The sequence below is a fragment of the Psychrobacter sp. ANT_H56B genome, from assembly GCF_008369245.1.
GTDB lineage: Bacteria > Pseudomonadota > Gammaproteobacteria > Pseudomonadales > Moraxellaceae > Psychrobacter > Psychrobacter cryohalolentis.
On the sequence record NZ_VOBF01000001.1, the window covers coordinates 1 to 230686 of the forward strand.

The following is a 230686-nucleotide window of genomic DNA, read 5'->3' on the forward strand; positions in this document are numbered from 1 at the left end:
TTGGTGACGTTCAAACCATTGCTGGTGGCCTCAAGACCGTAGTTGCTGCAGGTACTAATGTTGCTAGTGTGACTAAAACTACAGTTAATGGCAAAGATACTTATACCGTCAATGCAGATGGCACGACAGTTTCAAGTGCTAACTCTGGCGCTCTAACGGTCACACCTGGCACTAAAAATGCCAACAACGTCACCGACTACAAAGTTGACTTAGGTGCTGACACTAAAGCAAGTTTGGGTAAAGCCGATAACGCCTTACAATCTGTCATTACTCAGATTGATGGTGTCGCTGTCAAAACCATTACGAAAGCAAACAACACTGCCAACTTCCTCAAAGGGGATAACATCCTTTTAACCGATGTTAATGGCGCTATTAAAGTTGGGCTAGCCAAAGATTTAACAGGTCTTAATAGTGTCACTATGGGCAATACTGTAATGAATACTGGCGGTGTCACCTTCCTTGGTAGTAGTGTTCAACTAAGTAGCACTGGTCTTAACAACGGTGGCAATCAAATCACTAACGTGGCAAGTGGCGGTACGAACACAACCAACGCGGCAAACATTGGTGACGTTCAAACCATTGCTGGTGGCCTCAAGACCGTAGTTGCTGCAGGTACTAATGTTGCTAGTGTGACTAAAACTACAGTTAATGGCAAAGATACTTATACCGTCAATGCAGATGGCACGACCGCATCAGCAGGTTCATCTGCGGTAACAGTCGGTGCAACTAATGTAAGCGGTAACGTTACAGATTATAAATTTGATCTAAGCCAAGCAAGCAAAGACAGCTTAGGGAAAGCGAATAATTCAGTACAGTATGACAATGCTCTAACCAGAGACGTTGTTACACTAGGTGGTGTTGGTTCAATGACACCAGTCAAACTGACTAATGTTGCACGAGGTGAAGCAACTACTGACGCTGTGAATGTTGGACAGTTAAACGAAGTCAAACAAAGTGCAGCTGATGCCAACAAAGGCTGGAACCTCAGTGCTCAAAGCAATGAGAGCACTATAAGTACAGTGAAACCAAGCGATACAGTTGACTTAAACAACACAGATAACAATATAACCGTCTCTAAAACAGCAGAGAGTAATAATGTTACCTTTAATTTAAGTAGGGATATCGCCGTAGATAGTGTGCAAACGGGTGATGCCACGATGAATAGTAGTGGTCTAACTATCGTAGGCGGTCCTAAACTTACTAAAACCAGTGTTGATGCTGGTGGTAACAAGATTACCAACGTCGCTAATGGTTTCATTGAGGTAGCGAGTAAGGATGCCGTCAATGGTGGACAGTTATTTGAAGTTTTATCTAGCATCAATACACAGACAGCTGTGATAGCTGAGATGGGCGCTGGACTCAACTTCGATGCAGATAGTGGTCCTGTTATCAACAAAAAAGCAGGTTCTGCTCCACTTACGTTTAAAGGTGGCAATAATATCACCACGACATCAGCAGGCAGTAGCATTAAGTTTGACTTAAATGGCAACATCAATGTCGACAGCGTGACGACTGGTGATACAACCGTCAGCACAAACGGAGTCGTCATTGCAGGTGGTCCTAGTATTACTAAAGCCGGTATATATGCCGGTAATGGTGAAACTGCTCCTAGTATGACAGCAGCTGGTATTAATGCTGCTGGCACTAAGATAACCAATGTTGCGGACGGCATGCAACCTAGAGATGCTGTGAACTTCGGTCAATTGGATGCAGTCAATAGAAACCTAGGCAACAGCATCAATGAGCTGGGTTATAGAATTGGCGAGGTTGAGGACGATGCCAACGCGGGTATCTCAGCAGCCATGGCGATGTCTTCATTGCCTCAAGCTTACATCATCGGTAAGTCTATGATAGGTGGTGGTATCGCAACGTATAATGGTGAGAGTGCCGTTGCTATCGGCTTTTCGAAACTGTCCGCCGATGGACGTTGGGTCATGAAGCTAAATGGTACTGCAGATACTCAAGGCAACGTAGGTGCAGCCATAGGTGCAGGTTTCCATTTTGACTAAACACCTATTTGACTAAATATCTAAGCGAAATGACAATCATAATCATTAGTTAGATAAAAGAAGCAAGGCATTAGATGCCTTGCTTCTTTAATGAATATTTATCAATATATAAAAACCGACAGAACAGATTAAAAGTATAATCACGCTCGTTACCTATTAGCGCACCAAAATAACCGGTGACAGTGTACTGGCGATAATCTCTGTTGTAGTGCTACCAAGAAACAGATGCTGTAGTTTTGAGCTGCCATAAGCACCCACCACAATAATATCGATTGCATGCTCCACTTGAAAAGCTAACAATCCATTGACCGCGTCAAGCTTTTGGAGATGATGAGTCTCTACTGAAAATCCTGCTGCTGCCATCTGCGCGCGGGCATCGGCAAGGCTTTGTTTGGCGGTTTCATTATCGTTACTGATCATCACGATATGACCTTGCATGCCTTTTAATAATTTGCTCTCTGACAGCATAGCTATGGCTTTAATCGCTGTTTTACTAGCGTCAAAGGCTACCATGTATGAGTGAGGTTCTTTGAATTTCTCTGAGCAAATGAGCACCGGTATGCTTGACGCTCGTGCAACTGTCTCGATTTGGCTGCCGATGTTGATGCGACTATGTTTATGGTCTTCACCGCGGCGTCCCATAACGATGGCACGATTATGCGCTTTAAAATGCTCAATAGCAGGCAATAGCTTGCCACGGCGCTGATAAACATGGACATCTACGTCATCAAACTGATTTTTGATATGGCTTTTGGCATCTTGCACCAAGGCGTTACTATAGCTATTGACTACCTTGGCTCTTTGCTCGTCCAGCTGAGACAATTCATCTAGCAAGAATTGACGGCTATTGATGCCAATCGCCCCAGACAAGTCTCTTCTAATAGACGCTGCCACATCGCTGACATGTAACAGTCCTACCGAAATATTGAGTCGCCTTGCATACCATGCTGCATAGTCACAAACAGACTCTGTCACTGCTGAGCCGTCAATACAAGCCAAAACGTGCTGTTGAGTTGTCATCATTCATCCTTAAATGCTTATTTTCTCACTACCAACTTTATGTTAATCAGCTAATAATGAACTGCTTTTATATCAAGTTTAGCACCAGTTTTTATCAGTATAACCTTTAGTTAAAAATTTTTGGCAGTTTCTAAAATATAACATGCGTGGAGTCCTTTTAAAAATATGACACTGATAATCTTACTATAATTTTTTTGGGTCTATAGACAAAAAACCAGAAATATTATCGTTAATATTTTTCTATTAATCAAAAATATCCCATTCTATATTTCAAAGTATAGTATTTTAAATACATTTATACCTATCTGAGAAAAATAAATAATAAGCATTTTTAACCATCATACCTTATGGTAAGCATATCTATTTGAGATACAGAAAAATGCCTCTGACTGCAATTTAAAGAGGAAAAGAACACTATATAAAAAATATTAAAAAGCGAACTAATGTTAGTTTATAGGAGACAGATAAAATCCCTACAGGTAAATTTAAGTCATTCAACTTGTTTTTTGCGGGAAAGTTGCTAATATGCAGCAATGCATTTTATTGTTGGTTTCGTATCAAACGCTTCATCGCGAAGTGGTTTGATTTTAATATGGAAGTTACTAGGAAAAAAGGTATGACATCATTAAATCATGAAGGTCGTGTGCTTCACGACGGTCTAAGCAAAAAAATCATGTCTGCTGATCAAGCAGCAGCGTTCATCAAAAACGACATGAATGTCGGTATGAGTGGCTTTACCGGTGCCGGTTACCCAAAAGCGATACCCGCTGCGCTTGCCAAACATATGGAAGCGGCTCATGCTCGCGGTGAAGACTTTCAAATTGGTTTATTGACAGGTGCCTCTACCGCAACCGAATGTGATGGCGTATTGGCAGAAGCGAACGGCATCAAGTGGCGCACGCCATATCAATCAGAGCCTGCTTTACGTAAACAAATCAACGCAGGTGAAGCGCATTATTTTGATATGCATTTATCGCATGTGGCGCAGCAGAGCACCATCGGTTTCTATGGCAAGATGCATATAGCGGTCGTTGAAGTGTCTGGTATTTTGCCAGATGGTCGCCTGATTCCATCGACTTCTATCGGTAACAACAATGCCTGGTTAGAAAATGCCGACAAAATCATCTTAGAAGTGAACGCGCAGCAAAGCTTGATGTTAGAAGGTATGCATGATGTCTATAATGATATCGGTATGCCGCCAAACCGCAAGCCGATTCCACTTGTGACCCCAGGCGGACGCATTGGTGTGCCGTATCTACATTGTGACTTGGATAAAGTGGTTGGTGTTGTCCTAACGAACTCGCCTGATCGCAACAGCAAGTTTGCTGATCCTGATGAATGTTCAAACAAAATAGCCAGTCATATCATTGATTTCTTCCATGATGAAGTCAAAAAAGGTCGCATGCCAGAAAATTTATTGCCTATCCAGTCTGGTGTGGGTAACGTAGCCAATGCAGTATTGGCAGGACTACAAAACAGCCCGTTTGAGAATTTGACTGGCTACACTGAAGTATTGCAAGACGGTATGTTAGACCTAATCATGTCTGGCAAAATGACCATGGCATCGGCAACTGCACTGTCATTAAGCCCAGATGCGCTAGAGCGTTTTAATGCCAATATCGAAGAGCTGCGTGCGCGTATTGTATTGCGTCCACAAGAAATCACTAACCATCCTGAAGTCGCGCGTCGCTTAGGTGTATTGGCCATTAATGCCATGATTGAATGTGACCTGTATGGTAACGTCAACTCAACCCACGTCATGGGCACCAATATGATGAATGGCTTGGGCGGCTCAGGTGACTTTGCTCGTAACGCTTATACGTCATTCTTTGTATCGCCATCAGTGGCAAAAGATGGCGCAATCTCTTGTATCACGCCGATGGTCTCGCATCACGACCATACTGAGCATGATGTGATGGTTATCGTCACCGAGCAAGGCTTGGCAGATTTGCGTGGTTTATCGCCGCGTCAACGTGCAAAAGCAATTATCGATAACTGTGCCCATCCTGATTATCGCCCAATGCTGCAAGATTATTTTGATCGTGCTTCAGATACGGCTGGTATGCAAACGCCGCATATCTTGGACGAAGCATTATCATGGCATCAGCGTTATGTTGAAACGGGTGATATGCGTATCAAAAAATCAGCTTATAAAATTGCCGTTTAATATAATAGATATTATAACAGCATAAATAAATTCCAAAAAAACGCCCCTTATTTAATTTAAGGGGCGCTTTTTTGTGCAACGTTAAGTGATTTAGTGACGAATTATTTAACGGCTAGTAAATACAATCGCTTTCGTACCGTTGTTTGTCGGTTGGCTAATCGTCACTTTACTATCTAAGATATCGCCGCGCGCATTGATTTTATAGCATTCTGATGAGACACCATTGGGATCATTTGCGACGAGTAGATTGGCTGAGGTGTCGACACAAAACCATGCAGTGTTATTGGTGTCTCTGGTCAATGACCAGCCTTGTCTGTAGCTACCTATCTTTCTGCGCATACTTCTATCGGCGTATACGTCCTCTGCAATCAATTGACTAGAGGAGCCAACGGTTGCCAGCTTAGGAAGCGTCGTGCTCTGGGTCGCTAATGAGTATTTGCCTGAGCTATCAGTATAACCATGGAAAACTAATGGATTTAACGTAAAGTAATTGATGGCAACAGATTGGTCAGTGATTTGATTATTTACTTTATTAATAGTATTTACTTCGGCAGCTTGTACTTGTTTATTATTGAATACCATACTGCCTTTTGGGGTAATTGTAATATCAGCTGAAGCATTTTGATTACCGACGGTCGCTACCAAGCTTTGACTGCGAGCTTTGGTATAAATGTTGAGCATCGCTGCTTCAACAGGATATTGAGTGACGATAGTATTTTGGTTGTTATTGCCAATGGTGCCACCGTTTATCCCGCCAGCACATGCGCTCAAGCTCAGTGCCACTGCGGCGCATAATCCTAATTTTTTCATCATTTATTCCTTATTTTCTTTATATGAGCATATCTATGTCTACTATAATCGAATTTTTGTGCGATGGCATCTGCTATCTACCTTTGTCCTTGCTATCATTACATCACTATAACAACCAATGATTTGTTAGACATCTATTGCACAACAAGGTGATAAAAATAGTGGTGTATTTTTACGATAAATACTTATTCACAGTTCAATGATAAGCATCTTTTTGTACCTCATTATGGCGAGTCTGTTATCATTTCGCTCTGCAAAAGTATCAGCGTTAGGAAGTCAATATGATCGTCAAGCAAAACCCAAGCGCCATCAAACTATTCTTTACCTTGCGTGGCTCAATTCTTCCCAAAGTATATCCTCAAATTTTGCTGATTGGTCTTATCAGTGCGCTTATTACCAATATTCAGCACGGCTTTCCAAGCTCTTTTTCTTCTTATAGCGTCGCGCCTTTCACCTTGCTTGGGATTGCCTTATCGTTGTTTTTGGGCTTTCGTAATAATGCCAGCTATCAGCGTTGGTGGGAAGCAAGGGGGCTATGGGGACAATTGGTTTATGATGCGCGCAGCTTGTGCCGTCAAGTGCTTTCTTATATCGACGAAGACAAACCAATAGGGCGAGATACTCAGCGCCGTCTGATTCATCTGAGTATTGCTTTTACTCATGCGGTGCGTCATCGACTGCGAAACACCTCGCCTTGGGAGGATATCGAGCGCTTTGTTGATCCGAAATATCATAGCAAGCTGCGGCAAGCGAAAAATCTGCCCGATTATCTGATGCGCTTGATGGGTAAGGAGCTTGGCTATTGTCGACAGCAGCATCTACTATCAGAGCAGATGGTGCAAAATATGGATGAGCGCCTGAACTCTATGACGGTGGTGCTAGCAGCGTGTGAGCGTATTCATAATACGCCATTGCCATTTGCTTATACTTTGCTTGTACATCGAACCACTTATCTTTATTGCTTTATGCTGCCTTTTGGTTTGGTATCTTCTTTAGGTTGGGTGACGCCTTTCATCTGCAGCGTGATTGCCTATACCTTTTTTGGACTTGATGCGCTAAGTGAAGAGTTAGAGTCACCATTTGGCTTGGCGGACAATCAGCTACCATTAACGGCTTTATCGCGCACGATTGAAATCAACTTGTTAGAGGCCTTGGGTGAAATTGATTTGCCAGCTGATATCAGCCCTATAAAGGGCTACTTACCATAAATAATGGGTAAGATAATAAAAGACCGCTCGATTGAAGCGGTCTTTCTATGTTTGTATGTCACTTTGATTGCTTATTAGCCTTAAATACCTTTTAAAAAGCTCAGTAAGATCCCTTTTTACGTACTAGGTCCTTGTGTATCGCTTTTATGAGCGCCGCTCAATAATCACTGCTTATAGCTGGCTAGGAATTTTTGCAGGGATAGGGTAGTTATACATCCAAGTATGTGAGGTGTTTTCATTGCCTAATGAACCCTCAAAGCTCCAGCCCCATGTAAATAGATTGCCGTTCTTAAAAGGTATGCCATTGTTCTGATTGAGTGGTTTTTCATGTGCAATGAGATGCATTGTACCCATCGCCATATTATCGATGTTTTTTAAGCTGGTCAGCTTGTTTGTTGGTTCATCTAAGTTTTCATAACTTGTTTTGCCTTTGCCGTCTGTTTCACTAAACATGCCCCAAGCATAAAGGATGCCATCTGACGCTTGGGTGTTACTGTTATTTGCTGCAACATTGTCCAACAATACATAGCTGGCATTGCCATTGGCGTAGACACGGCGAACCTCTTTACCGGCAAACCAAGGCAATTTGGTTGGCGCAGTTATGGTGCTTGCCCAAGCGTTGAAAGTATTTTTAAATCCAATTCCATTGTAGCCTATTTGGCTGCTAGTATTTAGCCCCCAACCATAGACAGAGTCTTTGTTGGTCAGTGCTAAAACATGATCTTTACCAGCAGCAAGCTGAGTGACTATTTCTTTTTCTACCCTTTGAGCAGTACTATCAGCCAAATCATGTGCAATGACATTGATACGTAACGGTTTATTATTAATATCGATGCAATTGTTGGCTTTATCACATCCTTGACCGCGCCCAAGATTGGCGCTCGCGTCGCTGCCCCAACCCCATACCTGACCTTCATCATCTAAGGCATATGAGCTACTGCTACTGGCTACGACTTGTATGATATGACCGACGCCCTCTGACGCCGAAAAGTCCACTTTGACTGGTATGCTGCTGTCTATAGCGGTGTTATTACCGAGCTGCCCTTGAGCATTAGCGCCAAATGCCCAAACGCTACCGTCTTTGGTCAATACCAAATTATGATTATAACCAGCCGCTAGCATGACCGCATTATTAATACCGGCAATCGCGCTGATATCAAGACGGCAATCAGCGGATTTAACACAAGCATGACGATTTGACTGACCACGTCCTAATTGTCCATAAGCATCATTACCCCAGCTATAAACTTGACCTTTATCGTCGATAGCAAGTGAGTGGTTTTGATTAAATTTAATAGATACTAGGTTTTTTGGGGCATTATTCATGAGTGTCGGTAACTCTGGATGTCCCATAGTATCAGTGAATGTCGAGGTATATGCGGTGCCTGTTTGCCCATAGTTATTACGACCCCAACCATAGAGCTGCCCATCATGAAGGGCTGCGGTATGTGAGCCACCAGCTGCCACCGTATCACCCAGATACATATTTTTGGTTGAGCGCATGATGTTACCTGCATTGTCAGTGGCGGCTAAGGCAATGCTGTTTTCGCCTAAATCTAACAAGATGCGATCGTTAAAATAACCATTTTTGTCAATAGTTAGTGATTGAGGTGCTCCACCGTTCAATGTATAAGTCACAGACTTTATGCCACCGCTATCTTGCACTTGACCTGAGACAAATACGGCCGCAACTGCGCTATAACCACTCGAAAAGTTGCTATCCGTTGTCAAAAGTGGCGGTGTCCCATCAATGATTTCTGTGCTGACATCAGAATCATCGCCGCAAGCAGTCAACATCAAAGTAACGGTAATCAAAGCGACTGCTTGGGTCAGAGTGGATAAACGCATAAATGTCTCAATCAGTGATCAATAAAAATAAAAGGGGTAGCGGTGCCAATCCTAAGATAGGGGCACTTAGTAAAGTCACTGTAATAATTTAAGCGAATAATATTACAAACGATAACTATTATCAATATGTAAATTAGGATGGCAGTATATTAGATATGTTATGTTACGGATCAGAGCGGTAAATATGATAATGGCGGAATACAGGTGAGGTGCTGCCTATAGGGATTTGTTATCAGTATTTTTATAGGGCTGTAGCGAGGAGAGCTTTAATAAGACTTTATGATATGGTGGTAAATATAGCGACTAGGCGACTATCTGGAAGTATGGTAAAAGCGCAGATCATGCCACTGCGTTATATATATGTTTCCATGATACTGAGTTAATAGTAAAATCGCATACTCACTTAAAGTGTTAATAATTATGCGATCTCTATCATTAATTACATGATCTAGCTAATGTAAAGATTGCTCTCAATACTATTTTTCATATGCAGTAAACGAGGGGCAACATCTTCCTCTAGTTTTGTACGGCTCAAAACGAAATTTGGCGCGCCACAATTAAAAGTCAGTAAACCCTCAGTAGGGTGCATTAAAGCAGTGGCAACTGCATTGACATCTTTTTGCCATTCGCTAATTGAAAAGCAATAGCCATAATCTTCATAATCTTTAAAAGCTTTATCCAGTCCTCTTCTAATCTTTATCCAATCCTCTTTGTACTTGGTGCGAATGGCATCAAGGATAAATTCTTGCTCAGCCTGCGGCATACTTGCTAGACAGGCTCTGCCCATCGAACTTAAGTGAATAGGCAAGTATGAGCCGACATTACGGCGCATAGTCGTAGTACCATCACCTTGCACCACATTCAAATATACCATCGTTAGTCGATCGCGAGTGGCCATAGCAACCGCACTATTTGCATACTCTGCTAACTCTTCCATGTATGGCGTTACTAGATTGTTGATAGAGATGTTCGCCATCATCGTATAGCCAAATCCTAAGACACCGGCAGACAATTGATATTTACTACTATTTATTGATTGCTTTAAATAGCCGAGCTTAACTAAAGTATAAGTAAGACGCGTAATCGTGCCTTTAGGCAGTCCTGTTAATTGACTTAAGTCTTGATTACCAAGATAAGGACGCTGCGGGGTAAAGCAACGAAGTAGCTCTAGCCCTCGCGCCAACGCGGTAACGAACTGCCGATCATTCTTATCGCGCATCTCTGCAATCGGCTCTAGCAGTTCGATATGTGTTGTGTTAGCCGAGCCTTCGGTAATAAGGTTTTTAGTTGTCATATATTATTTTTATTCTCAATTAAGTTAATACAAACGTAATGGTCAACATACTGCTTATCGTATTTTATTATCAGAATAAATTACTTTGAGCTAATAATAGTATGCACCTTTAACCATACTATCTTAAAGGTGCATTTAAAATACTTGGCACAGCTATTATAAGCTATTTCGCTATGCGGTATATATATTGAATAATGTTATGCTTTTTGTGGGTCATACTGTTGTTCTTTAATAAACAACGTCGGAATAAGACCACATAAGAAGTACGCACCTGCCATCAGCAATAAACCTGCGCCGATAGAATTTTGCATCGCCATATAACCAATAGCGACGGGTGCAATGACTGAGCCCAGTCGTCCGATATTGAATGCACCACCGATAGCAGTACCTCGAATAGCAGTCGGAAAGCTTTCGGTCAAATAGGTGGCGTTAATTGCATAAGGAATACCATATAAGAAGCCAAAGGTTATCATTAACCAACCGATGTTTTCTGGCGTATGCATGTAGACCAATACCGGTATAAATAGTGCCGTACCCATCGTACCAAAGGCGAACACTATTTTGCGACCTATCTTATCAGCCACAATACCTGCGACTAATTTGGCAAACATCATAGTCAGATAAGTACCTGCCATATAGATAGCCATCTCTTTAAACTTGATACCTAATTCAGTTTCTAGATAAGACGGTAACCAGTTGCTTACGCCAAAATAACCAAATAATAAAAGCCCTGAACTCATAGACCATAAAATAAACATGATGCGATGCTTTGGATTCTCAAATATGGCTTTGTAAGGGTTTTCAGGTTTTTGAAGTGAGTTCTTTGCGCCACTAAGTTTAAGGGCACGTGACTCTTTCCAAGACTGGGGCTCAGACACTAGAAAATACATCAATACTGCAAGAATAATAGGTATAAAGGTTAAGAGGTATAGGGTGCGCCAACCATAGCTAGGAATAATCCAAGCAGACAAGCTCGTAATAACGAGAGAGCCTAAAGTAAACCCTGTCATCAACATCGCAAGCACCGTCGTTCGATGTTTGGTAGGGACCATCTCAGACATCAAGGTATTGGTCGCAATGTATAAGCTACCAAGACCCAAACATGCGATGAACCGTAATGCTACAAAGTGTTCGTAGCTCTGCGCAAATCCACTAAAACCTGATAATACAGAGAAGAGTGCGGTCGCAATCACGATAACCCGTACCCGTCCAAAACGATCACAGGCCCAGCCGCCAAAGAACCCACCGATTGCCATGCCAAATAATGACCAACTGCCCAAAGCACCTGCTTGCACATTGGTCAATCCAAATTCTTGTTTTAAACTTGAAAGCGTAAAGGCAAGAATACCGATATCAGCCCCATCACATAACAAGACTAAAAAACAAAATACAAAGGCCAGTTTCCAAGGTTGCTTCTGGGTAGAATTTAAGCTTGGATTCGAAGTTATAGCCGCACTTTTCACAATACATATCCTTATCGTTGTGAGAATAAAAAACTATTTTAATAGTGTCTTTATGACGGTATTTACGTCCTAGCAAATACCGGTATCGCCTTGCTCATCAAGCAAACTACTATTCACTTACTTCTTTAATCATATTGCGGGCGATAATAATCTGCTGAATCTGAGTCGTACCTTCATATAAACGATACAAGCGCACATCACGATAAAAACGCTCAATGCCATAATCGGCAATATAACCCGCACCGCCATGAATTTGTACGGCTCTATCAGCAACGCGGCCACACATTTCAGTAGCAAACATCTTGGCACAGGAGGACTCAGTGACGACATCTTTACCTTCATCACGCAGGCGTGAGGCGTCTAATACCATAGATTTAGCCGCATAAATTTCCGCTTTTGAATCAGCGAGCATCGCTTGAATAAGCTGAAAATTGGCAATGGGCTGCCCAAACTGCTTACGCTCAACGGCATAATGTAATGCATCATCCAACATGCGAGTCGCGGCTCCGGTACTCGCTGCAGCAATATGTAGGCGTCCTTTATCAAGTACTTTCATCGCGGTTTTGAAACCTACACCTTCGACACCACCAATCAAAGCATCAGCAGGCACGACACAATTATCAAAGATGACGTCACAGGTATGAGCACCTTTTTGCCCCATTTTTTTGTCAATTTTGCCCAAAGTAATACCAGGGGTATCACTCTCAACGATAAAGGCTGAAATACCACCCGATCTTTTATTTTGTGGATCAGTACGTGCCATCACGGTAAACACGCCAGCTTCAGGGGCATTGGTAATATAGCGCTTAGTACCGTTGATAATGTAGGTATCACCGTCCTTGATAGCAGTGGTCTTTAATGAAGCGGCATCTGAGCCAGAATCCGGCTCGGTCAAACAAAATGAGCCAATGATTTCACCACTGGCAAGTCTAGGTAGATATTTCTGTTTTTGCGCTTCAGTACCATCGATGACTAAACCAGATGAGCCGATACCGTTATTTGTTCCTATTAGTGAGCGAAAAGCAGGAGAGGTGCGCCCTAGTTCAAATGCAAGTGTGACCTCTTCTTCCATCGTAACGCCAAGCCCGCCATACTCTTCGGGAATAGTCAGTCCAAACAGCCCTAACTCGCGCATTTGATTGATGATATCGTCTGGAAGACGGTCGTTTTCTGCTACCCAATGTTCCATCGGTATTAATTGGTTATTCACAAATTGGCGGATAGTGTCGGTGATTTGGTCAAGAACGTCCTTATCTCTGATCATGTGATTCTTCCTTGTTTAATTGATATTCAAATTGATAGCGGCTTCATAATTGCCTTGAACAAACAGCATAATTGATAGTTTATGAAATTACAATAGTTTTGGTTTAAATAACCGCAATGCGGTATTTATTAAAAAATTAAAGTTTAAATGGTTGGTTGATTTATCAATTTAACTGAGATTTGCCCTTCACAAAGGAAAATAAACAGTATATATTGGTCTTAAATATCGCTATGCGGTATTAATTATCATAATTACTGGTGTTTTTAAAGGTTGATGTACTTTACCTAAGGACACTGTTTAAGGGACAGCATCATGGAAGAGCCAATCATTATTTGTGAAACATTAGAAAATGGCGTTAGTGTGATAAGACTTAATCGTCCTAACGTTCGCAATGCTTTAAACACTGAACTACGCGAACAAATGGCAGAGATTTTCATCAAATTAAATGACGATGTGAATACCAAGGCTATTGTGCTGACAGGTGGCGATAAGGTGTTCGCAGCCGGTGCTGATATCAATGATTTTTTAACCGCGAAAACAGTCGATGTGTATTTGCGTCATAGCGAACGCTACTGGGATGCCATCACAAATTGTCGCAAGCCGATTATTGCAGCGGTCAATGGTTATGCCCTTGGCGGCGGCTGTGAGCTTGCTATGCATGCCGACATCATCGTCGCTGGCAAGTCGGCTAAGTTTGGCCAACCAGAAATCAAAATAGGGTTGATGCCAGGAGCAGGGGGTACGCAGCGGCTATTTCGAGTAATTGGCAAACATAAAGCCATGAAGCTGATATTAACGGGCGACATGATAAGCGCTGATGAAGCAGATCAAATGGGGCTAGTCTCTGAAGTAGTCGAAGATGAAACGACTATCAAACGTGCTATCGAAATTGCGGAGCAACTAGCGGGTTACTCGCCTATTGCCTTAACCCAAATCAAAGAAGTTGCCAATCTTGGGGTGGACATGCCATTACAAGCCGCGTTGGCTTTAGAGCGTAAAGCCTTTCAGATTTTGTTTGATACCGAAGATCAAAAAGAAGGGGCAAAAGCCTTCTTAGAAAAGCGTCGTGCTGAATACAAAGGACAGTAGCTTGTTGAATCATAGAGAGACATAACTAAGCAACCCTGAAAACGAGACTATTTAACAATAGCGCATAAAGTAACAAGACCATATAAAGGATTATTATGACTGTTAAATCATTGGCCATTATCGGCACCGGTATTATGGGTATGGGTATTGCGCAAATCGCCGCCCAAGCAGACATTCAAGTGCTGTTATTTGATGCCAAAGCAGGCGCTGCTGAGCAAGGACGCCAATCGCTTCAAGCTATGTTAGAGAAGCTAGCGGCTAAAGGCAAATTCACCGATGAGCAGCTACAGTCTACTTTATCGAATCTGACCGTGATTGAAGATATAGCCAAAATTGCCGATGTTGATGTTGTTATTGAAGCAATCATTGAAAATTTAGACATAAAAAAACAGCTTTTTAAGCAACTAGAAAGCATTGTTCCTGCCGAGACGATTTTGGCCACCAATACCTCATCGCTAGCGGTGACAGCGATTGCCTCCGATTGTGAGCATCCAGAGCGCGTGGCAGGATTTCACTTTTTTAACCCAGTACCCTTAATGAAAATCGTTGAAGTGATTCCGGGAATTTCTACCAAACCTTCAGTAGTAGAAACGCTTACAACTCTAGCCAAACGCATGGGGCATTTAGGAGTCGTCGCAAAAGATACCCCAGGATTTATTGTCAATCATGGTGGCAGAGCTTTTGGTACAGAAGCGTTGAAAATATTAGGCGAGGGGATCGCTAGTTTTGAGGATATCGACTGTATTTTACGTGAAGGCGCTGGCTTTCGCATGGGGCCATTCGAGCTGCTTGATCTCACTGGTATCGATGTCTCTCATCCAGTGATGGAGTCAATCTATAATCAATATTACTTTGAGCCTCGCTATCGTCCGCATCCCTTGACCCGTCAAATGCTAACGGGTAACAAGCTTGGGCGTAAAGTTGGTGAAGGCTTTTATCACTATACAGAAAATAAAAAACAAAATGATCAAAAAGCGACATCAAATACCAATCAACAACCACCTTATAAGACAGATTCCGATACCTCAAACATCTCAGTTTGGATTGGCGCAGATTTAGCAGAAGATAGACAACAGCTGATTGATCATCTAAACGCTAATGGTATTACTATCGACGATAATGATAAGCCAAACCCTGATAGTTTAGTATTGCTGGCAATCTATGGCGAGGATACCACCAATGCGGCTATCCGCTATCAAGTCAATCCTAACCAAGCGGTCGCTATTGATATGCTGACTGACTTATCTAAGCATCGTACCTTGATGCCAAGTATCGTCACAGAGGATAATTTTGTGGCGCAAGCTTATGCGCTATTTGGTAGAAATAATAAGTTCGGTAAAAGCTCGGATGAAGGTTCAAATGCTGCTGTTGATGCCACACTGATCACTGAAAGCACTGGGTTTGTGGCGCAGCGAGTCATGGCTATGGTAATTAATTTAGGCTGTGATATTGCGATGCAAGGCATTGCGTCTCCTGAAGATATCGACAATGCCGTCAAGCTTGGATTAGGGTATCCCTATGGTCCTATCTCATGGGGAGACGAGCTTGGGGCTCAGAGAATCTTACTTATCTTAGAGCGTATTTATGGGTTAACAGGTGATCCGCGCTATCGCCCAAGCCCATGGTTACAACGCCGCGCCACGCTAGGTATTTCACTATTTACTCAGCAAACTAATTATTAATATTAATAGCAACAACCTAGCAATCTTGCTAAACCATATATCTTAATAAGACAAACTCTCAAAACACAACAAGGAACAGTTATGTTAAATGCCTATATTTATGACGGATTAAGAAGCCCTTTTGGTCGCCATGGAGGCGCATTAGCCACCGTTCGTCCTGATGACATGATTGCGACAGTAATGAAAGCTTTGGTCGAAAAGCACCAATTACCTAACGATATCTTTGATGAAGTACTGATCGGTAACACCAATCAGGCCGGTGAGGACTCACGCAATATTGCTCGTAATGCTGCATTGCTAGCGGGACTAGATGTCACAACGCCCGGTCAAACCGTCAACCGTCTATGTGCCTCGGGATTATCTACAATTATTGATGCTGCTCGTAGCATTACTTGTAATGAGGGTGACATATTTTTAGCAGGTGGGGTTGAGTCAATGACTCGCGCACCCTTTGTCTTTGCTAAGACCGAGCAGCCTTTTAGTCGTGAATTTAAAGTATTTGATACCACTATTGGCAGCCGGTTCCCCAATCCTATTATCGAAAAACAGTTTGGTAGCGATAGCATGCCGCAGACGGGCGATAATGTCGCTCACAAATACGGTATCACTCGTGAAGAGGCGGATAAATTCGCAGCAGCCTCGCAAGCTAAATACCAAGCCGCCAAACAAAATGGGTTCTTCGACGATGAAATAACGCCAATTATGGTATCGCAAGGTAAAAAATTACCTGAAAAAGCGATAGCAGAAGATGAGCATCCTCGCGCCAGCTCTACTGTGGAAGCACTGCAAAAACTGAAACCGTTAAATGAGAATGGCGTAGTTACGGCAGGGAACGCATCGGGTATTAACGATGGAGCGGCTGCGCTAATTATTGGCTCAAAGCAAGCAGAAGAAAAGTTAGGCTTTAAGCCTATTGCTAAGATTCTCTCATCTGGTGCGATGGGTGTTGAGCCAAATATTATGGGCGTAGGCCCTGTTGAGGCGATTAAACTGGCATTGAAACGTGCTGATCTGACCCTTGATGATATGTCCATTATTGAGATTAATGAAGCGTTTGCCTCGCAAGTACTTGGCTGCCTCAAAGGTTTAGAAATTGACTTTGATGACAAACGCGTCAACCCTAACGGCGGAGCAATTGCCGTCGGTCATCCGCTGGGTGCATCAGGCGCAAGACTTGCGTTAAGTACGGCGCGTGAGCTACAGCGTACGGGCGAAAAATACGCGGTGGTCAGTTTATGCATTGGCATTGGGCAAGGGCTTGCCATGGTGATTGAACGAGTTTAACCCTTTCAATACTTTTGCCATATATTTTTAATTTCAAGGATGACCATAATGACTACGATACTTAATCAACATGAGGACTACCAGCAAGCTCAAGAAGCGTATGGTTTTCCTTTGATTATCAAACAGCTACTAAACCGTGCAAAAATCGCCTCTAAAGATCAAACCATTAGTTATGCGGATAAGGTTACTTATACGTACGCTGAATTTTTTAAGCGTGTTAATCGCTTGGCAAACGTACTTAAAGATATGGGTTTGCAAGCAGGTGATGTGGTTGCTGTTATGGATTGGGACAGTCATCGTTACCTTGAAGCGTACTTTGCTGTGCCTATGTCTGGAATGATTTTGCAAACGGTCAATGTACGCTTGGCTGAAGATAAAGTGCTGTATACCATCAATCATTCTAAGCCAAAAGCCTTGTTACTTAATGCTGAGTTTGAGCCAATGGCTAAAAACTATCGTCATGAAGCCCCTTCTATTGAGAAAATTATTTGGCTGGATGACGCTCAGTATGGTGAAAACGATACAAAAACTGAGCAAGCCAATATGCCAGATTATGCCGAAGGTGAATATGAGGCAATGCTAGCCGCGGCTAGTGATGAGTTTGATTTTCCAGATTTTGATGAAAATACCATCGCTACCACATTTTATACCAGTGGTACGACGGGTGACCCAAAAGGGGTTTTCTTTACCCATCGACAGATCGTATTGCAGACGCTATCGAGTACGCTGGCCTCTGCACTCAGCGCCGAAGGTCAAGGTGCTCGCTACAATGATGTTTATATGCCAATGACGCCATTATTTCATGTGCATGCATGGTGCTGGCCGTATGGGGCAACCATGATAGGGCTAAAACAAGTGTATCCAGGGCGCTATGTATCCGAAGTATTGGTTGACTTGATTGAACAGCATCAGGTAACGCTATCACATGGTGTCCCAACCATTTTACAAATGTTAATCAAAGAAATGGCCACCCGAGGACGCAAGTTTAACGGTCTTAAATTGTCAGTAGGTGGCTCCAAATTAAACGAAGCTCTAGCTGAAGCCGCTATTGAAAGTGGCATAGAGTTTATCTCGGGGTTTGGAATGTCAGAGTCATGTCCTGTACTCGCCAGAATGGCATTCGGCGATCAGACAAGTGCTATGACAACGACAGAGCAGATCAACTATCGTTGTCTTTCTGGCTCACCAATTATGCTGGTATCGATGGAGCTTTGGGATGCGAACGGCAAATCTTTACCGATGGATGGTGAGTCGACCGGCGAGCTCGTTGTTCGAGCGCCTTGGCTGACCCAAAGCTATTTTAAGAATCCAGATGCTGGCGATGAGTTATGGCGCGGTGGCTGGATGCATACCCAAGATATTGCCTGCATTACCGCTGATGGTACTCTAAAAATTACGGATAGACTCAAAGATGTCATCAAGTCAGGTGGCGAGTGGGTATCCTCGCTTGAAGTCGAAAATATTTTATCATTCCATCCTTGCGTTGCTGAAGTGGCCGTTATTGGCGTAGCGGATGAAAAATGGGGCGAACGTCCTCTAGCGTTAGTGGTCCTGAAACCTGATCATACCGATATTAAAGCCGAGGATATTTTAGCATTGGGTCATCAAGCAGTTGAAAAAGGCTATTTACCAAAGTATGGCGTCCCCAGTGAAATAAAATTCTTAGTAGAAATGCCGAAGACCAGTGTGGGTAAGCTTGATAAGAAAAAAATGCGCATGATGTACGCAGAAAAATTAATCTAATCCAAACATATTTATTAGTGACTGCAAAAAAACAGTTAATGCAGCTTACTGATAATTTGAATAGGTATGTTCATTGGCGCGACTAGACGAGATAACTATGAAAGCTTTAGCAAAATTACCAGAAATACAAGAGACGCTTAATAAAGATAATAACCATCCTATGCATGGTTTTGCGGTTATTTACTCTCAACAAGTAGAGTGGGGCGATATGGATTCTTTTGGACATGTCAATAATGTGGTCTATTACACTTATGCCCAAAATGCTCGTATCCACTATAACAGTCAATTAAATCTATTTAATGAGAACACTTTTTCAGTCATGGCAGCATCATCCTGTCAATATTTCAAACCAGTGGTCTACCCCGATACCTTATGGATTGGGGTTCGAATTAAGAAAATTGGCAATGCCAGCTTGATTCATGAATATACGTATTATAGTACCATTATGAATACTATCGTTGCTAGCGGTGAGTCAGTACTGGTATATCTTGATAAAGCCACTGGACAAAAGAAAAATATCGACGAGACAAAAAAAGCCGCTATTAGCGATTTTGAAAGGGTTCAATAAAATAGGAGACATGTGTTTCTGTACAAGGAGATAGTACTGGTATTTATGAAGTAACAAAATACAGTAGCGATAGGCATTTAAAGGAATTTTCAAACAATACAAGGAATGTATAGATCATGCTTTATATCAAAAAGTTGTCTTTTAGTTTGGCGGTTCTTGGGGTATGTGCACAAGCACAAGCCATAGATCTTGTCACGAATGCAGATACTACTCTAAGTATCGGTGGTTATGTTAAAGCCGAAGGTATATTTTATTCTCCAGATGAAGGCGAGTCAGAGTTCAAAGGCAATGCACGGCAATCTCGGATTAATCTGAAAACCACTAAGAAGGTAGAGGATAAAAAATTAACGGGTTTTATTGAAGGGGATTTTTATGGCAATGCCGCAAATGGCGGTTCAGACTTGCGACTTCGCCATGCTTATGTTCAGGTCAATGATTTGACCGTAGGTAAGACATGGAACGGGCAGTTCTTAGCAGTCTACCCGCTTTTGACTGAACAGCTCGATTTTCGAGGTACGGGATTAGGAACCATCTCAGGTGGGGGCGCTGATATCCGTCCAGATTTGACGGTGCATTATACCCATAAAGGGCTTCGTTTTACCGCTCAACAACCTGTTTATGAGGACGCTAACCTGCCTGATATGGTGATCAGCTATAAGAATAACATATCTGATCTTAACTATAACTTAGCGGTCACTGCGCGTGAGGCTAAAAATGGAAACGATTCAGATGTAGGCGTCGGTGCTTCTTTGGCTGGTAAACTCAAACTGGGTAATGACTCATTACATGCGAGCGTATTCAATGGTAAAGGGATGGGTGCCTATTCGACAGTATGTGTCGGAAAAGCGCTTGGGGTAACTGGAGCTATAGATTGTGATGCTGAAAATGGTGAACTTGTGTCGCAAACGGGCTTTACAGTAGGGTATAGGCATAAATTTACAGAGAAGCTTCTGAGTAATATGCGTTATGGCGAGATTAATGTAGATGATGCGGCTGATACTTCCGTCAATGTAAAAAGTATAAACCTTGTTTATAATTATTTACCAGATCTCGATTTTGGTATTGAATGGCGAGATCGAAGCGATAAGACGTTATCGCAAGTAAAGAAAGGTCAGCAAGTCGAAATCATGGCCAAATATAGCTTCTAAGCTAAATAATTTTTAAGCGGAATAGCTGAATAGTATTTCGTTTAAAGTTATATGTCATTGTCTAACTCATGATTATGCAGTTATTGCTTGTATCGCAAGTTAGGAGAAAGGCGCATAAAGCTTGTCACTTATGGTAGTAAAGAGCGAAAGGATAAAAGGTTATTAGCGTGACTGCAAGCAGGTGCAATGGAATTTTTATATACGGCTATGCCAAATTTAAGCTTTAGCGTTTTTCGGCATAGCTCATTTTTGCGTTGACTGCTACACTATTACGCTATCTGGCACTCCGACATATTCTTTAAAGCATTACCATAAAAACTGATTAAGGACAGGTTATGCATATCACGGCGAATTTTGATGCGGGCAATATTGAGGTTATTAGTTTAGAAGATAAAAAAGATATCCAATTGGCTATTCGTCCGGACGTCGGTGGCGAGTTTTTTCAATGGTTTAACTTTCGTATAACCGGTCAAATTGGCGAGCAATATGTGCTCAATATCCTGAATGCAGGGGAAGCGGCATTCCCTGGAGGGTGGGAGAGTTATCAAGCAGTTGCTTCCTATGATCGTGAGTATTGGTTCCGCCTGCCCACCTCTTATAAAGACGGCAAGCTGACCATAAACGTAGACATGGAATGTGAAAACATTCAAATTGCTTTTTTTGCCCCTTACAGCTATGAGCGTCATCAAGATTTATTAGCCGCTGTACAAATGCACCCATTTGTGACGTTAGAGCATTTAGGTGAAACGCTTGATAAGCGCGACTTAACCTTGGTTAAAATTAGTGATGGCGATAGCAGTAGTGACGAGAGTAAGCGCAACATTTGGATCACAGCGCGTCAGCATCCTGGTGAGACTATGGCTGAATGGCTGGTCGAAGGTCTCATGTATAGCTTATTAGACGGTGATAATGCGACTGGCAAATTATTATTAGACAAAGCAAACTTCTATATTGTGCCGAATATGAACCCCGATGGCAGCGTACGTGGTCACCTACGTACCAATGCCGTCGGAACGAACCTAAACCGCGCCTGGTCAAATTCGAGTTTAGAAAAAAGCCCTGAAGTATTTCATGTTATTAAGAAAATGGAAGCGACCGGTGTTGACCTATTTTATGATGTACACGGTGACGAAGAGATACCTTTTGTCTTCCTTGCTGGCTCTCAAGGGACGCCCAATTATAACGACCGCCTCGCGCGACTCCGTGATAGATTTGCAGAAGTGTTAAAGCTGGCCAGTGCTGACTTTCAGACTGAAGAAGGCTATGACGTTGATGCACCGGGTACAGCGAATATGACGCTCGCAACTCACTGGGTGGCCGAACGTTTTGACTGCCTAGCCAATACTTTAGAGATGCCGTTCATAGATAACAATAATGTACCTGATGCAGATACGGGTTGGTCACCAGAGCGTTCTATTAAATTGGGAGAAGCGTCGCTAGTTGCCATGTTAGCGGTCGTTGATGATTTACGTTAGTTAACAGATTCTCTAACTCTAATTTTATAACAGTACATAAGAAAAACCATCATAAAAAGGTTGCGATCGCTATTTTTAATATAGCGATAACAACCTTTTTTACATTTATATCTAAGATATTATAAGCCAGCCTCAAAACAAACTTCCAATGGCATTATCACCATGCAACTCATAAATTATCTAAGTTTATTATTTTAAAGACCTTCTGAAAAATAGGCTGGCAAGCGCGCAGGCAAGCGTCAGTGACAACAACATCGAAACTAAAGTATGGCTAAAAAAGTGATCGCCAAATGCCATTTTATATAGCCCCATCGTCCATCCTAAAACTGTGACTATTGCAAAGATTTTATAGCGATATTTTTGTACTGTCGGTAAAAATGCCAATCCATATAAAGAAAATCCTGCACTGGCATGCGCCGCTGGAAAGCACTTCGCAGGCGTTTTAGCGAGTATGTTTTGCCAAAGATTAAGATATGGTAAATCACCATTGAAAAGAAATAAACTATTTGGGCAGCTAACATGGGTAAAGCTCTTGAGGGTTGCGATAACCGTAGGTACTATGATGATAGTGATTAATAAATAACCTACTTCTCGGCTAGACAATGCTGCGATTGGTCTAATAAAGAACACTTTAGCATTCACAGTATTAGTGTATCGACGTTGCCAATAGTGCCAAATTAATATCATTATTAAATAGACGCCAAATAATATTAATAATAATTTTGGAAAATCATAAAAGATAAATCTATAAGGCTGCGCGCCTTTTTCAAGAAGCCAATGTCCATTAATATAGAAAAGCTCGCTAATACGAACGTCAAATTGGCTGTGCTCAAACGTCAATGTCGCAATAATCGTTAAGCACAGCAGCTTGAGCCACGTCCAATCAGTTGTGTTTTTTACTAACGTCATTGAGTCTCCTTTTAAATTATATTAAGTCGAAAATTTCTGAATCTTACTTAATATAAAAGGTTCCAGAACGCCATTACCCATAAGACAAACAAAAGCAATAACGCCAAAAATTGAGCTGCAGAACCTACATCTTTAGCTATCTTGGCCAGTGGATGCTGTTCTGTTGACGTATGGTCGACACTGGCTTCAATACCCGTATTAAACAGCTCAACGATAAGGGATAAAAAAGAGGCGAATATCAACATCATTTTTATGCTGATATCAAAAGGAATAAGTATGATTACAATAAACAAGACAAGGTTGAGCCAAAATACTTGTCTAAAAGCCGCCTCATATTTATAAGCGGCTTTAAAACCATCTAGAGAATAATCAGCGGCTTTAGCAATACGAGAAAGGCCTTTGTTGCCTTTAGCAAGACTGGCATAACTATTAGGTGCAAGCAGTTGAGTAGCCGTCGTTTGATTTTTTGATTCAGAGTTGATTGTATTCATATTGAATTCTTAATACGCATTAATATTGAGTTACGCTAGATGTTTTGAGTAATTAAAAAAATAATCAAACAAAAAATTAGCATACTGTTCTTATGAAAACAGTATAAAACAGGGGATATTAAGAAAACGTTAAGACAATATTGATTGGTTGATTCATGAAATACAGTGAAGACTTATATACGGCATTTATTATAATAAATGCTAAACGTACTACCACCTGTAGCATTGTCTTGGTGCATAAGCTCCCAGTCCATATGAGTCATGATACGTTGCACAATGCTAAGACCCAAACCGCTACCTTCTACCTGATCGCTGGTATTTATGTCATTCAGACGCTCAAATCTCTCATAGAGTAAAGGCATCATAATTTCGGGAATACCAAGACCAGTATCAGAGACTGTAATTTTTTCAGCATCGATAGTGACGATGACTTCACCATTGTCAGTATACTGAAACGCATTTTTTATTAAATTACCCAATGCCATTTTTAGCAGCTCAGGGCGGACATTTGCTATGTAATCTTGCTCAGCGACTACTTTACAAGTTACCGGTTTATGGCGGAGCAAATATGTTAAGCGTGTCACTTCATTAAGGGCGATGGTGTTGATAGAGGTTTGCGGTGTGTCCAGCTGTTCAGGCGCGCGCGATAATAGTAATAAAGCGCTGATGATTTCAGAGGTTTCTTTGGCGGTCGTACTAATACGGTTGGCGAATTCGCTTAGGCGACTGTGGTCTTCAAGTTGTGAGGCTAATACCTCTGATGCACCCATGATAATGGTCAACGGTGTGCGTAATTCATGACTGACATCGCCAGTAAATAGCTGCTCACGTTTTAGATATTGCTCTAGTTTATGATTTTTTTCATCGATAGCGCGTGCTAATACCCCAACTTCTGAGGGTAGATGAGTTAAGTCAGTGAGGTTTTGATGATCGGTTTCTACGGCTTGCTTTAAATCTAGTAAAGGCTTGATGATTTGCTTAGAGGATAAGTAAGAGAATAGCGCTGCAATAAGCAAGCTCAAAACAACCGCAATTTTTAGTGCATCTGCAAATATATCCTCTAGCTCTTCGAAGATGGCTAAAACAGGATAGTTTTCCATCACCATCTCCGACCCTTCTAAGTAGGTCAAAATATATTTTTGTTCATTTTTTTGATGGGCAAAAAAATGAAGATTCGTTTCAGTATCGCCCGTTTGATTATTCACGGTTACCTGCATCTCTTGAACCGTTTCGTTTGCTATCGCTTTTAAATTTTCAGGCGCACTGTCATAACGATAAATTTTGATACCAGGATTTGCTGTATAAGCCGCCTGTTCACCTTCTTTTTCTTGACTAAGTTGTAGCTGTTGTAAAAGACGCCCTTTCACTAAGTCCTGTTCGATTCGCATCTCAGCATACATAAAAATACTGACGAACGTTGTGCAAAGCAGTAAGGCAAATAAGAAATAGGAGATTCGAAACTTATTAGCGATGGATTCTATAGTGAACATGGCAGGTGCTTATTTAGAGTCAGGTAATAGATAGGGAAGTACAGGCGTAACTACTTATAGTAAACTTCAATCTTTAAATTGTATTATGAATTTTCAAATTTTGTCTGGGTCAATAATTTGGTAACCAACACCAGCCATTGTTACTATCATGACTTTATCAAACGGTTTATCAACTTGCGCACGCACACTATGCAAATGGGTGCGAAGCGCATCACTACTTGGCACATCTTGTCCCCATACTTTTTCCTCAAGCTCGGTTTTACTGACTACCCGAGGCGAGGCAATCATCAGAGTGTGTAAGATTTTGAATCCCGTTGGGGTGAGTTTTAATGGTTTGTCTTCTCGTTTGATACTGTGTTCCTCAGTATTTAGAGACAGCTTGCCAACTTCTATATTGTGCTGAAAGTGTTCATCTTGATGGCGGCGTATTAATGCTTTGATGCGAGCTTCTAATTCAACCAATGAGAAAGGTTTGACCAAATAATCATCCGCACCACTATCAAACCCTGCAACCTTATCCAAAACAGTATCACGCGCGGTCAGCATCAATACGGGCGTCTTATCATGCAGCTCTTCTCTAAGCGTTTTGCACAGCTTAGTACCATCCATACCGGGAAGCATCACGTCGAGCAATATAACATCGTAGCGATTGCTTGAAGCCAGTGCTAAGCCACTCAGACCATTATGGGCATTGTCCAACTCGAAACCTTTTGGCTCAAAAAAAGCATAGATATTGGCTACGATATCAGGATTGTCTTCAATAATAAGTATCTTATACATAATGGCTACTATCTACAAAAAGCGTGAATTGAATAGAAATAGTTTAATGGGTCGTTTTAAAAAAGGTTGGTTCTGACGCTACTTCTTGAGTAGTGATACCAAAAAAATGCAATAAGGTTGGCGTAATAAAATCATGTGACACTGGCTGATTGGTCATATTAGACAGACTCTTAGGATTGATGCCATTGTTTTTAGGTGACCAAATAATGACTGGCACCTGTTTTTGCGCATTCGGCGCAATACCGTACGGCAGACCATGTAAATATACATTGTTTTCACCCAGACTTTCCCCATGATCACTAATATATACCATCACCACATCATAATCTTGCTCGTAGGGTTTTAGCGTATCTATGACGGCATTTAAAAAGTAATCGGTATAGCGAATCGCATTGTCATAACCATTTACAACGGATTGAGCATCACACTTAGATAACTCGTTGGTCATGCAGACTGGCTTGTATTCTTCAAATTCCTTGGGATAGCGTTGGTAATAAGCAGGACCGTGATTGCCCATTTGATGTAATAAAATCAGTGTATCTTGTGGCTTCGCAACTGTCTTGATCCCTGTGTCCGACTTAACTAAAGTATCAAAACCGTCCAACATGCCAATATCACGACATTCAATATCACAATTAGGATTTAGCTTAGGCGTTTTATAGTCCTCAACGGTGACTCGATCTGCCACGCCTTTAGAGCTAGAGTTATTGTCCCGCCAGATAACATTAACGCCTTGTTTGTTGAGGGTATCAAGCACGTTTTCATTATATTCAGCAGTGTCAACGTCGTAATCGCTTCGGTTTGCATAACTGAACATGCAAGGTACTGAATAAGCAGTTGACGTACCACAAGAGGTCGCATGCTTGTAGCTATAGATATCCGGCTGGCTGGCAAGTAACGGCATCGTATCGCGTTTATAGCCATTCAAGCCAATATGGTCAGCGCGAACCGTTTCACCGACTACGAACACCATCAGCTTAGGTTTCGTTATGCTACTGACGGCTGCGGTACGCTTTGCATCTGGCGCATGCAGTATCAAGGTATCAGGGCGGCGTAGCTCATCAACGTAATCGGTACCGAGTTTGATAACAGAATAAACAGGGGTAATGGGATTGGTATAACTACGTACTATTTTATGCTGGCGGAAAAAGCTGGCGTATTGATCTCCAAATGGTAATAGGCAAACCGCTATTATCGCAATAGACGTTATCAAGGTGATTGCCTTTTGCACGATTGAGCGAACTATAGACAAACGCTTTATACGGATCTTACTAATCAAAAAAGCAGGTAGCACACCCAATAGTAGCAGTCGAACAATAAAGCTTGGTGCTATCAAACCCATCGCTTCTGCTTGGTCTGTCTGCAAGCTGTTAACCAACATGCCAGTGTCAAATATCGTTCCATAAGCATCGGTGAAGTAACCACATACTGCCGCAATCAGCACCATAGCAATGAGTACTACTTTTGCTGTCGGTCGATAACATAATAGCTGAAACAATAACCACATCAGCCCAAACAGTAAGCCAGTCAGAGAAACGATAAAACCAATGTTATCAGCAAACGGATAGATCGTTAATACTTGTTTAAAGAAGCCAATATTTGCAGTAGCAACGAGATAGAGCGTAACCACTATAATCAGATAAGTAAGATTGACTTCACGATGATAAAATTTATTTTTATCGAAGGTTGCATTATTATTTTTAGCAAGACTTATATTATGGGTTTCTGCAATGGCTAGATCGGTAATTAAGTGTTTTGACATACACAGACTTCTTAATAGAGTGAGATAAATTTTATTCTCTAAGGTAACAATTACCCTGTTAAGAAGATGTTAAGAAGCCTAGATTAAATGCATAATAGATAACGAAGATCAGATTGTATCTGATACTCTAAAAACTCATGAAATACTCACAAAAACGGCTGTAAAAGAGACTTCTCATTCATGATTACGCTCATCCAAAAAAATCAGCAGTTGTTCCTTTTAGAAGTCTTTATTCTATTAGTGGTGGTTGTTTTATGGATTTTACAGTATGTGGTAATTCGCTATGGTCAGAAGGTACTGAATCAGGTGCCGACATATTGGACGGTGCTCGAACAATATTTTGGAAAAAGCAAACGACTCACTCGCTTAAAAAATAACTATCCAAAACTGTATCATGCTTCGTTGCAAAGGCTCACTGTACAGCACTTTTATGGATTGCCTCTGACGGTTTTATTTTTAGTCATAGGTTATATCTTAGCTTTGTTTTTTGGTTTGGTTGAAGATGTTGTTACTTCAGATACTATTGTGGCAACGGATTTTTTCGTGTCACAGCAGATGAGTATGCTGAGTGAGTCGCCTGTAGTCACGTTTTTTATTTTTATTACTAGCTTTGCCTCTACTGCAACGACCTGTTTAATTGTATTGCTAGTCTGTATCCTATGCTGGGTGATTCGCCAACCCTATATATTAGTAGGGTTCTTAATAGCCACTTTAGGAAGTACGATATTTACTTTCCTCAGTAAACTATTATTTCATCGCACGCGACCAGTAGATATTTTATTGTTTGAGCAGACAGATTCTTTTCCCAGTGGACATGCGACGGTTACGGTTGCGTTATATGGTTTTCTGGCTTATATGGCCATTCGTTTTAGTCGCAACTTTGCCACGCAAGTTCGGATAGCTGTGATTACTGTCTTTTTCTCACTATTGGTAGGATTAAGCAGGATTTTGCTGAATGAGCATTATTTGAGCGATGTACTGGGAGGTTATTTGGTAGGCGCATTATGGCTAACAGTAGCGATTAGTGTGACAGAGTGGCTAAGGACGCGTGACAAAATTGATTGGCAGATAAGTTGGTCAGTTACTCAGGTTCGTCTGGTCTGGCTCAATATTGTATGTGTACTGATCGGCACCTCGATATATGCTGAATTTTATCAGTTGCCATTGTTAATCTAAGTAAATTCAAGATATTAATGCCAAAAAAATAGTATCGTTCATATTTAACATTAATAATAATGGCTAGTTTTTAGTCATAGGCTCGTCCCAGTACGGTGGTGTACCATAATACCCGTCCATAAAATTAATAAAGCGTCTCACCTTCTGTGGTAGCAGTTTAATGTGGGCATAAACTATATATAAGCCCAAAGCCTCAGTGCAATTTTTAGCAAGACTACGACCAGTTTACCACTCATAAGCGCTTCACTAATAATGAAAGCCGGCTGTAATATCAGTCCTGCTCTTGCAATAGATACATTCATTACTGTAAGCACAATAAGCTACTTCAGCACTCCATAAAAATTACTATATAATCTGACGCTTATAGGCAAATATTTGCTATCGTTGATGGACAATTATTCAACTGCTATTTCTAATAGGCTGCCTAATAAATCATCATGATACTAAATCCATCTACCCGTCTCAGCGGCTCTATCAGTGCTTGGATAACTATCTTTGTGATTATATTACACGGTCTTACTGTATGGGCTGTGATATCTATGGATAGCCCTGAAATTTTAGAGGCTAAAGCGGCTAAGCCTCAGGCAATCCAATTAGAGCTAGTGACATTGCCAAAATCATCCGCAGCGGCTACTGCAGAACGTCGTGCCGAAAATATCCTTACAAAATCTAACTCTGTTCCTCAACGACTGCCGCAATCAGAGAAAAAATCCGCTGAACTATCAGATACTAAACAGGTAGAAGCTAAGTCAGTAAATGCTGTGTCAGAGCCAACCTTTAGTAAACCGCTAAATTCTATCAAACCTTTAAGTTCTGAACCAAAAAAACAACCATCTGATCCAATAAAAAATCAGTCAAACCCAGAAAAGACTAAAATAACAAAAGAAACTCAATTGCCAGTCTTGGTACAGAAAAATACGACCAAAGAATCGGAAGAAATTGCCAAAAAAATGACGGAAGAAGAACAGGATCTTGTAGCCTTGGTTCAAGCGATGACAGAACAGGTCAGCCCTGAATCAACAGGTATGTCAACGCAAGGGCTGGTCATAAAAGAGACGAGAAAAACAGTTAAGATTAAGGTTAAGGCTGAAGAAGAGATAGATATAGATATAGCATCGTTAATCCGATCAGTGACAGCACAATTCAATCGTGATCAAGCACGTCAGTGGCAAGAAGGTAGAAAACGTGCGGGACAAGAGCTGCTGCAAGCGCAGGCTGGCAGGAGTAATGAGAAACGAAAACAGCTTAATCTCAATGATGAGGCAGTTGACTTTTTGGAGGAGCAAGCCAGCTGGCTTGATCAGAAGAAACCTGAAACAGACCTACCATCGGCGATTTGGCGCGAAGTGACTAGTCAATCAGGCGATATCTTCACTGTATTATTGGAGCTTCATGTCGATAAAAGCGGCTACATTACGGATGTGCAATTGCTCGAATCATCGGGTAATAAGATTGTTGATATTGCAGCGATGACTCAAGTCAGAGCAGGACAACTTAAACCGTTCCAACAAAATGAGCGACCTGTTAATGGCATTGTACCGATGTCATTAATATATGAGCGACCTTAATCTAAGTAATAGCTCGTTTTCCTTTTTTGATTAAACCGACTATATGAAGAATGTGTTCATAAAAAATGTATTGTCAGCCTCACTAGCTACTTAACTGCTTTTAGGAGTCTATATGGATTTTACAGATTATTGGCAATATACGGATATCATTACTAAGAGTTTATTTTTTGCATTATTTGCTTTGTCGATTGTGTCTTGGGTGACAGGGATTTTACGACTGTACTATAGCCATCAGTTGGCTAAAACCGTCGTCGTTGACTTAGCTCAGCAAATACACAATCAGATACCGTCCACTTTGCAAGCTAGCCCAGAAGAGCGCAGGCTTCTGACCGAACAGATGTTATTACAGCAGATTGGTCGATATCGTTATCAAAGCGAGCAAGGGTTATCGCTGCTCGGTACGACTGCTGCTATTGCACCCTTTATTGGGCTATTTGGGACAGTGTGGGGCATATTCCATGCGCTACGTAGTATTGGTGATAGTGGGCAGGCAGGACTTGCCCAAGTAGCGGGCCCAGTAGGTGAAGCGCTTATTATGACTGGTCTAGGTCTTGCGGTCGCGATTCCTGCGGTGATTTTCTATAACGTTATTACGCGTATGAATCGCCGAATCTTGTATAGAGCCAATGACATTGCGCATGGTCTATTAGGCGAGTCAATGCGACCGAGTATGCTAGCAAATAGCAAAGCAACTCCCGTTAAAGCAACTGGTGCCAAAGTGACTGGTGCCAAAGTGACTGATAGTCAAGTTGCTGATGGCAAAGTATAGACAGTGGCTATTCATTCGATAAACTGACGAATAAAGAAAAATAAGGAGGCAGGTATGGCATTCCATCTAGGTGATGAAGAGACCCAAGGTATGAGCGAGATGAATCTCATTCCGCTCATTGATATTATGCTGGTACTGATGATTATCTTTTTGGTCACAGCCACGGTGATGAATCCAACCGTACCACTGGATTTGCCCGATACCAATGCCACAGTAAGCGGCTTGCCTGATGAGATATTGCAAATAAGCATTGATAAAGACAATGGTCTATTTTTGGATGAGGAAGCGCTGACGTTAGCGCAATTGCAATTGCGGCTTGAAGAAACATCAAAAGATGGTAGTAATCCGAATATTCATTTGCGGGCGGATCAAGACACCCGTTATGATATGGTGGCGCAAGTGCTGGCTGCCGCCAGTACTGCGGGTTTGACTAAGGTTGCTTTTGTCACTGAATAAATAGCCATTTATAGAATACAAAATTTCCTGCTGCAAACATTAGAGAAGGGGCTAAGATTATTAATCTTAGCCCCTTCTCTAATGTCTTAAACCGTGTTTATGATAAAAGCAAACATAGTGGAATCGCTGTAAAACTAGTCGAAATTATTCAATAACGTATCGATGTTATGTTGAACAACCTATATGTATTTTAACTTTTTAATCACGTTATTCGTTCAAAAAACCACCACAATGCAATGGCGATACTGACAAAAGAGCCAGCATAGAATATAACCGATTTATAAAAACGCGTATGACGTAATAACAGCGCGATCGGAAATACTATGGCAATGAATACTAGTTGTCCTAGCTCAATCCCTACATTGAAGCTTAATAATGCCAATACGCGCTCACTTGTTGCTAGTGGCAGATCTACGAGCACATTGGCAAAGCCAAACCCGTGAATCAGACCAAAAACAAAGGCCAGATAGACGGCTCGCACTCGTAACATTGGTACCAGATTGTTTAACGCGGCGAATGCGATGGACAGAGCAATTAAAGATTCGATAAAGCGGGCAGGTATACTGACGATACCAAGGGCAGCTAGGCTCAAGGTAATTGAGTGTGCAAGCGTAAAGGACGTTGCAATCCAAAATACCTCAAGTAATGCAACTCGCGGTTTGGCAACGGCAACCAATTGTTTTTGCTTACGCACGTAAACTGCTGGTATTAAAAGGACAAACAAAAACAATAGATGATCCCAGCCGATCAGCAAGTGGTGTATCCCACTTTTCAAAAAGTTTGTCGCCGTAGAGAACCAGCCGGAGTCTGTCCCAGCACCTAATGAAGTTTGTCCAACGGTCAATACTTGAACCGGTAATTCGCTACCAGCTTGCGTCAGTATCAAGCGGTGGTTAGCATCGATACCTGCCAGAACTTGATAGTTAAGCTCTGAGATAGCAGCAGCGCAGCCCAACTCAAATTCGGTATGTAAGTAATTAAAGCCACCACGCGTATTAATCGCTAGTGGCGCAAAGTTTGTGGTTTGGCAGGATTGATCGCCCGCTGATAATGTCACCTGAGCAGCAATAAGCTGTTCTATAAGCGTCGTCTGTGATTTGACCTCTGCCCAACTTACTTGACTGTCTTGGTTTGAGTCTATATCTATCAGCAAAGCTAAGTCTCGAAGCGATAGCTCGTACTTAGCCTTATAAGCAGTATCTGCTGTACTCGACGAGCTCAGGGGCTCTAAGTTTAAGTAAGCCGTACTAGATTCATGTGCCTGTAGTGCCGTAGACGTCAGCACCAATAAGAATAAAGTCAGATAACGATAAGTGTGACTCCAAATGAGCCTGATAAATGCGCTCATGAAGGTGTCTCCTTACTTGAACGGCTAATTTTTCCTAAACGCAGATTGCGCTCGAGTGCTGGGTATTCAAATTGTGTGTCTGTCATAAACTGGCGCAATAGCTCAATGTCTTTTTTGCTACCGGCTTTGATGGCTGCTGTCGCATAGATCACGATGTCAGCCGTTTCGCGCTGTTGTTGCCAGTTTTCGCGAGCCAATTGCAGCGCTGGGTTAATTTGGTTAGCAAGTAGGGCATAAGTAGCCTGTTCACGCATGTGGGCATTTTCCTCACGTATCTTCCATACATCGATGCGTTCTTTCATAAGTCCTAAGTTTTGCTGAGCGTTAGGATCCCCCAGTTGAATTTGAGCCGTGATGAGCTTTAGCAACAGCGCGTCTTTGTCAGTATGATCCTGAAGCAATAGCCGCGTTTTTTCATAGTCTCCTTGTTTTAATAGCCAATCAGCGCGTGCCATGAGTGCGGGTACAGTTTGAGTGTCCATCACACTAAAGACTTGAGTAGCAAGCGCAACATCCTTGCTACGCAGTGCAGCGTCTGCCTGAATAAGGTAAATCCAGCGTGCGGTCGATGCATCGAGTCCGGGCGCAAGATTGGCGAGCCCATTCAGGGTTTGCTTTGCTTGCGTCAGTTGACCGGTCATGCTCTGCACTTGAGCCATACATGCCAATTGATAGACACGTAGAGAAGCATCATCGAGCTTTGTACAGTAGCTTATTGCCTCCTCAAACTGACCTTGTACGACAAGCAGAGAAGAGAGTGTCAACAGCGCATCTGCATGAGCAGGATCTTTACTTAATATCTGCTTTAGCTGTGCTTTTGCTTCGGAGAACTTGTGATCTGCCTGCAATGCTCGTGCTCGTAACATGAGGGTTTCTACATCCGGATCCTTTATTTGATCCAGCTGCGCTCGGGCTTGACCCAGCGCACGTGGATCACCCTGTAAGTAAGCGCGCTCTAAAAGCTGACTGGTTTGCTCAGGACTGGCTGTGCTCGCACTAGACAAGAAGCTGTCTGAGTTTGAGTAGCGCGGCGGCGGTGAATCGGTGGGTAAGGTCTCAAGAATTTGTTGGTCGCTTTTTGGAATAAAGGGTGCAGCATGAAGAAGGGGGCTGCCGATAAGTAATAACGGTAGTAGTCCAATAAAGGGCTTAATCCAGTTCATAAGATCTCTCAGCTCAAAACATAAAGAAACACCTGATCAAGAGTTTGATCAGGTGTCAGGTTTATATCACGTCAGATTACAACGAGGCGTTGGCACCTGTTACCGCAACAGGCTCTGCTAGATTGGCTTCGGGAAGGATAATCCGATCAATATCTTGCGGTTCGTCGGTATTTACATCCTTACTGGCGTTGATCACGGTAGAGACTCTCTCGACTGCTAGATTTGCCTTCGCTTGATCTGCTGCTACATTGGGATTGCCCTGATTTCCTGTCTCAAAGTTCTTGTTGTCGTTATCACCGAAACAGCCAGTAAGAGCAGCCGATCCGGTAACCAATATCGCTAAAAGTACATAGCGCATGGTGTTTCTCCTTAGGTTAGATTCAGCTTAGCGACTGCCTGCATTAGGGGTTTTTAGATAAGGAAAGACTGAGTCAAAAGCAGTGGCAGATTTTACGACTCCATCAGTAAATGGCGCTGTACCAGCTTTCGCATCAGCAGGGACACAAGTAGCTTCTGGAGGTAGTCCAGCATGACATAGGACGCCCATCGCTACTCTTAACGATACATCAGTTACATCATCACCAGGTCGTCTACCATTCGGGAAACCTGATGTATCACCACCAATAACACCTAAGTCATTTTGACTTGCCGCTACTACAGTAGGTGTCGTGGTATTTAAGCGTAACATATCAGCTGGGACTAAAGCTTTGTTAGCTGGTTTGTTGATAGTAGGAACGCCCGTTAGGAACGCAGTCACTAGATCTTGACGCGGGAAGTTAGTAGGTGCTGGCGCACTTGGATATAGTTTTTGAATCAAAGCAGGTAACGTAGGATAGAACACATAATTCTTGAAATTAGCCACGTCATCTTTTGGCTCTGATGCGTTAAATTTGTCTTTGTCTTTAAGACCAATGACGACCTCATTGACCAGCGGCATACCCAATCTTGAAACTTGAGTCCATGCACCACCTTTCTTAGCGGTGGTACTGATACCAGAAGCAGGTGAAGGATTGACTAAGGTAGCCTGACGGACACTGGCAGTCGTCCAAGCGCCAATCACAGGATCTACACCTCTCTTATTATTGCCTAAATCTACTTGGGCTGCATTAACGAGACAAGCTTTAGGTATTTCCATTGCAATAGAGGTAATATTCTTATCTGCTAGTACGTTCGTACCGCCATCACGTGGACCTAATGGGTTTAGGTTAATCAAATCGAATACTTTGCCTAAATCAATAGCAAAGCTTTCAGCACGTTGACCGACAAAGACCTTGCCAGCCCCACAAGTGCCTAAGTTTAACGGTTGAATAAAGCCTCTTGCATAGCCTGGATAGTCTGCAAAAGACTTGGTGCCGATATAGTCAAATGGCTTGTTAAAATTCCCCAGTGGTGTACGCGCGCCGCTACGGCGATCACCTTTAACCATCGTCACACCATAGCTTTCACTGGTTTGCACGTTAGCTGGGTTTGAGGCATCGCCCGCGTTAGATAATGGTATCGCAACATTTGACGGACCGCCTGAGGGTATTTCGATGCTATTTAGTGTTTGTTTGAAGTCAAATTGGAAGGTGACGTCTTCGACCGCATCACCGTTGTTATCAATGTGGATCTCATATAGAGCATCATCATCTAACGAAAAATAGTTAGGTCCACCGTAGGCATCTTGCAGTGGTAAATAGTTAGCAATGATGGTGACGTAATCTGCTCGGCCACTCTCATAGCTGTTAAACATATAGAGGTCAGTGGCATCAACTTTAGGCGTTTTGGTGATTGAGGGCGCTTCACGGTGACTAGAGGCTACAGCGCTTGCACTTGCGCATAAAGCCATCGCTGCTAATAGAGCGTGTATAGTATATTTCATACGAATCCTTGTAAAAAAACTTGAGGGCTAAGGGGTATTTAAATCATAAATATATAGACGGTATATACTTGGATATTGCATTACTAAATGGTTGATTTTAAAATATTTCCGAGAGGTTCCTGAGACAATTTAAATTTTTATTATATATAATCCATATATAAATATATCTAAACTATCCTCTGAATAAGTTAAACGAAACTATATGCTTAAGCAAGAATTTTATTATGGCACTCATCGGGTTTATCGTAACGTTCATCGGATTTATTGGGATAAGTGTTGTTTTTCTGTTACAAAAGCGTTTTTAAATCACTTATAAAGGTATTTACTTAAAAACATAAGGGAAATAAATGGAATATTAGCGCAAGAAAAGCAAGGATAATGGAATAATAAGCTGATAAAAAAGGCTCATTATTCAGGAGAGAATGGCACACGCTTTTAAGTCGTTCAAAGTTTTGAAAATATCGCAGCTTCATCTTGTCCTTATATATAGCTAACATTATAAATGTTCAATAATCTAAGATTAATGGCAATGCATCAGAAAAAATAAGGTATTATTAATTAGATTAGCTTTATACAAGCAGTAGATTTATAAGACAAACACTATCTATACCAAAGATTTAATGATGTCCATTTATAATTAAGAAGACTGACAACTGGATTCTATACTACTATGAAATCTACCATTGAATTACTCGAAGATACTGATTTTCCTACTATTAAAAGGCGAGAGCTTAAAATCTTGCAAGTGAATATGGGTTACTTATGCAATATGTCCTGTGTGCATTGTCATGTTGCCGCCAGTCCGTACCGTACAGAGATGATGTCACGTGAGCTGGTTGAGCTGATTCCACAAATTTTACAAGCGCAAAATATCGATACACTGGATTTGACTGGTGGAGCGCCTGAAATGCATGAAGACTTTAAGTACTTGGTTAAAGCGGCACGAGCGCTGGGTGTCAAAGTGATTGACCGCTGCAATCTGACGATTCTGATGGTAAAAGGTTATGAGGATATGGCGCAGTTCTTGGCGGACAATGAGGTTGAGGTTGTTGCTTCGCTTCCTTGTTACTCATTAGAAAACGTAGACAAGCAGCGCGGCAAAGGGGCGTTTGATGACAGTATCTTAGGACTACACAAGCTTAATGCTTTAGGTTATGGTAAATCTGGTTCGAATTTGACATTGAATCTTGTGTATAACCCGCAAGGGGCGACACTACCACCCAATCAGCAGCAGCTAGAAGCGGATTATAAGCGCGAGTTGAAAGCGCACTTCGATATTGAGTTTAATCAGCTATTTGCGTTAACCAATATGCCTATTCAGCGCTTTGGTGCGGTTTTATTGGCTAAAAAACAGTTCCATCCTTATATGGATTTACTTAAAGCCAATTATGTGGCGTCCAATTTAACCGAAGTGATGTGTCGCTCGACTATCAGTGTAAATTGGCTGGGAGAATTATTTGATTGCGATTTCAATCAGCAGCTTGAGATTCCGGTACCAAACAAAGCCCGCCGTCATCTACGAGATTTATTAACACAAAATCCTGCAGGTGATGATATTGCCATTGCGGACCATTGCTATGGGTGTACGGCAGGACAGGGCAGTAGCTGCGGCGGTATTTTAGAAGAGTCAGCTATATAGCTTTATTAGAGTAGATTAGATAAAACTGGAATAAATGAGATTAGGATAGGCAAAAATCTATCTATCTAAGCGGAGTTACTACCATGTCATTATTCAATAACTTAATAGTCAAAACGACTATTGCCACCGCTATTTTGTTATCAAGCGCAGCCGCCTATGCAGATTTTAATCACAGCAGTTGGGATACGTTGCTAGATAAACATGTAACCATGACCAATGCTGGCAAAGCGTCGGTAGTTGATTATGTTGGCATGCAGTCAGATAAAAGTAAATTAGATAGCTATATGGCTGCCACTAGTAAGGTCAGTCAATCTGAATTTAACGGTTGGAATAAAGATGAGCAGCTAGCCTTTTTAATCAATGTCTATAACGCAGGAACGGTGGAGTTGGTGCTCACCAAGTATCCAAATATCAAATCAATTAAAGATATTGGATCTGTATTAAGCTCACCTTGGAAGCAGAATTTCATTCCACTATTGGGTAAAACACGCTCGCTAGATGATATTGAACACAATCTGATTCGCGGCTCCAAGCGTTACAACGACCCACGCATTCACTTTGCGGTTAATTGTGCCAGTATTGGTTGTCCTGCGCTCCTAGACGATGCGTTTACTGGAAAGCGCTTAGAGAAGCAGTTAGAGCAAGTGACCAGTAAGTTTTTGGCAGACAGCAGCCGTAATCGCTTGAAGGGCAATACGCTTGAGGTATCACCAATTTTTAAATGGTATAAAGAAGATTTTACGATGGGTTGGCGCGGTACTAATGACGTTGCAGGATTTTTGGGACGTTATAGTCAAGCATTAGGAATGAATAGTACTCAAGTGAAGGCCTTAGAGCAGGGTAAAATAAAAGTCAGTTATACCAATTATGATTGGCGGTTGAATAAGAAATAAATTGGGCGTTAATAAAAATGACTGCTGTGCCAATCACACTCTCTATCGTAATACCGTTATTAAACGAAGCGGATAATTTGCCTAAATTGATGGATCATCTTGCTCATCTGAATCCAGCACCTTATCAGGTCATATTAGTGGATGGTGGTTCAACAGATAACTCAGTTGCCATTACCAAGGAACTGATTGAAAGTTTGATAGATATCAGTCCATCCGTTATTAGTGGACAGGTTATTGATTGGCAAATAACAGAGTCCGCCGCTGGACGTGCGCTGCAAATGAATGCAGGTGCTGAGCTAGCAACGGGTGACGTGTTGTTGTTTTTGCATGCGGATACGCAGCTGCCGAACCACACTATTGCTGATATTACATCAGCCGTCAGGCACGCCGCGTGGGGGCGTTTCGATGTGCGTTTGGACAGTTCTGCATGGATGCTAAAGGTAGTCAGCCAGATGATTAATTGGCGTTCCAGATTTAGTGGGATTGCAACGGGTGATCAAGCGATATTTATCAAAAAACCACTTTTTGAGCAGCTGGGTGGTTACCCTCAGCAGCCACTTATGGAAGATATTGAACTTTGCAAACGTCTTAAAGCTGTTGGTAAGCCGGCTTGTCTACGAAGCAAGGTAATAACTTCGGCACGGCGCTGGCAACAATATGGAACTTGGCGCACGATAGGTTTGATGTGGCATCTGCGTTTTGATTACTGGCGCGGTGTCTCTGCTGATATTATTAAGCAGCGTTATTATAAGACTTAGTAGCTAACAATTGCCTTTATTAGCCGTGAAGAATCCTAGAGTGCGCTCAAACCATTTCAACTTGTAATAATAAAAATTCAAATACTTATGCCAAGAGATGCTATGCAAACAGACGCGCTTATTATTATCTTCGCCAAGTTCCCCGCTCGTGGTATGGCAAAGACACGTTTGCAGCCTGCGCTTGGTCTTGAGGGTGCATCACTTATAGCAAAACAGCTGTTATTGCATAGCGTTGAGCAGGCACTAGCAACCGGATTGAGCGTCGAGCTGTGTGTGAGTCCAGCGCCAAATGATTTATGTTGGCAGACGCTTGGTTTACCTGAGTCATTGCAGTGGTCAGCGCAAGCAAATGATGACTTAGGGTTACGTATGTTAGCTGCTAGCAGGCAAGCGTTAAATACTTTTAAACAGGTGGTATTGATTGGCACGGATTGCCCAAGCTTAACGCCAGTGCGTATTCAAGATGCAGTGCAGCAATTAGAACAGTCTGATACGGTCATGATTCCTGCCTCAGATGGCGGTTACGTGCTCTTAGGGTTTAAGCAAGTTGATGCCAGTTTATTTTCGGATATTGAGTGGAGCACTGCCAGCGTGGCAGCAGTGACTCGACAACGTATTGCAGCATTGAGTTGGACATTGGCGTTATTAGACCCACTGCACGACATTGATGAGCCTACAGATTTAAAACATTTGCCCGTAGGTTGGCTTGAAAAAATAGGCTCTTGATTAGCTGGTTCTTTAAATATGGTTCATATTTCTTATCTTTAGGATGACCCTGATATAGGGGGCTGAATAAGGTTGCTTAAGCCGTTTTATTATTAACAAGGAAGTTATTATGCATGAGGTCGTTCAAGATTATTATGGCAAGCAGCTACAAAGTACTGAGGATTTGAAAACGTCAGCATGCTGTGATATTAGCAATATGCCAAGTTGGTTAAAGCCTTTGTTAGCGAATATTCATGATGAGGTTCTAAGTCGATATTATGGTTGTGGCTTGGTCTGCCCAGCGCTACTTGAAGGCTGCCGTATCCTAGATTTGGGCTGCGGTTCGGGCCGTGATGTCTATGCATTAGCACAATTGGTTGGACGTACAGGTCATGTGGTCGGTGTCGATATGACAGATGAACAACTAGCCATTGCAAAGCAGCATCAAAATTATCATGTGGATAAATTTGGCTACGACAATGTGACTTTTCTCAAGGGCTACATCGAAAAGCTAGATGAGCTCAATTTAGACCCCAATAGCTTCGATATCATTGTCTCAAATTGTGTTATTAACCTATCGCCTGATAAAGCAGCGGTGATGGCCAGTGTGCAGCGTTTGCTCAAGCCTGGTGGTGAGTTTTACTTCTCTGATGTCTATGCAGACCGCCGTATCCCGCAGCATTTAGTCAATGATCCTGTCCTTTATGGAGAGTGTTTAAGTGGTGCCTTATACTGGAAGGATTTTGAGCGCTTAGCGCGACATGCTGATTTTTTAGACCCGCGTTTGGTTGAAGATCGTCCGCTTGAAATCACCGATCCGCTACTTGCTGCTAAGATTGGCGATATTCAGTTTTTTTCCGCTACTTATCGATTATTCAAGATTGCCACGCTGGAAGATGCTTGTGAAGACCACGGTCAAGCAGTCATCTATCACGGAACCATTGACCAGCTACCGCATCATTTTAATTTAGATAAACATCATACGATTGAGACAGGTCGCGTTTTCCCTGTCTGTGGTAATACTTTTCGTATGCTAAAAGAATCACGCTTTGCTAAGCATTTTGATTTTATTGGCGATGATAGTCGTCACTATGGTATTTTTGCAGGTTGTGGTGATATCCTACCGTTTGGTCATCAAGCGAACATAGTGTCTGGGCCGTTTGTTAATTCAGGAAGCTGTTGCTAAAAATAAAACCTGTATGATGTTGAAAAAGCTATCTCTCCAAAAAGCTGTCTGTCAAAAATAAAAGAGGCCCTCAAATAGTTTGAAGGCCTCTTTTATTTTTGACAGAACATTATAAGTGTCTAAGGTTTTAACCTCTACGGAAGTAATGCTGCAAGTCTTGTCTTAGTCTCTGCGCTCATCGCTTCAACAGGCGTGACTAATGCTTGGGTCAAAGCAGTATGAGCGATGGATTTCGGCTGTTCGGATGCAATTAATGCCACAGCTTGCTTAATGACTTGCTGCGCGTTGTCTGCATTTTTCATTAGATTTTGTATAGCATAATCTGCACTGACGGCTTGCTCATTTGGATGCCAACAATCAAAATCTGTCACTAGCGCTAACGTTGCATAGGCGATGCTGGCTTCGCGTGCCAGCTTAGCTTCTGGCATATTGGTCATACCGATAATATCCGCTTGCATCTGCCGATACCAGTGTGATTCTGCGCGAGTTGAAAACTGAGGTCCTTCGATACAGACATAGGTGGCTTTTGCGTGGCACTGCCCATCGGCAATATCCGCGTTGTCATAAGCTCGAATCAAGATGTCTGCTATTTCAGGGCATAAAGGGTCAGCCATTGACACATGGGCGACCGCACCATCTCCAAAGAACGTGCTTACTCTCTGCTTAGTCATATCAATCATTTGATCGGGGATGACCATATCTAGTGGTTTCAGCGTTTCTTGCAATGAGCCAACCGCTGATACTGAGACGATATAGAGTACGCCTAAAGTCTTTAAGGCATAGATGTTGGCACGATAAGGCACCTCAGAGGGGGTTAACCTGTGTCCTTGACCATGTCGCGTTAAGAATGCAACTGTGACGCCATTAAGTTCACCGAGCACGATGTCATCAGATGGCTCACCATAGGGTGTCTCAATTTTAACGCTGCGCTTATTGGTCAAAGCTTGCATTTGATACAGACCGCTACCGCCGATAATAGCGATATCGGCAGCGTTTTTTACCGTAATTTCTACTGCGGTTGAAGTCATATTGGGCTCCAAATGATAATTGGTAGAGTCTATCAAAGCTAATACTACTAGCGTTTACTGACTCTCTTATACATACCTTGAGCAAGCGCCTTCAAGATCATCGCCTGACTTTGCACAAAGCCGTTGTACTTGGGCAAATCATCCTCTATATCGCTGGTGCGGCGATTATAAAATAGATGCATAGTTGGCTTGGGTAGTGCCGCCATATCAGGATAATTTGTTGTGGGTATTAATATTAGATTGCCGCCCAACGCCATTTCTATACTGGGTTTATTGCAACGGGTACAAAGTCCGCGGCTAATATTTGGTGGGAGTTTCCAACGGCGAAATTTGGTTCTGATAAGGTTTAATGAACTCACATCGGGTTTAAGTAAAATCGTCACATCATTATAAGCTTGGCCGGTGAATTCTTGGCAAATAGTGCAGTGGCAGATAAAGCGTCCAATGGGCTGATTGTTGATTGTATAAGTATTGCTATAACAGGAGCAAGAGCCTTCTTGTGGGGTAAATCCTCTGCTCATTGGTCGGTCCTTAATAGTAGGGGCGTGGATATTTATTGTTTTGAAATATAGCACTATCCTAGCGTATTAGTGTAGTCGCTTTCAGTATCATGATCGAATAGGATCTATGTTAAAGAAGATGCAGAGATAAACTAGTGGTTTAATGAAGCATTTAGCATGACTAACAAAAAGCAAAAGCTGTCAAAAAACTATAGAAAATAGCGCAAAGTTCTGTATATTTTTTACTTTAAGTAACTTAGGGTGATAATGAATTATCTCGGGTTATCATAAATAAATTGGACCAAAAGCTTAGCCACTTTTTCACCTTGGTCTTCTTGAAGAAAATGTCCGCCGTTGGCAATAATCGTATGTGCTTGACCTTTGGTGCCGGGAATGAGTTTTTGCATAATGCGATCGCCACCAGCAGTCACTGGGTCAGAATCGCTGAACAGCGTGATAAAGGGCTTTGTCCATTTACTCAGCTCAATCCATGCAGCGCGGTTATTTTCTGAAGCAGGATCATCCGGCGTCGAGGGTACAAGCAGTGGAAACTGTCTAGCACCCTCCTTATAGGATTCATCAGGAAATGGCGCATTGTAGGCGTCAATCACCGCCTGTGATAGCTTGGTAACGGTACCGCTCTTGATGGTCCCTCCGACATGAAATTGAGGTATTTCCTGCGAGAATTGTTGCCATTTACGAAAACCTTCACCTAGATCGTGGTCGCCGGTGGGGAGCATGGTGTTGCCAGCTGCTACCCGAGCAAATCGGTCTGGATTTTCTGCAACCAAACGCAAACCAATCAGTCCACCCCAATCTTGACAAAACAGAGTGATGTTATTCAGATCTAATTGGTCGAGTACGGATTGCATCCAGTTGACATGACGTTAGTAGGTATAGTCAGTACGAGACGTGGGTTTGTCTGAGCGCCCAAAACCGGGGAGGTCTGGCGCAATAACGCGGTGTCCCGCTGCAGTCAGTATCGGAATCATTTTACGATATAGATAACACCATGAAGGCTCCCCATGCAACAGTAACACTGGATCAGCGTCTCTTGGTCCTTCGTCTAAATAATGCACACGCAGCTCATTGTCTTCGCTGTCGTCGACCATTAGATAGTGCGGGTCAAAGTTGTAATCTGGTAGGTTTGCAAAACGCGAATCGGGAGTTCTGAGGATTTTCATGTCTCGTCCTTGAGTTGGGTAAATGAGCGCGTATTCTTACACAGCTGATGGAATCTTAGAGTTAGGGTGGATCGCCACAAAACCCGATGAGAATGGATCGCTGTCACCAATCTTAATCATGTGAGCATCATATTCCGTACTCTTACCCTATGCCAATTATTCCTCTAACTTGATAGTCGTTCTTTGGCTGTTAGGTATTCTTATCGGGTTTAGCAAAGTTTTGAGGATATAGCGCGCGTGCTGCCACATCATCAAACTCGGTCTTAAACTCGATGCCTTTAGGAATATTTCGGGCTTTTTGGACCGCAGGACGGGCACTTATATTTGCAAACCAGCGCTTTAGATTAGGATAGTTATCTAAACCTTCTTCGCCTAACACTACGGTTGCTTTATCAATCCACCCCCAAGCTGAAATATCAGCGATGGAATACTCATCGCCAACCAGATACTCGCGACCTTCCATGTGGGTCTCTAACACTTCGTAATGACGTTCGGCTTCACGAAGATAACGATTGATAGCATAAGGCGTTTTCTCTGGTGCCTTATGTCTAAAATGCACGGATTGACCAGAAAACGGCCCTAACCCTGTCGCTATAAACATCAACCATGACAGCATCTCGCCACGATCTTCTGGTTTACCGGCTAATTTCCCTGTTTTTTCGGAGAGATACATCAAGATAGCAGTAGAGTCAAATACACGTTTGCCATTATCTTCGATGGCCGGTGTTTTACCATTCGGATTAATAGCGCGATACTCAGAGGTATGTTGTTCGCCTTTTAAGGTATCTATAGCGATCAACTCACATGGCAAGCCAGTCTCTTCGAGATAGACAGCTACTTTCATCGGGTTTGGGGTTTGATGAAAATAAAATTTGAGCATAACCTGATCCTATCCTGTGGAGGTCTTAGTTTGACAATCATAAAAGCAATGAAAAATACAAATAATCCTTAAAGACTCATGCAGTCATTAAGGATTATTTTTTACAGTGAGCCTAACGATGCGTACCGCGAATAGGGTAGTCATTTTTTCGAATAAAGGCTAAACCATTCGCAAGGGCTTCAAGTTCAGGTCTAGCAAAAGGTGCGTTGGAGATATCAACGATTTGAATTTCTCCATCAGCATTAACCACAAACACACCAGGCTCTGCAAAGGGATGATCAGTCTCTTTCTCTGAACGTGGCTCTGAGATATAAAGTCCTAGCGTATTCATCTGCTCAACAGTCAGACCATAGGCAATAGGGAAGTCGATATCTAATTTTTCTAAATGACTCTCTAATTGCTCTTTACTATCACCTGATACTGCAATGATATCGACACCCGCATCAGCAAATGACGATTTTACGGTTTCTAACTGGTTGAGGTATTTAGTACATATCGGACAATGTTGACCTCGATACACCACGACCAATTTCCAGTCATGACCGTTATCAGGCGTACCTAGTGACTTTATATCACCATTTAGCATTTGTACGTTTATATCGGGGAATTTGACACTGGCTTGAATTTTTTGTCCGTAATTTGATGGCATGATTTATCCTTTAGAAGTGTTTAGAAGTAGGAGTAATTTATGTAGCAATAATCATCTTAACTGGACTAAAATAAATGTTCAAGATATATTTGAGCAATCACTCAAGTTAATTAATCATTCCAATCTACAGATGCTAGTATCCAGTTTATTAAGCGTGTAGTAAAAGAGTATGAGCGCATAGGACAGGCAGTATTTAAAATAGAAGGTAATATGGTAGATTCACCAGTTCCTTTTTTAGGACTACACCCATTACCGCCTTTTCGGATCGCAGACTGTGGTTTTTTAAAGTTGTAATTTATACATCACAAGTGATTTGATATATAGTCAATCCACTATAAATCAACCACAGTTCTACTAGGATAAGTTTTGCGCCGCCTCTGTCTGCGCAGGCACAGTAAGCAAGAAAAATTTATCCCAGTAGCGTGTTATAATATTTGTACTTATTTTATTTAGGACTGACTATATCCGTTTTGTTCGACTTTTGCCACAACCTTACCTGCCGAACTGTCACACTGAAATCAGCTTCATTCTTTCTTAATTATTGACGGTGCCTAGCAAAGACGCATATTTTTCTTTATATATTAAATTAGCCTTATCCTTTTATAAAAAAATCATTTTGGGTGGCTGATGCATTAAGAAGTTTTGGTGAGAAATATTCCAAGCGTAAGCCCCTGCTAATGTGAAAACAAGATAATCGCCGATATGCAACGCTTCAATCCATTGATCTTTTGCCAGTATGTCTTTGGGCGTACAAAGCTGACCGACAAGGGTTGCCTTAGTGCCAGTGATGGCAACTTGCTCTATTAGATTTTCTAGCAACTGGTTTTCCAGTGTTTGGCTCATGCGGCGCGGCACGATGAAAAAAGGATGATTGTGCTGCTGCGCGGCGGGCGTTCTAAAGTGATGCGTGCCGCCATGACCAATCACAAATGTCTCGCCAAGATTTTTTTTGATATCCAGTACCTCCATGACGTAATAACCACAGGGCGCAGTGATAAAACGTCCAATCTCAAACCTGACCGTAAACTGCGGATTTGCCGTTAAAATGCTGGCAAGCTGTTGACAGAATACTTCCCACTCAAAATGCTGCGGCCGCTGATCATAGTGAATACCAATACCGCCGCCCACATTGATAATCAGTTTTGAGGGCAACGACGGATAATTCTGTTGCCATTTCTTGACCATCTCCATATAGCGCTGCATTAATAGCAGATGGCGCTCGACTGATAATTGATGCGACATCAAGTGAAAATGAAACCCACAAAATTCAATAAATGGGCTTGAGTCGATGATAGCTAGCGCTTGCTTGAGATGGGTTTCATCTAGCCCAAAGGGGGTAGGCTTGCCGCCCATGACCAGCTTACTGCTGCCGATATCACCAATATCAATATTCATCCGCAAAAATATACGGACGGGAAGCTGCAAAGATTGACTTAATATCTGGATTCGAGTCAGCTCGACCAGACTTTCCACATGAATGGTATCGATTTGCTGTTGTATGGCTTGCTGTAAGTCTGAGGTCAGCTTGCCCGGTCCACCAAAAATAATAGAGTGGTTTGGCTGGTGGGTTTGTAGCCAATTGAGCTCGCCTGCAGAAGCGGCCTCAAACCCATCTACATGCTCTGCTAAGGTTGATAGTATTTGAGGCTCAGCATTGGCCTTTATGGCATAAAACAGCTGCGTGTTATCAGGCAGGCAGCGCTTCATAGCTGTTATACGCTCTTCTAGAGCTTCCAAGTCATAAATGTAAGCACAGAGCGGTGACGGCTGCGCATCATAATTATGGATACAGTCAATTATTTTTTGAGGAAGCGAATGCTTATCTGATGTTTCGATTAAGTGTGTTGTTGTCGCGTTTGTCATCATTTTAGGCAACTTTTGATTTAGATGGTTTATGAGTTTTTATATTGTCTTTATTGGCGTTGAGCACAGAGTACTGCCACGGGCAAGGAAGCATCACGTAGGCAGAATGTTTATCAGCAAGCGTAAGTAATCGAGTTTTATAATTGGTCTTGCTGGGTAAGCTGCCACCGGCTAACAAATCCTGAATTTCAGGCTGAATGCCATATACCAGCTGCCAATTCATCAATATCTCTTTGACATGCTGCCAAAGTCGCGCCTCTAAAGTCTCCGCTGATTGTGCACCTCGGCATAAATAAAAGATGGCCTCACTAAGATTGTTCACAAAAACGCAATAGGCAATACGTGACCATCCTGCTGCTTTAGAATAGCGGATGGATTGTTTACAGCGCTCGGATAAACCAGTCGCGTCAGCAAGTGACCACAGGCTATCAACCAGCTTGGTGCCTTCCAAATCTCGAATCCAGACGCATGTCGGTAGCCCTTGATGAAAGCCAATTACCGTGTTTTGTAAATGCGGCTCGAAAACAACGCCATGGTTAAAGAAGTAATCAAACGTGCCATCAATTAAAGTATGGGCATAACGGCTGAACCATAAGCAGGCTAGAGTGTCATAAGATGAATGCTCGTTATCACGTTGACCAGTGTGTACGCAGCGTTTTTGTAGCTGGCGCTCGATGACGCTGTCTCCGAACCTATCCTCCGTAAATAAGGCCGCAGCAACTTGTGGCTTAAGATATTTAATTTCATCCGTCGTAAATGACTCTCGAAATAACATGCCAAAGGACTCGGTAATAAACTGAGTCGAGCTGGAATCGTCATCGGGGAATTTGGCGCTCATATCAAGGGTGGCAGCCCCCGGCTCTAACATCAGCTTAAAAGCTGGCGCAGTCAGACGCTTGCTGTGATCAATTTTTTCTAAAATAGCATTCAAATACACGGCACTGTGGAGCTCATACCAAGCGTTTTTGCGAATGCAATTGGTCAGACGAACATGGATAGAGCATTTGATAAAATGTGATAGCTGGTGATGATATAAGGTGCGCACCGATGAGGTTGGGGATACAGCCTTACCTGTCAGACCAAGCGGTATCATATATCCTGATGTGACTGCTCGCTTGATGGTGGGATTTGCCAAGATGTCATTGGCTTCCCACGGATGACAAGGGTAGTAAACCCAATCGGTGTCGCTATCAGGATGTAAACTATCAGTATCTGAATTAATAGACTCTGGTAAGTAGTCAGCGTCAGCAAGTAACGTGCGAGCGATATTGCGCAGTACGGTTTTGGTGTCTTTGCCAATATAGCTGACGAGGGAGGAATCAACCTTAAACCAAAACAGAGCAAACTGGCTTTGGGTTTCGGGCGAGTGCGCCAATAAAGACGTCATATCGACCCCTTGCCGGCTTTTCGGCGACGGATGATACGCATGACCCCACAGCAATGCCTGTTCGCTATCTATATAGCCATTAACGGTAGATTTATCTTGCTGTAAATCGTGATGGTAGTCAGTAGCGTGGTTGGCAGAGGCCTGCAAAAAAGCGGTTGTCACCCTGATGCTATTATCAATCTGGTATTTTAGCTCTTGGTTGATATCGATTTGATAACGCGTAGCAATATAACTGTGCAGATAATCGACCAATTGATGAATGTTGAGGCACGCCCACGATTGACCGCGAGCTTTTAGCCAAGGCGCTCCGCTTGGCTGGCACTTGCCTAAGTGACTAAAATACGCCACTGGCAATACGATTTTTGCAGAAGCGATCTCATTAGCCAAAGGAAATCGAATCGCTAATAGGCGCGTGCTTAGGCAGGCGCGGTTATCACGTAGACATAGTGGTAAGTCGTCATCAGACTCATCAATGCTTAGGTCTTGATTGGGGATAGCAAACTCACGAAGATAACAATTGATGATATTTGTCAGTGCATGCTGCTCAGACTTATACTGATGGTACTGCGAAAGCAGGCTTGGCACTGGGGTATTTTCAACTGTTTTACTTGGTGGTAGAAAATTTGGTATCGTGCTGTTCGATAGTGAAGAGTTTGGTTTCATAAGTGAAGTCTTTTTTAGATGTTTTTAGAGTGATTTTTGTCTATAGTGCCCTCTACACAATACTGCTATATTTTTCTTGATATATTTTTATGGTTATTATCGCGATAACTGCCATCATTGCTGAGAGAACGAAAGGAGAGAGCAAACCAAATATCGGTACAAATAAAGTGACCGACAATCCTGCTAGCACGCCGCCCCATTTTGCTAGCGCATCATAGCGAGAGAATATTTTGCCGCTATGCTTAGACTGATTGGTATCCGCCATTTGCGCATGCAGGCTTTGGTAACACATAAACATGCCCACGCCAAATAGCATCCTAGCCAACCAAATCAAGAGAAGATAATCCGTCAAATGCAGCAAAACCGCACTTGCTAATACCGTAAAGCCAAGGCTTAAGGACATTGCTGGCAGGCGTTGGCTGATACGTCCATAGAGCAGCTGACAGATCAGATACATGACATGAGGCATGGCATATAACTGTCCTATTTGAGAAGTGCTAAGCCCAAAAATTTTGGCAAATGGCAAAAAATAGGGGAAAGTCGCTACCATACAAAAGGCCAAGAAAAACTGCAGCACCGATATAAACAGATAAGGATTGGCGAAAAAAGCTGTGCCCGTTATTGCTTGCACTGAGTGCTGAGTCTTCTTTTTATCGCTTTTAGCTGTGTTACTGTTAATGTTGTTGGTTTTGGTTCTTGTAGATGCTTTTGGCAATTCGGTAGTATTTGCGGTTGTGCCGATATTGCCTGCTGCGATAACGTCTTTCTTTAACGAAAAGCTGAGTAGTAATGCTAAGAGCGGCAGGATGGCAAGCACGCGATACAAACTTAACACCTCGTAATGGTGTACCAAAAAACCCAGCCCAATCGGGGCCGTAATCAGGGCAAGTCGTGCTGAGAATTGAGTGAAATTCAACACCTGTTTTAAGGCGTTTTTATCAGTGATACTGGTGGCTAAATATGCGTTTGAGGCAGCCATTGTCCCACCAAAAAGCCCCTGAACGCTCAGCCCTATGACGAGCTGCCATAAAGACTGAGAAAATCCGCATATCAAAAACCCCACCGTCAACCCCAACTCCGCCCGCAACAAGGATGTTTTGCGACCATATGTATCGGCAAAACGTCCCCAGTATCTGGCAGCGATGGCAGTCATTAGGGTCGGTAATATAAACAGCAAACCAACCCAGCCTGATTGCAATGGCGCATTTAGCTCTTGGAGCATGATTGGTAAAAACAGTGGCATACCTAACGCAGAAAACGCGGACAGGTAGTGACAACATAAGACGATTGCCACCATAATTCGATAGCTCATTAGGAATCCTGTTTGTGTCGCTGCATAAGTTTTAAGGTGTTGGGCGCTGATTTGCCATAGAACTTATTGATATCAGTCGCGCCAGATTGCTCTTTTGACAAAAGACTACCAGCAGACAATAAGTATTTGATATACCAGTGCTGGCTCTCTAATAAGACTTGCTTGGCAAGATGGATGTCGTAACCTTGTTTAGAGAGGCTGTGTAAGGTCGTATCAATACAGTCTATTAAGGTTTGATAGGCGTCATGACGGTTGATGATGTTATGGGCGCTCATCATCTCAATAATGGCAACGATGTCTAGCTGGAGCGTGATGGTCAAAAACATCTGCGCTAATGCCAACTCATCTTCAACGACAATACGTTGGTCTTTAATATCCTTTATGTCATTAATAGCACTGCTATTTATCACATCGCCTAAACTAACTTGTGCCATGCCAGCGTTAAATCGTGGTGGATAAAGGCGTGCAGAATCATTGTCTTTCATGAGCAAGGTCATCGTGCGGCTATGGTGATAAAAGACAATGACGGCATTTTGCTGATTGGCTTCTAACGCAATGCCGTATTTGATCCAAAGCGTCAAATGAACATGGCATAACAGATGGATGTACTCTTTTAACCAAAGCTTACTATCACCGTCATAAAACTGTGCAATTAAGTGGCTGATAAAGGGGCGACCATCAGGCATGACGCTGCCAAACGCCGCTACCGGTACAGGAGTTTTATTGGTTAGATTAATATCATCATAGCGCCTGACGATAAAGGCGAGAGTTTTATCATCGCCCATATGACCACCTAGGCTTTCATCGCAATGGGTGTAACACCCTTGCAGCGCGGCATCATTTTTTTCAATCAATCGTAAGGTGCGTTGAAACCAGTAACCATCATAAATGGTTGAAGGCTTAATTAAGCGCACGTTTTTATTGCCTAAGGTGCGGACGATGAGCGGTACTTTGATATGAATATTTGGCTCAGCACAGCACACTACCGTGCGCACAGATAAGGTTGGTTGTACGCTTAGCGCAGACTTGGGTGCCAATATAATTTGCAGCGAAGTATCCTTGAGAACATGCTGGTGCAGCAGCGGCAAGGTTAACGGATGTACTGGAAATAGGTGATGCGTCTGTTGGAGGTTCGGACTGAGACCGACGTCTGTAAAGCTTGGCCAAACATCAGGTAGCTTGGCGCTGACGGTGCTTAGAGCTTTAGAGATAGCAACCCAATGTAGGCTAAAGGTTGGTGCAAACTCTGGACTATAGGCTGCGATATCAAACGCGTCCAGACCAAGCTTGGCTCGGGCAGTCGGATAATAAGGGTGATCCAAATACGAGGCGACTTGATCGGCGTATAATAAACGCTCAGACCAGCTTGGGTATCCAGTAATATTGCGTTCAAGATTGCAGCGTTGAGACTCAAACCCTTGGCGCGCTAACGCTCGGTGTTCGGTAGCACAATCAAGCTCAAGCAGATAGCTGTCGAGCGCAGTCTCACAGGCATCTGGCAACTGTTTGAGAATGGCTACAAAATCCTGATAGTCATGCTTGATGAGGTAATCGCCTGAGTTTTTTTGAAGCCACATTGGGCTGGCAAGTTGCCAATATTGCATATAATCACTGGCTACAATCGGCAACCAGTCGGTTTGATTGGACGAAGTTATCTTTAGCCACAACTTCTGCTGTTTTAACACCTCTGGCAGATGAGAAAGATCAAATTCTGTTTCCATAATGGTGCTATCTGACAGCAAGCCATAGACGTCTTCGCGGATACAGGTGTTGATAAAGCGTTCGGTAATATATTGTTTGTCCATTATAAGCTCTCAAAATATAACAAGTTAAAAACTAAAAGTTAAATCGGTAAAAGTGGGTCTAAAATTTTTATGATTTAAACTGCCATTGCAAACTTGCTATGGCATCGCTTAGTACGTCATTCATGGTATTTGTGCAATCGGAATAAGCCAGTAGTCGGCTTAAATAGTCTTTATTAGAGTGGGTAATATGAATGGTTTGATGTTGTTTTTTTAGGGGCTGATGGATAATGACACTTTGTTGGGTTTGTTTTTTAAATGAGGCAGGAGCAGATCGAATCGTGCCAGATTGAGGTGCAACAATGTAATGAATGCGTGCATGCGTACTGATGGCGAGTGACCCGAACTCGGCCTCTAACTCAGCAATGCTGATCCCTTGATGCAATCTAACAATGGTATCAAACCAAGGGTAGTGCGCCATACCATGTAATAGAAACTCTCTACCATCGCCGATGCTGCGATAATTAATTTCAACCAAATGTACCTCGCCCGTTGGGGTAATAATAAACTCACTGTGACAGACGCCAAGCCCAACACCGATATCTTGCAGAATCGACAAACAGCGCTCACGGTACTGTACACATAAAGGCGTATTCCAAACCGCATCAAGCTCTACAAAATGTGGCGGTTCGGTCAATGTCACCTCAAAGCCGCCTACCGCCACCAAACGCTCACCATCTCCGAGTGTCTCTAACGTAATTAAGCGCCCAGCCACATAGGACTCAACCAAAATAGGCAGGGTTTTTGACTGCCAAAAACTTTGACAATAGCTGAGTAGCTCGTTTTTATTCATACAAAGCTGAACGTCTATGCTAGCGACGCCTTGCTTGGGTTTAGCGACCAGAGGAAAGCTGATGCTGAGATTCTCAAGGTGTAAATCTTTGGCGGTTAGCAGCTGATAGCCGGCTTGATATAAGTAAGCAGAATGCAGCTGTGTTCTCATTAAGTACTTGTCTTTAAAAACCAAGCAGTGACGCCAGTCTTTACTAGGCAAATGGAAAAATTCAGCGACCACAGCGGTTGCGGCTTGTAGATGGTCGCTATTACTAAAGACGAGATTGGGCAGGATATGATAATTATTTAAGGTATCAATGATTGCTAGAGGGTTAAATACATCGCATTCAAGGATGCTGATTTGCGCCCCTAAAGGCGTCGCTATTAACGCATCCATGTGTGCATCTTTATCATCGGTTATGATAATCAATTGACTGTCAGGTACGTGCCTCGATTTCAATAAGGCGGGGATAAAACCTTCAATAACTGCATCGTTGACCACATGAGTGATGAGAACCGTAGAACAAGTCATAGAGTTTTCCTTTCATAATTAACTATAAATAAAAACAAGCAGTACAATCTTTTATTGAACGTAATAATAATGATAATGATAATCATTTACAAGTAAGTTATGAAAATATTGTGCTATTAATGGCTGAAATCTACTAAAATTTTTTAAGAGAGGGGTTTGAGTGCAAAGGTAAGCAGTGAAATTTGATAAGAGAGACAAAGAGGTTGCAATGTTTTTTTTGAAATAAAAGCAAATCCATTTTAGATTTGCTTTTATCATTGCGAGGTATTTAAGAATTAGAGTTTATTAACCCTTAAAACTGATAGTTAAGACCTAACTTGTATGAACGTCCGGGCGCAGGATAGCGACCAACAGGACTGGTATCGATACCGCGGAAATAATACTGCTTATCAAATAAGTTATTAATCCCAAATTGAACAGACAGCTTTTCGTTTTTCGTGTCTTGCAATGTTTTTTGTAGACTCAAGTTCCATACTTGATAAGCAGGTGTCTCACCAATGCCGCCGTCTTTGCTTTCTGCTACCGTGTTGGCATTATCAGCATAAGCTTTGTCATAGTAAACGCCAGATAAAGTAGCGTTGTAATCTTGATGCTTATAACTGGCGTGCCAGCCCAACTGATGTGGCGAGCTGTACGGCAGTTGATTGCCTTCATCTGCCCCTTCTTTTAGCGTGGCATCAAGATAGTTGTAACTAAGACCTACATCTAGGTTTTTGAATGTTTTTGGGGTATAAGTAATCGCAGTTTCTAAACCTTGATGCAGGGTACGACCCACATTATCAAAGCTTTGCTCTGCGCTGTTCCATTGCAGCTGATCTTTAAAATCTATGCGATACAGTCCCAAATTAGCTTGCAGACTATCGGTGGTATAGCGTGTACCTATTTCATAATTCCATGCAAGCTCACTGCCTTCTTCACCGTTACCGCGAATATTGGCAATTTGCGGCGTTCTTAGCGATTTCTGCGCATTGGCATAAATCAGCCAAAGCTTGTCACTAGACTTGGTTAATGCATAAGACGTTGTCAGCCCAGGCAGCCACTCTGTGATGGTATTGTCTGTTTGCGTGTTATTACCAGCATCATTAAACGTCATTTTTGCATTCTCGTAACGAATACCGGGGGTAACTTTTAGGCGCTCATCCATAAAGCTCATCTCATCGCTAACATAAGCAGCCCATGCATCCGTTTGTAACTGCCAATCACGGGGCATGGTCGTCGTACCATCAGCAAGCTTGGTTTGCGTCAGTTTATAATCGATGTCTTCATTGACGTAGCGCACGCCACTGATGAGGTGATGTTTGATATTTTTGCTATCACCAATCTTCATAGAAAACTTCGGCTCTACGCCATAGACGTTAAACTCACGAGGGGAGGTACGCAGGCTGTCTGCTGCAATAGCAGGATCTGCCCAATGTATACCTTGTTTGTTCGCTTGTGAGTTAAATCCCCACTCGAAATTACGTGTGGCATGATGACCAAAAGTAGTGAGGTCTAATACTGCTTCATCACCGATATCCAAGTAATTTTTGTACTTAGCATGCCAGCGCGTTGATTTACCTTGATAAGCTTCAAGTGGGCGTTGACTCTGTCCAACATCTTGCTCATAGGCACCCGGCGAGAGCGCACCCGGCATTTCTGTATCAGCATCATAGTATTGCAAGAACCCTCCTAGTTCCTGATTATCATCAATATACCAAAGGGCTTTGGCTTGTAGGTTGGTAACTTCAGTGTCTGAGTGATCTCTAAAGCTGTCACCCTTAATACCATTGGCTTCTAGCTGTACTCCGAAATCATCATTTAACCAGCGGCTGTGACGAGCATATAAACTGGTCAATGGCTTACCATTTTGCTCAAAGACCGTTAAATTGGTACCAATCTCAGTTTGAGTCTCTTTCGCAATAGGTTTGGTGATGAGGTTTATCACACCGCCAACATTATTTGGACCATATTGAGTCGCAGCCCCGCCACGTACGACATCGATGCGCTCAAGATTATCAAGGGTTGCTGGAAAGATAGATTGACCGGTATGACCATAAGGTGCCAAGGTTAAAGGAATGCCATCCATTAAAAACTGCGCCTGTCCACTACGGCTGGCATGTAGACCACGTATGGATATATTAGGTAATACACCAGTCCCTGTTTCATCGTCAATTTTGACACCTGGAATAAACTGTAGCGCCCCGTCAATGGAGTTACTCACGGTTTTTTTAATAAAATCGTTGTCAATCACCGTACGATTACCGGCAAATGCTTTTACCTGATTAGCACTAGAATCACCTAACGTCTCTGCAGTGACAATGATTGGCGCAGCAGTAAAAGAAAGTACTTTTGTTTCTGCTTTATTATTAATGGAGCTAGTTGTAATGGAAGTGTCTGAGCGAGCCTCAACACTCGTTTTCTTACTAATGGGCGTCATCTCAGCGCTACTTTGTTGATAAATGCAAAACATAGCAAGACAAAGCGCAGAACGTTTAAAAATAATAACCATAACAATTCCAATTATTTAGCAGGTGTTTATGTCAGTCAAAGGTGAATAGTGTTACTAAAACGTTGCAATTATAAACAGTAATAGTTATCATTTGCAAAATTATTATCATTTATATGCTTAAGCATTAGTAAATACTGTTCAATAATTATTGATACTAAGCCACTGACAACCTCGCTCATTCCTTAACACATCTATGGATCTAATTATGTCTCACCATCAACCTAAACCCTTAGTGACTGCGGTTCGTGCTCAATTATTCCTCGCCATGATGACGACTGGTCTAACCATGGTGGTGAGTCAACAGGTTGCTGCTCAAGAGATAGCTATACAGCCATTAACAACACTGCCATCAACGACGCTAGCGCCGATTGTAGTCATGGCTAAAACCTATGAAGGTTATGCTGCTTATGCCCCAACGTCAGGGACCAAGACGCAGACCGAGTGGTTAGATGTGCCGCAGTCAGTATCGGTAGTGACTAAAACGGAGCTAGAGGATAGAGGCGCGGTGCGCGTGATGGATGCTATGAAAGGCGTCGCCGGTTTGAATAACACACTTGGCGAAGGTAGCCGAGACGAGTTTGTGCTGCGTGGATTCAATGGTTTAAACGATGTGTATAGCGATGGTATGCGTGATGATGGCAAATTGCAGTCCTATCGTAGCCTCGCCAATGTAGAGCGCGTAGAGGTGGTAAAAGGTCCAGCGGGCGCGCTGTATGGGCGTGGTAGTGCAGGTGGTATTATCAACCTCGTCAGCAAAAAAGCAGAAGGTAAAAACTTCGATAAGGTGCAAGCGCAAGTGGGTAGCGATGGCTTAGCCGTGGCGCGCGTCGATAGCTCGCATAAATTATCAAATACCGTCAATGCCCGTATCAATGCCGAATATCGCCGCAGTGACTCCTATGTCGATCATGTCGATTCAAATGATGTCTTTATCGCACCAACGGTACGTTGGCAGCCGACTGACCAGCAAACGCTTGATTTCTCCCTCGATTTTATGCGCCAGCACCTTGTACCTTATCGCGGTGTTCCGTCCAAAGATGGCAAGCCTGTTGATGTACCCCCTAATACTTTTTATGGCGGCACCAATGATTACCAAGATTCAGACACTTGGCATGCCAATGTCAATCATGAGTTTGATATCAATGATGATCTTAAATGGACCAATCGAGCTTCATACAGCCACATTACTTTAGAGCAAAAAGGCACCCGTCAATCATCTGCGGATGTGGTCAATGATAAGGTTGAACGTACTGTCAATAATTTTGGTTATGATCCACGCACCAGCAAAACCTTACAGTCTGAGCTTGCTTGGAATAAGGGCAGTCATGAGCTGCTATTTGGTGCCGATTATAATGACATTGATATCGATTTGACCCTTGCGACTGACAAAAATGTACCCCCCACATCTGCAACCAACCCCAGCGCTGGTCCAACGCCTAACCCAGGTTTCCCCGCATTTCGTAAAAATAGTACTCAAAGCGTTGGTGTCTTTGCCCAAGATGTCTATCATATTGGCGACTGGTCACTTGTCGGCAACGTCCGCTATGACAATATGCGCCTGAGTCAAAACGCTAATGGTAAGGACAGTGAGCTTAACGACGACAAATTCAGCTACCGAACAGGCGTCGTCTATAATTTTAATGACGCCACCTCCGCTTATGCCACTGTAGCGCGTTCATGGCAGCTGCCTTATTCAGGAACGTTTATTAATCCAAAGTTGGGCGCACTTTACCAGACCGACCTAAAAGAGATTGGGGTGAAAACGTATTTAAATAATGACGATATTATGCTGAATGCTTCTCTCTATCGCATTGATAAAGAAGATCCAAAAACCAATGACAATCGCGAAGTGACGGATAAAGATGAGTTCCGTCATCAAGGTCTAGAGTTAGAAGCTCGAGGTAAGCTCAGTGATAATTGGGATGTGTCGGCAGGCTATAGTTATCTTGATGCTGAAGATAAAAAAACGGGTCTGACGCCAAACGACGTACCGAACCAAACGTTCTCGTTATGGACCGCTTATCAACCTGCTGATCAATGGCGAATTGGTGGCGGTGTGAATTATATCAGTGACCGCTACGCTGGAGACGCAGAGGCAGTCGAACTAGCGGGCTATACGACCGTAGATTTAATGACTGCCTACAGCATGGGCAAACATAATCTGCAATTGAATCTAAATAACGCTCTCGATAAAGAATATGCGCTTGGGGCTACCAATGGCACCTCGGGCAAAAACCAAATTGGTCTTGGCGCGCCTAGAACGTGGCTATTAACCTATAACTACGAATTTTAACGAGTGCGTCTTAACGCCAAAATTTCATGTCCTTAGCGCCCAACCTATTTAATGATATTAAGAAAAGTTATTTATGAATCAACGTCCAAAGCTCACGCTTATTTTACCCTTACTGGTCATCGTATTGATTGTGGTTGGCGGTATTGTTTTTATTATGAATCAAAAAAACAATGTTACGGCAACGCCATCATTGAATGCTGATAACGGCACGTTGGCAGCAGCAGTTACTCAGCCAAATGACAATAGTAGCAGTAGCGACGATAATAACGTTCTTCTACTAACCGATGAAGAAATTAAAGCGCGTTTGCCCAATTTGAGCGACTATCCGCGGGATCCAAAGCGTATCGTAGTTTTGGAATACTCATTTTTAGGGGATGCTTTAGCGCTAGGACTTAATCCGGTTGGTATCGCCGATGATAATAAACCTGACAGTATTATTCCTGAATTTAATCAGCAGCTATCTGGCTATACCTCGGTCGGTTCACGTTATCAGCCAAGTCTTGAAGCCATCGCTGATTTAAAACCCGACCTTATCATTGCCGATGACGAGCGTCATACGGTCATCGCCGATGAGCTTAATCGCATTGCACCGTCGGTCGTGCTTAAAAGTCGCGGTGAAAGTTATGTAGAGAATATACAGACGGCGCAATTGGTCGGTCATATCGTACATCAAGATCAAAAAATGTCTCAAGTCATCAATACACATCTAAAAAAGATGGCAAGTTTAAAGTCGCAATTGGCGACAACTCCACTTGCTAACCACAGCGTGCAGTTTGCTATTATCAGTGATAAAGGCATGTGGCTGCATGGTCCAAGCTCGTACGCCGGTAGTTTACTCAATCATCTGAATATCAAAAGTCCGATTCCTGAGCAAACAGGTGAGGCGTATATCGCAACCAGTTTGGAGCAATTATTAGCGGCTAATCCTGATTGGCTATTAATTGGACGTTATAACGATCACACCATTTATGATGAATGGAAGTCCTCACCATTATTTGATCAGCTAACGGCGGTTAAAAACAATCAGGTCATCGAAGTCGATCCCAATTATTGGGCGCTCAATCGCAGTATGCAATCTGCTGAATATATGACAGCTGAGCTGCTTGAGATTGCTAAGCAAAAAGACAAAAAAAGTTCAAGTCCTTCTTTAAAAGAGTCAAATTAATGAGACATTGCACTACTGTCTTTTTAAAGCAAGGCGATTTTTATGGTTGAACCGCAACTGAGCTGCTCATCTTCTATATCCTTAAAACCCCATATTGCAAAGCGCCCGATAATACGGGCGTTATTATGGTGTGGGTTATTAGTCATTTTACTGATTGGCTGCTGGCAAGGGTTAACGGCATATTCAAAATTTGCCTTGTCGTTGACAGATTTATTTTCCTTATTGACACAGCAAAATGGTCAAGCGTCGCTAACTGCACAATTATTAATAGAGATTCGCCTACCGCGCGTGCTCGTGGCGATTATAGTCGGTGCCAATTTGGCGGTGGCGGGGTTACTAATGCAAGTGATGACCCGTAACTCACTGGCATCTCCTGCGGTATTGGGTATCAATGCAGGGGCAGCGTGCGTGGTTGCTTTATCCTCCATTGGTTTAGGATTTACCTTTTTAACCTCTACCTTTTTGCAAGCAATGGTTGGGGCAGTGCTCTCTTGTGCCCTCGTTGCAGGATTGGCGGGTTATTTTTCTGGGCGTCCGGTGCATCCTGTTCGTCTAATCTTATCGGGCGTTGCTATCAATGCGCTGCTGGTCGGCATGACACGCGCGGCGCTGATTACTACGGATGAGCAAGCTTATGGGGTACTGTATTGGCTAGCTGGCTCTATTGCCAATACGCGCTGGGAGTCCATTCCCATGCTAGCGGCTATATCGCTGCTGACCTTGGGTTATGGCTGGTGGCTATCACCTAAATTAAATGTCTTGGTGCTGGGCGATGATGTGGCAAGTAGCCTTGGGGTGAACCTGCGGGCATTACAGTGGTCGTGTGGGGCATTGATTACGATATTGACGGCTATCAGTGTGGCGGTCGCCGGTCCTATTGCCTTTGTCGGTTTGATTATCCCCCATGTTGCCAAGCGCCTGTTAAAACAGGTATCGAATATGGCTTATGAGCAGATCTTGCCATTGTCTATGCTGCTTGGCAGTATATTGATGGTGTGGGCGGATGTCTTGTCACGAGCAGTTGCTTATCCGGCAGAGACACCAGTGGGCTTGCTAACGGCACTTATTGGGACACCTGTTTTTATCGCGCTAGCATGTAGAAGACGACTCGATAGCTGATCGATATAGTCAGGGAAAAGTAATATCGATACATCAAGTACTGCTGATATTAATTTTTCTTGCTTGCTGTGCCTACGCAGACAGAGGCTGCAAAAAATTTATACCAGCAGTACTTTAGCGTTTTTGAGATATTTTAACTATAACTAAAAGCGATTCCAAATCCTATCCAGCAACAAAAGTAAGCAACGAATGACGATACAAACTAAAGCTTCTTCATCGCCCTCAAACTCACTATTTGGTCATAAGTCTGCAAGTAGGGCGGTGGTACTGATTATTCTGATGCTATTCATCCTTAGTGTGAGCAGCATCTTTTTTGGTGCCAGTGAATTAACGCTAGCGCAAATCTGGCAGCATTTAAAGCAAGGATTTGGCGGCGACAAAGACTTTATTGTGTGGCAGCACCGATTGCCGCGCACGCTATTATCAATTTTAGTGGGGGCAAGTCTTGGTCTATCAGGATCATTAGTACAAGGGGTCATTCGTAACCCGTTAGCATCTCCTGACTTAATGGGTATCAGTGCTGGCGCAGGGTTTTGCGCGACTTTGTTATTGGTTATGCTTCCTGCGGCACCAACGTGGTGGCTATCTGTCGCAGCTTTACTTGGCGGTTTATTGGCCTTTTGTTTTATCATGCTGTTGGCACAGATATCTCAGCCAACACCCGCACGCTTAGCACTGATTGGCGTCGCCATTAGTGCCTTTTTAGCCAGTGGGATTAATTTTCTATTGGTCATTTATCCAGTTGAAATTAACACCGCGATGATTTGGTTGACCGGTAGTTTATGGGGTCGCAGCTGGCAACATATTCCCATGCTAACGATAATATTTGCCGTACTGATGGCAGTTAGTATGTATTTAGCGTGGCGCTTGGATGTGCTAGGACTTGGTGAGGAGACAGCCTATCATCTTGGTGTGTCAGTCAAACCATTAGAATTTACCACATTAGTTATCGCAGTAGTGATTGCGAGCTTGGCAGTGTCGGTGGCAGGGACAGTCAGTTTTATTGGTTTACTCGCGCCGCATATCGCACGATTGCTCTTTGGGCATCAGCACCGCATCTTATTACCAGCGTCAGCGCTAATAGGCGCTATCATTTTAGTCACCGCAGATGTATTGGCACGCAGTCTGTTTGCGCCAATTGAGCTACCAGCTGGCGTCTTAACCTCAGTGATCGGTGCGCCTTATTTTATCTTTTTGCTATCGCGCTATAAGGGGTGGTGATGCTATCAGTGAATGAACTCCAGCTTGGCTATCATGGCGGACAGACAGTTATCAAAAACTTGTCACTTGAGTTGCCAGAAAATAAAGTCATTGGACTCATTGGTCCAAATGGTTGCGGAAAATCGACACTATTAAAAGGCTTGTGCCGGCTGATTCAACCTCAATCGGGCAGTATTCTACTCAGACAACAAGATATGGTGCAATTGAATAATCGTCAGATTGCCCGTCAGATATCCGTATTGCCGCAAGTACAGACCAACCCCGAAGGCTTGACTGTCAGACAGTTGGTTGAATATGGTAGAACGCCCTATGTCTCACATTGGGGTAAGCTGAGCGCGGCAGACAACCAGATAGTAGATAGCGTCATGTATGAGATGTCTATTCAATCTCTAGCTGAGACACCACTTGAAGCCTTATCTGGCGGTCAACAGCAGCGCGCTTGGCTCGCGATGGTTTTAGCACAGGATACGGATATTATCATGCTAGATGAACCAACTACCTATCTAGATATCTCTTACCAAATAGAGCTGATGCGGCTCATTCGGGAATTAAAAGACAACGGCAAAAGCATTATAGTTGTGCTCCATGACCTTAACCAAGCAGCAAGATATTGTGATTTATTGGTGGTGCTAAAGTCGGGCGAACTTCAAATGATGGGCACTCCTTGTGAGGTGGTGACGGAGGGGATGCTTGCTGACATATTTGACGTGCAAGCCAAAGTGATTACAGACCCTGTGGCAGGTTCACCAATGTGTGTGTATTTATAGCATGCCTGCGCCGCTATCTTTTATCAGCTGAGCACCATACATTTACAGCTGGCAGCAGGACTTAGAGCCTAAAACAACCAGACACCAAGCACCGACCAAAATACCTAATGAAGCTTCACAAATCGATGTCGAATAGTATCCTGACGATTATATGTATGAGCATGCAAATCGTTTAGATTGTAGTTAACTATAGTTCTTGCTTATTTCACATACACAAATTGATCATTAAAAATTCTGATAAACGAACAGCAATATTGTTTATCAGAATTAGTATAGTGTTTGACTGAAACTTAATCTGCTTTAATAATTGCTTAAAGCCGCTCTTACTCTATGTTCAACATCGATTTTGCCACAGCTTCGGCCACTTTAATACCATCAATTCCTGCTGATAATATCCCACCTGCATAGCCAGCGCCTTCGCCTGCAGGGAATAAGCCTTTGGTATTAATACTTTGGAATTCTTTATTGCGTTTAATGCTGATTGGTGATGATGTTCTGGTTTCTACACCCGTTAGTAAACCGTCGTCAGATGAAAATCCTTGGATTTTTTTATTAAACGCTGGAATGGCTTCACGTATGGCATCTACGGCAAAATCGGGTAGTGCTTTGCTTAAGTCGGTTAAGGTAATGCCCGGTGTGTAAGACGGGTTAACATCACCTAATTCTGAATTTGGTTTACCTTTTAAGAAGTCGCCAATGGTTTGCGCTGGTGCATTGTAGTCTTTGCCGCCTAATTCAAACGCTAAAGTTTCTAGTTGTCTTTGTAATTCGATACCAGCAAGAGGGTGGTTTGGGTAATCTCGCTCTGGGTCGATGCCGACAACAATAGCACTGTTGGCGTTACGCTCGTTCCTTGAATATTGGCTCATGCCGTTAGTGACAACACGGCCTTCTTCTGATGCTGCGGCAACAACGGTCCCACCTGGACACATGCAGAAGCTATAAACAGAACGACCATTTTTACAATGATGAACCAGTTTGTAATCCGCAGCGCCAAGTATTTCGTTTCCAGCATTATCACCAAAGCGTGCTTGGTCTATGGTTGACTGTTTATGTTCAATCCTAAAGCCAATTGAAAAAGGTTTTGCTTCAACATACACGCCTTTATCATGGATCATTTGGAAGGTATCGCGGGCACTGTGACCAACAGCAAGAATGACATGGCTAGTTTTTAAGGTTTCACCAGTATTAAGTGTCACGCCAGTTACTTTTGAGTCAGTGATGTGCAAGTCGTCTACGCGAGTAGCAAAACGGACTTCCCCACCAAGCGCTATAATCTCGGCACGCATTTTTTCTACCATAGTGACTAACTTATAAGTACCTATGTGCGGTTTACTGACAAATAAAATCTCCTCTGGTGCGCCAGCTTTTACAAATTCTGTCATGACTTTACGGCCGTAATGATTGGGATCTTTCACTTGGCTATATAGTTTACCGTCAGAAAAGGTACCGGCTCCGCCTTCACCGAATTGTACGTTTGATTCAGTGTTTAATTTACGCTGACGCCAAAAGCCAAAGGTGTCTTTGGTACGTTGTCTGACTTCATTACCACGTTCAATGATAATAGGTTTAAAACCCATTTGAGCAAGGGTAAGTGCTGCTAACAAACCACAAGGTCCAAAACCAACAACAACAGGACGCTCAGTTAAATCTTTTGGCGCTTCACCTACATATTTATAACTGGTGTCTGGTGTTGCTTTAACATGGTTGTCTGACTCAAATTGAACCAATAAATCATGTGTTAAATCCGAGTCGGTCAGTGTGATGTCTAGTGTATAAATTAATTGGATATTTCTTTTATTACGAGCATCATAACCACGTTTAAACATCACAAATGATGCCATTTGCTCAGCAGAAATTTTAAGTTTTGTCGTTATAGCAGTCGTTAAATCTTCAGGTGCATGATTTAATGGCAATTTAATTTCAGTTAAACGTATCATTGGTTACTCATAAACTCGTGTAGAAAACAGTCTCGCATTTTACTGGTACTGATACAAATAAGCGAATAAATATTTTACTTACGCAGGGTAAATTTACGGATTTGTATTGTAGTTTGAAAATGATCCGCCATCTTGAATTATAAATGATAATTTTTATGGCGTTCATCGTTGATGATAACTGCATTAAATGCATATACACGGACTGTGTTGCAGTATGTCCCGTGGATGCATTTTTTGAAGGTCCTAACTTTTTAGCGATAGATCCTGATAATTGCATAGATTGCAGCTTGTGTGAGCCTCAATGCCCAGCCAATGCTATTACACCAATATCGAAACCAAGATTTTAGAAAAGACCTATCGAAAAGCCATTTGCTAAAATAAATATCCATTCAGACGTTATATAAGATATAGATTTTTGCCATCACCATAGCGTGTAACTTTTTTGGATATTGAGTGTTTTTCGGTATAGGTTAATACCGTTTATGATACCGTTATTTTCACCGTGTACAAGTGGTAGATACCGTTATTAATCGGTGACTACCGTATATTAAACAATAAAAAACCCTTGCAGCGCGTGGCTTACAAGGGTTTATCGTGTTATATCGCTATGTTTGTTGGTGCGCCCACCAAGACTCGAACTTGGATCGATCGCTTAGGAGGCAACTGCTCTATCCTGTTGAGCTATAGGCGCATAATAGAGTGCTATTGTAGAAAAAAGCACTTATAAAATCAATTAATACCGAGTAAGTAGAGGGTTTTGTATTTATTTAGCAATACTGATAGCGTCAGCGACATCTACTGTCAACTCGCCTGTTGCTTTTTTGCCTTGCGTATTTGACTTAAACAGGTTTGCCATATCATTTTGATAGCCATCGATATTTTCATAATCGTGTCTACTTAATATATCTTGCCCTGTACTTGAGAGTAAAAAGTTTCGAAAGTTAAGTGCAATAGGATTTTGAGTTAAGATGACACCGTCTACTTTTTTCTTGTCTTTTAAGGCATAACTAAACGATACAAGACTTCGAGTGTTTGTATTATCAGCTTCACCTTTAGCAGCGATTTCATCAGTATTACTATCTGCATCGATAGTATCTTCTACCATGCCATTTTTTGCCTTGCTCTGGTTTTGTTCATCTTGTGCTATTTTTAATTTTTCTTGTAATGGTGCTAAGCGCGCTGCCGATAAATTGCCATCAGCAATAATGATATCGGTATCAACAATAAATAAAGACGGCTCATTATCGGCTACTTTATTATCCGATAGCGTCAAAAGTGCAACAGAGGCGACATAACTTGTCATGATTTCTACATTGGGATAACGAGATTGAAAACTTGAAATCACAGCGTCTAAAGGCGCTTGTATTTTTTCTTCTGCTTGTATGTGCAAAGTGCTCTTGGCAACCGTCTCTCCATCTTCTTCCGCTGAAGCAGTTGATCCACTCTCATTTGACATAATAGGCAATGGATCCATGTTTTTACGATTGCTGGTCCATAACCAAGTAAAGATGGCGATAAAAATAATCAGCAGCAGTAAAATGAGCCCAGCCAGTAGCAGCTTGTAGTCTTTCATATGGTACCGATCTTCTTATTGTTGGTTTAAATGTGGTTTAGAGCGGTTGATGCAGCACTTCATCTGCTAAATCCGCCAGCATATCCGAAAAAACATCAGTTATCTCTTGTGTAATAGCTATGGCTTGTTGTTCTGGGTTTTTATGAGTAGTGGTATTATTGCTACTTGCCAGAGCAGAGAGGTAGTTTGAAGGGGAAGAGGGTTGATTGTCAATCATTTTTGTGGAGGTTTGATGCGCCGCCAATGGTGATTGTCCTGCACTTAGTTTGTCTTTAAGCCATTCAAAGCCGTGAGTTTCCCACCATGCCTCGAAGCGTGATAAGGTGCTTCCACGTACTGCCATAGGTAGATTTAGGGTTCGTAATTTTTGTGCCAAAATAGGGTCGCTTATGGCTTGATGAATACTCAGATAGAGTCCACGACTGTCATCCTTATATGGCTGTCTATTTTGCCAAGATTGATGATCTATTTTCATGCGTGGCAATTGCCAAAGCTCACCGCGGTAGTATACGACATATAAACGTCGTTTAGGGTGAATGAAAATGGCATCAATGGGACGCAAGGGCATAGTATTAAATTGTCTCATCACTAAGAATTGAGGTAAAACGCAGCGACATCTATTGTCGCAGTGTGTTTTTATCGGTGGTTTATATGCTAGTAAACGTTGGCGAACAATGGCAAACTAATAGCCAGATTACTATTTGCCTTACAAAAGAGTCTGTAAGCGGATATACATGAGTGTTTACCAATGCAGTTTGATTTAACAGCGTCATGCTAGCAGAAATGTCATCCATTGACGACTCCTAAACATGGATTGACAAGTATCGCCGCCTACAGCGTTGTTATTACACTCAAAATTTTACTATGAATGTTTGCGTGCTATCTCCAGCATGTATTCTTTATCAATCCCTTTATTCTCCTGCTACTTCAATCAGACTATCCTCTATGTTTACCATTATACAATCCCATCGTACCGAAAATCTTGTTGATCAGCTTCTTGTGCAATATCAGTCCAAGGATCAGCCTGTTTTTGAGTCTTTTATTGTCATTGTACCCTCAATGGTATTGGGTGATTGGTTGGATAAGACCATTGCCAGTCGCGCTGGTATTAGTACCTTGGTGCGTACTAAGTTCTGGGGTCAGTATCAATGGACGCTCATGCAAGATGTGTTAACCCGCCATAACGCTTTTTTACTAGCGCAAAATCCTGAAGCGCAAACTCTGAATGTGCCAGAAGTGGCGGTGTTGTCACCAACGATAATGCAATGGCGATTGTTTGGGTATTTGACTTACTACCAAGAGGCGATTGTTAAAGATGAGAAGCATCCGGTTCATCCATTACTGGCATCTTTGATTGATGAGCCACAAGAAGGGGTTGAGCAAGACAATGTACGACAAGATAAGTCGCAGCAAGATGCGCGTATTTGGCAGCTGTCAAATGATCTGGCGAGGGTGTTTAACCGCTACTTGACCCACCGTGAGGATTGGTTGGCGCTATGGTCGCACAACGAGCCGCTGAATGTAGATGAGTTGATAGCAGATAAAGATGCACTGTCACTGCGCTTTGATAAATATGCGCGCGGCACGCCTGAATGGTTGGTGGAGCATTATGTTGAGTTGGAAGTCGCCCAACGATTCTTGTGGGCGCATTTATTTGCTGATGTTCATCTACACCGTGTGGCACTGGAGCGTGCGTTCTGGTCGGCCTTAAAAAATAACAAGGCGAATGAGCGTGACCAGTTGCCAGCCATACTGCGTATTTTTACCATCCAGCAACTGCCACAGACCGAGTTAGACTTTCTACAGCGCCTGTCGCAATACATGAATATCACGCTATTGCATTACAATCCATCAAAGCTGTTTTGGGCGGATATCGTCGATAAATCTTGGTTACAGCGTCAGCAGATTATCAACCCTGAGAGTGTGTTCTTGCGTGATTATGGTCATAGTTTGCTATCACGTCTCGGTAAGCAATCGCGCGATGCGTTTGCGATGCTTGCCAACTTATCGGGTAATGAGCAGTACGACGATGCGCTTGTAGAGTGGCAAGATAATTTTGACAGTGGTTTGAATCATGAGCTTGGTCATGGTACGGATGAAAGCATTTATGCTGATGACGCTGTCAGTACTCAAGATACGCAAAATGGTCTGAGTTTATTAAGACGTTTGCAAAACGATGTGTTGATGCTTGATGAACAGTCTACTCAGCAAGCAACGGCTGCTACAGTCTCGCAAGCTGTGAGTAAGCAAATAGAGTCAAGCTTTAATGAAGAGAAGCAAGGAGCGGCTTGGTATGAAGATGAAGCGTTAGAGAATAAGCGCTTTGAGAAAGACCGCTTTTGGGCAATCTCTTCGCAAGATAATAGCCTAAGCATTCATTCGTGTCATAGTTTGCAACGTCAGCTTGAAGTATTGCGTATTATGATTGGCCGTTGGTTGAACGAACCTATCAGACTTGGTGAGAAAAAACGCCATATTTCCGACATTGTGGTACTGCTGCCCGATGTTGAGCGTCATCATGCACTGATCGGCTCTATCTTTGTAAATGGTAAAGGTCAAGACGGTTTGACCTTGCCTGCTAAAGTGACTGGTGTTGTTGATGCCGACATTCGCCAGTTATGGGAAGCGATTATCGGTTTTTACAAGCTATTGGGCAGTCATAGCGCCCGTTTTGAAGCGGCTGAAGTCTTAGACTGGTTGATGTTGCCTCCTTTATTTGAAAGCTTTGGGCTGACTCATGAGCAGATGAGCCGTGGCTGTGATTTGTTGGTAGAGGCGGGCTTTATCCGTGGTTTTGACGAGCTACATCTTAAGCAAACTTTGGATAGTAATGACTATGACTATCGCTTTAGCTTTGCACAAGCACTAGATAGATTGACCTTAGGTCTGGTGATGCCAGAGGCCGAGTTAAGTGACTGCTTGTATCCTTTAGATGAGGATGAATGGCCAAGCACTGCGTTGCCAGAAATGACCTTACCGCTACCACAAGTGAGCCTAAATGATGCGTTGATTGTTGAAGCGCTTTGCCGCATTTATACTGGCTTGGTCGCACGTCGTGATGACCATACACAAAAAATGAAAGCGGAAGATTGGCTCGACCAGATTGAGACACAAGTTATCCATCGCTACTTTGGCGATGTGGACCAAACGCGTACTATGCGTGCCATTTACAACGCAATGAATGGCTTTAAATCAAGTCTGCGAGCCAATCGGCACTATAGGCAGTACGCTAGTGGTGATATCGACAACAGAGAAGTAGAGCAGAGGCTGGCAGGTGTGGAGCAGTTGCCGCTCAAGCTGAGCTTTATGCTAGACAGTATCGAAAACGAGCTTGAAAGTCAGCAGGTCAGTGCGGAGCCGACGGGGGTGATTACCTTTGGTCGATTTGGTGCACTAAGAAACGTGCCTTTTGAGCTGGTGGTGATGCTCAATATGGATCTCTCTGAGTTTCCTGGGCGTGATCGTGACAACCGCTATGATTTGATGAAAGCGACCAATGCACGCCGCGGTGACAGAGTTAGTGAAGATGATGACAATGGCGCATTTTTAGATGCGCTACTGTGTGCGCGCAGTGCATGCTGGATGTTCTACAACGGTCAAAGCTTGACGGATACTCATGAGCATCTGCCTGCCAATCCAGTGAGCGAGCTATTGCAGTTCCTACAAGGTGAGGTGCAATGGCAGGTGAACTCGCTGGAGACATTGCCTGAGAATATTGATCCCACCACCGAGAGTCTCAAGCGCTATTTACCTAAATTGATTAAGCAGTGGCTAGTGACTGAGCATCCTGCACTACCTTTTCATGAAAGTCTGTTTGAAACGGCAATCGAAGGCACTGATGTTTTTGAGCAAGTGTCTCCTGATATTGATGGCAATGCTAATGCCAACGTTAATGTTAATGCTCAGGATTCCAGCCCTGTCGATATGATTGATGAGCTGGATGCTTTATTAAATACTGCTATGCGCAAAACCAAACTGGCTCAGAAAAAACAGTTTCCGCCTGCGCCGCTTTGGCGAGCTGTGTTTGATACATTGAAAGGGCGAGTATCTAGCGAGCCTATGCAACTGGTCGGCCTACCTACAAAAGTGCAGTATGAAACAGTCGCTAAGGTGTTTGGTCAAGGCTTGGGTCAGCTAGGTCAAGTAGATAATCAAACATTCTCTGCATTAATTGAGATGCTAGCGCTAGATAATACTGCTGATGCCAGTGATAGTAGTGATATGAATGAGGCACTCATCAAGACCCTATTTGATACTATATTTAACATTGGAGAGATAGACGTTGAGGGAGTATTGGTCTATCAAGTGCGTCATCCTGCCAAGGCTTTTTTGCGTACTCAAAAAGTGCATGTAGTGCAAGGTGAAGAAGCACTGTCGCAACAAGAGCCGCTATTCTTGGACAGTCTGACTACCTATCAAATCAAAGATCATTTGATAAATGAATTGACCAATAATGCCACCAATAAGAATAGTGATGGGAAGGCTAAACAAGACAGTCAAATCTTGATGTATCAAAAAATCATGCCAGCTGGTGTCGCTCGCCAAACTACATTACCCAATCAACAAAAGAAACTGCAACAACAATGCTTGGAATTTAAAGAACAATTAATTGCTAATGGCTTTGACGAAAGCAGTATTCTCAATGAGGGTGGAGGAAGTAGTACGACAGCATTACAACTACTAACCCCGACCGCCGAGCATCCTGTTCAGATAGAGCTAAAAAACATACTGAGTAGCACTGACAACGAGTCAAGTAATCAGACAAATATAGAGGGTATAGAAACACTGCTTAAGCTGTTGCCGAAAATCATTAAGATCAAAGGCTCAGTACCTATATTAGCACCCATATCAATTATTCAGGCGGGTGTACCTTATGCTCAGCAATCACCCAAGCAATGGTTAAACATATTGCCCAATTCTGCCAGTCCTAGGCATTTACTCAAATTTTGGTTGTCGCATTTGTATTGGCAAGTTGCCAGACGCACCACTACCGAACAAACGGTATTAGATGATGGTGTGAGCATTTGGCGCTTTAATAAGCCTAATTCGCAAGTCAAAAAATATGACAAAGTAATGGCATTTAAACTAAGCCCGATTGTGTATGAAGATGCGGCGGCCGAGCTGATAAAATGGGCAATTTTTGCCAAGCTATCAGGTCAAGTACCTATTACACTCTTGCCAGAATATGCACTCAGTTATCTTGATAAGTGCCTAAAATCTGAAGAGAGTGAGAACGGTAGCTATTGGCCAAAACGAGCAGACTTCTCCGACTGGTTAAGACCTAGCTATCACACAGATACGATATATGATACTTGCTCGCAGCACGCCATTTGGCAGTACGTACTGCGTGACCAAGATGCGTTTAAAGCGCTATCAGCAGCGTTAACTACCTTAGCGAAGCCGCTATATGAGCCAATGTTTGCTGCACTAGATAGTCTAGATGGCTAGCTATTCCGAATGGTTGGTTTTTGCCCTTTGGTTTAATTGATAATAATAAAAAGTATAGGCTCCTATGACTAATTTTACCGATATAAGCGATATAGCTGATATATCTATACAGCCTTACTTATCCAATGAGTACCTAGATGAGTCACGTAACCGATTCGATACGCCTGAGAATGACGCTATGAGTGGAGTTATAAATGAGCAGAAGGTGGATGTGATACCGGCGGTAGATGTTGCATTGATGGGTCGGCATCTTATTGAAGCCTCAGCTGGTACAGGCAAGACTTGGACACTCACAGGCATTATGCTACGACTGCTCATTGAAGCGCGCCGTGCGCCAGAGCAGATCATTGCCACTACCTTTACTCGAGCCGCTGCCGCTGAGATGCGTCAGCGTATTCATGATCGTTTGGTGGATTTTTATCAATTATTGCAGTGGGTCAATAGTTTAAGTGCTGACACCAGTAACAAGGATGCTTTGTATCCTGATGTACTACAGGTAACACCTGAAAGTAATAAGGATAAACAAGCAGGTAAAGGTTCAAGCGTTGATTCAAATGCTGGGACAGGGACGGATGAGTTCAATCAGGACATTGCTGCTGATAAGCAAGCGGAGGCTGAGAAACGTAAACAAGTAAAAAAAGATCGTGAAAACTGGCTAGTTAATCAGGCTAAATATGCACGCTTAGACGCCGTTATGGACGATCCCATTAATCTGCATTTGACTGGGTTTTTACTTGATCATGTCCACAGCTATCCAATGGCGGAGGCCATTCGACGTACTGCGCTAGTACTAACCACGTTGGATAAGCTGTTTGTAGGTACACTCGACAGTTTGGCGCAAAAGTGGTTGATTGAATACAGTAGCGAGACCGGTCATCAGCAAGGTATGGCTATTATTGAAGACAGCAGTATTGAGCAGGTTACTGACAGTATTATTCATGATGAGCTGAGGCAGTTCCAAAGCAGACTGTATCACGAGGAGCCTAAACTATATGCGCTAATGGATCAGCAAGGCAAGCTGACTGCAGTTAGCGATCATAAAAAATATGTGACTCGTTCGCTTAACTTTATTTCAGCGCCGATTGATGACGTTGTAGTAAAGAGTTTTTCTTTTGAGGGCTATGAGCGGCTTATAAATACTATCATTGAGTGCAGCGATGAGCTTGATGTTTTTTTTAAGCCTGACGGCGAGTATTATGAAGTTCCGAAAGGTCAATTATTAAACAACAGAGACTCTTGGCCAAAAATCATCCAAACATTAGAAGATTCTGGCCCAACTGCTTATAAGTCTATATCAGACTCCAAAACTTATACAGGGAAGTTGATTGAGGCTTTTCAGAAAACTGATGATATAGGCAAGCAGTTCTATAAGCCAAAAGATGGTGAAAGAGTTAATTTAATATTTAACGAGTTGCAGGTCGTTCGTGACTTTAAACGGTATATCGAAGAAAGTAAAAAGCTAGATGAGTATATCACGGCTATCTTAGCCAACCTTAATCGCCATATCGTGCTTGCGGTACGTGACAGACTACCCGTTATCTTAGAAGAGCGCGGCGAGACGACCTTTAGTTTGCAGATGGTACGCTTAAACCAAGCATTAACTGGTCGCCAAGGAGACAAGCTGGCGCGTTATATTCGTCATCACTATCCTGTGGCATTGATTGACGAGTCGCAAGATATCAATGGCGAGCAAGCCATTATGATTGAAAGCATATATTTGCCAAAGAATAAGCGTAAACAGTCGGACAGTAACAAGCAGTCAACTACTAAGAAAGCCAATCATGAATTTCTGCTATTGGTTGGTGATCCCAAACAGGCTATTTATGGGTTTCGTGGTGGCGATGTGGCTAACTATAACTACATGAAATCCCAGTTTGATAAAAGTGCCCTTTGGACACTTGATATCAATCGCCGTTCGAATGCCGGTGTGATTAACGCATTGAACTGCTGGTTTGGTATGGCTGATGCAACAACTGCTGAGAATAAGCTGTCGCAGTTGGGTACTGGTATTCACTACCAACATATCAAAGCGGCAAAACCGGAATATGAGCTGTCTTGGTTTAATGCGTCAGATAGGCTGGATGATGAGCTGGTAACAGAGGTGCTTTCTGCTCAGCCAGTGAGCTTATTGCACCTGCCTTATGACAAGGACAAAGAGTTTGATTACGATGAACATGAGATAACAGCTCGCCATATAGCCACTTTGCTTAATAGTGGTCAGACACTTAAAGGTAAGCCGATTCAGCCCAGTGATATTGGGGTGCTGGCACGTGCCAAAAAAGATCTGAAAAGGGTCGAAGATGAGCTGGTGAAACTTAATGTGCCGACCTTGACCACCAGTGACGTCAGCATCTTTGAGACGATTATGGCAGAAGATGTGGCAGCATTGCTGAGTGCCATGTTATACCCATATCGTCATGACATGATTAATCGAGTATTGACCAGCCACCTATATGGGCTGAGTATCAAAAACATCAAAGCCATGATGACGGATCATGAGTCAGGCATTACCGAGGGTAGCCGTACGCCAAGCGCCCATTCAAATAATTCTAATTCGAAAGACTTCTCAACTAATGAAGCTACTGATACTAAAAAAAGCTATCAAGACTTTATTACCTATCTAAAAGAAGGGGCACAGCGTTGGCAGCACTTTGGCATATTATCGGCGCTACATTATTTATTAGACAAAAGCCCTGTGCAGCCGCAAGGTGTTTGGCAGGCCCTAGCTGCTCATCCAGAAGGTGACCGTCATATCATGGACTTGCGTCATGTAATGGATATCTTGGCGCAGTATGGCCTTGGTATGGGTGAGTATGAGCTACTAGCATGGTTCAGGCAGCAGATAGATACAGCACCTAATAGTGATTGGGCTAAGCAATATCCGCTACCGACAGAGTCTGGTGTGCAGCTAATGACCATTCATAAGTCAAAGGGGCTTGAGTTCCCTATTGTCTATGTATTGGGAATGGGTGATGCCAGTAGGAAGTCTGGTAATAAAGAAGACTATGGGCTGTATCTATATAACGCGCAACAAGCGCCCTCAGCGTTAGTGCAGCAGTCGCTAGATAGTCAATCGACGGGAAATCAGCGCCGCTTCTCACCACTGCAAGGCTCTGCCACGGTCGAGGATTACTATACTGATATCGAAACACAAGAAGGTTTTGATGAGATAAGACGGCTTGGTTATGTGGCGTTTACTCGGGCCAGTGAGCAGCTGTATGTGGTGCTGCGAGATCCGAGTAACAAGACAGGGTTTGAGCTAAAGCCAGTGTTTTATTGGTTTGAATCGCCAGAAGCAAAGTTTGAACTACCTGATAGGCTTAAAGGTACCATAGGCATGCTCAGAGGGCATAAGGTTAATGAGTTTTATGACAATAACTACGCAAGCAATGATGCTAACTCAACAGGCGTAAATGACAATGTTCAGATGGCTGCTACCAAGTCAAATGCTCATAAGCCTACAACAGAGGCTATTGAGTACACGCCTTTTGCAGAGGTGATGAAAACCAATTATTTTTATGGTTGGGCCAAGACCAGTTTTACCGCTTTGGCACGTCAGCTCGATGAATCTACACAAGCAATGGCGATAGTGGATGAACGTATTGATGATGCGATAGACATCGATATGACAGAGTCTTCTGTTGCAGACCTCTCTTCACTGAATAGCAAAGAGTCTCTCGAACAAGACGGTGAACTAAACCTCAAGTTAGAAGATGATATTCGCTTTACCTTTGTAAAAGGTGCCAATGCCGGTACGTTTTTGCATGAGATATTTGAACAAATTGATTTTACTAATAAAGCCCAGTGGCCTCAGGTGATTGATAGAGCCGTTAGTAGTTATCAGCTGCCTTTGGTTTATAGTAGTGCTGAACAGCAAAGTCGACTATTACAAGCAAAGAATAAAGAAGATAGTCGTATACCTGACTTAGATTCAATAAATGCTACAAAGCATGAGGCATTACTTAACTGGATTGAAGAGGTGCTACAGGCACCGTTATTAGCGTCCAATCAACCGTTATGCTCTATTGATGCAAGTCAACGGTTTGCTGAATTAGAGTTTAATATGGGGTTGTCAGAGCGTTTTAAGGCGCAAGATATTAATAGCCTATTTCAGCAGTATCTCCCGAATGAAGCGGACAAACACGTCAATCTTATTCCACAAAACAAAGCGCATTTGTATCGTTATCTGCGGGGTGAAATCGATTTGGTGTATGAGCATGCTGGCAAGTATTACGTTGTCGATTACAAAAGTAATTTTTTAGGAAATAGCCTAAGTGATTATGACGAAAGCACACTCAAGCAAGCAATGTCAAAGGCAGGATATTGGTTACAGGCAGCGATTTATCAAGTCGCGCTACATCGTTTCCTTGCAATGAGAATTAGTGATTATGCAGGTAATGAAGATAAGTATCTTGGCGCTGTCGAGTATGTCTTTTTACGGGGCGTGTATGATTCAAATTCTCAAATAGCTGCTGATCTATCGCAAGATGCTAAAGAGGATAATAGACACTCAATGCCCAATGACCGCTATGGATTAGTCACGTGGGACATTCCAATTGAGTTCATTAAGGCCCTAGATGCGTTGTTTGGCCTGCCAGATTAGTGGGCCATAAATAGCGAATTAAATAAAAAACAACCATGATAGCGACTAACTGGATAAAAATAGAGACAAGCATACTATGAGTAATAATAACAATAAGAGCAGAGCGGCTGTTAGCTTACAAGAAAGCTGGGCTAGTAACATCAGTAATTATATATTGCTGCGCCGTCAGCAAACGCACTTAGCGTATAACGTCACTGAGGCAAAGGCTAATGCTGATAGTAAGCAAATCGATAAGACGGAACAAAATGGCTTATTTACTGCTTTATTCGTTATGTTGGCCACTCATTTAGAAGAGGGACATACTGTACTCACCATTGAGGAAACTGAGCATGAAGTGCCGCTCAGCGGTCAAATCAATGGCGAGCTAATCACCCTATATGCCTGGCAGCAGCAATTATTAGAGATGCTAGCAACGCCAATTCTAGCACTGATTGACATTCAAAAAGTTACTCAGCAAGAGGATGATTCTACAGCTGAGTTATCATTATTTATCCTGCTAGACATCATGTTTGGTAAGCGAGCTCAGCTATGGGCGCAGCTGGCACTCACCAATCGTGAAAAAGAGATACTCAGCAAACGCTTTGATGCGGTTGCTGCACTTTATCAGATAATGAAAAACACGAATATAAATTTCTTCATTCAGCCCATTCATGAGCATACTTTGTTTGCTGACGCTAATTCTAACGTGAATAATAAAAATAGCCTAAGCAAAAATAACCAACCTATTGTGTATCAGCATATTAATAAACCAGAAGCTGATACACAAAATATTAAGATCACTTTTTGGTTACATCGAGCTTGGCAAGCAGAATTCAACTTAGCACAGCACATTAATACTATTTTGAACCAACAGATAACCCCTTTAGAGATAGCAATACCTGAAAACCTACATGAGCAGCAGGTAATGGCTATTAATATCGCTAATAACAATGCCTTTAGCATTATTACTGGTGGTCCCGGTACAGGGAAGACCTATACGGTTGCTCAGTTAGTAATTGCTCTGCAACAAGCTGCAGAGAGTGGGGGTGATGAGCATGGAAAAATTCGGTTCAGTACGGACAGTGCCAGCCTAGCCTTAGCAGCACCGACTGGTAAGGCTGCCCAGCGAATGCAAGAGTCTTTGCAAGCGGCTCTAGATGGAGCGAATGTGGAGCTACAACTGCAAGAAGCCAAGACCATTCATCGCTTATTAGGCATTGGTCGAACAGGTAGACCCCGTTACAATGCAAATAATCCACTCGGCGAAGATATTATCATTGTCGATGAGGCATCTATGTTGGGGGTGGAACTGGCTAATTACCTTGTAAGTGCGGTAAAACCGGGCGCAAGGCTTATACTATTAGGGGATGCTAATCAGTTAGCAGCGGTAGATGCAGGGGCAGTACTGGCTGACTTATGCCGCATTCCATTGCTACAACCCATACATGCAAAGTTAACAAAGAGTCGCCGATTTAGCGCAGACTCAGGGATTGGGAAGCTTGCCAATCAAATTAATAAGACAGAGGCAGATACTCAAGCTATTTGGCAGTTGTTAAGACAGGACAAGGCACTGAGTTTTCAATATGTAAATACGTTGCAAATAGAGACAGTTATAGATAATAAAATACGAAATAGCCTAAGCAATTATAAAATTATTTCAAACCTCACTCTGAATTACCGTCAATACCTGAATAAAGTTGAATCACTATTAAAGAATCCGGTAGAAAAATCCGTGCCAGAATTAGTAAAAAGTACAATTACTTCATTAATGCAAACGTTTAATCAGTTTAGAGTCCTAAGTGCTGGTCATAATGGCGAGTGGGGTGATCACTACATTAATAATCATATCACTCAATGGCATCTTACTGAGCTAAAGCTACCTCTAGGTCAAAATACATGGTTTCATGGTCGTCCCGTTATGGTTTTACAAAACAACTATGAACTTGGATTATTTAATGGTGATATCGGTTTTTGCTTGCAAACAGGAGATGAAAGAAGCCGACTGAAAGTTTTCTTTGAGAATAAAGCACAGGGAATTGCTGTCAATCTGCTAAATGAAGACGTTATCGCTACAGCATATGCAATGACCATTCATAAATCGCAGGGGTCTGAGTTTGATCATGTGGCCATTACTTTTGATAATAGTCATGCAAGGCTTTTGAGCAAAGAGCTTATTTATACGGCGGTAACCCGTGCTAAAAAACAGGTGACCATATATAGTACAAAACATGCTTTCGAAAAGGCCGTTCAAACACCGACTGAGCGCCATACGGGTTTGGCATTGCAGTTTTAGTTAGTATTTATCGCATGTATTATCACACTCAAATACATATACTTATCAATAAGTAATAAAAAAGCACCCATTGGATGCTTTTTTACTATGCTATCAAGTCAATCAAAAACTGCTTAAATCTTGTCTTCTTTAATAGCGTAGATACCAGGCAGATGACGTAAGTAACCATGGAAGTCCATACCACAGCCATAAACATAGCGATCTGCAACATTAATACCAACAAAATCAACATCGAAACCTTTAACTTTACGATCATGCTCTTTATTGAGGAGAACACATGATTCAATCGATAAAGGTTTTTCCTTGCTCAATTCTTCAACCACTGCTTTTAAGGTGATGCCTTCATCAAAAATATCATCGATCAATAAGACATGCTCGCCTTCAATGTTAACATCAGGCTTAAATTTCCAATCAAGCTCATTGGTTCCTTCGTTATCACGATAGCGCGATGCATGGATATAATGCATACGATGATAAAAAGTAAGGTGAGTCAGTAATTGACCGGCTGGGATAAGCCCGCCATTCATAACGACCATAACAATCGGATTTAGACCAGCATAGTGAAGATTAAGCTGTGCGGCTAAACGCTCATAAGCGGCAGCAACTTCTATACTGCTGATTAGGCATTCTGAGTTACGTAATGTTTTTTCAATTTCTTGATTGCTGATTTGGGTCATCGGACGTGCCTTTGGTAAAAAGTGCCGCTTATTTTAGCAAATTTTAGTGAATATGCCCAATGCCAACTGGCTTTTGAGGCAAAATTAATCAAATATTGGCACTTATTCTGGCTTTTCTACGATAAAAGGGCGGTAATAGTTCGCTAAGCGATTCAATGAGCTGTCTGGCAAATCAGGTAACAACTTATTAAGTGCCATATTCATGCCTTTATCGATAGCTGCTTTGGCAACAGGTACAGATTTGCGTTTAATCATACCCAATTTTAAGGTTTCAGCAAAACGGCTAATAAAGTGAGTTAAAGTTTCTTCGTTCATGGTTTCAAGTGCGGTTTTAAATGTCTTGGTATCCACATGTTCAGGAGTAATGGCTGCAAAACCTTTTTGAATGATGGCAGTATGTTGTTCTGTGAGCTTAAAACCCACCCGTTTTAGACCCTCATTATCGATAAAGGTTGCTCGATCTCTTAGAAAATGGAAGCTTGGCAATACTTCTTCGTTATTTTCTTTACCCAGTAAAATATTAAGCAAGGTATCGGTCGCACGTTCAACAGTGACAACCACTTTACGCATGGACACTTGGCGTTCAGGATTTGGGATAATGTCAACCAGACCAACCAATAAATTATCAATAAGATCACGCGCAGTCTGATGCGTTAAAGCATCGCGATATGGGTAGTATGGTACTTCCTCATTCGATGCAACGATTTGCTCAGCTTCAACGATTAATGCTTTTAATTTATCTGAAGGTACAAATCCAAAATAATGCGCCATTGTGCTTCCTTTATTTGTTTTTTTTGAGGTTTAACTAGCGTTACATTCTTCGTTAAATCGGTTAGTATTTAAATGGGTTGCCAACCAAAGATTCACCATATCATATACTGACTGATGACGTCTGCTAACTATAAAGTTCAGCCGTATTAATGGATGATGATATGACAAAATTTCTATCAACTGCTTAATTGCGTATGGTCAGGTGCTCTGAGTCACCCGCCGAAGACTAATTTAACATATTTTTTATATTCTAAATTAAAAAGCTTGAACTTATAAGGCTACCCATTACTTGTCTAAGGAGAGATAAGATGAATAGTGCAATCGTGCTATTGTTTGCTGTTGCCGCTATGCTTTGCGGTTATCTGTTTTACTCAAAATTTATCGCCACTAAAATTTTGGCATTGGATAATAGTATCCCCACGCCAGCACATACCATGAAGGATGGGGTAGATTATATTCCCACTAATAAATATGTGTTGTGGGGACACCATTTTACTTCAGTCGCAGGGGCAGCACCGATTATTGGTCCTGCCATTGCGGTTATTTGGGGCTGGGTGCCTGCTATCATTTGGGTAGTATTAGGTACTATTTTTATGGCAGGTGTCCACGACATGTCAGCCATTTGGGCAAGTATGCGCAATCGAGGTCAGTCGATTGGCTCGATTGCCGGTACCGTCATGGGTACACGTGTGCGTAGCTTGATGATGATCGTCATCTTTTTGTTATTACTAATGGTAAATGCGGTATTCGGCGTCGCTATTGCTAATATGATGATAAAAACCCCATCCGCTGTACTGCCAGTTTGGGGTGCTTTGATAGTCGCCTTTATCATCGGTCAGTGCATTTATCGCTATAAGATGAATCTGGTTTGGGTATCAATCATTGGGGTCACAGCTTTATATGGGCTTATCTATCTTGGTCCTATGTTCCCCATTGTGTTACCTGAGACATTCTTAGGCTTACCTGACAATGCTGTTTGGATTATTATTTTGTTTGTCTATGCGGCAATCGCGTCTTTGTTACCAGTCTGGATGCTGTTGCAGCCGCGCGATTACATCAATGGCTTGCAGTTATTTGTCGGTCTGATTTTATTGTACGCCGCCATCTTTATTGCGACTCCTAATATTGTCGCGCCAGCGATCAACACAGCATTGCCAATCGGCACACCATCTATGTTGCCTTTATTATTTGTGACCATTGCTTGTGGTGCAATCTCGGGCTTTCATGGTTTGGTAGCGACGGGTACGACGTCTAAGCAAATTGATAAAGAAGAAGATGTACGATTCGTTGGTTACTTCGGTGCCATGGGTGAGGGTATGCTAGCACTTGGTGCGATACTCGCGGCAACTGCAGGCTTTGCAACCCTTGGCGACTGGCAAGCAGTTTATCAAAAATTTGGCGATGGCTCGATTGGTGCCTTTATTGATGGTGGTGCGACCATATTAAATGCAGGTGTTGGCATTGATATGGTGTTATCACAGACGATGCTGACGGTAATGGCAGCCTTGTTTGCCGGTACTACGATGGATACTGGCGTTCGATTACAACGTTATATCTTCCAAGAATTTGGTGAGATTTATAAACTGCCCGTGCTGAATAAGAGTGTGGTCGCAACATTGCTTGCTGTTGGTAGCTGTCTATTATTAGCATTCGGTGCTGGTGGCATCGATGGTGCTGGTGGTATGATTATTTGGCCGTTATTTGGCACGACAAATCAGCTCATGGCTGCACTAACCTTGATGATTGTCACCGTTATCTTATTACGTAAAGGCAGACCAGTATGGTATACCTTAGGGCCATTGTCGTTCTTACTGGTCATGACGGTTTTTGCATTATTGATTCAGCTAAAAACCTTTTTCAATGACGGTAATTGGCTGCTTATTATTATGGATATCATTATCTTGATAGCCACAATCTTAGTAACGTTTGAGAGTCTATCAGTACTGCGTAAAGAATGGTCGATACACAGAGGCAAAAGCAACCTCTAAGCCATGTTGAATGCCTAGTTAAATACTTACTGAATTACGATAAAAACGCTAGCAGCAATTGCTGGCGTTTTTTGTCTCATATAGGCATGATAGATAATAAGCATACGCAAAATAAGGGTCATTATGGAAAAGGCAGATATCACAAAACCTATAAAAAATATTGCGCCATGGTGGCAACGGTTTGCGGCTGGGTTAAACGAGTTTTATCATGCGCCGTATCGCCAGACGATGGCACGCGCCGCGCGTGATGAGGAAGATTTTTTTATGCTACTCATGTTTGCGGAAAGCTTAGGTATCGATAATCCGGCAAGCTTTTATACGCTAGAATTGCAGCCTTTGTTTTTAGAAAACTTCCATGAATGGCATACACGCATGGGCATGGATAGATGCCCTTTTGACCATGTTGGTTGCTGCTAGTTTCCTTTGAATTAATTAAAACGAGATAAAAGTATGGCATTACATCCATTGCCTGCATTGGTAGAGCAATTAATGACACAGCCGATTATATTTATTGGCGGCAAGGGCGGAGTAGGTAAAACTACCACTGCCGCTGCACTTGCCAGCTATTATGCCAATCAAGGTAAAAAGACGCTGATTGTCTCAACTGATCCAGCACATAGCTTGGGCGATGTGTTAAACGTCCCGCTAAAAAATCAAAAAACAGTCGTAACCCCTTATTTGGATGCTATTGAACTAAACCCGGACATCATCGTTGATGAGCATTTTGCCCAAGTTGAACGCACCATTACTTCCTATGCAAACCCAGACATGATGCCAAAAATTCGCGAGCATCTACGGCTATCAAAATCAGCACCTGGCGCACAAGAAGCCGCGATGCTCGAATCTATGTGTCACCATCTAGTCGAAGCAGCAGATGCCGGCTATGAGCACGTCATTTTTGATACCGCACCGACGGGACATACACTGCGTTTATTAGTGCTGCCTGAGATGATGGGGGCATGGACGGATGGATTGCTCGCTCAGCAGCGAAGGCAAGCAAAATTGCGCTCAGTGGCAAATCATTTAGACAGTCACAATATAAAGAGCAGTCAAAACGACAATAATAAAAATGATTTAGCCAATCCGTTTGCCGAAAAAAAGAATGATCGCTGGGAGCAAGCAGTATCCGTACTAGAAAAACGCAAACAGCTGTTTCGTCAGGCAGGGTTGCTGCTTCATGACCGTACACAAACTGCCATTGTATTAGTGATGACGGCTGATGTATTGCCATTGGCTGAAACCAAGCGAGCGATAGAGCAGTTAGAAGACAGTAAGCTTATGCCAGCCGCAATCGTTATCAATCAGTTGATATCTCCGACCCAGTCCGATACGTTTTGGCAGCGTCGTGCTGAACGTCAACAGCAATTAATGCAAGATATTGAGCAAAGTTTTCCCAAGTATCCGCTATACCCAATATATCTGCAACAAACCGACGTACGCGGTACTGATGCCTTAAGTGCATTAGTAAGCCCAGCATCATAAAGCCCGTCAGTAAGAGATATTATCTTTAACATGTTTATGCATTATGGCTGACCCTGATACGACGACAGCTTACTTGCCAGCGACCATGCCATATCTGCGCGTAATAACTGCGCCTGCTCAGACTTGCCACTACTGAGTGATGACCACTGCGGTTTGCCACGAGCTTTTTTCAGCTCACTGGGCAGTTTGTGCGTTGCCCATGGCGTTATAGCATTATTATTCCCAGCGTCAGTATCACCAATTGACGCCTCACCCTTATATATCAGCTGCGTAGCATCTGTTGCTGCATGCCCACGGTGACGTAGGGCAGTGAGCAGGTCAATTGCTCGCGTTGCCAACAAGGTCAATGTTGCAGGGTCGATATATAACCGCTTAACCCCTGATATTTTATCGGCGATACTGCCAGTATTGGATAGCAATCCACCTGCGATGCCACCGATGGCAGCACCCAATCCCAAGGTTGTACCAAGAGCCGCCGCATCAATACCCAATCCTAGTAACGCGCCAGCCGCAGCGCCTGATGTGGTGCGAATGCCATAACTTTTGAGAAGCTCGGGGTCGAACGGGTCTTGCTGATAGGCCTGTAGCTCAAGTGGCGTTGCCGCTACATCATTGTCATAAAATTTATATAAACTCAGCAAATTATGCTGCATTGCGCGTTCGCTCTGTCTAACCGCTTCTTGCATTTGCTGTAATACTGGCATGGGATCATCATCTTCGCCAATCTCTCGGACAAAAGCCGCGACGTTTAACAAGAAATCTGCAATGATAATATTGGCTTCATCATATAACTGTGCCCAGTTTTCAGTGCAGCGCGCCATTAACTGCTCAAGCATCTCAGAGTGGGTAAGCATAGTCGCAAGATTCTTCCATAAACGCATCTCATCGTTAAATTCAAATGCCACTGAATCAAAGCGCGTCGAGATATGTAAGTTACGTCTTGCCAGCATAGTCTGCCAGTCATCAATATTGGCATCCTGAGCATCAGTGAAATTAAATACCGGCATAACGGGAATCGCGGCCCAAGATAAAATAGCCAGCTCGTCTTTATATTTACCGAGTACCGGCTCACGTGCATCGACAACATAGATGGCCATATCACTTGCTAATAGCTGACGAATCACTTTGGCTTCTTGGCTATAGTCCTCATTGCTACTTAGCGCATCACTACTTTGAGCAATATCAGCTGCCAAAAACTGTTGCAGGCGCTCAATACCATCACGGCGACTGGCGGTATTATCCTCAAGCCAATCCATCAGCCCTGATGCGTCCTCCAAACCTGGCGTGTCATATAGAGCCACCAACACTTCACCCGTTTGACTATCTGTCAGTTGGACACGCTCTACATGGCGCGTGGTCGCGGCTTCATTTTTTACTTCACCGAAATAAACGTCACGTAATAGAGTACGCAATATAGAGGTCTTACCCGTATTGGTATGACCAACGACCGCAAGCTTTAGTGCCTCACCACTAGCGATGGTTTTTTTAGCTACCTTGTGACTGGCTTCTGTTTCACTTGAGGACTGTGTGGTTAATTCCGATGCCTGAAGATCGACTTCATACGCTTTATCAGCAAAAAGCCCTGCCGAATTATCATTTTTTTGCAGGCTTTTTTGAGTGTGATTGCCCTGATTATTATTGTCATTATTCATAATAGAGTCTTATATTGGTTGGTAATATCCAAAAACATCATAGCCATTTATTGTAGAACAAATTGAGCGTTATTTCGGTATGAGTTCAATAATCCATCGCCTAAAAAACAGATTTCAGGCAACATTCCTAAGCCTCAGTTATTAATCAAACCGATTTTTCGAGCAGATAGGGCGGTTTGCCATTGCTGGTAACGAACATGTTGTTTTTCTAAATTCGAGTCTGAACCAGCATTTAAAACATCATTACCCGTATTATGGTGCTCTGTCAGACTCAGGCTATTGTCCTCTAACAGTTGTACAATCAGTCCATGTTTGGCGTGATTGGCGATCTGATCAAGTTTACGCAATGTACCACGGTCAGGCAGTGCTTTAAAATGAATACCAAGCAATACCTGTACCGGATTTGCATCTAGGTAAGCCTTTAGCCGTGCCATATCTTCACGGTCATCAAGAATACCAAAATTCTCAATATCAGTCGTATCAGTAATGCCTGTATCGAAACCCGACTGCCACCATTGGTTTTGCTCCGCTGGATACTCTAATAGCGCAACCAGTTTTTTGCCAGCACTGACTTGGGCTTTTGGGGCGATAGGCGCGGGGGCTTCTTTAAAGTCATCAGCATCCACCACATGACGCTGCCAAAAATTCAAAATCTTTTGATAATAAGGCAGCTTGATATCCAAACGCATCTTTTTACGACGGAACATCAGTGCGCAAAAAGCCCAAGCGATTGCTCTAGGTAAAATACCGTACATCAGCAGACTACCAACCAATAACCCTGCCCATTGCCGCGCAACAGACAGCGGCATCGCATCAGTCACCAAACGACTCTGAACGATAGCGGTACTGTCTGGTACACCAAACCCTACCATACTTGGCAGCCAGCCTAGTATCTGAGTCAAAGTAATCAGTGCCTGATCAGATAGCAGTGTAGACTCCCAGCTAAAACTGTACTGACGCACAATCAATAAAAACACAATCGCCAGCAGCATGCCAGTCAAGGTAGCGAGCCATAATTGATGGCTAAACTGCCCCAAATACCAGCGCATACCGCTATGTTGCAGCTGCCGCTCGTACAGAGTGACTGCCGCTTGGGTCACATCATCTTTACCACGTATCAAATAACTGGGACTGACAAAGCTGGCAAACCAATTTGAAGACTGGTTGCCTTGATTGATAAGCGTCATCACAAGCCAGCCTAAGAGCATAACGGTATGAAAGCCAAGCAGACAGACCAGCACATAAAAGAAATTAACCACATTGGTCTGAAGTAGCGTGAACAATCCCAAAAACCCTGAGATGCACCACACCACGCTCATGACAACCATGATGCCTTTGATGCGATCATCAATCTTACCAAGCACGCCTGCCAGCGCGCCATTGCTGTCTATTCGTGACGCTCGTCGATGCAGTTTTTGCAGTGGCGAGCCTTCTTCATTTTGCAGCTTTTCAGTAATGAGTAGCGGGTCAGTGGCAAAGACATGCTGCTGCGTCTCAAGAGTACGTACCAGCTCAGTCAATTGGTCTTGGGGCGATAGCATGGTCTGATGTCCGTATAATCAATGGTGAAATGAAATATCAAAATGTGTTGAAAATTATAATCATAAAAGCGTATTTGTTGATGCAATTATTACTTTATTTCCGAAGGTTATAGATGTCAATATATAACGATATTTATGTTGCTAACAAAAAACCTGACCATATGGTCAATAATAACTGGCAGTTATTATAAATAAGCGGTATGCTAAAAACACATTAGAATCCTGATTTAAATGTTTTATCAAATATTCATCCCTATTCTAATGTCAAATTCAGATTATACACAGCGCTATCTGCCGCTATAAATAAAAGTGGCGTTATAGCTGACCAATAATAAAGATTGATGAATAAAAGGGCGATACGCCTTTTTAGCAATGATAGGTAGAGTATTTGGTTTTATAACAATCTTGAGTCCCATTCTAGGAGTTGTCGAAGAACAAGCCTAGAACATATCAACAACAGAACACGAAGGACGGCTATTTAATATGGATATTAAATCTACTTCTCAATCGGCAGTTGCTCGCCCAGAAGATGAAAACTTGGGTATTGGTGCCAATATTGCTTATGGCTTTCAACACGTACTGACCATGTACGGTGGTATTATTGCGGTTCCATTAATTGTGGGACAGGCAGCTGGGTTATTACCCGCTGAAATTGGCTTGTTAATTGCCGCCTCATTATTTATCGGTGGTCTTGCGACTTTATTGCAAACGATTGGTGTGCCATTCTTTGGCTGTCAGCTGCCACTCGTACAAGGTGTATCGTTTGCGAGTGTGGCAACCGTGGTTGCGATTGTGACAACGGGGGGCGGACTACCTTCTGTGTTTGGTGCTGTCATTGCCGCCTCTGCTTTGGGCTTTTTGATCACGCCTATTTTCTCCCAAATTATCAAATTCTTCCCGCCATTAGTGACTGGCACCGTTATTACTACTATTGGTTTGACCTTGATGCCAGTCGCTGCCCGCTGGGCAATGGGCGGCAACAGCAACTTACCTACCTTTGGTAGTATGACCAATATTGGTCTTGCTGGCTTCACGCTAGCGATGGTGTTATTACTAAGCAAGCTTGGTAATGCGGCGATCAGTCGCCTATCGATTCTACTGGCGATGGTCATTGGTACTTTTGCTGCTTGGGCATTGGGCTTGGTTGATTTCTCTGGTATTACGACAGGCTCTATTTTTGCTTTCCCATCACCGTTCCATTTTGGTATGCCGACTTTTGAGATTGCGGCAATTATCTCTATGTTTATCGTGGTATTGGTTATTTTGGTTGAAACGTCAGCAGATATTTTGGCGGTTGGTGATATCATTGAGACAGATATCGATTCAAAACGTTTGGGTAATGGACTACGAGCTGATATGGCAGCCAGTATGATTGCCCCTATATTTGGCTCATTTACTCAAAGTGCTTTCGCACAAAACGTAGGTCTAGTTGCAGTAACGGGTGTTAAAAGCCGTTTTGTAGTCGCTTATGCCGGTATTATCTTGGTTATTTTGGGCTTGATGCCGATTATGGGTCGTGTTATCGCTACCGTTCCTACTGCCGTACTTGGCGGCGCCGGTATCGTATTGTTTGGTACGGTTGCAGCCAGTGGTATTCGTACGCTTGCGCAGGTCAGCTACACCAATAATATGAATCTAATCATCGTTGCGACCTCCATCGGTTTTGGTATGCTACCGATTGCCGCGCCAGCGTTTTATGATCAATTTCCAGACTGGTTTGCAACGATTTTCCATTCAGGTATCAGTTCTGCTGCCATCATGGCCATTGCCCTAAACTTGTTGTTTAACCACTTAAAAATAGGTAATTCAGATCAACAGTCCGTATTTGTTGCTGGTACAGAAGACCGCTCGGTACGTCCTGTAGTGATGATTGATCTATATGAAGGTGATTATTTTACTGAAGGCAAATTGTTTGATTGCGATGGTAAAGAGATACCTATATCAAAAGAACCAGCGCATCACTAGAAGCTAAAATCAGAGGCTAGAAAAAGCTGGATAATTAAAGCAAACGTATAAAAAGCTGCCTGTTATGGCAGCTTTTTGTTCTTGTGTATATTCTATTTTATCAAAATAATAAAGCTGCAAAAATTCATCACATGATCAGCGTTCAAGATAAGTGACACACTCCCCCTATGGTAAATAGGTTTACATTGAATCAATATAGTAGAAGTAGTTTTAATATTGCGTTATAACCCCTATAAATACTCACAAGGATGAACGCCTTATGAATACTAAAAATTATTTTATCATTGGTGGTACAGGCGGTATCGGTAAAGCCATGGTTGAACAATTGGTACACACTGCAGCCAATGAACACGCCAGCACCCTTACGAATAATGATATACACACCAATACTGACATCCGTGTCTTTGCCACATACCATAAAAGCGTGCCTGATTTTGAAGCAGAAAATCTGTATTGGATAGCGATGGATATCTGTGACGAGCAAAGTATCAAACAAGCAGCTGATACGATTAAGCAGCAAACCACACATATAGATTGGGTGATTAATTGTGCTGGACTACTGCATACCAAAATGCGTCAGCCAGAAAAATCACTACAACAGATTGAAAGTGAGTTTTTTTTACAGAATATGCAGGTTAATGCTTTGGCAAGCTTGCTCATTGCCAAGCACATCAAGCCGCTATTGGCAAAATCTAAACGAAGCGCAGATAAGCCTGCGATTTTTGCGACGATATCGGCAAGGGTAGGTAGTATCAGTGACAATCAACTCGGCGGTTGGTACAGCTACCGCATGAGTAAGGCGGCGCTTAATATGGGTATGAAAAACCTGAGTATTGAATGGAGCCGCTCGCTTAAAAACGTCTGCGTGGTAGTAATGCAGCCCGGCACTGTCAACACCCAGCTATCAGCTCCGTTTCAGGGCAACGTAGCTGACGGGCAGTTATTTTCGCCAGCCTATAGTGCTGAATGCTTGCTTGAGGTACTCAGTAAGATGGGTGCTGCCCAATCAGGGAGTTTTGTGGATTGGGCAGGGGAATCTATACCGTGGTAGGTTTTAGAATGAGCCTTATTTCATTAGAAATTGACGAGTTAAGGCGATCAATAGGCGACAAATAAATCCATAAATTCGTTTACTGGTGTCTGCTCTAACCGCTGTTGGTCGCTACACAATGCAAAAATCTCTGTACAGCGACTGTCGATAAACCGTGTCGCAAGACTGGCGCGGAACTTTGCCTCCAATATCGGCAAACCCTCAGTACGGCGGCGTTTATGACCGATAGGGTATTCAATCGCTACCTTATCGGTACTACTGCCATCTTTAAAGAATACCTGTATCGCATTGGCAATCGAGCGCTTGCTTGGATCATGATAGTCTTTTGAATAACCGGCATCTTCTTCAACGACCATCTTATGACGCAGACCATCAATCAAAATATGATGCTCGGCATGATAATCATCTTCATAGTTTTCAGCCATCAAATCACCGGTGAGTAAAGCCACTGCGACCATATACTGCAAACAATGATCGCGATCAGCAGGATTGGCCAGCATCCCTTCTTTTGAGATGATCCGAATAGCAGACTCATGAGTTGTTAAGATGATTTTTTCAATGTCTTCCATGCGGTCATCGATACGTGGATGCAAGATAACGGCCGCCTCACAAGCAGTTTGCGCATGGAATTCGGCAGGGAAGCTTATCTTAAATAAGACATTCTCCATCACATAGCTGCCAAACTCGCGCTGGAAGGTAAAGCACCGCTCGTTTTCAGGCTTAAGCGCCAAATCCTTATTAGTATGACTAAAGAGCACATCATAAAACCCCCATTGCGGCGCTGTCAATGCAGATGGAATGCCCATCTCGCCGCGGCGCGTGATATCGACCAAACGTACGGCTCGACTGGTCGCATCCCCTGCAGCCCATGACTTGCGACTACCAGCATTGGGTGCATGACGATAGGTACGTAGCGCTTGACCATCGACGATAGCTTGAGAGATGGCAGCCATGATACGCTCATGTGGCAGTTTATAAAGTTTGGCAACAACAGCGGTCGACGCCAACTTCACTAAAAATACATGATCGAGACCCACACGATTAAAGGAGTTGTCTAATGCCAACACCCCTTGAATCTCATGCGCCATAATCATGGCTTCTAGCACTTCTTTCATAATAAGAGGTGCATGCCCCTGACTGACGTTTTGCTGGCTGATATAATCCGCTACTGCCAAAATCGCCCCTAAATTGTCAGAGGGGTGACCCCATTCGGCAGCGAGCCATGTATCATTGTAATCAAGCCAGCGCACGATACAGCCAATGTCAAAGGCAGCTTTAATAGGGTCTAGGCGATAGGAGGTGCCGGGGACACGCGCGCCATTAAGGGTGATTTGATCGGCGCAATCAGGACCTAAATGCTTGGTACATTCAGGGAAACGTAATGCCAGTAGTCCGCAGCCAAGCGTATCCATCAGGCAGTAGCGAGCGGTATTCCAAGCATCAGCGCTATTGGGTGAGTCGTTATCTATAGAGTAATTGAGTACATAGTCGGCGATTTTTTCAATCTCGCTATCATACTCCGGTCGTACATTGCTTTCCACAGTAGACATAATCGTTACCTCTTCCTTGAGTCAGATATACAAGTGACTTATCAATCGTATTGCGAATCAATAAACCTGCTATCAAAAATAGCATACTCACAATCGAACCACAGTGAAGTAGTGTAAGACTTGCCTTGAGTGGAAAAAACTTTAGACCATCAAATACAGCAAACCAATAATAAACAACACTGCTAATATCAATAGCAAAAAGCTAAGAATACTGCTTGTCGTACCTGAGCTTTCTCTTTTTACTTTGACCTTTTTAATAATAGGTAGCACCATGATGACATGCTCAATACCGTCTTCAAGATAATGCTCGCCTTCAGGGATAAACCCAAGAGATTGGTAAAAGTTTAATAGATAAGTTTGGGCTGAGATGATGATAGGTTTTTTACCGTATTTTTTACGGCAATATTTGATAGCCTCTAGCATCATTTGACGGGCGACACCATCACCGCGATGTGCTGCTAAAACCAGCACTCTACCAATCGATGGGATAGGGCCTGATGGGGTGACGGCAGATTTTTTGGTATTAAAAACAGGCGGGATGATGCGGCAATAGCCAATCAGCTGCTCGTTTTGGTGCGCGACCAGATGTAAGCAATCAAAATCGACCTCATCCATATCTTGATAGGGACAGTTTTGCTCTACCACAAACACTTGCGAGCGCGCTTTTAAAATATGATACAGATCAACGGAGGTTAATTCATCAAAGGTTTTTATCGAAATTTCACAAGTCATAATCACACAGCTTCTAACGATTTAAAGGATAATCAAAAATAGGATGCAGCAAAGAGTGAGCATTATAACGATTTCGTACCGCATTAACTATTCAAGGTTTGACTGATTTTATCTAAGTTCAGACTATCTGACATGGCACTGAATATTTCAAAATACTTGCCGCCTTTATGGTAAAGCTCTTCATGAGTGCCGGTCTCGACCACGCGCCCGTCTTCTATCACTACTAAGTCATCGGCATCAATGATTTGGGCAATATTGTGCGACACCATAATCACAGTACGGTCTTTCTTAATAAGATCTAAGCTTTTTTTGACCTGTTGACTGGCAATAGCGTCTAGGCTAGCCGTTGGTTCATCCAAAAAAACAATAGGCGGATCCTTTAAAAACATCCTTGCCAGCGCAATACGTTGCTGCTGTCCACCTGATAGGGATTTTGCGGTACTCTCATAGCCTTTGGATAACGACATGATTTGCTCATGAATAGAGGCTTTTTTTGCTGCAATCACAATATCATCGTCACTAGCATTCATATCACCATAACGGATATTTTCGCCAATCGTACCGGAAAATATATGATTACTTTGTAGTACCAGCCCGATATTTTGACGCAACTCATGAGTATCACAGTCGGCTAGATTATGCTCATCTAAACATATTGTGCCGCTATCTGGCGCGTAAAATTTTACCAATAAGCTAATAATGGTGCTCTTTCCTGCACCGGAGAGGCCAACCAGTGCAGTAATACGATTGGGTTTGATGGTAAAGCTGACATCTTTTAGCGCTTGTGTGCCATTGGGATAAGTAAAATAAACGTTTTTAAGTTCGATGAGACCTTTTAAATCTTTACTGCTTCTGCCAGTAATGTTCTCAACTTGGCTTTCATCTTCTAAAATCTCAAAAAACCCTTCGGCATAGGTCAAGGCATTGTTGATTTGGTCATAAATACGATGTAATTGACGGATAGGAGCGGCGACGTTTTGGAATAGCATGACGTGGAATAAAATCATGCCGATGGTCATTTGGCCTTTTAATACAAAGTAAGCGGTCAGTAAAATAATCACCACCACGCCGATTTGCTCAATAAAGGTCTTTACTGCATCATAAATAAAACCAATGCTACGAATACGCAGCTGATTATCGGTCATATCTTTTTGAATCTGTAAATGCTTCTCCGCCTCGATAGACTCACGGACAAACGATTTTACGACACTGATAGAATTAATCAGCGAGATAACCATCCCGCTTTTGGCTTCTCTATAGCCACGCATCTGCCGGCGAAAACCTTGTAACCGCCTCGCTTGTTTTTGACTGATAAAAAAGTAAATCGGGATGATAATCAGACCAACCAAGCCTATCCAAAAATTGGTCGAAAACATGATAATCAGTGAAACGATGGCACTGGCAAACAGCGGTAGCATATCGATAAAGAAGTTTTGCACCAAGCTTGTAAGACTACTAACGCCATAATCAATACGGGTTTGCAATTTTCCGCTGTCGTTTTCACTACTGGTATAAAACGCCATGCGATAGGTCAAGATACGCTCAATGATTTTTTGTGATAAATCACGAGAGAGATTGATACGAATTTTTTCACCAAAGAAGCGTTGCCCAAAAGAGATAAATATCGACAATATCTCTTTGGTTAAGAGTACCGCACTGATAATGGTCAGCATGCGCACGCCAGCTTCCCATGGCTCGGCAAGGGTAGCGATTTCGGTTAAGGTATCAACGGCATAGCGCAACACAAAGGCATTAACTTGCGCGGTAAAGGAGCCAAGCACCGTTAAGATTAGCGTGGCGATAATCAGTGTTTTGTAAGGTGCGGCAAATACGGCAAGCTTTTTTAGAATATCCCACAGCAACGCCCGCCGCTCTTTTTTTTCGACCGGCGGCTTTTTATCTAACTGCACATGGCGTGACTGGGGACGGGTTGGCATAAAAACTTAGCTCATGGATTTTAATATTTTACTAAATCATATTTATATTAAAATAAAGTTTGGTATTATATAGAGACATTCTTTGTTCTCTTTTGGTGGACGCCATTTGAAAATGCTTCCTTATATCTTGATTAGCCTGTTAGGCGGTGCCATTGTTCCGCTCCAACTGGCTATTGTCAACGCTTTTCGAGAAAGTACGCAAGCCTCGCAGATCCAATCCACCTTTTATTTATACTTAGGAGGTGCATTGGCTTCTCTAGTGCTGTCCTATATGATGAGTGGTGGTATCAAGCCGCCAATAATTGAAAATGCGACATGGTGGATGTGGTTACCAGGATTTTTGGGCAGCTTTTATATCTTGTTTATGTTTATTGCCGCGCCAAAAATAGGCGCAGGTAATACATTGCTCTGGGTTTTTCTAGGGCAAATGTATTTTGCCTTGATTCTAAGCCAAACTGGCTTATTTGGCTTAGAGGTTAAAACAATAGATATCTATAAAATTTCTGGTTTAGCCTTAGTCACTATAGGCGGGATGTTAATGATATATGGAGAGAGTAAAGTAAACGGTTAAAAAGCATCCGCTGGCACAAAAACTTCACCAACCATGATACGACGTGCTGAGCGACTCATCGAGACTTTTTTGGCTTGCCAGCGCCCATCGACCAGTTCAGTTTTTCCACCGACGAGCAACGTACCTGATGGGTGACCAAAACGTACTTCATCGAACTTCTGACCACCAGCGGCCTCATTAACCAGTGTACCTTGTGTGGTTGCCGCTGCTGCAATGGCGACGGCTGCTGTACCCATCATGGCATGATGCAATTGCCCCATGCTCATAGCACGTACCACCAAATCAATCTCGCTAGCATCAACCGATTTGCCACTAGAGGCGGTATAGCTCTGTGCTGCGCCTACCCAAGCGACTTTAGGAATATGTTGGCTGGTCTGCGCCTCGCTCACATCTTTAAACAAGCCCATCGCAACGCCGCCTTTGGCGCGGATAGTCTCAAGCTTGGCAAGTAGCTCACCGTCGCTGTTGATATTGCCTTGCAACTCAGTACCCGTAAAGCCTAAATCTACTGCTTTCAGAAAGATAGTTGGGATGCCTGCGCTGATAAAGGTGGCTTTGACGCTGTCGGTAGTTAAGCCACAACCAGATACATCGAAGTCATCGACCAAGTTACCAGTAGGGAACATATCGCTGGTGGCATCTACAGGATCGATAAACTCAATTTTGACTTCAGCAGCAGGGAAGGTCACACCATCTAATTCAAAGTCGCCCGTTTCTTGAACTTGTACCTTGCCTTGCTCATCTTGATACACAGGCACGTGGGCGATAATGGTTTTACCAATATTTTCTTGCCAAATGCGTACTTCACAAATGCCAGTGCTCGTATTATTACTGACACTATTTTTAATTTTAGCAGCATCAAGCAGTCCCATATTGATGGCACAAGCGCCAACCGCAGCGGTTAAGTTGCCACAGTTACCCGCCCAGTCAACCATAGGCTTGGCAATATTGACCTGTCCAAACAAATAGTTGACATCGTGGTCTGCTTTATCAGATTCAGACAATATTACTGTCTTAGATGTGCTAGAGCTGCCATTGCCTAAACCGTCGATTTGTTTACCATAAGGATCAGGACTACCGATGACACGTAGCAAAAACTTATCACGTGACTCGCCAGCGACTTGGCAGCGTTCGGGTAAATCAGAGAGTTTAAAGAACGTGCCTTTTGAGGTGCCACCACGCATATAGGTAGCAGGGACGGATATTTGTGAGGCGAAAGAAAGTTTCGATTTAGAATTGGTTTGGGCCACTGTATTAAGTCCTTTTTGTATTGTTATAAGATTGGGTATGGTGCCATCAGTAAGTAAACCCGAACGATTAAGAGCGTTCGTTAATAATGATAGCGACAAGAGATAATCGTCAGATAGTTATCATCGACGGCATATACCAACCGATTGGCGTCATCGATGCGTCTTGACCAAAATCCGGATAGATTTTCTTTTAGGGGTTCAGGTTTGCCAATGCCTTCAAACGGATTACGCTTACATTCGGTGATGAGTTTGTTAACACGTTTGAGTGTTTTTTTGTCTTGTGTTTGCCAGTACAGATAGTCTTTCCACGCAGCATCTGTCCATGCTAGTTGCTCACTCATTATTAGACCCTTTGGATTGATTAAAGCCTTTGAGTTCAAGCATTCTCAACGTCGCTATCCGTATGCTCATTGTTATCGCTGCTACCATTACTTTTATCACTGCCTTCTGCCGTATCAATTAGCTCACGCGTAACAGTCTTGCCAGCTTTATATTGGGCAATAGATTCCGCTAAGTGCGCCGCATTGGCAGGAGATTTTAAGAGATAGACGGTTTCCATCAGGCTATTGTAATAATCAAGCGACATTACAACCGCATCATCAGCGTCACGACGGGTCACGATAGTGGCGTTGGCATCATCGTTTACCGTATCTAGAACGGACTTTAAGTGCTTTCTGGCTTCTGAAAAACTAACGACTCTCATGGTTTACTCCTCTCACGACATACTCCATAACTTGTACAATATATAGTACATATTACGCCATTAATTAAGTAAACTCAATATTTAGCTACTATCTAATACTTAGGTATAAGTAAGAAGGCTTAGTGTATAAAATGCAAAAGCAAATAAAAACCGATGCCGTATAATTTATACAACATCGGCTCTTTGTTTATTTAACACTCAAACGCTTAAACAATATCTAGCGTGCCATCGATAAACTCTTTGGCAAAACGCTGTAGCATCCCGCCTGCGTTATACATTTTAACCTCATCAGCGGTATCTAAACGGCAAATGATAGGGGTTTTAGTCGTGCTGCCATCAGCACGGTTAATCACCAGCGTCATCATGCCGCCAGCAGAAACTTCGCCTGTGACATCAAAGACTTCTGTGCCGTCTATATTTAGTGTGTTACGAGTCGTACCTTTTTCAAACTGCAAAGGTAGCGCGCCCATACCAACTAAGTTTTGACGATGAATACGTTCAAAATCTTCAGCGACTACCACTTCAACTCCTGCTAAACGCACACCTTTGGCAGCCCAATCACGGCTTGATCCTTGACCATAGCCGTCACCTGCGATAATGATCAGCGGCTGCTCACGGTTCATGTAAGTCTCGATTGCTTCCCACATACGCATGATCTGACCTTCAGGCTCAACTCTAGCAAGCGAACCTTGTATTACCTCACCTTGCTCATCACGTACCATTTCATTCAACAGCTTTGGATTGGCAAAGGTTGCACGCTGCGCGGTTAAATGGTCACCGCGATGGGTTGCATAAGAGTTATAGTCCTCGCTTGGCAGACCCATAGTATCAAGGTACTCGCCAGCTGCTGAGTCACCCAAAATCGCATTAGACGGTGATAAATGGTCAGTGGTAATATTGTCACCTAATACCGCTAATGGACGCATACCTTTTAGCTTATTCATCGCTGCCATTTTGCCTTCCCAATAGGGTGGACGACGAATATAAGTGGTCTGATCACGCCAGTTATATAGTGGGCTGAGCGCTTTACCCGTATCTTTTTTGGCTTCATCAAACATCGGGATATACACGGCATTGAACTGCTCAGGCTTCACGGCTTTGGCAACGATGGCATCGACTTCGTCATCATCAAACCAGATGTCTTTTAGATAAACGTCATTGCCATGTTGGTCTTTACCCAATGAGTCTTTTTCAATATCAAAACGGATATTACCGGCGATAGCATAAGCGATGACCAGTGGCGGTGACGCTAAGAACGCTTGCTTGGCATACGGGTGGATACGACCATCAAAGTTACGGTTGCCCGATAATACCGCAGTGGTAAACAGATCGTTATCGATGATTTCTTTTTCGATATCAGGATCAAGCGCGCCACTCATACCATTACAAGTGGTACAAGCAAAGCCAACCACGTCAAAGCCGATTTCTTGTAGCTCAGGCATCAGACCGGCTTCTTCTAGGTACATTTTTACCGTTTTTGAACCGGGTGCTAATGATGACTTTACCCAAGGCTTACGCAATAATCCTTTCTTATTAGCATTACGGGCAACGAGGCCAGCAGCAACCATGTTGCGAGGGTTAGACGTATTGGTACAGCTGGTAATTGCGGCGATAATCACCGCACCATCTGGCATCAGACCATCTTTTGGTTCAGGTAATTTATCACCTTCGCCATGAGCAATACCTTTAGCAACCAAATCTGTGGTGGATACACGAGCATGCGGACGTGAAGGGCCTGCCATGTTACGGACAACAGCCGATAAATCAAACTCAAGCACACGTGCGTACTCAGCTTTTTCCATGCCATCAGCCCATAGACCCGTTTGTTTGGCGTACTGCTCAACCAGTTTAATTTGCGCTTCGCTACGACCGGTTAATCGTAAATAATCGATGGTTTGCTCATCGATATAGAACATCGCTGCGGTTGCGCCATATTCTGGGGTCATGTTTGAGATAGATGCACGGTCACCAACGCTTAGCTGGCGAGCACCTTCACCGAAGAATTCAATATAAGTAGATACCACGCCTGCATCACGTAAGAATTCAGTCATCGCCAATACCAAATCGGTACCAGTAATGCCTCTTTGCAATTTACCAGTTAGCTTGACGCCAACGTAATCAGGGAGGCGCATATAAGACGGGTTGCCTAGCATGACGCTTTCCGCTTCAAGCCCACCAACACCGATTGAGATAACGCCTAAAGCATCAACCATCGGCGTGTGGCTATCGGTACCGACCAAGGTATCGGCAAACGCCACTTGTTCACCGGCTTTATTTTGCACCACTTGTACAACCGGTGACATTTTTTCTAGGTTGATTTGGTGCATGATGCCGTTACCAGGCGGTACCACGTTGACATTATCAAAGGCATACTGACACCAGTTGATAAAGTGAAAACGGTCATCGTTACGGCGCTCTTCGATAGCACGATTCTTCTCAAGGGCATTTTCTTCAAAGCCTGCATGTTCAACAGCAAGCGAATGGTCAACAATCAATTGCGTTGGGACGATAGGATTCACTTTAGACGGATCGCCGCCTTGCTCAGCGATGGCGTCACGTAGACCTGCCAAATCAACAAACGCAGTCTGACCTAGGATATCATGACAAACGACGCGAGCAGGATACCAAGGAAAATCTAAATCTTGCTTGCCTTCGATATGTTGCTTGAGCGCTGCGGTTAAGTCTTCTGGTGGGCAGCGGCGTACCAAGTTTTCACACAATACTTTTGAGCAGAACGGTAGCTTGTCATACGCGCCAGCTTCGATATTTTCGATGGCTTCACGGGTATCAAAGTAATATAAATCTGTGCCAGGTAATGGCTTTTTAAATTGTTCATTCATCGGTTGTACGAGGGCATTGTCCATAAGTCACCTTTGGCGGTTAGCTGGTTGGAATGTGGATTGAAAAGAATAGTTCGTTTGGCAAAATCATTTTTAATAATAAAAAGTAGCTTTGCTAAAAAAACTTAGTAGAGGAAAAATATTCAATCACTTATTAAATCTTTTGTTCATCTCTAATAAATCGTATCTAGCATCTTTGAATTTTTTTCTAAACCACTGATTAAAAGCTATCAATGCTTCAAACCTACTATCAAAATTTAAAGAAATAAAACTTAGATACTCATTATCCGTCAACAGACATTCTTTGCTGTCTAAAGCATAAATGTAACTTTCGAAGTCCAAATTTGTAATAAGACCGATAGCATAACCAATAACATTTTGATCGAAAAAGCTCAAATTTCTTGGAATACCTAATATTTCAAAAAATTCGGGTATGTATTCTGTTTCATACCAGTGGTCTAAGCTTTCATATATATGCGTTAGTGGGTAAGGAGGAATTTCAGTAGCCTGCTTCCAAGTTAAGTGTACAACACACACTTGGTTTGAATGAGTAATCTTAAACAAGCAATCGTCATTTGCGCCCCGTCGTGCAATGATCTCGACTTCAAGTCCATATAGTGGATGGCCTATATAAAGCTCTTTTTCTAGTTCGTCTGTAAAAGTTTTCTTAAAGTCTGTACTCTCTTTGGCGCAAGACCACCAAGTATGCAAAAACGGTGCATTTTTTAATGCCGATTTAATATCGAAAGTATTGTCAAATATCATGGGGTTTTAACTTATTTAAAAGTAATGGTAGAGTGCATCAAATCGGCACACTCTACGTAGCTTCTACATCATGAAAAATTAACGTGCGCTCATCTCTGGTACTGGGCGCAGCTCTTCACCGGTATATTCGGCACTTGGGCGAATGATACGGTTGTTAGCACGTTGCTCAAACACGTGTGCCGCCCAGCCCGTTAGACGCGAGCAAACAAAGATTGGCGTGAACAGTTTGGTTGGAATGCCCATAAAGTGATAGGCAGACGCATGGAAAAAGTCAGCATTACAGAAGAGTTTTTTCTCGCGCCACATCACTTCTTCACAGCGTACTGATACTGGGTATAGCACTTCATCACCAACATCTGCTGCCAGTTTTTCAGCCCAACCTTTAATTACAACATTACGTGGATCTGATTCGCTATAGATAGCATGACCAAAGCCCATAATCTTATCTTTACGCGCCAGCATTGCCATCATCTCAGACTCTGCTTGATCAGGAGAAGTAAATCCTTCAATCATATCCATCGCTGCTTCATTGGCGCCGCCATGTAAATGACCGCGTAATGAGCCAATCGCGCCGGTGATACAAGAATGGATATCAGATAGGGTAGAGGCACAGACGCGCGCGGTAAAGGTCGAGGCGTTAAACTCATGCTCTGCGTACAAGATTAATGAGACGTTCATTACCTTAGTATGTAGCTCGTTTGGCTTTTCACCTTTAAGCAGATGTAAGAAATGACCGCCAATCGTATCATCGTCGGTTTCAGTTTCGATGCGCACATTGTCGTGGGTAAAGCGATACCAGTAATTGATGATTGATGGGAAAACCGCCAGCATACGGTCGGTTTTATCGTTCTCTTGTGAGAAGTCAGTTTCCATCTCAAGGTTACCAAGCATCGAGCAACCGGTACGTAATACGTCCATCGGATGGGCATCTGCAGGAATACGCTCAAGCACATCTTTTAATGCTTGTGGTAAGCCACGTAAACCTTTCAATTTAGTTTGATAAGCATCAAGCTCACTTTGGGTAGGTAAGTTGCCGTATAGCAACATATAAGCCACTTCCTCAAAGATGCACTTGTCTGCCAATTCTGAGACATCATAACCACGATAAGTCAGACCTGAGCCTGATTTACCAACGGTAGATAGAGCCGTCTTACCTGCTACTTGACCACGAAGACCTGCGCCCGAAAGTTCTTTTTGTGCTGCCATGATAAATTCCTTTTGTTGGTAGCTTGTGTTGGATGAAAGATAAAGGTACTGCAAATATTAGATAATGCGCTGGCATGTTCATTGATAGGAAAACCAACGCTTTTAACCGCTAAAACTACTTATTATCTGCAAATAACTTGTCTAGCGTTTGTTCAAACTCATGATAGTTTAAGAAGTCATACAGCTCCATACGGGTTTGCATGGTGTCGACGACGTTGTCTTGGGTGCCATCAGTCAATAGATGCTGATATACGTTTAATGCCGCTTTGTTCATCGCACGGAAGGCCGATAATGGATAAAGCACCATATCGACACCCACCGCGTATAACTGCTCGGTGGTATATAGATCGGTCTGACCAAATTCGGTCATATTAGCTAGGACTGGAATATCAAGCACATCGGTAAACTTACGGTACATCTCAATATCCGTTAGTGCTTCTGCAAAAATCATATCAGCACCGGCTTCTTGAAAAGCAACCGCGCGCTCAACCGCTGCATCAAGACCTTCAACAGATAGGGCGTCGGTACGTGCCATTACCACAAAATCTTTGTCCGTCTTGGCATCAAGTGCCGCTTTTAGGCGATCAACCATTTCTGAGATACTAACGATTTCTTTATTTGGACGATGACCACAACGCTTTTGCGCCACTTGATCTTCGATATGAACCGCAGCCACACCGGCTTTTTCCATTTTACGAATGGTTTGAGCAATATTAAATGCACCACCAAAACCGGTGTCAATATCAACCAATAATGGTGTATCAACCGAATCGGTAATACGGCGCGCATCTTCTAAGACGTTATCAAGACTAGTCATACCCAAATCTGGCAAGCCAAATGAGGCATTGGCCACGCCAGCACCAGAGAGATATAAGGCTTGATGACCAACTTGAGTTGCCATCATTGCTGTATAAGCGTTAATCGCGCCAGCAATCTGTAGCGGTTGATTATTATCATTTTTTTGTTTCATTGCACTGCGAAAGCGAGCGCCAGCTGATAGGGTCATGTCGTGGTCCTTACGTGGAGGGAAGATCTTGTCGTTATCATTCGCGATTCAATCGTTGTGCTTGATTATAACCAATTATCCAGGACTGCAAAGCGGGATTTTCGTTCAACTGTTAATATAAGTTAAATTAAAAAATTAATTTTATTAATACTATTTATTTTATGGATAATGCTATCCATTAATTAGAGGTTTATATCTATTAGTATTCATAACGTATCAAACGCTGCATTTCTCCTAATTAAATATTTACATCTGGTTACAATTATATCTATAAGCGTTTTATCGTTGTCTACAAAAAAGCCCTCTTAGTCTGGCTAAAAGGGCTTTTACTCTATTAAGTCTATCGTAGCCTAAATTGACGTACGGTTATATCTAACCAATAATACCTGCAAGGCTAGCTAGGAATAACAAGGTAAAGCCACCTAAGAATACAAGCCCTGCAATCGAATAGGCGTTCATACCGGCTGATAGCTTTTTATGGTTTTTCACGAGAGAATAGTTTAACCAACCAAAGATAGGCGCGGATATAAAGGCAGATATCATAGCGAACTTCAGCATAGCGCCTAATTGTCCGGCAAAGAAGCTAATAATCAAAAGACCGCCACCAATAGCATAAGTGGTCCAAAAGGCGATTTGTTTTTTATTAATCTCGTCTTCACCTTTTAGTAAGCGCCAGCATTCGGCGTTGGCACGTCCATAGCCATCTGCACAGGTAATAGTGGTGCCAAACATACACATAAAGGCGACAAAGGCGACCAGTAGTCTTGACCATTCACCGATAGTGGCGGTATACATATTGATAAGCTGATCAATATAAGCGACACCTGCGGTTTGAATCTCTTGACCTGAGCCATATTGCACGAAAACGCCCAACGCTAAAAAGAACAAGGCTAAAATAGCGGAAACTAAGAAACCGACATTAAAATCCAGTAAGCCCTGACGGTGAGTGGTATTGTCCGCTTTTCTCTTGGCTGACGTCCACATCGAGGTGATGGCAGCGAACTCAAGTGGTGCTGGCATCCAACCCATAAGAGCCACAATAAACCCTAAAGTCGCCAAGTTCCAAGGAGAGGCAGGGACAAAATCCGCCACCATAACCGTCGGCTTACCAGCAGCAATCATCACCGCTAACACGGTTGCGGATACGAGCGCAATCATAATCCATTTAGTCACGCCGTCAAGCAATTTATAATGACCAGCAATCAGAAAAAACCAACATACCGCAACGATAATGACAGCTAAGGCAATACTTGATAGTCCTACAGATGCGGGCAGCATAAAGCCCAATATCACTGCCGCAAGCAATGTCACAGCCCCCGTACTAATCACCGCCGATAAAATAGATAGGATAAAATAAATCCAGAGATAAGCTTTTGAGCGTTTGGCATAGCCTGCGATTAAGCTCTCGCCAGTGTCGTAGACATAATCGGTGGCAAAGCGGAAGAACGGATACTTAAAGACGTTGGCTAATATAATCATAATCGCCAGCTGCCAGCCATATAACGCGCCAGCCTGTGTCGATGAAATCAGATGCGAGCCGCCAATAGCAGCAGTCGCCATCAGAATACCGGGACCAAATATTCGCCAGCTAAAGCCTTCTTGCTGCGCGGGGAGAGTATCGCCTGTGGCGCTTGGGTTATTGAGTGGTTGTGTGGTCATGCTTACCTCGAAATGGTTAAAACGGCAAATCATCACTTACCTGTGTCAGTTTGCCAATGATCATGAGCGCATCGCTTAATACTATTCATTAGTACTGTTTATGAGTACTTTTTCTTAAAACGATTTGTATTGTATCGACTTTAGCACACCAATCCGGTTTAGTAGAATGATTATTCATATAATTATTACTTATTTTTTGCATAGCCATTCCTAATAGTTAGCATAATTAAATATAAATATCAAGATTTATCAATGGCTATTTTTTCGGGCTTCTTTATACCACAATTATGACTCAATATCTGATAATTTAGCGCTGAGATTCAAATTTTTGCCGGCGGTAAGTAATGCCGCGCTGCTCATAGACATGATAAGTCGCACGCAATAAGTCAGGAATATGAGGATGCACAAAATCCTTAAGTGTATGCAGATAAATAGGTGAGGTGACGTTTTCGTGAATGAGGCGCTGATAGCTGATCTGCTCCGTACGCACCGTTTTTAAGCTGGCAGGGACTAAGGTGATGCCTTCGCCCGCCGCTACTAACCCGAGTGCCACTTGCAAGTCACTGACGGTGGTGGTCATAAATGGAGAGATGCCGTACTGTGCAAATAAATATAGTAAAGGCTCTGTTATCTGCTCAACAGTAGAGGCTTGATGATGGCTCGTATTATTTTTCTTATTCTGCCCTAAGGTTTTAGGAATCCCTGTGCTTGATACCGTTTCTGGCATTGTAGATACAGGTAAGTGGGTTTGATGATAGAGAATCAGGCGGTTATTGGCCAAATCGATCAAGCGTTGCTCGCGCACATTGGCAAGCGGATGGGCTTTGGGGAGGGCAACGACATAGCGCTCGTGGCGTAACAGTATTTGCTGTATCCATGGGTCTTGATGGGCAAAGCGTCCAAAACCAATATCGATATCACCAGATTTGAGCGCATCCATTTGCTGATAGGAGCTAATGTCCTTTAGATTGACGTCAATCTCAGGATTGGACTGCTTCAATCTGGCAATAATCTCAGGTAGCAACCCATACAGTATAGAGGGTACAAAACCGATATTTAGTGCGCTGCTAGGGGCAGATAAGCGCTGGGTCATACCAACAACCGTATCGACTTCTGTCAATATGGTACTGATTTTATCGTAAAAGAAAGTGCCAGATTCTGTTAAATGTAGCGGTCTGTGATAACGATCAACCAACATCACGCCCATGTCTGTCTCAAGTTGTTTGAGCAAACGGCTTAGACTGGGCTGTGACAATCCTATTTTGGTAGCGGCTGCGCTAAAGCTCCTAAGCTCGGCAACGGCAATAAACGCATTGAGCTGCTTTAAATCCATGTTTTATGCTCATTTATCTGTAATATCATGTCGATTGATGAAGCGGATACTACTGTATGTTATATCAATAATAGCAAAACTAGAAAATTATGCTTGAAGCATATGAGTTGACACTCTATATTGTTTATTAACGATAGCGTTACACTTTAGCAAACTAAAAAACTTTTCCCTTCATTCTAGCAGTCATCTACGGTTTCGTGGCATAAACTGGTTTGGTATCACTTCATGAGCGACAAAAAAGACAAGCAAAGCGCCGATTTAGAGGCAAACTTAGCAAAAATCGCTAATACGAAGCCACGACTGCGTAATCGTAAACATAATATCTATGAGCGTTATATCACTCGTGTTGAAAGCGCAGAGACTATTGAACGTACTATCGAAAATGCAGAAAATGAGCGCGGGACAACTGTCACCACTGATGCTTATGATGAGACTAATGCCGGTCTTAGGGCAAGTCTACTGGACAGTCCTGTTCAGCCGCACATATTACAACCGCTTAAAAACGCTGACAAGCTGTCATCCTATGAGCCACTAAGTGCAGCAGAACTAGAGTTATTTGGCAGCCAAGAGCAAGATAATGTGGAAAATACAGCAGGGTTACAGATATCTGATAACGCGAGCACATCGGTAAGTTTGGACTTCTCTGATGAAGATGAGAAGGTTATACACCCTTTAATAACAACTGAGGCGACTGATAACGCAGTTTCTACAGTTAAAGATGAAGATACTGAGGTAAATGATAGCGCTTATATTGATGAACCTATCAGCACTGCACCTTTAACAACTTTGCCCATCAAAAAATCGAAAAAAAAGAAAGCGGTAAAATCAATACAAACGCAGAAGAGTACTAAAAAGCCGCTCATTATAGGTATGGTGCTTGGCTCACTCATGATTTCTGCTGCTGTATTCACGTTAATTGCGACTGGTTTCTTGTCCACCGGTACTACGTCTACAGCGTTAAATGAAGCTGGCACGCCTATTAATAAAAACGCGACTCAGACAAGCCCGGTCACCAAACAAACAGCTACTGACACTGAAATGAACACCACTAAAATAAACACCACTGAAAAAAATGTTGTGGTAGAGGCTAATACGCCACCTGCTGTCATTGAAGTGCCCAGTGACTCTGACCCTGCCAAATCATCAAACCCCAAGCCTGAAACGAACGCGATGAATAATGAGGCAGCTGCTAGTACGTCAACATCCAAGCCTGCCATCACATACGAAGATTTTAGAGAAGAGTCACAAAACACGCTATATCGTGAAACCAATGATTAGCGTCATAAAAACTCTTGTCTCAAATAACTTTCTTGCTTTTCTTTAGGCTCTTTTTTAACCAATGGTCAAATATGAACGGACCAAATGGTAAGAACGAGCCAAGCACGCCGGCAGGGATCGCCCATATAGGCATTTTTATCTTGACGGCTGTGCCCATGAGTACAACAATATAGGCGATGAATAAGCCGCCGTGAGCCATACCGATATACTTTACCCCTTCTGGAATGTCCATCATGTACTTTAGTGGCATAGCGATGCAGAGCAACAGTAAAAACGAGGTTCCTTCTAAATAACCTATCGTCGTAAGCGTTTTTAATGCTGTATTTTGTTCTGTTGTAAGATTAGAGGCGGTTTCAAACATTGGCTGAGCCTGTGGCACTGTATTTTCCTTTTGTCATCGACATATAAGGCATGGTCGTTTAACGAGGTAAGCAATAATAGCAGCCGTAGGTTGCTATTATTATCTTTAGTAAAAAAACCAATAGAACGGTCAATATATGTGCAAATAAAACAGATTAAGTTAAAAAGCTTGCTAGCTAAGCATCAAGGGCAGGGGGCTTACTTTCAAATTCCGCAAGCATCTTAGTAATGAGCTGATCTTTTTGCTGCCAAACTTGCTCGACCCAATCAAAAATTTCTGCTTTTATCGCCTCATCAGTCTCATAGCCGCCATTTTGAACACTGGCAAATAAGTCATCAGGCATCTTAATATGTCTGACATCGACGCCCAAACGCTTGATATTGCCTTTCCATAAGTCGCCGTATGTCGGCACACCGTCAGGATAGACGATGGTCATATCTAAAATACCATCGATATCTTCGCCAAGCGCACTAATCGCTAGCGACAAACCGCCCGCTCTTGGTTTAAGCAAATGCGTATAGGGCGACTGCTGCTTATCCCGTTTTACGGTGGTAAAACGTGTGCCTTCTAGATAATTTAACAGTGTAAAAGGCTTGTCTTTCAGCAATGCACAAGCGCGTTTTGCTTCTTCGATATCTTTGCCTTTTAAGGCAGGATTTTTCGCAATCGCCTCTTTAGAGTGTCGACGCATCATTGGAAAATCGAGAAAATAGAAAGCTTGACCAATGACTGGAATATATATCAGTTCAAACTTAGTAAAAAATCGCGTCAATGGCAAACGCTTTTCACTAATATATTGCACGATACTGGTATCAACCCATGATTGGTGATTACTTACCAGTAAATACTTGCCCTTGGTATGGATATCGTCAGGTAGACTGATACGCCAGTCTTTATCCGGCAGAATGTTATCGATCATCGCGTTATTGCTGTTAATCCAATAATTGGTCACATCGATGACCGCTTTATCAGCAATCGCTGCACCAGTAACAGCTTTGGCTGCACCCATAATCCATACAGGAGGACCTGCCAACATACTGTTAAAAGTAATAACGCCTGTTGCTGTGGTCAGCGAAGCGATTTTGCCAAGTTTAGGATTGCGTTCATGTAGTTTTTGAACGAATGATTTGAATCGCATGTTAAATCCTCTTAACCTTACATATTATAAGTGGTTAGTAACGTAGTGGCATAATACTAGCAGAAATCGATAGGCGTGTTTACGTAATTGGTTTGGCGTTACATTTCACCGTTAGTCGTGGATATACCTAGTAGCTGATAGCTAATAGACGTCAATCGTATTTGATTTATTTTTATATCAAACTAGGTTTATAATGTACCCTTAATATTTAAAGGGTTTACAGTCGATGATCGACACTAACACTCTTGAGCTCACGACAAGCCAAAAACAATAAAAAATCCAGTGCTAAATACTTAACACTGGATCAATAAGACCAATCAATCAAAGTACCAATTACTCAAAGTACCAATCAGCCTTGTAGTTGATCAATCATACCTTGGTATTTGTCTTTTTTCTCAGCAATCTTACTACGCTCTTCTTCTGCATTGTCTACCGATCCTTCATAGTCTGCCACTTTCTTATCAAAAGCTTCTAACTCGGCAGTTTTGGCATCCAAAAGTCTGTTAAGCATAATAGCAACCGCTTTTTCAGAAACGTCAAGCGTCATATTAGAAGCTTCAGACGTAAAATCATCTTTAAGCTTAGCAGCCCATTGGTAGATATTAGCTATCGTCGCACTATGCTTATCTTCATGCTTGTCTTCATTTTCAGAATCAGGCTTATCTGCTTCATCAGATTTCGATTCTTTTTTGTCAGAAATAAAATCATCTTTGAGCTTAGAAGCCCATTGATAAATGTTAGCTATCGTTGTGCCGTGCTTATCTTCTTTATCAGACTCATCTTCTTTATCAGAGTTGTCATTTTGATCCTCTTTATCAGACTCATCATCCTTACCAGACTTAGTTTCTTCATCAACTTCATAGTCTTTGTCAGCATTGTAATCTTCAAAATCACCGTCTTCGTAAACGACAGTATCACCCTTTACCACTTCTACGCCTGTTACCGCATCATTTGAAGGCGTTGTCGCTGCACTCTCAAGAGACTCTAAGGCATTTTTAATGTTATCGTTATTAGTAGACTTGTCAGACATGATCTATGATCCTTTTAATGGCATTAAGTGAAATATATTTACCGCCAATATTATGCCAGTACAATTTTTTATTCAGTATCTTAATGTAAATTACATGTTTCAATTTGCTAAAAAGACGGCTACGCCTTAAACAACTTCCATTTCTAATAGTGTTGTAGATGACGCTTCTAACTGATCATATTTTATCACCACATTATTACTTTCAAGACTGGTATCAAGCTCAACATGGTAAGTAGCAAGCGTGACACTTGTATCATCCAAACATTGACCGGTGGCAAGGTTAAATCTCTGCTTATAAATAGGGGAGGCCACATACAGTACCGCTTCATCAATGCCAGCATCGTTGGTAACAGTAGTACCACCAATTAACCCTCTAGATAATACGTTGGCCTGACTAAAGGGGTCATAGTTATCGAGTGCGAAAAGTTTATTGTCTTTGGTACGAAAAATTGCAACTTGTTTGCCCTCTATCAGTGCACAAACACCAGTCTCAGGGAGGATATCTTCTAATTTACAAACGGTATACTGGTTCATTGGGCGATCCTTATTCGTATATGATCGGAAAGTGTTAAACGTTGATTAAGCCAGCTCGGTCACTAAGATTTTAGCTTTTTCACTATCGGTCGCAGGGCGAATTTGCTCGCGCTCGGTGACAAAGACCACATTGTCATCCCCTTGCTCACTATTGACGAAGTGACGGAAACGTTTGAGCTTTTCGCTATCGGTTATGGTGGCTTTCCACTCACACACATAGTTGTCGATCAGCAGTTGCATCTGCGCCTCTAGCTCATCAGCGATGCCTAAACTGTCTTCAATAATGACCGCTTGTAAATATTCCAATCCGCCATCTAAGCTCTCGCGCCATTTTGAGGTACGCTGGAGTTTATCTGCTGTTTTTATATAAAACATGATAATACGGTCGATGTATTTGATGACCGTGTCGCTATCAAGATCGGTGGCAAACAGCTCGCCATGACGCGGGGTCATACCACCATTACCACAGACAAATAAATTCCAACCATTTTCGGTGGCGATAATGCCAAAGTCTTTGCTTTGTGCCTCTGCACACTCGCGCGTACATCCGGACACGCCCATTTTTATCTTGTGCGGTGAACGCACCCCTTTATAACGATCTTCTAATCTTAGGGCTAAGCCGACACTGTCATCGACGCCGTAGCGACACCAGTTATTACCCACACACGATTTAACCGTTCGCAGTGACTTACCATAAGCGTGACCAGTCTCAAAGCCAGCTTGCACCAATTGTGTCCAGATATCGGGAAGTTGGTCTAGACGTGCACCAAATAAATCTACGCGCTGACCACCTGTGATTTTGGTATATAGATTAAACTCCTTGGCGACTTGCCCAAGGATGATTAGCTTATCGGCTGTAATCTCACCACCCGGCACACGAGGTACCACCGAATAGGTGCCATCTTTTTGTATATTACCCAGATAATAATCATTGCTGTCTTGTAAAGGCGTCAGTTCAGGCTTGAGCACATAATCATTCCAGCATGAGGCCAAGATAGAGGCTACCGTAGGTTTGCAAATCTCACAACCATGACCGTTACCATGCTCATCCAACAGAGCATCAAAGGTTCTAATACCATGAACACGAATCAAGCTATAGAGCTCTTGACGGGTATAGGCAAAGTGCTCACATAAATCATTATTGACCTCAAACCCGAGGGTCGTTAACTGGTAGCTTAAAGTGTCTTTCACTATAGGCGCACAGCCACCACATCCTGTACCTGCACTGGTACAAGACTTCACTTCAGCAATGGAGTACGCACCGTTTTCAACCGCCGCGCAAATAGCCCCTTTGGTGACGTTGTAGCATGAGCAAATCGTTGCACTATCTGGTAAATTTTCTATACCCATTTTCGGTTTTTCAACGTTAGGTAGTATGAGGCTTTCAGGGTGGGCAGGTAGGTCGATGTCGTTGAGATATAGCTGTAATAGATTATTATAGTCTTCGGTATCGCCGACCAATACCGCGCCAAGCAAGCGTTTGTTATCAGGCGTCGTGACCAGTTTCTTATAAATGCCCTCAGCAGGATTTTGGTACAAATAGCTCAAGCTGTCCGCGCTGTTTCCATGGGCGTCGCCAATACTACCAACATCGACGCCCATCAGTTTGAGCTTGGTGCTCATATCAGCGCCCGTAAAGGTTTGCGAATGATCTCCTGTGATTTGTGCTGCGCAGATACTCGCCATGCTGTAGCCTGGTGCTACTAAGCCAAATATCTTGTTATCCCACACCGCGCATTCGCCAATAGCGTAGACATGCGCGGTATTGGTGCGGCATTGTTCGTCAATTAAAATACCACCTCGTGCACCTATCTCAATGCCGCACTCAGGATTGTTTTTGATAATGCCATCTTGCGGACGAATACCCGCACTAAAGACGATCATATCGGTATCAAGCGAGGTATCATCGGTGAATTGCATGGTTAAGTGGCACTGATCTTCACTGGTGTTATTCCTGTTTTTTGACAGGGCATCGGTATTGTCGATAATGGCTTGGGTATTCTTGCCCGTTAATACTTTGACCCCAAGGGCTTCAATTTTTCGTTTTAAAATCTCACCGCCAGCAGCATCAAGCTGAACACCCATCAGTTGTGGGGCGAACTCTACAACATAAGTCTCTAACCCTAAAGTGACTAGTGCTTTTGCTGCTTCAAGCCCGAGTAACCCTCCGCCCACAACCACGCCTTTCTTTACTTTTGGTTGCTCAGCGATGGCAAGAATGTCATCCAAATCAGCAATGGTGCGGTATACCTGGCAATGCGGATGTTCACGTCCTGGAATGGGTGGTACAAATGGATAGGAGCCTGTTGCCAGTACCAGCTCACCATATTCAATCCGCTCGCCAGCTTCAGTGATGATGTATTGATTGGTGGTGTCAATATCTACAATACGCTGGTTCAGGTGCAATTGAATCTGGGCAGATGCATAGGCGCTTAAATCAACCAAGTTGAGTTTACTAACATCTTTATGCTCAAAGTAGCTCGATAAATATACCCGATCGTAAGCGGGACGGTCTTCTTCAGCAAACACATGAATCTCAAACTGCTCATGTAACCCTTTTTCTATGGCGCGCTCAATAAAATGATGTCCAACCATACCGTTACCAATCACCACCAACTTAGCTTTACCTGCCTTACTCACTATAGTGCTACTCATGTAATTATCCTTAGTCATGGGTTTGTCTAAATAGTGCTTACAGTAATTACATCTTCAATAACTGTGCCAAGCACCGTTATATAGCGCCATATCTTTAAGCGAGAGTCTCATCACTACAGACGAAAAACCTGACGATGACAGTGTATTTCCTAGGCAGCGTGGTATGTGTGAGGATATAAATAGCAATGATAAATAAAAAAGTCTTTTCTCATTAAAAGTGAGGATATAAAAAATGGATGCACCAAAATAGATAAAACCATGCACCAATTTGATTGTATTTATGGCAGTCAGGGTTTTTCATTCATCTCGATAAAATTAGCGTTTGTATATGGTTATTAAATTATGAATGACCTTGTAATAGCTGCTTGGAAGTCACCTATAGCAAAGCATGAACGCTTTTATCAAAGCCGAGGTTTTATCTGTATAACGAAGCTGATAGCGGCAGCTGGCACAGCCATTGCACCCCCTTAAATGCTCTAACTGGTCAGTTCGTTCAACATAACGTGTTCTTACGGCTTTCCATGTTAGCCCTGAATTTTACTATTTAAGGAAACCGCTTATGTCGTCATCGCCATCACCGAGCCCTGCTGCACCAAATAAAAACAAGCTCAATATTCTCTCTTTTACTGGTAAAAACCAGATACTCCATCTTGGATGGATGGCTTTTTTTCTGACCTTTTTTGTATGGTTTAACCACGCACCATTCTTATCTGCCATCGGTGAGACTTTGAGTTTGACCAAGGACCAAGTCAAAACCTTGTTGATACTAAACGTCGCTTTGACTATTCCAGCTCGAGTCATTATTGGCATGTTGACCGATCGTTTTGGTCCGCGCCTCGTCTATACCGCTATTTTGGCTATTGGCGCTATTCCTTGTTTTACCTTTGCCTTTGCGCAAGATTACAACACGCTGGCACTGTCCCGTTTTTTCTTGGGCTTTGTGGGTGCAGGGTTTGTGGTAGGCATTCGTCTAATGAGTGATTGGTTCCCTGCAAGCGAGTTGGGTACTGCTGAAGGTATTTATGGCGGTTGGGGAAATTTTGGTTCTGCTGCTGCGGCGCTGCTGTTGCCAACAGTAGCTATTATTGCTGCTGCTATATTTGGTGGTGATGAAGGATGGCGTTATGCGACGGCCACCTCCGGGGTGGTGATGATGCTCTATAGTGTGATTTTTTATAAGATGGTGCGTGATACGCCTAAGGGTGCGACGTATTTTAAACCCAAAAAGTCTGGCGCCATGATGGTGACCTCAACAGGTGACTTTTGGCTGATGATGGCGTTTAAGCTGCCAATGTATTTGGCGTTAGCGCTTTTGGGATGGAAGTTATCACCCGCTGGTGTCAGCTTACTCAGTCAGGCAAGTGTCAATATCGTCTACATCGGATTGGTTATTTTATATATTTATGAGTTTGTGAGTAGTTATCGCTTTAATAAAGAGGTATTTACGACTCCTGTGCCAAAAGCGCATCAATATGATTTTAAGCAAGTCGGTATCTTAAATATTTTATACTTTGCGACCTTTGGCTCAGAGCTTGCCGTAGTGTCTATGTTGCCGCTTTTCTATCAAGAGACATTTAATCTATCAATTGTGATGGCAGGGGTTTTGGCATCTAGCTATGCGTTTATGAACTTGATGTCGCGACCGGGCGGCGGCTGGCTCAGCGATAAGTTTGGTCGCAAAATAACGCTGCTGATTTTGACCGCAGGTTTGGCTGTTGGTTATTTATTAATGGGTATCGTGGATTCAACATGGCCAATTGCACTGGCATTATTCATCACGATGTTTTGCTCTTTCTTTGTACAAGCGGGTGAAGGTGCTGTGTTTGCGGTTATTCCACTGATCAAGCGTAGCATGACCGGACAATTTGCTGGCATGACCGGCGCTTATGGCAATGTTGGCTCGGTTGTTTATTTAACTGTATTGAGTCTGGTCTCTTATCAAGTATTTTTCATGGTGATTGCCGCGACCGCCGTCGTTGGCTTCTTTGCGCTGTTCTTTTTAAAAGAACCTGAAGGTGTCATCATCGAAGAGATGCCCGATGGCAGCTTTGCCCAAATACAAGTGAGCTAAATATGCAAATGAATGAGGCACTGTGGCAGCTTGATTTTCATAGCATGCAAGGGCGCAAGTCTGAAAATCAAGACAGCTTGCTGATAACAACATGCTTGCCGTATGGACAGTTTACAGCAACCATCAACGGCGGTGTTCAGTGTCCTCATGCGCCTTTATTGGTGCTGATGGCGGATGGTGTCAGTGCCTGTCAGTTCCCCAAACAAGCCAGCCAATTGGTGGTCAACACTGTCACGCACCATCTTACCTTAGCACTTAAAAACGGGGCACTTAAAAATGAAGCGCTTGAAGAGATGGTATTGGCAGAGAACAAATCGCAATCAGCAAACATAGACTTTGATGACAATCAAGTTGCCATTTTGATTCGGGAGGCGGTCAATAAAGCCAATGACGCCCTCTATTTCCCGCAAGTCTATGAGCGCGTGCCACCACTATTATCCACCTTATCAGGCCTGCTGTGTATTGGCGACCGTATCCATCTGTTTCATACAGGCGACTCACGTATTTACCGTGTCGGTTTAGAGAGTATAAAAGTGCTCAGTAAAGACCACCGCATTCATCATGGGCAAGATAAAGGCGCGCTATCTGCCGCTATTGGCGCGGATACGATGGTCGAGCTCCAGCAGTCCGTATTTACCTTGCATCAAAATGAATGCTTAGCACTGATGACAGATGGCGTCTATGAGTCTATTGCAGCGTCCGATCTCCAGTTTGAGCTATGTTCAGCAGTAAAGGCGCTGTGTCAGCCGAGTCAAACGATAGATACGACGGATAACAGCTCGAATGACGGGGCAGTGAATAGTCTTAGCATCAGCCAAAGCATATGCGAGCAAGCGTTTAACGAGGGCAGTCATGACAATTTGAGTATGGTGATACTCGGTATGAATGCGCAAGCGCTCCATAAGCAAAAGACAGCCAATAGCGCTCATACTAAGAACAATAGTAATAATAAAAATGCTAGCCTGCATGATGCGATGCCTCACGACATCCATCGGTATCAGTTATTAACGGGCTTAGAAGTTGGGGCGCGGATTGATAGTTTTATTGTCAAGCATATTATAGCCCGTACTGCTCGTAGCGAAGTATATCTAGTAGAGGATGAAAACCATCATCTATTTGCACTAAAGTCACCAAGCCTTAGTACTATTGCCGATGGTCATTATCTGCGCGAATTTTTAAAGGAGCGTAAAATTGGTTTGAGCTTATCTAAGCATAGGCGGGCGGGCGAGCCTGCCTATAATCAAGCAGATCCTAATAACCTATCTAGCGACAGCAGCCTTACAGGCATCAGCAGTATAAAACCCTATCTAGACGCAAGCTCAGCGCTTAGTGCTTCAGGGTTGCTACGCTATTACCCCATACCAGCCAGCAGTGCATATCTATACCATCTCACAGAATATATTGAAGGCGAAAGCCTAAGAGATTTTATGGATCGTCATGCGCCTTGTGATGTGTGGCAGACCTATGATTTGTTAACCAAAATAGGCATGGCGGTTCGGGTGATGCATCGAAACTATCTATTGCATCAAGATATCAAGCCGGAAAACATCCTATTGACCACATCAGGCGCGGTCAAATTGATAGATTTTGGTTCAGCCAGCTCTTCCATACTTAAAGACAGTACGCGACCACCGAACGGTGATTTGCACTATGCTGCACCAGAATATTACACCGATGCACCAAAAGGTGTGCATTCTGATTTATTTTCCATAGCGGTGATTGGCTATGAGCTGCTAACAGGTGAGCTGCCATTTAGCTCGCAAGCGTTGATGCATTCACATCAAGCAAATCATACCTTAACCCTACCTACTCAATTATTACGTCAGTACCGTGTACCTGCTGCCAGCCAGCAAGCGCTAATGCGTGCGCTGCTTGCTAATACCCAAGCTCGCTATCAAGCAATTGGTGAGTTCTTACAAGATTTTAACCCTGAGAATCATAATTATATTAGCGACCCTGAGCCGCTCATCATACGCAACCCATTACTGGTATGGCATAGCATTTGCTTTATTCAGTTTGTGCTCATTTTTTCGCTGTTGGCTTATTTCTTATAAGTGCAGGCTTTAAGCACAAAAGATACTCTGACACGCCATTTAATTAATGCTGCGCGTTGCGGCTAAGGGATTTTTTGCTCATGTCATCAGATAGATCAAAATTAACAATACAGACAACGTCTTATGCTCATTCAAATGCGGGTATTGTCATTATTGGTGCTGGCATGGCAGGCAGCCGTTTTGCCATTGAGCTGGCACGTGCCCAGCAGCAAAGGAAGTCGCCAAATAACCAAAGACCATTACCGATTACCCTTATCAGCAAAGAGACAGAGGTCGGCTACAACCGCATTATGCTATCACCAGTGCTGGCAGGAGATAGCGCCTTTGAGGATACTTATTTATACCAGCAATCAGATTATGAACAGTTGGGTATTGTTGTCTTAGCGGGGATTGCTGTTACCGCTGTGGACACCAAGCAACAGTCTATTAAGCTTGATAATGGACAGACACTGGTGTATGCCAAGCTGGTTATCGCTACAGGTTCAAGCGCTCGAGTCATCCCTTTTCCCAATCATGATGCGACAGGTGTGCATGTGTTCCGAGAAGTAGCCGATGTAAATGCTTTAATTGAATATGCGCGCCAAGGGAAAAAAGGTCTAGTAATTGGTGGCGGGGTGCTAGGGCTAGAGGCCGCCTGCGCGCTGGCTTCTCAAGGAGCAGATATGACGGTCATTCATGTAGACAGCTATGTTCTTAACAGGCAGCTTGATTTACCTGCTGCCCAGCTACTGCAAGCTGAGCTGGCTCGTCGGGGCGTAGGTGTGGAGGTCTCTGCTATTACTGATTGTATTGCGGTCAACGACCAGCATGAGGTGCAAGGCTTATCACTGAAGGATGGACGTACCTTGCCGGCAGATTTTATTGTGATGGCAGTCGGGGTGATGCCCAATATAGCACTGGCGAGAGACAGCGGTCTTGAAGTCAATCGCGGCATCATTGTGGATGATTGCATGCACACGAGTTGTCCGCATGTCTACGCAGTTGGCGAATGCATAGAGTTGGATGGTGAGCTATTCGGTATGGTGGCACCTGTTAATCAGCAAGTGGATACCTTAGTCTCTGTGCTAAAAGACACTCGACTATCGGGCGACAGCTTAGGCTCTAAAAAGAACTGGCAGCCTTTTCGCAGTACACCGCTGTCCTTAAAGCTAAAAGTATCTGGCATCAGTGCCTTTTCAGCAGGGCAAGTCGACTTTGATGACGAGGAAGCGGCAGCTATCGAAACCATCACTTATCAGCAAACCAGTATAAATCACTATCATTGCCTCTATCTTAGAGACAATAAGCTTATCGGCGCTGTACTCTACGGTGAGGTCAATGAGGGCAGTTTCTATAGCCAGCTGATCAACAGCCATAGTGATATCGCGCCTATAAAAGCGGATTTAATATTTGGTGAGGCTTACTGTGATTTGGAGAAGGTAACGACAGATAGTGAGGTTATCGGAGACATAGATAACGATAGCGATTTAGATTTATTAAGCGCAGCAGACATAGTAGGAGCGGCGTCATGAGTGAAGTGATCTTGAGTAATAAACCGAATGCTAGTCAAGAATTAGAAAGTCGTATACGTCGATCTGATCGCAAATCTAATAACAAATCTGATGACATATTCAATCCTTCAAAAACGGCTCTTATTGCCACATATACTGAAGAAACGACGTCCATCATACGTACCACTTGTCCTTACTGCGGGGTAGGGTGTGGCGTCTTATCCAGTGTCGATGCGGCAGGGGTAGTGAGCGTAAAAGGAGATCCTGAACATCCTGCTAACTTTGGTAAACTATGCTCAAAAGGCGGTGCGCTGGCACAAACATTGGGCAGTGAGCGACGCTTAACTGAGCCTTACTATCAAAATAAACTGGCATCGATGGCACAACAGCAACCCATAACTTATGACTCTCATGCTTATAGCGCTACCGCAGTACTGAACAACCTAGCCTCTACCGTGCCTACCGATTGGAATAACGTCTTAGATGATATTGCCACGCGCTTAAACGACACTATTGCTAAGCATGGTCGCGACAGTATTATGTTTTATGTCTCAGGGCAGCTGCTCACTGAGGATTACTACGTTGCCAATAAGTTTATCAAAGGCTTTATCGGTAATAATAATATCGATTCCAACTCACGCCTATGTATGTCATCAGCGGTAGCAGGACACAAACGTGCCTTTGGCGCTGATTTGGTGCCTGGTAATTACGAGGATTTAGAGTCCTGCGATTTATTGGTGCTGGTGGGCTCAAACATGGCATGGTGCCACCCTATTTTGTTTGGACGTTTTTTGGCCGCCAAAAAAATTGATCCCAGTAAAAAGCTTATTGTCATTGATCCGCGTCGTACGGACTCTTGTGAGTTTGCTGATTTGCACTTACCAATAGCCGCAGGCACCGATACGCATTTATACAATGGGTTGTTGCACTATCTTAAGCAGCAAGGTTGTTGCGATGAGCGTTATCTCAAGCAATGTAATGATGTCGATCTCGCTTTGGAGGCTGCCAAGACGTGGAGCATCGACAAAGTCGCTCAAGTATGCAAAATCAGCGCTAACCTCATACGCCAGTTTTATCAGCTAGTCGCTGCCAATGACAAGACAGTGACCGCGTTTAGTATGGGTGTTAACCAATCAAAGAGTGGCACCGACAAGGTCAATGCCATTATCAATAGTCATTTGTACACCGGACGCGTAGGAAAAGTAGGCGCCAGTCCGTTTTCACTTACTGGTCAGCCAAACGCCATGGGTGGCCGTGAAGTCGGGGCGCTGGCTAATTTGCTGGCGGCACATTTAGATTTGAGTAATAGTGTTCATCGTCAACTGGTGGCTGACTTTTGGCAGGCACCGCACTCTATTGCGCCAGAGGTTGGCATCCAAGCTTGTGATGCTGCCGACGCTATCTTAGATGGGCGTATCAAAGCCATTTGGATTATGGCGACCAATCCAGTCGTGAGCTTATCTGAAGCGGATAAATTTCGCCGCGCATTAGCAGTTTGCGACTTGGTGATAGTCTCTGACTGCTCGGTAGACAGTGATACGGTTAAGTGTGCTGACATTGTATTGCCAGCCCAAGGTTGGGGTGAAAAGTCAGGCACAGTCACCAACTCTGAGCGGCGCATCTCACGCCAACGTGCTGTAAAGCCTGCACTCGGTCTTGCCAAACCTGACTGGTGGATACTCTCGCAAGTGGCGAGGCGTATGGGGCTATCAGGGTTTGATTATGACCATCCTAGTGAGATATTTAATGAGTACGTGGCGCTCACTGCTTTTAAGAATGACCCTAGTCAATCAGCATCGAAAAACAATCAACCACGCTATCTCAATTTGGCTAAAGACCTATCAATGCCAATCCTAAACCGTTCTGACTATGAGGTAATGAATCCCTTTCAGTGGGGCGGTGCTCGTATTACACCCACTCAAGTAAAACTCATTGCTATTACGCCTTCAGATAGTGCTAGCCTGCCTAATTTTCATCACTTCCATCAACATCAACGTCGGCAGAAGTCGAATAAGAGCGATGTCAAGAATAGAGATAAGCGGCATAACATTGACTTCAACCCATCAACCGTGAATCTACGCCTGATTACGGGCAGACTACGAGATCAATGGCATACCATGACACGCACAGGACTGGCGCCGCAGCTCAATCAACATGAATCTGTGCCGACGCTGACTATCCATCCTAATGAAGCCAAACAACTCGGTGTTGAAAAGGGCGACTATGTGCAGCTACATCCTCGCTATGAGCAGATCCTGCCGAATAGTGAGGCGACAACTATTGATACTAATAATTTTAGTACAGATACGGATAATAAGAATTTAGCGCAAAAAGTTTTAGCGCAAATCGCCATCAGCGATAGTATGCGTGTTGGCGATGCTTTTATGCCTATGCACTGGAGTAATGCCTTTGCTAGCTTTGCACGGGTAGGAACACTCATCCCGACTGTGGTCGATCCATATTCAGGGCAGCCTGAGCTAAAAAACTCAGCGATTCGCATGAGCGCCGTGCCTATGCAGACACTTGGCAAGATTATGGTGCATCCTGATTTGCAGGACACCATATTAGTGCACTTGCGTGCGATGACTGCTCATTTTAAGAAGGAAGCAATAGCGGGTGAGTCGCAAACAGCGTCTATAAAATTTGAGTTAAATGGTGCAGGTTTGTCTCTCTCACTACCAGCGCTGACATGGAGTATCAGCAGGCAAGCCAATAGTGTGCTCATTACTCTTGCCAGCCCAGCCGAGCGCACAGCTAGGCAGTTGCTTGACCCTAAATTTTGGCAGCAGTTTATCGATGACTATCAAAAGTCTGTATCAGACAAGTGGTTGACTGGCAATGCCGAAGATACTCTGAAGGTTAATAGCGCTTTCACCTTGAGTAAACCAGAGAAGCAACTACGCTTTATCTCGACTCAGTCGGAGGTGAGGAGTGAAGCATTAAACCATATACCAAGTCCTTTAGACTCTGCAATACCGAGTGATCAGCTGCTATTAGCTATTTATTTTGCACCAAAAGTGATGTATTTGCCTAGTACACATTGGCTTGACAGCTGCTTTGCCAGTACCGATGCCATACCAGTACAGCAGCGCTATAAATGGCTGCTGGCAGGTCGTCCAGCTACCAGCTATATCGATCCAGGTCCGTTAGTGTGCTCTTGCATGGCAGTCGGAGAAAACATCATTATCAATGCAATCACCAAGCAGCAGTGTCATAGCGCACAATCAGTGGGCAAAGCGTGCCGTGCTGGTACCAATTGCGGCTCGTGTGTGGGTCAAATCAATGAGCTTATTGAGGAGTATGCGTCATAGCTGTCTTATAACTTCCTTATAACCGCCTTATGAAATACAACCAATTGATCAATATGGCATAGGGCTTGCACCGTATATTGCACTAACAGCATCATTAGGAGTCACCGTCATGACGGATTCATCTGCCTTTATCGCAACACTACCTCCAAACGATTTATCTAATAAAAAGTGTGTCGTCAATGCGCTAAATACGCCATTAAACAGAGCAGCTGCAAAAGTAGGCACTGTGCATTTAGTCGGTGCAGGCTCTGGTGATCCTGAGCTGCTCACACTAAAAGCTTTGCGAATCATGCAGCGCGCTGATGTGGTGCTTTACGATAGCCTAGTCTCAGAGGATATCTTAGATATGTGCGAACCAACAGCGGAGAAGATATTCGTCGGTAAACGCCGAGCCAATCATGCGCTGCCGCAAGAAGGCATCAATGAGCTGCTGGTCAAGCACGCGCTGGCAGGTAAAACAGTTGTAAGACTCAAAGGCGGCGACCCTTTTATCTTTGGGCGCGGCGGCGAGGAGCTTCAAGAAGTGGTGCGCCATGGTATCTTTTTTGAATCTATCCCTGGCATTACTGCCGCCAGTGCCGCTGCTAGTAGTGCAGGTATTCCATTGACGCATCGCGACTATGCGCAGGCAGTGAAGTTTGTAACGGCATATAAGAAATCAGGAGCGCCAAATAATAACTATGACGAGCATTTAGATAGCACCCAAACGGTTGTTTTTTATATGGGATTGCATCAGCTAGATGAATTGACTGAAGGGTTGATAGCAGCGGGACGAGATAGCGCGACGCCTTTTGCGGTGATTAGCCATGCCAGCTTGCCCACACAGCAACTGCTCATCGGCACGCTTGGTAGTATCGCTAAGCAGCAAGCTGAAGCGAAATTGCCAACGCCCGCATTACTGATTATGGGCGATGTGGTGACGCTATATCATGAATTTGCAGACTACAACCTTGGTGCATTTGGTAAGCGTGCAGTCTGCAATATTAAGCAATCCATCACCGATAAACATCTTATACCTACTTTTGAGAATGTTGCATAAAATATAGGGTTAGTCTAAATGCTCAATAAGATAACTTTAAGACAGGCTAATCCTATAACTATAAATTTCGTAATTGCTCAATTAACCAGCGATGTATACCACTGTCACTGGTACGTGGATGCCATGCTGCGATTACCTTAAAGGTAGGCGGTAATGCTGCTACCTTCAGCTCTTTAACTTTATTATTTGGTAGTAGTCGCGCAGGATAAAAGGCAATCATATCGGTGGTGTGTAGGATATCTGGCACGGCTGAAAAGCTAGGAACTGACATCACAATATGGCGTTTAAGCCCTTTTTCTGCAAACCAGTGATCATGCGATCCGCGCAAATTGGCACGTGAAGGCGATACCACCAGCTGCGGGTGTGCGGCAACTTGCGCCAGTGTGAATATCTCTGTTGCAAAGGTGTTTTTGTAACCCGTCACACATAAATGCTGTTCTTCAAATAGCGTCACATACGATAAATTATCAGGGATAAACTCTGGAAAAGTAATCAGTAAATCAAGTTCGCCTGCCGCAATGAGCTGATTGATATTGTCTGAGGCAAAATCTCTCACTATCAGCTTTAAATTAGGCGCTTCACGGCGCGTAATATTAAACAACTGCGGTAATAATGCCTGCGTCGCATAGTCGGTTGCACTAATCGTAAAGACGCCTTTGTAGGTTTGCGGCGTAAACACTTCTGGCTCTAACAATACTTCCAACTGTTTTAATATCTCGTCAATCGGTTGCCGCATCGCTAGTGCTTTTGGTGTTGCCACCATGCTATTGCCTTGACGAATAAACAAACGATCATCAAACAAATCCCGTAGCTTACGCAACTGCTCACTAATCGCTTGTTGCGTCAGTCCCATTTTGCGCGCAACTTGCGAGAGGTTTTGTAGATCAAGCAGCGCCTGCAAGACTCTAAGCTGCTTAATGTCGAGCCGATTCATACCATTCATAACTCATACCATTAATAGTTGTATCTTAAACAATAAGTGGTTGTTTCTAATTGTACCCTCAAAACGCTATGCTGACCAACATTGCTTAAGTAATCATTAGATTGGTTATTAAGCATAAAAACAGGCCAAATACATTCAATAATAAGCCATCAGCTGCTTTAAAAGAGATATTTATGACACAAACCATTCTAAATACAAGTACACTATTTTCCTCTGTAGAACTTGGGCCTTATACGCTCAAAAACCGCATCGTAATGCCGCCATTGACACGCTCTCGTAGCACGCAGCCTGACAATATTCCTAATGACTTAATGGCAAGCTATTATGCACAGCGTGCGACAGCAGGTTTTATGGTGACGGAAGGTACGCAGATTGAGCCAAGAGGCCAAGGTTACGCGTGGACACCCGGTATCCATTCGCAAGCCCAAATTGAAGGCTGGAAAAAAGTCACGCAGGCAGTACACGCTAAAGGCAGTATTATTTTTGCGCAGCTGTGGCACGTTGGCCGCGTGTCTCATACCAGCTTACAACCAAACCAAGCTCCGCCTATCGCTCCATCTGCCATTACTGCCACTAACGTTAAAGTATTTATTGAGACAGGTCCAGGCGAAGGCGCATTAGCCGACCCAAGTGAGCCACGGGCACTGAGCACAGAAGAAGTGGGTGAGCTGGTCGCTATGTATGCGGCAGCGGCACGCAACGCATTAGAAGCAGGTTTCGATGGGGTAGAGCTACACTGTGCCAATGGCTATTTGGTCAATCAGTTTATCTCTGAGCATAGCAATACACGTGATGATCAATATGGTGGTTCGTTGACCAATCGTCTGCGTTTTTTAAAAGAAGTAGTCGCCGCCGTCAGCGAGGTGGTTGGCGCTGATCGTTTAGGCGTACGTTTTGCGCCTTTATTTGCCAGCACAGATGAGACTCGTGTGTACCTAGGTTTAGTAGAAGCAGACCCTCATCATACCTATATTGAAGCGATTAAAGTACTTGAACAGGCGGGCATTGCTTACTTATCCATTGCAGAGGCTGACTGGGATAATGCGCCTGACTTGCCAGAGCCTTTTTATCAAGCCGTCAGAGCTGAGTTTTCAGGACGTATTATTTATGCGGGTAAGTACACTGTGCAGAAGTCGGTCGATATATTATCTAAAGGTTATGGGGACTTATTTGCTTTTGGTCGTCCTTTTATTGCTAATCCCGATTTACCTGAACGCATAGCCAATCATTGGCCACTCAATGAGGCAGATCCTGCCACGATGTATGGTGGCACTGCCATTGGCTATAGTGATTATCCTCGCTATCAGGAATAGCAAAGCAGCTGAGCATTGAATGAGATAAGGCCATTAATACTAATGGCCTTATTTTTTATTTATAAATTTGGGATTTATTGGGTATTCACAAACAGTCAATCATCAAGCGACAATTATTGTTTTTGTCGCTTAAATATTTTTCTTTTATCATTTTATCAATAGGTAGCAGGCAATGAATCAGAATACTAAAGACAGACTTATACGCATATTAGTAGGATATGTCGGACTTTATCCGACGCTCTTAATCGTATTAACGTTATTAAAGCCTGTAACTCATGGTCTAAGTCTGCCAGTGGTGGTATTGATTGAAACCATAATACTCGTGCCGTTGACGCAGATGGTGTCATTTCCACTAGCAGGCTGGCTCATTGAGCGCTTAAGAAGATAACAATCGTTGCTCTTTGCCTAGTTTGGATATGGGTTTTTAAGAGTATTGATTGAGATGATAAATGATTGATGGCACGGGTAAGTTTATAAACCAGATAATTGAGTTGGTTGGATTTCAGTCGGATATTAAAAACAGCACTCTATAATAAGGAGGAAAATAAATGGTTCATAAACCTTAATATCTGACTTAGACTGAGTACAACAATTCCCATTTATTATAGAGTGTGCATGGATACTTATTGCTTTAAATTCTTGTTTTTTAATTGAGTTGCCAATAAAGAGGGTGACCATAAACCTTGGCAAAATAATCAATTAATGCTCTAACATTTAGAGAGACATGACGAGTATGAGGGTAAATAGCTGCGACATGTTGAGGTGTGGTTTTCACGGCTGCATTATAATCAGGTAGTAGCTTGATAAGCTCACCGCTCTTTAAATACTCACCGATGAGCCAATCTGGAAAAAGCACAATTCCCATACCTTTGAGTGCAGATACCAATAAAGATTCTGCATTATTGGACATCAGTAAAGCGGGTGCTAAGAATGGCGTCCAATCTTCACTTTCTGTTTTAAAAAGCCAACGATTGGGTCCTGTTGAGCCTTTATATACTAAGCATTTATGATGTGTCAGATCTGCTGGCACTTGCAATTTACCGTGCGTGTTTATGTACGATGGAGAAGCGGCAAGATGATAGGTTTGCTCGCCAAAAATACGCGCATGAAAGGCGGAGTCATGTAAGGTGCCAATTCTAAAAATAACGTCTGTTGCATAATGATGAGGATCAATAAAGTCATCCGTTAAACTCAAATCTATCTGTAATTTAGGATACTGAGCACTAAGCTGTGGCAGCCAAGGTGCGATATGTCGTTGTCCAAAAAATACGGGAGCGTTGATTCTAATTAAACCACCCGGTTCTAACGTCCTGTCTTGAAGCTCCTGCTGTGCTGCACTCATGCTCTCGGTCATGGATTTTGCATAGCGCATAAACACACGGCCCGCTTCAGTCGGAATGACGGCGCGTGTATTACGGTAAAAAAGCTGCTGTCCCAGTGAGTCCTCTAACTGCTTGATAATACGTGACACTTTAGAAGCCGAGACGCCTTCTTTTCGAGCCACTACAGAAAAACTCTGAGCGTCAAAAACCTCTATAAAAAATAATAGTGTTTGTATATTGATGGTATCTACCGTATTCATTTGTGCAACTTATGCAAAGGTCATTTTCGTATTATAGCGTTTTTTAATGGGTATACATTGCTGTAAGCTGCAGCGTATTGCTCATTAAGGATTTTTTCATGCAAATTTTATTGATATTCATTGTTGTGTTAGGCGGCATGGGGTTGTCTGTTGAAGCAGGATTACTTGGGCCTTTAGGGAGTCAGGTAGGCGAGCTGTGGGCAACATTGAGCATTTTTGGTGTTGGCTCTGCTTTAACATTCTTTTTGATGCTGTTTTTTAGTCCGCGAGACAGCCCTTCCTTTTTCTCACAGCCGCCTTTACTACTGGTTGGTGGTATTTTAGGGCCTGTTTATGTTGTGGTATTGACCGTGGTGACGCCTGTTATTGGCATTGCGCTGACGATGATTGGGATATTGGCTGGGCAAGTATTTCAGAGTTTAATCATAGATCATTATGGTTTATTCGAAACCATGGAACGAAAAATAGACAGCAAACGAATTATCGCTTTATTTTTCATTATTGCCGCACTTGTTTTTATGGCAAAAGGATAACCTAAATGATGCTTATTTTAATGATTGTATTAGCAATAATTGGCGGCGCAGCTTTGAGCGTTCAAGCGGCATTAAATGGTCGCCTTGGCGGCAATGTTGGCGTATTTAAAAGTGCCTTTTTAACCTTTTCTGTGGGTGCAATAGTAACTGCCTTGCTCATTTTCTTTTTTGAGCCAAATCATACCGTTACTTTGATGGATGTTCCTAAGTGGCAACTGCTTGGTGCCTTATGCGGTGTGCCTTACATTGTCATTATGGTGGTTGCGGTCCAGCGTATTGGGACTGCTGTAGCAACGGTAGCGGTTATTTTTGGTCAGCTGAGTATGAGTGTATTAATTGATAATTTTGGTTGGTTAGGTAATGAGGCGATTAGCCTTTCAGGCAGTCGAATAGGTGCTTTGGTTTGTTTGGCAATTGCGCTTTATTTTATTTATGCTAGCAGCAAGTCTGAACCTAAAGAGGCTCAGTAGTGAGCTATGCTGAAGAAATTGTAGAAACTAATATGGGAGGTTTTAATCAGACAGCTCGATCATAATGACCCATGCTGTCGATTTTATAGTCATTAAGTTCATATCTAACACTAGCAGTTCGATGCTTGTATAGCGTACCGTTGAACTAATCGCAGATCATTATGGTATTCCGATTAATTAGATTTTGTTAATGCTAGTGCTTACATTTAGCTAAAAATACTGGTAAAAAATCCAAGCCTAAAGGCACTGGTTCATGGATTCAAACGCTCCCTAGGCAACCTATCTTAAATATTTCTGAGCCTCTCTTTTAGATACGGCTCAATTAAGTCTAGAAGAATAGGAACTTTATAAATACCAAGTCAGAATGTATAGAAAAAAGGATGTTCTATACACGTTTGGAAGACACAAAAGACGATATAAATATATCCTAAGGGAGTATCATGGACGCAAACGTGGATCAGAGTATCCGTTTACCAATCCCTAAAATGGCATCGCTACTATCAGGATGTAATACCGTCCGAAAAAGCGACGTTATTCGCTGGATTGATAATCAATTAAAAAAGCGTTAAGGGATCGCTTTCAATTCGAAAAAACTGACCAGCCCGTTTTCTGTACCAGCAGCTCTAATGCCTTTGACCCAAGTTTGGAATTTCCTACGTGATCAAGCCCTGGTGACCAGACTGCGATTGAGCCTTTACCTGGCGCTATCGTCAAAATACCGCCACCAACACCACTTTTACCCGGTAGCCCGACACGGTAGGCAAATTCACCAGCGCCATCGTAATGACCGCACATCATCATTAAAGAGTTTATCCGTCGAGATTGCTGTGCATTAATCACTCGTATCCCTGTGTGTTGATTAACACCATTAGACACTAAAAAAAGACCAGCACGGGCTAACTGCTCACAACTCATTGCAATCGCGCATTGATGAAAATAAACACCGAGCACCTTATCCACATCGTGCTTTATATGACCAAAGGACTTCATAAAGTGTGCTAAGGCGGCATTTCGATCTCTGTGATCCATTTCAGACGCTGCCACTTTATGGTCAAAACGGATAGAATCATCATCGGCAATAAAGTGTACAAACCGCAGAATTTCACCCAAGGTTTCTTTCGGCTCATGCCCCATCATAATGGCATCCACCACGGCAATCGCACCAGCATTGATAAATGGATTACGCGGTCGACCCGATTCAAACTCCAATACCGTGATCGAGTTGAAGGGATCACCAGATGGCTCACGACCAACATGGGTCCAAATCGCATCACCTAACTTGCCAAGACCGATGGTTAAGGTAAATACTTTGGAGATACTTTGGATCGAGAATAGGGTGCTCGCATCCCCTGCTACATATACCTGCCCGTCAGGTGTCGCTACGGCAATACCAAACTGGTTCGGATCGACATGTGCCAGTTGCGGGATATAATCTGCCACTTTTCCACGATCGGTTTCAAGGGCCATCTCTGCGGCAATATCATTAAGAATCTGTTGCATATGAGTTGGGTAACCGTATTTCTACTGCGTTGTTGAATAATATAGTGATTTTAACTGAATAAAAGGTGATAAGGATGTAAATATTATATTTTAATTCAGGTCTATTGAACTGAATTGCACTCAGATTCTCGGAGATTATTGTGACCGTGAGCATAATCTCACAGTCATTTCAGTTTTTTTGCATAAATAATGAGTGGGGGTGCTCCGTATTATCAGTTCAGGGATACTTATTTTCACCCTCTAAAGAGGTACTAGATAAATCCATGTCTACATTTAATGTAGTAAATAATTACCAAGAGGTTATTAAATCTATTGATACAGTTGATATATTTCGCCAATCTCATAGATATAAACTTAGGGATTTTTAATTTAGTCAAATTTATCAATCCTATCGTAGGTTCTGCATAGATAGTACTATACCTCTAAAAGATAGTAAGACTATTATATGTCAGCAGAGTTGACACCAGTAAGAAGTCGTTACTTGCTCAATTACTGTGTTTAGACCTTAAAGGATGTAAATAAATTTGATCTATAAAATTATCTCAAACCAGCATCTGCGTATGGCATTGCTATTTTTACTGATTCAGCAAATTATTGTTGCGTCATCAACGTTTTTTATTGCTCGCCTTGCACAAAGTCTGACCGAGGACACTATTTCAATTTTGTATATGGTGCTATTTGCCCTCTCTTTAGTAGCGGTTTATGTGCCTGCATATTTTTGTGTCACTAATACAGAGCGCGCCAAGTACGATGCTCATAAGCTGTACAATGATGATTTTCATACTGTCTTTTTAGGCAAGACTTATTTGTTATCTAGTGACGAGTTACAGAGTACGGCAACGACAACGCTCGCTCAAGAAAGCAACTACACCCTTGAGACAGCTATTGATAGTATTTTTGATATTTCAGCGTTGGTACTCAATGTCTTATTTAACGTGTTGGTCATTGCTTGGTTTTTAGATGGTACGTTACTGCTTGGTTATGCAGTAGGTATTATTTCTGCCTCCATATTTGTGCATTTCAGAAGACACGCTTTAAAAACGGCTGCCAAAACAGATCAGCAATCACGGCTGAATTTAACCGCTAAACTTTTTGACAGTTGGGATAACGTCGTTATTTTTAATAAGCATAATTACACGCTCTATAATCATATTGTTCAAAAAAGCTTTGCGATAGCAAAGAATAATAGCGTTAAATCCACATCGATACAGCATATCAATTCAAGCTTAGGCATGATCATACTTATGCTGCCAGTCTTTCTGGTCACTGCTTTTATCTTCAATAAAAACTGGCATGATGCTGCGACGATGGCGGTACTAATTGCCACGCTGCCAAGACAAATTCAGCTATTGCAAATGTGCTATGCCTTGATTGGTTACCATACAAGTATTGGCGTTATCAAAACGATGCTAGATGGTATTTTAGAGGTCTTACAACCTACCGCTGTCAATTTAGATAACTATATTCAAGCAGACCAAATACGTGTGCAGCAAACAGGGGATATTTTTGATTCAACACAACTACCAAAGCAAGGTAGAGTAACGTTGGTTGGTAATAATGGCGCTGGCAAATCTTGTATGTTGCTCAAGCTCAAAGACCACTACCAAGAACAGGCTTACTATTTACCCGCTAAGCACAATTTGTATTTCAATTACAGAACAGACAAAGCCCATAGAGGTTCAACAGGACAACAACTCATCAAACAAATCCAAGAAATCAGAGAGGACGACCAAAGTAGGATTGTCATGCTTGATGAATGGGATGCCCATTTGGATAAAGAGAATACTCAAATCATAGATCAGTATCTTGATGAGCTTGCTCAAACAAGACTTGTTATGGATGTTAGACATTGATTTCAAAAGCGCTTAATCTCCTCATAGCTTGCTGAACATATGTTTTTAGTCATAGTGAAAATTGTTAAGACATAAATCGTTTCATTAAAACCTCATCAGTATATTGCCCATTATCTTTCATTGCCTGTGTTTCTATACCATAAGTTTCAAAACCAAATTTTTTGTAAAGATGAATCGCAGGCTTATTATCATCGGCAACAGTAAGTAAAATTTGCTCTACATGTTTTTCACTATATTCTATGATTGCACCAAGTAAGATACTTGCCACGCCTTTTTGTTGAAACTCAGGTTCAATGAATACACTCGATAAAGATGCCTTATGAGAAAATTTTATTCCATTCTCTTGTGTTAAGGTTGCTAAACCTATAATTTTATTTTTCTGATAAGCGCCAAATACAGTTGAGCTTGACAAACAATCTTTGAAAAAATCCAATGGTTTCTCTACTTCTGCTATATAAGTGGATCCAAACATTTCGGGAGATTTTTCCAAAGCTGAAAGTCTGATAGTTCTGAAATCGTTAGACTCATCTACGCTCAAAATTTTAATCTTAAGGTTTAACATATGATGACCTTGAATATTAGCTTCTACGAGTTATTGTTTGCTTTGATTAAAAGCTTTATTGGTTTTAAAGTAAAATTTTAATATCAATCTTACCCGAAATACTCTTTACTAAAACAGCAAAAATTCTAGATAACTTCTTGATTAGAAAAGCCAGATGTAGATTAGGGATTAATTTTTAGATAGTAAGGTATAGACAAGACGATATCCTGAATCACCTGCGGTAGAAACATAGTCTACTTTCTCTTGTGCGATCAAGTTTATCTCATAATACTCAGCATAATATTGTTCAAGTTGAGATCGTGTCACTAAGAAAGGAGGTAAGTTTTTATGATTATCGTTGCGCTGCTTTTCGCCGTCATAAGCAAAAGATAAGAGAAGTTGGCTTGCTTTATTACTAAGCGCCATCAGTTTCTGTGTATAGCGTGTACGTAGATTATCAGGCTTCGTATCTGGAAGCGCTACTAATGCACCACGATCATAGATAGCATCTATTATTCCAATATCAATAGGACTTAAATCAAAAATATCACCCACCCAAATTTTGAGAGTTTGTCCTTCGTGTTCAGCTTGATAACAAGTAAGATTAGGAATAGTTGAATGTGGTGATACTGTCGCTTGCAAATCAGTTTCGGCAAAAAACTGTATGACTGCTATTTCTGACAGCTCAACACCAATAACGTCAAAACCCTGACTGGTAAACCATAGCATATCCACGCTCTTACCGCATAAGGGCACAAAAACGCGACCATTTTTAGGGGTGTTGAGTGCTTTGAAATGATGTACTAGCATGGGATTTGGTTTTTTCTGAGTAAAATTAGTTTGGCTCTTTTGCCATGCATTTTTCCAAAATTCAGGAGTCATAAAGTTAACCTTTATTGTATTAGACTGAGTCTGCCTTGTTATTTTACTATGGACACCTCTAAGCTGTCTCAAGATGTATCCACTTTGATAGAATAGATATGAATGTCAACTGATGCGCCACTTACTGATAGGGTGTTTCTTAAGTAATTTTCTTCAATATTTTATAATAGTTCTCAAGCAAACTCGATTTTTTGCCTGAGTAATTGCTATGAGCCTATCCATAATCTTGCCAATGTCTGCCTTTGCTTTAGCGGTTTTGCTGGCAGGTAATGGCTAATTTATTCAACGCTGCGGGCGTCTGTCCATCAAGTACCAATTTTTTATTATCAAACGTGTGCATCAGAGTAGATAAGTATTCAATCATTTGTGTTTGCTTAAATATTCGAGCACAGTTTAAGTTGAGCTAAAACAAATCTGCTGAAAATAGAGTAGGGGTTGTCGCAGGACTTAAACAGCTAAGAACGTCAAAGGCTGATGCGATGGCGACGTTGGTTGAAAAGGTAAATGAAGATTAAGCTTGATTATAAGGTTATGAATGAGCGATATTTAATTTGATAAAATCAACTCAAGGACACACCATGACATCGATACGAACCGTTGGCATATTACTTTTTAACGAAGTCGAAGTATTAGATTTCGCAGGACCTTTCGAGGTGTTTTCATTGGCTGAAAATGATAGCAGTGATAAGCATTTTGATGTAATTACCATTGCCGAGCAGCAAGCGCCAATATCTGCTAGAAATGGTTTAACTGTTATACCGGATTATAGCTTCGACAATCATCCCACTATCGATGTTTTGGTTATCCCTGGCGGTTATGGTGCTGAAAAGATCGAAATAAATAATCCAGTAGTTATTGATTGGATTATCTCTCAAGCAAAGATTACCGAGTTAACGCTATCAGTCTGCACCGGTGCCTTGCTATTAGCAAAAGCTGGATTGCTGGCTGGCAAGTCTGCAACCACTCATTGGATGGATTTGGACAATTTAGCATCCTATCCTAATATTGAAGTTATCGCGAATACCCGTTTTGTCGATGCCAGTGACGAGACTACTAAGTTGGTAACATCAGCAGGAATAAGTGCAGGTATTCATGCCAGCCTCTACTGTGTAAAGAAGTTACTAGATAGTCAAACTATGCAAACAACTGCAAGACGTATGGAGTTTGATATAGGTTAAAAGCGTTAATAAATTTGGCTAACAAACACCGCGGCATAAAGAGCTTGGATCTTGCATTATCGGCTGCAGTGTTACTTTGAAGTGACCCGAGAGAGTATGGTCAAGATAGTAACGAATGAATGGGCGTGATGGAATCTAAAATGAACTTAGTAACTATCCTAAATCTGTCCAATCACCTGCTGAGATAATAGAATGTGGCCACCAATATATTGGAGACAATAACGCATGGTTAGCAGCCATATTGGATAATTTATCAAATATATAAAAACTTCTAAGTATTGTTGGCTATACCAACGCTTGAGCCAACACTTTAAATATACGTGAATCTGTAGCTTGTGCCACATTAAAACGCATAAAGTTCTCAGCGTTTTTTGATTGACTAAAAGCATTGCCTGGTGCTAAGACCACACCTTGTGACAAACAACGATTTGCCAGTTCGGTTGCACTATTATTATCTGGCAAGCGGCACCAAAGAAACATCCCTGCTTGTGGTAGTAACCACGGCACAATTCCTAATTTTGCCAAGCGTGGCAGCGTTTGAGAACGTGCGCTTGCAAGTCGTGTATGAATCGTACTCATATGTTTGCGATAACCGCTATCCGTTAACGCTGATAACACAACTGCTGCTGCCAGCTGACCGCCGCCAAATCCAGTCGCTATTTTCAAGTCAAGCAAACTCTCAATCCATTCATTCGGCGCGGCTATATAACCGCAGCGCAAAGATGCCGATAACGTTTTAGAAAAACTACCAATGTAAAATACGCGTGATAAACCGTCTAATGCTGCAAGCCGTGGCGCAGGTTTGACTTCAAAATCAGCAAAAATATCGTCTTCAATAATATATAAACCAGCGGCCTGTGCCAATTGCAGTATTTGGTACGCCGTAGCATGCGATAAGGTTGCACCGGTAGGGTTATGGATGGCGGCATTGGTAATATATAGGCGCGGTTTGTGTTCTTCCAAAATTTTTGCAAAGGCATCTATATCTGGACCACTTGGCGTATAAGGCACGCCAATGACTTTGACTCTATGAGCACGCAATAGCGCTCGAAAATTAAAATAACAAGGGTCATCGACGACTACCGTATCACCTGCGGTCAATAAAAAGCGAAGGATTAAATCTATCGCTTGTGTGCCAGACTCTGTCAGCATTACTTGTGATGGTTCGGCATTGATTCCCAGTCCTGCCATACGCCGTGTCAGTAATTGGCGTAACGCGGGCAATCCTAGCGGCGTTGCATACTCGCTGATAACGGTAGCGTCACCTCTTGCCGCATGTCGTAAACCGCGGCGCATACCCTCCACAAACAACCAATCTGGTGGCAACCAACCACAGCCGGGTTTTAGTACATTATCAGATGGCTCAAGCGATTGCCGCGACACCCAGAGTGGATCTATTGCGCGATCAAGATTGTGCCCTGTTTCTGTTAATGAGAGCGGCGCTATTGACTCTGCCACATAAAACCCTGCGCCAGGACGTGAGTAAATAATACCTTCTGTTTGCAAGCGCTCGTAGGCCTCCACTACCGTTGATGGTGAAAACCCGTAACTGTTTGCTGCGGCCCGTACGGAGGGCAGGCGTGTTCCGGGCATATAGACGACGGTTGCTATCTTTTCTTTAACGTCAGCCATGACGACTTCAATTCGTGTTAATTGATGCTTCATATTTTTCAAGTGAACCCATGAATATATAAATTCGATAGAAGAGCTGTATGGGTTTTATATGCCAAACAGTTCTGTCTAATTGTACTGGATTGTATATAGATAACCTAATGCGCTTTTGTTTTAATCATTGAACCTAAAACGATGTGATGTTGGCTGTAAAGCCTGAGTTGTAACAATCATTAATATCAATTAACTCAATGATATTTTTTTAAAAGCGACTATATATGACCACTCAGAAATATAATAGATATCTGGCATTTGCATTATGTGTGATAACGACAAGCGTTAATATACAAGGACCACTTTACGCCATTTACGCTAAAAATGACGGATACGGTGTGTTAGCGACCACGGTCGCATTCTCTTTTTATGTGTTGGGGGTGATACCGGTATTATTAGCTTTTGGTGGACTTTCGGATAGAATTGGACGAAAAAAGACGATTTTAATCTCTTTAGGGTTATCTATAGCGGCAACTGCTCTGATGATGTTCTACCCTTATACGCGAGCGTTAGCAGTAGCGCGATTGTTGCTTGGTGTTGGCACGGCCTTAATGGCAGCAACAGCGACCGCATATATGATTGAGTTGATTGGCTCCTCCGATACGGGACGTGCTACCACCTGGGTGACTGCAAGCACCACTATAGGCTTTGGTCTTGGGCCTGCATTAACGACAGTTTCTTTGTTATTTTATGAGACAGAGCAACCTGCTAGCTTTTTCCTCATGCTAATAGGCGCGCTTTTATCAATAGTTTTAGTATGGCGATTACCTGAGACTGCGCACGGGCGCTCGAACACTCGTGGATCAATGCTTAAGCTGCCTTATTTTAATCGTGAAGTGATTTGGTATGGCGGCGGCATTTTGATTTGTTGGGCAACCACCGGGTTGGTATTATCAATTATACCCTCGGTGCTGGCCACGCATGGACTGGCTAAGTATGCTGGTATATCCTCTATGCTGGCCATCAGTTGCGGATTATTGTTTCAGCCTATCGCTCGAAAGCTTGATGCTCAAGTATCATGTAAATTGGGTATTCTGATTTTACTTCCTGCTTATGCGTTGCTTGCTTGGGGTGCGCTGCATGCCAATCTACCAGTAATTCTTTTAGCGGCTTTTTTAGCTAGCAGTAGTTGTTATGGCTTTGTTTATTTAGGCGGGTTGTCAGGGGTGACACGGTCTGCTGGCTCTGAGCAAGCTCGTGCTAGTGCTGGCTATTTTTTAATGGCTTACATGGGGTTTAGCGTGCCAGTGATTTTTACTGGTTTGATGATAGATCAGTATGGTTCTACTGTTGCATTTTACGCTTTTGGGTTGTTTTTACTGCTGGGCGCGTTTTTATTGTTCGCAAGTCAGTCTATTTTAAAACCAGAGTCCGCCACTATTGCAGCACCTTGATATAAGATTTTATTTAGCTAAACAAGCTTTCTTTAATAGGAAATAAATAAATGCTTCTCATTGTAATCAATCAAACACAGCACACAATAAACCGAACATAAGGCACAATCAGATAATGACTGCTCTCACTGCTATGATAAGCCGCTTTTTCATAGCAAGAAGCATCCTGTTGATACAATAGGGTAGCGTTAAAGCCTGACATAGATAAGTGCTCATTCCCTTGACCTTGAGAAGAATATTCTTTAGCAAAAAATGTTGAAAATTGAATAATTTTCTGGTCTTTTGCCGAATAGAAGCCCTCGTTTTTATCTTACTGATGACAAGCGACAATAAACAGTGCGGTAATATCATAGCGATTTTCCATCCAATTATTACCGAAAAACGCCTTTTCTATAAAATCTTGCCCCGCAGTATTGCCCAGTTTTTTCGATGTTAGCATGAGCTCATCCAAGCGCATAAAGCGATGAGACTTGCTTAAATTAGTAGGCAATAGTAACTATGTAAAGTAATCATTATTTGATTGTGAGGTGATGATTAGGAATGACAGATTATTCAGAGGGATTATTGTGCCGTATGAAAATAGTAAACTTAACAATGATGAGTAGAACAAGTTTATCAAACAGTTTAACTAGCGACATGGTTTAATACGTTAAGCTCGATTACAAATACAATAGGATCAGTGATAGCTCTGTACATTTCTTAAGACAGCTTAGCTAGTAAATGTATTAGTGTTGATGAAGATGATTTTATGAATAGGCAGTACGTATGAGAATTAATCGATCATCAACCAAACTTACTAACAATTTACTATCTAATCATGATTCCATGAAGTTATTGTACGGTAGCCTTAGTTTAACATAATATACATTATGCGAAAACAAACCAACGGCTTTATAATTTGGGCAGGCACATCATATTTTGTATAATGCTATTTGCTACTCATCCCATTGATTTCTATCAGCAGTTACTTGATGTCGATATATTAGTTTTTAATTAAGGACAGTTTTTAAGCAAATGCGCTCGTAAAGATGTTCCATCCTCATCTAAGATTACATCCGCCACTTGGCACGCAGAATTATCACAGGATAATTCATAATAAACATCATGGCCATGCGCTAAGCTGACTTGAACCAAGCCTCTGGTCGTCACTGAAAATTGCTTTTCTTGTGCATAATCAGGATCTTGAGAATTCCACAAGACATCATAACCCACATGACAGGATGTTTGCGCTTTAGCAAAGTAATCTTGCTCACGCTGCATGGCAGCCTTTAGATCCGGATTGGCATATTGTTGCAATACCACTGGGTTATCCATTCCTTCATTATTCACATCCTGCTGGTACATCTTAGCGACAGTATCGATTTTCATGGCAAAAGCTGTCTGTAACGGCTGCGTTAGATTAGCAGTAGCCGTGATAGCAGAAAACCCTATTGCGAGCATCATTATAGAAAATATCATTTTTTGCATGGCACCCTCCATGAAATATGACGTTTTAAGTGTTATATTCATAAAATCACATACAAACTGCTACTTTACTGCTTAATTGTGTCTATCGAGTTTATTAAAAAACACTGTTTACACAGCACCATTATAAACTTTGATGCGTTATTAGTACTATTGATTGGTAAATATATATTGAATCTAGTATGTGTTTTGGATTGACTTAAATAAGCTACGATAAGGATATTGTTATGATGCCATCTACTCGTTCTAATATTTTTCAGTCTTATCTTTATAGGCTATCAACCGCGGCGGGTTTTGGTTTAGTGCTAGCAATCACAGGGTGCCAATCTTCTGCTGAATCCAATGCCAGCACTCCAAATCAATCAACTGGCAACCCATCTGTACCTGTAGTCTCAGATATGAGCCAGCAAACGCTCAAACAGCAAGCACTGCGTATCCAGCGCGCTCTTGCCAATAATGATTTTTCTAGAATCACAGATGATATTCACCCAACTCGTGGCGTACGTTTTTCGATGTATGCTTACGTAAGGACTGATACGGATAAAGTCTTTAGCCGCGAGCAGTATGCTCAGTATCTACAACAATCAAAAATTCGTTTTACTTGGGGCGAAAAAGACGGTACTGGCGAGGCATTGGTAGTACCACTACCAGAATATCTAAGAACTTGGATTGATGCTAAAAAATATAATAATGCGCGTATAACTATCAACGAGTTTGAATCTCGCGGCAATATGGTTAATAACGTCAATGAGGCTTATCCAAAATCAGATGTGGTAGATTTTCATTATAAAGGGACAGCTGAATATGAGGGTATGGACTGGCGTGGTATGCGCTTAGTATTTGATGACTATCAAGGGAAACGCTACTTGATTGGTATCGTCAACGATAGATGGACAGTGTAATAAAAAGATTAAGCGTTTGATTCATTAGAAGTATTTTATGATATTAGGGCAATGCATCGTTTATGATGCACCGCCCTTTTTGTTTACTTCAACTATTATATATTTACTTTTTGATATACATAAATCTTACGGTCTTGGCTCAAGTGGCGTTTGCCGAAAAAACTTCACCATTATCTCGTAAATATCAGGATAAGCATCAATCAGCTTTTGCGGCGTTTCAAAGAACACTTCGCTGAGCACCGCGAAAAATTCCGCAGGATTGGTCGCGCCATAACGGTCGAGACCTGATTTATGATGGCTTTGAAAATCCTCAAAATCTCGCGTCATAATTTCAGTCCAGCGCGCAGGATCCATATCCGCTTGCAGCGGCGGAAAGCCATTAGCACGACCATTTAGCATATCAAGTTTATGCACAAACTCATGAATGACAACATTGTGACCATCGCGCTCGCCTGAGTGTTTGGCATCCTTCCATGACAGAATAACAGGACCACGCAGCCACGCTTCGCCGCTACGGTGCTGACTGCCCTCATGAACGACACCCAACTCATCTACGGTGGTGGTTTCGCTTTTGTAAGAACCCGGATAAATAATAATGGCCGACCAGCCAGCGTACCACTCAAGGCTTAGGTTTAAAATAGGCAGGCAAGCTTGTAAGGCGATAGATTGCCTAACCGCATCGGTAATCTCAAAACCCTGCGCGCCAGTAATCGACTTATCCGCCAAAAACAACGTCGCCAGCTCAAACAAGCGTGTTAGCTCATCCTCGTTTAGCCTCTCAAGTATCACAATACGCTTGGCAGCTTGCAGCCAGTCAGCATGGGTAAACTCGCTATTATCCAAGATACGCTGCTCGCGCCAGTCTTTTATCATGCTAAACATATTGAATTTCCTTTAATTTCGTCTTTAGGCTGTGCTTTTTATTATTGGCGTTATGTGTTTTCAAGGGGTTAAGTGATGCTGACAATAAGCCTATTTATCAAGATTCTAACGACAACATATTCATAATTAATTTAATCAAGGTTTCTTTTTGGTTGGGGTCAGACTCGGCAACCAACAAGGTTAATGCGGCAAGGCCTGTGTTATTAATAACCATGTCACCTTTGTGATTGAGCAGTCGATTATTACGATGCAGAAAATCTACAAACAAAAAAGCGCCGCTGCGTTTATTGCCATCGGTAAAAGGATGGTTTTTGACCATAAAGTACAGTAAGTGCGCCGCTTTACTCTCGATGGTCGGGTATGCAGGCTCGCCAAACACCGTCTGCTCTAAATTACCCAGTACGCTGTCCAAACCATCACCGCGAGGCTTGGCAAATAACTCAGTCGCCTCACCTCTATCTATCAGCTGCGCTTTCAAATCCGTCAGCGCTGCCATTGCCTCAGTCGGACTGGGTAAGATACCGCCCTCTTGCCCTGCAGGATTATCAAGCAAACCTTCATCATAGCGCTGTAACCATAAGAATGTCTGTGTATAACGGCTGATAATCTCAACCAAGCCGCGACCTTCATCGGTTTTAAGCTCGGGACTTTGCGCGGTTTTTCTAATTAAGTTTAATGCTTGTTGTAGCTCGCTTGAGTTTTTATCAAAGCGCTCTTGATTGAGTGTATAGCCTTGCACCAAGTATTCACGTAGGCGCTGGGTTGCCCAGCGTCTAAACTGCACACCTTGGGGAGATTTGATGCGATAACCCACTGAGATAACCACATCTAAGTCATAAAACGTCACAGGGCGATCAGAATTTGCAATATGCATTTTTTGCATATTGCTTTTTTCAGCAATCTCTTCATCGTTTATAGCATTGGCAATATGACGTGAAATCACTGACTGGTCACGACCAAACAGCTCGGTCATTTGTGCTTGCGTGAGCCAAACAGTCTCTTGCTCGAAGCGAACGTCTACCTGCGCCTCTCCATCAGCGCTTTCATATATCTCTACTTTTGCTGTCTTATCATTCGTCGCAGTCGCATCAGTCATCTTGGTTTTTCCTTAACTTAATATACGCGCTTATGCTCAATTCATAAATCATACAGCGACTGCATGACAGAGTACATAACAATGACTATCCTGTGCTTGGAGTATCTCGCGGCGTATAACCGAAATGCTGCTTATAAATGCGTGAAAAATAACCTTGGTCACCATAACCGACTCTATGCGCCACTTCATCGATGGTTACGTAACTTTTGGTTTTTAAAATATGATTGGCCTGCTTTAAACGTAGCTCTTTTACCCATTCCGAAAAACTATAGGGCAACTCAGCAAACAGTTTATGCAAGTATCTGACCGATATATGACAAGCAGCAGCGACCATCGCTGGGGTTAAAGCGGGGTTTTCTAGGTGCTGATGGACGTAATGCTCGATGCGCTTTAGATGTACCGACTGTATAGACGAGCTGCTACTCATCATCACCTCTTTCGGGGCGCTTAATGTCAATACAATAAGGTTAAGCAGCTGTTGCTCTAGGATTTTAACCTCTAAAGCCGCCAATTGATGCTGCTGAATCAGCTCTAATATTTGTCTGATTTGAAAAACCAGCAACCTGCCTGCCCCTTCATCAATAGACAGACTGCGGGCAAACTGCCGCTCTATAGTGCCCATTTGCGGGGTTAATAGCGCTAAAGGCACCTTAATCACATATAACGACACTTGCTGCAGATGATAAAACTCATAAGGTAAGTTTGATAATTCAATAAAGAACTGACCCGGGCTTGAGGTTAATTGGCGGTTTTTTTGCGCAAAACGGACGCTACCGGTCACAGGAAAGGTGATTAAAATACTGTCGTCGCTACTATTATCCTTAACGCCGTCACTAGACTGTTTGCTCGCTAAGCTACGTTTATAATGTACAGTATTGGCATGATAATGAGACACGCCGATATCCAAAAGCTTGGCGTGTTGCAAGTAACCAGAAAACTGACTTGGCTGGCGAAAGCTTACATTGAGATCAAAATAGGTATCATTGATGGTGCGCTTCCAATCAAACGCGTCTAACGTTTGAGGAGCGCTTATAGCAGGCGTTGAAGATATTGGCGAAAATGGAGTTAATAGTGGTGTTGATATTGCTGAATTTGAAATAGAATGGTCCCCTACAATGTCTATGAGACTATCGCTGTTTGCTGTGCTATTGGCATTGCTATTGTCTGTATCGCGACTTGCATTCATCCTTGAATACTCTATGAATAAAAAATGAGCGGTAATCGCTGCTTATACACTAAGCGCTATTTGTAAGCATTTTATTAAGCGGTTATTTTTATATCATAAACGTATTATTACCCTGATGTCTAAATATGATACCTAAAACAAACATCAGGCATTAAACGAGGTTTAATGCCTGATGGGAAAACTATAAAGCGATAACGATGAAAACAGCAAGCTAAGCGGCTTTGGTTAGCTTATAAGTGCCCGTCTCATGCAATTCTGCTTGCCAGCCTTTTTTAATCACAATCGTGGTGGTTGGCTCTTGAATAAGCGCCGGCCCTGCAATCAGCGCCCCTGCCCCAAATTCTTCACCATTATAAATAGGCGTATCAATCCATTCGTATTCTTGATCCATGATCATCTCACGGCTGCCAACTTGCGCTTGACTGATATCACTTTGTTGCTTAGCAAGCTCTGGTAGCTTGGGCTTACTGATTTTACCGATGACAGCGACTTCGATATTGACCAGCTCGACCTTATTGTCACGCTCATCATAAGTATAGAGCTCTTTATGACGATGATGAAAGGCTTCCAAAATCGTTTGCACGCTATCGGCATCAAGCTTGCCATTGGGTATCAGCACATTACACTCATGCACCTGCCCGACATAGCGCATCTCCATGGTGCGCTCGATGATAATATCATCTTCTGCAAAGCCATCTTCTAACAGCTTTTGCACGCCCAAACTTTCTAGCTCATGTAAGGTGGCATTGAGTGACTGTAGCTCTGAATCTGGCGCAATAATCATCATCTGCGTGGCCAGATAATTATATTTAATATCAGAGATGATTTGACCAAAGGCGCAGAGACAAGAGGCAATCTTTGGTATCAAAATAGTACCAATACCCATCTCTTCTGCCAAATCAACAATATGCATACCAGCAGCGCCGCCTGCACAGATAAGCGCAAAGTCGCGAGGGTCATAGCCTTTTTCAATGGTAATACGGCGAATGCCGTTTGCCATATTTTGGTTGACGATGGCGCTGATACCAAAAGCTGCATGCGCCAAGTCAATTTTTAGTGGGTCGGCGATATACTTTTGTACCGCTTGCTGAGCTTTGTCTTTATCTAAAGTGACACAGCCACCTAACACGGCATTAGGCTCTAAGTATCCTAACACTAAATTGGCATCAGTAACGGTTGGCAACTCACCGCCTTTACCATAAGAAGCTGGACCTGGGGTCGCGCCAGCACTTTGTGGACCGACCTCCAACATACCAAAATTGTTCACATGACCAATAGAGCCGCCGCCTGCGCCCAACGTTTCGACATGTATCATCGGCACGCCAATACGATTGCGTAAGAAATCAATATCACGGTTTAGGCTGGTTCGGCCAGATTTGGCCATAGTGATGTCAAAAGACGTACCGCCCATATCAACGGTGATGATGTTATCAATACCAAAGGCGCTGGCAATATATAAACCCGCTTGCGGTGCTGATGCTGGTCCTGAATTGATGGCATTAACCGCTCTTTCTCGCATGATGTTACCGACAGCAAGTCCGCCATTCGACTGAAAGTAACGAACGGGCTGCTCAGCGCCGAGCGCTTTAAAGTAATCATCAATCTTATGCACATAAGACGCCATAACCGGGCTTAAATAGGCATTAACCAGTGTCGTTGAGGTACGCGTATATTCCTTAATCTGCGGATATACTTCACTACCGCAGCAGACAAACACCCCCGGCATGTGCTGCTCAATCAGCTCTTTGGCACGCTGTTCATGCTGGGTATTGCGGATAGACCACACAAAAGAGATAGCAACCGCTTGCACGTCTTGCTGTTTTAACACTTCAATCGCATCGAGGATATCTTGCTCATGTAACGGCTCGTGTTCGGTGCCGTCTGCCAAGATACGACCACGGATAGGAAAGCGGCGGTCACGCGTGGCAATCTGTGGTGCCGGCGGGTAACTGGCATCATAGCGATGCCCTTCTTCTTTGTGCCCTAAGCGTATCTCGATACTGTCTTCATGCCCTTTGGTACATAGCAAGCCCACTTTTACGCCTGTCATCTGAATCAATGCATTCAGTGCTACCGTCGTACCATTAATACACAAATCGCAGGCTTGAATGATGTCCTCGATAGGACGGTTAAATTTGTTGGCAATTTGCTGTAAACCATTGGCAATGGCTAAGGTGCCATCCTCTGGGGTCGATGGCGCCTTAAACAGATGAATGTCACCGGTTTTTTCTGCCAAGACAAAATCTGTAAAAGTCCCGCCAGCATCAACGCCAATACGAAAATCGTTGTTCATAAGTCATCCTTAACTCAATCGTGAAATATTAATGGGTATTTTATGCGGTTATCTGGCGGCGTAAGTACTCAGTCTCAGCTTCATTGAGCGTCAGAGTTTCTGGGTCAATTACCACGCCGTATTCAATCTTTGCCGCAGAGATTGAGATAATCCTTTCTTTTACATCCTTGATGACCGCTTGAATATCGCGATCAAATGAGCTGCCGTAGCCGCCACCACCCGGATTGGTATTCCGCGCGCGTTCACCCGGCGTGATTTCCGTAACGGTGTTTTTTCTATATAAGTCCGTTTGCCCGTCTTTATGTAGTATCTCTAGACGCCCAACTTTAAGCTCGGGTGAAATTTGTTCCGCGCCGCCGGCACCCATAGTAGGATGCTGGCGACCTTCGCCAAAGGCAATAACTGTCATGGTATGGTCTAATGGCTCAACTTCCCAAACCGTACCACAGCCGCCGCGGTACTCGCCTGCGCCGCCACTGTCTTCTGCCAAACCATACTTATGGATTAAGATAGGATACTGGTACTCTAACAGCTCGATATCCCCTGAGCTTAACGCCCCAAAGCAGCTTAATGGCCCACAAGCATGCCAACCATCCATTTGCTGCGTGGCTCCGGCCCCTGAAATAATAGACGCCAAAATCATGGTGACGTATTGCTCGCCAGTTTTTGGGTCGATACCAGCGATATTAATCCCTGATGAATGTCCCCAAGAGGCGGTAACGCGCTCAGGTGCTGCTGCTTCAAATGCCATACGTACCGCATCGGTCAAGGTTTCCATCGGCGTGGTCGTACAGTTGACATGCGGCGCAGGTTCTTTGGCATTACATAAGGTGCCATGCTCACCCAAATCAACGGTCACACAGCGATATAAGCCTTCGTTATACGGCGGCTCTACTTGGGCAAACATCATTAGCCCAAGTAATACTCCTGACATCGAGTTACCGGCATAAGAGTTGATAAAGTAAGGGACTTGCGGCGGACTGGTGATTTTAATATGTACGTCGCTGTCTTTGATAACGATATCAGCGCTGATGGTCATATCACCCAAGCCATGACCTGAGTCTTCTAACACCGCCTCGCCATGATAATCGCCATCTGAGATAGAGGATATTAATGAGCGCATATGCTGGTCAGCCATATTTTTTAGCTCTTCAATCGCGCCGCGCACCGTTTCAACCCCGTATTTGTCTAGCAGCGCAATCATATTACGCTCGCCGACGGCACACGCGCCATACTGAGCATTGAGATCGCCTTCTTGATTACGGCGTGAGCGCATATTACTGTGTATGAGGTTAATCACATCACGACGTCTGACGCCTTTTTCCCAAATCTTAATAGGCGGAATGCGTAAGCCTTCGGCATATATCTCTTTGGCGTCAGGGTTATAGCCTGCTGGTACAGGGCCACCGATATCAGTGACATGACCTTTACAGACTGTCCAAAAGACTAACTCACCTTTATAAAATACTGGCTTATACATACAGCAATCTAGGATATGGCTGCCCATCATCACAGGATCGTTATGATAAATGACATCGCCTTCATGAATGTCATCACCATAATATTCGGCGACGGCTTTCATGGCGGGCATGAGTGAGCCTAAATGAATGGGAATATCTTGCCCTTGTAAAATCATCTCAGGCAAATGATCAAACAGCGCATTGCTATAGTCATGGGCTAAGTTAAAGACACTCGAACGCGCAGTTTTTTCTAAGGTGGTTGTCATCTCACGCTGCGCCGTTTCTAGGGCGCCACGTACGACAGACAAGGTAATAGGATCTATAGAAGGGTGAGCGTTGCTCATGAAAGACTCCTTGTCGAGAAATTTGGGTCAGAATAAGCGCATTTATATAAGAGAAATAAAAGAATATGCTGGTCTATATGACCATTTATCCTTACCCTTCAGCGCGCTTTATCTGGCTTATCATCTATCCTAATGATCAAGCTTTTTCACTATAGCGAGGTTTTGGAAAAATAGATGGACTGTGCGTGCAGAGTTTTTGACTGTGAGTGTACAGCTGTAGCTATAAGCAGCCTGTTTTCATCTTTATCATAGTGGGATATAAAGCGTTCAGAATAAAAAAAAGAGCAGTGCTTCATATGTGATGCCCTGCTCTTTTTATCTATTCTTACTAACCCTATAGGAAGTTATAAGTTATTTACTACTATGCGTGCGCAGACTTCCTGCCTAGTCCTATCTTCACATTAGCCAAGATCAGTCCAGATAAGATTAGCACCATTGCTAGCATCTTCCACCATGTGACCACCTCTCCTATGAGCAGCACTGAAGTCGCCATACCAAATACGGGCACCAGTAAGGCAAATGGCATAACCTTAGAGGCGATATTTTGACTAAGCAAATGCGCCCACAATCCAAAGCCGATCAGGGTTGAGACATAGACGATAAATCCAAGCGATAACCAAGACTTGAAGGACGCCTGCGTAAATGTTGCAAGCGTCCATGCCTCATTTTCAAATAGTAGAGAAGATAGGGTCAAAACTACACAAGCAATCAGACCGCCCCATACCACTAGTGCTAGCGCAGACAGTGCCGATGTCCTATTTGAAGCTTTGTTGTTGCTATTAACAGGCGAAGCAGTAGAAATGTTACTAGTGCTTTGCTGTGTTGAGGCCTGTTTTGAAGCAATGTTCCCAAAGCTCCAACCTATGGCTGCAATCAGTATGCAGATAAAGCCAATCAAGGGCATATCACCGCCGAGATTTAGTGCAATCACACCAAGCCCTAGCACACCGACCAGCATACCGATAATCTGCATACGACTCACAGGCTCACCTAATATGATATACGCCAGCAAGACGGTAATAAAAATTTGAACTTGCAACAACAGCGCCGTCAAACCTGCTGATGCACCCAAATGCATGGCGGTAAATACAAAAGCATACTGCATAACAAAGGTGCCGATGGCATAAATAAATAACGTACGGTTAAATTTGGGCGGTTTAAGAAACAGCACCAACGGCACGGCAGTAAAGAAAAAACGTAGCGCAGTGAGCATCAGTGGCGGAAAGCTTTCGAGCGCCCAGGCAATAAAGGTAAAGTTTACACCCCAAATAAAGGCAACCAATACAGCTAGAGCGATGTGTAGAAGGGTCATAGGCTTATCCTAGAATAGCTATTATTAGTTCTGAGTTGTTATTAATGTTTGAATCTTAACAATCAACTATAGTTTAAATACCCATAACAGACCCGATACAGTTTTACGAATGGTGAACAAAGTGTATAGTTACTCTTAACGTTACAATTAATCATGACATTGAAGAGATAAGCACATTCATTATGGTCGAAACCTATACGCTCAATCCAAATTTAACCAAGACTGCCGCCGTCGCTGAATGGCTACAGCAGCGTATTGACTGGCAGATTTACCTGCCCAATCAGCGTGTGCCCTCGGTGCGAAAGTTAGCGAAACTATTAAATATATCAAGCTTTACGGTGGTACAAGCTTATGAGCAATTGGTGGCTACCAGTGTGCTAGTCGCTAAGCCCAGCTCGGGCTATTATGTCAATACGCAAGCAAAAGCAGTTCAGCCGAATGATGATAAAAGAGCGGTCGTTAAGCACCCAAAGCACCCAGTAATAGATACGCGCTGGCTGGTGCAGCAAGTTTTTAGTGATATCCCGCATCATCGCTCGCCAGGAGTGGGAACATTACCGAGAGACTGGGTACGTAATGATAAGATGGAATGGGCCATACGGCAGGTAACCCAGCAAGCCGATAGCTTTATCTATGACTATGGTAATGTTCACGGCTATCTGCCGCTACGTCAGCAGCTGGTTCAACACCTACATACGCTAGGCATGCAAACCCATGCCGACCATGTGATTACTACAGCTGGGGTATCGCAAGCCGTGACCATGGTTGCGCGGCTGCTTACTCAAGCTGGGGATACGGTGGTCGTTGATGGGCCGGGCTGGTATTGGCTATCGAGCTGCCTGCAACAACAAGGATTAAACGTCGTCTCTGTAGAACGTGACCATCAAGGGCCTAATATTGAGCACATGCAAAAACTGTTTGCCACGCATCGTCCTAAGCTCTATTTGACCAACAGTGTACTACATAACCCAACATCCTATAATCTGCATCCTGCCCGCGCGCACCAAGTACTCAATCTTATTCATGAGTACAATGCTTATATTTTTGAGGACGATTTATACGCCGCATTTGTACCGGGTGGTCAAGTGCTGCGTTATGCTAGCCTTGATCAGTTTGAACGGGTGTTTTATGCGACTGGGTTTTCAAAGTCAATGGCGTCAGGCTGGCGCGTTGGCATGTTGGTCTGTCCTGATAACTATATCGATGATGTATTGCGTATTAAAACCTTAAGCAATTCAAACACGCCAGAATTTGGCGAACGGGTTTGTCATCATTTATGGACGCATGGTGAGTATCGCCGGCAGATTAAAAAAGTGCAGCAGCATTTGTATAGCGCTCATGAAAGAATGCGCCAAGCATTACCAAGGATAGGACTTATCTACCCTGAGCATACACAAGCAGGTATCTTTGTTTGGGTAGACACGGGGCAGGATACCAGCCAACTGGCATTAGATGCCTATAAAGAAGGTTGGCTGGTCGCACCGGGGCAATTATTTTACCCAGATGCCCGCGCCTCAACCCATCTGCGACTCAATGTATCGACAACTGGCGATGAGTTTTTGAGGTGGTTGGGTGATTATCTGGATAAAAGCTGCCAATACTGATAAAACTCCATCACCCCACCACCAACCGCATCATCTGGGTACTGATATAACCACCAAAGGTACCCACGGCATAGCCTAAAATACCCAAAAATACCCCAACCGGTGCTAGTGACGGGTGAAATGCTGTGGCGACAATCGGTGCCGATGACGCGCCGCCAGTATTGGCGTTGGAGCCGACCGCCAAAAAGAAAAACGGTGCACGAATTATCCTAGCGACCGCAAAAATAATCACGACGTGAATGCTCATCCACAATAAACCAATGAGTAGTAATCTCCACTGCGAGACAATACCTGCAAGATTGATTTGCATACCGATAGCGGCAATCAATATGAAGATAAAGACGGTACCAATTTTTGAAGCACCAACATGATCAAGTCTGCGTATTTTAGTGAAAGAGAAGACCACGCCGATTAACGTGATGATCACTACCATCCAAAAAAACGAGCTGGCAAAGCTATATTGTACTGCCCAACTGTAAGGGGCAAAGAAGCCTGCTATTTGCCCGCCTACGAAATGCGCCACCCCAACCATGGCAAAACACAAACCAAACATCACCATCAAGTCATTTAAAGTCGCTGGACGAGCATTGTCACGCTCATAGCTCTCAACGGCTTTGACGACCTTATCAATGCTACTGCTATCCGCCCGTAAAAACTTGTCAATCTTTTCACTGTGTTTTGCCATGACTAAGATGGCCAGTAACCACAGTGAAGCATTGGTAGTATCAACCAATATCATCATCCCAAACAGATCATCACTGACGCCAAACAGCTCCTTCATCGCTGCTTGGTTTGCCGCGCCGCCGATCCAACTACCAGCAACCGCTGAAAAGCCGCGCCATAGCGTGTCATCGGTAAACATCTCAGGCGACACCCATTTAGCGATACCCAAGCTAATAGGACCACTAATGACAATAGCGATACTAGCAGCGAAGAACATCGCAATCGCTTTCCAACCTAGACCCAATATCTTCGGTACATCCATCGACAAGGTCATTAACAGCAAACTGGCTGGCAACAGATAAGTGGCGGTAAAACCATAAATCTGCGAGCCAATACCGTCAGCGAAGACACCTAGACTATTTAGCGTCGCAGGGATAAAACAGCACAGTACGATACCCGGTAGCACCGCATAAAACCGTTGCCAAAACTTACCAGGCAATGCTTGGGTATAAAATACCAAACCAATAATCGCCATAATGATGCCAAACGCTAATGGCAAGCTTTCAATAGCTAAGTGAGAAATATCCGGCATCAACTGGCTCCACAGCACACGATGAATAAAAGTTTGTCAGTATAGACAAGGCAAAAAAAACGCGCAAGTAGCTATCGAGTGCAAAGCTTAATTTTAAAAGCTTTGAATAAGTCAGAGTTTTTAAATAGCTGCATATAATTGGGTCATATCTCTATATGGTGATTAATATCAAACTATTGGGCACAAAAAAGCCAGATAACAAGTATCTGGCTTTTTTTGCAATATCTTTAGACGATTAAGATATGATTATCAAAAATCATTAATCGTTTAAAGTAAAGCTATTACGAGTTGTTACCACGGTTGCCGCCAGTTGGACGACCTTGACCACGGCTGTCTGAACGACCAGCTGGGCGACCTTGGCTGCCACTTGGACGACCACGACCCGTTGCAGCACGCTCGCCACGTGGAACGCCAGTGCTATCGCCACGACTAGGAGCACCAGTACGCTTACCTTGATACGGCTTGCCACCTGAACGCTCATTTGGCTTACCTGACGCGTCACGTGGCTTACCTTGATAACCGCTGTCATTGCTTGCGCGTTGACCAGTCGGTGCGCTATCGCTTGAACGACCACGAGCATTAGCAGGATTACCTTGATAGCCACCACCCGCGCGACCACGACCTTGACCATTACCGCCGCCGTTTGAACGACCACGACCGCGGCCACGACCATTACCTTTATTTTCGCTAGGTACATAAGTCTTCTTAGGTTCCATACCTTCGATGATACATACTTCCATTTTGCGATCTAAATAACGATTGATAGCGTTTAGCTGTGGACGGTCATCCATGCTACATAAGCTGATAGCGATACCAGTACGACCAGCACGACCACAACGACCGATACGATGGACGTAATCTTCAGTTTGGCGCGGAAGATCATAGTTGATTACGTGCGAGATTGCTGGGATGTCTAGACCACGAGCGGCAACGTCAGTCGCTACTAGGATTTTGACTTTACCATTACGCAAGTCTTGAACGATACGGTTACGCTTGCTTTGTGGCAAATCACCATGTAGGAAGCTGGCTTTATGACCCGCTTCTTGTAGCTGTTTGGCCAGTTTTTCAGTGCTACGTTTGGTAGCAGCAAAGATAATGATCTGTTCCATATCTTGCTGGCAAACAATTTTGTCAAGCAAACGGTTCTTATGATCAAAATCATCACAGTAGTACACTTTTTCTTCGATATGTGCAGATTCTACTTTGATTGAGACACGCTCAGGGTTCTTAGTGAAGCTGGCAGCAATTTTACCTACTGGGCCATCCCAAGTTGCAGAACACATGATTGTTTGACGATCAGTAGGAGCAGCACGCAAGATGTCACTGATGTCATCAGCAAAACCCATGTCTAGCATACGGTCAGCTTCATCAAGGACCAAAATTTCTAGGCTTGATAAGTCAACGCGACCAGCATTGATATGGTCAAGTAAACGACCTGGGGTCGCAACGATAACTTGAACGCCTTTTTTCAAAGCAGTAATTTGACCGTTGTATGGTGCGCCGCCTACTAATGGCACACAGAACAGACCGCGCATATCTTTAGAGTACGTACGTACGCTATCATGTACTTGCTGAGCAAGTTCACGCGTTGGCGTTAGAATAAGTGCTTTAGTTAGTTTGTCAAAGCTAGTAGCGCGGCTTAAACGATCAAGAACAGGAATAACGAATGCGGCTGTTTTACCACTACCTGTTTGCGCTGACAATAGAAGGTCACGACCTGCTAGAGCAAAAGGAATCGCTTGTGCTTGAATAGGCGTTGGGTTGGTATAACCACTGCGATCAAGTGCAGTTAGAATAGGCTTAGCGATACCAAGATCAGTAAAAGTAACTTGGTTTTCATCAACAGCGTCAGTAGCAGCCGCTTGAGTATTTGTGTCAGTGTTTGGGGTGTCAGTGCTTTCGATGATACCGTTTTCAGCGGCAATTGCAGATAAGATGTCAGTCATGAGTATCCTTGGTAAGTATAAGCTGCTGTAAATTCAGCAAACTTGATGCATACCACTGATAACCGTTCACCACGCTACCCATATAATTTGATTATCAAAATCATGATAATTACATGCCAAACCCATAAGGCTTGTCAAAATTATATAAAGGCGTTCGTGCTGTCTGACGTATTTTGGTGGTAGTGCCGAGTGTCTCATCTTTGTCTGCTAAAAACTCGATATCAATGCTTATTCCAAAGCAGATAAAGGTAAATAACAACCAATCTAGCCCCTACAAGGGTCCGTAGATAAGATATGAGTCAAAAATAATAGGATTATTTAAGTACACAAAATCATCGGCAACAATTACTTTCGGTCATCCTAGACCCAAAATCGCAGGCGATGTTATCAATCTCATAATTCACATTAGACTATGCTAACGTGGCGACGCAGTATAACACAACAAAATCGTAATCAGTAGCTGTTTTTACGATTATTGTAGAAAACAGCTATAACACAAGAGTTGATGAGCTATACATGATTAATAATATAGGTATTTTTGCATTAAATATTTTTATCGTGTGCGCCGCATTTACGCTAAAGAATATCGAATAGATGATCATTACCGCTTTAAAAGAAAAGCAAGCAATGAGGCATTGTAGACATTGATATTAACGTGATAGTTTCACATCAGTGACGTATAGGGGCATCTGCCAAGCACCGCCCGCTTCAATCATACGGCACAGACCAGTGCTACTCTCATGACTTTTCTCAAAATCCTTACCCGTCCATAACCATTCGGTTTTAGAGATACAGTCGCCAAGACCCCGACCTTTTTGGACAGAAGTGATCTGACCCTTGTCGTAATCGGTAGCGTTGTTTGTGATCAGCTTTGGCTCGTATGGTTTGGTATCATTGATCACCCAGACACCCTTACCTGCATTATAAGCACCTGTCCAGCAATTATGCTGTACCAACAGCTGCTTGCTGTTTAGGCGATTGACATTCCATGACGATTTGTCATATAGGCTTGGGCAGTCGCTACTGATATCTTTTATGGTGCCTTTCATCAGATCTGATAACTGAGATGAGCGCATGACGAATTTTTTCTTATTACCTGAGGTGGCTTTTGGATTGGGCATCACCATCCGTATCGCTGGTATTGACTTAGGCGATAACACACTATTGTTAGATTTGCTTGCGCCCTCTGTACGAACAAAAGCACTGGCTGTGCCCACTCGACCTTGTGCTTCATCCGCTTTTAGCATGACCGCACTCGCCCCTTTATCGGACAAGCGCCAACGCGTATTACGGATAACCAGCTCTATCTTGCTTGATTTGGTCAGTGCCTCTAACAGCGCTGTGACTTGCGGTGAGGTGAGTTCAGCATAGCCAGCCGCACCTGAAAAAGGCTTGGCTTCGCCATAATCTCTATCATTAATAAATAAAGATATTCGGTGACGGTTACCCAACTGCATCAAGGCTTTGGCAGAATTTTCTCTTGCACCGCCAAGCTTGACCCGAGCATCAACCGTGGCATTGGCACCTGCACGGCGTATCAACAATAAAGACACTGGCAATTCGATATCATTGTCTGCTTGATAACCCGCCAGTCGGCAAGTACGTGTATTGTCACAGACCACTTGCCAATCTTGACTGGTAAAATCTATAGGCGTATCAGCACTAGCTGCGGCGCTGTATAACGCGGTACTGATAGCAGTAAGGAGGGGTAATAAAATTCTTTTTGACATGGTTTTTGTTATCTTTTTTGTTTTTTTAGACGGCGCTTTGATATGAGAGTTATTTGAGTATTTAGGTTTGACAACATCGCTCTGGCTACTAGGACCATTTGCACTCAATAAGAGGGTTGGTCTATTCCTAAGCATATCATTCTCCTTCATAATCATCATTCTTCAATAGAAGAGGTTTAAGCGCCTACCCTTTTTGGGTGGAGGCTGCTATCTTAACGTATCCATGTTTCTATCTGTTGTACTAATGTACCATTATGTAATTAACAAAGTATAGCTCAAATGCTTATATCTATATGTATATTTGGAATAATGAATATTTAAAATAGAAAAAGGTTAATAAGACAGGTGCTTATCAACCTTTTTGTTCGTCAACATACAGAATTATTTTATTTTTTACCTTTTATATCAAACATTTATGGATAAATAAATGAGCCACTTAGATGAATTATCGTGGCAATTGGTCTAAGCAATAGGCTCAAGGACTAAGTCCACCGCGCGTTTAACGGCTGGACGTTCAGCAATTTTTTTCGCCCAGCGCTGTAGATGTTGATACTCATCAACCTGTAAGAACTCAGCAGCATCGTATAATTTGCCAAGTGCCAATTGACCATACCATGCCCAAATAATCATATCGGCGATATTATAATCAGACTCCTCGTCTCCGCCCATATATGTATGGTCTTTTAGGTGGCGGTCAAGAACGTCAAGCTGGCGTTTAACTTCCATAGCATAGCGATTAATAGGATACTCCATTGGCTCTGGGGCATAGGCGTAAAAATGCCCAAAACCGCCACCTAAGAAAGGCGCACTGCCCATCTGCCACATTAGCCAAGACAAGCATTCTACCCTTGCCTTACCTTGCTGCATCGGAATGAATTTGCCAAATTTCTCCGCTAAGTACATTAAGATAGCGCCAGACTCAAAGATAGCAAGCGGATCGCCAGCTTCGCTAGGACTATGGTCGACCAAAGCCGGTATCTTTGAGTTTGGGTTAATAGCGACGAAGCCCGAGCCAAACTGATCGCCTTTTGAGATATCTATCAGATAAGCATTGTATGCGGCTTCCTTGATATCAAGCTCAGCAAGCTCTTCTAATAAGATATTTATCTTAACACCATTAGGCGTATTCAATGAATATAGCTGTAATGGCGCATCGCCTACTGGCAGTGCCTTATCTTGTCGTGCGCCAGCGGTTGGACTGTTGATACTTGCAAATTTGCCGCCGTTTTCTTTATCTTGTGTCCAAATTTTGGGCGGTATATAGCTCTCTATCTGATCGTTCGTAGAATTGTTATCCTGACTCATAATGTGACCTATTTTTTGTTGTATTGATTGTCATATTTTAGAAATGGTGGTTTCTACCATATACCTTCTACTATAACGGGGACTGATCCTGCTATTAAAGTCCTGTCTTGTAATTTATATGGTAGAGATGTTTAAGTGAAGTAGTATTTAGGATATAAGATAATGACAGATATTTTAAAAATTTATTAAGCCATTTCTTTTAGCTAAACCATTTCTTGTAGATAGCAACTATTTAGATCAGTCCTTTTGAATGGTTACTATGCTGCTCTTTAACTACTCGGCAGTTATTTTTATACTACGCATAATATAATGGCTTTGTTGAAAATTTACTGTCGATTAAGGTGAGTTTCAACGAGCCACGGTTTTAAGATATGGTGAAAGCAAAATGGTAGCCCTGACTCCAACGCAAGATAAATACCTACCTTATGTACTGGCGGTAGCGTTATTTATGCAAATTTTAGACGCTACTATTCTAAACACGTCCCTACCACAGATGGCACAAGCATTGGGCGAATCGCCACTACAAATGCAATGGGCAGTCATCAGCTACGCACTTACTTTGGCGATTTTTATTCCTATTAGCGGATTTTTAGCCGATAAATATGGCACACGCCGTGTGTTCTTGTCCGCCATTATCATATTTTGTATCGGCTCGCTATTATGTGCCGCTTCTCCGACATTAGACTTCTTAATAGGCTCACGTATTGTACAAGCTATCGGCGGCGCGATGATGACGCCGGTTGCACGCTTAATTTTGGTCAAGTCTTATCCGCGCAATAAGCTCTTAACGGTGATGAACTTTGCGGTAATCCCTGCTTTGGTTGCGCCATTGGTCGGACCAGTATTGGGTGGTTATATCGTACAGTACACCAGCTGGCACTGGATATTTTTAATCAACATACCCATGGGTGTTTTTGGTTTTATCATGGGCAAAAAACTGGTACCAGCGTTATTTGAGGACACCAAGCGTCTAGATTGGACAGGGTTTTTGTTGTTTGCCGCTGCCGCTTGTGGTTTTACCTTGGCAGTAGAATTTGGCGCACAAGTCGGGCGTGGGTTTTATGGGCTGATGCTTGGATTGCTGGCAAGTCTGTTGCTTGGTGCTTATATTTGGCACGCAAAACGTCGTACAGCTCCGCTATTTCCATTGAGTTTGTTTGATATCCGTACCTTTCGCATCGGTATCACGGGTAATTTGTTTACCCGATTTGGCATTAGCGCTGTGCCATTTTTGCTGCCGTTGCTTTTGCAGGTGGTGTTCGAGTACTCTCCCTCGCAAGCTGGCTGGCTACTTGCCCCTATCGCCGTAGGTGCTATCGGCATCAAGCCTTGGGTGAGTAAGATTATCCAGCGTTACAGCTATCGCACGGTATTAGTCTATAACACGACTTTTATGGGTATCTTGATTATCATCTTGGCGCAGTTTAATGATGCGGCGCAGTGGATGTGGTTTATACCTATTTTAACTGTCATGGGCGCATGTAACTCTATGCAGTTCAGTGCGATGAACACCATTACTATTGGCGACCTGCATGGTACTCAAACCAGTAGCGGCAATAGCCTGATGGCTGTCAACCAACAACTCGCCATCAGCTTTGGTATTGCCTTTGGGGCGGCGCTGCTCACTCTGCTACGTGAGCGCCTACAAATGGATACATTGGCTGCCTTTCAAACCACCTATTGGATATTGGGTGTCTTTACCATTCTCTCAGGATTGCATTTTTTACGCTTAAAACCTGAGGATGGTCGTGGTTTATATTAAAAGTGAGTATTGAAAGGCTGTATTTGAAATATAAAAAGTAATATTTGATAAAAAATAGACCAAAAAAAGCCAGCCTATGCTTGGGTTATGAGCAAAAAATAGGCTGGCTTATTGTGATTCAACGAGAATTACTAATATCTAATCGTCATTCATCTGCGATTGGATATAGTTTTGAATACCGACATCTTTCATTAAGTCTTCTTGCGTCTCAAGCCAGTCTTGATACTCTTCATTACCCTCTTTTAGAGTAACCAATAGCTGACGTGATACATAATCTTGCTGCGTTTCACACAAAGTAATCGCATCGGTAATAATGCTAAACTTTTGCTTTTCTAAGCGCAAATTGCAGTCAATCATTTCAGGCACGTCTTCAGCGATAAACATCTTGCCATAATCTTGCAAATTGGGTAAACCACCTAGCAATAAAATTCGTGCAATCAAATCATCAGACCATTTCATCTCTGCGATAGACTGTTTATAGAAATTTTCGTTTAATGATTCTAAGCCCCAATGGCGAGCAATACGTGCATGTAAAAAATACTGGTTGATGGCTATCAACGACTGACCCAGCACTTTATTCAGCGCGCGGATAATGTCTTTATCCCCATTCATATTCTCTCTCCCTATCTATTGGATATTTGATTTGATTATATAGCGATTATTATCCGTTACTATCAAACAAGATTTGAAGAGACTTCAGCCATCTGACTTTGCAAATAATTTGGCAGACCAATCATATCAATCAAGCGTAGCTGCTGCTCAAGCCAATGGGCATGATCCTCTTCCGTGTCTTTGAGCTGCACGACCAACATCTCGCGTGTGACATAGTCATGCGCTTCTTCACACATTGCGATACCGTCTTTAAGATGTTTTTGTACCTGATATTCTAAATTTAAATCAAGCTGTAGCATCTCAGGTACAGTAGTACCAATATTAATCGCGTCGACGCTCATTTTAGGCGTGCCGCCTAACATCAAAATACGACGAATAATTGCCTGTGCATGTAAGGTCTCATCTTCCATCTCATGGCTGATACGATCGTACAATTTACCGTAATGCCATTCTGCATACATCTCAGAGTGGATGAAATACTGATCACGAGCTGCAAGCTCACCACCTAACAAAAAGTTTAAATAATCAATCACTTTAGGGTTGCCAATCATCACTTACACTCCTGTATGTATCATTGTTTGTTATATACATTCATAATTTTGCATATATATAAAGTGCCATTCGTAAACCAATCAGTAAAGATTAAAATCAACGAAGGCCCTTACATATTAAGAAGGATATAGTAGCATAGAGAGAGCTTAACGCTTGTAACGATATGAACTGAGAATCATAACCAACCACTATTTGTATTGGCATGTCAGAAACTGGGCAATAGTACGCTCTTTATAGAAGTCGCTAAATGCAGTTTTGATGTGGAGTATCAGCGTAAAGCCTCATAACCCTTTAGCGCTTAAACAGCATAAGCCAATACTTCGAGCTTAGCATGATGCTCCTCGAGATAGTCATTTACCATAGGCTCACAGCAGCCGCAGCAAGTGGCGACATCTAACGTGTCTTTTAGACCATCTAACGTATCGATACCAGACGCGATAGCAGCTTTTATTTGCTTTTCTTTGACATCATTACAGATACAGACGTACATAAATGGGTTCCTACTGTGATTGACTAACGTGTTATTCGCTATAATAACGATAATTATTAGCATTTACAATAGTGTTTGGTGACTTTTTCAGTTAGGTTAATAACAGATTTATGGATATTTTGATCTTAATCAATCCATGTAACTGAATATAGTAATCCATGTAAACCGACGGTATCAAAGGTAGTAAAATGGCGACGAACTGTAAATTTGCTCATTTTTTAATCGATTTTAAGGATAACTGCTGTTATATTGTCCTCCTATTAACTAAATATACATTGGAATTGACCCATGTCTAATAATAATTCTATGATACAACCACTTGAGTTGTTTAAAGTATTATCTGACCCTACGCGCTTGAAGATTTTCCAAATCCTATATAATAAAGAATCACGCTGCGTCGGTGAGTTAGTAGAGATACTTGATCAACCACAGCCAACGATATCGCGCCACCTCAATCACTTAAAAAAACTGGGCATCCTAAATTGTGTTCGTGATGGAACTTGGATGTGGTACGAGGTCGCAAATGACTTGCCAGAATGGTGTCAAGACATTTTGGACACTACTTATAACCAGATATCAATCAAAGAAAAAGCCATGCTAAAACTAGCCTAATGCTAATGGGCAGTGAAAATTTTGCTTAAGTAACTTTGGCTTATATTAGCCGCATAAAAAAAGACCTCATGATGAGGTCTTTTTTTATGCGCTATCGCTAACACTCTTGATTGAACGTTAAACCAAGTCTAAGAAATCACTGACAAAGGCATTGGCTGGATGATGAATCAGCGCCTCTGAAGTGCCTACTTGCTCGACACGACCATGATTCATCACGACAATTTCATCAGATACCGCCCTTGCCTCTTCTTGGTCATGAGTCACCATGATGCTGGTGATACCAAGCTCATGATGTATGTCTTTTAGCCAAGTGCGTAGCTCTTTACGTACTTTGGCATCCAGCGCCCCAAATGGCTCATCTAATAGCAGTAGTTTTGGCTTAACTGCGAGTGCACGAGCCAGCGCAATACGCTGCCGCTGACCGCCTGATAGCTGATGCGGGTAAGCGTTTGCCACTTGTGGCAGCTGTACCAAATCTAATAGCTCAGCCACGCGCTTATCAATATCCGCTTTACTGGGGCGCTCGTTTTTTGGTAGTAATGTCAGACCAAAGCCTACATTGTCAGCAACATTTTTATGTCGAAATAACGCATAGTGCTGAAACATAAAACCAATGTGGCGCTTTTGTACCGGTGTATTGGTGACGTCTAGCTCATCAAATAATATCTGCCCAGAGTCTGCATACTCAAGACCGGCAATGATACGCAGCAAAGTGGTTTTACCGCAGCCTGAAGGACCTAATAAAGTCGTCAATTTGCCGGTAGGTACTGTGATATTGATATCATCTAAGGCAGTGAAGTTACCAAATTTTTTATTAACGTTACGAATCTCGATGCTCATAATGGTGTCTCTTATTATTTCTTTTATCGTAGCAGATAGTTTCAATAGTATGGCGTATAGCAATAGTGGCTTCTATGAACCGTTATGATTTTCCTGCCGATTCTGTAACAGTATCATTAGCACTGACTGGCAGTTCAGGCGCACTTATCAAACGTTCAGACTTGGCAAATTTGTGATCTTGTAGCTTGGTCATGATTTGCTGAATAAGTAACGTGACCAAAGCAAGTGCGGCAAGTAAGCTCGATAAGGCAAACGCGGCGGTAAAGTTATAGTCATTATAGGCAATCTCAACCAGTAGCGGCATAGTGTTAGTTTCTCCGCGAATATGACCTGAGACCACACTTACCGCACCAAACTCCCCCATCGCCCGTGCATTGGTCAAAATCAAACCATATAGCAGCGCCCATTTGATATTGGGCAGTGTCACATGCCAAAACGTTTGCCAACCCGTCGCGCCTAACGTTAATGCTGCCTGCTCTTCACTATCGCCCTGCGTTTGCATCAGCGGTATTAACTCACGCGCCACAAAAGGAAAGGTGACAAATAACGTTGCTAAAATAATACCGGGTACGGCATAAATTACCTGAAAACCCATGCTCTCAAGCCAGCCACCAATCGTAGAATTAAGTCCAAATAATAGAACAAACATTAAACCGGCTACAACGGGCGACACTGAGAATGGTAAATCAAGCAACGTCGTCACCAACTGCTTACCTTTGAAATGATAACGGGTCACTAGCCATGCAATGGCAATACCCATCACCATATTAATCGGTAAGACAATCGCCGCAGTAATCAAGGTTAGCCTAATCGCCTGCAAGGCTTCAGGGTCGACTAATGAGGCAATATATAATTCCCAGCCACCCTTAAAAGCTTCATAGAACACAGCTAGCAGCGGCACTACCAACATAATAACCATGAATAAAACCGCAATGATAATAAAGGTGCGGCGTACCCATGGCGTATCTTTGGTTGCTGGGTTGCTTTGGTAGTCGTAGCTATTAGAGATTTGCATTAGCGAGCTCCTACACGGCGCGACAGCTTCCACTGTACGATATTAATGGTCAATAAAATCACAAAGGAGATAAGCAGCATGAATAATGCAACGGCTGAGGCGCCTTGAACATCAAACTGCTCAAGCTTACTGATAATGATTAAGGGCAAAATTTCAGACTGCATCGGAATATTACCTGCGATAAAAATAACCGAGCCATACTCGCCGGTCGCACGGGCAAACATCATGCCAGCACCCATCAGTAACGCAGGCAACAGCTCTGGTAAAATTACCTTGCGAAATGTTGTCAAGCGATTGGCACCCAATACCGCAGACGCCTCTTCGAACTCAACCGATAACTCCGCAAGTACGGGCTGTACAGCACGAACAATAAAGGGGAAACTGACGACCACCAAAGCCAACCAAATACCTATCGGTGTAAAGGCCACTTGAATATCAAATTTGGCAAACCATTGCCCAATAAGACCATTAGGTGCATATAAAGTCGCAAGAGAGATACCCGTGACCGCTGTCGGTAGTGCAAAGGGTAAATCTACTAAGGCGTTTATGAAGGATTTGCCCCAAAATTCATAGCGTACGAGCACCCATGCGACCAGTGTGCCAAACACCATATTGGTTAGCATCGCCAAAAACGACATCCATAAGCTGAGTTTGATCGCCGCCGTGACTTGTGGTTGGCTAATAGTCTCCCAAAATCCCGTCCAGCCCATTTGGGTTGTGGTATAGGCCATCATGGCAAACGGCAGTACTACCAACAGTGACAAACTAAAGACAGTGATGCCCATACTTAACCCAAACCCTGGTAGCACATTGCGCTGACGCAAGCGTGTTAACCAGCCTTTTTTCGGCACGGGTTTGAGGGTAGAAGGTGTTGTTGCACTCATAATAGTGTCCTATTGCCTAGCTGATGGTACTTATCGTAAGCACTCTATCGTATCGATATAAAGAAAAAAGCATGATAAAAAGAGATTATGAATATGCTCATGGTATAAAGGACATAGCGTTGTCGGCCATGTCCTTTATGAGATTGACATAATTTCATGATGTCGTGCGTTACTGATTAATAGTCAAATAATGCAGTCGCTGTACTCAAATAAATTATTGAATAAGTAACAGCTTTTATCGTCGGTTACTCACAGTACTACCGTTGTTACTGAGGCGCATTAACCGCTAACTTATCAAACAAACCACCATCACTGAAATAGGTGCTCATGATCTCATCCCATGTGCCAAATGCATCATTCGGACGGAAGGTGTCGATAGGTGGCAATTTATCACTGTTTTTATCAAGAACACTCTTCACACTTGGGCGTAAGTATAAGTCAGCTGCTAATTGCTGGGCCGCATCGCTCCATAAGAAATCAAGATAAGCTTTGGCGGCATCTGTGGTGCCTTTTTTATCAGTGACGGTTTTTACGATAGCAACTGGGCTTTCAGATTTTATTGAATATTTTGGATAAACAATATCGACTTGACCGACGCCAAAATCTTTTGCTGCAAGGTTGGCTTCGTTCTCAAATGTTACCAAGACATCGCCGATACCACGCTGTACAAACGTCGTAGTCGCCGCACGTCCGCCACTTTCATAGACTTTGACATTTTTTAACATGTCTTTGACGTATTTTTCCGCTTGTGCTTCATCTTTATTAAAAGCATGTAAGCCATAACCATAAGCACCTAAGAAGGCATAGCGACCGTTACCCGTCACTTTTGGGTTTGCCATGACAATCTCAACACCCTCTTTGGTCAAATCTGCCCAATCATTGATGCCTTTTGGATTGTCTTTGCGCACTAAAAAGACGATGGTACTGGTAAAAGGGACGGCATTGTCTGGGAATTTGCTTTCCCAATCTGACTCAACCAAGCCTTTTTTCTCAAGCAGCTCAATATCAGAGCCTTGGTTCATGGTTGCGACATCGGCTTGTAGACCATTCGCGACCGACAGGGCTTGTTTACTCGAACCACCATGCGACTGCTTGATAAGAATATTGCTGTTTGGGTGCTCGCTTTTGTAATGATCAACAAATAATGGATTGTAATCTTTATAAAAATCACGGGCGACATCGTAGGAGACGTTCAATATTTCGATGTCCTGCCCTTCTGTCGCTGCTGGCGTGCCCTCTGCATTGGCAGCTGGCTCAGTTTTTTCGTTGTTGCTACAGCCTGCAATACCTAAAGTGAGCGCCACACCGGCGATACTTAGGGCGCTAAGTGTCTTATTTTTATAACCTGTGGTATATGATGTCATGGCTGCCTCAAAAAATGTCTGATAAGTAATGTAAGTATGCTAACAGTGCTATCTTATTATGTTTAATGATGAATATGTGTATGTTATTGCCAAAATGGAATAAAGAAATGAGAAATATAAGATTATCAATAACTTAAATCTATCAGTAATGCATAGGTCAAATATTTTTAATGATCATTGGCTATCCGCCAATAATTTAGCCATTTGATTCAACCTTTCATCTAAGCATGAATGTCTGAATCAAATGGCTTATAACTGAACAACTTGATTACCTTTTTGGTTACCTTTACTGCACGCTTGCCAGCTTATCAAAACGCCCGCCATCAACAAAAAACGTCTCCATAATCTGTGTCCAAGGACCAAAGACACTGACTGGCTCAAACGTCTCAATATCAAGCAAAGTACCTTTATGGGCGGCAAGTACTTGCTCATTACTAGGACGCATGTACATCTGTGCCATCAGTTCTTGCGCTGGCGTGTCCCATAAACTCTTTAGATAGGTGTTTGCCGCTTCTGTTTTGCCCGCTTTGTCAGTCACCGCATTCACCACTGCAACAGGATTGGCAATCAACACTGAATAACTTGGATAGACGATATCGACTTGCCCTTTGGCAAATTGCTTGGCGGCCAAATGCGCTTCGTTTTCGGTCGTGATAAGCACGTCCCCTAGACCGCGTTGGGTAAAGCTGGTCGTTGCGGCGCGCGCGCCATTGTCATAAGTGACGACGTTTGCCAAAAGTTGTTTGATAAAGGTATCTGTTTTGGTAGAGGTTTCGACAGTTTCTTTAAAATGATGCAGACCATAACCGTAGGCACCTAAAAAGGCATAACGCGCCGTACCACTGGTTTTCGGATTGGGTATTACTATAGCTACGTCACTACGTGCCAAATCTTGCCAGTCTTTAATACCCTTTGGATTGCCGCTGCGTACCAATAGAACCATGGTACTGGTATAAGGGACCGCGCCGTTTGGTAGCGCTTTCTGCCAGTCAGCAGCAACCAAGCCTTTTTCAACCAATAGATTCATATCGCTTTCTTGGTTAAAGGTCACCACATCCGCTTGTAGACCATTAGCAACCGACAGTGCTTGCTTACTCGATCCACCATGTGACTGATTGATATGTACTTTGCTGTTGGGATGCTCTTTTTGGTAGCCTTTGGCAAATAAGGTATTATAGTCTTTATAAAAATCGCGTGAGACATCGTAAGAGACATTCAACAAATCAATATCTTGTGACGGCGCTGCTGATTTTTGGGCGCCGTTTTGGGTCTCACTTTGCTTAGATTCAGTAGGGCTACAGCCCGTCATGTATACCGCCATTGTCAGCACACCGCCCATTATCAAGGTACGTGGTGCTTTATTTTGAATCACTTGATTATCAGTCATTGAGGTATGACGCAAAGGCTGATTCTTGGCTATATTGGTCGTTTGCATAGACGCTCTCGATAATGTCATGCTGCCACTTGTGGACCTTACTATTTTATTAATTCTATAAATAAGGATAACAAAGGCAGTGATGGTAAGAATTTTGGGAGATACATTGGTTTTTTTTGTTGATGAGAGATATGCTAGCAGTATAGATAACAAACGCTTAGTGACGAATACGCTTATCGAGTGGTGAACTTGGCATAAGCACGATGATTAGTAGCGCTATTATGAGTTGTTCTACAGTAGATATTTTCAACAGCTGTTTTTGCGATATAGCGATAAGCCGCCACTTTTGCGTAAGTTGCCGTATTGCTTGCTCAGTAGACGAATAGTTGTGTAATCTGTATCATCGCTGGCGCTGTATAGTCAGTCCTTAATAAAAGAAATACAAATAGTATCAATCACTACTGGGGTTAATTTTTCTTGCTTGCTGTGCCTACGCAGACAGAGGCTGCGAATAATAAACCCCAGTAGTTCCGTACTCTTTTAAAAGTGGATCAACTATAATCGCTGCAAATAAACGACTGCTACCTAAAACTGTTTAATTCAATCAAAAACATCCATTTTGCAAAGCCATTTTTATTACTTACTCACTTACCCAAGGCAACTTAATGATTACTTCTTTCTCTTGTTACTCGCGTTTTTTTGCTGCTCTTTCTTTAACAAGTGCAGCGCTGCTTGCTTTGAGTGGTTGTAATAACACTATAAAAGCCAATGTGGATAATCACAGCGTTACGCAACCTGCAGCGACACTCTCGCCTGCTGTAAAAGTCATCGTTGGTGACTATGCTTCTGAGGGTTATGCTAAGCGTACGCAAGGCGATGACTGGGTAGGCGTGATGGTCAAAGCAGACGGCGATAAGCAGATTGACATTAAGGTACGTGCGCGCAGCGATGTCAAAAAACCGACCTGCCATTTTGATGGCAAAGCAACATTGATGGGTCAAGATGATGCACACGGCATTATTTTTCAGAGCAAGGTCAATGACAGTACGGCTTTTTTTCAATTTAAAGATGATAAATTGACTATTGATAGCCAAGATAAATACGCGCTTAACTACTTTTGCTCTGGTGGTGGCACATTGGTTGGTGACTATCAAAAGTTGGCTGGTGATTTAGAGCTCAGCTAACCACGAGATGGTCAAAACGTTCAAATAACACAAAAAGGGTCAGACTTATCATCTGACCCTTTTTTATCTTTCATATTGAATATAAATTTTTATACCGCAGAAGCCCCGACCAATTTAACCTCAGCACGCTCATCAAAAGCGATACCAGCATAATAATCACGCAAAATCTGTAACACTTCTGGACGGCTAAAGTTCTCTGGTACATCAAGGTCTTCTGAGAGCGCTTTACGTAGTTTGGTTCCTGATACTTTGACATGTTCAGACGCTTCATGCGGGCAGGTTTTATCCGACGCCATGGCATTACAAGCATTACACCAAAACGTCCAGCCAATCTTTAACGGTTGGGTAATCAAATCATCTTTACCGACGTGGTCAAAAATGGTTTGCGCATCAAAAGCACCATAATAATCACCAACACCGGCATGATCACGACCAACGATCAGATGGCTACAGCCGTAGTTTTGGCGGAATACGGCATGTAATAATGCTTCACGCGGACCGGCATAACGCATATCAAGCGGATAACCTGCTTGAATAACGGTGTCAGCTCTAAAGTAATTGTCAATCAAGGTTTTAATGGCTTCTTGGCGTACGTCTGCTGGGATATCACCTGGTTTTAACGCACCCAATAATGAATGTATCAGTACGCCATCACAGATCTCAATCGCAATCTTGGCAAGGTATTCGTGTGAGCGGTGCATGGGATTACGGGTTTGGAAAGCCGCGACCGTTTGCCAGCCTTTATTGTCCAAAATTGCGCGGGTTTCAGCTGGTGTTTTATAAATCTCAGGATATAAGGTTGGAAACTCGCCTTCGCTTAGGACTTCAACGCTACCTGCAATGTTGACTTCACCTTGCTCCAGTACTTGCTGTACGCCAGGATGCTCTGGATCTGTGGTGGTAAATACTTGTTGGCACTCATGCTCTTTATCAATGGTGTAGGTTTCTTCCACCGTTAAAATACCCATAATCTCGCCATCTTGCGCCACCAATGCGACTTTATCACCTGTATTTAAGCTGTCAGCGGTTACTTTAGGTGCTGACAAAGTAATAGGAATCGGCCAAAACAAGCCCGCATTGTCACCACTTTGCAGGCGCATATTATCAACCACGCCCTGCCAATCGGCTTGATTCATAAAACCATTTAACGGCGTAAAACCGCCAATACCAAACATAATCAAATCACCGCGCTCACGTGAGCTAAGAGTAATCGTCGGTAGAGTGCTGGCAAGCTTCAACGCTTGGCTGCGCGCGTCCGTATCAACCAAAAGCGGCTTTAGCTCAGCGCTACCGTGTGGAGGAACGAGTTTTGATGATGTTTGATTGGCAATGATAGATGTCATAGTGATTTTACAACCTTAAGAGATGAGAGAAAGATGAGTAACTGTAGATAAAGGTAGTAGAGAAGCAATTGGGCGAATAAAGGGATAATGGCAGTACGCTAAAGCTATTTATTAAATGATTAAAAACTGCTCATTAAAATCAGGTATTGAATTCGATAAGCATAGGCTACCTAATTTTCGTTATGAAAATTTATGCTGTGTTTGGATATGTATATGACTGAAAGGAATTTATGTTTTGAAGTACAAGCTTATATGATGTAAAGCTGAACGGTACACATTGCGATCGACAACAAAATATATTACACACGCAAATCATTTTCGTCGCTGCTTTTAAGACTAAAAACAAAATTGAGATTACGTCATGTATCAATATAACTACGCTGACCAAACCTTGGTAGAAGAACGAGTCGCCCAGTTTCGCGACCAAACCGAACGGTTTTTGGCAGGCGAGCTGCCAGAAGAGCAATTTTTACCGCTGCGTTTGCAAAACGGTCTTTATATTCAGCGCTATGCACCGATGTTGCGTATCGCCATTCCATATGGCCTGCTAGCCAGCTACCAACTGCGTAAATTAGCAGAGATTACCCGTAAATACGATAAGGGTTACGGACACTTCACGACCCGTACCAATATCCAGCTGAACTGGCCAAAGCTAGAAGATGTGCCAGACATATTGGCAGAGCTGGCATCGGTACAAATGCATGCCATTCAAACGTCGGGCAACTGTATTCGCAACACGACTACCGATCCTTATGCCGGTATTCATCAAGAAGAGATTGCGGATCCACGCCCTTATTGCGAAATTATCCGTCAGTGGTCTACCTTTCATCCTGAATTTGCTTTTTTACCGCGTAAATTTAAGATTGCTGTCGTTGGTACTGCCAATGACCGCGCGGCGACGCAAGTACATGATGTGGGATTGCATGTAAAAACCAATGACGCAGGCGAGATTGGTTTTGAAGTATTGGTGGGTGGCGGTCTTGGCCGTACACCAGTGATTGGTAAAGTAATTAACGAATTCTTGCCACGTCAGCATCTGCTTAGCTATCTAGACGCTATTTTGCGCGTTTATAACCTGCATGGTCGCCGCGATAATAAATACAAAGCGCGTATCAAAATATTGGTCGAGAGCATGGGCGGTCCTGCCTTTGCTAAGTTGGTCGATGCTGAGTGGGAAGCTCATACCAAAGATGGTCCACTGACGCTGACCGATGCCAATTTTGACACTGCTATTGGCTTCTTTAGTGAGCCTGATTATGTTGGTTTTGATGCCTTACAAGTACAGTCTGACTTGCAACAGCAACTCAATGCGAATAAAGACTTTGCCGATTGGTATAACCAAAATACAGTCGCGCACAAAATAGCAGGCTATCGCGCTGTCGTCATTTCGCTAAAGGCAGGCTTGGTCGACGGAACCTACGTACCATCTGGTGATGTCAGCGAATCACAAATGGATGCTCTCGCGGATCTGTCAGACAAATATAGCTTTGGTGAATTGCGCGGTACTTATCAGCAAAATCTCGTATTCTCTGATGTGCAAACCAATCAACTATATGAGCTATGGGAACAGTTGGCGGATCTGCATTTAGCACGTGCCAACATAAACACATTAACAGATATGATTGTTTGCCCAGGTTGGGACTACTGCTCACTCGCCAATGCCACAACTCACAATATCGCTGAACAAATCGAAAAGCAGTTCGATGACCTCGACTATCTTTATGACTTGGGTGAGATTCGCCTCAATATGTCTGGCTGCATGAATGCTTGTGCGCATCATCATACGGGTGATATCGGTATTCTTGGTGTCGATAAAAAGGGTGAGCATTGGTATCAAATCAGCCTTGGCGGTAACTCTAGTAACGATGCCAAAGTCGGTAAAATATTGGGTAAAGCAGTACCAGCCGAAGATGTGGCGATTACCCTACAAAAAATACTGGACGTCTATTTAGAGCAGCGCATGAGCAATGAGAACGACGTAGAAGCTTTTAGTGACTTGGTCAATCGCGTTGGCGTGGCACCTTTTAAGGAGAATGTCTATGGGTAATCATCATGTGTTAAACAGCAAAGGTATTGATATCGGTCAAAGTGATACGTGGTTGGCGCTTAATACCGATGAGCTACCAGATGGCATTGCTCTTAGCCATATATCGCTGCTTGAGCTATTACATAAACAAGAAAAGTTCGATATCGTATTGCCGCTCATGGATTTATTGAATGCTGAAGGCAAGCTTGCTGGCGGGCTATTACAGCAGCTGAACGAGCTATTGACTGAACATGCCAGCCGTGTTGGCGTTTGGGTTACGTCAGATAATGACACCGATACATTGGTTGGTTTGTCAGAGTTTTTATTACAACAAGATTTGATTGTTATTCATGTACCGGCCTTTACCGACGGACGCGGTTTTAGTTATGCGCAAACCATGCGTCAAATAGGCTATCAGGGCGAGATTCGTATGGCGGGCAAGTTTGGCCGTGACCAAATTGCTTACCTTTTACGTGCGGGCGCAGATAGCTTTGTGCTCAGTGAGCATGATATGAAATCTATCTCTGATATCAGTCAAGCATTTAATGCGCTTGCTAGCAGCTACGATGGACGCGATGCTAGCGCATTACCGATGTTTGCAGGCACTTAGTTTTAGAATAAATCATGAGCACTTATATTAGTTACTTTTCACTCAAATCATTTTTACATGAACTTTCATCAAGGAATCTACCATGAGCCAATTACATCCGAATCTAGATATCGATCAAGCCAACCAAGACTTGCAAGGTCAAACGCCAGAACAAATCGTAGAATGGGCATTAAGCCAAGCGAAAAACCCAATCATTACCACTAACTTCCGTCCTTACGAGTCTGCGATTTTGCATTTGGTCGCATCGCTGCGCCCTGATATCACCGTATTGTGGGTAGATTCTGGCTATAACACTGACGCCACTTACCAGTTTGCCAATAAAGTCATCCGTGATTTAAATTTAAATGTGATCACCTATATTCCTAAGCAAACTGCTGCCCATCGTGACGTGACGATGGAAGGTATTCCTGGTATTGATAACCCACTACATGATGAGTTCACCGATCAAGTGAAGCTTGAGCCATTCCGCCGCGCTTTAGATGAGCTAAAGCCTGATGTTTGGTTCAATGCTATTCGTAAAGATCAAACCGAATTCCGTCAAGGTCTTGATGTCCTGAGCTTGTCTAAAGACGGCGTGTTAAAAGTCGCACCGTTGTTTGATAAGACAGATAGCGATTTGGATGTTTATCTTGAAGAACATAACCTACCTAATGAGTTTGATTACTTCGATCCAACTAAAGTAGAAGAGCATCGCGAATGTGGCTTGCATACGCAGTTGTAATTGCTAAATACAGAATTGTGATTTAATAAATACAATGCATAAAAATCCCGCTTAACCGGTTTACACCGAGTTAAGCGGGATTTTTTTAGTATCTTGATTTTATATTGCTATTCCCTTTCTCAAAAAAAACTACTTTTAATATCTCAAAAACGAATATACTAATGCCAATACATTACGTGAGCCTGCGCAACTGATAACTCATAATAGCAGTATATATTCAATTGAATGACTGGTCATACTATGAATACCTTTCCCCTATTTTTTAAATTAGAAGATCGTAAAGTACTGATTGTTGGCGGCGGTGATGTGGCATTACGCAAAGCTGATTTGCTGAGCCGTGCTGGCGCGTGTATCACTGTCCTTGCGCCAAGCATTAGCCATGAGATACAAGCCTTGCTCAGTGATAGTAAGCACGCGCTGATTTATGAGAATTATAATAAAACCTATATGACAGATTCGCGCGTTATTATCGCTGCCACTGACGATGAGATGCTCAATCACCAAATCCATGCTGATGCCACTGAACTCAACATTCCGGTAAACGTCGTCGATACGCCGCATTTATGCGATTTTATCTTCCCTGCCATTGTCGATCGCAATCCCATCGTGATTGGTATCTCGTCCAACGGTAAGGCACCGGTACTCGCACGTTTATTGCGGGCAAGGCTAGAAACCTTGATTCCACAAGGTTATGGTAAATTAGCCAAGCTTGCTGGCGAGTTTCGAGGTGAGGTTAAAGCCAAAATTCCAACATTGACTGGACGTCGGCAGTTTTGGGAGCGCGCCTTTGAAGGTCAAGTCAGTCAATTGATGTTTGCCGGTAATGAAAACGAAGCCATCGCCCAACTGCAAGCTGATCTGGATAACACAGCGGCAAATATCACTGCAAAAAATGCTACAGATGAATCAACAGAAGCCCAAAATACGATGGGCGAAGTCTATATCGTTGGTGCTGGTCCCGGTGACCCAGAGCTTTTAACTTTTAAAGCGTTACGTTTAATGCAGCAAGCGGATATTGTCTATTATGATGCGCTGGTGTCACCGCAAGTATTGGATTTGTGCCGCCGCGATGCCGATAAAGTATTTGTGGGCAAGAAACGCAGTAATCATGCCGTTGCACAATTGGGCATCAATGAGCTGTTGGTTAATAGCGCAAAAGAAGGTCGGCGTGTGGTGCGTTTAAAAGGCGGTGACCCGTTTATCTTTGGGCGTGGCGGTGAAGAGATTGAAAGTTTGCGCTCTCACAATGTTCCGTATCAAGTAGTGCCAGGCATTACCGCTGCCAATGCCGCTGCTAGCTATGCTGGTATTCCGCTGACCCATCGTGACCATTCGCAGTCAGTACGTTTTGTGACAGGGTTTTTAAAGGCAGGCTCGCCTAATAATAACTTCAAAAGTTTTTTGAATACTGATGAAACAGTCGTATTCTATATGGGTCTGCATTCGCTACCGCGCTTGACGGAAGGTTTGATTGACGCTGGGCGTAGCGCAAAGACCCCGATTGCTATCGTCTCTAACGCCAGTATGTCCAATCAGCAAGTATTGACGGGTACACTTGCCAGTATCGTTGAATTACAAGTACAACATCAACTACCTACGCCTGCTCTACTCATCATGGGTGATGTCGTCAGCTTACATCATGATTTGGCTTGGTATAATAATAAAAAGACCTCAGAAAACGATAATAACTGGTTACGAGGCGGTACTGCTACGACACCAAAACCAAATCCTAACCAACAAGCGCATGCACTATCTATGATTGCTAATTTGGCAACAGAAGATGGTGGTCTTGAGCAGTTAGTGATTGATTAAAAGCCTTTTAACACGCCTTTTTAATTATAAGCCCTGCCAATTTAGTGGTAGGGCTTTTTTATGATTGCAACAGAGCAAACTTCTCCAATCCTTGCTAGAATAATGGCTGTCTTTTTATTTACCACTAAGCCTCATTATGCCTGTATCTGCTGTTACGCCTCTTACTATCCTGCACACCTCTGACTGGCATTTGGGACGCAGGCTTTATGGACGTCTGCGCTATGATGAATTTGCCGCCTTTTTAAACTGGCTACAGGACACCATTAGTGCGCAGCAAGTGGATATACTTATTGTCGCTGGTGATATCTTTGATACCATGACGCCAAGTAATAAAGCCCAAGCGCTGTATTATGAGTTTTTAGGCAAGGTTTCAAAATCATGCTGTCAGCATGTCGTCATCGTCGCAGGCAACCATGACTCACCGACATTTTTGGATGCCCCGAGTAATGTACTTAAGTTTTTAAACGTCCATGTCGTTGGTACGGCTTGTGATGACTTAAATGACGAAGTGATGGTGTTAGATGATGCAGCCGGTACACCGCATTGCATTATCGCCGCTGTCCCTTATCTGCGTGATCGTGATGTGCGTGGCAGTCAGGCTGGCGAGTCAGCTCAAAGCAAAGACGCCAATGTTATCAAAGGTATCTGCGCGCACTATGATGAAGTCGCAGATATTGCTAAAGCCAAACAAGCTGAATTATTAAAATCGCATAAGCGCCATATTCCTATTATTGCCACAGGGCATCTGTTTGCTGCCGGCGGCACCACTACTGATGATGATGGTGTTCGTGAGCTATATGTTGGCTCGCTTGGTAAAGTCTCCGCTGATATGTTCAGTGAAAGCTTTGATTACGTGGCGCTTGGGCATTTACATGTGCCGCAGCGCGTCGGTGGGCGTGAAACCATTCGATATTCAGGATCACCCATTGCAATGGGCTTTGGCGAAGCACGTCAGCAAAAGCAAGTATTGCTCATACAGTTTGGCACGGTGCTAAAAAACAAAGAGCTAACACTGGAAAATACCTCTGAGAGCAGCCCTCATCAGCTGAACAACACCCTTATTAACACTGATAAGACCGTAGAAAAAACCGTTAAAAAAGCAGTCAATCAGGCGGCAAGTTTTATGGATGACCTATTTGCTGATGTCGAGTCTCTAGAAAGTGATCAGCATAGTGAAACGAGTATTGAAGAACCCTCTGAACAAACAGAAGTTATTCTAAGCACTCCTTTCACTTTACCCGCCACGCCACTGCATCATGATACCGCCCGTCAGATGCAAGTTACCTCACTCCCTATTCCAAAGTTCCAAAACTTGGCGCAAGTATCAGGTGATTTGGAGACTATTAATCAAAAAGTTGATAAGGTTATTGAAGCTCTGTCTGATACAGAATCGGTCTGGTTAGAGATTATTTACACTGGTGATGAGGTGATTAGCGAATTGCGTGAAAGTATTCAAGCGATGGTAGAAGGCTTACCGTGTGAGGTATTAAAAATAAAAAATACGCGCACTTATAACAAAGTCCTTAATCAGCAACAAATCTCTGAGACGTTACAAGACTTAAATGAGCAAGAAGTATTTGAGCGTTGTTTAGCCACTCATAACATCCCTGACGAGCAAAGATTGACCTTGCGAGAGGCTTATGAGCAAATCGTTTATGATCTGCACCATGCAGATACTCAAGCTGAATAACATATAAAACTCATCAGCCTGATACAACGAACAGTAAATTATCACCACTATCTATAAAAATAAGACCCTGCCATGCGCCTAATTGAACTCAGACTTAAAAACCTCAACTCCTTAAAAGGCGAATGGCACATTGATTTTAGTGACGCCGCTTTTCTTAACGAAGGTATCTTTGCCATTACTGGGCAAACAGGCGCTGGCAAGACCACTATTTTGGATGCTATTTGTTTGGCGCTCTACAGTCAAACACCACGACTCGGTGATATTACTGGCTCTACCAATGAGATCATGACCCAAGGTACCGGAGAGTGCTCGGCTGAAGTTATTATCGAGATTGACGCTAAACGATATCAGTGTTCATGGTACCAACATCGTGCCCACAAAAAAGCCAAAGGCAACTTATTACCGATTAAGCACGAGATTAGCGAGGTCAAATCTGGCAAGATTTTAGAAGAGAAAAAATCTAAGACCTCTGCGTATATTCAGGATCTTATTGGTATGGATTTTAGCCAATTTACCCGCTCCATCATGCTGGCACAAGGCAGTTTTGCCGCCTTTTTAAAATCTGATATCGGTGATAGAGCGGCGATTTTAGAGAAGATAACAGGTACCGCTATCTATGCCAAAATCTCACTCAATGTTCATGAGAAAAAACGCTTGGAAGAAGATGTGCTCAGTAAGTTGCAGGCAGGCGTTGATGGCTTGTCTTTACTAAGTGTTGAAAACGAAAACCTATTGGAAGCCGATCTAAAAGTATTGAATCAGCAGCAGAACACGCAGCGACAAACCTTTAAGACATTAAGTGAGCAGCTGCAATGGCTAAATAACATACAACAGCTACAAAGTAACCTGTCTGTTTATCAGAGCGAGTTTGCAAGCGCCCAGCAAGCGCAGCAAGCTTTTATTCCAGAAGCTAAGCGTTTAAGTATTGCAAACAAGGCATTAGAGATTGATAGCCAGTTTCGTGAGCTTAGCTATCGCCGTGATACGGTCCAGAAGCTAGATGTTGAGCAACAGAGTTTGCTAAATCAAATCCCTGCCCAGCAAGAATCGCTGACGCAAGCTGCTCGCCATTTAGACAATGCCAATATGCTAGAAAAGCAAGCATCAGAAAACCTTCAAATAAATTTGCCCCTCATCGCACAGGTACGCGAATTAGACAGCGATATAAGGCAGCAGTCTCAATCCTTAGTGGAATACAACCAGCACAAGGAATTATTGGCAGGCAATGTACAGATATTAAGCCAAACCATCCAAAGTCATCAGCAAACTGCCAATCGCACCAAAACTCAGCTAAATAATATCGACCAGTACTTTAGCGACCACCCAGAGATGAGCGACCTTGATACCGATATGACAATCTTTGATAGCAACTGTCAACGATTAAGAGCACTACTAGAGGACAACTCTGAGCTTTCAGCCACTAGGATGGGTCAACATAGCCATGCCCGCCAGCTACAAGCTGATGTTGAGACATTATCTAAACAGCAAGATACTGATATTTTATTGATAGCGAAGCGGCGCGAGCAACTACTAAAGCTACAACAGCAGCAAGCAATCATCATTCAAAAGCAGCCCCTTGCCAGTATGCGTAGTGAGCAAGAGCAAATTGATCCAATCCTCATACAAATTGAGCAGGTGAGCTTTAAGATTACACAGCGGTCTGAGCTGATCAGTCAAATCCATAAAATCAATCTCACGCTACCGGTATTGAAGCAAGAGCTAATGGTCTTAGAAGATTTAGTTGCCACTCATCGCGCCGACATTCAGAGCACTAAGCTTAAAAAACAAGACAAACAGACGCACCTTCATTTACTGCAAAAAGTTGCAAGGCTTGAAGATTACATCGTGGAGCTCAAAGACGGTACACCCTGCCCACTGTGTGGCGCGCATGAGCACCCTTATGGTAAGCATCATCCGCTATTGGATAGCCAACTTGACAACAAACAAGCGTTGCCACTAACACAGCAAACCCAGCAGCAAATAGCTGAGCTTGAGATACTCATTGAGCATCTCGAACAAGCGTTATCTAAACATCATATCGACCATGCTACTAAAAATGAAACCATTAGCAACCAACAGCAGCAGTTAGTACCATTACAGCAGCAGTGTGAGATGTTAAGCAATGACATTCAAGATAGTCTACTTTCACTTTTTAACGCCAATAAAAATTATTCCAAAGCGATTGCAGGGATTGTCCATCCGCTTTATCAACTGAGTGAGGATATCAATGCGATTGATAGTGACGTTGAACGCACATTACCTTTACTAAACAGCGTCAAACAAAAGCTACTCGAGCAAAAGCAGTCTCTTAAAAATGTATTGATTCAACATGATGACTTGACACAAAGCATGTCAGCGCTAAGTATTGCTATAGAGAGTGATGAAAATCAGCATCAGGTATTGATAAGCAAAATCAATAACCTGACGACGGATATCAAGCTACACTCGCAGAAAGCAGACACCGTTGAAGAAAAGATAGCCGCCAACTTTTTGGCATTAGCCCCTATTACTAGCAGTATTTTATCTTTGGTAGATAAGTATCCGGCGGATAACTACGCAGAATATTTAAGTATTGATTTTAAAAAAGCAGACATTCAAAGCGCACTTAAGCAATTGGATGCTAGTACTGATGAGAAAACCGTACTAGATAGCAGTAACTATGAGCGTCATATTGACAGATTACGTCAACAGCGCAGCATGCTAAATCAGCTGAAAAATTATTTTACTAAACAGAAAAACAGCCAGCAACAGCTAACCAATACATTAAGTACAGTGAGCGCTCAAATTGACACTAAGCAAGCACAGCTTTGCACAGATAAAAGCGCTCTAAAGAATCTCGAACACTTGATAGTGGAAAAAAATATAGATCTTGAGCTGCTCAGGAGCAAAAGAACAGAGCTTTTTTCAGATAAAAACCCAGAGTCAGAAGACACTCTACTGCGCCGAACAGTGGATGACGCAAAAGCCAAACAAGCAAATGCTCAAAGACAACTAGACAGCACGCAGCAAGTATTAGAGCAATTGCAAAACAGGCAACGACAGCTATTGGCAGAATTGCAGTCTGCTATGACAGCCCTTAATACCCAACAAGAGGTATTTATGGAGCATCTAGCAGCGGCGCAGTTTGTGGATGAAGATGCTTTTATCCATGCGCGCTTGCCTAAAGAAGAGCGTGATGCTTTACATACTCGTAAGCTTACGATTGATAGCGCCTTGCAGCAGGCAAAGTCACAGTTAGATAGCACCCAACAATCATTAGAGCAGAACCTATCTCTTGCTATGACGAATATCAGCCAAGAAACGATTGCCGCCCAACATCAGCACATTCAGATGGAGATTGATCAGCTCAGTCAACAGATTGGTGCTATTGTTCAAAAGCTCAAAGACAATGAGAACCAAAAAGGTCAACAAGCAACGCAGCTTATAGCTATTAATGCGCAAAAAGAAAAATTACAAGTTTGGCAGCAGCTGCATACTTTAATTGGTTCAGCCGATGGTAAGAAATATCGCACCTTTGCTCAAGGCTTAACTTTTGAAGTTATGATTAGCCATGCCAATAGCCAACTACAAAAGATGAGTGACCGCTATTTGCTGATTCATGATGACAGCAATCCGCTTGAGCTTAATGTCATTGATAACTATCAAGGCGGCGATATTCGCAGCACCAAAAACTTATCTGGTGGTGAAGGCTTCATTATCAGTCTCGCGCTCGCTCTTGGACTATCGCAAATGGCTAGCCACAATATCCGTGTGGATTCGCTATTTTTGGATGAAGGTTTTGGCACGCTTGATGAAGAGTCGTTAGATATTGCTCTAGATACCTTGACAGGCTTGCAACAAGAAGGGAAATTGATTGGTATTATCTCTCACGTACAGGCGTTAAAAGATCGCATTTTGACCCAAATAAAGGTCGAAAAAATATCGGGCGGCTTTAGTCAAATCAGTGGTCAAGGATGTCGGCGCGTTATGAATGACAAAGCATGATAAGTTAGCAGGATTGATAACGACATATGATAAAGAAGTACCTTTAAAGGCATTTATTAAATGATACTGGCACGGCTATTTGGCATAAAAACATAAAAAAACCACCGTTAACGAATAACGGTGGTTTTTTATAATCAAACTATCTATTTACTTACTCGATTCGCTATTTGGTCACTAAACCACTTAACTCACTCATCAAGACGGATAACGTTGAGAGGCTGATTTGGCTATCATTATTGCTATCAAGTTTATCCATCTCAGCAGTAACGCCGGCAAGCTGGCTAGCATGACGCGATTTCCAATCACTGAAGGCTTGAATGGCATCAGGTTGAGTCAATAACGTCTCCATCAGCATACGTAAGCTGCGCGATACATCATTGGCAAGCGCATGACGGGCACGGCGATCCCAGTGGTCTTGCTGCGGCAAGATAGCAATATTATCCATCATCCAATCAAGCTGCAAAACGTGATAGGCCTCAAAGTATAAAGTGGCAATCTCATCAACCGGACGTTCGTACTGCTCTGCTAAGAGGGCAGCATCAAGGGCATCAACATGGTATGGCAACATTGCAAACATCGATGCATCATTGATAGAAAGACCATCTTCTATCAAGCTTGTGGTATCGGCTTGCAAGTATTGTGAAAATTGCTGCTCAATAAATCCGCCTGATTTGGTTAGCTTTTCGACACTGTCTTCAAAACGGCTAATCATATCGGCCACTTGCAAATCTTGTCCAAAGGCATTGATAAACCAGACTACTCCGTTTTCGAGTGCATCGCGCAGACGCAGTTCAAGCTCAAGCAGCAAAGTGGCATCGACTTGATTGTCAAGTGCTTCAAGTAGCTCCCATGCTTTTGAGACATGGAACACATCACGCGCAATGGCATAGCCGCGCACGATAGTGGCAAGCGTTTGTCCTGTTTCTTCATGCAGACGGAATAATGCTTCGATACCCAGACGGTTGACCACACTATTGGTCATATACGTACTGATGATTTCACGGTGTAAACGGTGTTCAGTCATCTCATCAAAGAATTTTGATGCCAGCTCATCGGGGAAATATTTGCGTAATTCATTAACGAAATACGGCGCATCCGGTAAATCTGAGAGCAGTAAGTTGTCATAAACCCACATTTTTCCGTAAGCCATCACAACGGCTAGCTCAGGATTGGTTAGACCTGTGCCAGATTTTTGGCGTTTAGCAATCTCTTCATCTGATGGCAAATACTCAATCGCTCGATCTAGACGCCCTTCTGCTTCTAACATCTGAATAAAGCGCTGATGATCGCTTAAGTTTGCAGCTGCCCGGATTTGACTCAGCTCAATTGCTTGCGGTTGCAGATAGTTTTGACGCAGCACCAATTCGCTAATGGTCTCGGTCATGCTTTCAAGAAGCTCATTACGCTGCTTCAACGTCATATCACCTTGCTCAACCACTTTGCCAAGTAAGATTTTGATATTGACTTCATGATCTGAGCAGTTGACGCCGCCTGAGTTATCGATAGCATCAGTATAAATACGTCCACCAGTTTGGGCATACTCGATACGACCTCGTTGCGTGAGGCCTAGGTTACCCCCTTCACCGACGATAGCCGCACGTAATTCGCCACCGTTGACACGTACGGCATCATTGGCACGATCACCTACGTCAGCATGACTCTCCTCACTACTTTTCACATAAGTACCGATACCACCATTCCAAATGAGATCTACTGGCGATTTTAGCAACGCGCTGATAAAGTCATTTGGTGCTAAGCTGTCATCTGAGATATCAAAAACCGCTTTCATTTCAGGGCTGATAGCAATGGTCTTGTCTTGACGTGAGAAGATACCACCGCCTTGGCTAATGAGAGACTGGTTATAATCTTCCCATGACGAGCGAGGTAAGTTAAATAAGCGCTCGCGTTCTGCAAAAGACGCCGCTGTATCTGGATTTGGGTCAATAAAAATATGCAGATGGTTAAAGGCAGCAACCAGTTTGGTATGGGTTGATCTGAGCATACCGTTACCAAAGACGTCACCACTCATGTCGCCAATCGCCACAACGGTAAAATCATCGCGATTTTGAATGTCCATGCCGCGCATACGGAAGTGGCGCTTGACCGACTCCCAACCACCGCGGGCGGTAATGCCCATCGCTTTGTGGTCATAACCAACCGAGCCACCAGAAGCAAAGGCATCATCTAGCCAAAAGTTATATTCAGCAGACAAAGCATTGGCGATATCAGAAAAGGTTGCCGTACCTTTATCGGCAGCGACCACCAAATACGGATCATCTTCATCATGACGTACGGTATTGGCTGGCGGGACAATCGCACCATCGACGATATTGTCGGTCACATCAAGCATACCGCGAAGAAATGTCTGATAGCAGGCAATACCTTCAGCTTGGAACACATCACGACCATCCGCCATCGTTTTGGTTTTAACGATAAAGCCGCCTTTTGAGCCAACCGGTACGATAACGGCGTTTTTGACCATTTGTGCTTTAACGAGTCCAAGTACTTCAGTACGGAAATCTTCCATACGATCAGACCAACGCAGCCCACCGCGAGCGACTTTACCGCCACGCAAATGCACTGCTTCAACGCGTGGTGAATAGACAAATATCTCAAACATCGGCTTAGGCTTGGGTAGATTTGGAATATCTGCTGCCAAAAATTTAAAGGACAAACGATCTTTACGCTGCCCATTCGCCTCTCTTTGATAAAAGTTGGTACGTACCATGGCGTTAATTAAATCTAAGTACCAGCGGAAGATACGGTCTTCATCCAAGCTACTGACACCTGCTAATGCGGTGGTAATCTGTGCTCGAATCTGGCTGGTTTTGCTGGCACGTTCCTCTTCACTATAGTTAGGATTCATTCGTGCATCAAATAAACTGCCTAATGCGACACTGATGTCACTGTTTTTGACCATAGTTTGTTGAATATAGACATTCGAGAATGGTGCTTTCGCTTGCATCATATAGCGTGACAAGGCGCGCAGTACCACCACATCATAAGTATCTAATTTGGTGGTCAATACCAATTCGTTAAGTGAATCACTCTCAACCTGTCCTGCCCAAATTTGCTTTAAGCTGTCCTCAAACTGTGCACGCACCACTTGCATATCAATGGTATCAACGTGCTCTAAGACCAGCTCATACTCCTGCATCCAAATAGGTTGCTCAGGTAAATCAAACTCATAGGTCTGCGCTGAGATAACTGATACCCCGAAGTTCTCTAGTACGGGTAAGACTTTAGATAAGATAACTGCTTTTTGACGACCATATAGCTTTAAGTGCAACTGATTGCTTGCGTCACCTGTCGATTGATACAAGTGCCAAATCATCGGCTGCTCATCGCTAAGTCCAGCCAAACGCTTGGTATCTTCAACGGCAGTACGTGCATCGAATCGCTCTTGGTAAGCGGCAGGGATATAACTTAAAAATCTGCGCGTCAGAGCATTGGCATGCTGCTCACCGACATTATCCAGCAGCATTTTTTGATAGTTATCACTCCACGACTGCATCAAAAAGGACAGCTTGGCTTGGAGCGCAGCGGTATCCACCTCATGCACTTGACCTGGCACTGTACGGACATGTACATGGACGCGGGCATGTTCAGATTCGTTAAACTCCGTTGTAAAGCCTGAAGATGTACCACCATAAGCTTCTTTTAGGACGTTCTGTACCTTGATGCGAAGTTCGGTATTGAATTTATCACGCGGAATATAGACCAAGCAGGAAACAAAACGCTGGTAATGATCGATACGGCAAAATAAGCGTAGGCTTTTTTTGTCCTGTAGTTGGCTAATTCCTAGTACTGTCGGGTAAAGATCATCAATGCTGGCTTGAAACAAGTCATCGCGCGGCAAGGTATTAATGATATGCATCATTTTGTGATACGCATGACCATCACGTGGTAGTTTTGCCATCGCCATGATTTTATTGGATTTTTCGCGTAATAAGGGAATTTGTTGCACGCTTAGTTGATAAGCTTGTGCTGTAAAAAGACCAATAAAACGATGCTCACCGATGAGCTTGCCATTATCATCAAACTTATGAATGCCCAAAAAATCCATATAAACTGGGCGGTGTACTGGCGATACTCGGCTTGATTTTGACAATACCAATACTTGCGGCGCTGTTAGCAGTCTTTTTAGATTGCTTGGCAGCTCGTCAAAGCTTTTTGAAAGCTGGTCTTCACTACCGCCACGTAATAGTCCAAGCCCACTATTACCAATAGAAAATAAATCCAAATCACTACGGTCGTCTTGGTTGGCTATATTGCCAAAACTATTAACCTCGATTCTGTGCCCGTCTTCTAAGCGGTACTCTCGATATCCCAAAAAGATAAAGTGATCGTCCAAGACCCAATCTAAAAATGCTTGAATCTCTTGTTGAGAGTAAAATACTTCCGGCAGTGTTTTTGTAGCAAGTTCCGCTTTTATATCGGTTAGCTTGGCACGTATCTGCTGCCAGTCATCAACGACGACATCAAGTGTGTCTACTTTTGCCAGCAGCATCTGTTTTAATGCCGCCAATTCATCATTGTCTTGATAAGAGATTTCACAATGAATCAAAGACATGTGTGAGGTGCCACTTTCCTGAGCGCTTTCAACTTTAGTGATCGCGCCATTTTCATCGCGTTCGACATTGACGATGATATGATAAGTACGATGCACATCGATGCCTTGCTCTTCAAGACTCATCAATAGCGTGTCGACCAAAAATGGTCGGTCATAGGCAACGATTTGGATAACGGTATGTGAGCTGTGAAAATGCTGCTCTTCTGCAATGGGGTTTAATATGGCAAGCTGCGGATGGCTACGATCATAGGCTTTTAATAGCGTAAAATGATGCAGTGCCATCCCAGCCAAATCAGCATTACTGATGTCCTTTGCAGTCTCTTGATGCAATGGCTGATAGTAGCTATGAATAAAGTGGTCAAATAATGATTTGTCCGCTTGTACATAACTGGTGGCAATATCGCTTATCTGGCTGATCCGCTCTTTTGCGATATTTAGAGAGTTTGGCATATCCTTTGTCCTTGCGCTTTTTTATAAGCTTCTTATTTAGGTGTTATGTCTTATGTATTGTGAATAATTAAGTTTGAACTTATTGAACATTAGCAATCATGGTTTGTCTGACTCCCGCTATACGAACTATTTTGTGAGGTTTAACAGGTCTATGAGTAAATAATTTCACTCAAGGCTATCTCTCAGGTGGAATTGTAACGCACCTGCTGTCATAGCTAAAGCGTACAACATCATTTCATGAATCAGTAAGATGTCGATAACATTTACTAATGAGACGATTGTTATCTGATACGGCTTAATATAGACGGACAGGCGCATAGCTATGACACATAGTCATGACAATGGCGGCGTTTTTTTGTTAGAATAGCGCAGAATATTGGACAGTATTTTGCTGGCTCGCTATTAACTCACTTATTATGAATTTTAATGCTAAGGGCAAGAGGTATGATGAATATTTTGGTGATTGGTTCAGGTGGTCGTGAACACGCACTAGCATGGCAGTGCGCAAAAGATAATAATGTAAAAAATATCTATATCGTACCCGGTAATGCTGGCACCGCCCTTGAACCCAAATGCCAAAACGTCACTTTGGAAGACGCTACTGATGCAGGCGAGCACAGCGCTGTTATCAAGTTTTGTCAGAATAACGCTATCGACATGGTCATCGTTGGTCCAGAAGCACCGTTGGTAACAGGCATTGTCGATGCTTGTCGTGCTGCTGGCATCAAAGCTTGGGGTCCAACAGCGTATTGCGCGCAATTAGAAGGCTCAAAGACTTTTGCCAAAGAATTCATGGAGCAAAACAATATCCCAACGGCAGCTTATCAGGGCTTTACCGACGCAGTAGCGGCAAAGGCTTATATCGATGAGCAAGGCGCACCTATTGTCATTAAAGCCGATGGTCTTGCTGCTGGTAAAGGCGTCATTGTTGCTGAGACGATCGAACAGGCGCATGAAGCCATTGACGATATGTTGGCGGATAACAAGTTTGGCGATGCTGGTAGCCGCGTGGTGATTGAGCAGTTTTTGCAAGGCGAGGAAGCCAGCTTTATCTGTATGGTCGATGGTGAAAATATCCTGCCAATGGCAACCAGCCAAGATCATAAGCGTGCTTTTGAAGGTGATACGGGTCCAAACACAGGCGGCATGGGTGCATACTCTCCTGCGCCAGTTGTCACTCAAGAGGTTCATGATAAAGTCATGGCACAAGTGATTCAGCCTGTTGTAGATGCGATGAAAGCTGCCGGTCATCCTTATACGGGATTTTTATATGCTGGACTCATGATTGATAATGCGGGCGACCCATATGTGATTGAGTTTAACTGCCGTTTTGGCGATCCGGAGACGCAGCCTATTTTGATGCGTTTACAATCGTCGATGGTTGATTTGGTTGCACAAGGGTTAGAGGGTAAATTACCGACCGAAGCCAATTGGGATGAGCGCCCTGCCCTTGGTATTGTCATCGCTTCAAAAGGCTACCCTGAAACTTCATCAAAAAATGATGTCATTGCTGGCTTGCCAGAATTAAATAATGACAATCAAAATTCGGTAAAAGTCTTTCATGCGGGCACGGCTTTTTCTCATGAAAATGCTCCTAGCAATGAGAAAGAAGTCGTGACCAATGGCGGTCGCGTATTATGTGTGACTGCATTAGCAGATAGTATCTCAGATGCACAGCAAGCAGCATTAACGGTCACTGCTGCCATTAGTTTTGATGGTGCTCATTATCGCCGTGATATCGGTCATCATGCTATTGCCCGTGGAAACATTTAAATAGTAGTGATAAATAGCACCCACCTATAACGACTTTTGATAAATTCGACCTAGCGTGATGCTGGGTTGAATTTTTTGATGGGTTATATTTTTTAAAGGCTGCTAAAATTAATAGGCAAAAAATGCTTAAGAATTTCAGCATGCTATCCTAAATTACAAAGTAAATAACGTCGCTTGGCTAAGCTGCAAAACCTGCCTTCTTTATATGATACAATTCTGTACACTCATAGCACATCTCCCTTGTATTGTAGGTACATCACCCACAAATCAATACCAACTCGATGAAATGACGATATCTATGGCAAACAATACCTCTAGGTCTTCTAATAACAAGCAGTCTATCGATAATTTAAAAACCTCGGGGTTTGATCGTCGTATGTCGATTGCCAAAACCTCGTTGAACATCGGTCGTCGTTGGGCAGGTAATAGCGTGTCTGGTATGTTTCTTAATAAAGAAGCACGTACAGCACGTAACCAGATTTTTATGGAAGAACAGGCGCATTATTTGGCAGAAGAGCTTGGTAAATTAAAAGGCTCTGTCGTAAAAATTGGTCAAATGCTAGCGATTTATGGTGAGCATATCTTGCCACCTGAGATTACTCGTGCCTTACAAACGCTTAATGATGATACAGCGACACTTGCATGGCCAAAAATCGAGCAGAATTTACAGGATTTATTGGGCAATAAGCTGCAGGATCTTCAGGTTGACCCTGTTCCTATTGGTACAGCATCCCTCGCCCAAGTTCATCGTGCAACCGTCATAGCCACGGGTGAGCAAGTGGTATTAAAGATTCAATATCCGGGTGTGGCTGATGCGATCAACTCTGATTTGGCTCTATTTAAGAGCCTATTAAAGGTTAGCAATATCGTTCCACAAACCCGTTCACTCGATGCATGGTTTGAAGAGATACGTGATTTATTACATCACGAAGTCGACTATGAGGCGGAAGCTGACACAACAGAGCGGTTCTATAACCGTTTGATTGACGATGCACGTTATGTTGTACCTAAAATTAACCGCCATTATTCGACCAAACGCTTACTTTGTATGTCTTATGAGCCGGGTATCAGTGTGGTTTCTGACGCATTGCAACTACTCCCTCTTGAGCGTCGAAACGCCATCGGTCAGGCGGCTATCGAAATCATGATACAAGAGATTTTCGTTTGGGGTGAGATGCAAACGGATCCAAACTTTGGTAATTACCTTGTCCGTGTCGCACGCGACGAAACCGAAATTGATAAACTGGTCTTATTAGATTTTGGCGCGATTCGGCAGTTCGATAACAACTTATTGACGATTGCTCATAATTTATTGCGTGCCGGTTATTATCATGATCATCAATCTATGATGAGTGCCATGACTGGTTATGACTTTTTTGATACCATGAGTGATAAAGTACGTTCAGATATCGCCTCATTGTTTTTGTTGGCAACTGAACCTTTTAGTGATCCTGTGATAAACATGGATATGCCTGCTAATTGTCTAGATGACCAACAGCGCTATATTTGGGCTAACAGTAAGCTGCATACTCGCCTCTCAAATAATGCGACACAAGCGATGCAGTCTTTCGAGTTCAATCTACCACCTAAAGAGTTTATGTTTATCAGTCGGAAATTTATCGGTGCTTATACTTTTTTGACGGTGCTTGATGCTCGTACGGATTCTAATAACTTAGTAAAACCATTTTTATAAATTTATTTGTACGTATTTACTCAACGGATTTTTGAACCGCCTTTTTAGGGGCGGTTTTATTTATTATGATTTTAATTGCTTAGGCTATTTTATAGTTTTAACTTAACCTTAGCATTTTATAGCAAATGTAATTCTTTTATCTTTTTTACTTAGGCTATTATTTTAAATATTCACATTAGCTATCATCCACTTATCGAATCTGGTTTGATAACCTTCAGGTTTCTTCATGCTTAACTCCCAACAGGTTTCTTGCCGTGCTAAGTATTTAACTTCAAAATGTGTACGCTGACTGCTGCTTGCAACCTGACTACGCGTATTGGGCAAACGCCATACCTCATTTGCTTGATGCTCAGCATTGTCCATATATGTTTCGATGTTGGTTGCCAATATTATCTCCCCGTCTACCTGTAAACATGACAGTAAAAACTCAAAAAACGGCATATTAAGCCATTGTTGATTGGGATTGTGCTGCTCAGGATTGGGATATAAGATATAGATACTATCGATACTATTTGGCGCAATTGCATGTACGATCCATGCAATTGCATCAGCATGAATAGCGGTCAAATTGGCAGAATTCTGCTGCACTGCCAATTTTTCAAATGCCTCAAACTTATTGCGAGTACGCTCAATCGCAATCAGATGCTTATCAGGGTTTTGCATGGCAAAGCTTAAGGCATGCTTGCCCTTCCCTGCGCCAATCTCCAAAACGAGTGATTTTTTAGGTTTAAGTGCTGCGTCTGGCATCAAAAAATCACGTGGTGCTGAGAGTTGTTGAGGTTGAAATGCCCGCTCTTGCTGATGTGAAAGCTCAAGGTTGTCAGTCATTTTCTGTCCTTAAAATATTTGTCATTTGTCATTATTCGGCTGCATGCTATTATATAGTCAATGCAACCCAATAGTAATATCACGATATCGATTACTCATCGACAGATAGCTTTCTCAATCAGATTAATAGAGCAATGATTTGAAAATCAATTACTGCTTACTTTTTGAGGATACTTTGTTGATAAAACCAAGGATCTCTCTACTTTTATTATGACCGAATCTACTTCTAATGCCAGCCTTTCACCTAAAACGTATCCTTGTCCAGAATGCGGTAAGCAAACCTCTTGGCAAGATAATAAATATAAGCCGTTTTGTAGTCATCACTGCAAGCTGATTGATCTTGGCGCATGGGCAAATGAAGACTATACATTGCTTGCTGAGTCGACGCCGTTTTCTGATGAGCTATAGTATTAAGCCCTTTACCCTTTTACTTTTATCACTTTATGATTCCAAGGATGCTGTACATGTCTGCTACTTACCTGATGCCCACTTATCTTCGTCAACCTATCAGTTTTACCCGCGGCTCAGGAAGCTGGCTCTATACTCAAGATGAGACGCCTTATCTAGATGCATTAACTGGTATCGCGGTATGCGGTTTAGGGCATTGTCACCCACAAGTCACTGATGCTATTCAGCAACAGGCAGCAACACTGGTTCATACTAGTAATTTATTTGGCATTGATTGGCAAGAACGTGCCGGTGAAGCCTTATGCAATGCGGCGCAAATGGACAGTGTTTTTTTTGCCAACAGTGGCGCTGAAGCAAATGAAGCAGCACTGAAATTGGCGCGTCTATACGCGTATCAGCAAGGATTTAAGCGTCCAAAAGTCATTGTGATGGAGCAATCTTTCCATGGTCGTACCTTATTATCATTATCAGCAACTGCCAACCCCAAAGCGCGCGAAGGCTTTTACACTTTAGATAATGATTTTATCCGTGTGCCATTTGGGGATATTGCCGCCATTGAACAAGCAGCTCATGACTATGAGGATATTTGCGCGGTATTCGTAGAGCCTATTCAAGGTGAAGGTGGTCTTAATACGGCAGCTAACGGCTTTACTTATCTTGAGCAGATACAAGCCGTATGCGATACACATAATTGGCTGTTTATGCTCGATGAAGTACAGACCGGCAATGGACGAACAGGTAAGTATTTTGCTTATCAGCATAGCAGCGCACGCCCTGATGTATTAACGACGGCTAAAGGCTTAGGTAATGGCTTCCCTGTCGGTGCCTGTATGGTACGTGGTCGCGCCAATGGCTTATTTGGAGCTGGTAGTCATGGCTCAACCTATGGCGGCACACCGTTAGCCAGTCGTGTGGTACATAGCGTATATGACGTATTGGCGAACAGTGATATCATGCATAACGCCGTTAACGAGGGACAATTTATTCGTGATAGCATGGTTGATGTATTTGGACAATATGGCGTCAGCAGTCGCGGCGCTGGGATGATGATTGGCATTGCCCTGCCTGAAGACATGGACTGTAGCAAGCTTGTCGATCGTGCTCGTGATGAGCAGAAACTTATCATTAATATCACAGGCGGTCATGTGATTCGTTTGCTACCACCACTTAATATGAGCCGTGATGAAAGCTCACAAGTGGTTGAATGCTTGGTTAATTTACTAAAACCCTCGTTTTAAACGTCTGTTTAACCAAAACATAAAAAAGCCTATAGACAAATTATCTATGGGCTTTTTTATTATTAATCAATCAGCTTTATTAGCATTTAAATAAACTAAACCTTAGTTTGCATGAAAATATTTTTTTAATACCTCTAAGCAACGCGTGATTTTTGCAGGTTGTTGCTCACGGTTTAAGGTTACAGCATATAGTACAAAACTTGGCATCTGGTAGCCGGTCAAAACTTCGACCAAGTTGCCCGACTCTAGCTCTTTTTTGACATCCATTTCCATCATTCTAAGAATACCATGACCTTCTTTGGCGATGGTCATTGCCATAAAGACATTATTGGTATGGATACGCGACGTCATTTTGATACGTGTTTTTTTACCAGTCTCAGTCTGAGTAAGCTCAACATTATTTGTATCCTTCATGATATCAATACAGATAAGATGATGGTCTGCCAAATCTTTCGGCGTTTCGATTTTCTTATGCTGACGTAAATATTGTGGTGAAGCGACCAACATTTGACGCACATCAGATAACGGATGATTGCTCACAGTTGAGTCGTTGATATTGGGGCTCATACGTATCGCAATATCGATTCGCTCATCAATCATATCAATATAATTATTATCTGCAAAATAGGTGATACTAAGATCATCGTGCGCTGACATCCAAGTCGATAGTGCTGGCAAAATATGATTAACACCAAGCTCTGGGGTCGTTGCAATACGCAAACTACCTGCCAATTCATCACGTAATTGATTGACTTTAATTCGACCTTGCTCTGCCGCACTTACCACATCTTTTGCCGCTTCATAAAAGCTAGCACCCGCTTCTGTTAAGCTGAGCTTACGGGTTGAGCGATGTAATAACACCACACCAAGCTCGTTCTCTAAAGAACGTATTTGCTGACTAACGGCGCTGGTGGTGATACCAAGCTCACGGGCTGAACCACTAAAGGAGCCGTGTCCGACCACACTAGCAAACACAGCCATACCACGTAAATTATCTAACATATTCTCATCCAAGCTGCTTTTTAGTTGTTAATATAACTTAACCATTATAGCGGATAATGATAAATCTTACAGTTTTTTAATATTAAACTCAGAGTAAGATGTGAGCGCCCCTTAATCAATAAAGGTAAAAAAATCAAGATGATAGATCAATATCGCCTTGATTTTTTAATAGATACAATATTTTTAATAAAGTGCTAATTTTTATAAACTATCAATTAATAAATTTATGACTGTTTAATATAACTGAACCTTGCCCATTTTGCCTTCGCCGCGCTCGGTTAAATATTGCATCACTGGCGTATTAAACAATCTTGATTCTGCCACTGTTTTAGCCTCAACGAGACGTTTTTGTTGACGACGCTCTGGGGTTTTATCATCGGCTTGCGCGATACTGCTATCAATTCGTAAGCTGATGGCGGCATCAGGAAATTGTACCTGCATCTTTGTCGCTAGCTGCTCAAAGGTTGCCTGCAAATGCTTACTATCGACTGCTGTGACAAAGATGGCTTCGGCATTACAGCTGCCTGTCATCATACCTTGACGAGCAAGCGCCAATTCATCTTGAGCCAAACTAGCGGCTTCACGAGCAGTTTGTAGCCAATAATCCCATTTTTCTGGTGTCCACTCACCTATCAATTCTTGCGGCGGACAACGCAGAAGCGCCCGAGGGTCTTCAGATTGAATTAATAATTGAGAATCATTTACCTCGGGTTCAACAACGGGTTCAACAACGGGTTCAACAACGGGTTCAACAACGGGTTCAACAACGGGTTCAACAACGGGTTCAACAACGGGTTCAACAACGGGTTCAGGCTGATTATTGGACAATTCTAGCGTGTCATAAACGCTAGAATTGTCGTACTGGCTTAAATGACTAGCCTCGTCATTTGAGTAATATTGCTCATGTTGAGTAATACTATTATCAGCGCCAACATCCTGTTTATCATTGACACTTATATCAATATTCTCATAAACGATATTGTCAGATTGAGTTTGTAATTCTAATGATGATGACACTGGCTCAGTGATTAATGTAGCGCTAGAGACAGTGGTAGTAGGTTTTTCTATAGCCGTTACTGTACTATCAGGTACATTGGCTAATATCTCATCAACCGGTAAGGGACGAAAAGCTAAGAGACGTAAAATACACATCTCAAGCGCTTGCATCGGTGTGCTAGCAAGTTTGACTCCTTCACGCGCTTGTACCACGATTTCATAATAAAGCTGTAATACGTCAGGGCTCATATGCTGGGCAAGCTGATCGATATGCTGTGCTTGCGCTTCATTGACATTGAGAGCGACTTCGGGCAGCAGCTGACACAATGCCAACTGATGCAATAGCTCAGCGAGTCCGTCAAACATACTGCTAGCATCAACCATTTGCGCACGCATCTGCTCGATATGGGCAGCGACAGCAGGCTTATCATGATTATAGATATCTGTAATTAAGCTCACTAAGTCGGCCGCATCAATCAAGCCGAGCATCGAATTGACGGTCACATCATCAAGCGCACCTTGGCCAAAAGCAATGGCTTGATCGGTCAACGATAAGGCATCACGTACCGAGCCTTTTGCCGCACTAGCCAATTGCCAAAGTGCAGGCTGTGTATAGCCTACTTGTTCTTGGGTTAGAACATTGGCTAAATGCTCACTGAGCAAGCTTTGCGACAAAGGACGTAATACGAACTGCAGACAGCGCGAGATAATAGTAATCGGCAGCTTTTGTGGATCCGTAGTGGCTAATAGGAACTTGACATGCTCAGGCGGCTCTTCCAAGGTTTTGAGTAGCGCATTAAAGCTGTGTGTTGACAACATATGCACTTCGTCAATCAGGTAAACTTTATAACGGCCTTGGCTTGGCGCATACGGCACATTATCCAGTAGCTCGCGCGTGTCCTCAACTTTGGTACGAGAAGCCGCATCAATCTCAATCAGATCAATAAAACGCCCTTGATCAATCGCCACGCAATTATCACACACGCCGCATGGGGTACTAGTAATACCCGTATCACAGTTCAAACACTTAGATAGGATACGAGCGATGGTCGTCTTACCGACGCCGCGCGTACCCGTAAACAGATAAGCATGATGCAGACGATTATAATCAATCGCATTAATCAGTGCTTGTGAGACATGCATTTGCCCAATCAACTCGTGAAAGTTTTTGGGGCGGTATTTGCGGGCTAAAACTTGATATTGCTGCGTCATAATGAATGCCAAGGTAAGTCGTAAAAATATAAGTAAAGCATCAAATTAGCAATTTATCTTAAAATCAGTTATCGAAGCTAAGTGTCAAAAATAAGTGTCGAATCTAACTATCTAAACCAGCTATCAAACTTAAGTCTCGAAACTAGGCTATGATTGAGCTCTCAATTGAGCCAATTGTTGATATAAACGCTGCGTATTCGCATCGATAAGCGATCCATGCTGATGGAAAGCATCAAGATGTACTTCGGTATTCACGCTATCTTCACAAGGTCTGATATCGACACCAATTAAAAACAGCTCTTGCATAACGGGCTGCTGCATTTGGGCGTTGAGCTCAAATAGCAAATCTTGATGACCAGCACGAACTTTATCTGCACTTAACGAGCTATTGCTATCTTGCGCATAAAATACCATCAAATAATGGCAACCAAATACATTGTAAGAGTGCTCATGGCGCACATAACCTGTCCAACGCGATTCTTGGTCAATTGTTCTATGGGCCAATATTTTTTCTATCAAACACGCATAGGTGTACATGGATTCATCGACCAAAATATCAACCTGCTCTTTTGGCAATGGGTTACCCGCTTCATAACAGCTTTTGATTAAACTATTAAAAAGCTTGTACCACATTCGAGTATTCTTCTGAATCTCTGCCATCAGCGCTGCCGCAAACTCAGTTTGCTCAGGCTCTGCTGCTTTTAGCAATCGTGGTTCAATCTGTGCTATCAACTCATGACTGAGCAATTGCTCTTGAACTTCAATCGCTCTATGATGAAAATCTGGCGATTGTAAGAACTGCACAAGCAAAGTCGATTCATCTGCAAATGTCTCAAACCCAGTCAGTTTACTACGATGAAACGCTAGATAGGCGGTCAAATCACTTGGCGTCACCAACTCGTTTAATATCTCAGCAAAGTTCTGGTAGCTAAATACTTGTAAAACGCTGTGTTCATCATCCAAATCTAACACACAATCTTCAGCAAAGAACTGACTGCCATACTCATAACCAACCGCATAAGATGGCGATGATGAATACTGGTTTTGTAGATCATTATGATCGCAATCTTGATGCTGAACTGAAAGTGATGTTAATCCAATAAAATATACGGGTTTATTAGATGTCGCTTCATTTTTATGAGTGATAGCTTTATCGTTTTTGAGATAAAGATGTGCATGTTGCTTGATAAGCTGATTGACAACTTCTTTTCTCCATGTACGAACTTGACTAGTATCAATGCCTTGCTTACTTGCCTGCATCACGACATCATTGACAATAAGATAAATCGTCGCATTAGAGAACTTGAAAACAAAATCATAACCCTGAAAATATTCAGGGCTAGTGATTTTATTTTCTGATAAGTCATACAAAGACAAAAAACTCTGTTGAATCATCTGTTGCCAAATCGAGGGCGTTACTTGCTGATTGTCCATAGTATGCATAATGTCCCTATTAATTAAGTACTAAAAAACCATATAAGGCTATTTCATTAAAATTAGAAATAGCCATCTTATGTTCAGTCTAGTACTAGCATAGACTTATGGCAAGCAAACTATCTTTAACCCTCAAGCTTACGGCGCATATGTGGGAATAAAATCACATCACGAATACTGGCAGAGTCTGTCAATAACATCACTAAACGGTCGATACCAATACCTTCACCTGCTGTTGGCGGTAAACCATAAGACAGAGCTTCGATATACTCTGCATCGAAATGCATCGCTTCATCATCGCCAGCATCTTTTTCAGCCACCTGACCAAGGAAACGCTCAGCCTGATCTGCAGGATCATTAAGCTCACTAAAGCCATTAGCCAACTCACGACCACCGACAAACAGCTCAAAACGATCCGTAATCTCAGGGTTGTCATCACTACGGCGTGCTAGCGGTGAGGTTTCAGCAGGGTATTCAGTGATAAACGTCGGCTGACGCAATTGGTGCTCAGCGGTTTCTTCAAAGATGATGGTCTGCAACTTACCCACACCAAAGACATCCTTTACCTGTTGCTTCAGTGTCGTCGATGCGTACTCTGCAAGATACTCACGATCATTAATACGATTCATATCAAAGTTTTCTGCATATTTGGCAATCGCATCAGACATAGATAGACGCTCAAAAGGCGCTTTTAGGCTAATGGCTTCTTCTTGGTAAGTAATCTCGGTTGTACCTAAGATATCGATCGCCAATTCGTTAAATAAGCGCTCAGTCAAATCCATCAAATCATGATAATCTGCATACGCTTGATAAAACTCAATCATGGTGAATTCAGGATTATGACGGGTTGAAACGCCTTCATTACGGAAGCTACGGTTAATCTCAAAGACTTTCTCAAAGCCACCAACGACCAAGCGCTTAAGATAAAGTTCAGGAGCAATACGCAGATATAATGGCATGTCTAACGCATTATGATGGGTCACAAACGGACGTGCCACTGCACCACCTGGGATCGGATGCATCATAGGCGTTTCAACTTCCATAAAACGCTCATTAAGCATAAATTTGCGAATACCGCTAATGACTTGACTGCGCACCATAAAGGTATCACGGGTCGTCTCATTAGTCATCAAATCAAGATGACGATTGCGATAGCGTGCTTCCACATCAGCTAGTCCATGAAATTTATTTGGCATTGGGCGTAATGCTTTGGTCAATAACTCAATCTCTTCAATATGTACGTACAAATCGCCTTTGCCTGAACGACCGATATAACCTGATACACCAACGATATCACCCAAATCTAGCGATTTGATGTCTGCTAACGTCTTTTCATCTAACTCTTTGCGTGCCACATATAACTGGATACGACCTGTCATATCTTGGATAACAATAAACGCCCCACGGTTCAGCATGACGCGACCGGCGACATTCACCTGTGTTTTTTCGCCTTTAGCATCATTGTCAGCAATTTCTTGTTTTGAGATACCCTCAAAAGCTGCCTGCAAGTCTTGAGCATAATCTGTGCGCTTAAACGTATTCGGATAAGGCTGTTTACCTGAAGCGACGATATCATCCAGCTTGGCTTGCAATTGGGCAATCAGCTCATTAGCGTCTTCTGGAGCTTGCTCTTGATTGTTTTGCTGATTTTGATTATTAGGCTTTGACATAACACTCTCAAAATTATTAGATAATTAAAGGAATAAACGAAAACGATAAACTTAAATTAAGGGATTAAAACAAAAAATTCAAATTAGGCAGCTGCATAATGATTATGTGGCTTTAGTATTAAAAATAAATAGTAAATTAATCAACACAGATAGCAGGTTGTGCCACACCTTTTTCTATGGTTTGATAACAGCCAAAACCGCTGCTGTCACTAGCGCATTGCCCAGACTGGTTTTTAGTACCACTCTTAATGAACTCACCGGTATTTTTGCACTTACCTTGGCAGTCGGTACTGTCTTGGCAAGCTTTTCCTGCATCGATATAAGTCACCACACATTGATAGCAACCAAGGCGACCTTGCTGTGAAAATGCGCCACCCTTTGCCGTGCACGCTCGTACCATCTCGTTAGGCGGATAGATGCACGCTTGATAAGAAAACGGGTCATTTTTATGAGTCGTTGCGGTATTAGTCGTTACACTACTATCGCGCTGGTCTGGCTGTACGACTGACGTTGATAAAGGCGTGACGCTACAAGCAGATAACCAAAACGCCATTAATATCGCGACAATAGTAAGCGCGATTTTATTAAACGGTAATAGTAGCGATAAATTAGTTATCATATGCATGGCATATGCCTCTTATATTATTGGCTGATGAAGTGCTTATTAAGCACCACCAATACTTGCCATCAAGTCCGCTTGATGCTCACGTAACAGCGCATCAAGGATTTCATCCAAGTCACCTTCCATAATCGAGTCAAGCTTATATAAAGTCAGATTAATACGATGATCCGTCATACGTCCTTGCGGGAAATTATAGGTACGGATACGCTCCGAACGATCACCGCTACCGACCAAATCACGACGTATCGTATCAGCGGCATCTACCTGTGCTTGGACTTTGACTTGCTGAATTTTTGAAATCAGCATTTTCATCGCTTGCGCACGGTTTTTATGTTGACTGCGTTCTTGTTGACACTCTACCACGGTACCCGTTGGTATATGCGTCAAACGTACAGCAGAGTCGGTAGTATTCACGTGCTGACCACCAGCACCGCTTGAGCGGAAAGTATCAAAGCGAATATCAGCTGGATTCAAATCAACCGTATCATCAATTTCAACTTCAGGCATCACAGCGACAGTACAGGCTGACGTGTGTACACGACCTTGGCTTTCTGTATCAGGCACACGCTGAACACGATGTACACCAGACTCAAACTTTAGACGACCATAAACGCTATTACCAGACACACGAGTAATGATTTCTTTATAACCCCCATGTTCGCCCTCATTGGCTGACAAAATCTCTAAAGTCCAGCCTTGGTTCTGGGCGAATTTTTGGTACATGCGGAATAAATCACCAGAGAAAATCGCTGCTTCATCACCACCTGTCCCTGCACGAATCTCAAGGAATGCGGGCACTTTATCGTTAGGATCTTTTGGCAGCATCATGAGATTAAGTGCTTCTTCCATCTCTACGATAGTATCGCGAGCACTGTCAATCTCTTCTTGCATCATCTCTTTCATGTCAGGATCTGATGCTTCTTTTAGCATCGCTTCTGCATCAGCTTGATCCTTTTCTGCACCAACATAGTTCTGCCATAAAGTGGTGATATCCATCAAGTCACTATGCTCAACGGACAGCTCACGGAATTTATTGTTATCACTGATGACACTCGGGTCTGATAATAAGGCAGTGACCTCTTCATAACGGTCTACCATTTGGTCTAAACGCAGGCGTAAGGATTCTTTCATAAAAGGACTTTTAATTGAATAATTGAAATAAGACGGTGATTATAGCAAATTTTTGCGCTTAAATTAAAACCTCTCAGCAATCTTGTCAATATATGAACAAACTTTTCTACTGCTTGCACCATATCGACGCTTTTTTCTGATAATTTGAATGCAGCATCAGCTTCCCTTAAAATTTAAATAAAAAAATAGCCAAGAATACTCTTGGCTATTTTGATAATAATTAAGACTCAGGACTTAAAAAATTAGACCTTACGGACAATTACCGACCCAATAGAGTAACCAGCACCAAACGAGCAAATAACACCCAAATCACCGGATGCAAGGTCATCTTTATAGCGATGGAATACAATCATCGGGCTGGCTGAGCTAGTATTGGCAAATTCAGCAATGACACTTGGCACAATAGCTTTGTCTGCTTCTTTACCGATGACCGTACGCAAGATTAAATCTAGCATGTTGGCATTGGCTTGGTGGAGCCACATCATTTTTACATCAGAAGTTGCGATGTCGTTTTCCTGCAGATGCTCAGTGATGACCTCTGACACTTTTGGACAGACTTCACGGAAGACTTTACGACCATTTTGTAAGAATAATTTATCGGTTACTGGCTCTTTAAGATCCGGATACATCTCTGTTTGCGCTGCCAAAAACTCTGAGCGATCCATAAAACCGTATTCGTTTTTGATATTGGTCGAAAACTGAGTAAATAGCTTAGAGTTTAGAATCTCATAGCCTCTAGGCGTATCCAGCTCTTCTACGATGCAAGCGGTTGCGACATCACCAAAGATAAAATGACTGTCACGGTTACGCCAGTTTAGATGCGCTGAAGTAATTTCAACGTTGACCACAGCGACGCGCTTAGCAAGACCTGATGCGATAGAACCATGTGCTTGTGATAGACCAAAAGTCGCGGCACTACAAGCCACATTCATATCATAAGCAAAGCCGCTCACCATACCGATCGCATTTTGAATCTCGATAGAGACGGCTGGATAAGTACGCTGAAAGTTTGAGCAGGCAAGGATGATACCATCTAAATCATTGGCTTCAAGTCCTGCATCAGCCAAGGCATCATTTAACGCGGCCACACCCATTTCTGCCATGATAGACAGCTCTTCGCCCAAGTTACGATAAGCGATAACAGGTGCCATGATGTCAGGATCTAAGATACCGTCTTTTTCCATCACATAGCGTGATTTGATACCAGATACTTTTTCGATAAAAGCCGCTGATGAAGGCTGAAGAGCCGTGAGTGTGCCTGCTTCAATGTCAGCCGCGTGTTTTGTATTATAGTTTTCAACATACTGATTAAAGGACTCTACCAGTTCTTCATTACTGATGCTAAAAGGCGGGATATACAGGCCGGTGCCTGTGATACAAGTCGTCATGATACGCTTCCTTGTCTACTACTATGGTGCTTGAAATAAGCATAAGGTGAAGTAAAACAACAGTCGTCTAATTTTGGGTGAATGACTGTAAACTTAAAATAAGTGCCTTTATTATGCCTGAATATTATTATTTTTCTAATACTTTGTTACAAATAATCAGCTTCTTGCCAAGAATAAGCAAAGATTGGCTTCATTTTGCGGCAGCTGCGTTATAATCAGCCTTGCTTACTCACGTTATTTGTATAAATAATTGATCTGCATTTTGATTGTCTACATCTCTATTAAGAAATATCAAACTTATTATCTATTTTGGAATGACAATGGTGGAACTTTTGAATTGGTTGTTTGGTCAGTATACCGACTATCCGACCTTGTTTATCGGGTTGGAATTGATTGCGGTTATCTTTGGGGTAGCCAGTGTACTACTCGCCAGTAAAACCAATATTTTGGTATTCCCTATTGGCTTGGTTAGCACCGCTATATTTGTCTATCTCTTATGGAAATGGCAATTATTTGGTGATATGTTTATCAACGCTTATTATACCGTTATGAGTATTTATGGCTGGATCAATTGGTCAAAAAATAAAGAACTTACACAGCATCGAGACCATATAAACCCCACCGCTCACCAACATAACCAAGAGCTTAAAACTACTGATGCGCCAAACCTTATCCAAGTAGAACGTTTAGATAAAAATGACATACCTATATTGGCATTATTAGCCGCGGCAACTATAGCCTTTGTTGCCCTAATATATTACTTTAGACCATTCATCAATAATAACTTTAGTTTCGATGGCGCTGAGCTTGGCATGCATCTATTTACGTGGGTTGACTATACTGACATGCTGACCACTGCCCTGTTTTTGATGGCGATGTGGCTGATGGCACGGCGCAAGATTGAGCATTGGATACTCTGGATTATCGCTGATGCTATCTCAGTACCGCTCTATTTTTATAAAGGTCTAACCTTTACAGCATTACAATACGTAGTCTTCACTCTTATCGCAATTTGGGCTTATTATGAATGGCAACGACGCTATCGCCTTCAATCTCACGCAGCATACGCCTAAATCCGTCATCAAGGTCGCAGTTTTAGGCGCAGAAAGTACGGGAAAAACCACACTGTGCCGTGATTTGGCCGCGCATTTTGACTGCCCTTGGGTGCCAGAATATATGCGCACCTATCTGCAAGAAAAATGGGATAAAGAGCAGCTGACCTGTACGTGGGAGGACTTGCTACCTATTGCACAAGGTCAGATACTGCTTGAGAATAAGTTGGCAAAGCAAGTATCACAAACGTCAAACGACCATCATTATTTATTTTGTGATACCAGCTTGTTTGAACTGATAGTTTATTCCAATTGGTATTATGGCGATTGCCCTGAAACGCTTACCCAAGCAGCATTGGTGCATCATTATGACTTAATACTATTAACCGACGTTGATACACCTTGGGTTGCTGATGACTTGCGTGATAGCCCACATCAGCGCGATGAAATAAGCGCTTATTTTGCTGCTCAGTTAACAGCTCATAACAAACCATTTCAATCAATTGGTGGTGATAGAGAGGTGCGGGTTCAACAAATGGTAAAATTGCTAGATGCATTTAAATTAAATAATAATGCTTAGGCTATTTAATAAACACTATCAAACCTTGCACCTATTACTATTGCACCCATTACTATCTTACGAGCTTAGTGTTTAAGGCTTTTGCCCAGTTCCGGCAGTTATCTTCACAGCGCTCGCAAGGCTGATTGGCATCAGAGATAAAGTCCAAATATCCGCAGTACATACAAGCGTAATATGTTCCTGATTCTACCTGCTCAACCGCCTGATACTGTTTCGGGAAAAGTGGCAGACCATAGCCGGTGTCATCAGGTGGGTATAATAACAGGCTAAAATTGCCATCGGTTTCAAGCAAACCGGTACGAACCTGACCTAAATGCTCGACCCCCTGCTGGCGCATTTCCGCAAAAAACTCATCATGTGACATTTTCCCTTCTGCTATTTTGTCGTGTACCAGCATGCCATCTTCGACGATATATAAGGACTTCCCTTCTAACAAATCTTCAAAAGGCTGATATTTCATCATGCCCCATGTACAGAGCCGGTAAAGCAGTATTACCGTACTCATGATTAGTACTGCTTGGATAATCGGTAAATCCTCGGTAAACATCGGGTCACCTGCGATAGATCCCAGTGACAAGATGATAGTAAGCTCAAAGATGGAGAGCTGTCGAACGCCGCGCTTGCCGGTAAAGCGCAAAAATGAAATGATGAGCACAAACATGACAATGACACGTATCAGTATCTCAGCAGCAAATGTCCATGTTGTATCATGAATGAAAATACTTGCCCAATCCATAATGCTTCCCTTGTTATTATTGTTAATGATGGCATCAAAACCACTCTATTTAAAGCTGCTCTATTTTATGCAAAAACTCACTTATTAATTGTAGGAATTATTTTTGAAAGTCACATTGTATACGCTGATTGCGTTAATAGCCTTTGCTGCAAACTCTCTGTTTTGTAGGATGGCCTTAGCAGAGGGTTATATAGACGCTTGGAGCTTTACCATTGTTCGCCTATTAAGCGCTGCTGTCTGCTTGAGTATGATCATGGCAGCTCAGTCCTACTACTTAAGACATCGCAAATTGAGACTTAGTCATTCTTTCAATGAAGAGCTATTAAGTGAAAGAGGGAATTGGCTGAGTAGCATAAGCTTAGTTATTTATGCGCTGTGTTTTTCGATTGCCTATGTAGAGCTTGAGACTGGCACTGGGGCGCTGATTTTATTTTCAGCGGTTCAGCTCACTATGATTGGTTGGGGGATTTATAAAAAAGAGACGTTGAGTCATTTGCAATGGATTGCCTTTGTTATTGCCATCACAGGGTTTGTATATTTGATGCTACCATCGGCCTCAATGCCTTCATTACTCGCTGCCATGCTCATGGCAATCAGCGGTGTGGCATGGGGTATCTATAGCATACGCGGCAAGACCTGTCTCTCACCGCTGCGAGCCACAGGTTTTAATTTCATCAGAAGTTTGCTAGCGATACCGATATTATTAGTCACTGGTTTTATATATCAAAACATTATGGATGGGCAACTCATTCATATCGACAGTATCACCATGGAAGGGATATGGTTGGCGTGTGCATCAGGGGCAATTGCCTCTGGCATCGGCTACAGCATCTGGTATATGGCAATGCCTTTATTAAAAAACACACAGGCTGCCGTTATACAGCTTTGTGTGCCCGTGCTTGCAGCGTTACTGGGCGTGGTGATTTTGTCAGAGCCGATCACTTTAACTTTTATGATAGCAAGTACTGTCATCTTGAGCGCAGTATTGGTCTTTATTTTAAATAAACAGCCATATTAGTCACAATATAAGGCGCTTATGCTGAAATGTTGTCTATAATGCTCATTTGAGGCGACATCGCCATAGTGATAACAGGGTTTTTATAAATATCGCAGGCGATGGACGTTTTTATCAGGGCTTTTTGTTGAAGGAATTTTATTAAATGACAACCACTACTCGCCAAGAATACGACTTACTTGGTCATCGCGATGTGCCAGCTGACGCTTACTACGGCATCCAAACCTTACGTGCTTTTGAAAACTTCACTGTGAGCGGTGTGCGCTTACATCAATTCTCTACCTTTATCCGTGCCTTTGCTACCGTCAAAAAAGCCGCTGCCATTGCCAATAACAAAGTTGGTGTATTAAATGATACCGTCAAAGATGCGATCGTCGCGGCATGTGATGACTTAATCGCTGATAAATATCATGACCAATTTATCGTCGATATGTTTCAAGGCGGCGCAGGCACCTCAACCAATATGAATGTCAATGAGGTCGTTGCCAATCGTGCTTTAGAGATATTAGGCTATGAAAAAGGGCAATATCAGCATGTGCATCCAAATAATCATGTCAACCTTTCGCAGTCGACCAATGATGCCTATCCAACGGCGCTTAATGTCGCATTGGATGACTATTGCACGCGTCTATTGGATAAGATGGCGGTGCTGCACCAAAGTCTAATTAACAAAAGCATCGAATTCGCCGATCAATTAAAAATGGGACGCACCCATCTACAAGATGCGGTGCCGATGACAGCAGGTCAAGAATTCAACGCTTTTGCAACGATGGTCAAAAAAGAGATGGCGCGTATCGAGTCAACTCGCGCGCTCTTTCATGAGATTAATATGGGCGGTACCGCTATCGGTACTGGCTTGAATGCACCTGCTGGGTATTCAGAGCTGTGTGCTGAGACGTTACAAGAGCTGACTGGGAGACCTTATTATATCGCCGAAGACTTAATTGAAGCCACACAAGATACCAGTGCTTATGTTGCTTTGTCTGGCAATCTGCGTCTGTTTGCTGCTCGTCTATCAAAAATTGCTCATGACTTACGCTTGCAATCCTCGGGTCCTCGTGCAGGCTTGGCACAATATCGCCTGCCTGAGATGCAGCCTGGTAGCTCAATCATGCCGGGTAAAGTGAACCCTGTTATACCTGAGGTGGTCAATCAAACGTGTTTTCATGTAATGGGTATTGATACCGCTATCGTCATGGCATCAGAAAACGCTCAGCTACAACTCAATGTCTTTGAGCCAGTCATTGCTTTTAACCTATTTACCGGTATGAGCATGATGGCAAATATCTGTGAGATATTTGCCACGCGCTGTATCGATGGCGTAATGATGAATAATGAAGCGTGTAATACTGAAGTATTCAACAATATTGGTCTGGTCACCGCATTAAACCCACATTTGGGTTATGAGTCGTCTACCTATGTGGCAAGAAAAGCCCAAGAAACCGGTGGTCGTGTTTATGACATCGTTCTAGAAGAGAACCTGATGGATAAAGAGACATTAGACAATCTACTCTCTCCTGCTAACATGGTATATCCAAAGGTCAAACTGACCCCTTAGTTTTTCTTTTTTAACGTAAAAAGGCTGGGTTAGCGATTGCTAATCCAGCCTTTTTTTATTTTATTGATATCTGCATTATTTGGGGAAAGCCTATAAGCTATATCTACGCACTGTCTAAAGATTGTGAAAATTAAAAATTAGTGCGTGAAACTCGCCCTATGTATTTACTCTAAAACGCTTAAGCCCGCGCGAGCAATACTTACGTCTTCATTGCCATGTGCGCCGCCCACACCAATACCACCAGCCACAATACCATCAATATATACAGGAATACCGCCCGGCATTATCAGTATGTTTTCATCAAGGTATCTGATGTCGGCAGCAATACTACCGTCCGCAACGCCTCTAGCGATGACCGCTGTTTCTCTTTTTTGCGAATTGGCTGTATAGGCTTTTTTATAACTTGAGCGAATAGTGTGCACACCCGCTCGATGATCCTTTAAAAAGGCCAGTATTTGCCCAGAACGATCAACCACCGTCACCGATACCATTAGACCATGCCTTTTAGACTCTATAAATGCAGCATTCACCATATCTTGTGCCATCTCGCCTGTGAGTAACGAGATTTTTGTATCTTGTGTCTCAGTACAAGAGACGCTATCCATAGCTGTAATTCCCATCTTCAATCCTTGATTTGATTTTATGAATAATTCATTGTCTTTGCATAACTCTCAGGCGCAAGCTTCATAGTAATAATCAGCATGCTCACCAATGTGATAAGTAGCATCAGCCAAACGGCTTGAAAGCTACCTGACCACTCACGCAAAAATCCGGCAAAGTACGGAATAATTGCGGTAATAACAAACTAATACCTTGTACAAATGCGGTCACAGCACCAGCCAATGTAGGAGATGACAGAGATTCAAATACGACTGTTAACGTGAAAGAGATGCATCAATTTTGTAAAAATGATAACTAAAACACTGTAGAGGTTAGCAATCGGTGCATGGCGACTGCTTGAATATTTATTCCTCTAGAAAGGCTTGTAAGGTATGAGCTTAGCAGCCAGTGTCATGATAATATTTAAGATGTCTATATAAGCGGTTGAATAAGCTTTTTGATAATACGGGCAAGAGTGTCATGCTTTTACCAAATGGCAACTAAAAGCATGACCATAAAAATTTGCGAACGGTTACTGAAATATTTACTTTTATGCTAACTCATTTTATCCCATATCTTACTGAGACGCTTGGGCGATACTGCCATACGGGTTTTCATCGGCTGAGCAAACAGTTGAATGCGGTACTCCTCGACCATCCAGCGGTAATCGCTGATGACTTTATCATTAGCACGTCCTGCAAGTCTTTCCATATGTAAGTCAAGAGCATAGACGCCATCGAGGTCGGCTTCGACATTGTGCTCAAGACGGTCGATACGAATCTCTAGCGCTTCCAGATAGCGTGGATACTGCTGCCAGTGGCTATAATCCATACGATAAACAAAATCAGCCAAATGCAAATCTGCTAACTGATCTTCAATATCTTCAATAGACTCGCCAAATATCTCTCGATCAAGCATTAGCATGCTTTGGCGAATACGTTGCCAGCGGGTATAAACGTTTTTGAGGGTTTTTATGACCGTTTGACCAATCAGCAAAAAGTTACTTAGTAGCACATCGAGCGTTTGGCTATACTCTTCAGGAGTAAAGGGTAGCTCCTCACTGAGTCCAACCGCAACATCATTAGCACTCTCAGGTAGGTCTGCCGTATGATCAAACAATACATAGTGCTCTTCGAGTGTTGCATCTAAAGTCGCATCAATAATGATAGTCTTAAGCTTTTCCATATCGCCAAGCGGTGCGAATGCCAGTTTAAATATGTTATCAACTTGACTGGTCAGCTGTTTTTTCTTTGAGCCAAGTCTGCTTTTGATTAGCGTTAACACCCCGATACGGTGCGCCTGCAGTGCTGCATTAACATCGGTATATTGATGGATAGATACCGCTTCACCTGCCTCATCAGCAACCAAAGCAGCAAACTGCTTCATAACCACGCCTGCGCTATGATGGTTTTTACTAAAGGCGAAGTGCTCAGGAAATTCTGTATGCGCGCCTTGCTGCTCATTCACCGCTTGGCGCGTCTGAGAGGCATGGCGAATCTGTAGCGTTTGCAGATCGCGTCCTTTTTCGATGATACGGTTCTTATCATCGACCACGCAGATTTGTGGCTGCAAATAACGATCAATACTAGACGGATTAAACTGCTCTGTAGTGACTGACATAATGCCACGGCGATGGAGTGCTTGGCAAAGCTGTTTTAGTAACCCCTGTCCACCCGCAGGCTGCAACTCATCAAACAAGCTATCGGCAGTATCAGGAATAGGTACAATCTGACGACGAATGTCTTTTGGTAATGATTTTAATAATTGCAATACCAACTCAAAACGCCAACCGGGTACGCCCCATAATAGCTCAATTGCATCAAGCTGCGGTAGGGCGACAAGCGGCACACGGATAGTCACCCCATCATCATCGCTCGCTGGATCAAAAATATAGCGTAGTGGCAGCTTTAAGTCACCCAGCTTCCATACTTCTGGGAAATCGCCTGTGGTCGGTGCTTGGCTATTAAGCACGTCTTCATCGGTAAAGAACAGATACTTACTATCGGTTTTTTCAACTTCGGCACGCCAGTCTTCAAACGTTTTGCGGCTCGCAATATGATCGGGGATTTTTTTATCATAAAACTGATACAAGGACTCTTCATCGACCAATAGATCACGGCGGCGTAATTTATCCTCGATGCGTTCAATGTCAGCAATTTTATCCATATTATGCTGTAAGAACGGTGCTTGTCTACCTAAATTTCCAGTAACCAGACCGTCACGGATAAATATCTCACGCGACTCGCTTAGATTAACTTGCTCATAGTTGGTCAGTTGCTTACTGATAATAATCAGACCAAATAAACTGATCTGGGCATAAGCTTTGACACGCCCCGTCTTCTTCGACCAATGTGGCTCAAAGTAGTGATATTTTAATAAGTTACCGGCGGCTGAGATAATCCATTCTGGTTCAATCTTGGCAACGGTACGCATAAAGACTTGCGATGTCTCAACCACTTCAAAAGCCATGACCCAAGGTGGTATTTGCTTAAAAACCGTACTGGCTGGGAATATTTTGGCTTTCTGCTGGCGAGCAGCTAAGTATTCACCGCGATTTTCAGTTTTGTGAGCAATCGTAGACAATAGACCTGTTAATAATGCGCGATGTAAATTGGCGTATTTAACAGCTTTGAGTTCTTCATCTTCAATCGCGGTAGGGTCACTGTGAGTCACTTCTTTCGAGGCATTCTTGTCAGCAGTTTTTGCCTCGTTAGCATCAGTCAGCTTAAGCTCAGTGACCATTTGTACTAACTGACGATGGGTTTGACTCCACTCACGTACACGCGGGAAGCTTAGATAGTTTTTCTTCGTAAACTGCTTACGCTGATTGCCAGACAACTTATTGCCACCTTCGTCTTTCTCAAACAGGGCTTTCCACAGACTTAAATAGAATAAAAAATCAGAATCATCTTGGCGAAATTCAGCATGCTTCTGATCCGCTTGCTGGCGCTTATTTACTGGCCGCTCGCGTGGATCTTGGACAGCAAGCGCCGCAACGACAATGAGCATTTCTCGAATACAATCAAAATCGCTACCAGCTACCAGCATACGTGCCAGCCTTGGATCGATTGGCATACGTGCCATCTTTTGACCAGTCGGTGTCAGAACCAGATGATCCAGACCCTGCTTTGATTTTGGCTTGTTAGTTTGTTTAACTGAAGGTACGTCGTTTTTAGCAGTAATCGCACCCAATTCATCAAGCAATTTATGTCCATCAGTAACCAAGCGACTGTCAGGCGGCTCAATAAAGGCGAAATCATCGACACTACCTAAGCGCAGATTTGCCATTTGTAAAATAACGGATGCTAAGTTAGTGCGTAAAATCTCAGGTTCCGTAAATTCAGGACGACCAGTAAAGTCCTCTTCGCTATATAAACGAATACAAACACCCGGCGCAACACGACCACAACGCCCTTTACGCTGATTGGCAGCAGCTTGCGAGATGGCTTCAATCGGTAAACGCTGTACGCGCGAACGATAAGAATAGCGTGATATACGCGCAAAACCCAAATCAATCACATAGCGGATACCCGGTACGGTCAATGCCGTCTCAGCGACGTTAGTCGCGATAACAATACGTCGGCCGCGACCTGATGGCTGAAAGATACGCTGTTGCTCTTCATAGGTCTGCCGTGCAAATAATGGCAGCACTTCTGTATGTTTAGGTCCATGACGCTCAAGTACTTCTTGTAACTCACGAATCTCAGCTTCAGTGGCGGCAAATATCAAGATATCTGCTTGATCAGCATGACCTTTATTTTGTGCATCGCTAAAGCATTCTTCCACTGCAGCAACCACCGCACGTGGCAGATTTTCTTCAAAGTCGTCGTAGCTATCATCGTCTGAACTGGTTACTGGCTCATCTGTTAACGGACGATAACGCACTTCGACAGGGAAGCTTCGTCCTTCGACATTAAAAATAGGGGCAGGAATTTGCCGTTTAAGCTTATTATCGTAGCGACTAAAGTATTCACTAAAGCGTTTAGTGTCCAGTGTCGCTGAGGTAATAATGACTTTTAAATCAGGGCGCTTGGGCAGCAGTTTTTTTAAATAACCCATAATAAAGTCAATGTTTAAACTACGCTCATGGGCTTCATCAATAATAATAGTATCGTATTTACTCAAAAAACGATCATGACCAAGTTCAGCAAGCAAAATACCATCAGTCATTAGTTTAACGACAGATTGCGCCGTGCCCTGCTCATTAAAGCGAATCTTGAAGCTGACCGTATTACCAAGCTGCTCGCCCAATTCTTCAGCGATACGGTTTGCCACACTGCGTGCCGCCAGTCGTCGAGGCTGTGTATGCCCTATTTGCCCACGTATACCGCGCCCTGCTAACATTGCTAACTTAGGCAGCTGCGTAGTTTTACCTGAGCCTGTCTCACCTGCAACGATAATCACTTGGTGGTCGATGATTGCCTGAATCAAATCATCACCACGTTGGCTAACAGGGAGATCCTGATTCAGTTTTTCTGCCAGCCTATCTGGAATGCTCTCTATACGCGCTTGCACCGCTTGCTGCGAACGAGCTTTTAATTGCTCATATTGGGCGCGTTTTTTATCCAAATCATTGCTATTTTTAACATTGTTTTTGTCATCCGTATTGCTATTTTTATTAGCAGACGATTTTGCACGTGCCAGCTCACGCTCAAGGCGACTGAGATAATACTCATCCTTCGCGAGTACAGGTAAATTAGCAACAGAAATAACCTGTTGAGTATCCACACTTTCTTTCTGCGTATTTTTTGTCTCGGCGTTCAGATTTTCGGCTTGTACAGGCTGGATTTTTTCTTGATTTTCTGTTGAAGTATCAGGCATATTTACTTAGGCTATTTATTATTTAGGAGTTGTTAGATTATGGGGATAATTGAGCTGCGATTCAAGTTACTCGTGTATGGCCTAGACTTGAGTTGTTGCTTATAGAACGTATCAAATTTCTGAAATAACCAAAAATCTCACAGAGATAAGGAGTGATTAGACGTATCTCTTAAAACTCATAAACACGTAAGCGACAATTAATATTATCACAGTGCTAATTTTTTAAGATTTTTAATACTTAAATATCCTACGTATTTTTTATCTTCTATGACATTTATACTTTTATCAAGCGCTCTGGCAAGAGGCTCGATAATGATTTTAACATTTGAGATAAGATCATTGACGTTATATATGTTGTCTATATCTACTTCAAACTTGTCATCAATATGTGAAGCAGCGTTAAAAGGCGATGCTGTATCTTTAAAAGTAAATTGTTTATAAAATTCGCTCTGTTTTGCTTGTTTAACTGCATCTGCTTGGCTATCAGCCACGATAAGTAGCTTATAATGAAATTCTTCAAAACTGCCCTGCTGATAGCCGCCTAAATTGATAAAGAATAGCTTTAAGTCGTTGGCGCACTCTGCTTGAATATTGGATTCCACTAATTTAATCGCATAATTATCAACTTTGCTAATAGCGCGGTATGAATCAATATGCCACTTATTTTTCACTTCAGGCCAATGATTATTGATATCTGCTATTAATTCATTAACCTGATTGGCCACGCCAAAAAATATATCGTGTTGTTCAATCAACCGCCCTTTGGGGCGACCGCCTAATTGAATCATATATAGGGTTGGCATTTTAGAGATTCCTTAGACATCTTATACGTTCCTTGTTAGATAAACCTAGTCAGTTAATAGTCATCCCAATCTGCTTTGAGCAGCTAATAAATCAATGATAACAAGAAAGAAACGATAAGTATTTTATACCGACATTATGACTACTAGTAAATGAAAAACCCAATGTTTAAGAATCACTTAAACATTGGGTTTGTTCGGTTATAACTGTTTTCACTCATAGATTATAGTAAGAAAAAATATGCCCACAAACCTATGATAAAGGTAGAAATAACATTCAGTATGACACCAACACGTATCATCTCTGTCTGCTTAATAAGACCCGTCCCAAAGACAATAGCGTTTGGTGGCGTGGCAACTGGTAGCATAAATGCGCAAGAAGCACCGATACCAATAATCATGACTAATACTGCAGGTGGTAGACCCATTTGCTCAGCAATAGCCGCAAACACAGGGACTAACAAGGCGGCAGAAGCCGTATTAGAAGCAAATTCTGTCAAGAATATAATGAATGCCGCAACTGCCAGTACCACGACGATAAGCGGTGCAGAGGAAAGTCCATTAGCAACTGCTTGACCAAGAACCAACGATGCGCCTGACACTTTTAACACCGTTGATAGCGCAATACCACCACCGAACAACATGAGCACGCCCCAGTCGGTGTTATCAGAAACTTGCTTCCATGAGACCAACCCTAAGCTGACCACTGCTGATGCTGCTAACAATGCCACAATAGAATCAACATCATCAATATTAAGTGCAGCACCAATTTGTTTCGAAAGTATCCAGCTTAGCGCTGTGACGATAAAAACAATAATCGTCAGTACACGCGGCTTATTCCATGCAATAGCCTCATCATCTTCGTTCAGCGTGACCTGACGGTTAAGATTGGGCTTGAGGAATAAATACATGGCACCGAGCAATAATGGCAACAGCACCAACATCATCGGAATACCAAACTTCATCCAATCGACAAACGCAATATCCAGCGCTTTTGCAGCAATAGCATTGGGTGGTGAACCAACGATCGTACCCAAACCACCAAGGCTCGCAGAATAGGCAATACCTAATAGTACGAACACAAAAGTGCCACGGTCTTTTTCGCGGTCAACCTGCGTTAGAATACCAAGTGCCAGTGGCAGCATCATCGCTGCAGTAGCGGTATTTGAGATCCACATTGATAAAAATGCGGTAACTCCAAATATTAAGAATACCGCATTCCTCAGATTACCACCTGACATGGATAGAATCTTAAGCGCTATTTTCCTGTCTAATTGCTGCACATGCAATGCCGCCGCTAGTGCAAAGCCACCAAAAAACAAATAAATAATTGGGTTAGCAAAGCTTTGTAAGCCAATTTCAGCATCGAAATCCGGTAAACCAATTAGCGCTCCTATGACCACCACCAATATCGCTGTAATTGTCACATGTACTGCTTCAGTTAACCATAAAACGCCGATAAAGAACAACATGGCGAGGCCTTTATTGGCACTGATATCATACGGCAATACGTTATAGATAAACAGACTGATAACCGCCGCGATAGCGACCACTATCAATCCTTTACCGGTACCTTTTGGGAAGGTATCGGTAAATAAATACTCGTTGCCATCATTAGGAAGATGGCTATCTAGTTTTTTCTCTGACATATAATGTCCTTATTGTACCCAAAGACGGTGTTAAAAATTATAAACATAAAGACGTATTTCAGCCGTTAACCATACCTTTATAATCGTACTTAATAACAGTACTGACAAAAACAAGGTGCCATCATAGCAGAAATATTATCCACCAAAATATTATCAATATAGACATATTGAAAACCTTGTCAGAAATATAATCTTTATTTCATCTATCCAAAACCAATTGGCTTTATAAGTATGGCTTTAAATCTATTTTGAAAAACCAAAAGTTAGTCTGATACAAAGTTACATACCGTCACTAAATATGTCCATATCTTCCCTGTACAACTCATAAGCTGTATCACATACTAAGTTGGTGAAGAACGTTAATAAAAACAAATAGGAGATTCTCATGGCAGATGACAACAAAACTGACTCAACGACGAAAATGGCACCAAAAGACATCAACCAAGATGGATTGGCTAAAGAAGATCAGCAGCGTACTGACGATTCTGCGTTAGATATGATGCAAGGGTTGCACGAACATGAAGACCATAAAGAAGACGATCAGTAATCTGTATGGATTCGATTGAAATAAAATTTAAAAATGAAAAAGTGCTTATCAAACTGATGGGCGCTTTTTTCTTGGCTGTCTTTTTTCTGGTAGATTGTCTGATACATAGTTGTATACGAAGGCTGCGCTCAAAACAATAGTAATAGGCAAAAACAACGCACCATAGCCCACTCTGGCATATAAAAAAGCACCTACAGCACTGCCAGCGCAAAAACAGTACCAAATAATCGCCTGAAAGCCTAATGTTGGCTTACTGATACGACGACCCGCCAGCCAATTACCGATGGCAGCGCCCATATCTGAGGTTAGTCCTGTTAAATGCGTGGTACGAATAACTGCACCGCTATAAGTTGCAACCATTGCATTCTGTAAGCCACATGCCATAGCAGCGGCAAGCTGTCCTAGATAATCATGCTGCTGGTATAACCAATAGCTTATTAACAATAATGCCGCTTCAATGTAAAGCGCATTGCCATAACGTCGACCAAGCTTCAATGACGTCTGACCGATAACAAAACCACTTAATACAGCCCCTGCCAAAAAAGACAGCAGTAACGCGCCGATAAATAAAAGGCTCCGAATGTCTAGATAAGCGATGGCAGCGGCAAACAAGCTTACATTACCTGTCACATGCGAGACAGATAAATTGGTAAAACCCATTAATGCTGCCGTATTGACACAGCCTGCACTGAATGCCAATACGGCGCCACCCCACAATATCCATCTTGGTAATTTGGTTATCATATTCGTCGCTTAATGGCTTATCAGCAAAAAATCTATAGTATAATCAAAAAAGACAGCCGATTGGCTGCCTTCCTTACTTCTCATTATATATCGTTGAGAATTGCCTTTTAACTATTTCGGCTCATCAAGCATCATTAGCTGCTCGCTGATCGCAACCGTATTGAAGCCTGCATCAACAAACATAATCTCGCCAGTGATACCAGATGCCCAAGGCGACAATAAAAATAGCGCGGCATTACCGACTTCAGCTTGAGTAATGTTACGCTGTAGAGGTGCAATCTTTTCGCTAATATCGAGCATTTTACGGAATGACTTGATGCCACTGGCGGCAAGCGTACGAATAGGACCTGCCGAGATCGCGTTGACGCGAATGCCCTCACCGCCCATAGAAGTTGCAAGGTAGCGAACACTGGCTTCAAGACTCGCCTTTGCCATACCCATGACGTTGTAGTTCGGCAATACTGAAATACTGCCTTCATAAGTCAACGTCAACATTGAGCCGTGGCGCATAGCAAGTAGCTCACGCGATGCTTTTGCCAATGCCACAAAGCTATAGCTTGAGATATCATGGGCGATATGACTGCCTTCACGGGTTGTCGCATTGACAAAATCACCATCAAGCTGATCCATCGGTGCAAAGCCAATCGCATGTACTACGCCATTAATGCCATCGCCCCAATGGGCAGTGACTTGCTCAAAACAAGCCGCAATAGACGCATCTGATGCCACGTCACACTCAAGGACTAAGTCCGCCTCAAATGCTTCAGCCGCCATATCTACCCGTTTTTTGATTTTATCATTAGGATAAGTCAAAATTAACGACGCGCCTTCACGATGTAGTGCTTCAGCGATTGCCCAAGCGATAGATAGTTTGCTAGCGATGCCTGTAACGACAAAACGCTGTCCTTGTAATAGCATAATATTTCCTTTTAAGTCAATTTAGGTCATTTAAATGATCGATTATTTTTAATAGTTGGCTAACAAATAGCGAGTGGAGGTACCAATTGAAAGATGAGTTATTATACACGAATTGATTTAAGTAAACAGTCGTAAACTGTTTTTGCTTACACTGTATTAATGCCTAATCCCGCTCAATAATACCATTTAATATTGATAAAACGGTGAACTACCGGCTACAGCAGTAGGAAGTTAAGTAGATTTCGAGTATAATCACAGCCCTCCCAGCTTGCACAATTTTTATAATAATCCTTTACAACCATTGTTTGTAACTAAGGATTTAGCGTTAAGCTACACCCACATTTTGGATGGCTGCCAAACTTATGAGCAATACCGCAACAATCGCATCAGACTACCAAGAAAGCATCGAATCCTATCGCCAGCTCATCGCCTCAACGGGTGAGGACTTGCATCGTCCAGGACTTGAAGACACCCCAATACGTGCTGCCAAAGCATTTGCGCATTTGACCAAAGGCTATCATCAAAGCTTAGATGAAGTCGTTAATGACGCTTTGTTTCCATCGACCAACCGTGAGCTGGTACTGGTGCAGAATATTGAGTTTTATTCATTGTGCGAGCACCATATGTTGCCTTTTCACGGTGTTGCACACATTGGTTATTTACCAAACGGTCAAGTGTTAGGGCTGTCTAAATTTGCTCGTATCGTCGATATGTTTTCTCGTCGCTTGCAAGTTCAAGAAAATTTAAGCGAACAAATAGCGCAAACGATTATGGATGTGACAGGTTGCCGCGGTGTGGCAGTAGTGATGGATGCCGCTCATATGTGTATGATGATGCGCGGTGTCAATAAGCAACACTCTACTACACGAACGATGTCAATGTTAGGTGAGTATGTACATGACAATCAAGCGCGCAATGAGTTCTTAGATGCTGTACCGAAGCGTAAACCTGCTTTTTAATAGACTAAAGACGTTAAATTTAAAAAAAGGATACCTAATTAGGTATCCTTTTTAATACAAGCTATTCACGATTTTCAGTCATTAAACAATGTTAAAAAGCTATTAAAGATTATCAAACAATGCCTAGCTAGCTGATTTTACGTCATTAATCCATTTACCATAGCCAGCCGCTTCCATCTGCGCCAGTGGAATAAAACGCATTGCTGCTGAGTTCATGCAATAGCGTTTACCCGTCGGTGCCGGACCATCGTCAAATACATGACCGACGTGTGAATCTGCATAACGACTACGAATCTCGGTACGGGTGCCAAATATTCCTCGATCTGCCTTTTCCACGACAAAGCTAGCATTCAGTGGACGAGTAAAGCTCGGCCAACCTGTACCGGACTTGTATTGATCACGAGACGAATATAATGGTTCACCTGATACTACATCGACATACAGTCCAGATTCTTTATTATCCCAATATTCGTTATCAAAAGCGCGCTCAGTACTATCTTCCTGAGAGACTTTATATTGAATGTCACTTAGTGATTTTTTAAGATCAGCTTTTGTCGGTTTTACAAAGGTATCTGGGTCAAAGCCTGCACTTGTCTTAACTGTCGACGGCTTTACTGCAGCTGACGAGGTATTCGACATTGCTGACTTTGCACTGATTACAGTCGGTTTGAATTGGTTGAAATCTAACTCATATTTTTTACCATAGACACTTTCAATGAACTGGTAGCGACCAGAGTTAAACGTATAAGCTTTATAACGTAGTGGATTCTTTTTGTAATAATCCTGATGATACTCTTCTGCTGGATAAAATTCGCTAACAGGCACAATCTCGATTACAACTGGCTTTTTATAGACGCCAGAGGCTTGCAGCGATTGCTTGGCAGCTTCGGCTATCTGTTTTTCTTGCTCACTATTATAAAAAATAGCCGGACGATACTGGGTGCCTCTATCTACAAACTGACCTTTATCATCAGTAGGATCAGCGATTCGCCATAGTGCTTGAACGATACCATTGTAGGTAATCTTGGTCGGATCATAATAAACTTGGGCTGCTTCAGTATGCCCTGTACCACCAGCTGAAACAGTACTATAAGTTGGATTGTTAGATTCGCCACCTGTATAACCTGATACCACCTCTACCACACCAGGAATCTTTTCATAACCCGCCTCGACACACCAAAAGCAGCCACCAGCGACCGTTGCTACTGCTAAATTAGGGTCAGTAGGCGCATAAGGATTGTCAATGGAAACATTTTTTATGGTAGGCGGTTTTTCAGTGGAGGCGCAACCGACATAAAAGACACTGCTCGCTACTATCGCCATACCGACGACTTTAGCTGGTAATTTATAATTCACTAATAATCGGTGTGTCATGAAAAGCTCCTAAGGGTAATATCATGTAACCATCGTAACCCTTAGGTCTCACAGAAATATTCCTAAAGTGTTGTTTATATACACCATATTTAATGAATGGCCATAAAAAAAGCTTATTACCCTTCGACAATAAGCTTTCTATTAATTCATGACTAGATTATTCATTTAGCAAATCATCTATGCAACTTTATCGCTCTTAACATCAGTATCGGCATGCTCATCACTGGCTTGCTGAATCTTCGTTAAAATGCTCTTGATTTCAGATGCTGACAGATACGTTGGCACTGCATAGGTATCACTGACTTCTTTAGCTGCGGCTTTAGCAATGCTATCAAAGTCAGTGGTTTTCATACCTTTAACCGTTGGATCAATATTTAAAGTAGCGATCAATTCGCGAACTTGCGCAATCAGATGATCTGCAATCACAGCATCACTCTTGCCGGCTTGACCATCCTTAACCATACCCGTTTTTCTAGCCAGATCTGCTAGTCTCTTTTTGCTTGCCTGACGATTGACATCAAGTACATAAGGTAACACGATGGCATTGGCGCGACCATGAGGAATACTATAATACGCACCAAGCTGATGAGCGATGGCATGGACATAGCCAAGGCCCGCTTTATTAAAGGCAATACCGCCGTAGTGAGCAGCAATACCCATTGCTTCTCTGGCTTTTAAATTGCCGCCGTCTTTATATACTACTGGCAGATTCTGCATAACTGACTTCACCGCAGAAGCCGCATAATAGTCGGTCTCGACGCTCGCATTAGCACTCATCCAAGCTTCTAAGGCGTGGGTCAACACATCGATACCCGTATCCGCTGTGATATGAGCCGGCATCCCTTTCATAATAACTGGGTCAATAGCGGCGGCTAATGGCACCATTCTTGGGTCGATAGATAGGGATTTTTGATGGGTTTTATCATCTGATACAACTGCACCAAGTGTCGCTTCTGAACCAGTACCCGCAGTTGTAGGCACGCAGTACAACGGTACAGAAGGCTTTCGTGCTTTAAGAATGCCGATAAGTTGCTGCGGCTTGCAATTGTTGCCTTGTGACATAGCAATCATTTTAGCTGCATCAATGACTGAGCCACCGCCGATAGCAATAATAGAATCGCATTTAGCATCAACGGAGATGCGTAGCCCTTCTTCAACCACTTTAAAAGTAGGGTCTGGCGTAATACCGTCATAGACTTTATAGCGGATATTTTTGCTATCTAGATAATCAGTGACTTTTGCAGGTATACCAAGCTTATTCAATACCGCATCAGTGACGATAAAGACATCAGTGCTACCTTCATTAATCAGCATGTCGCATAGCTCATCACAAGAGCTTTCGCCGACGAATAACATCGGTCTTCTAATCGGAATAACATAAGCAAAGGCTTTTAGTACTTTGGCGCGTGTCTTGGCAACGGCTAAATAACCAGCATGCTGTAATCCATCGGTACTTACTAACTTGCTACTTACTACTTTAGCAATACTATTTTGTTTTTTCATGGGTATAAAAATCCTTTTTTAATGGCAATAATGACCGTTTCAACTAACCGAATAAATCAAGGTTCAAATAATATATATAGGACTAGGTTCTATATAAAGTAAACTACTGTCCAAACTTATTGTACCATTGCGATTTTTGGTATGTCGCTATTAGTATGAACTGCTATGTTCTGAGTATTTAATATCATTTACTTAGGCTATATCACACTCGCCTGAAATAATTGCTTTGCATACGGATGTTGTGGATTATTAAACACGTCTTCGGTACGCCCAAATTCAATGCACTTGCCTTCTTTTAACACTATAATTTGCTGACACAAGGCACGGACTACTTTTAAATCATGACTGATAAACACATAGCTGATTTGCAATTTTTCTTGAATTTCACGTAGCAAATTCACTACAGTGACTTGCGTAGTGCTATCAAGCGCAGACGTTGGCTCATCCAATATTAAGAGACTTGGCTGCATAATAAGGGCACGAGCCAGAGCCACCCGTTGACGCTGACCACCTGATAGCTCGTGCGGATAACGCTGCGCAAACTCTAACGGTAAATGCACGGTAGCAAGACTGTTCATTACTGCCTGCTGACGTGCTACTTTAACAACGCCTTGTACTAACAGCCCTTCTTCGACGATTTCCATGACAGTCATACGAGGGTTAATACTGGCAAATGGATCTTGAAAAACCATTTGAATCTGTGAGCGGAAGGTGCGCAAATCACGTTTTGATAACGCCGCAATATCTTGATTATTCACCATTATCTGACCACTGACACGCGCTTGATTGCTAAGTAACTGACTTAACGCAAGCGCTATGGTAGTTTTCCCTGAGCCTGACTCACCAACGATGCCCAATGCCTGACCTTTTTGCAGGCTCATATCGACGTCTTTAACAGCCTCGAACCAACGTTTGGTACCACCAAACAGACTTTTTTCAATTGGAAACTGTACTTGCAAGTTATTTACTTTCAATACAGTTGGTTGCTGACGCTCAGCATCAAATAAATCTAATGCTTGTCCAAAGTCTTGTTTGATTAGCGATCGGGTATATTCGGCTTTAGGCTGATTGAACACACTTATGGTTTGCCCCTGCTCAATCGTTTGCCCTTGACGCATAACGATGACTTCATCACTGTAGCGCCTGACCAGATTGAGGTCATGGCTAATCAATATCATTGCCATATTATGCTGACGTTTAAGATTGTCTAATAGAGCGAGAATCTCATGTTGCAAGGTTACATCAAGCGCGGTGGTTGGCTCATCAGCGATTAAGATGTCAGGTTGCTGCGCTAATGCCATGGCAATCATCACCCGCTGACGCTGACCACCCGATAACTCATGCGGATAGCGATTTAGCTTATCAGTAGGATCGGTGATATTGACATCATTTAACAAGACGATACTTTTTTCATGCCATTGATTTTTGGATACTCCGATTAGACGGAGCGATTCTGCAATTTGTTTGGCAACTGTATGCAATGGATTAAGCGCTGTCATTGGCTCTTGGAACACCATACCGATGCGCTGACCACGTACATCACGTAGAGCTGCATTACGTGTTCTATCGTTGGCTATCGGTAATGTAATCATTCCTAATGTATCTGCTAACTGCACTTTACCAGTAACGGTCAAGCTATCTGGGAGCAGGCCTAATAGCGCGAGACTTGCGATCGATTTACCAGAGCCTGATTCACCAACGATGGCTAGTGTTTGACCTTGCCTGAGCTCATACGTTAGCTTATCGACTAAAACAGTACCCGAAGTGGTTGCAATGTTAAGCTTATCCACTGTCAGCATGAGCTTATTTGATATATTGCTATGATTGTCATTTAAAAGACTATTTTTCTCAGTAGCAGTTGTCATATTAAGAGCGCCTCGGATCAAAGGCATCACGCAGTGCTTCGCCAACGAAGATGAGCAACGACAAAATAAAGGTTAAACTAAAAAATCCCGATAAGGCCAGCCAAGGCGCATCAAGGTTGTTTTTCCCTTGTACCATCAGCTCACCCAGCGACGGTGACCCAGGCGGTAAACCATAACCTAAGAAATCTAGCGCTGTTAACGCAATAATATTGGCCGTTAAAATGAACGGCAGCTGTGACAAGCTTGACGCTAGCGCATTGGGCAAGATGTGCCTTAGCATGATTTGGCTGTCGGAAGCCCCCAGATTACGCGCCGCACGCACATAATCAAAGTTACGCGCGCGCAAAAACTCTGCCCGTACCAAACCAACCAATCCCATCCAGCCAAACAATAACATCATCGCAAATAGCATAAAAATACTGGGGCTAAATAAGCTGACCAAAATAATAATCATAAACAGCTGCGGCATACCGCCCCAAACCTCCATGAAGCGCTGCCCTGCCAAATCTATCCAACCACCGTAATAGCCTTGTATCGAACCGACGATAATACCAATTAACGCGCCTGCAAGTGTCAATGCCAGACCAAATAATAATGACACTCGCATGCCATACAGTATACGCGCCAGCACATCGCGACCCAAGTCATCCGTACCAAGCCAATTCTGGCTATTGGGTGCCGCTGGATATGGAATGCCCAGCTCAACGTTTGGTGTCTGATCAGCAAACGGAATGATCGGCATCACATAATAACCCTGATCATTAATCAGTGTTTGTACCGCAGGATCTTTGTAATTGGCCTCAGTCTCAAATACCCCGCCAAAAGTCGTCTCAGGATAGGCTTTTAGTACGGGGAAATAGTAATCGCCTTGATACTGTACAAGTAGCGGCTTGTCATTGGCAATCACATTGGCTGCCATACAGATGACAAATATCAAGGCAAAAATGAACAGCGATATGACACCAAGACGATTTTGACGAAAGCGATTAAGTCGCGCCTGCCAGATAGGATTTAGGCGACGTTTTTTTTCTATAGCAATAGCAGATGCGCTTGAGTGCGTTGAAGGTAATGGATGACTTGACATTAGCGCCCCTCAAAATCGATACGGGGATCAATTAAGTGATAACTTAAATCACTGATTAACTGTAATAACAGTCCGACCAAGGTAAAAATAAACAGCGTGCCAAATATCACGGGATAATCACGCTGCTGAATGGCTTCGAAACCTAACAAGCCCAAACCATCAAGTTTAAAAATAATCTCAATAAGGAAATTACCGGCAAAGAAAATGCCAACGATAGCCGCTGGAATACCGGCGATAATAATCAGCATGGCATTACGAAACACATGTCCATATAGCACTTGACGCTCAGCCAAGCCTTTGGCACGAGCGGTAAGCACATATTGCTTGCCCAACTCTTCTAAAAAACTAAATTTGGTTAGATACGTCAAGCCAGCAAACCCACCAACCGTACTTGCCAACAGCGGTAATGCCAAGTGCCAAAAGTAATCTTTGATTTTACCCAGCACGCTCAATTGATCAAAATTCTCAGAGGTCAAGCCTTGCAGTGGAAAGATATTCCAGTAGCTACCACCTGCAAAAAACACCAGTAATATAACGGCAAATACGAAAACGGGTATTGCATGGCCGATAGCTAGTAGCATGGCTGTGACTTTATCAATCCCTGAACCATGATGCATGGCTTTATAGACCCCCAGTGGAATCGCTATCATATAAATCAGCAGCGTGCTCCAAAGCCCAAGCGAGATTGAAACGGGTAGCTTCTCGATAATCAAATCAGTGACCGATTGCCCTTTAAAAAACGACTCCCCAAAATCCAGCTGGGCATAATTTTTTAGCATCAGCCAAAAGCGCTCAGGCGCGGATTTATCGAAGCCATATTGTGCATTAATCGCCGCCACCATCTCTTCTGATAGGCCGCGCGTGCCTTGATACGTACTATTATTACCTGAACTACCCGCACCAATATTACCACCCAAGGCATTGTCCTTTGCACCTTGCTCAATCATGGCAAATTGCTGCTCAACAGGACCGCCGGGCGCTGCTTGTACAATGACAAAATTCGCCAGCAATATCAAAAATAGCGTCGGTAATATCAATAACAACCTTTTTAAGATATAACGACCCATAATGGCGGCTTCCTAATAGTAAGAAATATGGCAATAGAAAGAATACGCAGCTAATAACTATCAAAGCGTCAGTCGAAGCATTGATTAGAATTTAAAAGTTATTTTTAAGCTCACGTAGAGCTGCAAATACAGTCAAAGATTTATCATCATCGATATTAAACTGAGCCTTTACACCTGCAATCACACTCGGCTCTTGCGTGCGTAAAAATACATTGATCGCACGTTCATGTCCTAAAGTAACGGGGAGCGTCGGAATGCCTTGTGCGGTTTTGTCTTCTGCTTGTGCCAAAGCTTGCTGCATCGCTTCATTATCAGGCTCAATAGATAGCCCAAAACGTAGATTGCTAGCAGTATATTCATGTGCAGGATATAACAGCGTCTCAGCTGGCAGTCCATTTAGACGCTTAAAGCTGTCATGCAACTGCTCAATCGTTCCTGTAAACACACGTCCGCATCCAGCACTAAATAAGGTATCGCCACAAAAGCAGTGCTTAAGGCCATCGATATCTAATATATAAGCCATATGGCTGGCGGTATGACCTGACACATCCCATACCTGCGCAGAGCAGCCCCACGCGCTTACTGTACTGCCATCTTTGATGGTCTGATCTTCATCGACACTATGCTCAGTATGCGCAACCAGATGCGTCATCGGATACGACTCTTGTAACTCTGCAACGCCGCCGATATGGTCATGATGATGATGAGTCGTCCAGATAGACGTCAGCTCTAATCCATTTTCCTCTAAATAAGCAACGACTGGTGCCGCTTGACCCGGATCAATAACAATGGCTTGCTTGTTACTCTCATTGATTAATGTCCAAATATAGTTGTCATTGAATGCTTTAATTGGGTGAATACGAATACTCATACTAAATCCTTACCAGTGGTTATCTTTATTGCTAATGTCTATTAAATTCTTTCAAATTACTTTTAATGTCATTGTCACTGTCACTGTCACTGTCACTTACTGTTTTAAATATTGATTAACGCGTGCTTCTGCTTTTTTATCCGTCCACCAGTAATCAATACCGATGGCATTAGATGGCAGCTCTTCAGTATGACGGTATTGATTCCAATACGCGACATTGGTACTAGACTTACCATACAATGGCACCAAATAGTGACCTGCACGCAGCAGGCGATCGAGTACCTGAGTATAGAGTACAATCTCGTCACGGTTTTTAGCATTGGCAAGCAACGCTGTCACTGTATCGATAGCAGTATTTTTTATGCCAGCCGTATTATGATTACCAGGCTCATCAGCCGCCGCACTGCCCCAAAATGCCGCTTGCTCAGCACCAGGCGATAAGCTCTGGGCGAATACATCGACTACCATGTCATAATCGAAACGACGCACACGCTCATAATATTGTGCACCATCCACTTGGCGTAGCGTCACATCAAAGCCTAAACGCTTTAGATTACGAATATAAGGCAACAACACTCGACCCATGGTTTCGCCTGTCATTAGAATTTCAATCTGAGCAAGCTTGCCATCCGGCTGATACAGCTTCATATCTTCATAATAAAATCCAGCATCTAGCAACAGCTGCCGCGCTTTTAACAACCCTTCGCGATTAAAGCCACTACCGTCACTGGTTGGCAGCTGCCACTCCATTAATACTGCTTTGCGCTGCATTGGCTCAAGTTTAGATAATAATGGACTTAGCACCTGCATCTCTGCATCTGTCGGCGTGCCAGTGGCAGCAAGCTCTGAGCCATGAAAGAAGCTTTGCAAACGCTCATACTGCCCATGAAATAAGGTTTTATTCATCCATTCGAAATCATAAGCTGCGGTTAAGGCTTGACGGACACGAATATCTTGAAAGATGGGCCGACGCATATTCATGACAAGTGCTTGCATCGGCACTGGATTTTGACTGCTTATTGACTCTTTATTAATAAGACCTGCTTTTACCGCGGGGAAATTATAACCCGTTGCCCAGTTAGACGCTTTATTCTCTGGGCGAAAACGATATTGACCCGATTTAAAACCTTCAAAAGCAATCTCATCACTTTGATAATAGACAAACTTAATCATATCAAAATTATAACGACCACGATTGACCATCAAATCACGACCCCAATAATTGGGATCACGCACATAACTGACCGCCCGTCCGGCATCAACGCGCCCTAATTTGTAAGGACCGCTACCCATCAATGGCGTTAGGCTAATTTTTTCAAAATCAGCATCGATAGAGGACTTGGCAAAAATAGGAAATTGACCAACCGTTAATAAAATCTCTTTATTCTTATCAGAGGCAAAAACAAACTTTACTTGCTGTTCATTAATAATCTGAATGTCTTTAATATCCCCCAAATAGCTGCGAATATACATCGGCCCTTTGTTCAGTATCGCGTCGTAAGTGGCTTTTACATCGTGACTGGTCACCGGTGATCCATCCCAAAAGCGTGCGGCAGGATTGATATGATAAATAATCCAGCTGGTATCATCAGGGTCATAAGTGACCTTACTTGCCAGCTGCGGATACATGGTAAAAGCTTCATTTAGTGAGCCTGTCATCAAAGTATCATATAGATAGTCGGTGCCAGCCATTGCTACCCCCGTGGTCATCCATTTATTAGCCGCATTAAAAGTACCGCGCGCATCAAGCGACAACGTGCCACCAGTGGGCGCATTTGGATTGGCATACGGCATAAATGGGGCGTTGATATATTCAGTAGGACTATTATGACCAAGCGCAGTAGTAGTGATCGGCACCGCGATACTGGCTGGTATCCAGCTCGCCATGGTCACTAATAGGACAGTTTTTAGCATGGTATTTTTTATCATAATAAAGTTATAACAAACCCCTGTGCTAGCCCAATGAATATGGTGATAATTGACTGAAGTGCTGCTCTATAATGGAAAGCAGTAAGTGCCGCAAAATTTTATCATAACAAACTTAGTTTTTTTAACCTAATGGTTTGCAGCGTGAAAGTTATTTCATGACACATTATTCACCAATGATAAGCATCAATGCTCATAAAAAAAGACGCAACTCATAAAAGTGCGTCTTTTTTCCAAAAACTGTACTGACTTAAGCGTGCTTCTTTTCAAACGCAATCATAAAGTCGACCAATTGCTGCACCCAGTCTAGCGACACCGCATTGTAGATGCTAGCACGCATACCACCAACATCGCGGTGACCTTTTAGATGCAGTAAACCTGCGGCTTCTGACTCTTCTAAAAATACTTTATCAAGACTGCTGTCAGCCAACGTAAATGGGACGTTCATGATAGAACGATACTTAGTGTCGACTGGATTGCTATAAAAGCTACTATCGTCAATCGTTTTATAGAGCAAATCCGCTTTTTGTTGATTGATTTTTCCGATAGCAGCAACGCCGCCTTGCTCTTCTAACCAATCAAAGACTAGACCTGCCAAGTACCAAGAGTACGTCGCTGGCGTGTTTGACATAGATTCTTTTTCGGCTTGGTGTTCATAGTTCATGAGTAACGGGCACCACTCACTTGCCTGCCCTAATAAGTCTTCGCGAATGATGACAATAATTAGCCCTGCTGGACCAATATTCTTTTGCGCACCAGCATAAATCATCCCAAATTTAGACACATCAATCGGTTGTGACAAAATGCAAGATGACATATCAACGATAATAGGCGCATCAACTTTCGGTGGCTCAAATACTTGCAAACCATGAATGGTCTCATTGGCACAGTAGTGGAAATACGCCGCATCTTCGCTCAGGTTCCAGTCACTTTGGTCTGGCACGTCGGTAAAGTTACTGTCTTTGCCTGTTGCCACCAGATTAACTTCACCAAGGCCTAAATTAGCATAACGCTGCGCTTCTTTGATCGCTTTTCCTGACCATGCACCAGTAGTGAGGTAGTCACCGCGTCCACCATTTAACAGATTTAATGGAATGGCTGAAAACTGTAAGCTGGCACCACCTTGCAAAAACAGCACTTTATAATTGTCTGGAATATCCATCAACGAGCGCAGTTTGGCTTCAGCTTTTTCAGTAATCGCGATGTACTCTTTACTACGATGGCTGATTTCCATCACCGATACGCCGCGTCCTTGCCAGTCTAGCAACTCTTCTTGAGCACGTGATAACACGGCGGTCGGTATAGTAGCAGGTCCTGCTGAAAAATTAGGTACACGGTTAGGAGCAGCTTTGGTAGTCATAATCATTATCCTAAATATGATAAAATCATCGTTGTTAGTTGGGATTTAAAACTTATGGGATTTAAAAGTTAACCATTGAAATACTTTTTACGTTTTTATTTTATTGGCTAACGACTATGTTGCTTATAAAAAATAATCAAAACTTTCACTGTTGATCAGCCGAACCAGAAATCATCTCCCAAAGCGTGCGCTTTAAGCGACTATCAGTAAGCATTTCATCTAACGTCGGTGCAGTAGTCAAATCGGGATGCTCAAGCCCTTCAGGTAACGCAGTCAACGCCAACACCTTTATTTCTTCTTCGCAGCGTCCAATTTTAAAGACATGTCCAGCAAAACTAGCATTGGCAAGCTCAGCCGTATCCATGCCCTCACAGATAGGGAATGATGTTGTCTCACAAGAGATTGATAGCGCTTGTGTGATATTTTGCCACAGTTTTTGGCTGTCATTATTAAGCGCTTGAATATCAGCAATGATTACCCAATCGCCATAACGACCACCTTGTAAGTCGAACGATGCTACCTTAAGGGTATGGTCATAATGACTGTCATTAGAAAATACCTGCTCATCAAACAGGGCAACGTCTTGTTGAACGACCGTATCTATCTTAGAACCAACTGCGGTATCAGGGCTGACTGCATCAAAACTATAGGTAACTGGGCTTTGCTTGTTAAAGGTATGCGCGCTTATATCTTGGAGGTCGTCAGTTCCCGCTTCATTATATGGATAAGCAGAGACATCATGGTCAGCACTGCTATCTAATATTTTAACGTTTTCTTCATCTGGATTTACGATGCTGACAACTGGCTGTTCATTATTTGGCTGTGTCTTGACATTGCTAGTAGTAGAATCAGACTGAACCATACTAGGCATGACAGTAGATGCTGCAATATCACTGATATTAAAAGTTTCTGAGCTTGGCTGCACCCACTGATTGATACCCATCATCGCTAAAATCTGACGCTGCTGTACACGGTGCTGTAATACCAGCTGCGGGTCTTGGATATCACTCATGCGACTCTACAATCCTACTTATATCAAATGGGTTTACAGGCTTCTACTGTCAAAAACGATGCTAACAATTACTTGATGCATTAACTATAAAATCGTCCAATCTACCTAAAAAAGCTGTCTAACACCAAGCCAGTGCTCTGCCAGTATCGTTAAGCAATCATATTCATCTTGGCTGACTATCGTATCGTGTAACATCACTGTATGCAATGTACTTAGCCATTGACGATAATGGCTAACTATATATAGATTATCAGTAATGACATCATCAATATGGCTGTTTTTTATAGCGCTATTATACTCTATTTGACCATCACTCTGCTGCCTGTCTTGATAATTATCACCAGCCTCTTCACTGTCTATGCTTGGTGATATAAAAATAGGCACTGCTTCTATCAATGCCAATAATTGCACACTATTTAAATTTTGTGCAGTCAATAGTAGCCATTGCAAATTTGCATCGCTCACTGCTGTTAAATCAATATCAATCAGGCGTGCATGACGGCGTACATATACAACATAATTGGACACATTAAAACTTCTATCACTCAGAGCTGATGCTACCTGACCTTTGACATCTTTTGATAATCGGTAGGCCAGTAGCGTTAATATTGTTTTTTCAGCGTTGCCAAGGCTGTTAAAAACCTGACCTGATGGATCAAGCTGCGCATAAATATCCTCTAGACCAGCTCGTAACTCCAGTTGCCATAATTCATTGGCGCTTGATAAATGATGGTTTAAAACACCAGCCAGTATAGACAGTAGTTGCTGTAAGTGCAGCGCCTGCCATAATGACAAAATTGATGGTGACCGAGAGATTGTATTCTCTGAGCGCGTGAATACTGGTTTAGGCTCACCCATGTAAACGTCATCATTGGCTATTTCATCAGCAAAATTTCTGCTCAAATCGACGGTTAACTGATTTTTAAACAGCTGAGTGATGCCGTGCTGATACCGCATCAGCATGGTACGAGATTTTTTTTGCTGTTTATAATATTGATGGCTTTGGTGGCTATGGCTACTTTCACTTTTTAGGCGTAATTCATTTATCACGCTTTTAGATAAATTATGCTGGGATAGTTGCTTTATAGCCAATATTATCAAAGCACTATCTAACCGCCGATCAATACCAGCAACCACCTCTAGTAACTGCTGGTCTATGGCATGCAACAATATTTTCTGATCACTCATTGTATCAATTCGAGGTTTTACATTAGAAGTAGAGCTGCTATCAGTCGTAGTCACTACCCTATCTTTAGGAATACCACTCCAGATATCTGATAAATCATAAGTGGCAGTGGTAGACAATATGTAACCTTGATGGCATAACATCACTGCCTCAATCAAAGCCTGCGCACCCCGCGGATGGTAACTGTGATTAAGCACATATTGTGGCAATGACACCTTGTTTATATCAGCAGTACTGATTAAATTTTTTGCCAGTAGGTCGCTATCATGCTTTGCTTGCCATGGCCTTATCAGCTGACGTTTATCAATCGACTTTGCTTTTACTTGTAAACGCCCATCAACTATCACATCGTTCTCTACAGCAAACTCAAGACCTGAGTCCGTGTTTAACTCACTACTTATTTTTGTATCATTGTTCTTATAAATACTAGGTGATGACTGAGATTGAAGTATGATTTTTTCTGGCGATTCTATACTTAGGCTATTATTTCTTCTTTTTAGGCTATTTGCTGTTATTACTCCCCAATCACCCAGCCGGCGCTGCTCATAAACTTCTTGTACTTTCTTCTGATTAATACGTTTTTCTTTGGCAACTTGTATGGCAAATTTGTGATAAGTATTGGCATTAATGGCGCTCATACGCTCACTCAAACTTGGATGAGTGGCAAACCATGAAACATCACCTAGGTCGGCGCCGCTACTGGCAAAGAAAAAATGACTAAGTCCATTAATATCGGCGATACCTGTCAAGCGCGAACCCAAGGAATCTTGATGAATGGCTTGTAAGGTTTCCATAATTGCTGGCGAGCGTGTGAGCTGTATACTGGTCGCATCGGCTAGCAATTCACGCTCGCGGTTAAAGCTGCGCTTGATTAGTTGGGCACTTGCCATGCTAGAGAAGCTCAACCCATGTATTAGTAATGTCCAGATATTACGCGGTGCTTGTCGATCTATTACAGGTCTATTTTGCAACCATTTCGACTGACGCTTGGCTGAGGACTGCTGTTGTTGTGATTGCTGCTGCCAGTAAGTGACCCACTCACTATGAGTGGTAAAACGGGCGGTTTGCGCCTCTGTACTGCGTGCAAAATGATCAACTTGTCTCTGTGATAGAGACTGATGGGAAGTGATATCAGTATCAAGGGAACGATGATTGGAAATTGGATCACTCCAGTCATAGAGTAATTGTAAGCCTGCTAACACCACCATTAGTTGTAGATTAAACTTGGGATCACCATGTAAGAGATGACCATATTCGTGCCCTATCAGACCATATAGCCCCTCATCAGACAGTTTATCAAGTGCGCCTTGGGTAACTACAAGCGCCATATCTTGACTATGACGACCCGCAACGAATCCATTGATGCCTTGCTCGTTAGGCAACACATATAATATTGGCATACTAAAACCTGAAGCAATCGCTAGCTGCTGGGCAATCTCATAATAGCGACGATAAACAGGCGGGAAATCACGCTCATCATGTACCGCAATTTGGCGTGCACTGAAGCGAACCTTTGGTACAGGCTCATGCTGATGAGCAACCCCTTGACTATGCTCCCACGCATCTTGGCTGTGGTCGATAAATAGCCGAACCCCGCCCACGCGTTGGGCAATAGCGCGACCACCCGCTTCTAAACGTCTGTACTCTAAAAAACTGCCAATGACAAAGCTACCGATTATCCAGACCACAACCAGTATCAACACCCAATGGTAAATGACACCAGTAAATATCGTCAGCAGCAGCGCCATGATACCCAGCGCTACTGCCAGATGTGCAAAGACAATGAGAAAAAATAGCCCATAGAGCAACAGACTTCGCTGAGTACGAGTACGCTGTTCACCAAAAAAATCCATCTAGTTGCCTGACTTAAAAATAGCTGAACGCATTTAAGCATACGAACGTAATGAAACATCAGCCCATATTGACGACAGGTGCTTGTGCAATCGCTTTTCTATCTTCAAAGACCAATGGACTGAGAGGACGAAAACTAAAAGTCGTGCTAATCAGATTATTGGGAAATACCTCGCGGTCATTGTTGTAGAACATTACGCTGTCATTATAGTGCTGACGGGCAAAGCCAATGCGGTTCTCAGTATTGGTCAGCTCATCCATTAACTCTTTAATCATGCTGTCTGCTTTTAGCTCAGGATACGCTTCCACAACCGCTGAGAACTGTCCTAATGCTTTGGACAACATACTCTCAGCCTTGGCAAATAGCGCCATGTGTTCAAGCGAGTCTGGCTGATGCTTGCTAGAATCCTGCAGACTCTGAGCATGGTTGCGCGCACTAATAACGCTTATCAGCGTCTCTTCTTCGTGAGACAAGTAACGTCTTGTAGTTTCGACTAGGTTTGGAATCAAGTCATGACGACGTTTTAGCTGTACATCTATCTGCGCAAAACCATTTTTTGCTTGATTACGGGCGCGTACCAACTTATTAAATATTGATGTACCAAAAATCATTACCAATACAACCACTACAATGAATGACCAAACAAACACTTTCATCGTCAGACTCCAATACGCTTTGTATTAATCTTATTGTTAATAAAAGTTACTGTATTGTATTTTAACTTATATAGTTTACTAAAAGTTCAAAATAAGACAAAAGACAGGCGAAAAAAAAGCCCTTTATAATGAAGGGCTTATTATCAGGATTCAATATTTGGGCTTATTTATATATTTTATTATCAAATTTTGGGCAAAAAAAAGCGACCCCAAAAGCACATCCTCGGCACACATTATAACTATTACCGTTGCTACCTTCCGGTCCTGGCGGGATTCATAGAACAATGTTGCGAGGCTACCAATGGGGCCACCAGCTGCAGATTATACAAGAATTTTTTATTATTACAACCCCAATCGTAAAACTGTTTACTTTTTATACTACATGGGACTGTAACTTAAGTGACAAAATTCTCACAGCGATACTTTTAAATTTTGCTATTTTAGCTAAGAAGCTTAAATGCTATAAAAAATGCCAAATAAATAAAATGCATTTTTATGGCTTTCAAATTAACTTCTTCAAACACAATTACGTCATTCAGGAGATTATGATGAAAAACATATTAACTAGTAAAGCTGCTCTCAGCACTGGTACAGCGCTTTTATTAATAGCGATGATAGGAAGCGCTCATGCAGCACCAACTGGCTACGACCAACTTACTTTTCAGGCAGAAGTAAAAGAAGAGATTCAAAACGATGAGGTCACTGCTAGCTTATATAAAAAAGCACAGGCGACTGATGCAAAAGCATTAGCAACCACATTAAACACTTCGATTAATAATGCTTTAAAAATCGCTAAACGCTACCCAACTGTCACCGTCAGTACAGGGCAACAGCGTACCTACCCACGCTATGATAAAAGCAATAAAATCATTGGCTGGACAGGACAGGCAAATAT

170 protein-coding genes, 1 tRNA gene, 1 other RNA gene and 4 pseudogenes (1 of these 176 cut by a window edge) are annotated in these 230686 nt (G+C 42.8%); 70 read left to right on the plus strand and 106 right to left on the minus strand.

The window, feature by feature from the left end; genetic code table 11:
• Positions 1–1943, plus strand: a pseudogene (locus FQ082_RS00005) (YadA family autotransporter adhesin); the annotation flags it as partial.
• Between the two features lie 222 nt (positions 1944–2165).
• Here the strand turns inward: FQ082_RS00005 and FQ082_RS00010 are convergent.
• Positions 2166–3029: a universal stress protein gene (locus tag FQ082_RS00010; RefSeq protein WP_149491551.1), complete on the minus strand. Its 864-nt coding sequence runs from the start codon at positions 3027–3029 to the stop codon at positions 2166–2168.
• Positions 3030–3645: 616 nt separating this feature from the next.
• Between FQ082_RS00010 and FQ082_RS00015 the strand changes: the two genes are divergently transcribed.
• Positions 3646–5196, plus strand: a complete 1551-nt coding sequence (locus tag FQ082_RS00015; protein ID WP_149491552.1) for an acetyl-CoA hydrolase/transferase family protein — start codon at positions 3646–3648, stop codon at positions 5194–5196.
• 105 nt (positions 5197–5301) lie between these two features.
• Here the strand turns inward: FQ082_RS00015 and FQ082_RS00020 are convergent, their stop codons facing one another.
• Positions 5302–6006 carry a hypothetical protein gene (locus tag FQ082_RS00020; protein ID WP_188018877.1) on the minus strand — a complete coding sequence of 235 codons (705 nt, stop codon included), beginning with the start codon at positions 6004–6006 and terminating at the stop codon, positions 5302–5304.
• A 281-nt stretch (positions 6007–6287) separates the two neighbouring features.
• Here FQ082_RS00020 and FQ082_RS00025 point away from each other — a divergent pair, with 281 nt between their 5' ends.
• Positions 6288–7214, plus strand: coding sequence for a bestrophin family protein (locus FQ082_RS00025; protein ID WP_149491554.1), 927 nt, complete (start codon positions 6288–6290; stop codon positions 7212–7214).
• A gap of 171 nt (positions 7215–7385) precedes the next feature.
• On the opposite strand, the gene FQ082_RS00030 is transcribed toward FQ082_RS00025, so the two are convergent.
• The 4 genes from FQ082_RS00030 to FQ082_RS00045 all read right to left on the minus strand — a co-directional run bounded on the left by FQ082_RS00030 (position 7386) and on the right by FQ082_RS00045 (position 13083).
• Positions 7386–9062 carry a chromosome condensation regulator RCC1 gene (locus tag FQ082_RS00030; RefSeq protein ID WP_149491555.1) on the minus strand — a complete coding sequence of 559 codons (1677 nt, stop codon included), beginning with the start codon at positions 9060–9062 and terminating at the stop codon, positions 7386–7388.
• Between the two features lie 448 nt (positions 9063–9510).
• The gene (locus tag FQ082_RS00035) at positions 9511–10356 is read right to left on the minus strand and encodes an IclR family transcriptional regulator (protein ID WP_011513564.1); all 846 of its coding nucleotides are present in this window, start codon (positions 10354–10356) and stop codon (positions 9511–9513) included.
• 197 nt (positions 10357–10553) lie between these two features.
• A complete protein-coding gene (locus FQ082_RS00040) occupies positions 10554–11819 on the minus strand; it encodes an MFS transporter (protein ID WP_149491556.1) in 1266 nt (421 codons plus the stop codon).
• 109 nt (positions 11820–11928) lie between these two features.
• Positions 11929–13083, minus strand: coding sequence for an acyl-CoA dehydrogenase family protein (locus tag FQ082_RS00045; protein WP_149408351.1), 1155 nt, complete (start codon positions 13081–13083; stop codon positions 11929–11931).
• Between the two features lie 312 nt (positions 13084–13395).
• On the opposite strand from FQ082_RS00045, the gene FQ082_RS00050 reads away from it, so the two are divergent.
• The 7 genes from FQ082_RS00050 to FQ082_RS00080 all read left to right on the plus strand — a co-directional run bounded on the left by FQ082_RS00050 (position 13396) and on the right by FQ082_RS00080 (position 22072).
• Positions 13396–14172, plus strand: a complete 777-nt coding sequence (locus FQ082_RS00050; protein WP_149491557.1) for an enoyl-CoA hydratase — start codon at positions 13396–13398, stop codon at positions 14170–14172.
• Positions 14173–14261: 89 nt separating this feature from the next.
• Positions 14262–15854, plus strand: a complete 1593-nt coding sequence (locus FQ082_RS00055) for a 3-hydroxyacyl-CoA dehydrogenase (protein ID WP_188018891.1) — start codon at positions 14262–14264, stop codon at positions 15852–15854.
• An 81-nt stretch (positions 15855–15935) separates the two neighbouring features.
• Positions 15936–17138: a 3-oxoadipyl-CoA thiolase gene (locus tag FQ082_RS00060; RefSeq protein WP_149491559.1), complete on the plus strand. Its 1203-nt coding sequence runs from the start codon at positions 15936–15938 to the stop codon at positions 17136–17138.
• Positions 17139–17186: 48 nt separating this feature from the next.
• Complete coding sequence (locus FQ082_RS00065) at positions 17187–18881, plus strand: fatty acid--CoA ligase (protein WP_149491560.1); 1695 nt, start codon at positions 17187–17189, stop codon at positions 18879–18881.
• 97 nt (positions 18882–18978) lie between these two features.
• On the plus strand, positions 18979–19449 hold the full coding sequence (locus FQ082_RS00070; protein WP_149491561.1) for an acyl-CoA thioesterase: 471 nt from the start codon (positions 18979–18981) through the stop codon (positions 19447–19449).
• Positions 19450–19595: 146 nt separating this feature from the next.
• Positions 19596–20597, plus strand: a complete 1002-nt coding sequence (locus tag FQ082_RS00075) for a hypothetical protein (RefSeq protein WP_262498101.1) — start codon at positions 19596–19598, stop codon at positions 20595–20597.
• Between the two features lie 335 nt (positions 20598–20932).
• On the plus strand, positions 20933–22072 hold the full coding sequence (locus FQ082_RS00080; RefSeq protein WP_149491563.1) for a carboxypeptidase family protein: 1140 nt from the start codon (positions 20933–20935) through the stop codon (positions 22070–22072).
• A 189-nt stretch (positions 22073–22261) separates the two neighbouring features.
• Here the strand turns inward: FQ082_RS00080 and FQ082_RS00085 are convergent, their stop codons facing one another.
• The 5 genes from FQ082_RS00085 to FQ082_RS00105 all read right to left on the minus strand — a co-directional run bounded on the left by FQ082_RS00085 (position 22262) and on the right by FQ082_RS00105 (position 27504).
• Positions 22262–22981, minus strand: a complete 720-nt coding sequence (locus FQ082_RS00085) for a PAP2 family lipid A phosphatase (RefSeq protein WP_149491564.1) — start codon at positions 22979–22981, stop codon at positions 22262–22264.
• A gap of 47 nt (positions 22982–23028) precedes the next feature.
• Positions 23029–23472 (minus strand): diacylglycerol kinase, encoded by a 444-nt coding sequence (locus FQ082_RS00090; RefSeq protein WP_149491565.1) that lies wholly within the window; start codon positions 23470–23472, stop codon positions 23029–23031.
• 173 nt (positions 23473–23645) lie between these two features.
• The gene (locus FQ082_RS00095) at positions 23646–24962 is read right to left on the minus strand and encodes a sensor histidine kinase (RefSeq protein WP_149491566.1); all 1317 of its coding nucleotides are present in this window, start codon (positions 24960–24962) and stop codon (positions 23646–23648) included.
• 93 nt (positions 24963–25055) lie between these two features.
• Positions 25056–25742, minus strand: a complete 687-nt coding sequence (locus tag FQ082_RS00100; RefSeq protein WP_149491567.1) for a response regulator transcription factor — start codon at positions 25740–25742, stop codon at positions 25056–25058.
• Between the two features lie 43 nt (positions 25743–25785).
• Positions 25786–27504, minus strand: coding sequence for a phosphoethanolamine transferase (locus FQ082_RS00105; protein WP_149491568.1), 1719 nt, complete (start codon positions 27502–27504; stop codon positions 25786–25788).
• A 180-nt stretch (positions 27505–27684) separates the two neighbouring features.
• Here FQ082_RS00105 and FQ082_RS00110 point away from each other — a divergent pair, with 180 nt between their 5' ends.
• The 4 genes from FQ082_RS00110 (at position 27685) to FQ082_RS00130 (ending at position 31473) form a co-directional block, all read left to right on the plus strand.
• Complete coding sequence (locus tag FQ082_RS00110; RefSeq protein ID WP_149491569.1) at positions 27685–28680, plus strand: phosphatase PAP2 family protein; 996 nt, start codon at positions 27685–27687, stop codon at positions 28678–28680.
• Positions 28681–29219: 539 nt separating this feature from the next.
• Positions 29220–30248 (plus strand): energy transducer TonB, encoded by a 1029-nt coding sequence (locus tag FQ082_RS00120; RefSeq protein WP_262498102.1) that lies wholly within the window; start codon positions 29220–29222, stop codon positions 30246–30248.
• A 112-nt stretch (positions 30249–30360) separates the two neighbouring features.
• The gene (locus tag FQ082_RS00125; RefSeq protein ID WP_149491571.1) at positions 30361–31017 is read left to right on the plus strand and encodes a MotA/TolQ/ExbB proton channel family protein; all 657 of its coding nucleotides are present in this window, start codon (positions 30361–30363) and stop codon (positions 31015–31017) included.
• A 54-nt stretch (positions 31018–31071) separates the two neighbouring features.
• Positions 31072–31473, plus strand: coding sequence for an ExbD/TolR family protein (locus tag FQ082_RS00130; protein WP_149491572.1), 402 nt, complete (start codon positions 31072–31074; stop codon positions 31471–31473).
• Between the two features lie 202 nt (positions 31474–31675).
• On the opposite strand, the gene FQ082_RS00135 is transcribed toward FQ082_RS00130, so the two are convergent.
• The 4 genes from FQ082_RS00135 to FQ082_RS00150 form a co-directional block, all read right to left on the minus strand.
• Complete coding sequence (locus FQ082_RS00135; protein WP_149491573.1) at positions 31676–32821, minus strand: HupE/UreJ family protein; 1146 nt, start codon at positions 32819–32821, stop codon at positions 31676–31678.
• Positions 32818–33984: a tetratricopeptide repeat protein gene (locus tag FQ082_RS00140; RefSeq protein ID WP_149491574.1), complete on the minus strand. Its 1167-nt coding sequence runs from the start codon at positions 33982–33984 to the stop codon at positions 32818–32820. The genes FQ082_RS00135 and FQ082_RS00140 overlap by 4 nt, the downstream gene beginning before the upstream one ends.
• A 76-nt stretch (positions 33985–34060) precedes the next feature.
• Entirely contained in the window at positions 34061–34342 is a 282-nt protein-coding gene (locus tag FQ082_RS00145; protein ID WP_149408333.1) for a hypothetical protein, read from the minus strand.
• A 27-nt stretch (positions 34343–34369) separates the two neighbouring features.
• Complete coding sequence (locus FQ082_RS00150; protein WP_149491575.1) at positions 34370–35845, minus strand: DUF4331 domain-containing protein; 1476 nt, start codon at positions 35843–35845, stop codon at positions 34370–34372.
• Between the two features lie 670 nt (positions 35846–36515).
• Between FQ082_RS00150 and arsS the strand changes: the two genes are divergently transcribed.
• From arsS to FQ082_RS00175, 5 genes are all read left to right on the plus strand, one after another.
• Complete coding sequence (arsS, locus tag FQ082_RS00155) at positions 36516–37484, plus strand: arsenosugar biosynthesis radical SAM (seleno)protein ArsS (protein WP_149491576.1); 969 nt, start codon at positions 36516–36518, stop codon at positions 37482–37484.
• Between the two features lie 83 nt (positions 37485–37567).
• Positions 37568–38377, plus strand: coding sequence for a DUF547 domain-containing protein (locus FQ082_RS00160; RefSeq protein WP_149491577.1), 810 nt, complete (start codon positions 37568–37570; stop codon positions 38375–38377).
• A 17-nt stretch (positions 38378–38394) separates the two neighbouring features.
• Positions 38395–39135 (plus strand): TIGR04283 family arsenosugar biosynthesis glycosyltransferase, encoded by a 741-nt coding sequence (locus FQ082_RS00165; protein ID WP_149491578.1) that lies wholly within the window; start codon positions 38395–38397, stop codon positions 39133–39135.
• 102 nt (positions 39136–39237) lie between these two features.
• On the plus strand, positions 39238–39861 hold the full coding sequence (locus tag FQ082_RS00170; RefSeq protein WP_149491579.1) for a TIGR04282 family arsenosugar biosynthesis glycosyltransferase: 624 nt from the start codon (positions 39238–39240) through the stop codon (positions 39859–39861).
• A 109-nt stretch (positions 39862–39970) separates the two neighbouring features.
• Positions 39971–41026: a methyltransferase domain-containing protein gene (locus tag FQ082_RS00175; protein WP_149491580.1), complete on the plus strand. Its 1056-nt coding sequence runs from the start codon at positions 39971–39973 to the stop codon at positions 41024–41026.
• A gap of 134 nt (positions 41027–41160) precedes the next feature.
• Here the strand turns inward: FQ082_RS00175 and mtnP are convergent, their stop codons facing one another.
• From mtnP to FQ082_RS00235, 11 genes and pseudogenes are all read right to left on the minus strand, one after another.
• Positions 41161–42054, minus strand: a complete 894-nt coding sequence (mtnP, locus tag FQ082_RS00180; RefSeq protein ID WP_149491581.1) for an S-methyl-5'-thioadenosine phosphorylase — start codon at positions 42052–42054, stop codon at positions 41161–41163.
• A gap of 47 nt (positions 42055–42101) precedes the next feature.
• Entirely contained in the window at positions 42102–42575 is a 474-nt protein-coding gene (locus FQ082_RS00185) for a GFA family protein (RefSeq protein ID WP_149491582.1), read from the minus strand.
• Positions 42576–42826: 251 nt separating this feature from the next.
• Positions 42827–43738, minus strand: a pseudogene (locus tag FQ082_RS00190) (haloalkane dehalogenase).
• Positions 43739–43928: 190 nt separating this feature from the next.
• The gene (locus FQ082_RS00200; protein WP_149491583.1) at positions 43929–44618 is read right to left on the minus strand and encodes a glutathione S-transferase family protein; all 690 of its coding nucleotides are present in this window, start codon (positions 44616–44618) and stop codon (positions 43929–43931) included.
• A 112-nt stretch (positions 44619–44730) separates the two neighbouring features.
• Positions 44731–45267 (minus strand): peroxiredoxin-like family protein, encoded by a 537-nt coding sequence (locus FQ082_RS00205; RefSeq protein WP_149491584.1) that lies wholly within the window; start codon positions 45265–45267, stop codon positions 44731–44733.
• Between the two features lie 600 nt (positions 45268–45867).
• Entirely contained in the window at positions 45868–47133 is a 1266-nt protein-coding gene (locus tag FQ082_RS00210; protein ID WP_149491585.1) for a type III PLP-dependent enzyme, read from the minus strand.
• Position 47134: 1 nt separating this feature from the next.
• Positions 47135–49180, minus strand: a complete 2046-nt coding sequence (locus FQ082_RS00215) for an IucA/IucC family protein (protein ID WP_149491586.1) — start codon at positions 49178–49180, stop codon at positions 47135–47137.
• Positions 49181–49232: 52 nt separating this feature from the next.
• Positions 49233–50492 carry an MFS transporter gene (locus FQ082_RS00220; RefSeq protein ID WP_149491587.1) on the minus strand — a complete coding sequence of 420 codons (1260 nt, stop codon included), beginning with the start codon at positions 50490–50492 and terminating at the stop codon, positions 49233–49235.
• Entirely contained in the window at positions 50492–52297 is a 1806-nt protein-coding gene (locus tag FQ082_RS00225) for an IucA/IucC family protein (protein WP_149491588.1), read from the minus strand. The genes FQ082_RS00220 and FQ082_RS00225 overlap by 1 nt, the downstream gene beginning before the upstream one ends.
• A 67-nt stretch (positions 52298–52364) precedes the next feature.
• The gene (locus tag FQ082_RS00230) at positions 52365–53600 is read right to left on the minus strand and encodes an acetyl-CoA carboxylase biotin carboxylase subunit family protein (protein ID WP_149491589.1); all 1236 of its coding nucleotides are present in this window, start codon (positions 53598–53600) and stop codon (positions 52365–52367) included.
• 292 nt (positions 53601–53892) lie between these two features.
• Positions 53893–56088, minus strand: a complete 2196-nt coding sequence (locus FQ082_RS00235) for a TonB-dependent receptor family protein (protein WP_149491590.1) — start codon at positions 56086–56088, stop codon at positions 53893–53895.
• A gap of 205 nt (positions 56089–56293) precedes the next feature.
• On the opposite strand from FQ082_RS00235, the gene FQ082_RS00240 reads away from it, so the two are divergent.
• The 5 genes from FQ082_RS00240 to fecE all read left to right on the plus strand — a co-directional run bounded on the left by FQ082_RS00240 (position 56294) and on the right by fecE (position 62653).
• The gene (locus FQ082_RS00240; protein WP_262498103.1) at positions 56294–58381 is read left to right on the plus strand and encodes a TonB-dependent receptor; all 2088 of its coding nucleotides are present in this window, start codon (positions 56294–56296) and stop codon (positions 58379–58381) included.
• Between the two features lie 73 nt (positions 58382–58454).
• Positions 58455–59546: an ABC transporter substrate-binding protein gene (locus tag FQ082_RS00245; protein WP_149491592.1), complete on the plus strand. Its 1092-nt coding sequence runs from the start codon at positions 58455–58457 to the stop codon at positions 59544–59546.
• Positions 59547–59588: 42 nt separating this feature from the next.
• Positions 59589–60665 carry a FecCD family ABC transporter permease gene (locus FQ082_RS00250; RefSeq protein ID WP_149491593.1) on the plus strand — a complete coding sequence of 359 codons (1077 nt, stop codon included), beginning with the start codon at positions 59589–59591 and terminating at the stop codon, positions 60663–60665.
• Between the two features lie 189 nt (positions 60666–60854).
• Positions 60855–61886 carry a FecCD family ABC transporter permease gene (locus tag FQ082_RS00255; protein ID WP_262498104.1) on the plus strand — a complete coding sequence of 344 codons (1032 nt, stop codon included), beginning with the start codon at positions 60855–60857 and terminating at the stop codon, positions 61884–61886.
• The gene (gene fecE, locus FQ082_RS00260) at positions 61886–62653 is read left to right on the plus strand and encodes a Fe(3+) dicitrate ABC transporter ATP-binding protein FecE (protein ID WP_149491594.1); all 768 of its coding nucleotides are present in this window, start codon (positions 61886–61888) and stop codon (positions 62651–62653) included. Before FQ082_RS00255 ends, fecE begins: the two co-directional genes overlap by 1 nt.
• Before the next feature lie 323 nt (positions 62654–62976).
• On the opposite strand, the gene FQ082_RS00265 is transcribed toward fecE, so the two are convergent.
• On the minus strand, positions 62977–64593 hold the full coding sequence (locus tag FQ082_RS00265; RefSeq protein ID WP_149491595.1) for an NAD(P)/FAD-dependent oxidoreductase: 1617 nt from the start codon (positions 64591–64593) through the stop codon (positions 62977–62979).
• A 155-nt stretch (positions 64594–64748) separates the two neighbouring features.
• On the opposite strand from FQ082_RS00265, the pseudogene FQ082_RS00270 reads away from it, so the two are divergent.
• Positions 64749–64913 (plus strand): annotated as a pseudogene (locus tag FQ082_RS00270) (indolepyruvate ferredoxin oxidoreductase subunit alpha); the annotation flags it as partial.
• A 295-nt stretch (positions 64914–65208) separates the two neighbouring features.
• On the opposite strand, the gene FQ082_RS00275 reads toward FQ082_RS00270, so the two are convergent.
• The 3 genes from FQ082_RS00275 to FQ082_RS00285 all read right to left on the minus strand — a co-directional run bounded on the left by FQ082_RS00275 (position 65209) and on the right by FQ082_RS00285 (position 66734).
• Positions 65209–65284: transfer RNA gene (locus tag FQ082_RS00275), tRNA-Arg, on the minus strand.
• A gap of 72 nt (positions 65285–65356) precedes the next feature.
• The gene (locus FQ082_RS00280; RefSeq protein WP_149491597.1) at positions 65357–66166 is read right to left on the minus strand and encodes a hypothetical protein; all 810 of its coding nucleotides are present in this window, start codon (positions 66164–66166) and stop codon (positions 65357–65359) included.
• 37 nt (positions 66167–66203) lie between these two features.
• A complete protein-coding gene (locus FQ082_RS00285) occupies positions 66204–66734 on the minus strand; it encodes a hypothetical protein (protein WP_149491598.1) in 531 nt (176 codons plus the stop codon).
• 377 nt (positions 66735–67111) lie between these two features.
• Here FQ082_RS00285 and FQ082_RS00290 point away from each other — a divergent pair, with 377 nt between their 5' ends.
• The 3 genes from FQ082_RS00290 (at position 67112) to recD (ending at position 78489) form a co-directional block, all read left to right on the plus strand.
• Positions 67112–71614 (plus strand): exodeoxyribonuclease V subunit gamma, encoded by a 4503-nt coding sequence (locus FQ082_RS00290; RefSeq protein ID WP_149491599.1) that lies wholly within the window; start codon positions 67112–67114, stop codon positions 71612–71614.
• A gap of 64 nt (positions 71615–71678) precedes the next feature.
• The gene (locus tag FQ082_RS00295; protein WP_149491600.1) at positions 71679–76217 is read left to right on the plus strand and encodes a UvrD-helicase domain-containing protein; all 4539 of its coding nucleotides are present in this window, start codon (positions 71679–71681) and stop codon (positions 76215–76217) included.
• A gap of 76 nt (positions 76218–76293) precedes the next feature.
• A complete protein-coding gene (gene recD / locus FQ082_RS00300; protein WP_149491601.1) occupies positions 76294–78489 on the plus strand; it encodes an exodeoxyribonuclease V subunit alpha in 2196 nt (731 codons plus the stop codon).
• A 113-nt stretch (positions 78490–78602) separates the two neighbouring features.
• Here the strand turns inward: recD and FQ082_RS00305 are convergent, their stop codons facing one another.
• Positions 78603–79166 carry a hypoxanthine-guanine phosphoribosyltransferase gene (locus FQ082_RS00305; protein WP_011513626.1) on the minus strand — a complete coding sequence of 188 codons (564 nt, stop codon included), beginning with the start codon at positions 79164–79166 and terminating at the stop codon, positions 78603–78605.
• A gap of 102 nt (positions 79167–79268) precedes the next feature.
• On the minus strand, positions 79269–79937 hold the full coding sequence (locus FQ082_RS00310) for a hypothetical protein (protein ID WP_149491602.1): 669 nt from the start codon (positions 79935–79937) through the stop codon (positions 79269–79271).
• A 308-nt stretch (positions 79938–80245) separates the two neighbouring features.
• On the opposite strand from FQ082_RS00310, the gene FQ082_RS00315 reads away from it, so the two are divergent.
• The 3 genes from FQ082_RS00315 to FQ082_RS00325 all read left to right on the plus strand — a co-directional run bounded on the left by FQ082_RS00315 (position 80246) and on the right by FQ082_RS00325 (position 83407).
• Positions 80246–81925, plus strand: a complete 1680-nt coding sequence (locus FQ082_RS00315; protein ID WP_011513628.1) for a carbon starvation protein A — start codon at positions 80246–80248, stop codon at positions 81923–81925.
• A 123-nt stretch (positions 81926–82048) separates the two neighbouring features.
• Entirely contained in the window at positions 82049–82342 is a 294-nt protein-coding gene (locus FQ082_RS00320; protein WP_149491603.1) for a cory-CC-star protein, read from the plus strand.
• 33 nt (positions 82343–82375) lie between these two features.
• Positions 82376–83407 (plus strand): ArsA family ATPase, encoded by a 1032-nt coding sequence (locus tag FQ082_RS00325; protein ID WP_149491604.1) that lies wholly within the window; start codon positions 82376–82378, stop codon positions 83405–83407.
• 41 nt (positions 83408–83448) lie between these two features.
• Here FQ082_RS00325 and FQ082_RS00330 read toward each other — a convergent pair whose 3' ends face one another.
• Both FQ082_RS00330 and FQ082_RS00335 read right to left on the minus strand, forming a co-directional pair.
• Entirely contained in the window at positions 83449–85059 is a 1611-nt protein-coding gene (locus tag FQ082_RS00330; RefSeq protein WP_149491605.1) for a DUF3482 domain-containing protein, read from the minus strand.
• 134 nt (positions 85060–85193) lie between these two features.
• The gene (locus tag FQ082_RS00335; RefSeq protein WP_149491606.1) at positions 85194–86600 is read right to left on the minus strand and encodes a DUF2868 domain-containing protein; all 1407 of its coding nucleotides are present in this window, start codon (positions 86598–86600) and stop codon (positions 85194–85196) included.
• A gap of 483 nt (positions 86601–87083) precedes the next feature.
• On the opposite strand from FQ082_RS00335, the gene FQ082_RS00340 reads away from it, so the two are divergent.
• Both FQ082_RS00340 and FQ082_RS00345 read left to right on the plus strand, forming a co-directional pair.
• Complete coding sequence (locus tag FQ082_RS00340) at positions 87084–88565, plus strand: nucleobase:cation symporter-2 family protein (RefSeq protein WP_149408284.1); 1482 nt, start codon at positions 87084–87086, stop codon at positions 88563–88565.
• A 259-nt stretch (positions 88566–88824) separates the two neighbouring features.
• Entirely contained in the window at positions 88825–89616 is a 792-nt protein-coding gene (locus FQ082_RS00345) for an SDR family oxidoreductase (RefSeq protein WP_149491607.1), read from the plus strand.
• Between the two features lie 47 nt (positions 89617–89663).
• Here FQ082_RS00345 and FQ082_RS00350 read toward each other — a convergent pair whose 3' ends face one another.
• From FQ082_RS00350 to FQ082_RS00360, 3 genes are all read right to left on the minus strand, one after another.
• Positions 89664–91166, minus strand: coding sequence for a bifunctional 2-methylcitrate dehydratase/aconitate hydratase (locus FQ082_RS00350; RefSeq protein ID WP_149491608.1), 1503 nt, complete (start codon positions 91164–91166; stop codon positions 89664–89666).
• A 141-nt stretch (positions 91167–91307) separates the two neighbouring features.
• The gene (locus FQ082_RS00355; protein WP_011513636.1) at positions 91308–91898 is read right to left on the minus strand and encodes a GNAT family N-acetyltransferase; all 591 of its coding nucleotides are present in this window, start codon (positions 91896–91898) and stop codon (positions 91308–91310) included.
• A gap of 83 nt (positions 91899–91981) precedes the next feature.
• Positions 91982–93835, minus strand: coding sequence for an ABC transporter ATP-binding protein (locus FQ082_RS00360; RefSeq protein WP_149491609.1), 1854 nt, complete (start codon positions 93833–93835; stop codon positions 91982–91984).
• Between the two features lie 106 nt (positions 93836–93941).
• Between FQ082_RS00360 and FQ082_RS00365 the strand changes: the two genes are divergently transcribed.
• Positions 93942–94406, plus strand: coding sequence for a DMT family transporter (locus tag FQ082_RS00365; protein ID WP_133104347.1), 465 nt, complete (start codon positions 93942–93944; stop codon positions 94404–94406).
• On the opposite strand, the gene prpF is transcribed toward FQ082_RS00365, so the two are convergent.
• From prpF to FQ082_RS00410, 9 genes and pseudogenes are all read right to left on the minus strand, one after another.
• Positions 94403–95656, minus strand: a complete 1254-nt coding sequence (prpF, locus tag FQ082_RS00370; RefSeq protein ID WP_149491610.1) for a 2-methylaconitate cis-trans isomerase PrpF — start codon at positions 95654–95656, stop codon at positions 94403–94405. The genes FQ082_RS00365 and prpF overlap by 4 nt on opposite strands.
• An 80-nt stretch (positions 95657–95736) precedes the next feature.
• A complete protein-coding gene (locus FQ082_RS00375; RefSeq protein WP_149491611.1) occupies positions 95737–95997 on the minus strand; it encodes a Txe/YoeB family addiction module toxin in 261 nt (86 codons plus the stop codon).
• Between the two features lie 113 nt (positions 95998–96110).
• Positions 96111–96359: pseudogene (locus FQ082_RS00380) on the minus strand (type II toxin-antitoxin system Phd/YefM family antitoxin); the annotation flags it as partial.
• Positions 96360–96565: 206 nt separating this feature from the next.
• Entirely contained in the window at positions 96566–99223 is a 2658-nt protein-coding gene (gene acnD, locus FQ082_RS00385) for a Fe/S-dependent 2-methylisocitrate dehydratase AcnD (RefSeq protein ID WP_149491613.1), read from the minus strand.
• A 123-nt stretch (positions 99224–99346) separates the two neighbouring features.
• On the minus strand, positions 99347–99964 hold the full coding sequence (locus FQ082_RS00390) for a hypothetical protein (RefSeq protein WP_149491614.1): 618 nt from the start codon (positions 99962–99964) through the stop codon (positions 99347–99349).
• Positions 99965–100042: 78 nt separating this feature from the next.
• Positions 100043–101170, minus strand: a complete 1128-nt coding sequence (prpC, locus tag FQ082_RS00395; RefSeq protein ID WP_011513643.1) for a 2-methylcitrate synthase — start codon at positions 101168–101170, stop codon at positions 100043–100045.
• 115 nt (positions 101171–101285) lie between these two features.
• Positions 101286–102176 (minus strand): methylisocitrate lyase, encoded by an 891-nt coding sequence (prpB, locus tag FQ082_RS00400; protein WP_149491615.1) that lies wholly within the window; start codon positions 102174–102176, stop codon positions 101286–101288.
• 372 nt (positions 102177–102548) lie between these two features.
• Positions 102549–103835, minus strand: coding sequence for an NRAMP family divalent metal transporter (locus FQ082_RS00405; RefSeq protein ID WP_149491616.1), 1287 nt, complete (start codon positions 103833–103835; stop codon positions 102549–102551).
• A gap of 307 nt (positions 103836–104142) precedes the next feature.
• Positions 104143–105168, minus strand: a complete 1026-nt coding sequence (locus tag FQ082_RS00410) for a LysR family transcriptional regulator (protein ID WP_149491617.1) — start codon at positions 105166–105168, stop codon at positions 104143–104145.
• 225 nt (positions 105169–105393) lie between these two features.
• Between FQ082_RS00410 and FQ082_RS00415 the strand changes: the two genes are divergently transcribed.
• Positions 105394–106446, plus strand: coding sequence for a hypothetical protein (locus tag FQ082_RS00415; RefSeq protein WP_149491618.1), 1053 nt, complete (start codon positions 105394–105396; stop codon positions 106444–106446).
• 19 nt (positions 106447–106465) lie between these two features.
• Here FQ082_RS00415 and FQ082_RS00420 read toward each other — a convergent pair whose 3' ends face one another.
• From FQ082_RS00420 to nirB, 5 genes are all read right to left on the minus strand, one after another.
• Positions 106466–106807 carry a DUF3817 domain-containing protein gene (locus FQ082_RS00420; RefSeq protein ID WP_011513648.1) on the minus strand — a complete coding sequence of 114 codons (342 nt, stop codon included), beginning with the start codon at positions 106805–106807 and terminating at the stop codon, positions 106466–106468.
• Between the two features lie 175 nt (positions 106808–106982).
• Positions 106983–107945 carry an acyltransferase gene (locus FQ082_RS00425; protein WP_149491619.1) on the minus strand — a complete coding sequence of 321 codons (963 nt, stop codon included), beginning with the start codon at positions 107943–107945 and terminating at the stop codon, positions 106983–106985.
• Positions 107946–108294: 349 nt separating this feature from the next.
• Positions 108295–108975, minus strand: a complete 681-nt coding sequence (locus FQ082_RS00430; protein WP_149491620.1) for a hypothetical protein — start codon at positions 108973–108975, stop codon at positions 108295–108297.
• Between the two features lie 126 nt (positions 108976–109101).
• A complete protein-coding gene (gene nirD / locus FQ082_RS00435; RefSeq protein WP_149491621.1) occupies positions 109102–109509 on the minus strand; it encodes a nitrite reductase small subunit NirD in 408 nt (135 codons plus the stop codon).
• Between the two features lie 45 nt (positions 109510–109554).
• On the minus strand, positions 109555–112164 hold the full coding sequence (gene nirB / locus FQ082_RS00440; RefSeq protein ID WP_149491622.1) for a nitrite reductase large subunit NirB: 2610 nt from the start codon (positions 112162–112164) through the stop codon (positions 109555–109557).
• Positions 112165–112723: 559 nt separating this feature from the next.
• Here nirB and FQ082_RS00445 point away from each other — a divergent pair.
• The 5 genes from FQ082_RS00445 to cobA all read left to right on the plus strand — a co-directional run bounded on the left by FQ082_RS00445 (position 112724) and on the right by cobA (position 122129).
• Positions 112724–114235: a NarK family nitrate/nitrite MFS transporter gene (locus tag FQ082_RS00445; protein WP_149491623.1), complete on the plus strand. Its 1512-nt coding sequence runs from the start codon at positions 112724–112726 to the stop codon at positions 114233–114235.
• 2 nt (positions 114236–114237) lie between these two features.
• Positions 114238–116289 (plus strand): bifunctional protein-serine/threonine kinase/phosphatase, encoded by a 2052-nt coding sequence (locus FQ082_RS00450; protein ID WP_149491624.1) that lies wholly within the window; start codon positions 114238–114240, stop codon positions 116287–116289.
• A gap of 80 nt (positions 116290–116369) precedes the next feature.
• On the plus strand, positions 116370–117800 hold the full coding sequence (locus FQ082_RS00455; protein WP_149491625.1) for an NAD(P)/FAD-dependent oxidoreductase: 1431 nt from the start codon (positions 116370–116372) through the stop codon (positions 117798–117800).
• Positions 117797–121090 carry a molybdopterin-dependent oxidoreductase gene (locus tag FQ082_RS00460; protein ID WP_149491626.1) on the plus strand — a complete coding sequence of 1098 codons (3294 nt, stop codon included), beginning with the start codon at positions 117797–117799 and terminating at the stop codon, positions 121088–121090. The genes FQ082_RS00455 and FQ082_RS00460 overlap by 4 nt, the downstream gene beginning before the upstream one ends.
• Before the next feature lie 109 nt (positions 121091–121199).
• Complete coding sequence (gene cobA / locus FQ082_RS00465) at positions 121200–122129, plus strand: uroporphyrinogen-III C-methyltransferase (RefSeq protein ID WP_149491627.1); 930 nt, start codon at positions 121200–121202, stop codon at positions 122127–122129.
• A gap of 58 nt (positions 122130–122187) precedes the next feature.
• Here cobA and FQ082_RS00470 read toward each other — a convergent pair whose 3' ends face one another.
• The gene (locus FQ082_RS00470) at positions 122188–123072 is read right to left on the minus strand and encodes a LysR family transcriptional regulator (RefSeq protein ID WP_149491628.1); all 885 of its coding nucleotides are present in this window, start codon (positions 123070–123072) and stop codon (positions 122188–122190) included.
• A gap of 173 nt (positions 123073–123245) precedes the next feature.
• Between FQ082_RS00470 and FQ082_RS00475 the strand changes: the two genes are divergently transcribed.
• The gene (locus FQ082_RS00475; RefSeq protein ID WP_149491629.1) at positions 123246–124385 is read left to right on the plus strand and encodes an alkene reductase; all 1140 of its coding nucleotides are present in this window, start codon (positions 123246–123248) and stop codon (positions 124383–124385) included.
• 172 nt (positions 124386–124557) lie between these two features.
• Positions 124558–124773, plus strand: coding sequence for a hypothetical protein (locus FQ082_RS00480; protein WP_083759467.1), 216 nt, complete (start codon positions 124558–124560; stop codon positions 124771–124773).
• A gap of 258 nt (positions 124774–125031) precedes the next feature.
• Here FQ082_RS00480 and FQ082_RS00485 read toward each other — a convergent pair whose 3' ends face one another.
• Positions 125032–125967, minus strand: coding sequence for a LysR family transcriptional regulator (locus tag FQ082_RS00485; RefSeq protein WP_149491630.1), 936 nt, complete (start codon positions 125965–125967; stop codon positions 125032–125034).
• Between the two features lie 98 nt (positions 125968–126065).
• On the opposite strand from FQ082_RS00485, the gene FQ082_RS00490 reads away from it, so the two are divergent.
• From FQ082_RS00490 to FQ082_RS13095, 3 genes are all read left to right on the plus strand, one after another.
• Complete coding sequence (locus FQ082_RS00490) at positions 126066–126500, plus strand: DMT family transporter (RefSeq protein WP_149491631.1); 435 nt, start codon at positions 126066–126068, stop codon at positions 126498–126500.
• Positions 126501–126508: 8 nt separating this feature from the next.
• A complete protein-coding gene (locus tag FQ082_RS00495) occupies positions 126509–126970 on the plus strand; it encodes a DMT family transporter (RefSeq protein WP_149491942.1) in 462 nt (153 codons plus the stop codon).
• 440 nt (positions 126971–127410) lie between these two features.
• Positions 127411–127539, plus strand: a complete 129-nt coding sequence (locus FQ082_RS13095; RefSeq protein WP_262498105.1) for a hypothetical protein — start codon at positions 127411–127413, stop codon at positions 127537–127539.
• 10 nt (positions 127540–127549) lie between these two features.
• Here the strand turns inward: FQ082_RS13095 and FQ082_RS00500 are convergent, their stop codons facing one another.
• Positions 127550–128470, minus strand: a complete 921-nt coding sequence (locus tag FQ082_RS00500) for a glutaminase (RefSeq protein WP_011513663.1) — start codon at positions 128468–128470, stop codon at positions 127550–127552.
• Between the two features lie 524 nt (positions 128471–128994).
• Here FQ082_RS00500 and FQ082_RS00505 point away from each other — a divergent pair.
• On the plus strand, positions 128995–130323 hold the full coding sequence (locus FQ082_RS00505; protein WP_149491632.1) for a hypothetical protein: 1329 nt from the start codon (positions 128995–128997) through the stop codon (positions 130321–130323).
• 64 nt (positions 130324–130387) lie between these two features.
• Here the strand turns inward: FQ082_RS00505 and FQ082_RS00510 are convergent, their stop codons facing one another.
• Both FQ082_RS00510 and FQ082_RS00515 read right to left on the minus strand, forming a co-directional pair.
• Entirely contained in the window at positions 130388–130885 is a 498-nt protein-coding gene (locus FQ082_RS00510; RefSeq protein ID WP_149491633.1) for a GNAT family N-acetyltransferase, read from the minus strand.
• 168 nt (positions 130886–131053) lie between these two features.
• A complete protein-coding gene (locus FQ082_RS00515; protein ID WP_149491634.1) occupies positions 131054–131746 on the minus strand; it encodes a thiopurine S-methyltransferase in 693 nt (230 codons plus the stop codon).
• A 578-nt stretch (positions 131747–132324) separates the two neighbouring features.
• Here FQ082_RS00515 and FQ082_RS00520 point away from each other — a divergent pair.
• A complete protein-coding gene (locus FQ082_RS00520; RefSeq protein WP_133104372.1) occupies positions 132325–132924 on the plus strand; it encodes a DJ-1/PfpI family protein in 600 nt (199 codons plus the stop codon).
• 285 nt (positions 132925–133209) lie between these two features.
• On the opposite strand, the gene FQ082_RS00525 is transcribed toward FQ082_RS00520, so the two are convergent.
• The gene (locus FQ082_RS00525; protein ID WP_149491635.1) at positions 133210–134589 is read right to left on the minus strand and encodes a PLP-dependent aminotransferase family protein; all 1380 of its coding nucleotides are present in this window, start codon (positions 134587–134589) and stop codon (positions 133210–133212) included.
• 224 nt (positions 134590–134813) lie between these two features.
• Between FQ082_RS00525 and FQ082_RS00530 the strand changes: the two genes are divergently transcribed.
• On the plus strand, positions 134814–135983 hold the full coding sequence (locus FQ082_RS00530) for an MFS transporter (RefSeq protein WP_149491636.1): 1170 nt from the start codon (positions 134814–134816) through the stop codon (positions 135981–135983).
• Between the two features lie 310 nt (positions 135984–136293).
• Here FQ082_RS00530 and FQ082_RS13100 read toward each other — a convergent pair whose 3' ends face one another.
• Both FQ082_RS13100 and FQ082_RS00535 read right to left on the minus strand, forming a co-directional pair.
• The gene (locus FQ082_RS13100; RefSeq protein WP_262498106.1) at positions 136294–136422 is read right to left on the minus strand and encodes a hypothetical protein; all 129 of its coding nucleotides are present in this window, start codon (positions 136420–136422) and stop codon (positions 136294–136296) included.
• A 554-nt stretch (positions 136423–136976) separates the two neighbouring features.
• The gene (locus FQ082_RS00535; RefSeq protein WP_149491637.1) at positions 136977–137450 is read right to left on the minus strand and encodes a hypothetical protein; all 474 of its coding nucleotides are present in this window, start codon (positions 137448–137450) and stop codon (positions 136977–136979) included.
• A gap of 224 nt (positions 137451–137674) precedes the next feature.
• On the opposite strand from FQ082_RS00535, the gene FQ082_RS00540 reads away from it, so the two are divergent.
• Entirely contained in the window at positions 137675–138349 is a 675-nt protein-coding gene (locus tag FQ082_RS00540; protein ID WP_149491638.1) for a hypothetical protein, read from the plus strand.
• 126 nt (positions 138350–138475) lie between these two features.
• Here the strand turns inward: FQ082_RS00540 and FQ082_RS00545 are convergent, their stop codons facing one another.
• From FQ082_RS00545 to FQ082_RS00570, 6 genes are all read right to left on the minus strand, one after another.
• Positions 138476–139231, minus strand: coding sequence for a zinc-dependent peptidase (locus FQ082_RS00545; RefSeq protein WP_149491639.1), 756 nt, complete (start codon positions 139229–139231; stop codon positions 138476–138478).
• A 97-nt stretch (positions 139232–139328) separates the two neighbouring features.
• A complete protein-coding gene (gene rhuM / locus FQ082_RS00550) occupies positions 139329–140327 on the minus strand; it encodes a virulence protein RhuM/Fic/DOC family protein (RefSeq protein ID WP_149491640.1) in 999 nt (332 codons plus the stop codon).
• 85 nt (positions 140328–140412) lie between these two features.
• Positions 140413–141513, minus strand: coding sequence for a helix-turn-helix transcriptional regulator (locus tag FQ082_RS00555; protein WP_149491641.1), 1101 nt, complete (start codon positions 141511–141513; stop codon positions 140413–140415).
• 211 nt (positions 141514–141724) lie between these two features.
• A complete protein-coding gene (locus FQ082_RS00560) occupies positions 141725–143806 on the minus strand; it encodes a hydantoinase/oxoprolinase family protein (RefSeq protein ID WP_149491642.1) in 2082 nt (693 codons plus the stop codon).
• Positions 143807–143846: 40 nt separating this feature from the next.
• Entirely contained in the window at positions 143847–145610 is a 1764-nt protein-coding gene (locus FQ082_RS00565; protein WP_149491643.1) for a hydantoinase B/oxoprolinase family protein, read from the minus strand.
• Positions 145611–145971: 361 nt separating this feature from the next.
• Positions 145972–146922, minus strand: coding sequence for an EamA family transporter (locus FQ082_RS00570; protein WP_149491644.1), 951 nt, complete (start codon positions 146920–146922; stop codon positions 145972–145974).
• A 182-nt stretch (positions 146923–147104) separates the two neighbouring features.
• On the opposite strand from FQ082_RS00570, the gene FQ082_RS00575 reads away from it, so the two are divergent.
• Positions 147105–148526, plus strand: a complete 1422-nt coding sequence (locus FQ082_RS00575; protein ID WP_149491645.1) for a PLP-dependent aminotransferase family protein — start codon at positions 147105–147107, stop codon at positions 148524–148526.
• Between the two features lie 10 nt (positions 148527–148536).
• Here FQ082_RS00575 and FQ082_RS00580 read toward each other — a convergent pair whose 3' ends face one another.
• The 4 genes from FQ082_RS00580 to yghU form a co-directional block, all read right to left on the minus strand.
• Positions 148537–149781 carry a DUF819 domain-containing protein gene (locus tag FQ082_RS00580; protein WP_149491646.1) on the minus strand — a complete coding sequence of 415 codons (1245 nt, stop codon included), beginning with the start codon at positions 149779–149781 and terminating at the stop codon, positions 148537–148539.
• Positions 149782–150062: 281 nt separating this feature from the next.
• Positions 150063–151727 (minus strand): DEAD/DEAH box helicase, encoded by a 1665-nt coding sequence (locus tag FQ082_RS00585; RefSeq protein WP_020443552.1) that lies wholly within the window; start codon positions 151725–151727, stop codon positions 150063–150065.
• A gap of 650 nt (positions 151728–152377) precedes the next feature.
• Positions 152378–153457, minus strand: a complete 1080-nt coding sequence (locus FQ082_RS00590) for a DUF1176 domain-containing protein (RefSeq protein ID WP_262498107.1) — start codon at positions 153455–153457, stop codon at positions 152378–152380.
• A 462-nt stretch (positions 153458–153919) separates the two neighbouring features.
• Positions 153920–154762, minus strand: a complete 843-nt coding sequence (gene yghU / locus FQ082_RS00595) for a glutathione-dependent disulfide-bond oxidoreductase (protein ID WP_149491648.1) — start codon at positions 154760–154762, stop codon at positions 153920–153922.
• 385 nt (positions 154763–155147) lie between these two features.
• Between yghU and FQ082_RS00600 the strand changes: the two genes are divergently transcribed.
• Positions 155148–156524: a DHA2 family efflux MFS transporter permease subunit gene (locus tag FQ082_RS00600; RefSeq protein ID WP_133104662.1), complete on the plus strand. Its 1377-nt coding sequence runs from the start codon at positions 155148–155150 to the stop codon at positions 156522–156524.
• A 138-nt stretch (positions 156525–156662) separates the two neighbouring features.
• Here the strand turns inward: FQ082_RS00600 and bfr (FQ082_RS00605) are convergent, their stop codons facing one another.
• The 3 genes from bfr (FQ082_RS00605) to FQ082_RS00615 form a co-directional block, all read right to left on the minus strand.
• Positions 156663–157136, minus strand: a complete 474-nt coding sequence (gene bfr, locus FQ082_RS00605) for a bacterioferritin (protein WP_149491649.1) — start codon at positions 157134–157136, stop codon at positions 156663–156665.
• A 62-nt stretch (positions 157137–157198) separates the two neighbouring features.
• Complete coding sequence (bfr, locus tag FQ082_RS00610) at positions 157199–157687, minus strand: bacterioferritin (protein ID WP_011513715.1); 489 nt, start codon at positions 157685–157687, stop codon at positions 157199–157201.
• A gap of 299 nt (positions 157688–157986) precedes the next feature.
• A complete protein-coding gene (locus tag FQ082_RS00615) occupies positions 157987–158178 on the minus strand; it encodes a bacterioferritin-associated ferredoxin (RefSeq protein WP_011513716.1) in 192 nt (63 codons plus the stop codon).
• Between the two features lie 288 nt (positions 158179–158466).
• On the opposite strand from FQ082_RS00615, the gene FQ082_RS00620 reads away from it, so the two are divergent.
• A complete protein-coding gene (locus tag FQ082_RS00620) occupies positions 158467–158790 on the plus strand; it encodes an ArsR/SmtB family transcription factor (RefSeq protein WP_149491650.1) in 324 nt (107 codons plus the stop codon).
• Between the two features lie 117 nt (positions 158791–158907).
• Here FQ082_RS00620 and FQ082_RS00625 read toward each other — a convergent pair whose 3' ends face one another.
• From FQ082_RS00625 to FQ082_RS00645, 5 genes are all read right to left on the minus strand, one after another.
• Positions 158908–159630: a sulfate/molybdate ABC transporter ATP-binding protein gene (locus tag FQ082_RS00625; RefSeq protein ID WP_011513718.1), complete on the minus strand. Its 723-nt coding sequence runs from the start codon at positions 159628–159630 to the stop codon at positions 158908–158910.
• Positions 159631–159712: 82 nt separating this feature from the next.
• The gene (cysW, locus tag FQ082_RS00630; protein ID WP_011513719.1) at positions 159713–160645 is read right to left on the minus strand and encodes a sulfate ABC transporter permease subunit CysW; all 933 of its coding nucleotides are present in this window, start codon (positions 160643–160645) and stop codon (positions 159713–159715) included.
• Positions 160645–161529, minus strand: a complete 885-nt coding sequence (gene cysT, locus FQ082_RS00635; protein ID WP_149491651.1) for a sulfate ABC transporter permease subunit CysT — start codon at positions 161527–161529, stop codon at positions 160645–160647. Before cysT ends, cysW begins: the two co-directional genes overlap by 1 nt.
• A gap of 266 nt (positions 161530–161795) precedes the next feature.
• The gene (locus FQ082_RS00640; protein WP_149491652.1) at positions 161796–162893 is read right to left on the minus strand and encodes a sulfate ABC transporter substrate-binding protein; all 1098 of its coding nucleotides are present in this window, start codon (positions 162891–162893) and stop codon (positions 161796–161798) included.
• Positions 162894–163179: 286 nt separating this feature from the next.
• Positions 163180–164328: a sulfate ABC transporter substrate-binding protein gene (locus tag FQ082_RS00645; protein WP_262498108.1), complete on the minus strand. Its 1149-nt coding sequence runs from the start codon at positions 164326–164328 to the stop codon at positions 163180–163182.
• 605 nt (positions 164329–164933) lie between these two features.
• Here FQ082_RS00645 and FQ082_RS00650 point away from each other — a divergent pair.
• A complete protein-coding gene (locus tag FQ082_RS00650; RefSeq protein ID WP_149491654.1) occupies positions 164934–165452 on the plus strand; it encodes a hypothetical protein in 519 nt (172 codons plus the stop codon).
• 89 nt (positions 165453–165541) lie between these two features.
• On the opposite strand, the gene sat is transcribed toward FQ082_RS00650, so the two are convergent.
• Positions 165542–166795 carry a sulfate adenylyltransferase gene (sat, locus tag FQ082_RS00655; RefSeq protein ID WP_149491655.1) on the minus strand — a complete coding sequence of 418 codons (1254 nt, stop codon included), beginning with the start codon at positions 166793–166795 and terminating at the stop codon, positions 165542–165544.
• Positions 166796–167156: 361 nt separating this feature from the next.
• Between sat and FQ082_RS00660 the strand changes: the two genes are divergently transcribed.
• From FQ082_RS00660 to FQ082_RS00685, 6 genes are all read left to right on the plus strand, one after another.
• Positions 167157–168842, plus strand: coding sequence for a nitrite/sulfite reductase (locus FQ082_RS00660; RefSeq protein ID WP_149491656.1), 1686 nt, complete (start codon positions 167157–167159; stop codon positions 168840–168842).
• Positions 168835–169431 (plus strand): DUF934 domain-containing protein, encoded by a 597-nt coding sequence (locus tag FQ082_RS00665; protein ID WP_149491657.1) that lies wholly within the window; start codon positions 168835–168837, stop codon positions 169429–169431. Before FQ082_RS00660 ends, FQ082_RS00665 begins: the two co-directional genes overlap by 8 nt.
• A gap of 82 nt (positions 169432–169513) precedes the next feature.
• A complete protein-coding gene (locus FQ082_RS00670; RefSeq protein WP_149491658.1) occupies positions 169514–170152 on the plus strand; it encodes a phosphoadenosine phosphosulfate reductase family protein in 639 nt (212 codons plus the stop codon).
• Between the two features lie 240 nt (positions 170153–170392).
• Positions 170393–171964, plus strand: coding sequence for a siroheme synthase CysG (gene cysG / locus FQ082_RS00675; protein WP_149491659.1), 1572 nt, complete (start codon positions 170393–170395; stop codon positions 171962–171964).
• 136 nt (positions 171965–172100) lie between these two features.
• Positions 172101–173654, plus strand: coding sequence for an exonuclease SbcCD subunit D C-terminal domain-containing protein (locus tag FQ082_RS00680; RefSeq protein ID WP_149491660.1), 1554 nt, complete (start codon positions 172101–172103; stop codon positions 173652–173654).
• Positions 173655–173726: 72 nt separating this feature from the next.
• Positions 173727–177638, plus strand: coding sequence for an AAA family ATPase (locus FQ082_RS00685; protein WP_149491661.1), 3912 nt, complete (start codon positions 173727–173729; stop codon positions 177636–177638).
• A 163-nt stretch (positions 177639–177801) separates the two neighbouring features.
• Here FQ082_RS00685 and FQ082_RS00690 read toward each other — a convergent pair whose 3' ends face one another.
• Positions 177802–182661: an NAD-glutamate dehydrogenase gene (locus FQ082_RS00690; protein WP_149491662.1), complete on the minus strand. Its 4860-nt coding sequence runs from the start codon at positions 182659–182661 to the stop codon at positions 177802–177804.
• Between the two features lie 447 nt (positions 182662–183108).
• Between FQ082_RS00690 and purD the strand changes: the two genes are divergently transcribed.
• Entirely contained in the window at positions 183109–184434 is a 1326-nt protein-coding gene (gene purD / locus FQ082_RS00695; protein WP_149491943.1) for a phosphoribosylamine--glycine ligase, read from the plus strand.
• Positions 184435–184732: 298 nt separating this feature from the next.
• The gene (locus FQ082_RS00700) at positions 184733–186127 is read left to right on the plus strand and encodes an ABC1 kinase family protein (RefSeq protein ID WP_188018878.1); all 1395 of its coding nucleotides are present in this window, start codon (positions 184733–184735) and stop codon (positions 186125–186127) included.
• 162 nt (positions 186128–186289) lie between these two features.
• Here FQ082_RS00700 and FQ082_RS00705 read toward each other — a convergent pair whose 3' ends face one another.
• Complete coding sequence (locus FQ082_RS00705) at positions 186290–186955, minus strand: DUF938 domain-containing protein (protein WP_149491664.1); 666 nt, start codon at positions 186953–186955, stop codon at positions 186290–186292.
• Between the two features lie 210 nt (positions 186956–187165).
• On the opposite strand from FQ082_RS00705, the gene FQ082_RS00710 reads away from it, so the two are divergent.
• A complete protein-coding gene (locus FQ082_RS00710) occupies positions 187166–187363 on the plus strand; it encodes a DNA gyrase inhibitor YacG (RefSeq protein ID WP_149491665.1) in 198 nt (65 codons plus the stop codon).
• A gap of 56 nt (positions 187364–187419) precedes the next feature.
• On the plus strand, positions 187420–188601 hold the full coding sequence (locus tag FQ082_RS00715; RefSeq protein WP_149491666.1) for an aspartate aminotransferase family protein: 1182 nt from the start codon (positions 187420–187422) through the stop codon (positions 188599–188601).
• 102 nt (positions 188602–188703) lie between these two features.
• On the opposite strand, the gene FQ082_RS00720 is transcribed toward FQ082_RS00715, so the two are convergent.
• The 7 genes from FQ082_RS00720 to FQ082_RS00750 all read right to left on the minus strand — a co-directional run bounded on the left by FQ082_RS00720 (position 188704) and on the right by FQ082_RS00750 (position 198056).
• Positions 188704–189603, minus strand: a complete 900-nt coding sequence (locus FQ082_RS00720) for a LysR family transcriptional regulator (protein WP_011513737.1) — start codon at positions 189601–189603, stop codon at positions 188704–188706.
• Positions 189604–189837: 234 nt separating this feature from the next.
• The gene (gene dnaX / locus FQ082_RS00725; RefSeq protein WP_149491667.1) at positions 189838–191811 is read right to left on the minus strand and encodes a DNA polymerase III subunit gamma/tau; all 1974 of its coding nucleotides are present in this window, start codon (positions 191809–191811) and stop codon (positions 189838–189840) included.
• Between the two features lie 147 nt (positions 191812–191958).
• Positions 191959–193254: a hypothetical protein gene (locus FQ082_RS00730; RefSeq protein ID WP_262498109.1), complete on the minus strand. Its 1296-nt coding sequence runs from the start codon at positions 193252–193254 to the stop codon at positions 191959–191961.
• Between the two features lie 116 nt (positions 193255–193370).
• Complete coding sequence (gene lysS, locus FQ082_RS00735) at positions 193371–194915, minus strand: lysine--tRNA ligase (protein ID WP_149491668.1); 1545 nt, start codon at positions 194913–194915, stop codon at positions 193371–193373.
• Between the two features lie 136 nt (positions 194916–195051).
• The gene (locus tag FQ082_RS00740; RefSeq protein ID WP_149491669.1) at positions 195052–195540 is read right to left on the minus strand and encodes a hypothetical protein; all 489 of its coding nucleotides are present in this window, start codon (positions 195538–195540) and stop codon (positions 195052–195054) included.
• 39 nt (positions 195541–195579) lie between these two features.
• Positions 195580–196668 (minus strand): peptide chain release factor 1, encoded by a 1089-nt coding sequence (gene prfA, locus FQ082_RS00745; RefSeq protein ID WP_011513742.1) that lies wholly within the window; start codon positions 196666–196668, stop codon positions 195580–195582.
• A gap of 242 nt (positions 196669–196910) precedes the next feature.
• Positions 196911–198056: a beta-ketoacyl-ACP synthase III gene (locus FQ082_RS00750; RefSeq protein WP_149491670.1), complete on the minus strand. Its 1146-nt coding sequence runs from the start codon at positions 198054–198056 to the stop codon at positions 196911–196913.
• A gap of 320 nt (positions 198057–198376) precedes the next feature.
• On the opposite strand from FQ082_RS00750, the gene pnuC reads away from it, so the two are divergent.
• Positions 198377–199129, plus strand: a complete 753-nt coding sequence (gene pnuC / locus FQ082_RS00755) for a nicotinamide riboside transporter PnuC (RefSeq protein WP_149491671.1) — start codon at positions 198377–198379, stop codon at positions 199127–199129.
• Positions 199080–199688, plus strand: coding sequence for an AAA family ATPase (locus tag FQ082_RS00760; RefSeq protein ID WP_149491672.1), 609 nt, complete (start codon positions 199080–199082; stop codon positions 199686–199688). Before pnuC ends, FQ082_RS00760 begins: the two co-directional genes overlap by 50 nt.
• A gap of 52 nt (positions 199689–199740) precedes the next feature.
• On the opposite strand, the gene FQ082_RS00765 is transcribed toward FQ082_RS00760, so the two are convergent.
• Positions 199741–200424, minus strand: coding sequence for a DUF421 domain-containing protein (locus FQ082_RS00765; protein WP_149491673.1), 684 nt, complete (start codon positions 200422–200424; stop codon positions 199741–199743).
• A gap of 253 nt (positions 200425–200677) precedes the next feature.
• Here FQ082_RS00765 and FQ082_RS00770 point away from each other — a divergent pair, with 253 nt between their 5' ends.
• Both FQ082_RS00770 and FQ082_RS00775 read left to right on the plus strand, forming a co-directional pair.
• Complete coding sequence (locus FQ082_RS00770) at positions 200678–201442, plus strand: DMT family transporter (protein WP_262498110.1); 765 nt, start codon at positions 200678–200680, stop codon at positions 201440–201442.
• Between the two features lie 142 nt (positions 201443–201584).
• Positions 201585–202997, plus strand: a complete 1413-nt coding sequence (locus FQ082_RS00775) for an aspartate ammonia-lyase (protein WP_149491675.1) — start codon at positions 201585–201587, stop codon at positions 202995–202997.
• 164 nt (positions 202998–203161) lie between these two features.
• Here FQ082_RS00775 and FQ082_RS00780 read toward each other — a convergent pair whose 3' ends face one another.
• From FQ082_RS00780 to FQ082_RS00795, 4 genes are all read right to left on the minus strand, one after another.
• Positions 203162–203617, minus strand: coding sequence for a GlcG/HbpS family heme-binding protein (locus FQ082_RS00780; RefSeq protein WP_149409434.1), 456 nt, complete (start codon positions 203615–203617; stop codon positions 203162–203164).
• 535 nt (positions 203618–204152) lie between these two features.
• Positions 204153–208418: an ATP-dependent RNA helicase HrpA gene (gene hrpA, locus FQ082_RS00785; RefSeq protein ID WP_262498111.1), complete on the minus strand. Its 4266-nt coding sequence runs from the start codon at positions 208416–208418 to the stop codon at positions 204153–204155.
• 206 nt (positions 208419–208624) lie between these two features.
• Positions 208625–209221, minus strand: coding sequence for a DUF1543 domain-containing protein (locus tag FQ082_RS00790; RefSeq protein ID WP_149491676.1), 597 nt, complete (start codon positions 209219–209221; stop codon positions 208625–208627).
• Positions 209222–209442: 221 nt separating this feature from the next.
• Positions 209443–210867, minus strand: a complete 1425-nt coding sequence (locus FQ082_RS00795) for an SLC13 family permease (protein WP_149409436.1) — start codon at positions 210865–210867, stop codon at positions 209443–209445.
• Between the two features lie 385 nt (positions 210868–211252).
• Between FQ082_RS00795 and FQ082_RS12925 the strand changes: the two genes are divergently transcribed.
• Complete coding sequence (locus FQ082_RS12925) at positions 211253–211414, plus strand: hypothetical protein (protein ID WP_011513753.1); 162 nt, start codon at positions 211253–211255, stop codon at positions 211412–211414.
• A 48-nt stretch (positions 211415–211462) separates the two neighbouring features.
• On the opposite strand, the gene FQ082_RS00800 is transcribed toward FQ082_RS12925, so the two are convergent.
• Together FQ082_RS00800 and FQ082_RS00805 are read right to left on the minus strand one after the other, a co-directional pair.
• A complete protein-coding gene (locus FQ082_RS00800; protein ID WP_149409437.1) occupies positions 211463–212158 on the minus strand; it encodes a YoaK family protein in 696 nt (231 codons plus the stop codon).
• A gap of 111 nt (positions 212159–212269) precedes the next feature.
• Positions 212270–213076: an enoyl-ACP reductase gene (locus FQ082_RS00805; RefSeq protein WP_011513755.1), complete on the minus strand. Its 807-nt coding sequence runs from the start codon at positions 213074–213076 to the stop codon at positions 212270–212272.
• A 362-nt stretch (positions 213077–213438) separates the two neighbouring features.
• Here FQ082_RS00805 and folE point away from each other — a divergent pair, with 362 nt between their 5' ends.
• The gene (gene folE / locus FQ082_RS00810) at positions 213439–214035 is read left to right on the plus strand and encodes a GTP cyclohydrolase I FolE (protein WP_262498112.1); all 597 of its coding nucleotides are present in this window, start codon (positions 213439–213441) and stop codon (positions 214033–214035) included.
• Between the two features lie 123 nt (positions 214036–214158).
• On the opposite strand, the gene msrA is transcribed toward folE, so the two are convergent.
• The 12 genes from msrA to ffs form a co-directional block, all read right to left on the minus strand.
• On the minus strand, positions 214159–215409 hold the full coding sequence (gene msrA / locus FQ082_RS00815) for a peptide-methionine (S)-S-oxide reductase MsrA (RefSeq protein WP_149491678.1): 1251 nt from the start codon (positions 215407–215409) through the stop codon (positions 214159–214161).
• A gap of 177 nt (positions 215410–215586) precedes the next feature.
• Positions 215587–216912, minus strand: a complete 1326-nt coding sequence (locus FQ082_RS00820) for an iron-containing alcohol dehydrogenase (RefSeq protein WP_149491679.1) — start codon at positions 216910–216912, stop codon at positions 215587–215589.
• A gap of 197 nt (positions 216913–217109) precedes the next feature.
• On the minus strand, positions 217110–218777 hold the full coding sequence (locus FQ082_RS00825) for an ABC transporter ATP-binding protein (protein WP_149491680.1): 1668 nt from the start codon (positions 218775–218777) through the stop codon (positions 217110–217112).
• 1 nt (position 218778) lies between these two features.
• Positions 218779–219861 (minus strand): ABC transporter permease, encoded by a 1083-nt coding sequence (locus FQ082_RS00830; protein WP_149491681.1) that lies wholly within the window; start codon positions 219859–219861, stop codon positions 218779–218781.
• Positions 219861–220928 (minus strand): microcin C ABC transporter permease YejB, encoded by a 1068-nt coding sequence (gene yejB / locus FQ082_RS00835; protein ID WP_011513762.1) that lies wholly within the window; start codon positions 220926–220928, stop codon positions 219861–219863. Before yejB ends, FQ082_RS00830 begins: the two co-directional genes overlap by 1 nt.
• A gap of 91 nt (positions 220929–221019) precedes the next feature.
• Positions 221020–221799: a hydroxyacylglutathione hydrolase gene (gene gloB / locus FQ082_RS00840; RefSeq protein ID WP_133104626.1), complete on the minus strand. Its 780-nt coding sequence runs from the start codon at positions 221797–221799 to the stop codon at positions 221020–221022.
• A 96-nt stretch (positions 221800–221895) separates the two neighbouring features.
• Positions 221896–223728 (minus strand): extracellular solute-binding protein, encoded by a 1833-nt coding sequence (locus tag FQ082_RS00845; RefSeq protein ID WP_149491682.1) that lies wholly within the window; start codon positions 223726–223728, stop codon positions 221896–221898.
• Positions 223729–223975: 247 nt separating this feature from the next.
• Positions 223976–225085, minus strand: coding sequence for a 3-phosphoserine/phosphohydroxythreonine transaminase (gene serC / locus FQ082_RS00850; RefSeq protein ID WP_149491683.1), 1110 nt, complete (start codon positions 225083–225085; stop codon positions 223976–223978).
• A gap of 145 nt (positions 225086–225230) precedes the next feature.
• Entirely contained in the window at positions 225231–226097 is an 867-nt protein-coding gene (locus FQ082_RS00855) for a hypothetical protein (RefSeq protein WP_149491684.1), read from the minus strand.
• 105 nt (positions 226098–226202) lie between these two features.
• The gene (locus FQ082_RS00860) at positions 226203–229136 is read right to left on the minus strand and encodes a M48 family metalloprotease (protein WP_149491685.1); all 2934 of its coding nucleotides are present in this window, start codon (positions 229134–229136) and stop codon (positions 226203–226205) included.
• Positions 229137–229194: 58 nt separating this feature from the next.
• The gene (locus FQ082_RS00865) at positions 229195–229791 is read right to left on the minus strand and encodes a LemA family protein (RefSeq protein WP_149491686.1); all 597 of its coding nucleotides are present in this window, start codon (positions 229789–229791) and stop codon (positions 229195–229197) included.
• A 207-nt stretch (positions 229792–229998) separates the two neighbouring features.
• Positions 229999–230095: signal recognition particle sRNA small type (gene ffs, locus FQ082_RS00870), an RNA gene on the minus strand.
• A 244-nt stretch (positions 230096–230339) separates the two neighbouring features.
• Here ffs and FQ082_RS00875 point away from each other — a divergent pair.
• Positions 230340–230686, plus strand: the start of a protein-coding gene (locus FQ082_RS00875; RefSeq protein ID WP_149491687.1) for an SIMPL domain-containing protein. It continues 370 nt past the right edge of the window; 347 of the gene's 717 nt are visible here — the first part of the coding sequence; the start codon lies at positions 230340–230342; the stop codon falls past the right edge of the window.

Excerpts from the sequence above, each read along its gene's own strand:
- FQ082_RS00170 (WP_149491579.1), top strand. The coding sequence starts at position 39,238 with ATGCAAACAGACGCGCTTATTATTATCTTCGCCAAGTTCCCCGCTCGT.
- FQ082_RS00425 (WP_149491619.1), bottom strand. The coding sequence starts at position 107,945 with ATGCGATTCAAATCATTCGTTCAAAAACTACATGAACGCAATCCTAAA.
- FQ082_RS00355 (WP_011513636.1), bottom strand. The coding sequence starts at position 91,898 with ATGACTTGTGAAATTTCGATAAAAACCTTTGATGAATTAACCTCCGTT.
- FQ082_RS00330 (WP_149491605.1), bottom strand. The coding sequence starts at position 85,059 with ATGAATAATGACAATAATAATCAGGGCAATCACACTCAAAAAAGCCTG.
- FQ082_RS00315 (WP_011513628.1), top strand. The coding sequence starts at position 80,246 with ATGAATAGTGCAATCGTGCTATTGTTTGCTGTTGCCGCTATGCTTTGC.
- FQ082_RS00825 (WP_149491680.1), bottom strand. The coding sequence starts at position 218,777 with ATGACAACTGCTACTGAGAAAAATAGTCTTTTAAATGACAATCATAGC.
- FQ082_RS00080 (WP_149491563.1), top strand. The coding sequence starts at position 20,933 with ATGCATATCACGGCGAATTTTGATGCGGGCAATATTGAGGTTATTAGT.
- FQ082_RS00690 (WP_149491662.1), bottom strand. The coding sequence starts at position 182,661 with ATGCCAAACTCTCTAAATATCGCAAAAGAGCGGATCAGCCAGATAAGC.
- FQ082_RS00410 (WP_149491617.1), bottom strand. The coding sequence starts at position 105,168 with ATGGATTTAAAGCAGCTCAATGCGTTTATTGCCGTTGCCGAGCTTAGG.
- FQ082_RS00685 (WP_149491661.1), top strand. The coding sequence starts at position 173,727 with ATGCGCCTAATTGAACTCAGACTTAAAAACCTCAACTCCTTAAAAGGC.
- FQ082_RS00430 (WP_149491620.1), bottom strand. The coding sequence starts at position 108,975 with ATGTCTGACAAGTCTACTAATAACGATAACATTAAAAATGCCTTAGAG.
- FQ082_RS00130 (WP_149491572.1), top strand. The coding sequence starts at position 31,072 with ATGGCATTCCATCTAGGTGATGAAGAGACCCAAGGTATGAGCGAGATG.
- FQ082_RS00265 (WP_149491595.1), bottom strand. The coding sequence starts at position 64,593 with ATGATACGTTTAACTGAAATTAAATTGCCATTAAATCATGCACCTGAA.
- FQ082_RS00085 (WP_149491564.1), bottom strand. The coding sequence starts at position 22,981 with ATGACGTTAGTAAAAAACACAACTGATTGGACGTGGCTCAAGCTGCTG.
- FQ082_RS00200 (WP_149491583.1), bottom strand. The coding sequence starts at position 44,618 with ATGCTCAAATTTTATTTTCATCAAACCCCAAACCCGATGAAAGTAGCT.
- FQ082_RS00060 (WP_149491559.1), top strand. The coding sequence starts at position 15,936 with ATGTTAAATGCCTATATTTATGACGGATTAAGAAGCCCTTTTGGTCGC.
- FQ082_RS00660 (WP_149491656.1), top strand. The coding sequence starts at position 167,157 with ATGTATCAATATAACTACGCTGACCAAACCTTGGTAGAAGAACGAGTC.
- FQ082_RS00650 (WP_149491654.1), top strand. The coding sequence starts at position 164,934 with ATGATTACTTCTTTCTCTTGTTACTCGCGTTTTTTTGCTGCTCTTTCT.
- FQ082_RS00165 (WP_149491578.1), top strand. The coding sequence starts at position 38,395 with ATGACTGCTGTGCCAATCACACTCTCTATCGTAATACCGTTATTAAAC.
- prpC (WP_011513643.1), bottom strand. The coding sequence starts at position 101,170 with ATGGCAGCACAAAAAGAACTTTCGGGCGCAGGTCTTCGTGGTCAAGTA.
- FQ082_RS00205 (WP_149491584.1), bottom strand. The coding sequence starts at position 45,267 with ATGCCATCAAATTACGGACAAAAAATTCAAGCCAGTGTCAAATTCCCC.
- FQ082_RS00220 (WP_149491587.1), bottom strand. The coding sequence starts at position 50,492 with ATGAGCTATCGAATTATGGTGGCAATCGTCTTATGTTGTCACTACCTG.
- FQ082_RS00050 (WP_149491557.1), top strand. The coding sequence starts at position 13,396 with ATGGAAGAGCCAATCATTATTTGTGAAACATTAGAAAATGGCGTTAGT.
- FQ082_RS00095 (WP_149491566.1), bottom strand. The coding sequence starts at position 24,962 with ATGTTCACTATAGAATCCATCGCTAATAAGTTTCGAATCTCCTATTTC.
- FQ082_RS00585 (WP_020443552.1), bottom strand. The coding sequence starts at position 151,727 with ATGACTGACATCTTATCTGCAATTGCCGCTGAAAACGGTATCATCGAA.
- FQ082_RS00485 (WP_149491630.1), bottom strand. The coding sequence starts at position 125,967 with ATGAATACGGTAGATACCATCAATATACAAACACTATTATTTTTTATA.
- FQ082_RS00325 (WP_149491604.1), top strand. The coding sequence starts at position 82,376 with ATGGCATTACATCCATTGCCTGCATTGGTAGAGCAATTAATGACACAG.
- FQ082_RS00615 (WP_011513716.1), bottom strand. The coding sequence starts at position 158,178 with ATGTACGTCTGTATCTGTAATGATGTCAAAGAAAAGCAAATAAAAGCT.
- FQ082_RS00555 (WP_149491641.1), bottom strand. The coding sequence starts at position 141,513 with ATGAATGCAAGTCGCGATACAGACAATAGCAATGCCAATAGCACAGCA.
- FQ082_RS00665 (WP_149491657.1), top strand. The coding sequence starts at position 168,835 with ATGGGTAATCATCATGTGTTAAACAGCAAAGGTATTGATATCGGTCAA.
- FQ082_RS00770 (WP_262498110.1), top strand. The coding sequence starts at position 200,678 with ATGGCAGCTCAGTCCTACTACTTAAGACATCGCAAATTGAGACTTAGT.
- FQ082_RS00490 (WP_149491631.1), top strand. The coding sequence starts at position 126,066 with ATGCAAATTTTATTGATATTCATTGTTGTGTTAGGCGGCATGGGGTTG.
- FQ082_RS00535 (WP_149491637.1), bottom strand. The coding sequence starts at position 137,450 with ATGCAAAAAATGATATTTTCTATAATGATGCTCGCAATAGGGTTTTCT.
- FQ082_RS00565 (WP_149491643.1), bottom strand. The coding sequence starts at position 145,610 with ATGAGCAACGCTCACCCTTCTATAGATCCTATTACCTTGTCTGTCGTA.
- FQ082_RS00015 (WP_149491552.1), top strand. The coding sequence starts at position 3,646 with ATGACATCATTAAATCATGAAGGTCGTGTGCTTCACGACGGTCTAAGC.
- bfr (WP_011513715.1), bottom strand. The coding sequence starts at position 157,687 with ATGATTGGCAACCCTAAAGTGATTGATTATTTAAACTTTTTGTTAGGT.
- FQ082_RS00750 (WP_149491670.1), bottom strand. The coding sequence starts at position 198,056 with ATGACGACTTGTATCACAGGCACCGGCCTGTATATCCCGCCTTTTAGC.
- FQ082_RS00340 (WP_149408284.1), top strand. The coding sequence starts at position 87,084 with ATGGATATTAAATCTACTTCTCAATCGGCAGTTGCTCGCCCAGAAGAT.
- FQ082_RS00255 (WP_262498104.1), top strand. The coding sequence starts at position 60,855 with ATGACGATACAAACTAAAGCTTCTTCATCGCCCTCAAACTCACTATTT.
- FQ082_RS00475 (WP_149491629.1), top strand. The coding sequence starts at position 123,246 with ATGACACAAACCATTCTAAATACAAGTACACTATTTTCCTCTGTAGAA.
- FQ082_RS00295 (WP_149491600.1), top strand. The coding sequence starts at position 71,679 with ATGACTAATTTTACCGATATAAGCGATATAGCTGATATATCTATACAG.
- prpB (WP_149491615.1), bottom strand. The coding sequence starts at position 102,176 with ATGACCCTATCAGCTGGCGCTCGCTTTCGCAGTGCAATGAAACAAAAA.
- yghU (WP_149491648.1), bottom strand. The coding sequence starts at position 154,762 with ATGAGTCAGGATAACAATTCTACGAACGATCAGATAGAGAGCTATATA.
- FQ082_RS00280 (WP_149491597.1), bottom strand. The coding sequence starts at position 66,166 with ATGAAAGACTACAAGCTGCTACTGGCTGGGCTCATTTTACTGCTGCTG.
- FQ082_RS00705 (WP_149491664.1), bottom strand. The coding sequence starts at position 186,955 with ATGACTGACAACCTTGAGCTTTCACATCAGCAAGAGCGGGCATTTCAA.
- FQ082_RS00185 (WP_149491582.1), bottom strand. The coding sequence starts at position 42,575 with ATGAGCAGAGGATTTACCCCACAAGAAGGCTCTTGCTCCTGTTATAGC.
- FQ082_RS00570 (WP_149491644.1), bottom strand. The coding sequence starts at position 146,922 with ATGACCCTTCTACACATCGCTCTAGCTGTATTGGTTGCCTTTATTTGG.
- FQ082_RS00760 (WP_149491672.1), top strand. The coding sequence starts at position 199,080 with ATGAATGGCAACGACGCTATCGCCTTCAATCTCACGCAGCATACGCCT.
- FQ082_RS00445 (WP_149491623.1), top strand. The coding sequence starts at position 112,724 with ATGTCGTCATCGCCATCACCGAGCCCTGCTGCACCAAATAAAAACAAG.
- folE (WP_262498112.1), top strand. The coding sequence starts at position 213,439 with ATGAGCAATACCGCAACAATCGCATCAGACTACCAAGAAAGCATCGAA.
- FQ082_RS00150 (WP_149491575.1), bottom strand. The coding sequence starts at position 35,845 with ATGAAATATACTATACACGCTCTATTAGCAGCGATGGCTTTATGCGCA.
- FQ082_RS00495 (WP_149491942.1), top strand. The coding sequence starts at position 126,509 with ATGCTTATTTTAATGATTGTATTAGCAATAATTGGCGGCGCAGCTTTG.
- FQ082_RS00780 (WP_149409434.1), bottom strand. The coding sequence starts at position 203,617 with ATGGGAATTACAGCTATGGATAGCGTCTCTTGTACTGAGACACAAGAT.
- FQ082_RS12925 (WP_011513753.1), top strand. The coding sequence starts at position 211,253 with ATGGCAGATGACAACAAAACTGACTCAACGACGAAAATGGCACCAAAA.
- pnuC (WP_149491671.1), top strand. The coding sequence starts at position 198,377 with ATGGTGGAACTTTTGAATTGGTTGTTTGGTCAGTATACCGACTATCCG.
- sat (WP_149491655.1), bottom strand. The coding sequence starts at position 166,795 with ATGACATCTATCATTGCCAATCAAACATCATCAAAACTCGTTCCTCCA.
- cysW (WP_011513719.1), bottom strand. The coding sequence starts at position 160,645 with ATGCAAATCTCTAATAGCTACGACTACCAAAGCAACCCAGCAACCAAA.
- FQ082_RS00790 (WP_149491676.1), bottom strand. The coding sequence starts at position 209,221 with ATGCCAACCCTATATATGATTCAATTAGGCGGTCGCCCCAAAGGGCGG.
- gloB (WP_133104626.1), bottom strand. The coding sequence starts at position 221,799 with ATGAGTATTCGTATTCACCCAATTAAAGCATTCAATGACAACTATATT.
- FQ082_RS00845 (WP_149491682.1), bottom strand. The coding sequence starts at position 223,728 with ATGATAAAAAATACCATGCTAAAAACTGTCCTATTAGTGACCATGGCG.
- cysG (WP_149491659.1), top strand. The coding sequence starts at position 170,393 with ATGAATACCTTTCCCCTATTTTTTAAATTAGAAGATCGTAAAGTACTG.
- FQ082_RS00100 (WP_149491567.1), bottom strand. The coding sequence starts at position 25,742 with ATGTATAAGATACTTATTATTGAAGACAATCCTGATATCGTAGCCAAT.
- serC (WP_149491683.1), bottom strand. The coding sequence starts at position 225,085 with ATGACTACCAAAGCTGCTCCTAACCGTGTACCTAATTTTTCAGCAGGA.
- FQ082_RS00860 (WP_149491685.1), bottom strand. The coding sequence starts at position 229,136 with ATGGATTTTTTTGGTGAACAGCGTACTCGTACTCAGCGAAGTCTGTTG.
- FQ082_RS00145 (WP_149408333.1), bottom strand. The coding sequence starts at position 34,342 with ATGCGCTATGTACTTTTAGCGATATTGGTTACCGGATCGGCTGCTCTT.
- FQ082_RS00235 (WP_149491590.1), bottom strand. The coding sequence starts at position 56,088 with ATGGTTATTATTTTTAAACGTTCTGCGCTTTGTCTTGCTATGTTTTGC.
- FQ082_RS00455 (WP_149491625.1), top strand. The coding sequence starts at position 116,370 with ATGTCATCAGATAGATCAAAATTAACAATACAGACAACGTCTTATGCT.
- FQ082_RS00720 (WP_011513737.1), bottom strand. The coding sequence starts at position 189,603 with ATGTTAGATAATTTACGTGGTATGGCTGTGTTTGCTAGTGTGGTCGGA.
- fecE (WP_149491594.1), top strand. The coding sequence starts at position 61,886 with ATGCTATCAGTGAATGAACTCCAGCTTGGCTATCATGGCGGACAGACA.
- prfA (WP_011513742.1), bottom strand. The coding sequence starts at position 196,668 with ATGAAAGAATCCTTACGCCTGCGTTTAGACCAAATGGTAGACCGTTAT.
- FQ082_RS00030 (WP_149491555.1), bottom strand. The coding sequence starts at position 9,062 with ATGCGTTTATCCACTCTGACCCAAGCAGTCGCTTTGATTACCGTTACT.
- hrpA (WP_262498111.1), bottom strand. The coding sequence starts at position 208,418 with ATGCCTGATACTTCAACAGAAAATCAAGAAAAAATCCAGCCTGTACAA.
- FQ082_RS00700 (WP_188018878.1), top strand. The coding sequence starts at position 184,733 with ATGGCAAACAATACCTCTAGGTCTTCTAATAACAAGCAGTCTATCGAT.
- FQ082_RS00110 (WP_149491569.1), top strand. The coding sequence starts at position 27,685 with ATGATTACGCTCATCCAAAAAAATCAGCAGTTGTTCCTTTTAGAAGTC.
- FQ082_RS00545 (WP_149491639.1), bottom strand. The coding sequence starts at position 139,231 with ATGTTTAGCATGATAAAAGACTGGCGCGAGCAGCGTATCTTGGATAAT.
- FQ082_RS00010 (WP_149491551.1), bottom strand. The coding sequence starts at position 3,029 with ATGACAACTCAACAGCACGTTTTGGCTTGTATTGACGGCTCAGCAGTG.
- cobA (WP_149491627.1), top strand. The coding sequence starts at position 121,200 with ATGACGGATTCATCTGCCTTTATCGCAACACTACCTCCAAACGATTTA.
- yejB (WP_011513762.1), bottom strand. The coding sequence starts at position 220,928 with ATGGGTCGTTATATCTTAAAAAGGTTGTTATTGATATTACCGACGCTA.
- dnaX (WP_149491667.1), bottom strand. The coding sequence starts at position 191,811 with ATGACGCAGCAATATCAAGTTTTAGCCCGCAAATACCGCCCCAAAAAC.
- FQ082_RS00215 (WP_149491586.1), bottom strand. The coding sequence starts at position 49,180 with ATGAAACCAAACTCTTCACTATCGAACAGCACGATACCAAATTTTCTA.
- FQ082_RS00250 (WP_149491593.1), top strand. The coding sequence starts at position 59,589 with ATGGTTGAACCGCAACTGAGCTGCTCATCTTCTATATCCTTAAAACCC.
- FQ082_RS00160 (WP_149491577.1), top strand. The coding sequence starts at position 37,568 with ATGTCATTATTCAATAACTTAATAGTCAAAACGACTATTGCCACCGCT.
- nirD (WP_149491621.1), bottom strand. The coding sequence starts at position 109,509 with ATGAACCAGTATACCGTTTGTAAATTAGAAGATATCCTCCCTGAGACT.
- FQ082_RS00855 (WP_149491684.1), bottom strand. The coding sequence starts at position 226,097 with ATGAGTGATATCCAAGACCCGCAGCTGGTATTACAGCACCGTGTACAG.
- bfr (WP_149491649.1), bottom strand. The coding sequence starts at position 157,136 with ATGAATGGGGATAAAGACATTATCCGCGCGCTGAATAAAGTGCTGGGT.
- FQ082_RS00375 (WP_149491611.1), bottom strand. The coding sequence starts at position 95,997 with ATGAGTGAGCAACTAGCATGGACAGATGCTGCGTGGAAAGACTATCTG.
- FQ082_RS00525 (WP_149491635.1), bottom strand. The coding sequence starts at position 134,589 with ATGAAGCATCAATTAACACGAATTGAAGTCGTCATGGCTGACGTTAAA.
- FQ082_RS00090 (WP_149491565.1), bottom strand. The coding sequence starts at position 23,472 with ATGAATACAATCAACTCTGAATCAAAAAATCAAACGACGGCTACTCAA.
- FQ082_RS00575 (WP_149491645.1), top strand. The coding sequence starts at position 147,105 with ATGGTCGAAACCTATACGCTCAATCCAAATTTAACCAAGACTGCCGCC.
- FQ082_RS00715 (WP_149491666.1), top strand. The coding sequence starts at position 187,420 with ATGTCTGCTACTTACCTGATGCCCACTTATCTTCGTCAACCTATCAGT.
- FQ082_RS00420 (WP_011513648.1), bottom strand. The coding sequence starts at position 106,807 with ATGTTTGAAACCGCCTCTAATCTTACAACAGAACAAAATACAGCATTA.
- FQ082_RS00730 (WP_262498109.1), bottom strand. The coding sequence starts at position 193,254 with ATGCATACTATGGACAATCAGCAAGTAACGCCCTCGATTTGGCAACAG.
- arsS (WP_149491576.1), top strand. The coding sequence starts at position 36,516 with ATGAAATCTACCATTGAATTACTCGAAGATACTGATTTTCCTACTATT.
- FQ082_RS00600 (WP_133104662.1), top strand. The coding sequence starts at position 155,148 with ATGGTAGCCCTGACTCCAACGCAAGATAAATACCTACCTTATGTACTG.
- FQ082_RS00225 (WP_149491588.1), bottom strand. The coding sequence starts at position 52,297 with ATGGACAAACAATATATTACCGAACGCTTTATCAACACCTGTATCCGC.
- FQ082_RS00765 (WP_149491673.1), bottom strand. The coding sequence starts at position 200,424 with ATGGATTGGGCAAGTATTTTCATTCATGATACAACATGGACATTTGCT.
- FQ082_RS00230 (WP_149491589.1), bottom strand. The coding sequence starts at position 53,600 with ATGACTTGTTCTACGGTTCTCATCACTCATGTGGTCAACGATGCAGTT.
- FQ082_RS00645 (WP_262498108.1), bottom strand. The coding sequence starts at position 164,328 with ATGCAAACGACCAATATAGCCAAGAATCAGCCTTTGCGTCATACCTCA.
- FQ082_RS00620 (WP_149491650.1), top strand. The coding sequence starts at position 158,467 with ATGTCTAATAATAATTCTATGATACAACCACTTGAGTTGTTTAAAGTA.
- FQ082_RS00710 (WP_149491665.1), top strand. The coding sequence starts at position 187,166 with ATGACCGAATCTACTTCTAATGCCAGCCTTTCACCTAAAACGTATCCT.
- FQ082_RS00470 (WP_149491628.1), bottom strand. The coding sequence starts at position 123,072 with ATGAATGGTATGAATCGGCTCGACATTAAGCAGCTTAGAGTCTTGCAG.
- nirB (WP_149491622.1), bottom strand. The coding sequence starts at position 112,164 with ATGAGTAGCACTATAGTGAGTAAGGCAGGTAAAGCTAAGTTGGTGGTG.
- acnD (WP_149491613.1), bottom strand. The coding sequence starts at position 99,223 with ATGGACAATGCCCTCGTACAACCGATGAATGAACAATTTAAAAAGCCA.
- FQ082_RS00830 (WP_149491681.1), bottom strand. The coding sequence starts at position 219,861 with ATGTCAAGTCATCCATTACCTTCAACGCACTCAAGCGCATCTGCTATT.
- recD (WP_149491601.1), top strand. The coding sequence starts at position 76,294 with ATGAGTAATAATAACAATAAGAGCAGAGCGGCTGTTAGCTTACAAGAA.
- FQ082_RS00580 (WP_149491646.1), bottom strand. The coding sequence starts at position 149,781 with ATGCCGGATATTTCTCACTTAGCTATTGAAAGCTTGCCATTAGCGTTT.
- FQ082_RS00310 (WP_149491602.1), bottom strand. The coding sequence starts at position 79,937 with ATGGCGCATTATTTTGGATTTGTACCTTCAGATAAATTAAAAGCATTA.
- FQ082_RS00625 (WP_011513718.1), bottom strand. The coding sequence starts at position 159,630 with ATGAGCATCGAGATTCGTAACGTTAATAAAAAATTTGGTAACTTCACT.
- FQ082_RS00560 (WP_149491642.1), bottom strand. The coding sequence starts at position 143,806 with ATGAACAACGATTTTCGTATTGGCGTTGATGCTGGCGGGACTTTTACA.
- FQ082_RS00240 (WP_262498103.1), top strand. The coding sequence starts at position 56,294 with ATGTCTCACCATCAACCTAAACCCTTAGTGACTGCGGTTCGTGCTCAA.
- FQ082_RS00405 (WP_149491616.1), bottom strand. The coding sequence starts at position 103,835 with ATGACCACACAACCACTCAATAACCCAAGCGCCACAGGCGATACTCTC.
- FQ082_RS00320 (WP_149491603.1), top strand. The coding sequence starts at position 82,049 with ATGGAAAAGGCAGATATCACAAAACCTATAAAAAATATTGCGCCATGG.
- FQ082_RS00415 (WP_149491618.1), top strand. The coding sequence starts at position 105,394 with ATGAGCGACAAAAAAGACAAGCAAAGCGCCGATTTAGAGGCAAACTTA.
- purD (WP_149491943.1), top strand. The coding sequence starts at position 183,109 with ATGAATATTTTGGTGATTGGTTCAGGTGGTCGTGAACACGCACTAGCA.
- FQ082_RS00125 (WP_149491571.1), top strand. The coding sequence starts at position 30,361 with ATGGATTTTACAGATTATTGGCAATATACGGATATCATTACTAAGAGT.
- cysT (WP_149491651.1), bottom strand. The coding sequence starts at position 161,529 with ATGAGTGCAACAACACCTTCTACCCTCAAACCCGTGCCGAAAAAAGGC.
- FQ082_RS00805 (WP_011513755.1), bottom strand. The coding sequence starts at position 213,076 with ATGCTATTACAAGGACAGCGTTTTGTCGTTACAGGCATCGCTAGCAAA.
- FQ082_RS00065 (WP_149491560.1), top strand. The coding sequence starts at position 17,187 with ATGACTACGATACTTAATCAACATGAGGACTACCAGCAAGCTCAAGAA.
- FQ082_RS00025 (WP_149491554.1), top strand. The coding sequence starts at position 6,288 with ATGATCGTCAAGCAAAACCCAAGCGCCATCAAACTATTCTTTACCTTG.
- FQ082_RS00800 (WP_149409437.1), bottom strand. The coding sequence starts at position 212,158 with ATGATAACCAAATTACCAAGATGGATATTGTGGGGTGGCGCCGTATTG.
- FQ082_RS13095 (WP_262498105.1), top strand. The coding sequence starts at position 127,411 with ATGGACGCAAACGTGGATCAGAGTATCCGTTTACCAATCCCTAAAATG.
- FQ082_RS00820 (WP_149491679.1), bottom strand. The coding sequence starts at position 216,912 with ATGAAAAAACAAAATAGTATTGCTAAAGTAGTAAGTAGCAAGTTAGTA.
- msrA (WP_149491678.1), bottom strand. The coding sequence starts at position 215,409 with ATGACACACCGATTATTAGTGAATTATAAATTACCAGCTAAAGTCGTC.
- FQ082_RS00035 (WP_011513564.1), bottom strand. The coding sequence starts at position 10,356 with ATGACAACTAAAAACCTTATTACCGAAGGCTCGGCTAACACAACACAT.
- FQ082_RS00510 (WP_149491633.1), bottom strand. The coding sequence starts at position 130,885 with ATGTTAAACCTTAAGATTAAAATTTTGAGCGTAGATGAGTCTAACGAT.
- FQ082_RS00105 (WP_149491568.1), bottom strand. The coding sequence starts at position 27,504 with ATGTCAAAACACTTAATTACCGATCTAGCCATTGCAGAAACCCATAAT.
- FQ082_RS00290 (WP_149491599.1), top strand. The coding sequence starts at position 67,112 with ATGTTTACCATTATACAATCCCATCGTACCGAAAATCTTGTTGATCAG.
- FQ082_RS00680 (WP_149491660.1), top strand. The coding sequence starts at position 172,101 with ATGCCTGTATCTGCTGTTACGCCTCTTACTATCCTGCACACCTCTGAC.
- FQ082_RS00540 (WP_149491638.1), top strand. The coding sequence starts at position 137,675 with ATGATGCCATCTACTCGTTCTAATATTTTTCAGTCTTATCTTTATAGG.
- FQ082_RS00740 (WP_149491669.1), bottom strand. The coding sequence starts at position 195,540 with ATGCATATGATAACTAATTTATCGCTACTATTACCGTTTAATAAAATC.
- FQ082_RS00345 (WP_149491607.1), top strand. The coding sequence starts at position 88,825 with ATGAATACTAAAAATTATTTTATCATTGGTGGTACAGGCGGTATCGGT.
- mtnP (WP_149491581.1), bottom strand. The coding sequence starts at position 42,054 with ATGACTTCAACCGCAGTAGAAATTACGGTAAAAAACGCTGCCGATATC.
- FQ082_RS00390 (WP_149491614.1), bottom strand. The coding sequence starts at position 99,964 with ATGATATTTGACAATACTTTCGATATTAAATCGGCATTAAAAAATGCA.
- FQ082_RS00070 (WP_149491561.1), top strand. The coding sequence starts at position 18,979 with ATGAAAGCTTTAGCAAAATTACCAGAAATACAAGAGACGCTTAATAAA.
- FQ082_RS00590 (WP_262498107.1), bottom strand. The coding sequence starts at position 153,457 with ATGTCAAAAAGAATTTTATTACCCCTCCTTACTGCTATCAGTACCGCG.
- FQ082_RS00520 (WP_133104372.1), top strand. The coding sequence starts at position 132,325 with ATGACATCGATACGAACCGTTGGCATATTACTTTTTAACGAAGTCGAA.
- FQ082_RS00530 (WP_149491636.1), top strand. The coding sequence starts at position 134,814 with ATGACCACTCAGAAATATAATAGATATCTGGCATTTGCATTATGTGTG.
- FQ082_RS00285 (WP_149491598.1), bottom strand. The coding sequence starts at position 66,734 with ATGCCCTTGCGTCCCATTGATGCCATTTTCATTCACCCTAAACGACGT.
- FQ082_RS00795 (WP_149409436.1), bottom strand. The coding sequence starts at position 210,867 with ATGTCAGAGAAAAAACTAGATAGCCATCTTCCTAATGATGGCAACGAG.
- FQ082_RS00640 (WP_149491652.1), bottom strand. The coding sequence starts at position 162,893 with ATGACATCATATACCACAGGTTATAAAAATAAGACACTTAGCGCCCTA.
- FQ082_RS00500 (WP_011513663.1), bottom strand. The coding sequence starts at position 128,470 with ATGCAACAGATTCTTAATGATATTGCCGCAGAGATGGCCCTTGAAACC.
- FQ082_RS00460 (WP_149491626.1), top strand. The coding sequence starts at position 117,797 with ATGAGTGAAGTGATCTTGAGTAATAAACCGAATGCTAGTCAAGAATTA.
- FQ082_RS00865 (WP_149491686.1), bottom strand. The coding sequence starts at position 229,791 with ATGAAAGTGTTTGTTTGGTCATTCATTGTAGTGGTTGTATTGGTAATG.
- FQ082_RS00140 (WP_149491574.1), bottom strand. The coding sequence starts at position 33,984 with ATGAACTGGATTAAGCCCTTTATTGGACTACTACCGTTATTACTTATC.
- lysS (WP_149491668.1), bottom strand. The coding sequence starts at position 194,915 with ATGTCAAAGCCTAATAATCAAAATCAGCAAAACAATCAAGAGCAAGCT.
- FQ082_RS00670 (WP_149491658.1), top strand. The coding sequence starts at position 169,514 with ATGAGCCAATTACATCCGAATCTAGATATCGATCAAGCCAACCAAGAC.
- rhuM (WP_149491640.1), bottom strand. The coding sequence starts at position 140,327 with ATGACTGATGCGACTGCGACGAATGATAAGACAGCAAAAGTAGAGATA.
- FQ082_RS00515 (WP_149491634.1), bottom strand. The coding sequence starts at position 131,746 with ATGACTCCTGAATTTTGGAAAAATGCATGGCAAAAGAGCCAAACTAAT.
- FQ082_RS13100 (WP_262498106.1), bottom strand. The coding sequence starts at position 136,422 with ATGCTAACATCGAAAAAACTGGGCAATACTGCGGGGCAAGATTTTATA.
- FQ082_RS00120 (WP_262498102.1), top strand. The coding sequence starts at position 29,220 with ATGGATAGCCCTGAAATTTTAGAGGCTAAAGCGGCTAAGCCTCAGGCA.
- FQ082_RS00350 (WP_149491608.1), bottom strand. The coding sequence starts at position 91,166 with ATGTCTACTGTGGAAAGCAATGTACGACCGGAGTATGATAGCGAGATT.
- FQ082_RS00175 (WP_149491580.1), top strand. The coding sequence starts at position 39,971 with ATGCATGAGGTCGTTCAAGATTATTATGGCAAGCAGCTACAAAGTACT.
- FQ082_RS00135 (WP_149491573.1), bottom strand. The coding sequence starts at position 32,821 with ATGAGCGCATTTATCAGGCTCATTTGGAGTCACACTTATCGTTATCTG.
- FQ082_RS00450 (WP_149491624.1), top strand. The coding sequence starts at position 114,238 with ATGCAAATGAATGAGGCACTGTGGCAGCTTGATTTTCATAGCATGCAA.
- FQ082_RS00210 (WP_149491585.1), bottom strand. The coding sequence starts at position 47,133 with ATGATGACAAACGCGACAACAACACACTTAATCGAAACATCAGATAAG.
- FQ082_RS00305 (WP_011513626.1), bottom strand. The coding sequence starts at position 79,166 with ATGACCCAAATCAGCAATCAAGAAATTGAAAAAACATTACGTAACTCA.
- FQ082_RS00335 (WP_149491606.1), bottom strand. The coding sequence starts at position 86,600 with ATGCTATCGCCCCAAGACCAATTGACTGAGCTGGTACGTACTCTTGAG.
- FQ082_RS00480 (WP_083759467.1), top strand. The coding sequence starts at position 124,558 with ATGAATCAGAATACTAAAGACAGACTTATACGCATATTAGTAGGATAT.
- FQ082_RS00245 (WP_149491592.1), top strand. The coding sequence starts at position 58,455 with ATGAATCAACGTCCAAAGCTCACGCTTATTTTACCCTTACTGGTCATC.
- FQ082_RS00360 (WP_149491609.1), bottom strand. The coding sequence starts at position 93,835 with ATGCCAACCCGTCCCCAGTCACGCCATGTGCAGTTAGATAAAAAGCCG.
- FQ082_RS00775 (WP_149491675.1), top strand. The coding sequence starts at position 201,585 with ATGACAACCACTACTCGCCAAGAATACGACTTACTTGGTCATCGCGAT.
- FQ082_RS00045 (WP_149408351.1), bottom strand. The coding sequence starts at position 13,083 with ATGATCAGAGATAAGGACGTTCTTGACCAAATCACCGACACTATCCGC.
- FQ082_RS00020 (WP_188018877.1), bottom strand. The coding sequence starts at position 6,006 with ATGAAAAAATTAGGATTATGCGCCGCAGTGGCACTGAGCTTGAGCGCA.